Below are 197122 nucleotides of genomic sequence, written 5' to 3'. Positions count from 1 at the left end.
AAGATGACCGTGATGGTTGTCAAATGCGACAGCGGCAACGCCAAAATGCCGGTGATCACCATGGATCCCGTCGTGATCAAGGACCGGTTTATGAAAGCGGTCACGGCCTGATGACACGCGCCGCGCGTATTCATTCCAGTGAAGATGCGCGGCGTTTGGCCAAGGCCCGTCTACCATGGATGGTGTTTGACTATATCGACGGGGCTGCGGGATCAGAAATAGGGGCTGCGCGCAACCGTGCAGCTCTTGATGCAATATGCCTCGAACCTCGGATCCTGAGAGACGTCAGCAATCGTTCGTTGGACATGCCGCTGTTTGGCAAGACGGCCAAGCGCCCCTTTGGTATTGCGCCCATGGGCATGTGCAATCTGTCCGGACCCGGCGCCGATCTGATGCTGGCGCGGCTGGCCGCGCGAGACTCCGTGCCCGTTGGCGTATCAACCGTTGCATCAACTCCGCTGGAGAAGATGATTGAGGTTGCCGAAGGGCACGCGTGGTTCCAGCTCTATTTCAGCGGAGACGGAACGGGTTCGTTCAAGCTGGCAAAACGTGCGCAGGATGCCGGTTACGAGACTTTGATCGTTACCGCCGACGTTCCTGAGGTTGGTCGCAGGCCACGTGAGTTGCGCCACGGATTTACAATGCCGTTCCGTATCGGTCCGCGCCAATTTCTGGATTTCGCCCTACACCCGCATTGGTCGCTCACGTCACTTGCTGCAGGTCGTCCTCAGATGGCGAATTTCGAGATGCCGGGCTTTGAATTCGACCGCACCGAAAGCCGAGCCAAGGCGAATTGGACAACACTGAAGGCCTTGCGCGATTTGTGGCAAGGCCACTTGGTCGTGAAGGGCGTGACCAACGCCGATGATGCGCTGAAGCTGAAATCCGAAGGCGTCGACGCCATTCAAGTGTCAAACCATGGTGCGCGGCAACTTGAAAGCGCACCTGCTGCCGTTCAAGCGCTTGGCCGGATACGCGACAGGGTTGGACCAGAGTTTCCGCTGTTTTATGACAGTGGCTTGCGGTCTGGCGAAGACGTTTTGAAGGTCCTTGATCAGGGTGCAAATTATGCGTTTTTTGGTCGCATATTGCAGTTTGCAATCGCCGCGGCCGGTGAAGAAGGCTTGCTTAGACTATGGAGCATCCTTAGCGGAGAGTTGTCCAGCGCACTTGCACAAGTTGGTCGGGATAAACTGACCTGAAGAAATTGGACAAGCTTGAATGGAACCTTACATGCCTGACAGCATCAACGTCCAACTGATGTGACCAAAAAAGAAGTATGTGCCAAGTTGGTACATGTCATTGTTCTCAATGGACTTTGTGGATCCGGCTGTCATTGCGGTCAATCCGGGATCCAACCAAGCAATAATACCGCCGGGTTTCATTGCATCTCGCGCGATTTGGGAGCGGAATGCGGCGTTTCTGATAATAACAGAGGTCAAGCGTAGCAGCTTCTGAGGATCGACCGCCGAGCGGCGGCGGTCGATGGGGTTTTTGGGGTCAGGCGGCCTTAGCCTTGTTGATCGAGGCGTAGAAGGCGCTTTCGAGCTCCATGTATCCGGTAAAGGACACCGCATCGCCAAAAGGCAGGATCTGAGTGGCCCAAAAACCGCCAAAACCGTTCTGCCGGTCAATCCAGTAGAACAGATTTGCAAGTCCGGCCCAGCCAATTGCCCCAGCGGGCCGGCCCGTGGGCGCCTGATCATCATTGACCATGAAGGTGTAGGACCATGATTTGGGTTGGCCGGGGAAGAACTCTGCATCGTTGGAAAGCGCCGGGATGACCCCTTTGAAAGGCGTGATCTTACGCTGGCCCAGATGGTTCTGCGCCGCCATCTCAACCGTTTCGGGTTTGAGCACGCGTCCGTATTCCCCCGCACCATCGTTCAACCACATGCGGATAAAGCGCATGTAGTCGCCGACCGTGCCATAAAGGCCGTGGCCCCCCATATGGACTTCTGGCTTGTCGGGCAGCTCGAAATCCATCGGCGTCAGGCTGCCATCGTCGCCGCGCGCATGCATCCCGGCCAGCTTCTTGCGGAGCGTATCGTTCAGCTCGAAAGTGGTGTCGGTCATGCCGAGTGGCTTGAAGATGCGCGACTGGAAGACTTCGCCCAAACGCTGCCCGGTGATGCCTTCGACGACCTGCCCGCACCAGTCGATATTGGTGCCATATTCCCAGCTTTCGTCCGGGTCGAACAGAAGCGGGGTCATCAGGCAATCTTTGGAAGCGGTGATGACGCTGGGCTGGCCTTTCTCTTCGGCTAGGCGATTGTAGGTCTCGTTGAAGAAGTCATAACCGAGGCCTGCAGTGTGCAACATCAGCATCCGTGTTGTGATGTCCCGCTTGGGCGCGCGCAGCCGCGGCTCACCATTGGCGTCAAACCCGTCGATCACCTGCAATTTGCCGATGTCCGGCGCATAGTTTTTTGCAGGCGCGTTCAGATCAAGCTTGCCCTCTTCGACCAATTGCAGAACTGCCGTGCCGGTGATCGCCTTTGTGGTTGAGAATATGGCGAAGGCGTCATCGGTTGATATAGGCGTGTCGCCATCCATCCTGCGCACGCCCGCTGCGCCCTCATAAATATTCTTGTCGCGATCCGTGACCATGGCGACCACGCCCGGGACGCGCGGGCTGGAGCTTACGACGCTATTCAGAATGGCGTCCGCATTGAATTCATGACTCATGATAATATCCTCCCATTGATTGATGTTTGCCCTGCGACCGGGTCTTTCAGCCGGCACAGGGCGTTGTTTGGTTGGAGATCAGGCGTCTTGCGGCGCCTTTGACTTGCTCATCGCAAAGTGCGGATAGCCGCCTTTGGCCTCTTCGTCACACTTGGTGCGATAGGTCCCGACTCCGCCAGTGTAAGACAGCACCCTGCGCGGTTTGCCCTCAACATTGGAGCCAGTGTACCACGATGTGGTCTTTGCGATCAGGGTCGCATTGGCGGTTTCGTCGTGATGCGCGACCCAGGCAGCTTCACCCTCTTCGGTGGGCTCCATCACGTCATTGCCGCTCTTACTCAGATCACCGATACAACGCGTGATCCACTCGGTCTGTTGTTGCAGGCAAGTGGTCATGTTGCAAAGGGCCGCCGCAGGCGCGAGGGGGGCACCGGTCATGAACAGGTTTGGGAAGCCGAATTTCTGCAGTCCCATTGTGGTGCGCATATCCTTGCGCCATTCCTCGGCAAGGTTGAGGCCGTCGCGCCCGTTGATGTCAATGCGTGCCAACGCGCCGGAGCCCGCATCAAAGCCGACCGCCATGATGATCGCGTCAAGCTCATAGACTGTTCCGTCCTCCAGCTTGACACCTTCGGGCACGATTTCGGCAATTGGGTTGTCGCGGACATTAACGGCCTCGACATTGTCGTGGTGAAACGCTTCGAGATAGTCGGTCTCCAAAGGCACACGATGCGTGCCGAACCCATAGTCGCCGGGCTTGGGCACAAGCGTGTCGATCAGCTTGGGATCCTTGAGCCGAGCGATCATCTTTTGGCGAACAAACTCCGATATCTCGGCGCTGACCTCCTCTTCGAAGAACATTTCCGCGAAAGAGGCGAGCCACAGCTTCAACGAGCCGTCCGCATAAACTTCCTCGAGCACCTCCAATCGTTTCTCTGGGGTCAGATCGGCCCATGTGTTTTCGAAGTCATACTCAAAGCCGGTGAATGTATGCGGCAGGTTCGACCTGAACTCGTCGAAGCGGCTTTTGTACCAAGCTTCCTCGTCCGGGCCGTATTTCGGGTTCTTCATCGGCAGCACGTATTGTGGCGTGCGGGCAAACACGGTGAGTTGGCCGACCTGTGATGCAATGGTCTGTATGACCTGAATTCCTGTTGCACCCACTCCGATCACGCCCACTCGCTTGCCTTCAATATCAAGCCCGCCCTTGGGATAGCGCCCGGTGTGGACGATTTGGCCCTTGAAGCTGGACTGGCCCGGAAACCGGTCCTCCAGTGGGGCCGAGAGCATTCCGGTGCAACCAATAAGGAATTTGGTGTCGATGACATCGCCCTGATCCGTCTCAACCCGCCAGCGTCCTGTCTCTTCGTTGAAGGTCGCTTTGGTGATCGTGGTCGAAAACGACATGTCACTTCGTAGATCCAGCGTATCGGTGACGTAATGCAGCCAGCGTTCGATCTCGGGCTGTCCGGGGAAACGCTCGCTCCAGGTCCAACCCTTGTAGAGTTTCTCGTCGAACAGATACTGGTAGATATAGGCTTCGCTATCGAATTTGGCGCCGGGATAGCGGTTCCAGTACCAGGTCCCGCCCACGTCAGTGGCGGTGTCGCAGGCATGCGCCTTAAGACCCATCTGGCGTAGCTGGTGCAGTTGATAAAGTCCGGCGACCCCGGCCCCGATCACCAGCGCGTCCAGTTGCGCAGGCACAGGGTTGCGAGCCGTCGAAACGGTCTTTTCTTGTGCGTCTAGCATATTGTCCTCCACTGCGGCAGCGGCCGGTTTCTCCGGCAGCCTCCTCCGGGTTCGGATTGCAGGTCCGAATCCACCGCGCTCCAAGTCTGGCTCTAGGCGGTAGGGGCGGTCTTGTAAGATCGGGGGGTAAATTTTGAACGATCCGGGCAGGGGTGACGGTGCCCGTCAGTGCCCCAGGCGGTACTGACCAGGTGTTACGCCCTTGGCTTTGCGGAAGCTGCGGCTCATATGCGATTGATCTGAGAACCCGCATGCGGCGGCGATGTCCTTCAGCGCGCGCCCCGGTTCGCGCAGCATGGCGCAAGCCCGTTCCATCCGCTTGTGCTGAACGAAGGCGTAGCCGGGCAGGCCCACGCTTTTGCGAAGCTGGCGATTAAAGGTCCACACTCCCAGATGCAGCACCCCTGCAAGTTCGTTCAGAGAGAGTGGTTCGTGCAAATGCGTGTCTATATATTCTTCCAACAGGGCCAGCTGTCTTTGCGACAAGCCCGACTGCCCCGATGTCGGACGGCTGTCGACCGACGCGTAGTTGCGAAGCAGGTGGACCGCAAGTTGCACCGACAGGGCCTCAGCATAAAGCTGTCCTCCGGGGCCTTCTTTGGCTGCCTCTATGGTGAGTTGGTCGGCGATATGGTTGATCACTGGATCGCTGCCTTGCAGTACATCGTACAGCCTGACCTGTTTGACATCCCTTGCCCGAATATCGCGCGCGACGCGGGTCATCAACGCGTCGGTCAGGTAGAGATGCGACACCACCAGCCCTTCAGTCCAGTTCCAGTGCGACTGCATTGCATGCGACAAGAGCGAGAAATGCCCCGGCCCGCATTGCGTACGCGTCCAACGCCCGTCAAACTGCCGGTCCATCGGCGTGTCGCCCCTGCGGTACTGCACAATCATAAATGTGTTCATCGGCGGAATGTGTACATCCTGCCCGTTATAGCGATAGGTCCGCTGCGACACGTCCTTCCAGCCTAGACCTTTGCTTTCGCACAGAACCTTTCCCGGCACCCAGATGGGTAATTCATCGGGTTCAATAAGTTGTGCGTCTGTTCCCGTCGTCCCAGTCATGGCGAGCCTCGCCGGTATCCGCTGACGCCTCGCAAGATGACAAAATTGCGGCTTCAGTAGGCCTCTATTCGAAGCGCGAACGAACCATAGTTGCTGAATTAGTTAGAGCTGCGCAATAAAGATACAGATTTCTCGTCAGTGGAGTCAATTCAACCCCCTGATGGGATAGACCAAAGCAGTAGACACCGACCCGTGCACCCGGTGAGGGTCCGGCACCACATCGATGGGCTATCTTGAGCAGTGTTTCTGGAATTGCGGGCTCATACCCAAAGCCTGATGTGGTTGGATGTGATTGTATCGTCCGAGCCAGATATCGATCACAAACTGAGCTTGTTCGGCGGTGTGGAACCGTTCGCACCAATGAATTCGCGACTAAGTTTGCCGTTGATGCGCTTGTCATTGCCTTTCTACCAAGGCGACACCGGGCAGATCTGAATCGACCGTGCTGCCGCGATGAACTCTAAGCCATAACAACTTTGGAATACCGTGGATGAGACAACCGACGCAGCCCCATGGCGAACTGCTCCCAATCCGAAACCGGGCGTTCGTTTAAGGTGCAGCTTCCGGTACTGGGGGCTGCTTCACCACGTTTGTTGCAAGCTCGATCAACGGCTACTCTGAGTGAAGCGGCGGAGGAAGGAAAGGCTGTGAGCCGCAAAAGAAATCTACTGCGTTGCGAAAAACTGAGCTGCGACCATTTCGACGGCTTGTGAGCGCGTGAATGGAAAAAACTATGCGTCGTTCCACATCTGTAGTACGTCAGACAAATTTGACCTTTGCGTCCAAAACTGACCCTAAGGGGGCCCGGCCGAACTTTTTTCATACTTGAACTGCAGTTCTCTTTGGCCTAGCGACGCGCTGCAGAAAATGTCAGCTTCTGAGCCCAAAGTGACCGAACCTGCGATGTGAATGAACAGCGGCTTTGGGATCGCCCAGCAAAGGCCATCATGTCTCGACTGTCGATGATCGCTGGGTGGCGTCCCATTCTTCTCGAAGAGCTTTGCCCTCTCCAACAAAAGTATCGCCGGTCGCACGACAGCTCGTCATACGATCAATGCGAAAATGCCGGAATGCCCTGCGCAACTCGCACCATGCGACCAGTAGTACGTTGTCAAAATAGAAGATCAGCGCGAGGGGCAGAACAATTCTTGTGCTGTCCACCCCGGTCTTGGCTCGGTAGCGGATGTCCAGCTTTTGCTCTTCCCGTATCGCGAGGCGCAACGCCTTCATGTTCACTGCATCCGAAGGCTGCACCCCCCAAGATGACGTGAGCAGATGATCGACCGCAGGGGCCGCATCGTGTAGCTTGCGGGCGGCGCGTTTTGCAGCCTTCAACAGATCGGCATCGCCGGTTCTTGCAACCATGCTCAGACCTACGGTGATCGCTTCAGCCTCTTCCTGATCGAAGTTGATCGGGGGTAGGTCATATCCTTCGCGAATGATGTACCCGACGCCGGCTTCTCCGTGGATCGGCGTTCGCATTGCCTGCAAGGTGGCAATATCGCGATAGATCGTGCGCTTGGAGACTTCGAGTTCCCGCGCAATTTCTTTTGCCATGAGGGGCGTATCCGCCGCGCGAAGGATTTGAATGATTTCGAAAAAGCGGCTGGTTTTGGCCATCAGCACCCCTGAATAATGCACCGCAATCAAAGACTGCTGACACTCAGTTGGCAACAGGGCCGGTGTATGCTTGCGCGAGAAATCGAAAGTCCGAACGATGGAGCACTCACAACATATGAAAGGCGTCGCCTTGGTGGTGCTGTCGGCTGTCATATTCAGCATGTCCGGCGTTCTGACCAAGATGATCGAGGCTGATGGATGGACCATCGCCTGCTGGCGCGGGGTGATCGGTGGATTGGCCGTTATTGCTTATGTCGAAGCCCGTCGCGGTGACACGCCCCGCAGCAAAGCATTCCGGCTGGGTCCGCGTGGTTGGTTCCTGGCCAGTGTCGGAAGCGTTGCCAGCGTCACGTTTATCTATGCGTTCAAGCTGACATACGTAGCGAATGTTGCCGTAATCTACGCGACGGCCCCGTTCTTTGCAGCAGGTCTGGCGTGGTTGGCGATGCGTGAGACGGTGAAAGGCCGAACCCTGATCGCAGGGGTGTTGTCCTTCGCTGGTGTCGTCATCATCGTGTCTGGCGGTTTGGGCACCGGGAAACTGCCCGGTGATGTGTTGGCGGTTGCGATGACATTGGGAAACGCGGCTTACATCGTTCTGATCCGCAAGTTCTCAGACGTGCCAGTTGTCTGGGCGGGTGGCGCATCTGCCTTGCAGCTATTCGTTGTCGGGGCATTCATGGGGGCGCCGCTTGAAGTAACAGCCAAGGATGCAGTTTTGCTGATCTTCTTTGGTGGCGCATTTGCCAGCGCGGTTATTTTATGGACGGAAGGGACTCGCCTTATTCCATCGGCGCAATCTGCGCTACTTGGCACGGTCGAGATCCCCTGTGCCACGCTGCTCGCCTGGATCGTTTTGAGTGAGCTTCCACCTCTTGCGGCAATAATGGGCGGGGCTGTGATCATGTCAGCGGTATTGTGGCACGCTTCGCTTGACCATCGACAAGAAAAAGATCGGTTCTTGCAATAGCGGACATTTCTCCACCATCTGTAAATGGCAGCAAAGCCCCGATAAGGGGGCATTCACGGCGCGGAGCGCCAATGACAAGTTGGGTCAACTAGGTCGGTGTGATCAACAAGACTTCAAGACAATGACTATCACACCGCTATGCTGGCTTGATGTCGCATGTTGTTCCACGATTGCAGTACCTGATATGATCTACTGCATGAAGTCGCTACGTTAATCCAAAACCGCGGCACAAGATCTTTAAACGCAAAGACGGCTCTACTACTTTAGGTAGTAGTTACACCACCGATTGAACCGACGTTTCGACGGGAGCCACCGGTGCAATGGCTACGTTTATCATCGTATCAGAAGACAAAGACCCGCTTGGTCCTGGGGAGATCAACGCAGGCGATGACGTTCGGGTTAATGAGGGAGATATCTTTGTCATCTCCCCGGCAGCAGATGAGGATGTAACTTTCGAGAGCCCGGGTGGCGCAAGCACCAACTTCACCGTCGAGTTCGGTGAAAGCAACTCGAACAACCTGGAAATCAAGATAGAGGAAGGGCTCACGCCTTCTATTTCCATCGCCGACAATGCCGATCTGTCAGATATCAAAATTGATGCGGACAAGGCCGACGCGGCCAATCTTTCCATCGGCGACGGTGTAACACTCCAAGAGTTCAAGGGATCGAACGACGGCAATGATGTCATCGACATCGGCAATGACTTCACGATGCCATCGGAGTTGAAGACAGGTGATGGCGACAACCAGATCACGATAGGTGACCGCGCCGACATCGAAGACATCGAAACGGGCGACGGCAACGACACCATCGCAATCGGGGACGATTTTGTAAGCAAGAAGATCAAAACTGGTGACGGCGCAGACCGGATCATCATCGGTGATCGCGCAGCGGTCGAAGATATCGAGACGGGCAAGGGCGATGACGACATCACGATCGGCGACGACTTTGTCGGCGAGAAGATCAAAACGGCCGATGGAGACGACAGTATCCACATTGGCGCGAATGCAGATCTTGACGAGATCGATGGTGGAAAGGGGAACGATGTTCTCAATACCCAGTCTCCTGGCATCGATAACAAAAACATCGAAACCATAAATGTGGTCTGTTTCGTCCGGGGGACGCGAATAAAAACGGACCGTGGCGAAGTCTGTATAGAGCACCTTCGCGAAGGTGACTTGGTTGTGACTGCGGACCACGGATTGCAGCCTATTCGATGGATTGGATCATCTGTCGTGAGCGGTTGGGAGGACCTGGCACCGATCCTGATCCCCAAAAATACTCTGGCAAACACGCGTGACCTTCGTGTGTCACCGCAACATCGAATGCTGATCAAACATCCACGTGCGCAGCTTCTTTTCGAGACGCCGGAGGTATTGGTGCCTGCCAAACATCTTATCGGCAAAGCTTCTATCCGTAGTGATCCATGCGACAACGTCCAATATTTTCATATGCTGTTTGACCAACATGAGATTGTTTTCTCGGAAGGCGCGGCAAGTGAGAGCTTTCACCCTGGGGTCGTTGGAATGGAAAGCTTTAGTCGACGGGTTCAGGAAGAGATCTTCGCGATTTTTCCGGAACTGCGGGTTGGGACCAGAAATTACGGTGCTGCGGCAAGGCGCAGCCTCAAACGACATGAAGCCGTCATCTTGCATGGTTTCTGACCGGAAACTGAAACTGCTTGGTGCGTTTTGAAAGTATTCGTTCGTTTGAGGAATAATAGCGTCCGGGATGCCGCGCGTGGGGCAGGGCGCTTTGCAGCTCAACACCACACAGATTGACGGAGCAATCAAACAGGCTGGAATAAACGCTCATCACGCTTCGTAGACCTTTCGAGAACAGCATTTGCTCTGTTCGCAAAACCGAAAGGAGAAGATCATGATGAAGACCGTTTTTGTTGCCTGCAGCGCAAGTATCGCCTTGGGCATGTTCTCGGCTCCTGCCATGGCGGACGATCTTGATGATGCCGTTCGCATCATCCAAAATATCTTCACAGTGCATCACCGGAACCGCGTTCTTGTCTGCGATGATGATGACGATGATGGCGGGCGCAGATGCTATTACGTCCGCCGAGGCCATACCGTCTACAAAGACTATGATGACGACGACGGTCATTGGCGTGGGTACGACGACGATGATGATGATGGAGGCCGCTGGGGCGACGATGACGACTAGACCCAACGACCAGAGACATCAAAAGGGCCCGGCTTATCGATCCGGGCCCTTTCTTTTTGAAGAAGCCAAGGTGGCCCTAGTCGGTTTCGGACAAACTATGCCCCTGCAAGGGAAGAAACGGGTAAGCTTCCGGCATCTGCCCCCGTGGTGCACGAAGTTGGTTGGGCATGATCCATGGGTTGGGCCGTGCCCATTCCCACCTGATCGCTGTCAGGTCCTGCTCTGGATCCGTGAATTGCTGCTTTGCCCGTCCATTTAGCGACTTTTGAACATCTGCATAGACAGCAACGTCCGGATAACCGCGTTCGGCCCATGCGTCCTCAAGGACTTGGGCAAAGTCGTAGATGATATCAGGTCTGCCCAGTACGTTTCTTGCCTGACGGGAACTCATGACATCATAGGGATCGATCTCCCATGTCTCGCTACCATCGGCGGCGGCGACGCGGAACATGCCTTCGCTTTTTCGATCGTAGATCCGCATCCGCCACGAGAACCGATGACCATCACCGCTCCAACCCACGAGGTTATCGAAGAAAATTTGGCGTTGGGGCACAACAACCTGCACTGCAAACCACACGGCCAATGCGGCAAGACCGACAGGTGCAAGCCGGAACTTTCTTGTTGGAAGTGACGGTAGTGCAGGGAGCGTTTCGAACTGTCCAAGGAGCGCACGCAAAAGGCGTTGCGGCCAGTCCGGGGCGAAGAATATCGTCGACAGCGCCAGCGTGATCCAAGGGAAGATACCGATGTTGAACAGCTGTGCGTTCGACCAATGGAAAAAGGCATACACAATGAATACGGCCAGCCGCGTTCGATGCCAAAGCAATAGAGGTGCGCCGACAACATGTAGGACAATCACGCCCCATGAGGCCAAAATAAAGGATACATCGTATTGAAAGAGCGCGCCAAAGAACACTTCGCCTTCGCGCCCCGTGAGCCATGTTCGCAAAGGCTCGCCCCGCAGCCAGTCATCGGTGATCTTAACAATACCGGCATAGATCAAGATGATTTCAAGCTGGAGCTTGAGCGCGGTGACCGGCCAACGTGGGATCACAATGCTGCGCAGTTGCGGCCAGAGCCATGCATCAACCGAGAATGCGCGGTTTGCAGGCATAAAGCAGAGCATCATCCCAAACAGGATGACCATGTAGTTGTGATTAAGGTATTGGGTGCGATCCAGCAGAAAGAAATAGGCAAAGATACCGGTGAGCGCGATGATCGACACGCGGTAGAATGCGCCGAGTGCAACCAACAAACCGAAAACCCCAACTCCACCCCACAGGATGTGAATCCAGGGCTCTGGCAGGGTTTGAACAAAATCGAAGAAAGGGAAGTTGAAATCAGGTTCGACATAGTACCGCGTGATCCGGTCATACTTGACATATCGCCACCAATCCCAAGCCAGGATCAAGCCGAACGCAATCCGGATGAAAACAAGCGATTGGATACTGATCGGCGTTTCAAGATAACTGCGGAGCCTTGGCCGCGCCGCTGAAAACCTGGTCATCTAACCCTCCATCGAAATGCGATTCAGAGGGAATACGGAACGAAACAGCTTCGTATTCCATCATATCGCGCACGCATCTCGTCTTGCCGAGCGCAAGTTTGCCCGTATCTAAGGAAGATGACCATGCCTGACCAAATCCGGATCATTTATGATGGCGACTGCCCGTTTTGCTCTGCTTATGTTAAACTGGTGCGTCTGCGTGAAGTCGTGGGCACCATCGAACTGATTGATGCCCGTTCAGATCATGAAGTCATCGACCGGATCAATGCGGCCGGCCTGGACCTTGATCGTGGAATGGTTGTCGAGATGGGAGGGCAACTGCAGCATGGAGATGCGGCGATGACCACGCTGGCGATGATGACCACTCAAAGTGGGGTGTTTAATCGGATCATGCGGTTGATGTTTTCCCGACCGGCAATCGCCCGCATTCTTTACCCGCCACTGGTTGCGGGACGGGCGCTGACCCTGCGTTTATTGGGGCGCCGCAAGATCAATCATTAGCATCAGACAGGCGCTTGGCTTCTTCCTCGACCGACATAACGGGACCGGCTTCTGTGTTGCGCATCCAGGCTTCGAGAACTTCAAGCGCGCTTGCAGGAGCGAACTGCGTGTCATCGGTCAGCTCAACTGCCGCAGCGAAACGCAACTCCCACCCGGTATCGGTGCGACATCCGACGCCAATCAGATCTGACCTGTCTTCAAGTCTCGCTTCGAACTCCCGGCAAAAGGCACCATCACCCGCCTCGAACGATGCGATAAGCCGTGTGTCGACACCATCGTGCGCGACGCTTGTTCCAGATGCCGCAGTTTCCAGAATTGTAACTACAGGGGCAAGATCAAAGGCGGTGGGATCATTTTCGTTCGGGTTGAGCAAGAACGCGCCCAGACCGATACCCACCAAAAGGCTTGCAGCGATAGCGCCCAGCCAAGCAAATTGTCCCGTCCAAACCGCTGGCTTTATCGGAGCTATCGTGTTGTCACCCGCATCTGTTGCTGCGATTTCCGATGCCTCAACAGTTGCCATGATACGCTCTTTCAAAGCTTCTGGCACATCCTCTAAGGGCATGGCGCTCTGCGCAAGCGCCGTACTGCGCTTAAATACATCCAACCGCGCCCTCAGGTCTGGGTCCTTCATAACAGCTGCGGCCACGCGTGCATGTTCAGTGCCCGTCAAAGCACCATCGGCATAGGCCATCAGATCTTCGTCCGAGACTGTCATTGCGAAGGTGTCTCCGTCTTGTCATTCGTATGGTCGGCATACGTAGCAGCTGTGGGGGTTATTCCAACAGCCGCAGCAAGCGCCAGACGGCCACGCGCCAGACGTGACATGACCGTACCAATTGCGATGTCCAGAACGTCGGCGGCTTCGCGGTAGGTCAAACCTTCAACACAGACCAGAACGACCACGTCACGCTGCCCCTCTGGCAACGTTTGGATCGCCTCTAGCGTCTGACGGACCTCCAGTCTTAACTCTGGACTGGCTGCATTGTCAGAGATGGCATCTGCCGTCGTATCATCAACGTGGACATGCGGACCGCGCGCACTTTGTCTGCGCATCTCATCAATCCAGGCGTTTCGCAGAATGCGCAAAAGCCACGGCGCAAGCTTCTTGGTAGGGTCATATTGCTGGCTTTGCTTCAAAGCCTTCTCGACCGTGATCTGCACCAGATCATCGGCAAGATCTGGCTGCCTTGTCAGCGAAATCGCGTACCTCCGCAGGTTTGGAAGGAGATCTATGACCTCGTTGATGAAACGGTCTTGCATCAAAAAACCTAATTCGAAGGAATGTTCGGAATAAGACTGCGTGCCGTGCGTAATCTAGGTGAAGCATGAAGGGAAAACCATGTCATACAGCGTATACCTGCCGATCCGAGCGCTCCTGTTGGCCGCAATTCTTGGCTTGTCTCCCCTTTCGTATTTGCTACCCGGTTGGCCCGACGTGGCTTACGCAGACAGCGACGACGATGATGATGATGACGACGATGATGACGGGGGCCGCCGTTTCGTTTCAGATGACGATGACGATGATGATGGACGCGTTGCACCCGCAGCGACGTCCACCCCGGACCGCGCGCCCGACGAAATCATTGCTGCCGATCTCTCGGATGCCGATCTCACCCAACTTCTTGAGGAAGGGTTCGAGCTGTTACAGCAAATCGAGGCTACACCGACACTCGTCCGCCTTCGCATCCCGCAACCCCTGACATTGGACGCCGCGCGCGTTCGTGTTCGCGCCTTGCCCACAGGCTCATCCGCTGACTTCAATCACTACTACCGGGGATCGCAAGGCACGTGTGATGGTCCAGAATGTCTGGCCTTGGAACTTATTGGATATCCCAGAGAAGGGATATGCGCGCTGACCGATGTGCGGATCGGGATGGTCGATACGGGGATCAACACTGGACATGAGGTGTTCAACGGCAGCGACTTGACCGTTCACCGCATCTCCGACGAGCGACTCGACCCATCGCGTGCAATCCACGGCACCTCGGTCGCGGCCATCCTGATAGGCGCGCCAGAAAGCCGGTCGCCCGGGCTTCTGCCTGATGCCAGTCTACTTGCGGTCGACGCCTTCTACCGCGCCGGTGCAGATGAAAGGGCAGATGCGTTTTCAGTAGCTGCCGGCATCGACTGGCTCCGCATCCGTGACATTGGCGTTCTCAATCTTTCTCTTTCCGGTTCCGAGAACATCGTTCTGAAAGAAGCCATCGACCGCATTGTCACCGAAGATGTGCTGGTCATCGCAGCAGCCGGGAACAATGGCCCGCGCAGTGCGCCCGCCTTTCCCGCAGCCTATGATACTACCGTTGCTGTTACCGCAGTGGATGTACGCGGCTCCGTTTACCGCCGCGCAAATCAGGGGACGCATATCGATCTTGCGGCTCCCGGGGTCGACGTCTGGACGGCCGCATCCGTATCCGGCGCGCGCTGGAAAACCGGAACATCCTTTGCAGCACCCTTTGTTACTGCGGCGGCAGCATTATCACGAGATGCACAACCTGACAGCATTGCCGCAGAAATTCGGGAGCAACTGATGGGCTCTGCGCGTGATCTTGGACCTCCTGGCCGCGACGAGGTGTTCGGAGCTGGGCTTCTGAACATGGGAGAGACCTGTGGCGGCGTGGCTAAGACGGAAGGGTGATGACTTGGACAGGGGTGTGACGCGGATTTTGGAAGCTACATGAAGCGCGACTAACGTGCTTATGAACGGGAAATAAATCCCGCATTAAGGGAAAATTTTGCCCTTCTGTGAGTGGATTTCCCGTTCTATGCAAGTTGCAGGAACAGACAGTTTGAGTTCGGAATCTGGTCACACTTCCAGCTGCAGGCATGACTAAAGCGGCGATCGCATCGCTTATCCGCTAAACACCTCACTTGCCTTTCTGTCGCTGCAGCCCGTGAGTTTTGAACTGTCTCGCAATCGATCAACGAAGGAAGGCCAAGAGATGGAAATCTTTGAGACCACCTTACGCGATGGAGAGCAGCAGGCGTTCCTCCATTTTTCGGCAAAGCAGAAGGGCGAGCTTGCCGTTTTATTGGAACAGCTTGGCGTGGATGTTATCGATGCCGGTTTTCCGGCGGCTTCTGACGTGGATATGAACGGCGTGATCGAGATCGCCAATGAGACCGATACCGTCAAGCTGAGCGTCCTGACCAGACCGATCAAGAAAGACATCAGACGTGCATTTCAAGCATTGAAAGGTGCCGAGCATCGGTCCCGGATTGCGACATCGGCGCGCCCGTTCGATCTTCTGTCAATCTCGGAAAGCTCAGAGGGTCGTGCCCGACAAAAGACCATAGAACGGTCCTGTGATTTGATGACAGAGGCCCGCACCTACTTTCCCGAAGCACAGTACTATCTGATTTGTGCAGGCAATCGCGACATCTCGTTTTTGATGGATCTGAGTGCGTCTGCGGCCTGCGCGGGCGCCACGCATATAGTCGTCGCCGATACACTTAGCACAACAGAGCCACGTGGCTTTGGTGAACTTGTCAGCCGTATCAAGTCCGCGTTGCCGCCAGAGGTCACTTTGGGCGTCCATTGTCACAACTTGTTGGGCCTCAGCCTTGCGAATTCCATTGCTGGGGTCAGAGCGGGCGCGTCGCAGGTCGAGGTGACGATTGGAAACACTGGCGATGGCGGCGGGAACACAGCATTGGAGCAAATGCTGGCATATGCGACCTACTTTGAACAAAACGATCCGCAATTCGCAAATGGATGCGATACCGAAAAAATTGCCGAGGTCGTGCAGGCATTCAAAGACTACACCGGCATGCGGTTCTCGCCGAACAAGCCGCTTGTTGGAGAAATCAGCTTTCTGGTTGAGACCGGCATTCACCAAGCGATCCCGCCCAAGATCATGCATGACGTGTTCGCCCCAGAAACGATTGGGCGAAGCACAGAAATTGCGATCGGGCGCCATAGCGGCATTGTCGGCATTCTGGATCAGCTCGACAGGATGAATATGCGCCCTCGGAATGTGGATCAGCGGCGGCTTTATCAGCGCGTGATGCGCGCTGCTCAAAAGAACGGCTCGGTCCCCGACCACGAACTTGGGCGGATTGCAAAATCACTGATGCTGCAAGTCGGTCCGGAAGGCCCGTAGCCCGCGCATTAATCCAACGCCCCAGAGAAGGAACCAAAATGGTCAAAAGACCAAAAACATCGGAAGGAAAAGATGACGCTGCGCTGATGACATGCCTGCGTCGTTTCGTGCGTGCCAAGGGGTCTGCATACCTCGTGGACCCGAACGTTACATCGATTGGCGTTGGTCGCAAGAATGGTGATGGCGAAGTAAGCATCGTCTTTACCGTCCGCGAGAAGGTTGAGGTCTCTGCACTTGAAGGCATCGGGTCAAAACCGTTGCCAGAGGTGATCGAGGCTAACGGGGTTACCGTTCCAACGGACGTCGTTCAGCGCGAGTATCAGCCGTCCTACATGATTGTAGAGAACGCTCAGAGTTCGGTGTTGAAAACGCGTCTTGATCCTTTGGTGCCGGGCGCGAGTGTCAGCCATCCGACCGGCACTGCCGGAACGCTTGGGGCAATTGTTTTTGATCCTGCCACGGGCGACCCTTGTATGCTGTCCAATTGGCATGTCTTGCACGGTGAGACTGGCAAAATCGGTGACAAAATCGTCCAACCCGGTCCATTTGATGACAACAACGTAGCCGCCAACAGCTGCGGTGTTCTGTTGCGAAGCCATTTGGGTGTCGCTGGCGATTGCGCGATTGCGCGGATCCAAGGGCGTGGTTTCGATCGTGCCGTCCATAGGCTTGGAGCAGTCTTGACGCAGATGGCGGAGGTCGCCTTGGGCGATACGGTCGTCAAGACGGGCCGCACGACAGAGACGACACATGGAAAGGTCCGTCGCACTGACGTCATCGTAAAGATCGACTTTGGCGCAGCTTTGGGCAGCAAAAACATTGGTTGTTTTGAGATTGGACCAGATCCCGAATATCCAGCGGAGGGTGATCAAATCAGCATGGGTGGAGACTCCGGCGCAGTCTGGATCATCTCCGAAAAGGACCGCGCAACAGAGATCTTCGCCGGCCTGCACTTTGCAGGGGAGGGGGCCGGAAGCACGGATGATCACGCGCTTGCATGCTATCCCCGTTCTATCCAGAGCAAATTAAACTTCTCGCTGACGCCACCCCAAGGCCTTGTCGTTGAAGAAGGGACAACAATCACCAAGATCGCCTCTGGATATGACGCCGACTTCTTGGGCGTTCCGGCGCCAATGCCGGAGCTTTCATTGGCGTACAAGCGTGATGCGGTGAACTTTGGTAAAGCTCAGACGATCCCCTATACGCATTTTTCAGTGTGCCAGAGCGCAAAGCGACGGCTGGCCCGCTTTGTCGCTTGGAATACGGACGGCGCGCAAAAGGTGCAGCTTGGACGCAAGGGGTTTCGTCTGGATGATCGCATCGGCGCGGAATTTCAACTGGACGACACGATTTACGCGAACAACAGGCTCGACCGAGGTCACATCGCCCGCCGGGCAGATGTTGCTTGGGGTACGGTTGAAGACGCACGGAAGGCCAATGATGACTCCTTTTGTTTCACCAACATCGCTCCGCAACACGAGAGCTACAACCAATCCAGTAGAGGCGGTCTATGGGGAAAACTCGAAGACTTGGTTCTGGAAAACGCTGATGCTCAGGATATCCGGATTTCAGTTCTTGCTGGCCCCGTCTTTGCGGACGACGACCCGAGGTACCGCGGGGCACTGATTCCCCGCAGTTTCTGGAAGCTGATTGCATATCGCGGCATGGATGAGGATCTGCGCGCCGCCTGTTTTGTCTTGTCGCAAAGTGACTTGCTGACTGACATCGAAAGCATCGACTTTGATCCGTTTCGGCTGTTTCAAGTGTCGGTTCCGACACTCGCCGATCGCACAGGGCTTGGATTTGACACCTATGTCCCGGCTGACATCACCCAAAATCCGGCACGGCTAAGCAAGGTCGGTGCGGCACTGGCGAGTGAAATCAATGTCGAAGCCGCGGTGCGGGAAATCACGAAGCAGAAGGAGATCGCGTTCTAGACAATCACGAAGGGGCAACAACGCACATCAATGAAAAGGATCTAACATGACAGATGTTGTCATAGATGCAGGACACGGTGGTTTTCGCAATGTTGGTGGCTCCAGTTGGAACAACGCTGTCGGGCCCAACGGGACACTTGAGAAGACCCTGACACTGAAGGTCGCGACGCTGTTGGCCGCACAATTGCCCGATGCCGAGCTGACCCGAACAACCGACGTGAATATCAGCCTCGCCGCGCGGGCGCGTGTTGCAAAATCTGCAAAGGCTAAAGCGTTCGTGTCGATCCATTTCAATGCGTCACGCGACGGTACTGCACAAGGGACAGAGACACTCGTCCATACAAACTACTCCAGTGCGTCCGCGCAGCTTAGCCTTTTGGTGCAGGATAATCTTCTGCAGGTCACTGGGTTGCGCGACCGGAATGCAAGCTTTGATCCGTCCCGGATCAAAGCTATGCCGCTTGGCGTTCTGAACCCGTCCCGCCACCATTTTGGTACGGCGGCGTGCCTTGCCGAGGTCAGTTTTCTGGATCAGGCCGAAGAAGAACAAAGGTTACAGGATCCAGCGTATCTTGAGGATATTGCTGGCGCGATCGGACTGGGGGTCAAAGCGTTCCTGCAATCACCGACTGCAAGCATGATGCCGGTAAGAATGGAAAGCGAGGATGCAATTGATGTTGTTGCGCGCCAGCAAGACCTGACGACCGTCAGCTATCTGAATCTGGATATTGCGGGCCCGGATCAGGGTGATGATGCCGAACAAGTTGAACGTGAAAGCAGCCCCAAAGACCTGTTTGGGGCTGACTTTCTGAGCGGTTCATTTCTCGAAGACGAGACGCGCCAGCTTATGGCGGTTGATCAAGACTACATGTCGGAGTTCACCGCCTTTTTGGCTCCGCTGGGTTTGCGATACTTCAAACCGAGCGAGGTTTTGTTCCTTGGAAATTCCCATGGTGGGTCCGGACGCTGCGGGGGACTGAACAGTCTGCCCCCAAAGACCTTATGGAACAACGTCGTTTCAACAATTCTGATGCTGGATGAAATCCGCCATCAGCTTGGGGCGCCGATCCGCGTGTTGTCGGGGTATCGCAACGATGCGTACAACAGTTGTATCTCTGGCGCGGCCAACAGTTACCACAAGCAGTTCATGGCGATGGATTTCACAGCCGCCGCCGGAACGCCCGAGATCTGGCGGCGGATCGCGGCGCGCATTCGCGCGAGTGACGCGCGATATGCAGGCGGTATTGGCAAGTACATCTCCAGCAACTTCGTTCACATCGACACGCGGGGGCAGAACAGTGACTGGACCAGACCTTAACGCGATGATCTCCCGATGCCTGAAGACAGGCTTGATGCTTGGTCTTCTTTTGGGTGTCAGCCTTGGGTCGCCCGACAGATCCTGGCCGATCTCAAAAGCATACGCACAAGACGATAACGATGATGATAACGGCAACGATGATGATAACGGTGATGACAGCGGCAACGATGATGACGACGACGATGATGACGACGTAGCAGAACCAGAGCCGTTGTTAGATCAGGCTCCAGACGAAATCACGGTGACATCTTTGTCTGACGATGACCTGGCGACCTTGCTGACCCAGGGCTTCACAATTGTTCAACAGGGCGGACGTGACGATGCGCCAATTCATCGGCTCCGCATTCCAACAGGTCGGACCCTTGAACAATCCCGCAGCGATGTGCGTGCTTTGCCGACAGGGCAGGACGCAGATTTCAACCATTACTACAGGACAGAGCAGTCAACCTGCAATGGCCCACAATGCCGGGCTTTGGAACAAATCGCCTTTCAGTCCCACACCTGCTCTCAACGCGATGTGGCCATCGGGATCATCGACACCGGCATCAATGTCGATCACGAAGTCTTTGCTGATCGTCAGGTGACTATCTACCGCGTACACGAAAGTCCTCATCCGGCATCAAGGGCACTGCATGGCACTGCTGTCGCGGCGATCATCGTTGGAGATCCAGAAAGCCGCGTACCCGGCCTTGTCCCGGCGAGCCGTCTTTTCGCGGTCGACGCCTTTACCCGTGAACGGGGCGATGAACGCACAGATGCATTCGCACTTGTCGTCGGACTTGACTGGCTTGAACAGCAAGGCGTCGAGATTATCAATATGAGCCTCGCCGGACCTAACAACACGGCTCTCGCGGCCGCCATCGACCGCGTGAGCAGGGCAGGGATCGTTGTCGTGGCCGCAGCGGGCAACAAAGGACCTACAGCGCCACCTGCCTTTCCCGCAGCTTATTCCGGCGTGATCTCGGTCACTGCTGTCGATGCAAGCAACAACATCTTCGCGATGGCGCAACACGGTCCGCATATCGACCTTGCAGCACCGGGAGTAGACGTGTGGACTGCGGCGTCTGTCTCGGGTGGGCGATTGAAAAGCGGGACGTCATATGCCGCACCATTCGTTTCGTCCGCCGCAGCGCTTGTCCTGTCCGCCGAGCCGCATCTGACGCCGGATGAAGTGATCCAACAGCTTGAAAGCACCGCACTCGATCTTGGAGACGAGGGGCACGATGAGGTGTTTGGTGCCGGCCTTGTCCAGATCGGAGGCTGGTGCGTCAACGGTAACTGAAGAGGAGGTGTTTCATGATGAATCCACTCTTACCCGGTGTCCTGGTTTTGACACTTGCAACGTCAACTATGGTCAGCAGTGAGGAAGATGAAGGCTACTTTCTTCTGACAAGCGAAGTTGCTGAGTGCATTGCAGCCAATCAGGCTCAGCTCGCTCTTCAGGACAGTTCCGTCGTCTTCATCAAGCCGCAAGAATGCCTGACCGATGTGACAGAGGATCTGCCAAGCTATGCCCCGGCTGAAGCTCCAGACGTGAGAATGCTTCAAACGGACGAAGCGCTTGATGTCGACGCCTTGATCTTCCTAAGCCGCGCGCAGCTTGCCTGCTTCGCTGATCTTTCTGTCCTTGCGAGTGAAACGGCAGGCGCACAGGACATCTGGCGCTTTTATCCTGACACCTGTCACTTTGCGCCGGATGCGTGATGCGACAGAATATTGAACTTGCACTGAAAATACTGGCGGCAGCGATTGCTGTCTTTGGCGTGTGGAAGTTCTTTTCCGACCGCGCACTTGCTGTTGAAGCCGAAAGGCACGCGACGGCGTTGTCCTACATTGAAGCCTATGGAAGCGCTGAAATGATCGAGACGCGGAACGTTCTTTTTAACTTCTGGAAAGAGAACGACACGTTCGTCGATTATATGCGAGCCGAACTTGTGTCCGAGCGGACGTATGCCTTGTTTGCCAGTGTCACGATTGACGAGCACCCCGACACCGAGGCCTTTCAAACGGCGATTTATCGGCTGGTAAACTTCTACGAACAGGTCTGGCATTGCAGAACCGCTGATCTGTGCGACCCGGGCATGCTCGACGAATACTTTTGCGACCGCGTCACACTGCAAGCCGCTGCATATCAGCCCTTTCTGGATGAGCTGGTAAGCCGCTCGGGATACGAGAGCTTTGGAAGTTCACTGGGTGATTTTCGAGTGTCTTGCACGACGCGCTGACACCTGCACTGCTACAGGAAATGGTCCGGGTTCACATTGGCAATCTCACGGAAGATGTTTTCGCCCAAGACGTAGCGCAACTGCATGGACAGGTAGCGCTCATCGAATTTTTCGGTTTGGGTCATGTAGTAGTCCGACCCGAACAAGACACGGGCGCGCACCTTTGGATTTGCTCGAAGTATGACTGCAAGTGCGGGCAGGAACCGCTGGGTCGCAAAAACCGTGTAGGAGATATCTGTATAGAGCCCGGGATAGGTGCCACAGCCGATCAGCTGCATGATCTTTGACAGCCAATTGATATGACCACGCTCTGCAATTGGTGCATCATGTGGAACAAGCTGTCGGCTTTCTGAGTCCTCAAAATAGGTCGTCCAGTCCTGCAAACCGCCAAAATGCGCAAGGCAAACCCGCACTCCGGGATAGGTGTTGAGGATGTCGCGATAGTTGTCCGGATTCGAGTAGCGTGCGGTGCTCTTGCGGCGTTCCCGTCGCGAATAGACACCGCCCTTTGAGCAATGGGTCATGACAGGCACATCATGCGCTTCGCAATAAGCCCACATCGGATCAAGCCGTTCATCCTGTGGAAAATAGCCAAGAGGCGGATAAAGCTTGATGCCCCGGAACACCCGTCGCATTGGAGATAGCTCAGCCGGAAAGCGGCGCTGGAGTTCCGCAATCAGCTTCTCCTTTCCCTCTGGGCCATCATAACGCCGCGGATCGATAGCAATAAATGGCAGGACGCGCCCGTTTGTCTGTTTGGCAATGACTTCAAGCTCGTCATGTTGCTCGTCAATATCGACTGGGGGCATTCCCGCACCCATGAACGCCATGTCCATCGGAAGGACGACGAACCTTGTGTTGTCCGGATAATAGCTTTGGATGATTTCGAATGTTTCAGCTTGAGTGCTTCGGCCGCCAATCTCCAGAAAGTTTGCATAACGACTAAGACGATCCCGGTCACTAAACGGGTTTGCCAACCTCAGCAGCCGTACAAGTGGACGTTGAAAGGGCAGGGAGGCCAGCGCCTTTGTCAGCCCGAAAGGTAGAAAACCACGCGGAACATGATCCAGAAGGAACGTGTGAGTGTGACAGTTGGTGATGACGTAGTCGACATTCTTGGGCATGCTGAACCTGCGATCTGCACATTTCAAGATTGGCGGGTAAAGGCCAGATCAGCAGGCGCAGTTCAGGTGCACGTGCTAATCAGCTACTGAGGCTTGTCCGGTGACAGCGGTGGAAGCTGGAATGTACCTTCAGGCGACACGCGCAGGACACCGTCCAGCGCTTCAAGCTGATCCACAACACTGTCGTCACACTGCCCGAAAATGACACCCATGGCACGCTGGACCTGTTCTACTGTCAGCCCGTGTTCTGACGCTTTTTTGCAAATCGTCTCAGCGTCTGCGCCGCCTTTGACGTCAAAGACAACTTTCACTGATATCTGTGACATCTGGTCGGTCCGCGTTCAGTATGAGCTCTCACAGTAAACATAGGGGCGCCGGCTAAGCCACACCAGCGGCAGCAGGCGGCGATTGAACTAGGCCCGCACCGACATCACGTGCATCTTCGGAAACAGGTGCGGCTGTTTCGATGATCTTATCCCAAAGCGCCTGTCCTCTCAGGTTTTGATCGGATTCGGCCCAATGCGCAGCAACACCCGCCACATGCGGGCACGCCATGCTTGTTCCAGAGAGGGATCTGTAAAGACGTGGTGCTGGAACGGATGAGAATACATCAACCCCAGGACCGGCCACGTTTACTTCGCCGCCGTCAGGGTTGATACCACCGCTTGAAAAATCAGCAACGCTGAGTGCCTCATCAACCGCAGCAACGGCCATAATCGATGGTGCATTGGCTGGGCTGCCGACGGGTGCGACAAACCCCAACCGGCGCGAACTGCTGTTGCCGGCCGCCGCGATGATCAGACTGCCACGGTCGAGCGCCTGGCGCCCCAAAGCTTCGTATTCCGGCGCATAGGTATCGCCTTCACGCACATCGGAGCCGAGCGACATGGAAATCACCTCGCAGCCTTGCTCAATCGCCCAAGCCATACCGATCAAAACATCGCGCTCTCGTCCGCTGCCGCTGTTTGCTAGGACTTTGCCAACATAAAGGTCGGCATCTGATGCGACGCCATATCGGAAATCGCGGTCCGATGTTCGCCCGCCCACCGCTGTTCCAGCGCAATGGGTTCCGTGACCTTGCCCGTCTTGTACGTCTTCGCCGGTGACAAAGCTTTCAGACATGATCGTGCGATCTGCAAAGTCAGGATGCTGCAGGTCAAGCCCGGTATCCAGAACGGCCACCTTGATACCAGCACCAGTGTAGCGGCTGGCCCAAGCGCCGACTGCGTCAACGCCCCATGTCTTTTGATCGTCATCCTGAATCGTCTTAAGGGCAAAGAGATAAAGTTCGGGCCGCACGGACAGCACGCGATCATCGTCCATCAGGTTTGCCCGAATGCTCTCGGATTGCGCGGCACCAACTTGGGCGGAAATGAAACCTATGTTCACGTTCTCAAGGACAATTGCTGGGGCCTCGTCAGCGCTTTCTGGCAGTCGCCCGGCACGTGATGCGAAAGTCTGGACATCTGCACCAGACAGGCTGGCAAGTATACTTTGTTGTGTGGACAGATCGACATCCGGCTTAAACAGGACAATGCTGCCCCCGGTTTCATGTGTCGGTTGCATCTCGAAGGTTGTCTTTGACATTGCGGCCTCTTGATCAGTTTAGGTCATTTGGCGAGCGATATGGTGACTTGGCGGCAACTCGGCCGCGATATTTGCAACACAAATGTAGCTGAAGCCATCTTGGTGATCCTGAAGGTCGAATGAACACAAGATGAACATTGGATTAGGCGAAGCTAAGGATAATTTCATTTCTTTGGCAGGGTACGCTCGACAACAGAACTTTGGGTCTGACAGCCACGAACTACTCAAAAGGATCCTGACCTGCCGAACTACTTCTGAGAGGCGAATGGCGACGAAATGATTGATTCTGTTAAAAAATCAGATTTCGCCAGCGGGTGATAAAATTGTCGGCTCTACAGCGGCAGGCATTCAATCCGGCGAGGAGGGGGTCGAGCAAAACACTGGTTCAGCCATGTGCGAGGCTCGCGCGGCGTCCTGCGCGCAACCAGCGCCGACTTCTCTACAGCAATGCGTTTTGGCGAAAAAGTGGAAGGACGGCTTTTTGAGCGAAGCACGCGGCGGGCATGTCTCAACGGATCCGCCAAACATTCCACATGCGCATGCAAAAGCCGTACTTCCGTGAGTGGTGTGTGGCCGGCTTTGGCGAGCGAAATGTCAATCAGCGGATCAACCCAAGCTGCAGGGCGCAGGAGTGTTGGGGCGGTGGCTTATCTGCGGGCCCGATCGCATCGAACACTAAGACAGATAAGTGTTGAACCACCCGATTGTCCGTTCCCACGCCAATTCAGCCATGGCCTCATCGTAGCGCGGCGTGCTGTCGTTGTGGAAACCATGGTTTGCGCCTTCGTAGATGTAGGCCTCGTACACCTTGTCATTCGCTTTCAGGGCCGCTTCGAAGTCGGGCCACCCCGCGTTGATGCGCTCGTCCAGCTCTCCCATCTGGATCAATAACGGGGCTTCGATTTTCGGGACGTCACCTGACGCGGGTTGCCGCCCGTAAAAGGGGACCCCGGCGGCCAGTTCCGGGTATGCCACGGCAATCGCGCCGACCACACCGCCGCCATAGCAAAAACCGACAGCGCCGACGCTGCCAGTGCTGTCGTCACGTGAAAGCAGATGTTCGAAACCGGCGAAGAAGTCATTCATCAACGCGACCCCATCAACGGTCCGTTGAAGTTCGCGACCGTCGGCGTCATTTCCCGGATAGCCGCCGACCGATGTCAGGCCATCCGGTGCCAACGCCATGAACCCCGCCTTTGCCAAACGGCGCGCAACGTCTTCGATGTACGGGTTGAGGCCCCGGTTTTCATGGATGACCAGAACCGCAGGCAGTGGCCCGTCCGCCGCGGCCGGCCGCACCAGATAGCCACGCACATCCCCGGTGCCATTCGGTGAAGGATACATAATGTAATCGGCGTGTATGTCAGCATCATTGAACGACACTTGCTGTGCCATCGCGTAGTTGGGGCTGAGCATATCCAGCAGCGCCACTGCCGTCAGGCCACCGACGGCAAACCTGGCTGCACGGTCCAGAAACTCGCGTTTCGTAATCTGTCCGTGCGCGTAAAAGTCGTACAGATCAAGAAGCTCTTGATCGAAGTCCTTGGCTGTCATGCGTTTCATTGAAAGTCTCCCTTGTGGTGAATGGTGTGGTGGAGCAGTGTCAGCTTGGGCGGGATCGGCGCGTCCCGGGTCTCTCGAAAGAGGCTCATTGATTGTCAGAGGACACTGAGCCGTCCGAGGCTGGGACAGCTCGGCCCGAAATCATACGCGTCAGTGTCGGGTCCCGGTCTATCAGATGATGTTTGAGCGCAGCCGCGATGTGCAGCACCACAATCGTGCACAGGCCAAGGCCAACATATTGGTGAATTGCAGATGACATAGCCACGATCCAAGGTACTTCTGCCACGCCCGGGATCGAGAACCAGGCAAACACGCTCACGTCTCGCCCGCGAAAGATGGTAAATCCGATGCCGGAAAGCGGCATGATCAGGATACCTGACAACAGGCTCCAATGCACCCATTTCGAAAGCCGGTGCTGCCAGCGTGGCATGGTCGAGACCGGTTCGGGAAAGCCCCGCATGACTCGCCAGGCCACACGCCAAGCGCCGTAGATAAGAACAAGGACACCGACTGAGCGGTGGACTCCGATCAAAGGTCGGCGCGCTTCACGCTCCAACCCGCCATATTCAAGGTAAAGCCCAAACAGCAGCATCCCGATGATCGCGCTTGCGATGATCCAGTGGTTCAGGCGCGAGATGAAATCATAGTGCATATGTTAGTTCCTCAAACGTGATGCAGAACAGCGGTTGACGGTCACGACGCAAGCTCGGCTTCAAGCCGCCTCATCTCTTCCGCCTGCGGCTTTGAGAAACCGGCCAGCAGCCGATAGACCACAGGTGTGACAAACAGAGTGGCCAATGTGGCCAGACCCAGCCCACCAACAATCACCCACCCCAGCGACACGCGCGCCTCTGCCCCGGCACCTGTCGACACCACTAGCGGCACACCACCCAGCACGGTTGAGATCATCGTCATCATGACCGGGCGCAGGCGTTGCAGAGCTGCTCCCTCGATCGCATCGCGCACGCTCATGCCTGCGTCCCGCAACTGATTTGCAAATTCCACGATCAGGATGCCATTCTTGGCCATGATCCCGACCAATAAAACAAGGCCAATCTGACTGTAGACATTCAAGCTGATGCCCGTGAAGGCCAGCGCAAACACGGCGCAGGCAAGGCCAAGTGGGACGGTCCCCACGATGATGAGGCTGGAAAGAAAGCTTTCGAACTGGGCGGCCAGGACGAGGATGACGATCACGATGGCAAAGCCGAACACCATGCCTAGGCCGCTCGATGTCTCGTCCAGCGTCGCCGCTTCGGACAGTGGGATCAGTCCGACATCGGGCGGCAGGATGCTGGTCGCTGCCGCCTCGATCCGCTCGATCCCGTCGCGCAAGGCCACGTCATCAGAAAGCTCTGCCGAAATGGTGATCGCGCGCAGCTGTTCCTCGCGGTCCAGCGACGGGGCTACTGCCATTTCCTGAACCGACACAATGGACGACATCGGGACGATCCGGTCGTCCGATGCCTTCAGAAAGATGTTTTCGAGGTCGGTGGGATCGTCGACCGGGTGGGTGGTCGAGATCAGTTTGACCGGGATCGCATCGCCATCAACAAACACCTCTCCAACCTCGTCGCCATCCAAGAGGGCGCGCATGGCGTCGGAAAGACCACCGATATCAATGCCCAGATCTTCTGCTCTCTCGCGGTCGACGTCGATCAGGATCTGCGGCTGCGTGGTCTCGTAGGACAGCTGGATGCGGCCCATGTCCGGGTCTTGCTCCAACTCGGCCATCAATGCGTCAGCAGCCGTCGCAAGCACGTCATAGTCGCTGCCGGTAATTGCCATGCGCAGCCCTTGCCCACCGCCCCTGATGCCCAGCGAATTGGGTTGGATGACAAAGGCACGCACGCCGTTCACCGACGCGATAAGCTGGTTCATCTCGGCCACGATCTCGCTCTGGCTGCGCTTGCGTTCATCCCAGGGCGCCAAGGTCATGACCATACGTCCCTCGTTGCTGCTGCCGCGCCCGACTATAGAGAAGATGTATTCGACTTCTCCACTGTCTCGAAATGGTTGAAAAAGTGCTTCGATCTGACGTTGCTGGCTTTCGGTGTATTCCAGACTGACACCCTCGGGCGCGCTGATCCGCATCAGTGCGACGGCACGGTCCTCTGGTGGGGTCAATTCCTCTTCCAAAGTGCCATATGTGATCCAGGCCACGCCCGAGCAAATAGCCGCGGCAGTTATCACGACCAGCGGGGCCGACAGGCAGTAGCGCAAAATGGCTGCATATCTTCGACTGCCCCATGCCCCGATACGCGCGACAAGGCTGGTTGGAAGTTTGGCCTCCTCGGGCACGCGGCGGGACAGCAAGCGTGAGGCAAGCATGGGACAAAGCGACAACGCCACGAAAGACGAAATGGTAACCGCAATGGCAAGGACGTACCCAAACTCGCGAAACAGACCGCCTGACGTGCCCGGCAAGAAGGACAGTGGAATGAAGACGGCCGCCAGCGTGGCCGTTGTCGTGATGACCGCAAAGAACACCTCGCGTGTGCCCCGCACCGCGGCGGCCCGGACCGGCATACCCGCATCCCGCTTTTTGACGATGTTTTCCAAAACGACAATGGCGTCATCCACGACCATGCCGGTCGCCAGAACCAGCGCCAGCAGCGTGATGATGTTGATCGAGAAACCCGCCAACCAGATGCCACCAATGGTCCCGATCAAGGCCACAGGCAGCGTCAGCGCAGGGATGAGCGTCGCCCGCACATTCCGCAGGAATACATAAATTACCCCAACCACAATCGCGATGGCCAGCCCGAGTGATTTCAACACTTCAACAATCGAGCCATTGATGAACGTCGCATCGTCGCTGGTCACCGCGATATCGACGTCCTCGGGCAACGTGTCCCGCATCGCCGCAACGACATCACGCACGCTGTTCGAGATGCTCAGCGTGTTCGAACCGGCCTGCCGAATGATGTTGAGCCCAAGCCCCGAATGACCGTTGGCCAGCAGCACCGAGGATTCTGCATCTGGTCCAAGGGTCACGACAGCGATATCGGCCAGTCGGACATCATCGGCGATGATCAGGCGATTGAAATCCTCCGGTGTGCGCAACGAGGCTGTCGCGCGAACCGTGAAATCCTGCGCGCTGCTTTCCAGAGATCCGGCAGGCACGTCCAGCGCCACATCATCCAAGGCATCTATCAAATCAGCGACCGTCAGGCCGCGCGTCGCAAGCTGCGCCTGATCAACATCGATCAGGAAAGTCTGTTCGCGTTCGCCAAATACTGAGACTTCGGCTACACCTTCGACGGCAGACAGGCGATCCACCACCTCTTCATCGACAAGATCTGTCAGCGCGTCGATTTCCATTGTCTCTGACGTTACGGCCAATCGCATGATTGGTTCCGCATCCGCGTCCGCCTTCACAATCGTCGGGTCATCGTCGATATCGTCAGGCAGGCTGTTGCCGATCCGGCCGATCTCGTCCCGCATATCTGAGGCCGCGACGTTCAGATCAGTGCTCGTCGTGAACTCGACGGTGACGCGGCTTTCCTCGTAGGACGATGACGAAGACATCGATTTGACACCCGACACCTGCGCGGCTGCGGATTCCACGATGCCGGTCACTTCCTGATCCATGGTCTCTGACGATGCGCCGGAATAGGAGGTCCTGATCGTGATCGTCGGGCTGTCCACCTCTGGCAGCTCACGAACGGCAACCCCCGAAAGCGCGGCAAGGCCACCGACAAGGATCAGCATGTTGACGACAATCGCGAGAACGGGTCGCCGCACAAAAAGGGCTGTCATGTCAGACAGGGTGGACGGGGCCGTCGCAGGCGCCTCTTGAGCCATCCGCCTACCCCTCCGTTTCAGAGGTGGACGGCGGGGACAGGTCGGCGCGGTCCTTGCCCGGTCGGGCGTCCACGTCCGGCACAGCAGCGCCCTGCACGACGACCTGGGCGCCATTGCGCACGTTCAACCCGCCTTCGGTGACCACTTCTGCGTCGATCCCGATGTCCGAGGCGATCAGGATGTATTCGACATTGCGCTGAACAATCTCGGCACTCGTGCGCGTGGCAACACCGTCTTCCACGACCCAGATATAGGACCCCTCGGCGTCCCAATTCACCGCCAGCGGGTCGACGGCGGGATAGGTATCGCCGTCAAAAGCCGTCGTGACACTGAACGACATGCCGGGGCGGATCAGGTCGTCCGGGTTGTCGATCAGCGCGCGCACCTGGATCGTTCGACTGTCGACCTGCACCCGGCTGCCGATCGCACCGATTTGCCCGTCGAACCGCATGCCGGACAGGGCCAGTGGCGTTGCCGTGACCTGCTGGCCGAGTGCAAGCAAGCCCACAAACCTTTCGGGCAACCAGAAATCGACCATGACTTGTGATCTGTCATCGACCATGGCGATCTCGGTCGAGGTGGAGACATAGTCGCCAATCTCAACCGGAACGATGCCCACAACGCCACCAATAGGCGAAAAGATCGAACGCCGCTCTAGCGCGACCTCTGCCTCGCGCAAGGCGAGTTTCGCGTCATCCCGCTCTGCTTGCAGGGCGTCCAGTTCTGTCTGTGACGCCACATTGGACTGGGCCAGACGTTCATAGCGCGCATACTCGGCTTCGGCCAAACGAAGGGTCACAGCCGCCCGGTCCCGTGCGATTTGCTCGATGTCTGCGTCCAGCTGCGCCAGCAGATCACCGGCGGCAACGACATCTCCGGAAGCGACTGCAACATGGGTCAGCACACCGCTCTCGAACGGAACGACCGAAACAGATCGTAGCGCCTCGGCAGAGCCTATTGCTTGTGCCGTTTCGCTGATCGTCTCCGTGGACACCGCTGCGGTGGTCACGATCGCCGCTGACCTGCCACGTTGCCCACGCGGACCTGTGGCCTCGCTTGCGTCCAATGTCTGATCGTCTGATCTGGAAATCGCTTCAAGAAGGTTAGACGGAACACCCAACCCGCCCAGGGCAGTGTTGAAATCCGGAGAGTAATGTGACGCAACCAGCGTTGCGCATGAAACCAACCCAAGTGTTGCGAGGACTTGCTTTGCCAGGTTCATAACTGCCCCCATCGTGCCCGGGACGATCCCATCAAGCATATCGAATAGTGCTGCTTAAACGGCCTGGTTCCAGAACGTCGGATACTTCCGACCCGCTTTGCGCGCGCCCACAGCGGTGTGGTGATCAATAGTCCCGTCATGCGTTTTCCAGTTTGCACGTCAGCCTCCGTCGCTGGGTGTGCGGGGATCGAACATTTACTCGATGGTGACACGGCAAAGGATGGTGTTGTCCCGCTCTAGGTCGGGGCCCCAGATGAACTGGGCGTCCTCGGACCAACTTACGGTGTCGTAGCCATCCTTCGGATCGACAGCACGGGCCGTATGAAGCGTGGCTTTGGGCCAGCCCGATGCATCAAAGCCCGGGGCGGTCCAGTCCGCTGGCTCTTCGGTCAACTCAAATGCACATGCACCTTTGCCTGCAACCGGATTGCTGGACGCCTCGCATGACTGATCGACCGGGGCGTGGTGCACGACAAGGCAACGCATGTTGTCATCCGTCACGGCAACGGTTTCTCCAGTGTCCACATCCACGAACTGCGCGATCAGGCCCCCATCTCCCATCTGCTGCCGCCGTGACCCGATATATTCCAGGCCAGTGTCGTTCTCCTTGAAATCCATTGCCTTGATCGCAATGGTCATTGGCAACTCAACGGCGAATGTGACGGTTTCGGCGTTGAAAGACCGCTCGGTCGTGATGGGAACACTGTCCTCCAGCACCTTGGTGCCGTTCACCGACATCTCGAACCAATTGTCCGCCCATATGTCCGCGGTGATAGTGAGAGGCTCTGCAAAGGCTGGCGCGACCGTCAGGATAAGGGGTGCTGCAAGGATGGTGCGCATCATGGTCTTTTCCTTCTTGGGTGTCAGTTCAGAAACGAAAGCTGGGCGGATGAGATGACCTTGCCCTCCATGGCGCCGGTCAGCATCTGCCAGTAGACCTGTCGGTCGTCATATCCGGGCAGATCGTCCATGGGCGCGTTCAGGGCGTAGATCGTGATGGTGTATTCGTGCTGCCGATCACCGGGGGAGCATGACGGAGTATAGCCGGTGTGGGTCCGATCCTTGTCCGCGCCTTCGTCACCGATCGATGTGGGATTGCCACGCTCGATCACGGTGACATCGGCAGGTATGTTCCACAGCAGCCAATAGTGGCTGGGGGCGTCCACGCCTTCGGTCGTGCCGCGCGGATAGTGATGCATGGTCAGGGCAAGGCTCTTGGTCCCATCGGGCACACCGTGCCACTCCAGGGGCGGTGACGCGCCGTCGCCGCCATCGCGGACGCATTTCAGATATGCAGGCAAAAAGCTGTCCTCGGTCAGCGCCAGGCTCGACAGCGTGAAGGCGTCCTCTGCCAGTGCTTGGCCTTCGAATCCGACGCAACGCAGGTAAGCTATCACAAACGATGCAGCGACACCTTTCATCGGCAATACTCACCGGTAACGACCTCGCCACCATTGGTCACGGTGCGGGTTTCGAACAAATAGCAGTCAGGCGTGTCCGAAGGGCTGTAGCGGATGTAGTAATCATCGCCCTCGTAACTGTAATCCATGCTGCGGGTGCCGTCGGCACCCTCGGTGAAGACAAGGTTTTCGACCCCGCCGCGCGGTGGTCGGCCCGGTTCCGTACCACGGCCCGTTTCGGCATCAACAAGCGGAGAAACGCGGGGTAACGCGCGGATGTCTGCAACCTCGCCCATGAGGCACTGCACGATATACGGCGCACCCTCGGACGTGTGGTACCTGTAGCCAAAAGTTGCGTCCGGCTGCCCGTTGCAAACATCAAGCACCCCGTCCGGAATTACACTGCCGTCCGGGTTGTTGTCGCCGTAGATCGGGAAGCCGTCGAACGCCCATCCGATGATCGCGTTGTCCCCGGCGTTTTCCATCTGGGCAATCATGCAAACAGGCTTGACGTGATAGTGGTAGTCATCCCCGCGCCCGGCATGGCCGCCGCACACATCAAGTTGCTGGGTTTGCAACGTATCATGCTGGGTCTGGTGGTGGTAAAGGTCCTCCTCCGTCATCTCACCACCGCCCGTGTAGTCAAAGATCGGCACACCGTTCACCGCCACGCCGAGCGCCGCGTCGCGTGTTTGTGGTGTATCGCCCAACACGGCCACTAATGGGATCGACGCGTCATAGCCCGGGGCGGGCACTGGCACTTGTTCATTAGTCCCGGTGATGCCTGTCATCATCTCGTGGTCGGGATATGTGTTTGACGAAATCACGGCTGCGCCGTTCTCGCAGGTGACGGTCACATCGTCGGAAAACCCCGCCTCTTCCACCGACGCGATGACGGCGGCGCAGTGCTCTTCCGCGCTGTGGGCGAGTGCCGCGCCTGACATGATGCCTACAGAGGTCGAGAGAAGAGCAAAGGTCAAAAACGGTTGTCTGATCGAGAAGCCCGTTTGCATCTGTGTCCCTCTTCGGTCTGAGAGGTGCCGCCTGGTCACAAAGACCATAGCGACACCTTTAATGTAAAACAGGGGCTGCACAGGTCGCCCCCAGCCAGTTACTCTTGCGGTGCGGGCCGCCCGGGTCGCTGCAGGGTCAGCGTTCCATCGCCATCGCGGTCCATCCGTTCGACAAAGCGCGCAACGCTGCGCTCCATCTCTTCCGGCGCGATCTGGCCGTCGCCGTCTGCATCAAGCCTTTGGAAGGCGTCGACCATCCGCGAGCGCGTGAGGCTGCGATACAGCGTGTCGAACTCTTCGATGGACAGGGCACCATCGCCAGATGCGTCCACCTCTGCCACCAGCGCGTTGCGGTAGGTTTCGATCTCCTCTGGCGTGACGGCGCCATCGCTGTCTGCATCGGCTGCGTCAAAGATATCGCGCAGCATCTCGCCACCGCGCATCTTGCCGCCGTGGCCACGCATGCGCTTTCCACCGTGGTCATCGCGCATGTCGGCTTTGGTCATCTTGCCTTCGGCGGCCGGGGGCGGGGTTGGGGCGGCGCTGTCTTGCGCATTGGCGATGACGGCGCCAATGCCAGATATGCTTAGGGCAATTGCGGTCACAGCCAGTATTTTCGGTCGGTTCATCGGTTGTCCTTTCCTTGGAAATCGAGGCGCCGTTTCGCCTCGTCTGATTTCCATATGGACATGTCGTGCCAGAAAGGTTTGTCGGGCGGGGATCTTGTTTGTCGCGATTTGTCGCAATGGCCAGCGCTGACACAAATTGCGACAAATGAAATGGCGCTCAGACTCGGAGCGCGGGCCACATGCCGCTAGAACAGGCACAAACCGGCCCGGTACAGGAGACGAAATGGAGCAGACGGCCCCTCAGGTGATGATCGTGGACGATGCCCGCGACATCCGCGAACCGCTGGACAAGTATCTGCGGAAGCAGGGCCTGCGCACACAGATGGCCGCCAATGCGATGGAAGCTCGCAGCCTGTTGGAAGAGAGTGATCCGGCCCTGATCGTGCTGGACGTGATGATGCCGGGCGAAGACGGGCTAAGCCTGTGTCGATGGCTGGTGGCTCGCGGTGGCCCACCTGTGATACTGCTGACCGCGATGGCGGATGAGACTGACCGCATCGTGGGGTTGGAGCTTGGCGCTGACGATTACGTGGTCAAACCGTTCAACCCCCGCGAACTTGTGGCGCGCATCCGCGCCGTGCTGCGTCGCAGACCACCCCCGGCGCCGCAGGTGGCCAAGGGGCGCAGAAGGTTCGGCTCCTGGACGCACGACCCCGATGCGCAGGAAGTGCGGCACACGGATGGGCGCGCCGTTGCCCTGACATCCGGGGAAAGCCGTTTGCTGGGTGTCCTGCTTGATCATCCACAAACCGTGATGTCCCGCAGCAGCTTGCTGGACCTGACACTCGGTCGTGACGCCAAGGCATATGACCGGGCCATCGACAACAGCGTGAGCCGATTGCGGAGAAAGATTGAAGTGAATGCGTCATCTCCGCGCCTGATCGTCACCGAATGGGGCGGGGGCTACCGACTCACCGCAGATGTGGAACACGTTTGAACAGGTTGCAACGATTTCTGCCTGACGGCATCGCGGGGCGCTTTGCCCTTCTTCTGACCGTATCGCTTGTCAGTGCAAATCTGCTGGCGCTTGCGGTCCTGTCCTACGAGCGAATCCGCCTGGATCGCGCGGCGCTGATCGCGCGCGAACAGGAACGCATCGTTTCGCTGGTGCCTGCGTTGGAAGCAGCCGTGCCGCAGGCCCGACCTGGGCTGGCCAACTCAGCTTCGACCCGATCATCCAGAGTGACAGTCGACCCCACACCCCTTGTGAGAGTTCAACTTGATACACAGCGTGCCCGCGCCCTCGCCGAGGCGCTGACCGAAGCGCTTGGCGGGCGGGACGTGAGAACTGCAATCAGAGTCCAGCCAGATCATGACAAAGGCGGCAGGAGGGTGGCCGTCGCGGCATCCGTGCGCCTGGTTGTCGCCGAGGATGGGGAAGCGCAATGGCTGAACATTCGGTCACGTGGCAAGCGCCCGCCGCCGCCATGGATCGAAGAAGGTGCATTCCTTTTGATCCTTGGACTGTCACTGGCTGCCATATTGGGTGTCGGTCTGATCTTCGTGCACCGCTTGACGCAACCGTTGACCGAACTTGCCACCGCCGCCCGCGCTGCGGGCCGCGGGGATCGCACAGTTCTAATCAAGACAGAGGGGCCGCGCGAGATGCGAGACGCCGCGGCGGCCTTTAACGACATGCAGGTGCGCATCGCCCGCTTCGACGCAGAACGCATGCGCATGCTCGCCGCCGTGGGCCATGATCTGCGCACACCGATTACCAGCTTGCGCATCCGGGCCGAGATGCTTGAGCCCGAGGACAGCGACGCGATGATCCGCACACTCGAAGAGATGACAGTGATGGCTGACGGGCTCGTGGCCTATGCCCGCGGACGCGGAGAGAGCGAGGCGATGCGCGACCTAGACCTCGGCGAGCTGGTTGAACGGGCCTGTGCAGAGCGGGGGGCCTCTTTTGAATGTGATGACCCTGCCACTGTTCGTGGCCGTCCGGTCGCACTTGTGCGCGCAATCGGCAATCTCCTCGCCAACGCTTTGCAATATGGAAATACCGCCCGCGCGACGGTGACCCGCGATGCAGACATGGCTGTCATAACGATCGATGACGACGGCCCGGGCATCAGCCAAGACAAACTCGCTGACGTTTTCGACCCCTTCGTGCGGGGCGACGACAGTCGCAACAGCAATACGGGGGGCGCCGGGCTCGGGCTGGCCATCGTTCGCGACGTCATCGCGGCCCATGGCGGAACGGTGACGCTCACCAACCTGCCAACTGTTGGCCTGCGCGCAACTGTAAGGCTACCAATCGAAAATTAAAGGGAGCACAGATGGCTAAGGAGCCACCAGCCAAAGAGTCAGTTGTGCAAAGCTCCGGCGCGAAGACGAGGAATGGTGGAGATGCGAGGCGCCCTCAAGCATCGGTGGACACTGTTCCTGATGAAAGTGGACACACGTGATCGTTAGGGTGAATGACTCTCGATGAGTCCAACTTGTTCGTGCGGCACGCTACGGCGAAAAGCAACATGGCATCATGATGTAAGGCGACGGGCTTAGGCGATGTACCTACGCAGTTCGTCCTGAAACGTTGTCGTTTCTCTTGCGGATTTCATGCAAACACCACGCGCCGACTGCACCGCGTCTTGGCGTACGATGGCAAGTAGTCATATCCAAGATACCACCCCAAATGAGAGCATCACAAACGGTCCGAACACCTCAAAGCCTGTAAACAGCAAAGCACCAATTAAGAAGAAGAGGCAAAATTGCACGAGGCCTGATCGGGCGCGATTTTATGAGTGACCTGTGGCAGTTCTTGCCGTTAGCCACTTTTTGCGCTTCAAAATACCAAGGTTTATCATGAACGCAGTGGCAACGATGAGCGTCCCCGCCATCTCGGCTGCGTTCGGAACTGCGCCCAACACGACACTTGCAATTCCAAGTGCAACGACGGGGGTGAAGACGGGCAACAGCGCCGAAACATGCACCGGCAGCGATCGGGCAGCGCCGATTAGGGTCACGACGCTGATAAAGCCACCGACAAGTCCCTGCATGAAGACTTGTAGGGCAATTGCTGATGAAGGCGTCACTAGCAGCGTCTCGGAGGCTGTAATGGCCGGCAACGGCACTGGGATGATGGCGGAGCCGCCGGTGACTGCCAGGGTACCTTCGACTATGGGGATTTGCCACAGACGGAGCAGCACAGTGTAGCCTCCCCACATTGCGCCAGCCAGCACGAACAGCGCCGCACCCCGCGCCCAGGTCCCGCCTAGTCCTTTGAGGTCAAGCCCGACCATTATGGCAAGACCTGCGCACATGATCGTAGCCCTAATCAGGCGGTCGGAAGTGATATTTTCCCGAAGCAGCAGGTGCCCCAAAACACTTCCTGTGACGAACACGGCGACCGGCATAAAGAGCAACCCGTGTGACAGGGGGCATGAACGTAACCGCTAGCGGCGAACAGTCCAAACAACGGGCCGCCCAGCAGGATCAGGACCAATAGCCGTCGTACCGGAATGACAACTGCCTTGCCTCGCATGTGCAGGACTGTAAGTATCGGTATCACGATGAGCCCAGGGCAGCAAAGGCGTCATTGACGGGTGCGAACACAGTGAACGGACCTTCGCTCATCAAGGTGGCAACGAGGTCTGCGGCTTTGACGGCGATAACCAGTGTCGTGTGGCCCGCCGAGTTCACGGCGTTTTCGATGATGTTCTTGTCGGTGAACATGGGGGCGCCGCCCACATCCGGGTTCACGGCATGAGAGGCGGTAGCGCTTTCGCTTTGGATTCCCGTTTTCGTTGCTACTGTTGTTCTAGTAACTGAACTTGAGCATCTTCGATTTTCGCTCATTGCTAACGGTTTTCTGACAGCAAAGCTTGTCTATGCTGTTGTGTCATTGGCCGATGCTCCCTTTCTCCGCTCTGGTGCATGGATTGTGGGCTTTGCAGCTTGGGGCTGTTTGGAGCCGATCATCATGTTCGCAATTTTGCGATGAACCTTAGATACAAGACTTCCAGACCCTGGTTTTCCGTAACATTTGCTGGAACTGCGGTGTTGCGATCTGTCATGATCTTATCTGTAGGATTGTATGCTATCAGACGGGCTTGGAACGGTTTTGAAGCACTGCGGGTGGCGCACAGCGGACCGTTCAAGCCCGCGACGGCCAACCGCTCCGCTCCGCGTTGCAATCTTCTGGTTTACTGAAATTCTGTACGATGCCCAGTCCGAGGAAGCCACATCACACGCGTCAGGTTGCGACTAATGACCGGTATGACGACCGCAGCGCAGTTGGGGAGGTAGTCGTTGGATGTTTCCTTTGGCCGTTACACTATAGATTTGATCTACGTTTTGTACCGCTGCTAACAATGGTAGAAACTTTGCTCAATGAAACTCTGCCTGAAGCCGCTTATCAGCGGCTTCAGGCAGAGTTTCATGTGTGATTAGTTGGTAACCTGAATACCGTGACTGTACAAATCGCAGCAGCGAAACAACATGCGCAAATTACCGGGCCAGCAACGGAAACTCCCGTTCCGGCAAGGGATACGACCGCAATAATTCCGCCCAACCGTGCAAGGGTTATATCCAAACTGGCGGAAATCGCGCTCAGGCCCTTGGGCGCGTGTCGTAAGATTAGCTGCGTTGAAGGGGCGTTGCTGCAAGCCAAACCGGCTCCGACGAGGATCGTTGAGCCCATAAGTAGAAAAATGTTCTCACTGTAAGATAGCAGCAGACCAGCCGCGATCAGAAGAGGAGCTGCAAGCATGATTGTTTGGACGTGATCTTGATCGACTTTGTTACGCAAGAGCGCGCTTAAAGCTGAGAAAGTCAGCCACAACGTCGAAAGCATGAAACCAATTATTGTCGTCTCGGCACCCATTTCTGAAAGCCATAGCGGAAGTCGGAACAAAAAATAGGTAATCGCTCCATAAGTGAAGAAAACGTAGGCGAGCGTCAACCACAGGTGTCTGGCACGAAAAATCGCAAAGTACTCTGGTGTTTCAGTTTGCAGCTCTTCCGGTTCATCTGCAGTCGGCGCCGACACATGGAAAAGCAATGCGAGGGCCGCAATGGTCGCTATAAAACCGAACGCGAGATTCCAGTTTCCTACTCCGAGTATGCCGCTATAGACCAGCGGTGCGAAAGCAGCTACGTAACCGGCAAGGCTTCCCCATAGTATGAGTATTCGACCTGGTTTTCCAGGCGCGTTCCGTGTGAGCAAGACCGGGACCAGAGGTGAAAACACGCCGGCACCAAATCCCTGAAATATACGTCCAACGATCAGCATCTCGGCATTGATTGATGCGGCGAGTAAAATGGAGCCGGTGAGAAAAGCGAATACGCCACACCCGAAAACCCTAGTCGTCTTAAGTGCGTCGCCGAACAGTCCGCCGACTAGAACGCCTACTGTGACTGCAACGCTGTAGGAATTGAATACCCATGCCAATTCGCCAAGTGACAAGCCAAACTGGGAACGCATTGATGGCAGCAATAGAGGCACCAATGTCAGTTCCATCACGAAAGCGACGTGAGCCGCGACGGGGCCGTATATTGCTGCTTGGCGCATGGCGCTCGCAGCATAGGGTGCGCCATGATTTGGTCCGCTGGCTCTCATGGTCGAATGATGGGGGTCAGGCATTCGCTACCGAACTCAGATCCGCCATTTGAATGGCGGGTTTCGGTTCGGCTGGCTTGGTCAAAAGACTATCCGGGCGTTGCAGGTCTTTGGTCGCTTGAGCGAATGAACTTGCCAAGTCCTTGGCGCTCATCCAGATCAGGTAGTCTTCGTCTGTTACCTGTTGGTCCGGGCCAATCCAACGCCCCGCTTCGCAGTGTATGTAGCCGTAGCGAAGATGCGCCCCCTTGGCAGCCAAAGGTTTCGGGACAAACGCAAACACAAACGAGGGATCCCAAGCGATTACGGTTAACTCAAGCAGGAGACGCGAGAGGAGCGCCGTCGCGCCTTGGCTGCGCGGACCGGCAAGCCCCTTGGCACGCAGCCAAAAGTCCCCTTGGTAGCCGACCTTGCCTGTAATCGTATTGAGTGCCTCAGGTCCCGAAAAAAAGGTCTGATCAGGGTCAGGCGTCGAGTCAGGGGTGATGTATTTGTGGCGGTGGAGTTCCAAATGTGTCGCCAATGATACTCCGGACAAGTCAAGAATTCGCACAGCTTGGGTATGGACCAATTCGCCATCCGGGTCGAAACCGCATATCCAAAAGCCGTTGTTGTGATCAACATAGGAGCTCGCAACGTCGAACATCGGATAGATCGGCCCTCGATCGATTTGCCGGTTGCGAAGGGCGCGGTACTCTTGAAAATCGTCACAGATTTTGACTCGAATATCCATCTCTTCAAGATCGCGCAGAACCCCAGAAAAACGTGTGATAACTTCAAATAGACGACTTGGTCGGAGGCCCATGTTGATGGCTTTCTGTGACAACTTTAAACAAATACGTAGTAGTGGTTGGATCTACGTAGTAGTGGCTAGATCACTTATTGGTTAATGAAGTGTTACCGCAGCCTTGCTGCCCGTTGCTGACGTTAACCGATTTTCCGTGCGCTCCCCGTGGATTGGATTTCTGCTGATCGGCTGTAACGGAAGATCAAGGGCTTCAATCGGCGTGATCAATGATGTTTCGGCCAGTTGAGTATAAACTGCAAAGCCCTGAGCGCAGGGAGATCCGCAAGTAAGTATCAATTCTACTCGAGTTCGGTCGAAACAGGTCTCAGGTTTCCACCCTATACCCCGTAGCCTCTAGTGTACGCAGGTTGAAAGCCTTTCAAATCAGACAAATCTTGGGCGAATGTGTTGAATTGAACAGGATTGCCGAGGCGGTGTGCTCCAGCTAAGTCATTCAAAGAAAAGATTTTTGGTGATCTCTTCCGAAGAAATTCATGCGACGATTCTCCGCAATGTGCATTCAATTCCTTCAGAGCCGCCAAACTACGGCACCTTCAGGGCAAGTGCTGAACATGTGCCCCATTTTGGCCAAACCACACCAGAATACTGCCTCCAAAAATGAGGTCTGTTATGAGCATCCACCAAATTTTTAACGCGCTTGATGACGTTTCTTTACTGCCATTTGGCGCGGTGAACGTCCGCACAGGCGCAGCCGTAGAAGGTCCAGGCGGGCGATGGGTTCCATGCGCATCAGCGGTCGCTGAAGGAGTTTATCTTCCCTGTGTCTACGAGGTCGGACCAGGCCGCAGGCAGGTATGTGGGGCCAGTGTTACCTTCCCGTCGGAAGATGAGGCTTTTTCTCGGGCAATGGAACTTGCCGTGACGGCCTCAGCATAGGCGCGATCTTTATTGCATTTGATAATCACCAGACTGATTGTGCTGCGGACGATCATGGGCGCTGTCGATATAGCGAGGGAACAGATGGCCGCCGAAAAAGACTGTCCGCGTTTCAATAATCGCAAAGCCGGTTAACCGGTGATGTACCGCGCCCGATCCGGTTCAATTGACATCGCGTCCGGCCAGAACAAACCGCCATTTTCAAACAGTCTGTTGCGTAGGTCTTCCAAGCTCATGGGCTTACCGAAATGAAAACCCTGCAGGTAGTCGCAGCCCATGTCGCTGACGATACGCGCATGCTCTTCGGTTTCGACACCTTCCGCAACAATACGCATCCCAAGGCTCTTACCAATGCCGACAATCGAGGCGACCAGCGGGCGTGTGCTTGCTTCTTCCACGACCGGCTGAATGAATTGACGATCGATCTTCAGAATGGACGGTCGGATTTCCAGCAACCCCCGAACGGAGGCGTGCCCGGTGCCAAAATCATCAAGCGCGATGGTTACGCCCAATTCGTCCAGCTCATCTATCGTCCATCGAACAACTTCGCCTATGCGATCAAGATAGACTGACTCAAGGATTTCGATGGTCAATCGTTCGGGGGCGATACCGGAACTACGAATGTCATGAATAAATGTTGGATCGGCCAACCGAGCGGCAGATACATTTACTGCGAACCGCGGAAGGTGTACGCCGGCTTTGTCCAAACGCGATAACGCGTCTTTCAAGCACGCAAACATGATTTCATCGATTTTCTTCAAAATTCCAATGTTTCGCGCTGTATCCAAAAAGGCTCCGGGTGCCAGAACGCCTCTGGTCGGATGAGCCCATCGTACCAATGTCTCGGCGGAGGCGATCATTCCGGTTTCTGCATCAATAAGGGGCTGGAAGTATGGGATGAACTCTTGCCGTTCACAGGCCAGCAACAAGTCCGACGCCAGTTGCTTGGTGGCGATTGACTTGGCGTGCATCTTTTCGGTGAAAAAGGACCATCGTCCCTTGCCGTGTTCCTTTGAGTGATACAAAGCTTCATCGGCATCAGCGACGATCCTGTCGGGATCATGCATGTTTGTTTTGGCGATCGCGACCCCGATACTGGCGCCACATGCCGTCGATTTCCCTTCACACAGGAAGGGGGTTTGCATCCGCGACACAATTTCGTCGGCGAGACTGCTGATTTCCAATGCGCTGTGTCCGAGCGGGCGCAGAATTGCGAATTCGTCACCCCCCAACCGCGCGACCAAATCGTACTCGTCCGTGAGCTCGCGTAGCATATCTGCGACAGAAACGAGCAACCTGTCGCCGGCATCATGCCCGAGTGTGTCATTCACGAACTTAAAGCGATCCAGGTCGATATAAAGGACAGCAAACTCTTTCCCATGCTGCTTCAACTCTTCGATCCAAGTCTTCACCTCAACTTCAAAATGCCTGCGATTTGAAAGCCCGGTGAGCGCGTCTTCATTAGCGTCCTTGGCCACAGATTTGGCCAGTTCGTGTAGGCGCGTGTTCTCTTTCTCCAAGCGATGTACTTTATCGAGCGTCTTGGCGTAGCTTCCCACCTCAACAGGGCCAGCCAGCGGCTGAGCTTCTTTAGAGAGACCAGAGGGTCGTTTCCCCAAATCAATGATAGAGCATAGCCACCAATGATCGCCCGTTGCGGGGTCGGACAAGTGGGTCCAACTCATTCGCTGCCAATACGTTTCACCATTCTTGCGATTATTCGTTGCTTCAGTCGAAAAGTTTTCCCATCCCATCAGTTTTTCAATGATGTGGAGGTGTACGCCCTGCTCAAGGTCAGCGCCGATCAAGATCGTGCCGCGTTGCCCTAACGCTTCAGCGGCGCGATACCCCGTGATCTTGGAAAATGCCTTGTTGCACCACCGCAATATCATGACGGCTCCGTCATCGGCGTCGGCTGATGCAAGAGCGAGACCTTCGTTACACTTGTCATCGACTTGATTGAAGATCTCAGGCGGTATCATGTTTTTCCTGCTTGCAAACGCAGTTTTCATAGTCGTTTTGCTGACAGAAACCGTTAATACGGCAATACAAAATATCTTTTTTTGTCGAAAAATTATTGCATTAAGTCGTCGCGCCTTAAACTCACTGCGTGCACCACAACCCAAGACCTGAGGTCTTTTGGCACAGCGCTCTGCAGCAACAATATGCATGAACTAATGGCCGCTTTTGCGCTGCGCTTCGCAACCGGCGAACTGATGGTCTAACCCCCTGAATATCGATTATGGGGCGGTCTTCTACGTGAGGAGATAGAAGATTTGTTCGCAACATCGGCCGAACCATCATGGGAAAAACAAGGCTTTTTGTGCGGCCATGATGCACCCCGAGATCGCTCTTGAACGCCGCGGCAATTGAGCCGGGCAGATCGTTTTGCGCGAGAGCATGTTGCAACTGATCTGCGGCAACGGAGTCTGTGTGTCAGGTCTTCTCGACAAAATTCACATAGTTGAGCTGGCGCTGGTCCCGCGATGTTTCAAACTGCCTTGCCGCTTTCTGTTCAGCGCATAGTTCGAGCGCCTCGGGGACTTCGACGCTTCGTGTTGATTTCTGAGGAATCTCCTCCATTACCATACCATGAACGCCGGCATCCACGAACCTGCCGCGAGACGTTGCGAGCTAACCGCCGAAACTCTTGGTCTATGCCATCGGGTAGGATGTCGAAACTTCCAAAGATAAGCCCTTTCGATCTAGGGGCTTTCGGCATTTTATAGGCAACGGAGCGAACCTTTTCATCGGGAATTCGTACCTACCAATGAGCAACGTCCGTGCAGGGTGTTTGTTGCACAGGAGGTTGCCCGATGACCAATCGATGGAAGACTGTTGCTACGGGGTCCTTAGCGGCACTCACTATTTTGGCGGCTCCTGTTCTCTGGCAGATTGCCGACGTCCGGCGTGAGACGGATTCCGAAATAGGTTCGCTCGCAGCGCTGCAAGCAGAGACACGGGCCCTGCGGAAAGAGCTTGAAGCATTGCGCGCACGTGTGGATGGGCTCGACTCGCGGACTTCCATCGGGATAACCGCCTTGCAGCGGACCGCGTTGACGGCCACTCCCGATTTGCCACCAGAACGTTCAGAGCCGGCGGCTGACAGGCCGCGCGACAACTATGCGCAGGTGGTTCTGATCGCAGATCGGAGGTCAGTCAACGACGGGTTGTCGCTCGCGACACCAAGTTTCCTGCGCCAAACCTTTGGCTTGCCGCGCAACGATCTGAACGACGACTGCCAAAGGTTGACGAACCCACGCCTCCGCGACCTGATCGCGAACGAGCCCGTGGGGCCGATACGTGTCCAGTTGCTGGCACCGGCCGTGGCTTCCCTGCGCAAGGTCTTTGCAGAGGTTGAGGCGCTAGAGCCCGAGCTTTACAAGCGCATCGCGTCGTCCGGGTCGTTGTGTGTGCGACTGATCCGCGGGTCGGCTGCGTCGGCGTCAGCCCATGCTTACGGTTTGGCGGTGGACCTTAACATCGATGGGCAGCTGGACAATTTTGCCGACGGGCGTACCCAACTCGGCCTGATCCTGTTGGCGGATTTTTTCAAGAAGGAAGGTTGGATCTGGGGGGCAGGTTTCTCCCGCGAAGACTCAATGCACTTCGAAGTGAGTCGCCAAAAGATCGAGGAGTGGCAGCGTCAGGGGCTTTTGTGATTGGCCCTTTGCTGCAGATGAACGGACCGACCTCGCAAAAGGTCGGCCCATTACGTGTTCCACTCAGACGGCGATCCGGACTTTATCAAACTCTTTGATCACGTCTGCGGTCTTGGGGAAGGCCACAGCGTGGCGGGGGTTCTTGCCCTTCATCTCTTTGTCCATCTTGGCCTTGATCGCGAGATCCACACAGGATTTGGCCAGGCCGGCCTTTCCGAGCATCAGATTGACCTTGGCATCGGCCAGATGTTGACCCGCTATCGGGGGGTACTTCAGCTTGGATGCCAGCGAAGAGCCGTCGACCTGGGTGCCGACGTAATTCTCGTAGCTGTGCGATTTTTTCCAGTTCGGAATGGCCTGATTGGTCACATAGTTTTCAGCGTGTGCCTGCGCCTTATTAAACGCATCCATAACGCCCGGGCTTCGTGATCCGGCGTAGTGCGCATCATCGCGTGACAGTTGCTCGCCGCGCTCCTGTGCCGTTTCCAACTCTGCTTGAACCGCTTGAATGTACGCCCTTTGCGCATTCTTTCGGTAGGTATCAAGACCGGGCAGCTTTACCTTCGGTTTCTTGGACATGTACAGGTCGTAGATGGCTTCGGGCTTTGGTTTGGCCGTTATGAAATCCAGAAAGTTTTCCATCTTTTGCTGCTTCAAATAGCCCGCGAAGAAGATCATCTTCGACTTGTCTTTCATAAGCTTGGTGAGTTTTGGGTTCGGCATTCGTGCGCTCCTTTAGACGAACCGTGCAACTGTCCGTTAGTCCGGCGCACAGCGGAAATGGTTCAGTCCTGACCGGTGATCCATGTGGCCAGTGGCCCCTAAGGTGCTGGGACGGCAGTTTTGTGCTGCGGCGACCCTGGTTGGGCATTGCGGTCTGAGCGTCTGAAGAAAAGAGCATTTTATCCATGCACGGATGCAATTTCCACGCTTTTTCCAACGGTTCATCCATCGTTGCACTCAACGGTTCCACCCTAGCGTGAACCGGCGACAGCACTGGGCGTGATCCAGGGCGCGCAAAAAATCTTCTTCAATCGTGAACCTTTCGGCGCCGCCCGGGGACTAACGATCACAGTTAGGGAAATGAGCTTCATGTGGATGTTGAAATCTATTAAGACCACTGCGAAATCGCCCGCAGCGCTGAGCGATGATGCTCTGATCGCGGCTGTGGCCCAAAGTGACGTCGCAGCGTTCGAACAAATTCATAAAAAGTATTTCCCGAAACTGATGCATTTCGCCCGCCGGATCACCGGCAATGCTGAGGCTGCCGAAGAGGTGGCCAATGATGTGTTGATGACAGTCTGGCGCACGGCAGATCGGTTTGAAGGCCGCTCAAAACCGTCGACTTGGATTTTCGGCATCGCCTACCGCGTTGCAATGAAGCAGCGTAAAAAGCTAGAGCGTCGCGCAGGCGACGTGGAACTTGATGAGGGCATGATTGCCGCCAGAGACGACACAGCCGAAACTGTCATCCGCGGCACTGACCTGAAGAATGCGCTGGACCAGCTTAAGCCAGAGCTTCGCGCCGTCGTCGAACTGACCTACTATAACGGTTATCTTTATACTGAGATCGCCGAAATCCTTGGTTGCCCGGTGGGCACTGTGAAAACGCGCATGATGACCGCAAGGCGGCGATTGCGCGGTATCCTATCTGATGACGAACAAACAGGCGGAGAACATGCAGTTGCGTGACAATAATTCAAACGGTCCGCAAAACGACCATGAGGAAGTGTGGGATCTGATCCCGTGGTATGTGAATGGCACGTTGCCAAACACGGATATCGCGATGGTTGAGGCCCATGCCAAGACGTGCATTGCTTGTTCGGAAGAGATCGGGCGACAGACTGTGCTGGCGCAGAAAGTGGTCAAGACAGACCCTTTTGATGTGCCCTTGCAGCGCAGTTGGGAAACCTTGCGCGGGCAGGTCGAAGCCGATCTACGGGCGCGGACGCCGGTCACACCCAAGCGTGGCTGGCTAGAGGCGATGCAGGGGCGCGGCAGGGGTATGTTGGGCGGATTGGCCATCGCGTGCCTTGCTCTGGTGTTGGTGGCGGTCCAGTTTGGCGGCCCCGGGCAGGACGATTTTGTCACCCTGACAAGCGAGCCCGCATCCGATGCACCAACCATTCAGTTTCAACCTGCATCTGACCTGACACAGGCCCAATTGACCGAGCTTTTGACGCCTTTGGGTGTTGTGGCTGTGACCGGTCCTTCGGCGGCTGGAATCTATTCGGCCACCTTGGCTGAGGATGCCGATGTGGCGGCTGTATCTGCGGTCATGATGGCGCAGGACCAGATCATCTTTGCCGCACCGGAGGCTGGCCAATGAGCCGGTTCATCGCCTTCTTTGCTCTCGTGGGGTTGATCGGGTTTGCCTTGCCCCGATCCGCTGCTTCACAGGACTGGCAACTGACGGACGCGAACACATTTGCTCCGGCCAACTATCTCATTCTCACTATCCCTCAGGATGAGCCGCAAGCACTGGCAGCCCTCGCTGATACGCTGGCGGCTGATTTTGGCGTGTCGTTGGCTGCGGAATGGTCGCTCAATGCGCTTGAAGTGCATTGTTTTGTCTTTGACGCCCGCAATGTGTCTGACGTGGACGGGCTGATTACTGCGATGGAAACGGATGCCCGTATACGCACGGTCCAGCGCCTTCGCAGCTTCAGCCTGACCGAAATGTTCCACTCCGATCCCCTTTTGCCACTGCAATGGGCGCTGCAGTCGATGCGGGTCTTGCCGATCCATGCCTCATCCTTGGGCGAAGGGGTGCGAGTCGGTATCGTTGACAGTGCGATCGACAATCACCACCCCGATCTGGCCGACCAAATGGTTGATCTGTTTGATTTCGTTGCCGCTGATCCTGTTCCGCTGGCCGAAGCGCATGGTACTGCGGTCGCAGGCATCATTGGTGCAGCAGCCACCAACGAAGGGATCGTCGGCGTGGCGCCTTCGGCCGACATGGTGGGCTTGCGCGCCTGTTGGCAGCAAGATGGGGCGCCGGGCGTTTGCAACAGTTTTTCGCTCGCGCGCGCGATCAACTTTGCCATTCTCAATGACATCGATGTTTTGAACCTCAGCATCGGCGGACCTGAAGATCCACTTTTGACGGAGCTGATCAATGTCGCGCTGGAAGCCGGTATCGTGGTGGTTGCAGCCTCGGGCGAGGGGCAAGAATTGGTCTATCCTGCCTCTTTGGACGGCGTGATCGCTGCGGGGCAGGTGGCCGGGCGCAGCGTGCCTGCCCCGATGGTCGACGTACTGACAACGGCGCCGGGGTCAGCCCATCGCTATGTATCAGGATCCTCCATCGCCACCGCCCACGTGTCCGGCGTGGTCGCGCTCATGCTCTCCCAGGACCCGACCCTTACATCCGCCGCGATTTCGGAGCGGCTGAATGGATCGATCAGTGACGTTGAAACGCTGCCTATGCTGAATGCCTGTACCGCTATTCTGGGTCCAAGCGAGGCGTGTGCGCTATGAGGCGCGCCGGTCTTCGTGCTTTGTGGACGCTCGCGTCCGTTACGCTGTTGGCGGTGGCACCCGCTGTCGCGCAAGATGCCGTACGGGTCGTTGGGATGGTCGTCTCCTCAGGCGCGGATGCTACGCGGGCCGAAAGCGCGCTGCGCAGTCTCAATGCCTTAAATGCTGAAGTCCTACAGGTCAGCGCACCGAGCAATGCAGAACTCCGTGCGATGATGCGGCGGTTCTCGCAGGAAGCGGCGCAAGCAGATGCGGCAGTGGTTTTTCTGGACATGCCCGCGGTGCGCTTCGAAGAGCGGATTTTCGTACTGCCGGGCAGCGCGCGGCTGAACCGGTCGACTGACATCTTCACCGAGGCTGTTCCACTGCGTGCCTTCGCGCGGATGACCGTTCTGGCCGAGAGGGGTGGGGCGGTGATCTTGTCCTCGGAAGCGCCGTCTGACTTGCCGGAGGGGGTGGAACATGCCGACGTGGCCTCGGCTCCTCTGGTCGGGTCCAGCGAGATTTTGGTTGTCCCGGCACAACAGGCAAGCGGGGTTCTTGATGTTCTGAACGAAAAGACCGACATCACCCCCAGCGTGGATTTGCGCGCTGTGCTTGAGGACATGTCGCTGGTGCCGGGTGCTACGCTTTCTGCTGTGCCTGCTGATCCAATCGTACTGCGTTCGCCGCCGGTCATTGCGCGCGTACCAATCGAGCCGGTTGTCATTCCAGTGCCCGAGATCATCGAGGACGCCGAAACCGTGACCCCGACGACAGAGGCTGAACTTGCGATCCTCGAACAATCCCTGTCACCTCCCGTCAAGCGCGACCTTCAGCGCGCGCTGCGCGCCTCCGGTCATTATCGCGGTCTGATTGATGGAATCATCGGGGTTCAGACCCGTGAGGCGATCAAGGGTTTTCAGGTTGCGCGCTCGGAGGCCGATACCGGGCTGCTGACCTCAACACAGCTTTTGGAACTTTTGGCACGGAAATGAACCTTGTGCCCCTTTGAGGGGACTCACCAGACAGACAACAATGGTGAGAACACATGGGGCTTCGGTTCAAATACAATCTGGTTCTGGTCTCGGCCAGCGTGCTTGGTATCGTGGCAGCCGCCGGTGCCAGCTACACGCTGGTGCGGGAAAGTGCGCTGCGAGACGTCGAGCGCGAGGCGCAACTGATGCGCGCCAATGCGACTGCGGTCCGCAATTACACCCTCGCGCATATCGAACCTCTTTTGACCGATGACGGTGACATCCTGTTTCAGCCCGAAGCGGTGACATCTTTTGCCGCCCGCACGGTTTTCGAAGCCGTCACGGCGGAGTTCCCGCAATACTATTACAAGGAGGCGGCCCTTAATCCGACGAACCCCGAGGATCTGCCCACACCTGCCGAAGCCGACATCATTGAGCAGTTTCGCGAAAATCCTGACCTCACCCAGCTTTCTGCACGGATCGAGACCGACGCAGGGCAGCTGTTGATGATGGCCGCGCCGATCACGATCAACAATCCCGGCTGCCTCAATTGTCATTCCAGCCCTGACGTGGCGCCACCCGCGATGGTGGACCTGTATGGGTCGGTCAACGGGTTTGGCTGGGAAATGGGCGAAACCGTGGGGGCACAGATCATAACCGTGCCGCGGTCGCTGATTGTCGAACGGGCCAAGGAAACGGCCCTGATGGTTACCGTGGCCCTGGGCGCCGCGTTCACGCTGGTTTTCGTGTGGACCAACATCCTCCTGAGCCGGGTGGTCATTCGCCCGGTGTCATACCTGACAAAAATGGCCGAGCGGGTCAGTATGGGCGACTTCTCTGTGCCGGAATACAGCCGCAATTCGCGCGACGAAATCAGCTCGCTTGCGCAGTCGTTCAACCGGATGCGCCGCAGCCTTGATCGCGCGATGGGGATGATCGATGACTGATCATACTGTCATAGCGCCGCAAGGCCCCCAGAAGATCGGAAAGTACCGCATCCGGGCCAAGCTGGGCGAGGGGGCAATGGGCGTGGTTTATGATGCCCATGACCAGGACATTGACCGCTTTGTCGCGATCAAGACCGTGCACAAGCACCTGATTGATGCGGCGGGCGAAGAAGACTGGTTGATCCGCTTTTCCCGCGAAGCGCAGGCTGCGGGCAGGGTGCTCCACCCCAATCTGGTAACCATCTTTGATTATCTGGAGCAAGACGGCCGACCCTATCTGGTGATGGAGCGGCTCGAGGCCAAAACCCTAGAAGACCGCATGTCCGAACCTCAGTCTTTGAGCCTGACAGAGGTGGCCGCGATCTTTGGGCAGATTTTGGATGGTCTGTCTGCCATACACGAAGCAGCGATCGTGCACCGCGACATGAAGCCCGCCAACATCATGTTGACGGCTAAGGGCGGGGTAAAGCTGACCGATTTCGGTATTGCCCGCTTTACCAAGATGGACCGCACCAGCGCTGGCATGATCGGGACGCCTGCCTATATGGCGCCCGAGCAATTCTCGGGTGACGAGGTCTGCGCCAGATCCGATATCTATGCGACCGGCATCATTCTTTACGAGATACTAACAGGGCGACAGCCCTATCGCGGCGGCGGGATCACGGCGGTCATGCTTGCAAGCAAGGGCGAAAGCGTACCGCCACCTTCGACCCTTGCGCCGGACCTGCCTGTCGCTCTTGACACGGTGGTGATGACGGCGATCTGCCCTGATCCCAAGGGTCGGTACGCCAGTGCGACAGAGATGCGCACGGCCCTTTTGGCGGCGGTCAGCACGCATGGAGCTACGCTAACGGCATCCCCCGAGGTCGGTGCACCACGTTCGTTAGAAACGATGATTGGCCGGTTGTCTCTCACGACAATGCTGCGGCTGGAGGAAAGCCTGGTGGCGCGCATCGGGCCCATCGGCAAGCTACTGGCCCGCCGCGCGGCACAAACGGCTGTGACGCAAGAAGACCTGTTGCAACAGATACTCGGTGAAATCAGCGATCCGTCCGAACGCGAGGTTCTGCGTCATACGGTGGCCAGCCTGATGACCGCTGACCCAGGGCGTGCGCAAGGCAAGTTGAACGAGGACGATCTGAAGTCCGTTATCGCGGCTTTGACCCCTCATCTGGGTCCCATCGCTGGGACGTTGGTGCGACGCCAAGCGGCGCGCTCGCCCTCGCTGTCGCAACTGTTGGACACCATGACCGAAGCGATCCCCGACACCAGCGACAGGGCCGCCTTTCTAGAAGTCGCCCAAACCCAAATTGCAAAAGGACCCCGCCATGCTTGACCTGAACGCGCTGATGGAACCCATCCGTGACGACGCGCCCGGTGGGGATGATCTGGAATATGACGACGATTTCATCGCTCTTGAGATGGCCAGCAAACCGTCCGAAGAGCGGGTGATCGGCGATAACGTGATCCCAGCCGAAGATCCCGATTACGATGACGTTTCTTCCAAAGCTGTGGCCCTGCTGGAGCGTACGCAAGATCTGCGTGTCGCGGCGATCCTGGCAAATGCGCAACTGCGCACAATCGGCTTGCCCGGGTTTCGTGACGTGCTGCGCTATGTCGAGGGATGTCTGAAAACCCACTGGGACAGTGTGCATCCCCAGTTAGACGAAGATGATGGCGACCCCACGATGCGGGTAAACGCGGTGCTTGCGCTGTCGAGCCGTGACGTGCTGTTGCGGTCGCTGCGCCAGGCGCCGCTGGTCGATAGTCCGACCTTTGGGGCCTTTTCATTGCGCGATATGGAGGTGGCTGGCGGTGAAGCCAGCCCGCCTGCAAACGCGACCAGGGTGATTGATACTCAGACCATTGCCGCCGCGTTCCAGGATGCGGGCCGCGCGGACGTCGGCCAAACGCTTGAGGCAGCGGCCGACGCGCTCGAAGCGGTTCGGGCGATATGTGACGTCTTTGATGCAAATGTCGGTGCGGCGGGGCCGGACCTAGACCCCTTGCAGAAAATGCTGGACGACATCTGTCGCAAGCTCAGCGTTTTTGCGGATGACGGTGCCGTACCTGAAACGCTTGAGCAGGCGAGTGAAGCTTCTGCTGCCGTGCCGCAATCGAGCGTCCTTCACAACGCGGCAATCACCTCACCTCAGGATGTCAAAGCGGCTCTGGACCGGATCATGGCCTATTACGCTCAGTTCGAGCCCTCAAGTCCGCTGCCTGTCCTCTTGACCCGCGCTAGGCGTCTCGTTTCGGCCGATTTCGTGACGATCATGAAGGATATGGCACCCGAGGGGGTGGGGAATGTCGCTTTGATCGGCGGATTTGAACCCGATGAGGGGGATGAGGGCACTTACTAACGGGACTGAGCCCTCGACGGGTGTTTTCAGCCGCGACAGAAAAGGAAAACAGCATGGCCAGTAGCCAGAAATTCATCGCCCGCAACCGCGCGCCCCGTGTCCAGATCGAATATGATGTGGAGCTTTATGGCGCGGAGAAGACGATCCAGCTGCCCTTTGTAATGGGTGTGATGGCTGATCTGTCAGGCAAGTCCGAGGACCCATTGCCCGCCGTGGCAGACCGCAAGTTCCTGGAAATCGATGTCGACAACTTTGACGACCGGATGAAGTCGATCAAGCCGCGTGCCGCTTTTTCGGTGCCCAACACGCTGACGGGCGAAGGCAACATTGCCGTCGATCTGACGTTTGAGCGGATGGACGATTTTTCGCCTGCGGCAATCGCAAACAAGGTCGAGCCGCTGAAAAAATTGCTCGAGGCGCGAACCCATTTGTCGAACCTGGGCACTTACATGGACGGAAAGACCGGCGCAGAAGACCTGATGGCCAAAGTCATCAATGACCCTGCTTTGCTCAAGGCCCTGACTTCGGCGCCTGCCGCGACTTCCGAGGATGAGGAATAGGCCATGACCGACGCAACCGAGACCACAACAGAGACGCAAACACAGACGATTTTTGCGTCGTCCGACTTTGCTGAGCTTTTGCAAAAGGAGTTCCGCCCCAAATCCGAGCAGGCGAAAACCGCAGTTGAAGAAGCGGTGAAAACACTCGCTGAACAGGTACTGGAAAACGAGGCACTGGTGTCTGATGACGCATTGCGTTCGATCGATGCGCTTGTCGCCGAGATCGACACGAAGCTGACCCAACAGATCAATCACATCCTGCACCACGCGGATTATCAGAAGCTGGAAAGCTCTTGGCGCGGTTTGCATTTCCTTGTGAACAACACCGAAACTGACGAGATGCTGAAGATCCGGTTCATGGATCTGTCCAAAAAGGACCTGTCCAAGACCTTGCGCAAATTCAAGGGCACCGCATGGGATCAATCCCCGATTTTCAAGAAGATCTATGAAGAGGAATACGGGCAGTTTGGCGGCGAACCCTATGCCTGCCTTGTCGGTGATTACCACTTCGACCACAGCCCACGGGACGTTGAGATCCTGGGCGAGATGTCCAAAATCGCGGCCTCTGCCCACGCGCCATTTCTGGCTGGCGCTGATCCCACGCTGTTACAGATGGACGGTTGGGACGAGTTGGCCAATCCTCGGGATCTGACCAAGATTTTCCAAACCCCGGAATACGCCGCGTGGCGCTCTCTGCGCGAGAGTGAGGATGCCCGTTATCTGGGTCTCGCTATGCCGCGTTTTTTGGGACGTCATCCTTACGGAGCGAAGACCGATCCGGTTGAGGAGTTCGCCTTTGAGGAAGACACCGAAGGTGCACATTCAAACAAGTATTGCTGGGTGAATGCATCCTACGCGATGGCGCGGAATATCAACCGATCCTTCAAGGAATATGGCTGGTGTTCCCGAATTCGCGGAGTGGAATCCGGCGGCACTGTGGATGGGCTTCCCACCCATACGTTTCCGTCTGATGACGGCGGTGTTGATATGAAGTGCCCGACCGAAATTGCCATTTCCGACCGGCGCGAAGCTGAGTTGGGCAACAATGGTCTGATGCCTTTGATCCATCGCAAGAACACCGATACGGCGGCCTTTATCGGGGCGCAGTCCCTGCAAAAGCCAACCGAATACGACGACAGTAATGCTACTGCTAACGCGAACCTCGCGGCCCGGCTGCCATATCTTTTCGCGACCTGCCGGTTTGCGCATTACCTCAAGTGTATCGTGCGCGATAAAGTCGGCTCTTTTGCCAGCCGCTCGGACATGGAGCAGTGGCTGCAGGACTGGATCAGCAAATATGTCGATTATAACGAAGAGACCTCAACCGAGGAAGTGAAGTCGCGCAAACCGCTCGCTGCAGCCGAGGTCGTGGTCGAAGAGGTCGAGGGCAACCCCGGCTACTACGACAGCAAGTTTTTCCTTCGTCCTCACTATCAGCTGGAAGGCCTGTCGGTCTCGCTCCGCCTCGTGTCCAGATTACCTTCTGAGGTCGAATAACCTCTCTCTATCAACGCCTTAAAACCTGAAGAAAGGACCGTAACATGTCATTTGACTCATTCCTACGCTTCCCCAAAAACAACATTATCCGTGGGGAAACACTCGACGAAGAAATGGCCAAGGAAGGCGCATTTCAGATCACTCAATTCAGCTTTGGTGCTGAAAACAGTTCGATCATCGACTCGCAATCTGGCGGCGGTGGTGTTGGTAAAACCGACTTTCAGGACTTTACCTTCGACAAGCTGACCGACACAGCATCTGCTGGCCTCTACCGGGCCTGCGCGACGGGCGATCACCTTGATGAAGCCGTTATGGAATGCCGTCGTCAGGGCGCTGGCAGCAACACTGGTGGCAAGCACTTCTTCATCGTGCGCTTCAAGACCGTCATCGTGAAATCGATGACCTGGTCGGGGTCGGGTGATGAACTGACCGAGAGTATCACGCTGGCTTACGGTGCCAAGCAGATCGAATACCGACGCCAAGGCAAGGACGGCAAGATGATCAAACCGTCCGGCGGCCAGGGCGAGGCCGAGTGGAGCAAGGTTCTCAACAAAGAGAAATACGAGGTCCAGAAGGCATAAGCCGGACTTCGCGTCCCGGGTGCTTCATCTCCCCAGCGCCCGGGGTCAACTCCCTCAAACCATCGAGGCATGAACCATGTCTGCGGAAACCCTGCTCAAATCCGGCGACCTGCCTGGTGCACTGTCCGCGCTTCAGGCTGAGGTGCGTGCCAATCCTGCTGATGCGCGGCGGCGGGTGTTCCTGTTTCAGTTGTTGTGTGTCGAAGGCGAATGGTCTCGTGCTGTGCAGCAGCTCAAGACGTGCGCAACGCTCGATCCGGTGGCCGTGCCCATGGCCCAAATGTACCGCGAAGCAATCGTTTGCGAGGTTTACCGCGAAAAGGTTCTGCGCGGGCAAACTCCGCCACCCTTTGACGAGGACGCGCCGTCCTGGCTTTCGGTGCTTTGGGATGCTTTGAAAAAGGAACTCAACGGTGATGCCGAGGGCGCCGAGCGGCTACGGTCCATGTCCCTGCGCGCGGCGCCCGCCACGGCGGGCAGTGCGAATGGCACCAGCTTTGACTGGATCGCGGACGCAGATCCGCGCTTTGGCCCGGTGCTGGAGCTCATCGTGGATGGCAAATACCTTTGGCTGCCCTTTGCAGAATTGCGTGGGCTAAAGGTGCATCCACCCCGCGATCTGCGCGATGTCGTCTGGACGCCTGTCACCCTGACCCTTGTGAACGGTACCGAAAGTATAGGGCTGATACCGACGCGCTATCCAAACACGCATGAACACGGCACGCCTGTACAGAAGTTGGCCCGTGCCACCGACTGGTCCGACCCCGACGGCATCACCCCTCGGGGCCTTGGTCAAAGGATGTTTTGCACCGAGGCCGACAACCTGCCTCTGATGGAGTTGCGCGAGGTCACGTTTCACCATGCCGATACACCCGCCAATCAATCGCTGAAGCAGGTCAGTCATGGTTGATCGTGCGCGACTTGAGCGTTTGCAGCCTGCACTGCTTGACCGACTTATCGACGATGCGCCGGATCAGCGCGTCGAGACCAACGCGGCCTGGATCATCGACATCAACCGGTTACGCGACATAATCCAACGCGACCTGCATTGGTTGCTGAACACCACAAATCTGCAGGCTGACACCGATCTTGGACCGTTCCCGGAGGCTGCGCGCTCCGTGTTGAACTTCGGCATCGCCGATGTGTCTGGAATTACAGCCACCAATACACGCGCCATAGAGATCCAGCAGGCGATCCGCGTGGCGATCGAACAGTTTGAACCGCGCCTTCTGCCCAACACGCTTGAGGTGGTGATCCATGAACAGAAGGATGTGCGCGGCGGGTTGTTCTCTTTCGATATCCGGGCCGAGCTGTGGGCGGAGCCCGTGCCGCTTGATCTCTATTTGCGCACGCAACTTGATGTGACGACGGGTGAAGTGACCGTCCATCGCCAAGGATAGCGTCATGGATAAGCGCCTTTTGAATCACTACGAGCAAGAGCTGACCTTCATTCGGGAAATGGGCGACGAATTCGCGGCGGCCTACCCAAAGGTTGCCGGGCGACTGGGCATGGGGCAGTTGGAAGTGATGGACCCCTATGTCGAGCGATTGATGGAAGGGTTTGCTTTTATGGCGGCGCGCGTCCAGCTGGAGCTGGAGCAGCAAAATGCAAACCTGACCCAGAGCCTGTTCGAGACGGTCTATCCCCACTACTTGGCGCCGATTCCGTCCATGATGATTGCAAGACTGGAACCTGATCCGGGACAGGGCAATCTCGCGGCCGGCGTCGCCGTGCCGCGCGGCACCGAATTGCGCGGGCGGGTGCGCGATTCCGTCCAAACCGGAATCATCTACACCACGTCCCAAGATGTCACACTCTGGCCTTTGGAAGTCACCGAGGTGGAATACATCGATGCGCGCGGCGACCTTGTTGCGGCGGGCGTCGGTCGCCACGCCCCGGCCAAGGCTGCATTGCGCCTACGCTTGCGCCGCACGGATGGCGCCCCTCTGGCGGAGTTGCCGTTAGATCGTTTGCGGATGTTTCTGACGGGCGCTGCGGCAGAGCCTTGGCGGCTGTACGAGGCGATCTTAGGGCAGGGGATCGGGATCGCGGGCCGGTCGACCGACCGCCGTGACGATTGGAATAAGTATCTGGGTGCCGAAATCTCTGCGTGTGGATTTGGCCCGGAAGAAGCCCTGCTTCCGACGCCGGGCCCCTCGTTTGATGGCTACCGGTTGCTGCAAGAGTATTTTGCGATGCCGCAGCGGTTCTTTTTTGCTGAGTTTGGGGGGCTGCTGCAGGCGGTGCAAAGAACGACCGAGGCCGATCTGGATCTATATATCCTTCTGCGCGAAGGCTTGCCCGAGCTTGCATCCGTCACGCCTGCTAACTTTGACCTTCATGCCGTGCCGGCAATCAACCTCTTTCGCAAGCGATGTGATCGCGTGCATGTCGCGGATACGCAGGTTGAGCACCTTGTGACGGTGGACCGAACCGCGCCCATGGATTTCGAGGTTTATCAGCTTGAATCCGTTGCGGGCATCGGGGGTGATCGTGACGCGGATGTGCAGTTTCACCCATTCTACAGTACAGAGGATTTCGGGCCATCAGGCGAAAAACACACCGCCTACTACAGTCAGCGACGCCGGCTGCGCCAGCCTTCCGAGCGTCAGCGCATGGCTGGATCGCGCACATCCTACCTGGGGTCGGAGCTTTATCTGACCCTCACGGACCAAACGCAGGCACCTTATCCTGCAGCCGTCAAACAGCTTGCAATAAAGGCGCTTTGTACCAACAGGGATCTACCGCTGCTGACGCCAGTGGGTCTGGGCGAGACGGATTTCACACTGCCAGAGGGCGGCTCGGTCAAGCGCGTGCGAGCGATTGTTCCGCCGACCCGCCCAAGGTCTAGCCTTGCCGAAGGCAAGCAGGCCTGGCAGCTCATCTCTCATCTCAGCCTCAATTACCTGTCCTTGGTTGACGCCGACCGCGGCAGCGGGGCAGCTGCCCTACGCGAGATTATCGGACTGTATGCCACGCTGGGGGAGCCCGCGTTGGCCAAGCAGGTCGAAGGTCTCTCGACCGTATCGTCCCGTCCCATTGTCAGACGGCTTGCCGATGGCGTTCTGAGCAGCGCGGTGCGAGGTCTGGAGATCCGGGTTGGCTTTGACGAAAGCTGTTTCGAGGGGACGGGCTGTTACCTTCTGGGTTCGGTGCTGGAAACCTTCTTTGCCAAATACGTGAGTCTCAATAGCTTTACCGAGACTTGTATCCATTCATCACAGCGCGGGGATATCGCCAGATGGCCAGCCAAGAGCGGACGGCGGGTCCTGATCTGACGCGAATTGCCGCGCTGATCGAGGCTCCCGAGAAATTCAACTTCTTCCAGGCACTGCGGCTGATCGAGGCGGTGCGTCAGGACGGGCCGCGCCTAGGCATGTCTAGTCGCCCGTCCGAGGACCCAGTGCGCTTGGCTCAGGCGGCGGACCTTGCGTTTCCACCCTCTACCATCAAATCCTTCACCGAGGATGAGGCTGGTGTGCCGAAGCTGACGCAGCTCGCCTTTGGCCTTTTTGGTCCCAATGGTCCTCTGCCACTGCACATGACTGAATTTGCGCGCGACCGTCAACGCAACATGGATGATCCCACGATGGTCGCCTTTGCGGACATGTTTCATCATCGGATGCTGTCGCTGCTCTATCGGGCCTGGGCAAGCGGGCAACCTGCCGCCTCGTTCGATCGGTCGGAGGATGACGCATTTGGCCAAAAGGTCGGAGCGCTGGCAGGTTTCGGATGCGACGCGCTGGAGGGGCGCGATGCCATGCCTGACGTGGCAAAGAAGCATTTCGCTGGCCTTCTGGCCGCTAGCCCGCGTAGCGAGGCGGGTCTGACAGCCATAGTAACCCAGCTTTTTGATACTCCTGTCGAAGTCGAAAGCTTTGTGGGCAGTTGGCTGCATCTGGAACCGGGCGACCGCGGACAGCTTGGAAACGCTTTGTTGGGCGGTGCTGCCAGTCTGGGGGAAAAGACCTGGTCCCGTTCCGCCTGTTTTCGACTGCGCATCGGTCCCCTGTCGCTGGAGGAGTACAAGCGGCTCTTTCCCGGAGCGCCCGGTTTCAAACGGCTTGCGGCGATCATTCGAACATATGTCGGCGACACCCTGGAATGGACCGCCAATCTGATTCTGGAAGCTGATCAGGTCCCCCCTTCGGTACTTGGGCAGGCTGCAACACTTGGTCGAACCAGTTGGATCGGGCGACGTCCGGCCCTCGATGCGGATGATTTGATCCTCTCTCAACCTTGCCAACACTCCCTTTGACGGCCCCCACAGGAAAGCAATGCAAATGTCCGAGATCAGCCGTGTCGCCCTTTTTGGAAAACTCAACACAAGCGCGTTCCAAGCTATTGAAAGTGCAACAGTCTTTTGCAAGATGCGCGGAAATCCCTATGTGGAGTTGGCCCATTTTATCCATCAGATCCTGAATGCACATGACAGCGATTTACACCGGATCATTCGTTTTTTTGATCTGGACGAAGGACGTATCGCGGCCGAACTGCAGCGTGCTCTGGATGCTTTGCCGCGCGGGGCAACGGCCATCTCGGACCTGTCGCCACATCTGGAGGAGGCTGTGGAACGGGCATGGATCTATGCGTCACTGGGTTATGGGGCGTCCCGGGTAAGCACGGGGCATCTCTTGCTGGGACTGCTGACCACGCCGGGATTGAAAAATGTTCTGCGTTCAATGTCTGCTGAACTGGAAAGAGTGGATCCGCAGAAGCTTGCACGTGACTTTGAGGCTGCGGTAGAAGGATCGCCCGAGGCTGGATTGCGTGCGCAAGACGGGTCGCATGTAGGGTCAGAGCCAGGGGACGCGTCGTCGGCCATGGCCTCCACTCCTCAGGACGGGTCGGCCTTGGCGCAGTTTTGCACCGATCTGACAGCGCGCGCACGCAAGGGACAGATCGATCCAATTGTTGGTCGGGACCCGGAAATCCGCGAGATCATCGACGTGCTGATCCGTCGTCGTCAGAACAATCCGATTCTGACAGGAGAGGCGGGCGTTGGAAAGACGGCCGTGGTCGAGGGATTGGCCCTGCGCATCGCACGTGGTGATGTGCCGCCTGCTCTGGCAGAGGCGCGCCTTTTGTCTCTGGATATTGGTCTTTTGCAGGCAGGGGCCTCGATGAAGGGCGAGTTCGAAAACCGCCTGCGCGGTGTTATCGATGAGGTGCAGGCCAGTGCAGTTCCGATTGTTCTGTTTGTCGACGAAACCCACACGTTGGTGGGTGCAGGTGGGGCTGCGGGCACAGGCGATGCTGCCAATCTTCTTAAGCCCGCTCTGGCCCGTGGGACGTTGCGCACCATCGGGGCCACGACTTGGGCGGAATACAAAAAGCACATTGAAAAGGACCAAGCCCTGACCCGCCGGTTTCAAGTGGTTCAAGTCGCCGAACCCGATGACGCGACCGCCCTGCTGATGATGCGCGGGGTTTCAGAAACGCTTGAGCGTCACCACAATGTCCAAATCCTCGATGAGGCATTGGAGGCTAGCGTGCGCCTGTCTTCTCGCTACATCCCGGCAAGGCAACTGCCTGATAAATCGGTTAGCGTTCTAGATACGGCCTGCGCGCGCGTCGGCATCAGCCTGCACGCGACACCGGCGCCTGTGGACGATTGCCAACGCCACATTGCCGGTTTGGAGACCGAGTTGGACATCATAGACCGTGACGAAGCCGCTGGGGCCGAGATCGGTACACGCCGCAGCAAGGCACAGGCAGAGCTGGACGCCGAAACTGCGCGGCTGACCACCTTGACTGAGCAGTGGGAGGCTGAAAAGGCACTGATGGTCCAGATTATGGACCTGCGCGCTCAGGCCAAATCAACCGAATGTCCAGATGAGGTGGCATCCGCGCTTGAAACCCTGCGCAAGGCCCAAGCCGCGCTGGACGAGCTGCAAGGCGAGACGCCCATGATGTTGCCCATCGTGGATGCCGCCGCCATCGGATCGGTGGTCGCCGACTGGACCGGGATACCTGTGGGCCGGATGTTGCGGGACGAGATGCGCACCGTTCTGAATCTGGCGGATCACCTTTCGAAACGTGTCATCGGCCAGGATCACGCAATGGAGATGATCGCCAAGCGTGTGAAGTCTTCACGCGCAGGTCTAGACAATCCGTCCAAGCCCATCGGGGTTTTCATGCTCGCAGGAACGTCGGGCGTGGGTAAGACCGAAACGGCGCTGGCGATCGCCGAAACGCTCTACGGCGGTGAACAGAATGTCATCACGATCAACATGAGCGAGTATCAGGAAGCCCATACCGTCAGCAGCCTCAAGGGGGCGCCCCCCGGTTACGTCGGTTACGGCGAAGGGGGCGTGTTGACCGAAGCTGTACGACGCAAACCCTATTCGGTTGTTCTACTGGACGAGGTTGAAAAGGCGCACCCGGATGTGCACGAGATTTTTTTCCAGGTCTTCGACAAGGGTGTGATGGAGGATGGTGAAGGTCGTCGGATCGACTTTCGCAACACTCTGATCCTTATGACGTCGAATGTCGGCTCTGACGTGATCATGGATTTATGTGCCGACCCCGAACTGATGCCTGATTCTGACGGCATCGCCAAAGCATTGCGCGCGCCGTTGCTGGAGGTGTTTCCGCCTGCCCTTCTGGGCCGGATCGTAACCATCCCGTACTATCCGCTGAGCCCAGAGATGATCGGTCAGATCACCCGGATGCAACTTGATCGGATCGGTGCCCGTGTGCAGGCGGCCTATGATGTGCCGTTTTGCTATTCGGATGCTGTTGTCGACGCGATTGTGTCGCGCTGCCGCGAGGTCGAGAGCGGTGGGCGTATGATTGACGCGATTGTCACCAACACAATGTTGCCCGCACTGTCGACCGAAGTCCTGACTCGTCAACTTGACGGAAACCACGTGTCGAAGATGGCCATCGACGTCGCGGATGGCCAGTTCCAATATGCTTTCGACTAGAATGGGTTTGATGGGGGAAGCGCCCTTTTTCTGTTGTCGGGATGAACCCTGCGCGGCGCGGTGGGCACTTACGGATTGAACGTCTGTAAGGAAGCCTGTCCGATGTCCAAGAGCAGCCAGAAATTCATCGCCCGCAACCGCGCGCCCCGTGTCCAGATCGAATATGATGTAGAGCTGTATGGCGCGGAGAAGACGATCCAGCTGCCCTTTGTGATGGGTGTGATGGCTGATCTGTCAGGCAAGTCTGAGGACCCACTGCCCGCGGTGGCAGACCGCAAGTTCCTGGAGATCGATGTCGACAACTTTGACGACCGGATGAAGTCAATCAAGCCGCGTGCCGCTTTTTCGGTGCCCAACACGCTGACGGGCGAAGGCAACATTGCCGTCGATCTGACGTTTGAGCGGATGGACGATTTTTCGCCTGCGGCTGTCGCCCGCAATGTGGAGCCGCTGAACACCTTGCTTGAGGCCCGCACCCGGCTGGAGCACCTGCGCACGTATATGGACGGTAAATCAGAGGCCGAAGATCTGATGACGCGGTTGATCCATGACCCCGTTGCCCTTGCTGCGCTGGCAGGTTCCGCCAAGGAGACGAGCCAAGCCGATGCCGCACTGGAGTCCATGCGGAATGCCGCAACCCATGTGCCAGACGATCCCGACCAGATGAACCCACCTGATCCGGACGAAAACACCAACCGCGCGCTTGCCGATCTGGTGCAATCCAAAATTGGCACAGAGGATACGAATGATGGCCCGGTGTCTCAGGAAACCCCAACCCGTGTAGAGCCTGCGGCTGGTCAGGACGCATCAACTTCAGAGCCTGTGTTCCTCCCTGATGACGACAGCGCAGTTGATACAGATATGTCGGAGATTGTGCCGGAAGATGATGCACTGGACGTAAGCGACGATGATGTCGATGCAAGGGATGAGCTTGAGGCTTTGGATTTCACTGCGGCAGATACTGATGTCGTGACTGATGACTTGGCAGATACCCCCGATTCCGACGACGTGGATGAACCCGCTGATTGTGAGGCGGTGGACACAGACGAAGGGGCTGACCTGATTGCGGACGATCTCGACATGCTTACTCAAGACGTGTTGGACGAAACGGAAGATGAAGTGTCGGTCGATGACGTCGCGCCGGAGGGTGATGAGCCCGCGGCAGAGGAGATTTCACCTCACGGGCGACTTGATCTGCCCAAACCCGAGGATCGCGATGCTGCCCGGCCCAAGTTTCGCCTCGCGATCCTTGGTGATTTTACGGGTAGGTCCAGCAAGGGTACGGTGGAGATTGGTGCGGACCTTGCCCGTCGCAAACCCATCAAATTTGATGTCGACACGCTGGATGATGTCATCGCGCGTTTCGCCACCAAGCTTGTTCTTCCAATCGGCAAGGATGGTGCGGGTGTTGAGGTGGCATTGTCTGATCTGGACGACCTGCACCCCGACACGCTCTACGAAAACGTTGAGCTGTTCGAAGCGCTCTCCAACCTGCGTGATCGTTTGGTGTCTGGAAACAGCACCCAGGACATCGCGCAGATGCAGGAATGGGCGACAGCGTTCGGCGATACCAAACCAGTTGGCCATGCCCGCGCCAGCGGGACCACCGTGCCCGCGAACCTCAAGCTGAGCGCGTTTCAGTCGCTGATCGGAGATAACACCAACAACCTTTGCACTCCATCGCCCGCTGAGGATCTGATCGGCCGTATTGTCGGCCCCTACGTGCAGGCCGCCCCCGATCCGGATCAGCCCGCTATGTTGGCGGCTGTTGATGAGGCATTGTCCGGTGGGATGCGTGCGATCCTGCATCATCCGGACTTTCAGGCGGTAGAGAGTACTTGGCGTTCGCTGGAGCTTTTGGCCCGCCGGATCACGACAGGCGCGGGACTTGAGGTCGTTCTGTACGATGTGTCGGCAGAGGAATGGGCAGCCGATCTGGCGTCCGAGGAAGATCTTGCGAAAACCGGCCTTTTTCAGATGCTGGCTGAAGAGCCGCGCCTTGATGAGGCTCAGGGCCCACTGTCGGCGATTTTCGGGCTCTATACTCTGGAAGAAACGCCGCCCCACGCGGATCTAATGGCACGCATGGCCAAGATTAGTGACTGGATGAATGCGCCTTTCCTGACAGCAATGTCCGAGAACTTCCTGGATACACCCAAACACGAGCGCCATCCGCTAGTGGCCCGATCCTGGGATGGGCTGCGCGCGATGCCCGAAGCGTCATATGTCGGCCTGGTTGCACCACAGTTTTTGCTGCGCTTGCCCTATGGTGCCAAGACCGAACCTGTGGATTCTTTTGATTTTGAAGAATTCACCCTGCGCGACGGTCTCAAGGGTATGCTATGGGCCAACCCCGTCGTCCTGTCGGCCATCCTGCTTTGCGAAACTGTGAACCAAAAGGGCAAGGCGATGCAATTGGGCGACGTGATGTCGGTGGGTGATCTGCCGCTGCATCACATCACTGATCAGCACGGCGATCAGGTTGCCCTGCCATGTACCCGTAGGTTGTTGAATACGCGCACGATGGCAGAGGTGGTCGCCCGAGGCTACATCCCGCTGTTGTCGATCAAGGGCCGCACCGAGGTTCGCCAAGGGTCGTTCCAGGGTCTGGGCGCCGGTATGTTGGCTGGTCCATGGGGGCAAAGCGCGGGCGCGGGAACTGGTCTCGGCGGCGTCAAATCCACACTCGATATCACACGCCAGGCATCGGATCACCCCGAAGACGGCGGTGACTTTGGTCCCTCCCGGCCTGGTGGAGCGGGAGAGGACTATGACGACCAATTTGCCCAAGACGAAGATGAAGACGACACGGATGACGGCGATGACCTGGGCTTCGGTGATGATGATGACGACGATCTGGATGGCTTTGACCTAAGCGACGCTGACGACGCCGACGATGGCTCGGACGACGACCTTGATGCGTTGCTTGCCGGGTTCGGTGACGATGATGGCGCTGACGAAGACAACGAAGAAGATATGGATCCCGCACTTGCTGCGTTGATGGAGGATCTGTGATGCGCGTGAACTTCACTCCGCATGCGTATCCCTGCAGCCGGGAGGCATGCTGAATGTCCAAAGATATCCTTTTGGAAAACCGCCCCGCGACACTGATCTTGCCGAACCGTATCAAAGGCTATCTGGTACGCGCGCAGATTGATGAGGCCCTGGGCGAAGTTCCTCTGATGACGGTCGAATTCATGTCTACGGACCTCGATCTTGATCTGCAAAAGCTGGTCGGCGAACGACTGCGGATCGACTTGGATGCGCCGAACAAGAAAACTCGCTACTTCCAAGGGCGGTGTGTCTCAGCTGAATTTCTGGGTGCATCGGGCAGCCAGGGGTATTTCCGTGCCGAGTTGCGTCCTTGGCTGTGGTTTCTGACGCAAACGAACAACTGCCGCATATTTCAGGACAAAACGGTGATCGAGATCATTAAGGATGTCTTTGGTACGCACGGATTTTCAGACTTCAAGGACAAGACCAAGCATCGTTTTGAAAAGCGGACCTACTGCGTCCAATACCGTGAAAGCGATTTCGCCTTCATCTCGCGTCTGATGGAAGAGGAGGGAGTTTATTACTTTCACCAGTATGATCAAACCCGCGAAACGCTGATCCTCGCTGATGACTCGAGCAGCCACGAGCCCCTTACAGATCACGGTCAGCTCAACTACTATGTGCGTGCCGCCGATATGTTTCGGGACGAGGATCACATCTACGAATGGCGCGGTTCAGAGCAGATACGGCCCGGAAAAGTGTCGTTGCAAAGCTATGATTTTGAAAAGCCCAAGACAGACCTGGCATGCGTTAAGTCGGTGTCCAAGGGGCGCCACGTGCACAACTCTTATGAAGTGTATGACTACCCGGGGCGCCATGACAGCGCTGGAACAGGCGAGCATCAGGCCCGCGTGAAAATTGAAGGAATTGCGGCTCAGACCCATCAGGCTCGAGCCGTAGGCAGTGTCCGGCAGATGGCTGTGGGCGCAAAATTCCGGTTGAACAAGCACCCACGCAAGGCAGAGAACAGTGAATACCTTGTTGTTCGCGCCCGACATCAAATCCAGCTCGATGTGATGGTGGAAGACCGCGATATCGTCGAGGCCATTCTGGGCCCGGTGTTGGATTTCGATGCCGATACCAACCCTGATCTCTACCGGTGCAATATCGAAGTGCAGCCCGCCCGCGAGCCCTACCGCTCAGGGCAGCACACGCCACCTCCGGAAAACCCCGGCGTGCAAACCGCCGTTGTCGTCGGAAAGGCCGGTGAAGAGGTTTGGACCGACACATTCGGTCGGGTGAAGATCCAATTCCATTGGGATCGGGACGGCAAACGGGATGAAAAATCGTCGTGCTGGGTTCGGGCGGCTATGCCCTGGAGCGGCAAGGGATGGGGAGTGATAGCCGTCCCACGCATCGGTCAGGAAGTTGTGGTCCAATTCGAACAAGGCGACCCCGACCGTCCGATCATTACTGGAATGGTCTATAACGGCGATACCAAAACCCCTTTTCCACTACCGGGAAATGCGACGCAGATGGGCATCAAGACCAATAGTTCCAAGGGCGGGAATGGCTTTAGCGAGTTGATGTTTGAGGACAAAAAGGGTGCCGAGTTCGTTCGTCTGCAGTCCGAGCGGGATTTCAAACAGATCATCAAGAACAATGCCGAGATCGAGGTTGGGTTGGCCCACAAAGACAAGGGGTGGCTCAAGCAGACGATCCATGGCGACAAAATCGAAACGATTGGGGGTGACGACAACACTCAGATCGACGGGGCACACGGCCTGACAGTCGCCAAGAGCGCAGAGATCGATGTGGGTGCGGCGCTGAGCCTGACGGCAAAATCCAAGATCACTTTGAAATGCGGTGGTGCGCAGATCGAGATGACGCCGTCCGGGATCACGATTTCTGCACCGCAGGTCGAAGTGAAGGCTGCAGCCACGGCCAAGATCAACGCTGGTGGTCAGCTGGCATTGGAGGGCAAAGGCATGCTCAAGCTCGAAGGCGGCGGTATGACCCAGTTGAAATCTTCCGGCATTTTGATGGTCAAGGGCAGCTTGACCATGATCAATTAGCGGTGCGCGCGATGTCTGATCCTCTATTTGATGATCTGTGCAAACTGTCGGCGGGACCCGTGGCCCGTGTCCTTACGCAGCACAATGTGATTTTGCAGACCGAACTGGATGCCCCAGCGGGAGCAACCGCCGCCGCGATCTTGGAAGAGCTTCATGGCAAGGGCGCTCAGCTCGACATGATGCAGGTGCTGGCCCATACCCTTCCGCCGCGCGAGGCGGCGTGGTGGGCCTGTCTTGCCGCGCGCGAAATGGGGGCAGAGACCCGTGCTGTCAGTGTGGCTGAAGGTTGGGTGCGCCAGCCCGGTTTTGACACAAGGCTTGCAGCCCGCGAAGCATTGGACTCCGCAAAGCAAGATGACGATACCGCCTTTTGCGCCATGGCAGCCTGCTTTGCCGATGGCACGATGGGCCCCGGCGAATTCGATGATCACCCGGCCCCGCCTGGCGCTGTGGGCGCGGCGGTCTATGGGATGCTTTTGATCGCGCTTTTTGCGGATGAGACCGCCGTGGCCACGCGCGGCTCCCTCTTTTTGAAGCGCGGTTTGGATATTGCGCGCGGCGGCAATGGTCAGATTGAACCAAATTCGGACTAGGCGGCACTAACCTAACGAACCGCCAGCGCGCTACGCACTGGTGCAACCGCCAACCCGAACGAGGTACAGTCATGACGTTGCCCGCCGCCCGTGTTGCAGACATGCACGTCTGCCCGATGCTGACCGGTGTGGTGCCGCATGTAGGCGGGCCTATCGTGACACCGACCCCGACGGTCCTGATTGGAATGATGCCGGCAGCCACGGCCACGGCGATGGCGGTTTGCGTCGGCCCGCCGGACGTTGTGGCCAAAGGTTCAATGACCGTTTTGACCGGCAAGAAGCCACAGGCCCGCATGGGGGATACATGCGGCCATGGCGGGGCGATCGTAATGGGTTGCATGACCGTGCTGGTCGGGGGGTGATGACCATGTCCTTATCCTTGAAAGCACATCATCCCAACCTGCCGAAAGATGTAACTCTCGAAGTGACGATGATCGCCGACACGATCACCGTCGGGCGCGGCGAGGATAATGACCTCGTTCTGCCTGATCCGGATCGCCACCTTTCCAAACAACACTGTGTCGTCGAGCGGAGCGGTGACAGCTTTGTCGTGAGGGATATGTCGACCAATGGCACGTTCCTCAATTACCAGGACGACCGGCTTGAGGCTGCACCCACGCCACTGAACACTGGCGATGTGATCCTTGTGGGCGAGTTCGAGCTTGTCGTGAGTATCCGCGAGGTGCCTGCGGATGCAGTCACGACCAATCCTGCGCCCGATCTGCTGGGCCCTTCGAATAATGATAAGGCCTGTTTCGAGTTGGACCCGTTGGCGGCGAGCCATGATGATGACAGTGCATTTCTGGACGCGTTGCTGAGTGAACCCGCCTCAGTTGCGCAGCCTGCAATCAGCGATCCTGTTGATGCGCTGCTCCAAGATGGACCCCAGATGGGGGCGAGTGCACCTGATCACACGCCCGCGGCGCAGGATCATTTTGTGCCGCCTCGGGCCATGAATGCGGTCATTCCCGACGACTGGGACGACAACATGACTTCGCCATCTGCCGAGGAACCGCCCCGGGAGGACCCTGAACGAACGCCGCTGCTTGAGCAGACGCCGGATCCAACTCCGTTGCCCGCGACGCAATTAAAAACCGCAGACGTGGATACAGCAGTGCAAGCCTTTGTCGCAGGCCTTGGGGTGACAGGCCTGCAGATCGCACCGGAACAGACCGAAGAGATGATGGGCCGGATGGGGCGGGTGATGGCTGCAATGATCGCTGGCATGCGAGAGATCATGATGACTCGTGCCGCTCTCAAGAGCGAAATGCGGGTGGCCCGTACGATGATCGAGCCGGATCAGAACAACCCGTTGAAGTTCTCTGTCAGCGTCGAGCAAGCCATCGAGGCGATGCTTAAACCTGCCGGGCGCGGTTATCAGGACCCCGAAATTGCCGCAGCCGAGGTGCTGCACGACATAAAAACCCACGAGGTTGCCACAATGACCGGCACGCAAGCCGCGCTGGCAGACCTTCTGTCGCAGCTTGCACCTGAACAAGTGTCGGCACGGATCGAAAAGAAGCGAGGGTTTCTGAGCAGCCGAAAAGCGCAGCTCTGGGACGCTTACGTACGTCACCATTCAGAACTGATCCGCCAGACCGAAGACGACTTTCAATCCACGTTCGGCAGGGCGTTTTCACGTGCCTACGAACAACAGATCACCAAGCTTTGAGGGGAAAGACATGTTCAACCGCACCACACTTCTTGTAATCGCGATGGCACTAGCGACCCTTGCAGGCTGTGCCGAGCGCGGCCCTGCCCCAACAACTGTAGCTCTGTCGATCACCGGAGCGGCGGACATGAACGGTGGCGCACCTGCGCAGGTCAAGGTCTACTACCTGAATGACACGGCTGCTTTTGGCTCCGCAGATTTCTTTGCTGTTTTTGAAGAACCCGAGGCGACGCTAGGCAGTGATCTGGTGGCGGTGAACCCATTCAACCTTGCACCAGGGCGGACGGTGAATGATGCCCAGAGCTTTGCTAGCCCACCCGCTGCGGTTGGTGTCGTAGCCGCCTTTCGCGATATCAACGGCACCTTCCTTGCGGTCCGTCCCCTCGTTCCAAATGCGCCGAACCCGGTCCAAGCGACGCTGACCGGTAATCGCGTCGCTATTCGTTGACGCGCCCCGAAGGAGCCCACCCAAAATGTCCTGGCAAAACAAAGTTGTGTGGCAAGAAGGCCTGTTCCTTCAACCTCACCATTTCCAGCAGCAAGATCGCTATTTGGAAGCCTTGGTGGCTGGGGTAGCGGGCTCAGTCGCGCCCTATGCCTGGGGCGTGCAGAAACTGACCATCGACACAGAACTGCTGCGATTGGGCAAGATCGCCGTGACATCGGCCTCTGGTCTAACTCCAGATGGCGCCGTGTTTCGCATTCCCGAAGTGGACGCCCATCCTGCAGCTCTTGATGTGCCGGAAACGGTGAAGGACGCGGTGGTTTTTCTCACCGTGCCAACGCGACGTCAGGGGGCAACCGAGGTGGACCTCACGGATGATCCGGCTGCGCGATCGCGCTATGTGCCAAGCGAAATCGAGGTTGCCGACAGCACCGGTCGCGACCGTCGGCCTGTCGACCTTGCTGTCGGCAAGCTGCGAATGATGCTGGCGCTGGACGTGGACGAGTTGACTGATCGGCTGTCCATCCCCATCGCCCGTATCATTGAGGTGCGCGCCGATGGCGGGGTTGTCTTGGACAAAGGGTTCATGGCGTCATGCCTTGATGCCCGCGCCGCACCTCCGCTTCATGATTTCCTTCAGGAACTGGAGGGGCTGGTCAGCCACCGTGCACATGCGCTGTCTGGGCGGCTCAGCCAAACGGGCGACGCCAAGGGCGTGGCTGAAATCTCTGATTTCCTCCTCTTGATCGCAGTAAACGCGGCGCTGCCCCAGATCCGTCATTTGTTGAACATTGAAAATGCCCATCCCGCGCAAATTTATCAGCAGCTCGTGGGGCTTGCCGGCCAGTTGGCAACATTCATGACGGCGGACAAGATTGCGCCGGAATTTCCAATCTATCGCCATTCCGATCTGACCGGTGTGTTTCAGCCGGTGATCCGGGCTTTGCGTGAAAATCTCAGCATGGTCCTCGAACAAAACGCCGTTGCGATTCCGCTTCAAGCCCGTAGCTACGGCGTGTCTGTGGCGATGGTCGAAGACAAGTCCCTATTCACCAGCGCCAATTTCGTGTTGGCAGCCAAGGCGAGTGTTCCGCCGGAAAGCGTGCGCAGGCACTTCGCCTCGCAGGCCAAACTGGGGCCCGTGGAGGAAATCCGCCAGTTGGTGAACTCCGCATTGCCTGGTGTTGATCTGCGCGCCTTGCCCGTGGCGCCGCGCCAGGTGCCTTACCACGCTGGCGTTGTCTACTTCGAACTCGACCGTGCGAACCCGTACTGGAAGCAGATGCGCGACTCCGGTGGGCTGGCGATTCATGTGGCGGGCGAGTTCCCGGATCTTGAGATGGAGCTGTGGGCGATCCGTTGATGCGGACCCGTGCAGGAGAGATGAAGATGACCAAGGATGACCCTTTCGCGGAAGCCACAGATACCGACAAAACAGTGATCCGACTTAATCCGGGCGGGCGGCTTCCCGAGCCTATGCCCTCTCCGCCCCAAACTGCACCTGCGCCCAATGTCGGAACTCCGGCGATGACCACTGCGACACGACCTGTCGCGCAGATGCCTCAGTCGCAAGATGTTCTTGCCGGTTTCAATCCGCTTTGCGCCGCAGCCTCGCATCTGTTTCAGCTCGTCGGACGCATCCGCAACCGCGCGCAACATGCCAATCCAGCCCAGCTGCGCCAGAGCGTTGTTTCAGAAATTCGCGCCTTCGAAGATCGCGCGGCACAAGCGGGCGTGCCTGGTCAGATCGTCAAAGTGGCGCGCTACGCCATCTGTGCAACGGTCGATGACGTGGTTCTGAACACGCCGTGGGGCGGTAACAGCATCTGGGCTCAGCAAAGCATGGTCGGCACCTTTCACAAGGAGACCCATGGCGGCGAGCGATTTTATGATCTTCTTGATCGGTTGCAGACCGATCCTGGCAGCAATCGGGCCTTGCTCGAGTTTCTCTATATGTGCCTCAGCCTTGGATTCGAGGGACGTTTACGAGTCGCCGCGCGGGGAACGGAAAAGCATCTGACCGTGCGCGATGGGCTGGCGCGGACCATCCGGACACAGCGGGGCCGGACAGAGCCTGATCTTTCGCCGCATTGGCAGGGTGTCAAAGTGGCACATCACGTGCTGTCGATCTGGATGCCGGTGTGGTTGCTGGCTGGGCTGACCGCTGCGCTTGCGGCACTCGCGTTCTTTATCCTGTCCTTCCTGCTAAGCCTTGATACTGAGCGGGTTCGTGGCCAGATCCTCGCATTGGACCTTGGCGGACCGATCACGCTTGCGCGACCAGCGCCGCCGCCCCCACCACCGCTGCCCGCACCCGAGCAGGTTAACGATCTCGACCGCATCCGTACCTTTCTGGCCCCTGAAATCGCCGCGTCCCTTGTGACAGTCACACGTGACGGCAATACAGTGCTGGTTCGGATCAACGGTCAGGGCATGTTCGGTTCAGGCTCTGATGTCTTGCGCGAAGACGTGCGCCCGCTGATCGACCGCGTGGCTGCCGCGCTGGAGCCTGAGGACGGTCGGATAATCGTCGCAGGACACTCCGATAATATCCCGATCAACACCGCGCGCTTTCCGTCGAACCTGGCCTTGTCTCTCGCCAGAGCTGAGGCCGTGATGAAAAAGATCGTTACGACCCTCAGCGATCCGGACCGGATTACCGCTGAAGGGCGCGCGGATAACGAACCCATCGCCACCAACGAAACGCCAGAAGGGCGCGCCCAGAACCGTCGCATTGACGTCATTCTTGTAAAGGCAGGCTAGAGCCATGATCCGCAATTTTTTCGTGAACGTCATCCTTTCGCCCATTGGCATAGTGGCCATCACCGCTGCCTTGCTTCTAGGACCCTTGTGGTACCTTGGTCCGCTGGTAGAGATTGTGGGCGTGCGACCCTTTGATACGGTTCTGGACCGTGTGGCGGCCACGCTTTCGATCCTCGCGGCCGCAACGATCTTTGTGTTGATCATCCTCCTGAGCCGCCGGTCACGCGAAACCCAGATATCGGAAGAGATCGCCAAACAAGCGGCCGAGGACACCGCCGAAGACGAGGCAGTGCGCTCCGAGCTGGCGGAGATCGGTGCGCGGCTCAAAACGGCTTTGCATACCCTTCGCAAAAGCAGGACGGGCGGATGGTTCGGTAAGAGACATCTCTATCAGTTGCCATGGTACATCATGATTGGTCCACCAGGCGCGGGTAAAACCACGGCCATCGTCAATTCGGGCCTCAAGTTCCCGCTGGCCGACAGCCTCGGCAAAGAAGCGGTCGGAGGCGTTGGTGGCACCCGGAATTGTGATTGGTGGTTCACCAATGACGCCGTTCTTCTTGATACGGCTGGCCGTTACACCACGCAGGATAGCAACGCCTCAGCGGACAGCCGCGCCTGGGTCGGTTTTCTTGAGATGCTGAAGAAGTACCGCAGTCGTCAGCCGATCAACGGTGCGATGGTCGCGATCAGCGTGTCGGACCTGTCGGAAATGGATGAGGTCACCGCCGCAACCCACGCTCAGGCGATCCGCGTCCGGTTGCAAGAGTTGCGAGATAGGCTTGGTGTCAGCTTTCCGGTCTATGTGATCTTGACCAAGGCCGATCTAGTGGCAGGCTTCCAGGAATTCTTTGATGGGTTGGGCAGCAAGGAGCGTGAACAGGTCTGGGGCATCACCTTGCCGCTGGCCACCGGCAAGGTCGCAGCTGCACCCGTTGCTGAGAGCTTTCGCACGGAATTCGACGGGTTGGTGGCGCGCCTCAGCGATCACAGTCTGGAACGTATACAGGCTGAGACAGACTTTCAGCGCCGCACTTTGATTGCAGGTTTTGCTACCCAGATGGCTAGCCTGCGCGATGCCGCAGAAACGTTTCTGGGCGAGATTTTCCAGGAAAGCCGCTACAGTGATCCGCTGCTGTTGCGCGGTGTCTATTTCACTTCTGGAACACAAGAGGGTATGCCCATCGATCGGCTCATGGCCGGGATGTCGCGCAACTTTGGCATCGGGCGGCAAGCCATCGGGACCGGCCAGGGGCAGGGGCGCAGCTTTTTCCTGACCCGGCTGATGACGGACGTGATCTTTGGCGAGGCGGGGCTTGTTTCGCGAGATGATGCGGTTGAGCGGCGGACGCGGTGGGTCACGCGCGGTTCAATCGCGACGGGTTTGGCGGCCTTTGCCTTGGTTTTCGGTGTTCTTCTGAACAGTTTTGTGGGCAATCGGAGCTTGATTGCGCAGACCAGCGCGCAGATTTCGACCTTCCAGGTCCTTGCCGCCGACATCCCGCAAAGTCCTATTTCTGATAGTGATCTGGCACCGGTCGCGCCCGCGCTGAATATTCTGCGCGATATGCCCGGCAATCCGGCTGCCACGGATCCCGAGCCGCCACGCGCGCTGACCTATGGCCTGTATCAGGGCGATGTGATCGGCACGGAGACCGCGCAAAGCTACCGGGCGGCTCTCAACTCCCTGATGCTGCCGCGCTTGCTGGTTCGGCTCGAGGACATGATGCAGTCCAACCTCAACGACAGTGCTGGCCTGTTCGAGGCTCTGAAAACCTACATGATGCTTGGCCTGCAAGTGCCGATGGACGCGGATCATGTCTCAGCATGGTTGGCCGATGATTGGGAAAACCTGTTTCCCGGTCAGCCCAGCCTTCAAGCGGACCTGCAAGGACATCTGGCCGAACTGCTTGGCCAACCCATGCAGGAAATCGCCCTGAACGGCCCGCTGGTCGCGCAAGTGCAGGCGATCCTGTCCGAAACCCCTATTTCCGAGCGCGTCTATGTCAGTATCGTCACCTCGCCTGAAGCACAGGCTTTGGCGCCGTTCCGGATCACGGAAGTGGGCGGACCTGCTGCATCGCGTGTACTGGTGCGCCCGTCGGGAAGACCGCTCACCAGCGGAATCGAGGGCGTGTACACCCGCGCGGGCTTTTATGATTTTTTCCTGCCTCAGATCCTCGTCGCTGCCGAGCGTATTCAACGTGACAGCCTGATCCTTGGGCCCGGCGGTCAGATCGAGAACAGCCCTCAGGCGCTTGCGCTGATCAGCCGGGATGTGCTGGCCTTGTACGAGACCGATTTCGTTGCACGCTATGACGAACTGTTGGCGGATATTGATGTTCTGCCAATGACCAACCTTGGTCAGGCCACTGACGTCATCAACATCCTGTCCGGTCCCATCTCGCCTTTGCGCAACTTGCTTGAGGGCGTGACCGAGCAGACTCGATTGACAGTCCTACCCTCGGTTGCCGCTGTCACCGGCGTAGCCGCAGCGGAAGCGCAGGAATTTGCGATCGGGGAAGTGGTCCGTAGCATCAGCGTCGATGCAGAAGACTTTTTTAACGCTGTGCGCGGCACGCTTGAACAGATCCCGGATGCCGAGCCTGTTGCGCCGGGTCAATTCGTCGAGGATCGGTTTCAGGAAATCCACCGCCTGACAGACCGCACCGAAGGACCATCCGAACTTGACCGCATTATCCAACTGATGACGGATGTCTATAATGAATTGAACCGGCTGTCGCTGGGCCAGAACCTTGGCACGGCACTCCTTGGGGACAGCCAGAACGCACCGGCCCGTCTTCAGGCTGAGATCGGGCGGATGCCAGCTCCAATGGAGCGGTGGGCAACACAGGTGGTTCAGTCGTCTGCAGGGGCCGCAATCGGTGGCGCACGGTCCGAGATCAACACCAAGTGGCAGTCCGAGGTTCTGCCGTTCTGTACTCGCGCCATCAATGACCGCTATCCGTTCAATAGACAGGCGCCGGCAGATGTCGCTTTGCAGGACTTCGGCCGCCTATTTGGCCCCAGTGGACTGATGGAAACGTTCTTTAACGAAAACCTCGCCCGCTTTGTGGACACATCGCAAAACCCCTGGCAGGTGCGTCGGGTCAACGGGATTGATGTGGGCGTTTCGAACTCGGTTGTGCAGCAGTTCCAGCGCGCCGACGAGATCAAGAACAGCTTTTTTGTTGCCCCCGGCTTGCCAGACATCACGCTGGAAATTACGCCCTCCGCACTTGATCCAAACGTTGAGCGCGTGACGTTGGAAACAGGCGGTCAGACTGTGAGCTATGCCCATGGCCCGCCCCAGGCGAGTGCGCTGCGGTGGCCTGGGGAACAAGGTACGCGGACCCGTGTGGCATTCACGCCTACGCGTTCGGACGTGCGCAACGATGTCACTCATGACGGGCCTTGGGCGCTCTTTCGACTGTTGGATGCAGCAGAGGTGCGGCGGACAAATGTGAGCGACCGCAACCGTGTGGTGTTCAATGTCGGCGGGCGGATCGCGATCTTTCAGCTGCGCGCCGGGTCTGTGTTGAACCCGTTTACACTGGACGCTCTCAGCGCGTTCAGCTGCCCAACCTCTTTGTAGTGGGGGCACGGATATGACTTTTGGCTACTACGGCAAACTGCCCTTTGCTGGCGATTTCCTACGCCAGGGCCTGTCTGCTGCCTTCGTGCCAGGTTGGGATGCCTGGATGCAAAGGATGCTGATTATGGCCAGCGAGACGATGGGCGAAACCCGCTGGCACGGCGCGTATCTATGTGCCCCGATCTGGAGGTTCAGCATCGCACCAGGAATATTGGCGTCGCATGGGGCCGTGGGCGTCTTTATGCCAAGCCTTGACCGGGTCGGGCGCCGATTTCCGTTCTGCATTGCGGCGGCCACGGATTTGCCACCTGTTGCTGCCTACCTGGCCCTGCAACCGGTGGCAGAACAGTTGGAGGCGATTGCGCTCGATATGATTGAAGGACAAGGCGGTCTTTCGAACCTTGACGCGCGCCTTGCTCAACTGCCCAGCCTCAGCGCATTGCCGCACGTGGTGGGCCTCGGACAGGGTGTCGGGTCGCTTTGGATCGCGACCGTAGTGGATCAGGCCCGCGTCATGCTTGCGCCCCAAGTGCCGACACGCCCGGACGAAGCCGCCGCTCTGTTCGATCCAGATGCATCCTATTGGACCAGCGCGGCCTTGACTGGTTCGGAGACCTGATATGTCCCAATCCAAAGCTTCTACGCGACGATACAGCGCCAAGACCCACATGGGCCTTGTCAGACCGGTCAACGAAGATGCAATTTTGGCACTACCGGATCTTGGGTTGTGGGCTGTAGCGGACGGGATGGGCGGCCATCAGGGCGGCGACTTTGCCAGCCAGACGGTCATCGACGCTTTGTCCACCCTGCCAGCGGATCTACCGCCTGCAGATTTGCCTGGCCGTATTCGCCAGGCCGTACATGAGGCACACAAAGACATCCAGGCTGAAGCAGCAAGGCGCGGGAATGCCATCATCGGCACAACCGTGGTGCTGCTGGTTCTGGCAGGCGATCATTTTCTATGCCTTTGGGCAGGCGACAGCCGTCTTTATCGCTTGCGCGGCGAAACGCTGGAGATGATCAGCGTAGACCACTCTGTCGTTGGCGAGTTGGTGGCCGCTGGTCAGCTGAGTTGGGACCAGGCCGAACATCATGCCCAGAGTAACCAGATTACCCATGCGGTGGGCGTAGGATCTGAGCCCGGGATCGACAAGCGCCGCGGTGAGGTTGCCTCCGGCGACAGGTTCCTACTCTGCTCTGACGGGCTGACGAAGTATGCCGACGAAGCAACACTTAAGCGGTTCATGCAAGAGGGTGCGCTTGAAACCGTGGCCGACGAACTGATGCGCGTCGCGCTCGAAGGCGGGGCTGCCGACAACATTTCCATCATCGTGGTCGACATCTGAGGAGAGACACAAAATGGTCTGTTTCTGCAAACAACCTGCCGCTACGATCCCAACGTATATCCGCCCCAGCTTTTCCATGGCCTTGCCGCAGGTTCCGCTGCAGATGCAGTTGGCCGTCGCTCTGCCCGCGATCACGCCCGAGAACCGGCTGGACATGCAGATTGGGGCCTATCTCGGTAACCTCAATCTGCCCACCATATCCATGCCGAATTCCGGGCTCTTCCAGATCGCTCCGATGTTGGCCCTTGTGGCGGGGACATTTCCACTGATGGATCTGCCCGCTCTGGAACTGTCGCTGCAAGAGATGGGCGACACGATGATGACGCATGTTTGGCCGCATGTCGGATGGCTCATGTCACTCAAGCTCGGGCCGCTCTTGAACTTTGCGCTTGCAGCCCGGCTGGTTCTGGATTTGCAGGACCTTGGCATCGATCCGTTCGATATGTCCTACACCATGCCGCGTGTCAGCTATCCGGGGCATCATTTCCGGATGTCCATGCCTATGCCGCAGTTGCACATGGCGCGCCTCCTGTTAGGGCTGCCAAGCCTGTTTTCGCTGACCGAGACATTTCAGTTGCCGACCTTGGGCGACGAGGGATCCTTTCCAGGTTTGTTCAGCGCGCTGCACCGTTTGGCGAGCGTCCGACCGCCCCAACTGGGTATCACGCTCCCTCAACTCACCAAGCTGGCTCTGGTCTTGAATTCGTTGGCAACGATCAAGATGGCCTTTGGCGATCCCGGACTGATGGGGGCCGGCCTCGCCCCTATTCGCGCGATGATGCGGTTCTGGGGGGCGATGCCTTTTCCGATGCCGCCAATGCCTGCTCTGGCATTGAACGCAGAACTTGACGCGTTACCGTCGTTCGAGTCGATCCAACTGGGCGCGGGGATGGCGTCGCCGTCGATACTCGCGCCGCTGATGGGGTTTTCGATGCCACAGATCGGGTTCTTGCCGGTCGCCAACTTGATGCTGGGTCTCAGCGCCTCCTTGCAACTTGTGCTCGACATGGATCCGCTGGATCCATGTGCCCTTTGCCCATTTTCCTGAGACCGCAAGCAAAACAAAAAGGCCCCGCGCGAAGTGCCGGACTTTCATTCGTGCGCCTTTGCAGCGCTTACATCAATTCCGTGACGACCTTGTCGGAAACCGCCATGACCAGTTCAATACCGGTTTTGTCGGTGTTCCCCGCATCTGCAAGGATAGCCTTTGCCATTGTTATGGTCTTTTTGTTCACGGCGCCGCTCTTGACAATAGAAGCGCCAATTCCTTGAGGTCTTTCTCGGCCCCCTTGGGCAAAGCGAATTCCCGCATGACGCCCGGCCATTTCACCGCGTTTACCGCTTTCTCGTTCGCGTTCGAGAACTTTGGGATGTCCTTGTACGACTTTGTCAGGTGATCCTCAAAGTCGGCAAATGCTGTGCCCGCCGGGATCTCGCCCGAGCGCATCATCGAACTGTGCAGTGTTTCACTGGCTTTCTTGGCTGCCGGTCCACCTTTCTTCTTGAAAATACTCGTCAGCTTGGCCAGTTCCGCTTTGCGCTTCTTGAACGCGGCTGAATAGCTGAAGTATCCGTGCTTCTTTAGGAAATTCTTGGCAAGGAGGGTAAAGGCCGCCATTTTCTTATCGCGGTAGACACCCAGACCGTCCACTTCGGTGATGACCTTGGCGAACCACTTCTTGGTATCGGCTTTGCGGCCGGCCCGCCGCGCATCAAGTGCTTCCTCGAACGCGTTGTAGATGGCCAACCTGGCCGGCCCCAGCACAGTTTCAGTCAGCTGATACTCCTACAAAATGCCTTGATCAGTGCTTGGTCACCTGCGGCCATCACCGGCTCCTTTCCTAGAGGGTGCGTGTAGTTGTTAGTCTCCAAAACGGGGCAAATGGTTTGATTCCACTGCGGGCTTTTTGGACACCCAGCGCACCATGGACGCAGGCGCCGCGCTTAAAGTCTTGCAACGATTGCACAAAGCCGGGATGCTCGCTTTCCAGAGAGAGTGGGCGCCTCGGGTCTTGGGGCAAGACAGCAAGGCCATCGCAGCGAACGATTGGGTGAGGGCGATGAAACAGAATTCTCTGACCGGGGGGCGCGAGTGTGCGCCTGATCGCCGCGGCGTTGGTCCGTAGGCGTATGATGCTGCATGTCTGAGCCTTTGCAGATCGACCTGATAAACGAGGTGTCCGTCAGAATATCGGGCCAAGCGGTGCCGCTCGTGCAATCCCGCAAGACCGTTGCGCTCATGGCCTATCTGGCCGTGACCGGCCAGCCGCACCGCCGAGAACATCTGTGTGAGCTGTTCTTTCCCGACACCAACGACCCCAAAGGATCGCTGCGTTGGTCACTGACCAAGCTGCGCCAGGCGCTCAACACACATTCAACGTGTTTGCAGACCCCTGGCACCTCTGTGCTGATCGATGCCGATCTAATCAGTCTTGATGTGCACCATGTTCAGGCTGTGCATGATGCCGCTGACCCGTCCAGCGCTGACTTGGTGGAGGTCGCCGAGTTATTGTCCCACAGGCCGTTCATGGGGCTGGAACTGTCACGCAACGATGACTACGCGTTGTGGTTGATGGGTGAGCGCGAACAACTTCATAGCCTGCGGCCCCGTATCTTTCAGCGCATGGTCACGGCCGAGGATGTGAGTGATCAGGACGCGGTGAAATGGCTGCGCCGGTGGCAGCGGCTCGACCCTTATTCGCACGAGGCTCCTCGCCTCTTGTCGCAAAAGCTGACTGATCTGGGGCTTCAGGATGAAGCGGCAATCGTGGCCCGCGACTACACGGCCCTCATGGGCGACAATGCTGTGATCGAACCACGACGCAACCCGCCTGAGCCTGCGCGCGCCCGTCAGTCCATCGGCTTTTGCAATGCGTCCGATGGGGTCAAAATTGCCTATGCCAAGGTCGGCAACGGCCCACCTCTTGTAAAGACAGCCAATTGGCTCAACCATCTGGAGCTGGACTGGGAGAGCCCGATCTGGGCAGACATGTTTCACGCTCTGGCTGCGGACCACACATTCGTGCGATATGACGAACGGGGTAATGGCTTGTCGGACTGGGATGTCCCGGAGATCAGCTTTCCGGCTTTCTTGGAAGACCTCGAGACGGTTGTGGACCATTTGGGCCTGACCCGATTTCCGTTGCTGGGCTTGTCGCAGGGGTGCGCTGTATCGATTGAATACTCGATCCGCCATCCGGAGAAAGTCTCTGCCATGATCCTGATTGGTGGCTATGCTGCTGGCTGGCGCGTTGGCCTGTCGCCTGCGGAACGTGAACAACGTGAGGCTGTTCTAACGCTGACTCGGCACGGGTGGGGTACATCGAACCCCGCTTATCGCCACATCTTTTCGCAGACTTTCATGCCGAACGCAGATTCTGAACGTCTGGCGTGGTTTGATGATTTCCAGCGCCGAACGACATCGCCAGAAAACGCTGTGCGCTTTCAGGAGGCGTTTGGCGACATCGACATCCGTCATCTGTTGCCCAAGGTTCAGACACCCACACTGGTCCTACATGCCCGTGACGATCAGCGTATTCCCTTGAGGTGTGGCCGCGAACTGGCGGCCAACATTCCAAACGCAGAGCTGGTGACCTTGGACAGCCAAAGCCACATCATTCTTGGCGATGAGCCGGCCTGGCAGGTGTGCATGAACGAAATCTCGCGCTTTCTGGCGAAGCATGTACCAGAAGGTCGCAAAGGCCGTCGCTGAACCAGGCTCTGGAACACAACTTCTTTTTTAACAATGGTCTACATCTTGCATTCTGCCCACGCGGCAGGTCGCAAACACAGTCTTCGTTCCCCGAACGGTTCCCGAGCCGACTGATCCGCGCCACACTTTTCGATCCGGCCGTCAGCGGATCCGAGGCTGCGCACGGCGGCATAAACATTCTTCGCATCGGCGTCCAGCAAGCCTTCGGTGGTGGCCTTGCCGATGCCGCGATTTGCATCTGTGATCAGGGCAACATGTTCGTTATGTCAAAAGCCGTTTTGACACTCCTTTCAGGGTTCAGATTTTCTGTTGGTCGTTTAGATGGTGCCGCCTACACCCCGACGGAAGTCCGGACCGACAGCGTTTAGGGGAGGATGGAACCGTAAAGATTGTCTCTGTATTCCATCAAAGCCTTAACCGCTCTCTTGGCGTTCCCGCCGTCGCGGCCACAGCCGAACCGTTTGCCGCCGGTGTGCACGGTAAGTCACATAGCCCGTAGTCTGCGCCAGCGTCTATCAAGGCACAACAGAAGTACAGTATGGCAGTGCCCAAACATAGTTGTCGCTTCGGCAGGTTCGTTTCCTTCTTTGAACGTGCTGTCGTCATCGGACCAAACGGTCGGCACGGCGAGGCAGCGACGCGCCAGAAACGGTGGGCTCTGTCCCTATTGTCGGAGGATGGCAACAGGGCGTTGGTATTGCGAGGCAGAAACCAATTTTAGGATATCCTCATGCTGGCACTCTATCACGCTCCAAACTCTCGTTCGACATCCATCGTCGCCTTAATTGAGGAGATGGGTGTCTCAGACCGCGTCAAAGTGGTTGAGGTCAATATCCCCCGACAAGACGGTGGAGGAGGCTCGGACTCGCGCAACCCCCATCCCGAAAAGAAGGTCCCTTACCTGGTTCACGGCGATGACCACGTTCGGGAGCGTGGCGCAATCGTCGCCTTCCTAACGGATATGTTCCCAAAGTCGGGCCTTGGCCGTCCGGCTGGACACCCACAACGCGGGGCATTCTTGAGCTGGCTGTTCTACTATCAAGGCGTAATGGAACAGGTGTTGGTTCTCGACTGGGCAAAGATCGAGCATCCTGCCATGCAAGCCACCTTCCGCGATCTCGATACAATGATGGACCGCCTGACTGATGCCTTGAACGGTCAACCCTACTTGCTGGGAGAAAACTACTCTGCGATCGACTTGCTGCTATCGAGCCCATTTCAATGGCTCCCGGAAGCTTTGTCGGACCGGCCCTTGGTTCAATCTTGGTCAGAACGCTGTGCCAACCGGCCGAAGTTGAAAGCTATCGTTGAGCGGGAGCAAGCGCGGATCTAAATCAGTCCCACGCGCTTGGGCCCGATCCTTTGTCAAAGTGGAACTGGACGAGCGAGCCTTCAAGCATCTGCGCCGAACGATCGCACCGAGAAGAGTTTTGCAGTTTTGAGTAAAGAGTGTCTCTGGGACGTAGCGCTAGAACACATAGGTGACTTCTGTAGTGAGAGCAGAATATTCGCACCTCTTTTTCCATGAAGAAGACGTGGGGCCGTCGCCACTGACGGTCTCATCGAGCACGCGGATTGCGGCGCGCGCCGCACAAGGCAAGTGCGGCAGGGAGGCAGTCGCCGCTAGACCTGCCGACCTCTTCGCTAACGCGGCATGAGAACTAATCGACCCTGGCTAGACACGTCCACTGCAGCCACAAAGTGTATGAGCGACACAGGTTCGACCCAAGTCGGCAGAGACCCACTGTGATCTCACGCAGTTCAACGTGGAGATGGCAGCCGGGTTCCAGTTTGTCTTGTTGGTTGTCTGTCCAATGACATTCGATTCACTCTAGTCAATCGCTCCCGGGGCAGGCATATCATCGGAGCAAGCCCGCGATGTTCGCCAGCCACATAATCTCAATGCCAATGAGAAGAGGTGTGCTGAGGTGGAGCTGCACTCTACAACTTTGTTGACTGCTTTCCTGCCCTGGGTCGTCGAGCCAAGGTTTCGCGAGCCATATCTTGTCCAACCGGTTGCACAGGGTAACGCACGCCACCCGGCGCGTGGGGAGCCCGTTGTCGGGCTGCGTCGGCGGTGTTCTCAAATATCGCAGGACAGTTTGTTCTGCCGAGACAAGAGATCGAGGCCGGAGCGATGAGGATAGCGCGTTTCGCGGACCTTGCCGTAGCCCAGCTTGGTGATGGTATTGCCCGTCACAATGGGCCGCAGGATCACGTAACCGGAGCCTGCCTATTCGCAATCCACGACGTCCGGCCGCACATGATCGCCGGACCGGCAGATGGTGCGCCACATGTCATCCCACTCTGAGAGGACGCTATGAAAGTGTATTCTGACATCGATGGTTTGGGTTTTTCCACCATGCGGAAACTGATGCTGAACGAAGCAACGGAACATGGGCTTCCAGTTCTGGAACAAGGAGAAAATCGTCTTAGGATCAAGTCAGATTATGGTGCGTTTGGCATCATTGACCGTAGTGCAAACGGCTTCCGGATTGAGATCGAAGCGGATGGTGCGGGCAATCTGCATGTTCTGCGGGACAGTCTGGTTGCACACATAGCCGATTTCCAACCGGATGTGGCAGCACAGATCGCGTGGTCGGATGCGGTGCAGGATGGGCTTAGACCGCCCAATTTTCAGTTTGCCAAAGTCAAGGCTGCAACGCGGTTGTCTGCTTCGTTTCAACGCCTGACTCTGGTCTTGTCAAAACCAGACAGTTTTGGTGATCGGGCCATTCATTTTCGTTTTGTCCTGCCCCGCCCAGATAACCCAGCACCAGAATGGCCAACGCTGGCGGCCAATGGATCGACCCGCTGGCCAGAAGGTGACAAAGCATTGCACCGACCTGTTTATACAGTGCGCGCTCAACGTCAGGCCGAGATTGACGTAGATGTATTTTTACACGACGGCGGGCAAGCGTCGGAGTGGGCTGTGGGTGTGGCTGCTGGTACTTCGGTTGCGCTTATTGGACCGGGCGGTGGCGGCGTTCTGGATACTGCTCGGGTTGTGCTGGCTGGGGACGAAACTGCCTATCCGGCAATTTCGCGTATCATCGAAAGCTTGCCAGGACAGACACGCGGTAAGGTCATCCTGTTAAGCCACGCGAAACAGCAAGACTATCCGGTGCCACATCACGTCGGTCTGACACCGGCTTGGGTCGGTCCGGATGATTTCGTGAGAGCGGTGTCGTCTGCTGCATCCGACTGCATGGGCGGATATGTATGGGCCGCTGCTGATGCGGGACAAATCAATGCGCTGCGCAACTGTGATGAGATCGCGCACCATCCAAAGGCACAACGCTATGTCGCCACCTACTGGAAACGGACATAGTTGCTTACAGCAAGCGCGGCACCATACAAGGACTACCACTTTTCGTGAAGTGGAGTGAAGGGCTCTGTCCATTTCAGAGAGTTACACCGTTAACCCCTTGCCACCAAACCACGCAAGGGCCGCTGGCTCCTACGCCATCAAGTGACCCACGCATGCCTAAGTTGCTTGAGTAAACGGGGTCTGCACGGTGTGAAGCCTCAGGTGCCGGATGAAAGCGCGGGCTATGGCGGGCGTCGGTTTGTGATCTGAAGTCACAAAATATGTACGGTACTCGATCGGTGACGCGAATTTGCGAAAGATGACGTCGTCGGAACGATATTGCGCGACAGGGAACGGATTGATGACCGTAACACCGAGACCGGTTCGGGCGAGATCCACTGCAGCAAAGGAAGTGGAAACCTCAGCGACGATGTGCGGGATGCTTCGGCGATTGGTCAGAACTTTCTCCAACTGCGCCCGTCGCGAATGCCGGTGGCTCAGAGCGATCAGGGGGTGATCGTGCAGATCTTCAGGTTGGATCACATCGAGTCCGGCCAGCTCGTGGTCTTTGGGCATCGCGCATGCTGCTTCGGAGTGCCGATACGGCGTCAGCTTGATCCCTTCTCGGGTGAGGTCCACGCCGGACAATCCCAGGTCCGACCGATCCTCCTGAATCCTCCTGATCACATCTTCGGAGGACGCAACCTCAAGGCTTACGAAGAAGTGGGGATTTGCGCGTAAGAAACTCGCGATGTGCCCGATAAGAAATCGATGCGCAAAGGTGGGTGGGGCGGTCAGACGCAAGGTTTCCTGTGCGGGTTCGGTCGGGCCATCAATGCGATCAAGCGCTTCGAACAACGGGTCCAGTCGCTTGTTCAACTGGGCGGCCTCAGTGGTTGGACGCAAGCGTCCTCCATCCCGCTCGAACAAGATCCGGCCAAGGCGGGCCTCGAGACTCGCGATGGACCGGCTGATTGCAGATTGCGATAGCCCCAGTCGAAGAGCCGCTTTCGATGTCGTGCCACTTTCCATGAGCGCGCGCAGCGCCTCATACTCCGGAAGGCTGTGCCAAGTTCGTCCTGCCATGAGACCCCTTCGATAACATCATCAGCCTATGATATTTATTCATTCTTTGAAATCTGGTTCATGAGATTTTATGGAATAAGATACCCGAGTTGTTATTGCTTGGAGCCGCCACTTTTTGGGACACGCAACCGATCCGACCATTTTCGATGGACACAACGATGTACTTTTGAAGCTCTTCAGGGCAGGCCAAGCGTCAGCTGTAGAACGTTTCATGACGGGAGACGAAGGTGCGATCGATCTGCCTTCGGCCGAATTGGGTGGCTTTGGCGGCGGCTTTTTTGCCGTCTTTGTGCCGTCACCGATGGATGCTGATGACAAGTTTCAGGAGATGACGAGGGACGCATACGATCTTCCTTTGCCTGATCCAATCAATTGGGAAGATGCGTTTCCGATCGTCATGTCCCAAGCCGCGATCCTGTTCGAGTTGGAAAGACAGGGCGCGCTGACTGTTTGTCGCTCGGCCAAAGAGATCAGGAGTTGCCTGAATGCAGGAAGGCTCGCCGCCGTTTTTCACATCGAGGGCGCGGAAGCGATTGATCCTGAACTGAATACGCTTGAGGTGCTGTGTCAGGCCGGGTTGCGGTCCCTAGGTTTGGTTTGGAGCCGCGACACTATCTTTGGCCATGGTGTACCGTTTCGATACCCCAGCGGTCCCGATACGGGCCCCGGCCTCACCGATCGCGGACTGCGTTTGGTCAAACGATGCAATGAGCTTGGTATCATGGTGGACCTTTCACATCTCAATGAGGCGGGATTCTGGGATGTGGCGCGGTATTCAACCAAACCTTTGGTCGCGACGCATTCCAATGCTCACGCGATCTGTCCGCACTCCCGAAACCTGACAGACAAACAGCTTGCGGCGATTGCCGAAAGCGGTGGTATGGTGGGATTGAACTTTGCGGCGGCGTTTTTGCGCCCGGATGGCAAGATGCTGTCTGACGTCCCGCTCGAGCAGATGATCCGCCACCTTGACCATTTGATCGGGACACTTGGCGAAGATCGTGTTGGGTTTGGATCGGATTACGACGGTGCGATTGTGCCTGAAGTGCTCAAATCCAGTGCCGGATTGCCGAAATTCAGGGCAGCCATGCGGCAACACGGCTACGACGATGCTTTGATGACGAAGCTCTGCCATGGAAATTGGCTTAGAGTTCTTGAGGAAACCTGGGGAGCATAACCCGGGCACAAACACGCCAAATTCTGACAAAGGAGAGAAACACCAAATGAATACTTTTGCGAAATTGCTCACTGGGGTCGCGATGGGTCTTGCGGTCAGCGTGACATCCTTTTCGGCAGTGGCCGAGACGCCCTCGAACATGCTTGTGATCGCGCACCGGATTGATGACGTCACCACGATTGATCCTGCTGAAAGCTTCGAATTTGCTGGCTCGGACATCAGCCGAAATGTTTACAGCCGCCTTGTCAGTCTTGATCCGAATGATCTGGCTGCAGGGTATAAACCAGATCTTGCGGAGAGTTGGGACGTCTCGGAAGACGGAAAAACAATCACCTTTACCATGCGTGAGGGGGTGACGTTTCATTCTGGCAATCCGGTCACCGCAGAAGATGCAGCCTTTTCGCTGCAGCGCGCAGTGATACTGAACAAGACGCCAGCGTTCATTTTGACACAGTTTGGTTTCACTCCTGAAAACGCGGCCGAGACGATCCGTGCCGAAGGCAACAAGCTGATGATCACTACGGATAAGCGTTATGCGACATCCTTCGTGCTCAACTGTCTGACTGCCACCATCGGGGCAATTGTGGACAAGGAAACCGTCATGGCCAACGAGGTCGATGGCGACATGGGCAACGAGTGGCTGAAGACCACCTCTGCAGGTTCAGGCCCCTATAAACTGGACAGCTGGAAGCCAAATGAAAGTGTCACCCTGTCATCCAACCCCGATTACTACGGAGGTGCACCTGCGATGGAGCGGGTCATTGTGCGCCATGTCATCGAAAGTGCGTCGCAACGGCTTTTGTTGGAACGCGGTGATGTGGACATCGCCCGCAACCTGAACCCGGAAGACATCGCTGGCGCGTCCCAAGTCGAGGGCGTGAAGATCGAGGACGAGCTGAAGGGCCGTCTGATGTACATCGCACTGAACCAGAAACACCCAGAGCTGTCCAAACCGGAGGTGCGGCAGGCCTTCAAATATCTGATCGACTACGAAGGCATGCGGGATAGCTTTCTGAAGGGCCAATACACGATCCATCAGAACTTCCTGCCGGCGACCTATCTTGGCGCGTCAGAGGAGAACCCATTCTCCTACAACATCGAAAAGGCCAAGGAACTGCTGGCAGCCGCCGGGGTCGAAAACCTTGAGGTCGAGATTGGTGTGCGCGAAGCACAGGAACGCATCGAGATCGGGCAGAGCTTCCAGAATGCTGCTGCACAGGCCGGCATCAAGGTGAACATCACCGTGGGCACCGCCAAGCAAATCTTGGCACGGTATCGCGCGCGCGAACTGGACGTGTATCTGGGCGCTTGGGGTCCTGATTACCCTGATCCACAGACCAATGCGGGTACGTTTGCCTACAATCCGGACAACTCGGATGCGGCTCAGGCCACCGGTCTGCTAGCCTGGCGCAACAGCTGGGATACTGGCGGTTTGACCGAGAAAGTCGAAGCCGCTGTGGTCGAGAATGACCGCGATGCCCGTGTCCAGATGTATCAGGACATTCAGGCCGAGTTCCGCGAGACGTCGCCTTTCGTCGTGATGTTCCAACAGATCGAGCAATCGGCGCTGCGGGACAACGTGACTGACTGGTCCACCGGTCAGGCCGTGACCTCTGCAGCCTATTGGCAGGTCACAAAGTAAATGGCCCTCACAGAGGACAACAGGAAGAGGCGCGCGCACGCGCCTCTTCCTTCGTGGATAAAGACAATGGCCCTAACGATCGGCTCGATTGCCGTTACGATGCTTGGGCTCTTATTCGTTACTTTCATTATCGGTCGCGTGATGCCCATCGATCCGGTGCTGGCCATCGTCGGTGAGCGTGCGTCGCAATCCACCTATGATGCGGTGTTTCTCGAGCTTGGCCTCGACAAGCCCTTGGTCGTGCAGTTCGGGTACTACATTTGGGACGTGTTGCACCTTGATTTCGGCACTTCGCTTTTGAACGCGAGACCTGTCTCGGAAGACATCGCACGCGTTTTCCCTGCAACGCTTGAGCTTGCGACACTGGGCATTTTCATCGGAATCGTCATTGGCGTTCCGCTGGGCGTTGTTGCCGCCGCCCGCAAAGGCTCATGGATTGATCAACTCGCCCGCGTGCTTGCGCTTGTCGGATATTCAATGCCGATTTTCTGGCTTGGCCTCATGGGCCTGCTGATCTTCTATGGCATTCTGGGGTGGGTCGGCGGGCCGGGACGTGTCGGCATATTCTATGTTGACGTGGTGCCAAGCGTTACAGGTTTGATCCTTGTGGATGCGGCTCTCGACGGAAACTGGGACGTCTTCAAGGATGCGTTCAGTCATATCATCCTGCCTGCCTCTCTCCTTGGGTACTTTTCGCTGGCCTATATCAGCAGAATGACGCGCTCCTTCATGCTTGAGCAGCTCAGTGCCGAATACATCACCACCGCGCGGGTCAAGGGCATGTCCGAATGGGATGTCATCTGGAGACACGCGTTCAAGAATATCCGCGTGCAACTGATCACGGTTATCGCACTCAGCTATGCCAACCTGCTGGAAGGCTCGGTGCTGACCGAGATCATCTTTTCCTGGCCGGGGATTGGCAGCTACATTACCACAGCTCTTCTGAGTGCAGATATGAATGCCGTCCTTGGCGGCACGGTTGTCGTCGGACTGATTTTCATCCTGCTCAATATCTTCTCGGACCTGCTCTACAAGGTCTTTGATCCGAGGGCCAAGTAGATGACGGAACAGACACTCAGGGCTTGGCTTCTGACGGATACGCCCACCTCGCGCCGCCATGCGAAACTGTCGGCGCTGTATCAGGGCTGGCTTGCGTTTCGCGCGAACACCATGGCGATGATCGGACTTGGCATTCTGCTGTCACTGGTGCTGATTGCTGCTGCCGCGCCGCTGCTGGCACCGCATGATCCCTTTGTTCAGAACCTTGGCAATCGGCTCGCGCCCTTGGGGTCGGAAGGGCACATCCTTGGCACCGACAGTCTGGGCCGGGATATATTGTCGCGACTGATCTACGGTGCGCGGATCACGCTCTATATCGTGGCCTTGGTGGCCATGATTGCGCCAATCGTCGGTCTCTTGGTTGGGACTGTCTCTGGCTATATCGGCGGGTGGGTAGATATCGTCCTGATGCGGATCACTGACATCTTTCTCGCCTTTCCGCGCCTGGTGCTTGCTTTGGCCTTTGTAGCGGCGCTCGGGGCCGGGATCGAAAATGCGGTGATTGCAATTTCCCTAACCGCATGGCCGCCCTATGCCCGCATCGCGCGGGCCGAGACACTGACCATCCGCTCCTCCGACTACATCTCGGCGATCAAGCTTCAGGGTGCCGGAGGCCTCCGGATCATCACGAAACATATCTGGCCGCTTTGCGTGTCGTCCCTCATTGTGCGGGTAACACTTGATATGGCGGGTATTATCCTCGCTGCCGCTGGTCTGGGCTTTCTTGGTCTCGGGGCACAACCGCCCAGCCCGGAATGGGGTGCGATGATTTCAGAGGGTCGCCGCTTTATTCTCGACCACTGGTGGGTCGCCACCATGCCGGGGCTGGCCATTTTTACTGTGTCGTTGGCGTTCAACCTCCTTGGCGATGGCCTGCGCGACGTGCTTGATCCGAAAGCAGGTGAGTGATGGACCCTCTTCTTGATGTCGAAAACCTATGGGTCAGATTCCCCACCCGCCAAGGCGTCTTTGATGCAGTGCGAGGTGTCTCGTTCACGCTCGGGCGCGAACGCCTTGGCATTGTTGGGGAAAGCGGCTCTGGCAAGTCAATGACTGGCCGCGCGATCCTGCGCCTCATTCGACCGCCCGGGATCGTCGAAGCTGATCACATCAAGTTGGACGGTGTGGACCTGCTGCAGAAATCCGAAAAGAGCATGCGCGATGTGCGTGGCGAGCGCATTTCGATGGTGATGCAGGACCCAAAGTTTTCACTGAACCCGGTAATGACCATTGGTGATCAGATCATCGAATCTTACCGGCTGCACAACAAGGCGACGAAATCCGAGGCGTGGGTCAAAGCGCTTGAGATGCTTGAGGCGGTGTCCATCCGTAATCCCGAACGCGTCATGCGCGCTTACCCGCACGAGATGTCGGGCGGTATGGGGCAGCGCATCATGATCGCCATGATGCTCATCCCGAACCCCGAAATCCTGATTGCGGACGAACCGACCTCTGCATTGGATGTCTCGGTTCAGCGGCAAGTGCTCGACATCATGGACAAGCTGGTCCAGGAGCGGGGCATGGGACTGATCTTCATCAGTCATGATCTCAATTTGGTCGCCGATTTCTGTGATAGGGTCCTGATTATGTACGCTGGCAGGATCGTAGAGGTCTGTGATGCCAACAAGCTGCACGAGGCGCAGCACCCTTATACGCGGGGCCTGTTGAATTCGCTGCCACGGCTCGACACGCCACGCGACCGTCTGGACGTGTTGAAGCGCGATCCTGCGTGGTCGGAAGCCCCAAGCGTGAGCGGGCGCCTATGAAGATGCTGGAAATAGATGGGCTGAACGTTTGGTTCGGAAGTGGCCGAGACCGGGTCGATGCCGTCAGAAACGCTGCCTTTGAAGTTGGGGCAGGGGAGAGCTTTGGCCTGGTTGGCGAAAGTGGATCTGGAAAATCAACGATCCTGCGCGCGATCACAGGCCTTGCCCCCTCTTGGTCGGGCGAGATTGTCGTCGGCGGCAGGCAGATCGAAAGACGGCGTCCCAAAGACTTCTATAAGCAGGTCCAGATGGTGTTTCAGGACCCATATGCGTCCCTTCACCCACGCCATTCAGTTGATGCGGTCCTTGGGGAAACGTTGCAGCTGCACGGGTTCAAGGACATCGATGCCCGTGTTGCCAGGTTGCTCGATGATGTCGGGTTGGGTCAGAAATTCCGCTTCCGCTATCCCCACCAGTTGTCCGGTGGACAGCGGCAGCGCGTGGCGATTGCCCGCGCCTTGGCCCCAGAACCTGAGCTTTTGCTTCTCGACGAGCCGACCTCTGCGCTAGATGTTTCTGTGCAGGCCGAAATTCTGAACCTGCTTGCTGACCTGCGCCAAGAACACGGACTGACTTATCTGATGGTTTCCCACGACCTCAGCGTTGTCGGCCACATGTGCGATCGGCTTGCGGTGATGAAAGACGGCGAGATTGTTGAGATCATGGATGTGGTGGCCCTGCGCGCCATGAAGGCCACGCATCCCTATTCGCAGCACCTACTTCAGGCCTCGGTTTGAGGCGAACTCCAGAAACGGGGGAATACATGTACCATTTCAGAAAATCTTTGTTGGTTGGTGTCACCGCCAGCTTGATGGCCGTTATGCCGCTCTACGCTGAAACGCCCGACAACATTCTCGTCGTTGCGCAGAACATCGATGACATTGTGACCATCGATCCTGCGTCTGCGTATGAATTCAGCTCGGGCGAATATGTGGCCAATACATATGATACACTGGTCCGATATGATGCGGCAGATACCACTGTTCTTGCCCCGGCTCTGGCAACAGACTGGCAAATCGATGCAGAGAACAAGACCGTTACGTTCACGCTGCGCGACGATGTGACGTTCCACTCCGGCAATCCACTGCGCGGGGAAGACGTTGTTGGGTCGTGGAAACGTGTCGTGACACTGGACAAAGCCCCAGCCTTTATCCTGACGCAGCTTGGCTGGACAGCTGACAACATCGAACAGATGGTTGCGACAAGCGGAGATACCGTTACCGTGCGCTACGAAGGCGATTTCGCACCGTCCTTTGTGCTGAATGTACTGGCTGCACGGCCGGCATCTGTCGTGGATATGGAAACTGTCATGTCCAATGAAGTTGATGGTGATATGGGCCACGCGTGGATGAACAAGAACTCCGCTGGCACTGGACCGTTCAGCCTTGGCACATACCGGCCTGCCGACATCCTCTCGCTCGATGCCAATCCCGACTACTATCAGGGTGGTCCGGCGATGGACCGCGTCGTCATTCAGCATAATCCAGAAGGTGCCACGCAACGTTTGCAGCTTGAGGCGGGCGATATCGATATGGCGAAGAACCTCGACCCAGGGCAGATCGCGGGTCTTGACGGGGCCGACAGCGTGCGGGTCGAAACATACCCGCAGGCGGCAGTGCACTGGGTGTCGTTCAACCAGAAAACCGAAAGCCTCACCGACCCCGCAGTGTGGGAAGCGGCACGTTATCTCGTCGACTATCAGGGCATGGCCGATGGGATGCTTGAAGGGCAGATGAAGGTCCATCAGGCATTCTGGCCTGACGGCTTTCCCGGCGCGCTGACTGACACACCGTTCAGCTATGACCCGGCGAAGGCCAAGCAGATCCTCGCGGATGCCGGTGTGGAAACACCAATCAATGTGACGATGGATGTGATCTCGGCCCCGACCTTTGTCGAAATGGCGCAGGCATTGCAGGCCTCCTTTGCCGAAGGGGGTATCAATCTTGAGATTGTTGCGGGAACTGGCGCGCAGGTGATCACCAAGTACCGCGCGCGGACCCATGAGGCGATGTTGCTTTACTGGGGCCCGGACTTCATGGATCCGCATTCGAACGCCAAGGCGTTTGCGTTCAATGCTGACAATTCGGACGACAAATATACTTCGACGACGACCTGGCGCAACGCGTGGATGCCGCCAGCCGGGATGAATGAGAAAACAATGGCTGCCCTTGCCGAGCAGGACCCTGATAAACGGCTGGAGATGTATCTGGAGTTACAGAAGGAAACTCAGGCCGAGGCTCCATTTATCATTATGTTCCAGGCGATCAAGCAGGTTGCGATGCGTGATAACGTCAATGGGTTTGTGAATGGTGCGACCTCAGACTACGTCTTCTACCGTCTTGTAGATAAGGAATGAGCGACGCGGAGTCCGCTGACGAGTTCTTTGCCGATTTGCATAAGGAAGTCGGAGGGCGCTTGTTCACCGTGACAGTCCTTGACCCCAAGGCTGGACTCGCGCAGCGCGTTTACACCTCGCACCCCGAGACCTACCCGGTCTCGGGCACCAAACCGATGTCGCAAGGCGCATGGACCGAGATGGTTATCGAACGAGGTGAGACATTTGTGGCAAACACGGTTGCGGAATTTGCAATCTATTTTGCAGACCACGCGTTAATCGAAAGCCTTGGTTGTCAGTCAGCTCTTAACGTTCCGGTCGTCGATGATCGGGTTGTTGGGACCGTCAATGTCCTAGACCAGGAACACTATTTTTTGCCAGATAGGGTGGAGCGCTATAAATCAGCAATTCTGAATCGACGTGAAGAACTGGTCGCAGCTCTGCAACGTTTTATCAGTTGAAGGATATCGGGGTACTGTGTGTCTGTTTGGCTGCCATGGAGCCAATTTCCACAAGGCTTGGGAAACAGGTGACGCGATCGTGCTAAGCAATCAATGGCACATCTTCTCTATCGGCAACGTCGTCAAAGGATTTGCAAATGCAGGTTCAGTGCGATTCCAATCAGTATGAGTCCTCCGATCCAGGCCATCTGTTCACGCATCGCCCTTTCACGGTTGATGACTTTTGTCATGGTGCCGCCCATGTAGGCGACGACAAGGTCTGACGGGATCGCCGTCAATGGCACCAATATGCCCAGTACCAAAAGTTGGACCTGGACACTGGCGTCGGCCGATTGAATGTCGGCGGTGTTGATGAAGGGTGGCAGAAAGAGCGCAAAGAACAGGACGGTTTTGGGATTCAGAACTTCCACGATCACGCCCTGCCAAATGATCGCGGGAAGCGGTTTCTGTCGCACCTTCTTAACGTCGAAGGTCACCTGGGCCTCGACCTTGGCTCCACGGATCATGTCAACGCCAAGCCAGACCAGGTAGATTGATCCGACATAGCGCAAGGCAGTCACCAGCCAGTCGGATGTCTGGAAAACCGTGGCCAACCCCAATGCTGTTGCAACCGCAAGAACGATACCCCCCAGGCACAATCCAAGGGCTGAGGCGAGGCCAGCCATACGGCTCTGACCAACGGTTCTCGACAGCACGTAGAGCATCGAAGGGCCGGGTGTCGCGCTGAGTGCCAGACCGGCCAGCGCCACGGCGATCATCGCATCCAAACTTGGCATGATTTAACGCGCACTCCGGTTCATTCGGGTTTCGAATGGATTTTTGATCGATGCGGACTGGCCTGATTTGCCGTGAGTAGTTTCACTTTGATTGCCGTTTCTCAAGTACGGAAAGTCCCGCACCAGCATTCGTTCCAGATGAACCCCAGCTTTGAAAGCTTCGTATCTGGGCGGTTCACACTGACCTACAAGTTCCGGGAATGGGCTGATCAGTGTGTCATAGTTTGCCGCGACAAAATATGGCATCGAGAACCGCTCAGGGCTGAGGTTCAGAACACGGTGCGGCGTAGAACGCAACAGGCCGTTGGTCCATGCCTCAAGCATGTCTCCGATGTTTACCACAAAAACACGCGGATCGACCGGCACATCGATCCAACGGTCATCCGTGTTCATAACTTGAAGGCCGGCATTTCGGGTGTGTAGGAGGGTTAGGCATTCGTAATCAGTATGTGCCCCCATATTGACCGATTTGACGTCGATCTCGTTGTTCTGGCGCACGTAGTGTAGCAGCCGAAGCTGCGAGATGGGTTTCGTCATGTGATCTGTCATTGTTCCAGGTGCCAAACCCAGATGGAGTTCAAGGGCCGAGCAAATGACGCGACCCAACGCAGAAATCTGCTTGTAGTACTCTGAGATGGTGGCTTGGAATCCATCGACACAGGGCCAGACATTTGGGCCTAGCAGGCGGTTGCCGCACAGATAGTCGGGATCGTCACATGGCAAATCCAGACCGAGATCGAATGCTTCGTAGCTTCGGTTCATCTCGTCCGGGTAGTCGCCCTTTTCCGTGAATGGGACATAGCCGCGGTGGTTCGTGCTTAGTCCAATGTAGTAACGTCGCTTTATTGGGTCCGGCAGGGCAAAGAAGCGCTCGGCCATTCGATAGGCTCGCTCGACAAGTGTGAGGTCAATCCCGTGGCCGATGATCCTAAAAAAACCGATCTCGCGTGCTGCAAGACCGATTTCATCGGCGATTTGTCCGTGCATGGTGCTATTTGCGGAAGCCAGTCCCCTGACGTCTATCAGAGGCAGGTTGTCGAACGCGCCCGGAATGTCTTTCATCTGTTCTGCAGTCGAAACACCCAAATGCAAAACCCTTATCAGCTATTGGTGGATGGCACGTTATTGCCGCCAGACGCCCCGGCCGGGAAGTAGAGTTCGAAGGTCGAACCTTCGTCGACACGGCTGTGCACCGCTACGGTGCCACCCGATTGGCGCATGACCCCGAGCACCATAGAAAGCCCCAACCCGGTGCCTTCGCCAACGGCTTTCGTGGTAAAAAACGGATCAAAGATTTGTGGCAAACGATCCTCCGAAATGCCTGCTCCTTGATCTGAAACACTTAACTTAACATAGCGTCCTGGCTGGAGCTCGGAAGGGAAGTGTCGTCCTTCTAGCAGGGTGTGGAAGACGTTTTCGGTTGTGATCTTGAGCGTGCCGCCGTTCGGCATCGCGTCAATACCGTTCAGTACAAGATTGAGAAGCATGTTCTCCATTGCCATGGGATCGACTGATACCGACCAAAGATCACCAGCCAGGCTCTGCGCGACGTGTTGTGCAAGCGACTGTTCAAAGTTCTCGCAGAAGATCGACACAAGTGTGTTCAGATCCAGAACCTCAGGCGCCAAACGTGTCCTTTGCGCAAAGGCCAGCATGTCTTGGATCAGCTTTGCGCCCCGCCCTGATGCTGTCTTAATGCTCTGAAGTGTGTCTTTCCTCTCGACACCTGATGCGTCCAGTTCCAGTAGTTCGATGTTTCCCGAAACTACGGTCAACAGATTGTTGAATTCATGTGCGAACCGGCCGGTCAACCACCCGATCGCTTCCAGCTTACGCGCCTCGAACAGCTTGGCCTCCAAAGCCTTTCTGCTGCGCGTTTCCAAAGTGAGTTGAGAGTGTGCCGCGACGAGGTCTTCGTATCGCTCGTGGGATCTCTGGGCCTCCGCAAGCAACTCCAGCTTTGCGCTTGTCATCGCAGCAACCGTGCTTAGTATTTCCAGTTCCGGTTCGCCGAATACGGCAACGTCCGGGTGTTCGCTGTCGATGACGCCAACCACTCGGCCAGCCGAGGTCAATGGGATGCAAATCTCGGAGCGCGCAGGTTGGGTGTCGGCGATGTAATTCTTGTCTCCCAAAAGATCGTCCACGATGATCGGTTTGCCGCTTTGTGCAACCTGCCCGGTGATGCCACGTCCGAAGGGGATGACCAGCGGGTTGATGATGTTCCGCCCAAAAGGGTTCTTCTCACCCCATGCCGCGGCCTGTGTCAGCTCTGTTTGCGCTTCATCGGCCTGGTAGATGACACAGTCGATAAACCCCAGCTTGCCAACCACATTCTGGGCGACATACCAGAACAGATCTTCGACACTTGGGATCGACATCAGGTCGACCGCAAAAGTGTTAAGTGTGCGAAGCGTTTGTGCTTCGCTGGCTCGGTTTCTCTGGCTGAGGCTCATTGGCACAGGCTGGAGCATGACTTCAATTCCCTGAACAGGCTAGCCAAACTACTTTAAGTTGTGTTTCGCCTTAGGTATAGTCTTTTTGGTGTGTTTTTCGGAAAAACTTCTTTCCCAATTGTTTTTGACACCGGCAATGACCGACCCAATCGGATCAATTTATAGCCCATTGAATTTGCCTAGTTAATGGAATTGGTCTGGCCTTGCAGATCAAAATCGTTTCGTTGTCAAAGTCAGGTGATTTAAGAATTGTTGGTGGTAACGAAATCAAACGGGCTCATGATTGTCAGTGCGGTTGTTCAACTGCGGTCAAGATCTTCCCATCTTCAATCGTAGTCGCGCCAGTGGTCATCTATTGGTCATGTGACCCGAACCTAGCTAGCGTGCGAGTATGACAGCCGCCGTACCGACAACCCTCTCAACAGTATCCTATCCGTTTATCAGCGACTGGCTTGTTGCACTGCGCGCGCTTTGCACCGATGAGCAACTGGCGTCGCTACTGGAACGGTCCCATCTCTCGATGGGTCAGGGTCAATCAAACGATAGGGTTACTCTGGATCAGATTGTTGGCCTTTATCAAATGGCCGCCGTCGAGACAGGGGATGAGATGATGGGGCTGTGGAGCCGTCCGGTCCGTCCGCGGGCGCTTCAGCACCTTTTGACTTCCGTACGCGAAGCGACGTCGCTGTCTTCAGCACTTTATCGGTTTTCAACGTTCTGGAACCTGCTGCTGGACGACTACCAGTTCGACCTAACCGAAGCAGATGACCTTCTGACGTTGACGTTGCATCCCCAGCGCGGCGCCGAGGTGCAACGGTTCGGGCATATGTTGATCCTGAAATTGGCACACGGTCTGATATCCTGGATGGCGGGGCATGAAGTGCCTGTAAAGCACGTAGGGTTCGCTTTCGCGCGACCCGAATTCGATCAGGACTATGCAATTGTTTTCCCCGCGCCCGTGTCATTCGGTAGGAAAGAAACGTCTCTGACTTTGGTCTTGGACAAGATCGGGCGCGTACAAGTGCGCAACAGAGCAGACCTTGATGACTTCTTGCAGAACGCACCCAGAGACTGGATTTTTACAAAATCACGGGAGCATACGCAGTCTTTGCGTGTGCGCACATACCTCAGTCAAACGGGGTGGGAGAACGCAAATCTGACCAATGCGGCGGATGCCATGAATATGACCTCGCGGACGCTTATTCGAAGATTGGAGGCCGACGGTACCTCCTTTCAGGCGATCAAGGATGGACTGCGCCGCGACATTGCCATTCGCAGTTTGCGTGCGGGTCTTAAAACCATTGAGGAGATTGCTCAGGATGTCGGCTTTTCGTCGGCGGCCAATTTCCATCGGGCCTTTCAGCGGTGGACAGGAAGTACGCCCAGCCACTATCGCCGCGCGCCAAACTAAGAACTCACTTTGTCACTTTTGGACAATATCTTGTCACCCCAAGAGATGGTTAACCGTTGCTGGACATCCTTATTTTAAGGGTAATTCACACGCAAACTAGCCAGCATCGGCTTTTGTTGCCTCAAGGCAATGCAGAGTGATGTGGCATGTTCTGACTGCCGGTTTCTGAAAGGAAGACACCAGTGACTGATAAACTCGCTGCCATCCTAAATGCTGCTCGTGACCACGCCGAGCAGGTGATCTTGCCGAATGTGGATGCATGGAATGCCGCCAAGATGTGGCCCCGTGATGCATCGGACAAGGCCGGGGCTGCTGGTCTGACCGGCCTTTATGCACCTGAAGAGTTTGGCGGGCAGGGGTTGCCCTTGTCCGAAGGTATCCAAGTTTACGAGCAGTTGGGCCTTGGTGATGGGGCATATGCTTTTGCCCTATCCATGCACAATATTTGTACGTTTGCGGGATGCAGCTACGGTACTGATGCCTTCAAACAGCACTGGGCCCGCGATCTGACGTCCGGCCACAAGTTGGCGAACTTTGCGCTCACCGAACCACAGTCCGGTTCGGACCCGATGCAAATGTACACCCGGGCTACAATAAACGACGATGGGACATGGACGATCAGTGGATCAAAAGCATGGGTCAGCCTTGCGACAGAAGCCGATATTTATTTAACCGTCGTCAAGACAAGCGATGCGCCCGGGCACAAGGATATGGCAATGATCGCCATTCCTGCCGATGCACCGGGGATCAGCTTTGGTCCGCTCTACGATACCCCGTCCTACAACTTCCTGCCCATGTCTGAAATGTATCTCGACAAGGTGGTCGTCAGCGAAGACAACATCATCCTGCCTATTGGTCAGGGCCTGCAGGGTTCGCTTATGGCGATCGACATTGCCCGTGTTTCTATTGCATCCGGATGCTGCGGCTTGATGCAATCGGCCCTGGATACGGCACTGTCCTATTCCAAGAACCGCAAGATGTTTGGTGGCAGAAACCTGGATCTCGATGGCATTCAATGGATGCTTGGCGAAGTCGCGACCGACCTTGAAGCGTCAAGACTGCTCTATCGCAGAGCGGCCGAGGCGCTTGGTACGCCGGACGGCCCTTTGATGGCTGCCCATGCAAAACGATTTGTCCCGGACGCTGCAGTGAAGGCTGCAAACACCTGCACTCAAGTCCTTGGTGGCATGGGTCTTTTGCAGCCTTACCGTTTGGATCGTCTGTCCCGCCTTGCTCAAATGCTTCGGATTGTAGACGGAACCACAGAAATCAGTCGCGTTGTGATCGGGCGCGCGTTGCAAAGAAGGGCGGCGGCGCTGCCGGACCTTCCGGTTCCAAAAGGGTTTGGCGAGCAGCACGAACAAGCTGATGAGATTGCGGCGCAATAAAAGACGAAAAGGACGCACTACGACGATATGATGCCTGGCAAACCGGTCGCACAAATGCAGCCGGTTTGCTGCATTGAAGACCAAAATTGTGCACGCTGCGCACCCACGAACGAGGCAAAAATTCCACCAGCAAGGATGTCCTCGGGGTGGCGATGTTGCGATCAGTTGCCGCGAACTTCGGAGATTGAGGTTTCACTCAGTCTTTGGATCAGCCTTTGTTCGACATCTTCCAGAACGCCAGTGACCCGTTTATGCAAAGCTTTTTCTACAGAACATGCAGGCGCTTCATCACTGTCACCACCGGTGACCAAACGCTCATTGAGTGCAAGGTAAACATCGGCAAGTGTAATGTCTTCCGGTGCCTGTGCCAAACGCCAGCCACCTGAATGCCCCTTTTCCGAGGTCAATAGCCCGGCTTTTCGAAGTCGGCCCAGGACACGGCGTACGACCACGGGATTGGTACCAGCGTGTTCGGCGATATCTGCGGATGTACGCATGCGGCTCGGATCGCCCGCCATATGGCTTAGCGTGTGCAGGGCAAGTGACAGGCGACTGTTTCGCTTCAACGCGTAGTTCCGCTTATTTTGACGCTCACGTAACAAACGATGTTGCGTATATTATGTAGCTCCGCTAGTTGCATGAATACCCTTTTTTCAAGCTTTGACCATTCAAGATGTCTGCGCAACTCACTCGCAATCTCGGACAAACAAGCCTTCGTGGCAAGCGTCGTCTCAGCGATCCGATGCGAACATATGACTCTCTGCCGGCACCCCTTCGGCAGTGGCTTTCACAGGCAGTTCTTCCATGGTCCCCCACATCAGCGCGTCGCATTTGGAACAAAGCTCATGCAAGAGGGCACAGTGTTGAAGAGACGCTGTATTCACTCTCGCAGGTCGAGGCGCGCATGCTGACGCGCGACAAGTATGCAACTCAACACGCCATTACCAATTCTCAAGCCTAAAGGAGCTTCCCGATGTCTATCGTCACCAGACTTGTCTTTGCTGCAATCGTGACGCTGAGCCACGCGTTGCCGACATTTGCCCAAGAGGGAAGTCTCAGCATATCGACCGGCTCGGGTCCGAGCGCTGAGGTGCCAGACCCCCGGGCTGGTTACAATGGATGGCTATCCAACCAGACCGGCGTCACCGAGACGTTGATGGGGATCGATTATGACCTGAAGCTTTATCCGCGTCTGGCTGAAAGCATTGAACAGTCTTCACCGACAAAATGGCGTGTTACGTTGCGGGACGGAGTACAGTTCCACGATGGTACGCCGCTGACGGCACAGGCCGTGATTGATGCGATTGCGCCGATTTCGGATCAGAGCCACCCGGGGCACAACGCCCGGGTGATGAACCTGCTGGATCTGGCGGAAATGTCAGCCGACGGCGATAGCGTCGTGGTATTCGAGACCAACAGCCCGAACGCGGCCTTCCCTTGGACGCTGTCTGAACCCGGTATCGCGATTCTAGGCCCGCCGTCGGATGCGTTTCCGATCAATGCGACTGGCCCGTATTCTTTTGCAGAGGCTGTACCGAACCAGTTTTATCGTGTTGAAGCGAACCCGAACTATCGGCTTGGCGCTCCCGGCTTGGAAGAGGTTCGTGCGGTTGTGTCCGGCGATCCGGCCACGGCGGCCCTGGCCTTCGAGGCGGGCGAGGTCGATATGGTTATCAATTACCCGGAGAGTGATTTTGAGCGGATCAAGAGCACTGGTGCACTTGGCTTTTCTGAGCCAACGGCCCGCCTTTATTTCTACACAGTGAATGCTGCCAGCGGGCCGATGGCCAACCCGCTGGTGCGCCGCGCTGTATCTTTGGCAATTGACCGTCAGGGCATCGTCGATGCTGTTCTCTCTGGGGTTGGTGGCTCTGCTGCCGGGACTGTGTATCCTGACGGGAAGGGCTGGGCTGCCGATGTTCAGGCAGTGTACGATCCGGCAAAGGCTGAAGAACTGTTGTCAGAAGCTGGTGCCGTCAAAGAAGGCGGGCGCTGGATGCTGGATGGTGAGCCGCTTGAGATTGACATCGTGACCTATTCTTCGCGCGCGGCCTTGTCACCGACGGCCGAACTGACACAGGCATTTCTTTCGGCCATCGGGATCATAGCGAATGTCAAAATCGGCGAATGGGGGGCGAGCAGCGACGCTATCGCGGACGGCTCAGCTGATCTTTTCCTGCAAGCCTGGGTGACTACGCCACAAGGCGATCCAGGTGCGGTTCTTGAAACACTGTTGAAATCCGGAGGTGCTTCGAACTCCGGGAACTATACGAACACCGCCTTGGACAAGTTGCTTGAGAAAGGCCGCCTTACATTTGACCACGAAGAGCGAGAAGCGATCTATGACGAAGCGCAGCATATCATCGCAGCAGATACCGCCATCATTCCTGTCTTCCATGTCAACCAAGTCAATGTCGCCAAACCCGGCCTCACTGGCTATGCCGTGCATCCAACCGAGACCTACTGGATCACGCATGAAACGAAGTTCGTTGAATGACGCTTTCCGCTTCCGGCCTAAGTGCGATGCGCTCAGGTCAGACCATTCTTTGTCCAACCTCACTTGCAATTTCACCCGGTGACAGGATCGGACTGGTTGGAGCGTCGGGATCGGGTAAGTCGACGCTAGGGCACGCATTGGTTGATGCGTTGAGGGCGCAAAACCATACCGTGGCGCATGTTCCCCAAAGCCCGGACGAGGCACTGGACCCGCTGCGCAGCATGGCATTCCATTGGCGTGAGGCAGAACAGGCTTTGGGTTTACAGCCGGGTGCCGCCGATCAGAAGGCCCTCTTTTCATCGCTGAAAATCGAATGCGGCGATCTGCGCAAGCGGCCCTGGGCGTGGAGCCGAGGGATGCAGCAGAGGTTCGTCATTGCAATGGCGTTGATGGGGGTTCCTGATCTCATCGTTCTTGATGAACCAACATCGGCGCTGGACCCGGTGATCGCGGCTGCAACCATGGGCTTGCTTGATCGACATCTTCGGGGCAGCAAAACTGCAATGATGCTTATCACTCATGACCTCGGATTGGTTGCGCGACGCGTTTCGCAATTGATGGTGATGCACGAAGGGCAGATCGTGGAGCGCGCATCAACAAAAGACATTCTTGAACGCCCCCAATCGGAACCCTCTAAAGTGCTCGCGGCTCATCGAAACTGGTTTGCCCTGCCATGTTGAAGGTCGATCACGTCTCGGTCAAACGCGGTGCTTCTGTCGCGCTCAAGGGCATCTCACTTTCGCTGGACCCTGGAAAAACTCTGGCTGTTGTCGGCGAAAGTGGTGCGGGAAAATCGACGCTGATTGCAACGATCCTTGGCCTTTTAAAACCTTCGCTTGGTTCGATCACATGGGCTGGCGCACCTGTCCGATCCTGCAAACCTGCGCTGGTCATGCAAGAACCTCGCTCTGCTTTCAATCCAGCACTATCCTTGCGCCACTCCGTTTTGGAGTCGGTCACTGCTGGTAAGCTTAAGGTGCAAGACGACCGCTTGGAACGTCTATGCCGCGGTCTCGAATTACACCCCGGCCTTTTGGACAGACGCCCCAGCGCGGTTTCAATCGGACAGGCGCAGCGGGTTGGCATCCTTAGGGCGTTGATCGCCGCACCGCCATTTGTTCTCTTCGACGAACCGTTGTCGGCTCTGGATGCTGTAACGCAAAAGCACACGGCGAAGCTGATTGCGGACTTGCAGGACGAAGAAGGTTTCGCCGCTTTAATCGTGACACATGATTTGGGATATGCCGTTGCCCATGCCGATGAAATCGCGGTTTTAAAGTCCGGTCGGATCGACGAAATCTCTACGCCGCAAGTATTCATGGCGTCACCGAAATCTGAATATTGCCGAACCTTACGAGATGCAGCCGTGGTGCTTGGCGCATTGGAACTGCCGGTATGATCGCAAGTATTGTTGACCTCGTTCTGCGTGCATTGATCGTTCTCGCGGGCACGGCATTGGCAACTTTTGCGTTGCTGTGGCATGCCCCTGGCGATCCCGCTCAGTCGATCGCCATGGCGCGATTTGATGCTCTCGTAACTGACGAAGTGATCGCCCTAGTCCGGGAAGAGGTCCGGCTCGACGTTGGTTTTTGGTCTGCATTCCAGTCTTGGGTCCGCCCTCTGCTTGTATTCGATTTTGGAAACTCATCGGTCACAGGCCGGGAGGTATTGCCTGACCTGTTGACGGCAATTTCCTATACTGTTCCGCTCGCATTGTTTGGTCTTGCCATCGGCCTCGTTGTCTCAATACCATTGGCCTTTGTCGCCACCAAACGACCGGGCGGCTGGCTCGATCGGTTGGCGGTTGCCATCGCATCTCTTGGGGCTGCCATTCCGGCCTACTGGCTTGGACTTTTGCTTATCCTAATCTTTGCTGTCCATCTTGCCTGGCTGCCTGCCATGGGCGCGCGCACATCGGCCCATGTCGTGTTACCAGCCCTTACGCTCGGTCTTGGTGTTGCTGCATCGCTAACCCGCATTATCCGTTCAGGCATCCTTGAGGCACGCGCCCAGCCATTTTTGCCAGCCATCAAACGCCGGGGCGTTTCATCGAAGGCGATTGGCAGAGATCACGTGGTGCCCCATGCTGCGATCCCGGTACTTACTGTATTGGGCTTAGAAATGGCCTTCCTCCTCGAAGGGGCGGTCATGGTCGAAATCATCTTCGGCCGTCCAGGTCTGGGAACCTTTCTGGTGACGGCCATCGAAGCACGTGACTTTCCACAAGTGCAGGCCGTGGTCATCCTGACAGCACTGCTATTTGTCACCGTCAATCTGGTCATTGATGTCATCTACCGCGCACTTGACCCGCGCATTGGAGAGCAAGATGCGTAGCGTTGTCGCGCTTGCAGGGATCATTGCACTACTCGTCGTGTTTGGACCCGTCTTTGCTCCGTATGAGCCGACAATGATCGACATCCGCAACCGTCTCAGCCCACCCAGCATGGAGTTTTTGCTCGGAACCGACGCCCTTGGTCGCGATATCCTGTCCCGCCTGCTTCATGGAGCGCGGTGGTCCCTGGGGCTGGCGTTCCTGATTTCGGTCATTGGCCTTTGTGTCGGCACGGCAATCGGCCTGGCCGCCGCGCTGGGCGGCAAGTTGGCAGATTGGGCCGTTATGCGAACAACCGATACATTCCTTGCCTTTCCCGATCTGGTGGCGGCCGTCGTGATTGCCGGGCTAATGGGCGCTGGCACATGGAGTTTGATCTTCGCCCTTAGCGCGACCGGGTGGATGAGATACGCACGGGTTGCCAGAGGCGTTGGGCTTTCGCTCAAAACCCGAGGCTATGTGATTCAAGCGAAACTCGCTGGAGTGCCTCCTTGGGCGATCGCACGCTGGCACTATTTACCGTCTCTCTTACCCTCGCTCACAGTAGTGTGGACCGGGATGTTTGCTCGCGCCATTCTGGGCATCTCCGCGCTTGGGTTCCTTGGTTTCGGTGTCCAACCACCGATGCCGGAATGGGGAACGATGCTTTTGGATGCCCGTATCCACATGCGGTCGACGCCGCTGCAAATGATCTGGCCCGGTTTGGCGGTGGTAACCAGTGTTCTTGCCATCAACCTTGCCGGGGACGCGCTCCGGGATGCTTTGACGGAAAAAGACGCCGAGTAATGAGCGGCACGGATCGCCCAGCTTTCGGTGTCACATTGCGCCTGCTGTCTGGCCTTCTGGGTGCGGGAATGTTCGTCAGTGTAAAGGCCGTCAGCGACAAGGTTCCATTGGGCGAGATCGTCTTTTTCCGCTCCTTCTTTGCGCTTGTACCTTTGGTGATGTTTCTTTGGATCAGGAATGAGTTTCCCGGTGGCTTGGTAACAAGACGACCCGGCGCTCATTTCATCCGGTCCGGTTTCGGCGCACTGGCACTTTTTACATCCTTTGCCGCGATTGATCGTCTGAACTTGGCCGAGGCCATCCTGATTGCGCAGTTGACCCCGGTACTGGTTTCTGTGGCTGCAGTATTCCTGCTCTCGGAAAGGATAACCCAATGGCGGCTAGGCGGGCTGGTTCTGGGGTTTTCCGGCGTCGTTGTACTGGTCTGGCCGGAATTGGATGGCGGATCCAATAGCAGTGCAAGGTTGCTGGGATACGCAATTGGCCTGGTGTCTGCGGTCTTGTCAGCTCTGGCACTTATCATGGTGCGCAGCCTCAACAAAACTGAAAGCCCGGGCGCCATAGCACTCTATTTTGTCTTGGCCTCCATGATCGGTGCGTTGTTTACGCTGCCTTGGGGCTGGGTCATCCCAGACATTCAGACACTGCTCCTGTTGATCGCTGCAGGTGTGTTCGGTGGATTTGCCCATATAGCGATGACACTTGCGTTTCGTTACGCCGAGGCCTCGCGTCTGGCGCCATTCGAATACGTGGCGCTTCTGTGGCCGTTTTTGGCGGACCTGTTCATTTTCAGGCTACAGCTGTCGACGGCATTCATTTTCGCGGTTCCTTTGTTTTTGGCGGGCGCATTGTTCGCAGCAGCCGAGAAGAAAAAGAACTAATGAAATGCCTCAGTGTCGATACCCAAGATGAGGAACTGCCTAAGGGCCAGCACACTGTTGCAGGGTGCTTTTCTATTCCCTACGCGGCATCCTCGCTTCCAGGGTTGGGGTGCAAGATCAGTTGATACGCGCCGTGTAAGGTCGGAACTCTGCGAGGTCTGCAGACGGGTGTTCGTGCGCCCGCCATTCGAGCAATTGTGCAGTCCGGAAGTGTGACCCAATCAAGATTCCCGTCAATGTGGTGGACCGGTTGGCATCTATCCCATAGCCTACCGTCAGAGCAGCAGAATAATGCAGGCATACGGAGGTGCCACGCCACTCTCGTGAATAGATCATAAGAACTTACAAAATAGGGACAGCCTCATGAAGTTAGTTATCGGCCTAGACGGGCAAAGCTCGGGGGACAAAGCCCTCGACTTTGCCAAGGATTTGGCAGCCAAAACGACTGCTTGCGAGTTGATCATTGTCTACGTGATCGAATGGTCGCCGTTTTCTTTCCAGACCGCAGAGGAAAACGCAGAACGGCACAAACGGCGCGAGGAAGAGATTGCCGTTGCAACAGAAAGGGTCGTTAATCCGGCGGTGGCGTCGTTGACTGAGGCCGGATTGTCGGCACGGGCAATTGTACGGCACGGGGATGTGGCTGACACCATAGACGACATTGCCCACAAAGAGGGTGCGAGCCAGATCATCGTCGCCCGCAGCAGTGCCGGTGGATTGACATCGCGCATCTTCGGCAGCTCGACCGCAAATCTTGTCATGAACGCCCGCGTTCCTGTCACTGTCGTCGCATAAGGATTGCAGAAAATGAAAAAGATTTATTCGATACTCCTCGCGCTGTCGGCGCTTGTTGCTGTCACCATACCTGCGCAGGCGCAGGATGCGGCACCGTCGCTGGATGCGCGTGTGAACGAAGCCTTCGCCAATTTCACGGGCCCCTTCGTGAATTTCATCTTTGCCCCGATCCCCGGCACGTCCTTTCCATGGATCGTGATGTGGCTCGTCATTGGTGCAACCGTGTTCACGATCTACTTTGCCGCAGTGCAGTTTCGGTTTTTCGGACACGCTATCGGCTTGGTCAAAGGCGATTATTCCGACCCGGATGACGCGGGCGAAGTCAGCCACTTTCAGGCGCTTGCAACTGCACTTTCAGGGACAGTTGGTCTTGGGAATATCGCAGGCGTTGCCGTTGCCGTTGGGATCGGTGGGCCAGGGGCGACATTCTGGATGATCCTTGCAGGTCTCTTGGGCATGGCGTCCAAGTTCACCGAATGCACCTTGGGTGTGAAATACCGCAATGAATACCCGGATGGCACCGTGTCCGGCGGCCCGATGTACTACATATCCAAAGGATTTGATGAGCTGGGCCTGCCGGGTGGCAAGATCCTCGCCGTGCTGTTTTCGGTGTTCTGTATCCTTGGGGCCCTTGGCGGCGGGAACATGTTCCAGGCCAACCAAGCACATGTGCAGATCACTGTGATCACCGGCGATTATCCGGGCTGGATCACAGGCGTCATCTTTGCAGCCGTTGTCTTTGCGGTGATCGTAGGTGGGATCAAGTCCATCGCGAAAGTGACCGAGAAGGTCGTGCCGTTCATGGGCATCATGTATGTCGGCGCGGCGCTGATCGTTCTGATCGTCAACTATGACATGATCGGCTGGGCCATCAGCCAGATATTTGTCGGCGCGTTCACCGGGCTTGGCGTGGCAGGCGGACTTGTCGGTGCGCTGATCCAAGGCTTCAAACGCGCGGCCTTCTCGAACGAGGCGGGCGTGGGCTCTGCAGCGATTGCGCACTCGGCGGTGAAAACCAAAGAGCCGATTACCGAGGGGTTCGTGTCCTTGCTTGAGCCATTGATCGACACGGTTGTGATCTGCACGATGACGGCCCTGGTTATCATCATCTCGCAACAACTGATCGTTGATCAGGCAACAGGCAACTACATGCTGAATGAAGCGGGCAGTGCAATTGCGACAGTAGACGGCAATTCCGGTGTGGCGTTGACGTCGGCGGCGTTCGGGTCCGCGATCGGCTGGTTCCCGTTTGTCCTTGCGATTGCAGTGATCCTGTTTGCCTTCTCGACGATGATATCGTGGTCCTACTACGGGCTGAAGGCATGGACCTATCTGTTTGGCGAAGGCAAAACGACGGAACTTGTGTTCAAGATCATCTTCTGCATCTTCATCGTCATCGGAGCGGCGGCAAGTCTTGGGCCAGTCATCGACTTCTCGGATGCGGCGATCTTTGCGATGGCTGTGGTCAATATCTTCTGCCTCTACTTCCTGATGAAAGTGGTGCGGGCAGAGCTGAACTCTTACAGTGATCGTCTGAAGTCAGGCGAGATTAAGAAGTTCGCGCACTAAACCATCGGAGATGTGTTTGAGAGGCCGCTCGGTTCAGAGCGGCCTCTTGTTTGTCAGACCGATGGGTTTTTAAGGTTGTCTCACTTCGTGTGTTTCTATGCGCGCGCGATACTGCGACGGGGTCACCCCAAGCTCGCGCTTGAACGCCGTGTAGAAAGAGGATCGCGAGTTGAAGCCGACGTCATAGGCGATGACCAGAATGGTCGCATGGGTGGTACGCAGCCGCTCTGCCGCATCTCGAATTCGCCAACCGTTGATGTAGTCAAAGAAGCGTATCCCGATTTTTTCGTTCAGGGCTTGCGAGGCATAGTGAGTTGTGACGCCAATCCGCCCGGCCAGATCCCACAGCGATAGATCAGGTTCGAGATAGAGCTTCTGTTCGGACATCAACGTGTCGATCTTGTTTGCGATCCTGTCCAGACGCATCTCGCTCAGCCCGCTTTTGCCGTATTTTCGTTGCGGCTCTGTTTCCTCGGGCACAGGCGTATCCGGTTTGGGTGACGGAGTGATGCCCGGCCGCTGCCGCGTGCCCCAAAGCGCAATGCTCCATATGAGCGCGTACTGCACGATGATCATGGCAACAAGTGAGTCAAACACCGCCGCCCCGGGAAATGAGAACTCAGCCAAAGAGGCGACAATCGGGATCAGGTTAAAGCACCAGAAAACGATGACTGCAGCCGCCAACCACCGGGCCCAGGCCATCTCCCTGCCTTCCGTGCTGGCAAACAAATCCTTCAGGCGGGTTCGGTATTGCCGCAACCGCAGCATGATCAATATCGCGTAGATCGGTACCAGTACATAGAACAAGGCCGTCGCAGCATACAGTCCAGCAAAGGCAATGGTTTGCCAGACAACGTGGTCGGGCGCGTCTGGATACAGGCTGGCCTTTAGTTCGGCGGGCAGGACCAGAACATACAGATAGACGATGCAGGCGAACACGATAGGCATGGCATGCCATCGCCAGCGCGGTTGTTCAGAGTGTTGGGTCGGATCACAGGTCAGCCGATGCACATAAAGCCAGAGCAAAAAGGGCTTTGCCATCGTCAACGGCACTTCCGCCAATTCAAGTGCGAGGTTGAGAAGGGGCAGGGTGCTCCCAAGGCTGAGAATACTGACTGGCAGCGCCAGCAACTCAATCGCATTGGCCCAAAAGAACAGGGCAAGTGGCACGCGCACGTGCCGATGACCATCTTGCAGCAAGAGAAGGTGTCCGCAAAACGCTGACAGGACGAGTAAACCAATCCCCGCAGCGAGCCGCATACTTTCAATGTCAAAATTCAACTGAGTGGGGTCCATGAGGTGTTCGCCATCCACGAAGAGGGGGGCACACATGACTTGCGTGCCCCCGCTTTTTCCTTGGTGTGTTCAGAAGATAAAACTGTCTTCCGTCAAGGGCTCGCAAGAGGTTGAGAAGATGGCAACCTCGTTGTCGCCATAGCTGACGCGCGTGTGTGATCCATAGCTGTCGATTTGCAGATCTTCGAAGCTGAGTCCGGTTTGTGAGAAATCCAAAAGGTCCTCATCGGCGTTGAAGCCAAAGACGCGATCCTGACCGGAATTGTCCTGGAAGACAAAGGTGTCTGCTCCTTCGCCGCCCCACATCAAATCACGTCCGTCACCACCGTTCAGAATGTCGTCACCCTCGCCACCACGGATCATGTCATTACCATCTCCGCCGGACAGCGTATCGTCGCCGTGACCGCCACAGACATGATCGCGTCCGTCACCCCCGTCGATTTTGTCATCGCCATGATCGCCGCGCAGAAAATCGTTGCCATCGCCGCCGGAAATGTTGTCATCACCATCGCGCCCTTGGATGAAATCGCGGCCGTGACCCCCGTCAATTTTGTCGTCGCCATAGCCACCACGCAGATGATCATTGCCGGCGCCGCCAATCAGTTGGTTGTCGCTGTGGGCTGCATCTGGTGTTTGGCGAAGAACGTCAATGAAATCCCGACCATCGGTGCCGATCGACAGGGTCGAGCCGTCCGAAAAGGTGAAGCGACCCGTATCCAGATCACCCAGTCGGCCTTCAAAGGTCAGGCTGGCGTTGCCCAGTTCCAAAACAGTTTCTGGTCCGCCCGGCGCATCTTCATCCTCTGTCAGCGAAATCTCGGCCGCTGTACCGGCGATGGTAAAGCTTTCATCCGACGGATCAAAACTGGCCCATGAATGATCGTTGTAGATTGCGGAAAACGCCTGAAGCAAAAGAACGGTTGGTTCGACTTCGGAAAGCGTCGCCGCTAGCGAGAAGATTGTACCGGATTCGACATGCAGGAAAGTCGCTGTGTTTGTCCCCAGGGTACCGCCCGCGAACCCAATGAACTGTTGCCCATACGCGATGCCCGACGACAGACCAAGGCTTTCTCCATCCAGACTTGGGGTGCCATCCGGTGCACGGAAGTCCAGCATCTCTTCCAGTTGATCGGGTGGCAGCAGCGTACGAGAGACCAGTAACGCGTCCATGAAACGGATCATGTCTGAAGTGGTTGATACAGCACCGCCAGCCGCACCAAAATCTATGGGTGCATCTGTGACATCCATGATATTGTCAGGGAAAAGCTCCGCATAGGACCGCAGCATGCCGTCTGTTTGGCCTTCGGATCTCATTGAGCTGTCATCCATGCCAGCAACAGAGAAAATACGGTCGGACACCACTTCTGCAAAACTATCACCAGTCTTTTGTTCGATCAGCTTTTGCAAAAGCAGATAGTTTGTATTTGAATATGCGTAGGCTTCGCCCGGCGCAAAGTCAGCCGGTTGCTCTGCAACAAGCGCCAACATGTCGTCGGGCCCAAAGGGTTGAGTTGGATTGGCCAACAGTTGTTCGATGAAAGCCGGCAACTCACCCTGACCGGGGATCGTGTCGAAATCTGGGATGCCGGACCGATTTGCCAGCACTTCGCGCACTGTCACCTCACCAATGTTGGGGATGTCTTCTAGGCCAGCGATGTTCATCTGCTCTGCCAAAGGCGCGTCGAAATCGATGACGCCTTCGCCGACCAGTTGTTGCACGATCACTGATGTCATCATTTTGGTCTGTGACCCGACCTCAAATGTATTGTCAGTGCTGGCGGCCTGGTCACCAAAACGCTCAGTCGTTCCGGTCGCATTACGAACGGACAAGCCGTCGCGCACGATTTCAAGTAGCACCGCAGGCGCTTCGTTGCTGTTTGCAAATTCCTCCAAGGCTTCTGCAGGGCCGGAGTTCAGGGCGTCAGGGTCAAATAGGGACATGGTGTCAATCCTTGTCGAAGTCGGAAATTGGACGGACGCATCGGCCCGCTACATGCCATTTGAGTGATTGGGACAAGAGATGCGTCCGGATCGGTCGGGCCGGACAAAACAAGAGATACGGACATCCGCAACTTGGCAAAACACCCCGCGTTTGATACCCGTCAGGCACGGTCGGCAGACACCGAGGCGTCGCTGCTCTTACCAGAGTGCTAAACCTGCCAGCGAACCAAAACGAAAACGCATGAAGTAGGGCGTCTTTCGTCAAGCCAGCGACCGACGAGTGAGCAAAACGCCCGACTTGGATGCATCATGACCAAAACACCTGTCCCATTGCGCGTGGACGATATGACAGCTTTCACACGCGCGCTGTCCGGACAACTGGGGGACACAAGTCCCAAACATTTGACCCTGATGAACATGGTCGCCCGGTCTGCCGGGTTTCAGAACGTTCAGCATTTGCGCGCGGTGTCCGCGGCGGCAAAGCGGTTGGATAATCAGACCGAACCCGCCACAGTAGACGCGCGTGCGGTTGAACGTGCGCTGCATCAATTCGATGCGCTCGGACGGCTCCTTCGATGGCCATCCAAACGCGCCACGCAAACCCTCGCACTTTGGGCGATGTGGGCCACGATGCCAGCCAATCAGGCATTGGACGAGCGCGAGGTGAGCACGCATCTGGCAGACGAACATCTTTTCAGGGACCCGGCGACATTGCGACGGACAATGATCTCATGCGGCTTGTTAACCCGAGACAAGGACGGGACGAACTATTGCAGAATTGAGCAGGAACCGCCCGTCGAAGCCAAAACGCTGATCCGTGCCCTAAGTTCCCGCCGAAACGCACGTGTCGCGTTGGCAACAGAACCTCAGCGCGCCCAAGGCAGATGAACCGGCGCTTTGGAACCGGCGATGACGCCGGACCAAGGCGCGGTCACACGGCCACTAGCCGGGGCGTCGGCACGTGCACCTCTGTTTCGCCCGCGTCGGGCCGTGACAGGAACAGTATTGCTGGGCTTTCGATGCCTGCGATTGCCAGTTTGGACACCATATCCTGACCGCCACAGCGCAAGACTTTTTGATCCGCGCGCTGGGCGTTGCTGACGGCTGTCACCTGTACCTGATCCAGCAGATCAGCGCGCGCGAGGCAGTCAGCGATTTTGGGGGCCGCTGCCACCCCCATGTAGACGGCGACATTGCTGCGCTGGGTCAGATGCGTGACCCAGTCCGGCGTACCGTTGCCATCCGCACAGCGGCCTGTGGTCAGAACCAGCGTGTCGCTCTTGCCCCGCTCGGTCAGGAAGCCCCCGACGGTGGCAGCCGCCCCGCTGGCTGCAGTCACGCCCGGCACGACTTCGTATTCAAGTCCCGCCGCGCGCAACGCGTCTGCCTCTTCTGCGCCGCGGGCAAACACACCCGGATCACCGCATTTCAGACGCACAACGCGCTGACCGCGCTTGGCAGCGGCGACGATGACCGCGTTGATCTTGTCCTGTGGCCAGGCGTGGCAACCGGGTTCCTTGCCTACGAACACACGTTCGGCATCGCGGCGGGCCAATTCCAGCACACCCGGATCGACCAGGCGGTCGTAAAAGATGATGTCCGCCTCTTGCAACCGCTGCACGCCGCGCAGGGTGATCAGATCACTTGCGCCTGGTCCTGCGCCAACCAGCGCGACCGGGGCAGGGGCGGCGGCGGGCACTTTGCCGGTGCGAATGACGTCCTTGATCGCGCGGGCAACAGGCGCATCCCCCTCACGCGCATGCTGGGCCCGCAACGGACCGTTGAACACCCAGCGCCACAGATCGCGTCGCTGCCGGGGGGCAAGCCGCTGGGCCGCAAAGTCGCGTAAACGTCCCGCTAGTGCAGCCAGGTCGCCCAAACGCGGGTCCAGCATACGTTCAAGTGCTGTCTTGATCTGTCGCGCCAGCACCGGTGCCGTACCCTCAGTTCCGATGGCAACCACCACGGGGTCCCGGTCCACAATGGCGGGTGTGATCGCGTCGCACAGATCGGGTTGGTCCACCACGTTCACCAGCCCGCCTGCGTCCGTCGCAATGGCGTGCAGCGCCGCGTCGATGCCCGGGCAGCCTGTGCCGACAAAAATCAGCGGCGCTCCGCGCAGCGCGTCCGCCGTGATGGGGCCCGTTCGATGAGTGATCCGCCCGGCATCGGCCAGCGATTGCAATTCGACATCCAAAGCATGGGCGAAGACTTCAATCGCGGCTTCGGTCTTAAGCATCAGGCGGCATTTCTGGGTGGCCTGCTCACCGCCGCCAAGGATGACCACCCGTCGGTCCGTCATGGTCAGGAACATGGGGAAGGTTTTCATCGCAATCCTCCTATTCCGCCGCAACGGCGGTGGGGTGGGCAGGCAGCAAGGCCGCAAGCTCGGGCTTGCAAGCGCCGCAGTTCGTACCTGCGCCGGTGCATTGCCCCAGCGCGTCGACACTTGCCGCACCATCAGCGATGGCGCGTTTCAGATCATTCAAACCGACGCTCATGCAGGCACAGACGGTGGGGCCGGGATCCGCTTGGGCACCCGCTGCGCGTCCGGCCAAGGCAGCCCCGGCGGGGCTGTTCTGCCCGATGGCTGCGACAGCGTGGGGGCGCGACAGTTGTACGGGGTCAGGCGCAAGGAACAGCAGGGCGGTCAAGCGTCCATCCGCGTGATGCGCTACACGCTGCATCCCGGTGGCGCCGTCACTCACCACACTGATGGACCCGGCAAGTGGTCCGACAAGCTGCGACAGCATGGCTTGCGGGTCTTCGATATCTGTCAGGCCTGCCAGCTCGGCCTGCCATCCCGTCTCGGTCCGAGCAATTGCGCAATAGTCGCCGTGCAGATGCATCTCTGTCGCAGAGGTGGCAAACCCGTACCAGCGGGCGGCAAAGCGCTGCGCGCTCACGCGGCCGAACTTCAGGGCGGGTTGGCCGGATACTGGATCGGTGCCGGCCTGAACAACGGCGTTCACCGGCCCGCTGGCCGACACTTGCCGCGTCCAGTGCATCGGAGCAAAGAGAGTACCACGTGCAACGCGGTCCGTGGGCAGGGTGCGTAGGACGGTCGTGTTGCGCCCATCGCTGAGAACGCACAGCTCGGCAGTGCCCAGACCCACCTTTGTGGCATCTTCCGGGTGAATCTCGACATAGGGTTCCGCCAGATGTGCGCCTAGCCGGGGCGATTTGCCCGTGCGTGTCATCGTGTGCCACTGATCGCGATTGCGCCCCGTGTTCAGGTGGAACGTGCCGTCCTCAAGTGCGTTCGGAGCGGTCAGGGGCAGCATGCGCGCTTTGCCGTCCGCGTGGAAGAAACCACCATCGGCAAAGAAACGGCGTTGCCCCTTCCCAGTCTCCGGCACGGGCCACTGAACGGGTTCAAGCGCGTTGTATTCGGTGTCGGTCAGGCTGGCGAGGCCGCTGATGTCAAAGTCGCGTCCAAAGGGTCTCATCGCGGCCGACAACTGCGCATGTTCCCGAAACACCGCTGCAGGGGAGGTATAATCAAACGCTTTCTCCCATCCCATTGCCCGTGCCACCTCGCTGATGATTTGCCAATCGGGTCGCGCCTGTCCCGGCATGGGCAGGAACGGGCGCTGACGCGAAATGCGGCGTTCCGAGTTGGTGACGGTTCCGCTTTTTTCACCCCATGCAGCGGCGGGCAGCAATACGTCGGCCAGATCGCCCGTATCTGTGCGGGCCATGATGTCAGACACAACGGTAAAGGGCACGTTGGCAATGGCGTCGGCCACGCCTTGAGCATCGGGCAGGCTTACGGCGGGGTTGGTCGACATCACCCACAGGGCCTTGATGCGCCCATCGGCACAGGCCTGGAACAGATCCACGGCTTTCAACCCCGGTGCAGTGCACATGGTGGGACTGGCCCAGAACCCTTGTACCGCATCCCGATGATCTGCGTTTTCGATGTCCAGATGGTTGGCCAGCATATTGGCCAGACCACCAACCTCGCGCCCACCCATGGCATTGGGCTGACCGGTGACCGAAAACGGGCCCATGCCCGGACGGCCAATGCGGCCCGTGGCCAGATGGCAGTTTAGGATAGCGTTGACCTTGTCGGTGCCGCAGGCCGATTGGTTCACCCCTTGGGAATAGACGGTCACAACTTTCCCGGTGCTTGCCCACATGGAATAGAACACAGCCAGATCATCCGCCGACAGCCCGCTGGCTGCGGGGTCGGTTGCGCGCGCGGCCTCAACCGCAATGTCGAACCCGGTCACATGGGCATTCACATAAGCCCTGTTCACGCGGCCTGTCGCGTTCAGATGCGCCAAGAGCCCATTGAACAGGGCCACATCGCCATCAGGCGCAATGCTCAGATGCAGATCCGCCAGTTGAGAGGTCGCCGTGCGCCTAGGATCAACATTGACGATCCGCATTTCGGGCCGCGCTTCTTTCGCGGCGGCAATGCGCTGATGCAGGACCGGATGACACCACGCCAGGTTCGAGCCCACCAGCACGATCAGGTTGGCCTCTTCCAGATCTTCATAGGTCCCCGGAACCGTATCCGCACCAAAGGCACGTTTGTGGCCCGCCACCGATGACGCCATGCACAGCCGTGAATTCGTGTCGATATTCGCGGAGCCGATGAACCCTTTCATCAGCTTGTTGGCGACGTAGTAGTCCTCGGTCAGCAATTGACCCGACACATAAAACGCGACCGAGTCCCGACCATGATCCCGAATGGTCTCCGAGAACTTTCGCGCAACCAGGGCGGTCGCCTCATCCCAATCCGTCTCGACCCCATCGACCATGGGCGTCAGCAAACGTCCCTCAAGATCAATTGTCTCTCCCAGGGCCGAGCCTTTGGAACACAGCCGCCCGAGGTTTGCGGGATGCGTCGGATCGCCCTTGATGCTGCCATCTGGCGATGCAATGATCCCGCACCCTACGCCACAATAAGGGCAGGTGGTGCAGGTGCTCATGCCGCTGACCGGGCTTGCAGGAACGTTGTGTCCAACAGGATGCGCCCGCCCTCGACCCGTGCTGGATAGTTCGCAACCTGCCCTTCATCATTGCCCTGCACCAACCCGGTCTCAAGCGAGATCACCCAGTTGTGCAGCGGGCAGGTCACGGCACTGCCATGCACGATCCCCTCGGCCAGCGGCCCTTGCTTGTGCGGACATGCGTTGTCGAGAGCAAAGACCTCGTCCGCTGCTGTGCGAAATACAGCCACACAGCCTGCCCGCGTCTTGACCACGCGGGCACCACGCTGCGGAATGTCATCGAGAGATGCAATGTCAATCCAGTCGGTCATTCCGCTGCCTCCAGGCTCAGGTTTGCAACAGGCCGATAAATCGCTGCCTTTTTCTGCGCGTGCTCTGCCCATGGGTCTTTCTGGTAAACGGTCTGGGACAGATCAAAACGTGCGGCCAAAGTGGCGCGCTCCGCCGGATCCGCAATACGCTCGCGTATCCAATCAAGCCCCACCTTGTTCATCCATTTGTAGATGCGGTCGAGGTACTTGGCGTTCTCGCGGTACAGCTGCGTCATCGCCTTGATCGCGATGATGGTTTCCTCTTCGGTCTCGACATCGATCAGCCGCTCAACCTCGCGCACATCCATGCCTGCTGCCCCGCCGATGCCTATCTGAAAGCCGCTGTCGACACAGACAACCCCGATGTCCTTGCAGGTCGCTTCCGCACAGTTGCGCGGGCAGCCCGACACACCCAGTTTCAGCTTGTGCGGGGTCCACGACCCCCACAGCGCCTTCTCCAGTTTGATGCCAAGGCCGGTCGAATCCTGCGTCCCGAAGCGGCAGTGATCGGTGCCCACGCACGTTTTGACCGTGCGCAGCCCTTTGGAATAGGCATGTCCCGACACCATCCCAGCGTCGTTCAGATCGGCCCAGATGCTTGGCAAATCCTCACCCTTCACGCCCAGCAGGTCGATGCGCTGCCCGCCCGTTACTTTCACGGTCGGCACGTCGTATTTGTCGGCGGCATTGGCAATCGCGCGCAGCTCATCCGGCGTGGTGATCCCACCCCACATGCGCGGCACCACTGAAAATGTCCCATCCTTCTGGATGTTCGCGTGCTTACGTTCGTTGATGAAACGACTTTGTGGGTCGTCCAGATACTCCAGAGGCCAATCCGCAATCAGGTAGTAGTTCAGGGCAGGGCGGCACACGTGGCAGCCATCCACCGTCTTCCACGCGCATTCCTGCCAGACGGCGGCCATGGACTTGAGTTCCTGGGATTTGATCATGCGCCGCACATCTTCATGCGTCATGTCGGTGCAGCCACAGATCGGTTGCGCACCGGGCAATACGAAATCGTCGCCCAATGTCACCGCCAAAACCTGTTCGACCAACCCGGTGCAGGTCCCGCAGGACCCCGACGCCTTCGTCACCGCGCGTACCGCGGTCAGATCGGTCGCGCCGCCCTCGATGGCGTCTACGATAGTGCCTTTGCAAATGCCGTTGCAGCCACAGATTTCCGCATCACGCGGTAAGGCTGCAACGGCTGCTAAAGGGTCCACGGGGGCACCCCCTTGGTACGCCGGTCCAAAGATCACCGTGTCGCGCATGTCCGCGATGTCGGTCTTGTCGCGGATCAGGCCAAAGAACCAATTGCTGTCGGCGGCGTCGCCATACATGACGGTGCCGACAACCACATTGTCTTCGATGACAAGCCTTCGGTAGACGCCGCGCCCGGGGTCTCGGAACACAATGTCCTCGCGTCCCTCGCCATCTGCAAAATCCCCGGCAGAGAACAGATCACACCCGGTGACCTTCAGCTTCGTGCTCAGCTCCTTTTGAACAAATGCTGCGTCTTCCCCAAGGATCGTCTGAGCGGCCACCTTTGCCTGATCGTATAGAGGGGCAACAAGACCAAAGATCGCGCCGTTGTGTTCGACACATTCCCCAACGGCGAGGATGTCTTCATCCGACGTCACCATCTGGTCGTCCACATGAATACCCTTGCCCACGGCCAATCCAGCGTCCTGCGCCAGAGCCACGTTGGGCCGGATCCCAACCGCCATCACGAGCAAATCACAGGGCAGTTCGGTGCCATCATCGAGCAGCAGCGCGCGGACCTTGCCGTCGTCCCCAAGGATCTCCTTGGAGTTGGCTTGGCACAGCACCGCAATACCCTTGTCCACCAACGCTTTGCGCAGCAGGTAGCCTGCCGCCTCGTCAAGTTGACGCTCCATCAGGTGGCCCATGATGTGCACAACGGTCACGTCCACACCGCGCGCGGCCATTCCTGCTGCGGCCTCCAGACCCAACAGGCCGCCACCGATGACAACCACTTTGTTTTGCGGCCCCATCGACATCATCAACTCGGTGTCTTCGAGATCGCGATACGCAATCACACCGTCCAAATCATGGCCGGGCAGGGGAATGATGAACGGGTTCGATCCGGTGCCGAAAATCAGCTTGTCATAAGGCAGCACGTCGCCGTTCTCGGCCGTCACGGTCTTGGCCGCACGGTCCACCGAGGCCACCCGTTCGCAAAAGCGGCAGGTCACCCCATTGGCCTCGTACCAATCGGCATCGTGCGTCACGATCTCCTCGTACGTCTTGTCGCCCGCTAGAACAGGCGACAGCATGATACGGTTGTAGTTCCCGCGCGGCTCGGCGTTGAACAAAGTGACGTTCACGTCCGCGCCCGCGTCAAACAGGTGTTCCAGCGCGCGGCCCGAGGCCATGCCAGCACCTATGACGATGATGTCTTGGGTCATGTATCTGCTCCGCTTTGCGCATCAGAGGGAAGGCCCCGGCCCTGGGTGGGGGCAATAGCCCTCTCCCGTGGGGAGGGTCGGGCGCTGCCCGGCGGTGCCGGGCGCGGCAGGGATGAATCGAGGTGCATTTGACTTACTCCGCCGCGATCGCTGTGGGTTTTGATTTGGGCTTGGCGCCATGTTCGTATTCCTCAAGGAAATCGAGCACGTCCTGCCGGTAATTGTAGTAATCGGGGTGTTCGAGCAGCGCCTTGCGGGTGCGCGGGCGGGGCAGATCCACATCCACGATCTTGCCGATGGTTGCCTGCGGCCCGTTGGTCATCATCACAACGCGATCCGCCAGCAAAATCGCCTCGTCCACATCGTGGGTCACACAGATGGCGGTCACCTTCGTGCGCGACCACACCTCCATCAGCACTTCCTGCAACTCCCACCGTGTCAGGCTGTCCAGCATCCCGAACGGTTCATCCAGCAGCAGCAGCTTCGGAGACAATGCAAAGGCCCGCGCGATCCCCACCCGCTGTTTCATCCCGTTCGACAAGGACGCCGCTTGCTTGTCCATCGCATCGGCCAGACCCACACGCTCCAGGTAGTACTCGATCACATCCTGCCGTTCCTCGCGCGAGGCGCGCGGGTAGACCTTGTCCACCCCGATCGCCACGTTCTCCTTTGCACTCAACCATGGAAACAGGTTGGGCGACTGGAACACCACGGCGCGTTCAGGGTCCGCGCCCTCCACATGGCGACCATCCAGCTTGATGGCTCCCTTGGATATCTCGTTCAGCCCCGCTGCCATCGTCAGGACCGTAGATTTCCCGCATCCCGAATGCCCAATCAGCGAGATAAACTCGCCCTTGTTGATCTTCAGGTCAAAATCCTCGACGACCGTCAGCGGCCCCTTGGGCGTCGGATACACCTTGTGCAACTGGCTGAAGTCGAGGAAACGGTTCTCGATCATACCCTTCTGCGCGTCGGCGACAGCAGATGGCACACCATGGATGGGCGTCACATCCGGCAAGGACTTGGTGCCCTCGACCTTCGCCTCGATCCCCACATCCATCAGGTATTTGGTTACATCCGCACGCAACCGCTTGAACTGCTCGTTATGGTTCATCTCCATCCGGTCGCGCGGGCGTGGAATGGAAACAGAGAACTCGTTACCCAACGTCCCATCCGGGTTCAGCGCAATGATCCGGTCGGCCAGAATGATCGCCTCATCCACATCATTGGTGATCAGCACACAGGTCTTCTTGTCGGCTTCCCAGATATGCTCGATCTCGTCGGCCAGATTGGCGCGGGTCAACGCGTCCAAGGCGGACAAAGGCTCATCCAGCAACAACACCTCGGGGTTCATGGCCAGCGCGCGGGCCACGTTCACCCGCTGACGCATGCCGCCGGATAACTCCGCCGGACGGCGCGTGGTCGCGTGACCCAAACCCACCATCTTCACATAGTGGTCCACCTTCTCGGCCCGCTCCGCTTTGGACAGATTGGGAAAGATGGTGTCCACGGCCAGACCCACATTCCCATTCACCGTCAGCCAAGGCATCAGCGAATAGCTCTGAAAGATCACACCGCGTTCCGGACCCGGTCCGGTGATAGGTGTCCCCTTGAACGTCACCTCTCCAGAGGAAGGCTTATCCAATCCAGCCATCAGGTTGATCAGGGTCGTCTTGCCGGTGCCCGAGAAGCCAAGGAGAACCAGAAATTCCCCCTCTTCCACGGACAAGGAGATGTTCTTCAGAACCTCCGTCCGCTCGGTGCCCGCCTCAAAGTGTTTTGATACGTTTTTGAACTCGATCATGCTCATGTCGATCACCGGTTGTTCGTGAAGGTGAACATGGACTGGATGGCGTACATCAGGCGGTCCAGCAGGAAGCCGATGATGCCGATTGTGAACACGGCCACCATGATCTTGGCCAGCGATTGAGAGGACCCGTTCTGGAACTCATCCCACACGAACTTGCCCAGACCGGGGTTCTGCGCCAGCATCTCGGCCGCAATCAGCACCATCCAACCCACACCGAGCGACAAACGCAGACCTGTAAAGATCAGCGGCAGGGCCGAGGGCAGGACCAGCTTGGTGATCTTGGTCCAGGTGTTCATTTTCAGAACCTTGGACACACTCACCAGATCCTTGTCGATGCTGGCCACGCCAAGGGCGGTGTTGATCAGAGTGGGCCACAGCGAACAGAGGGTCACGGTGATGGCCGAGGTCAGGAATGATTTGGCGAACCAGCCGTCCGAAGCATAGGTGGCCGACACGATCATGGTCACAATGGGCAACCACGCCAGCGGTGACACCGGTTTGAAGATCTGGATCAGCGGGTTGATGGCTGCATTCACTGTCGGGCTCAGACCAGCGGCGATGCCCAGCGGGATGGCCACGGCGGATGCGATCAGAAAGCCAAAGAACACGGTCAGGATCGACGTCCAGATTTGGTCGTAATAGGTCGGCTTGCCGGTATAGACCCGCTCTTTCACGCGGTCGGCTTGTCCGTCCGCGATTAGCTTGGCGTTGCGCTCGTCCTGACGGACGTAAAACGCGGCTTCCTTTTCCTTCTCGCGCTGTGCGTCTTGGTGCAGTTTGCCAACCTGCTCCCAGACCTGTGCCGGTCCGGGGATGGCGCCCAGCGATGTTTGCACTGTCGGTGCCAGCGACGCCCACGCGGCCAGAAACAGACCAATCGCCAATAGCGGCACACCCAGCAGACGCCAGATTTCGCGCCCCTGCGCTTTGGGGTTGTCACCCGCGGCGGCCTTTAGCACCGGAGTCAGCCAGGCCAGGCCCAGAACCTGAAACCATTTGTCGGCAGCATTGATGCGGGTAAAGGTCCGCTGTTTGCGCTCTTCGCGCGCTGTGGCGTCCAGATCGGATGGGTCGATGGCGGTCATGTCAGGGCCTCCTCGGCGGGATCGGGCGGGGCGGTCAAAACCCCATATCTTGTGTGTGGCGGGCTATGCTGCACTGCGGCGGTGCATAGGGGGTGTACGGGGGGGTGCACGTGGGGTGACACCGGGGTGTTGGGGGCTCTTGCGGCACAGCAGCGTGCCTGAATTTTGAGCAGACGCCCCGCCGTTGGGGCCAATTTGCTGCGGGGCAGCGTCGGGTGGGCAATGCTGCCCACCCCCTCATGGCTTTCAACCTTCGACCGCGTTGCCGACGACCTTCTGGTCACCCTTCAGACCGATAGGCAGGCTGTCGATATAGGCGTTCGGTGCCTTCCCGTCATAGGCGATACTGTCGATGATGTCGGCGGCAGGCGTCGGCGCCTTGAAGCCGTCGCTGTCCCAGGGGAAGTCGGCCTCATCCGCCAGCCCTTCGTCCACCAGCAGACGGGCTGCTTCGAGGTAAATCTCGGGCTTATAGACCTTGGCGGCCATGTCGAAGTACCACTGGTCGGACTTCGCTTCGGAAATCTGACCCCAGCGGCGCATCTGGGTCAGGTACCAGATCGCATCCGAGTAGAACGGGTAGGTCGCGTTGTAGCGGAAGAACACGTTGAAGTCGGGGGCCGGACGGCGGTCGCCCTTCTCGAATTCAAAGAAACCGGTCATCGAGTTGGCGATCACATCGTAATCCGCGCCCACATATTCCGAGCGGCTCAGGATCTCGACCGCTTCCTCGCGGTTGGCGTTGTCATTCTCGTCCAGCCAGATGGCGGCACGGATCAGCGCCTTGGTGATGGCCTTGGTCGTGTTGGGGTACTCTTCGGCGAACTCGTTGGTGATGCCAAAGACCTTTTCCGGGTTGTTTTTCCACATGTCATAGTCAGTGATGACCGGTACACCTATGCCTTTGAACACGGCCTGCTGGTTCCACGGCTCACCCACGGCGTAGCCATATATGGTGCCTGCTTCCATCGTTGCTGGCATCTGTGGGGGTGGAGTCACGCTTAATAGCACGTCCGCGCCGATCTGGCCGGTGATGTTGTCCGGGCTGTAATAGCCGGGTTCCAGACCGCCGGCGGCCAGCCAGTAGCGGATTTCATAGTTGTGGGTCGAGACGGGGAATACCATGCCCATGTTGAAGGGCAGGCCTTGGTCTTTATAGTCCTCGACGACCGGCGCGAGCGCTTCGGCGCTGATCGGATGTTGCGGGCGACCATCGTCCATCAGCGGCACGTGGGGCTTCATCTCTTCCCAGATTTCGTTGGACACTGTGATGCCGTTGCCGTTCAGGTCCATGGAAAAGGGCGTGATGATATGCGCCTCGGTGCCGTAGCCGATGGTAGCGGCCAGCGGCTGGCCGGCCAGCATGTGCGCGCCGTCCAGTTGCCCGTCGATCACGCCGTCCAGCAGCACTTTCCAGTTCGCTTGAGCCTCCAGTGTGACGAACAGGCCTTCGTCCTCGAAGTAGCCATTCTCGTAGGCGATGGCGAGCGGTGCCATGTCGGTCAGCTTGATGAAGCCGAACTTCAATTCATCCTTTTCCAGATCCAGCAGCTCGGCGTGGGCCGCCGTGCCAAGCAGGGCAGCCATGGCACCTGCAAATGTAGAGAGACGGGTCATCCTGTCGGTCCTTTTTTTTATAAAAAAAGCCGCCCGTTCCACAATGCGCACGGGAGGAGGTGTACGCAGGCAGAACGAGCGGCTTTGCTCTTCAGTGAGCCCCCATCGCTGGGAGCAGAGGGAAGCTTCTTTGCTTCGTTGGTATGAACCTAGCGACCGCCTTGTTCAGTATCCAACAAGAAACTCCGTTATTCTGATGAAATTCGCTGCAATGCAGCAACTGCTCAAAAATTGGTCACTCAGACAGGGTGAAATCAAAAGTTTCGCCATCAAAAAAAGCATCCGGCCCCAGAATCATCTCGCCCCGTGTCGATGCAACAGCCATTGGATGGGTCAGGGCGCCTTCGATCTTGGCGGATGCGCCGGGCATATCGACGCCAATTGGACCAAGGTGCTGACGATAGCAGTCTGGCCGCATCGTGCCTTGCGCCACTGCAATGGCGTGCTTGCGATCAATACCGGTGAGGCGGGCGATCTCTGCCCCGATCCATGCAGCTTGGCTGCGCCAGGGGAAATTTGCCGCGCGGTCATGAAAGCGCAGAAAGCCCGGTACATCCACTGGCGCCGCACCAAACTGCGTCGCGAACCGGCCCATCAACGCATGATCCAACGCGGCATGTGGAAGGTCCAGATGTGCACTGCGGGCCAGGATTTCGATGGCGAGGGGACGGTTTTTGGGCGTGTCCAGCCATGCAGCTGCGCGCGCCACCGCGCGCATCAACGCGCCCACGGCAGGCGTGTTCTCTTCTATCCATTCGTGTCGGGCGGCCAGTACCTTTTCCGGGGCATGCGCCCATATCGCGGCGCCGGGCATGATCAGTTCGCCCACATTGTCCGCTACGGCGACCGATCCCCACGGTTCGCCAACACAAAATACGTCGATCTCGCCTATGGCCACGGCGTTGGCCATCAAGGGGGGCGGTGTTGTGATGATCCTGATGTCTGCTGATTGCAATGCGCCGGTGTGCGCAATCCAGTACTCGAATAGCAGTCGATGCATCGAGTAGGGGAACGGCACCCCGACCCGCAACGGACCATCAAGCGCCTTCAAAAGCGGGATCACGGTGTCATACGGCGTTCCAAAGCCACCGGGCCATCCGCGGTCTCGCATGGCCGCCGCCATTGCGTTCGACACTCCGATGACAGTGCCGTTGACGGATAACACCATCAGTGCGTCGATCCGCGCGATCGGTCCGCTCAAGCCAAGCGACATAGCGGTCGGCATTGGGGCCAGCATATGCGCGGCGTCAAGATGACCGAGAGCCAGCAGGTCGCGCAACGCGGCCCAAGAGGGTTGGCGCAGAAGGTTGAGCGACAGGCCTTCATCCGCCGCAAAGTTGAGCTCTTGAGCGACAATCAGCGGCGCACTGTCGACCAAAGGCACGTACCCCAGATTGAGGCGTGAAACGCTCATGTCAAAAGATCCGATGCCGTCAACAGGGCCTGGGCCACGTCGATCACCTTGCGGTTCTGCGACATCGCGGTCTTACGTAGAAGGGCATAGGCCTCTTCCTCGCTCACACCGCGAGCGCGCATGATCATGCCCTTGGCGCGATCAACGGTCTTACGGTCTGCCAGCGCCTGCTTGGCGGCTTCAAGCTCGTTGCGCATCTGGCTCATCATCTGGAACCGGGCAATGGCCGTTTGCAAAACGGGCTTGATACGTTCGGGCTGCAATTCGCCCACGACATAAGCCGACAGTCCGGCGGCCACCGCCGCTTGGGTCATCTCATCGTCAGAGCGATCGACAAACATTGCCACGGGACGACTTTGTGCTTCGGATGCGACGCTGACCTGCTCCAATGCATCCCTGCTGGGGTTGGCCAGATCGATCAAGACAAGGTCCGGGTCGAGGGCTGCCAGTTTGCGGGCAAGCCCTGTGACATCGCCCAACACAACCACATCAGTCCAGCCGCCCTCCATCAGCGCGTCGATGATATCGCGTCCGCGGTCGGGGTCAGATTCAATGACGGCTATCTTCATGGTCTTGGTCACTGAACTGTGGTGGGTCAAGTCACAGCTTTGATCCATTGACTGCGCGCTCAGACGCAGCGCGATGTCGCAGCACATCAAGGCGCCATCCCAATAGTTGGGCGAGGCGATCAAAAAATGTGCAACCGTCAAACAAAGGTCTGGTGCGCTATTCAATTCCGCCGCACAGTCACCGCCGGTAAACTGAAAAGACGGAAATAGGCCAGATGGCAAATGCACCGGAATACAGCACATACGATGTGGTGATCGTCGGAGGCGCTATAATGGGCGCATCAACGGCTTGGTTCCTGACAGACAACGCTGACTTCGACGGTAGCGTTCTCGTGGTTGAACGGGATTCGACATATTCCGCATGCTCGACCGCTCACACAAACAGTTGCATGCGGCAGCAGTTTTCCAGCGAACTGAATGTTCATATCAGCCAGTTCGCTGCTGATTTCGTAAAGAATATTCGCCAATACATGGGGGGTGATGACCGGGTGCCCGAGTTGGGAATCCGCAGCTTTGGCTACATGTACTTGGCCGATACCGTGGGGTTTGCCGACACGCTGCGTGAAAATATCGAAGTACAGCGCACGGCTGGTGCCGCAACGCAATTGATGACACCGGATCAAATCAAGGCGGCTTATCCGTTCTACAATGTCGATGATATCGTGTTGGGGTCCATCAACACGGTGGATGAAGGGTATTGGGATGGTGCTGCTGTCTTTGACTGGTGGCGGAGGCAAAGTCGAGAGCGCGGTGTTGAATACGTTGAAAACGAAGTTGTGGCGATGGCACGCAACGCTGCAGGTACACGTGTGGAAAGTGTCACGCTGGCCTGCGGAGAGGTCATTTCTTGCGGCCAAGTTGTCAACGCGTCAGGCCCGCGTGCTGCGCGCACAGCACGTATGGCGGGGATCGATGTGCCGGTGGAACCACGCAAACGTTATTCGTGGGTGTTCAAAGCCGAACAACCGCTTGAGCGCGATTTACCACTGACAATCGATCCATCCGGAGTTCATGTTCGTGAAAACGGGGGCGGCACTTACCAGGCGGGTGGACACTCGGACGTTGATCCGGCAGTCGATTATGACGATTTCGCAATGGATCACAGCATCTGGGAAAGCCATGTCTGGCCAATCCTTGCCACGCGCATCCCGCAGTTCGAGGCAATCAAGGTGACCAGTGAATGGGCAGGCCACTATTCTATGAACACATTTGACCATAACGCTATCGTCGGTCCACACAGTGAGGTCGAAAACTTCATCTTCCTGAACGGTTTTTCCGGCCACGGACTGCAACAATCACCGGCGATGGGGCGTGGCACCGCCGAATGGGTGACTTATGGGGCGTTCCGCAGTCTTGATCTCTCTCCATTCAGATATGACAGGATTGTCGCGGGCCGTCCGATCATCGAAAAAGCAGTGATCTGATAGATCGGGAAAAGGGCCGCACCATGCGTATCGACAACCTTCAATACTGCAACTGGTCCGAAAAGATCTTTCGTCAGATGCGTGAGGGCGGTGTGGATGCTGTGCATGTCACCGTCGCCTACCACGAGAATTTTCGTGAAACAGTGCTGAATTTCGAGGCATGGAACCGCTGGTTCGAGCTTTATCCTGACTTGATCATCAAGGGGTCTTCGGTCAGCGATATTGATCGGGCCAAAGCTGATGGCAGGACCGCAATCTTCTTTGGTTTCCAAAACCCCAGTCCCATAGAGGATGATATCGGGTTGGTTGAAATCGTACATACGCTCGGCGCGCGCTTCATGCAGCTGACTTACAATAACCAGTCCCTGCTCGCGACAGGGTGCTACGAGGATAACGACACCGGCATCACTCGGATGGGGCGGCAGGTGATCAAGGAAATGAACCGCGTGGGCCTGGTGGTGGACATGAGCCATTCGGCGGATCGCTCCACCATTGAGGCGGCAGATATCTCGGAACGGCCCATCGCGATCACCCACGCCAACCCGCATGACTGGCACCCGGCCCTGCGCAACAAGCGTGACGACGTGATCCGGGCGGTGACGTCGAATGGCGGGATGCTTGGGTTTTCGCTCTACCCGCACCACCTCAAGGATGGGTCAAAGTGCACGCTGCAATCGTTTTGTGAGGCGGTGGCCCGCACGGCAGACCGCTACGGCACGGACACAATCGGCATTGGCTCTGACCTGTGCCAGGACCAGCCCGACAGCGTGGTGGAATGGATGCGCGTGGGCCGCTGGTCGAAAGAGGTAGACTATGGAGAAGGATCCGCCGCCGATCCGGGCTTTCCGCCACAACCCGATTGGTTCCGCGATAATCGCGATTTCGGAAACATCGAAAACGGTCTGCGCGCCACTGGAATGTCGGAAGACGAGGTCGCTGGGATCATGGGCGGCAACTGGTATCGGTTTTACGCCGAGAATTTTGGTCCGGCGTCGTAAACAGGACGGACAGTGTCGGCGCGTCCATATCCCTTTGGGCGAAAGGCGCAAGGGAGGGTGGCGGCCATGAAAATCGGGTTTATCGGTCTGGGCAATGTCGGTGGAAAGTTGTCCGGCAGCTTGATCCGCAATGGACATGACGTAGCCGTGCATGATCTGAACGCGGTTTTCGTGGCGGACAAGGTCGCAGCAGGCGCCCAGAACGGGGTAAGCCCCTCCGCCATGATGCAGGCCTGTGACGCGGTTATCACTTGTCTTCCGAGCCCCGCGGCCTCTGCTGCGGTGATGGAAGAGATGCTACTGCATGTCGGTCCCGGCAAAATCTGGATGGAGATGTCGACGACGGACGAAGCCGAGGTCAAACGGATCGGCGCGCAGGTTATCGAAGCTGGGGGTGCAGCAGTAGATTGCCCCGTGTCGGGAGGATGCCACCGGGCGGATACCGGCAACATCAGTATTTTTGCAGGCTGCGATCGCGCCACATTCGAGCGTATACTGCCGCTGCTCACAACGATGGGACGCCGCGTGCTGCACACCGGCGATCTGGGTTCGGCGTCTGTGCTCAAAGTGCTGACCAACTACCTTGCTACTGCAAATCTTGTCAGTTGTGCCGAGGCACTCACGGTCGCCAAGGGGGCGGGCATGGACCTAGGCGTCGCTTACGAAGCCATGACGATCAGTTCGGGCACTTCCTTTGTCCATGAAACCGAAAGCCAGGTGATCTTGAATGGCAGCCGCGACATCTCTTTCACAATGGACCTGGTGGCCAAGGACATTGGTCTGTTTCAGGGCGTGGCAGACCGGGCGGGGGTGCCGCTGGACCTCAACCCGTTACTGATCCGGCTGTTCAACGATGCCATTGACCGCTTTGGCCCACGTGAGCTGTCGCCCAACATCATCAAGCGGCTCGAAGAGGCGACGGGCCTGGACGTAACTGCCCCCGGCTTCCCGGCGGAAATGACCGATTATGAACCGGAAGAGCAGGGGGCCGAGGTCATCGTTCGACGTTGATCCCCTTGTCCGCACGCATCGGCCAAGCTAAGGGCGGACCATGCAAGGTCTGGATTTCAAAAAAGGCGAAGTGATCGCAACGATCACGGCATCGCCAGGGCGGCGCATCCTGGGCATTGGTTCGCTTTGGGTGCTGTCATTGTTGGTGATTTACGTCGGCATCGTGCGCCCACCCGAGATTGGCTGGCAATTGTTCCTGTTCGCGTTGGGCGGAGGCTCAATCTGGATTGCCGAAAAGATGCGACGCGCGACAGCCCTGACACTGGAGTTGACGCCAGAAGTGTTGCGAGACAGCTCAGGCGAGATTGTCGCACGGACCTGTGACATTCAATCGCTGGATCGTGGCATGTTCGCCTTCAAACCATCGAATGGGTTTCTTGTGCGGCTGAACACCTCGAAGGGACGCGCGTGGCGTCCCGGTCTTTGGTGGCGGCTTGGAAATCGGGTTGGCGTTGGTGGAATGACACCCGGTCACCAAGCAAAATTCATGGCCGAGATACTCTCGGCCATGATTGCGGAGCGATTGCCCGACTGATTATTGGCTCAACCAAAGCACGCGGGGTGCGTAGCGAGGACGTGTGAACACGAAGTTCTCAATCTCGCGGTCTTGTAAGCCCGTTGCGAATGGTGGGTCGTACTTCACGAACGTTTCCACCACCATCACCCGCTCATTGTGGGGCATGACAGGCAGCAGGTCCTTCAGCTTGCCGACGTCACTGTTGCTCAGCGCAGGTTTCCACCCTTTGGCCTGGGACCAGTCGCGTTTGTAGACGTCATTATTACCGTCATACTTCACGCTGGTCACACGCACCGCCACGTCACTTTCGGTGTTGGCCGTCAGGTAGGCAAGAATATCGCGCGTGCCATTCAGGTAGTCATTGTCCAGCGGCGTCGTCTCACGCGATATGATGTCGCCGATCGTATATGCCGCCTTTTGGTTGATCGAGTGCTGGCGATACGCATCAAAGATGGCGAACATCGACAGATAGGCCCAAAACAGGACGGGAATGATAAGCACGGTTTCGACCGCAAGGCTGCCACGCTCGTCGTCGCGGAAGGACTGTAGTGTTGCGATAAGACGTTTCATCAGCTTGGCTCCTGCACAAATCCGGACATCGAGACCATCTTGACGCGGCCCGCACCATCCTTCGAGAACGAAGCGCCGAGGCCTGTCATCGGGAATACCGGTTGGAACGAGTAACATGCGCGCAGCATCATGAGCTGGTGCTCCGCTCCATGTACGAAAGTGGTCGAAGGTGTAACGGCCAGTGACACGTCAGCACAGTCAGGTGAGTCTGGGAAACCTGCGAAATTGCGTGCCGACACTGGCTTCATTTCCAGCTTCAGGGCCGAGTCACAGTCTTCGAGGAAGCCTGAATACTCACACACCATCGTCTTGATGTCGCCGTGGGTATAGTTGGCTCCGGTGTTTAGGCGGACATTGCGGACCGCCATATCCAGGCCCCGGTCCAGAAATCCTTGGCGTACCGAGTAGATGCCGAGTTCGACCGAGGTCATGAAGAGAGTGAACATGAGGGGGACTGCAAGGGCGAATTCCACCACCATCTGGCCATCCTCTTCACGCCGGAAACGACGAAGGAATGATTTGGGATTGAAGGTCATTGGGTCAGCCTCAGTTGGTTGATTTGCTTGGCAATTGCCTCGAAGGCTTCGGTAATTTCGACGCCTTCCACCCGGAAGAAGTGGCTTGGAGAGGAAGCGCAGTCTTCCATCACACCGGCCGAGTAGTCTGTGACCTCGAAGCCGACGGACCACACCACAATGCCCTGGTCCTTTGCTGCGCTGCAGATGTTTGCGAGCATGGAGTCAGCTTGAGACGAGGTGTACTTGGTGTAGCGCCAGTTAGACCAGCTCCCACGAACGTAGTTGTTCAGGTACCAGTGCAGCGGGTAACGGCTCCAGTGTGCGTAGTGGGATGAATTGGCATAGTACCACGGCTGGATGCGGGTGGTGTCTACGTTCTGGCCGTCTGTCATCAGAACGACTGTCTTGAGCGTTTCAACATCCGAGTAGGCGGCCGGGCGGCTTGCAAACGCATCATCCACGATGTTCTCGCCGGGTCCGGCCAATTCCTGAACGATCGGGCGGAATGACGGGTCCAGCAGTGCCACACCCCATTTCATCCCAAGGTGGATCGAAGTATTCGCGCGGGCGCGATAATCGTCGATCGTGTTCTTGAGTGTCGTTGCGTTCTGGCTGAACGGCACAATCTCTTCAAAATCGCGTTTGGGGCAGCCCGGGTTGTTGACCGGGTTGGAGTAGTCCCACCCCTCGTCAAAATGCTGCATCTGTTCATAAGGTGAATCCAGATCCAACCCGCTTGACGAGAAGTCGTCGATTTCGAAGTCGACGCAGTATGAGTAGTTGTGCAGATGGTTCGTCTCCATCCGCGAGAAGATGTCGTAGCCGGCATTCACCTGCGCGGTGTAAGGGATCAGCGAGATTGAGATCAGATCTTCGTTTTCCGCGCGGACAACAGTGTCGACAAAGGTTTTCGCTGCATCCTGAAGGTTGGCCATCTTGTTGTTCCAGCCCATGGAGCCCGAAATATCGAGAACCATCGAAATCTCTACGTTCGACACGCGCTCTTCCGCCTGGCCCAACGCAGGTACCGGCAACTCGCTAACACCCATCAGGTGCATGAACTGCGTGCTCGTCGACATGTTGGCGGATGCTGTCACTGTCCGATAGTTCAGACCCTGATCAACGGTAACCGAGGACAGGTAGTCGCTCATCCCGGCTTTATTAAAGTAGTCGCGCACGACTGCCTCGGGCTCGAGTGGCTGATCCAAGTCCGCAGCCGCCAGAACGGCGCGGTCGACCGTCGCTTGCATGCGCGTACGTTCCATTTCGTTGCGCATGAGGTCGACGCCGATACCGCCAACTAAAATCATCATGAAAAACATCGCGACGGCGAAAATGGTCATGGACCCCGAGTCGTCGCGCGCAAATCCGGCAACGCTGCTTTTCAGCCCTGCCTTCGTCGTCAATTTCCGTGTCCACATCATTAACATAATGCACCTTATTGTTTTTTGGTCATCACAGGCTTTGACAGCCTTTTGTCCAACGTTGGGTGTGGGCTCTGAATGTGGCTGAAATCGGGCAAAAGGGGGAAACCTCTGGGGTGATTTCGATCCAATTGTCGTCAATCCGTGCGCGTATGCCTCACTGTTTACGATTCATTAAGAAATGGCGCGAAAGCGCGTGATGTTTTCAACGCGCACAAAAAATTCGCACTGATTAACGGAACCGTCATAGGCTGGCCTCACAGACTCGCACCCAAATGAGTCGTGCCGGAAAAAGGAGATCCCGGATGAGCACCCCCAATGAGCCCAGTTTCCGTGAGAGTGTGGACATCATGTTCAACCGTGCTGTTGCACTGATGGACCTTCCACCGGGCTTGGAAGAGAAGATCAGGGTGTGCAACGCAACCTACACCGTTCGGTTCGGTGTGCGGTTGCGCGGGCAAATCCAGACCTTCACGGGATACCGTTCCGTACATTCGGAGCATATGGAACCCGTGAAGGGCGGTATTCGCTTTGCGCTGGGCGTCAATCAGGATGAAGTCGAGGCTCTTGCTGCGCTCATGACATACAAGTGCGCACTGGTCGAAGCTCCATTCGGTGGCTCGAAGGGCGGATTGCATGTTGATCCGCGTGAATATGATGAGCACGAGATGGAGTTGATCACCCGCCGTTTTGCATACGAACTAATCAAGCGCGACATGATCAACCCGGCTCAGAACGTGCCTGCCCCCGACATGGGAACCGGTGAGCGCGAGATGGCCTGGATCGCGGACCAGTATAAGCGGATGAACACGACTGACATCAACGGGGTGGCCTGTGTTACTGGCAAACCGACCAACGCAGGTGGTATTCAAGGTAGGACCGAGGCCACGGGACGCGGCGTCCAGTATGCTCTGCGTGAGTTTTTCCGCGATGCAACCGGCGTTGAGAAAGCGGGCATGTCCGGTACTCTGGACGGCAAACGTATCGTTGTGCAGGGGCTGGGCAATGTGGGTTACCACGCAGCGAAGTTCCTCGCGGATGAGGACGGATGCAAGATTGTTGGCATCATTGAACGCGATGGTGCGCTTGTGGATGACCGGGGGTTGGACGTGGACGCCGTACGCAACTGGATTGGTGGCCACGGCGGCGTCTCCGGGTATCCTGATGGCACATATGTGGAAAACGGCAGTTCAGTTCTGGAAAAGGATTGTGACATCCTTGTGCCAGCTGCACTTGAAGGTGTGATTAACCTGTCGAACGCGGCGCGGATAACGGCACCGTTGATCATCGAGGCGGCGAACGGGCCGGTCACAGCGGGTGCGGACTCTGTATTGCGTGAGAAGGGCACCGTCATCATCCCGGACATGTATGCCAACGCTGGCGGTGTTACTGTTTCCTATTTCGAATGGGTCAAGAACCTTAGCCATATTCGGTTCGGCCGCATGCAACGCCGCCAGGAAGAGGCACGGCACCAATTGGTGGTGGATGAACTGGAGCGGCTCAGCCGCCACTTGGGCGATTCTTGGTCCATGACCCCGGATTTCAAGGACAAGTATCTGCGGGGCGCGGATGAGTTGGAATTGGTTCGCTCTGGTCTCGATGACACGATGCGGGCGGCTTATCAGTCCATGGCGTCAGTTTGGCATGACCGTGGCGATGTTGATGATTTGCGTACGGCAGCGTATCTTGTTTCGATTGGGAAGGTGGCTGAAAGCTATCGCGCCAAAGGACTGTAGTTCTGAGACGGTATGCCAGCGCGAACAAAAACGGCGCTGGCATACCTTACGAAGATTTACTTCAGCTCCTTACATACGCCGACGTTTTCACAGGTGTGAAAGTAATCGCTGCATCGTCGATGCTTGTCTAACGGGCGGCCAATTCCGGCATGGCGGCTTCGATCTGTTCGTAAACCGCAGTACAAATATCGTCCATTGCGATCATGAAGAAGGTTTTGGCCGCTTTTTCATTTGGGTGATACGGATCCTTGACCTTGCCAGATTTCGAAAGACGAAAGTACGTCTTGTTCCCCTGGTTTGCGGCGACCGTCTCGGGGGTTGCCCCCTCAACAAAACTGCACTGGCTGCCCGTTTCTGCAAATGCGCGTTTCACATTCGCTTGCGCCTTCAGGCGCAAATCGGTGATCTTCTTTGAGTAGCTCGGGGCCGTTGTCATGAAAACGCAAGGAACGCCCGCAGGCAATTGCGCATTCATCGTCTCGACATCTTTTACTGCTTGATCGTAGCTGCTCGCCCAGCGTTTCGCCGAATTTCCCAAGAACGATAGAAGTATCAACTTCGGTTCGTAGTAACCGGGGCGAAACATGGTCTGAAAGGCAGACATATCCATCTTGCAAAACTGGTAGGCATCCCCCTTGCCAATTTGTTTGTACTTGTTTCCCGTCGTGTTGATGAAGCCGTAGGTGCCCGCGTTGACCTTCCATTTGGGATCAACGTCACAGATCGCCCCTTTGGCCTTGCCCATCTTGGCTGTCCATGAGTGCAGCGACGTCGAACGAACACCGATGACCGCAACCTTCATATCCGCCAGCACTTCCAAGTTAGCGGCCTGCTTAGGCGTCGGTGGGCAGTGGGATTTGATGTTTTCGAAGAACTCGAGAAAGGCGGGGCCGGAGCCAAACGGAATTTGACTGTCGCCGAGGATGACGATCGACGGTGAAACAAAGTCCGAAGACTGGGCAGAAATTTGGGCCGGCAGAACTGCACTGAGGGCGAAGGCAAGTGTGCGAAGCAAGGTCATAGAGGTATTGAACGCCAAAGTGATGTTTCATCAAACAAAATACTACGTGAGCTTTGCAATTCGTCGCTGGCAGACCTGCGCGTGTCGAAAAGCGCCACGAGGTAAAATACTGCTCTTGCTAGACCTGTCAGGATGGTGATGGTGGTGCCATGAAAGGGCGGAGGTGCGCATGCGCTTTTCAGGGCTGAAAGTGTTGGCCGAAGGACTAACCGGTAACAAGGGCTGGGGTCCGCATTGGCGCAGTCCCGAACCAAAGTCCGAATACGATGTTGTACTGATTGGTGGTGGTGGTCACGGTCTGGCCACGGCTCATTATTTGGCCAAGGTGCATGGCTTGACCAACATTGCAGTACTCGAAAAAGGGTATCTTGGCGGCGGGAATGTCGGTCGGAACACGACGATTGTTCGTGCCAATTACATGCTGCCCGGCAACTCCGAATTCTATTCCCATTCGCTGAAGCTGTGGGAGGGTTTGGAAGAAGACCTGAACTACAACGTCATGCACTCGCAGCGTGGCATTATCAACCTCGTCCATTCGGACGGCCAGCGCGACGCGTTTGTTCGCCGGGCCAATTCGATGTGCGGGCAGGGGGATGACGGTGCGATGCTGGACCGGGCAGGGGTAAAGAAGCTACTGCCGTTCCTGGATTTCGACCAGACCCGCTTTCCGATCTATGGTGGTCTCTATCATAAACGCGGCGGCACAGCGCGACATGACGCGGTGGCGTGGGGTTTTGCTCGTTCGGCCAGCGATCGTGGTGTCGATCTGATCCAGCAATGCGAAGTCACGGGCATCGATGTTGTGAATGGTGTCGTAAAGGGTGTGCAGACCACAAAGGGGCCGATCCGCGCCAGGAAGGTCGGCATGGTCGCGGCTGGACGATCCAGCCAGGTTGCCGCCATGGCCGGGCTACGTCTTCCTATCGAAAGCCATGTGCTGCAGGCTTTTGTCACAGAAGGGCTGAAACCTTGCCTGGATCGCGTTGTTACCTACGGGATGGGACACTTCTATATCAGTCAATCCGACAAGGGGGGCCTCGTGTTCGGGGGTGATCTGGATATGTACGCAAGTTATGCTGCGCGCGGGAACCTAACGCTGGTTGAGCATGTGGCCGAGGCTGCGATGACCCTGATGCCGGTGATCGGCAAGGCCAAGATACTGCGCAGCTGGGGCGGTGTCATGGACATGTCGCCCGACGGGTCCTTCATCATCGACAAGACGGATATCGAAGGCCTGTTTGTCAACACGGGTTGGTGCTACGGCGGTTTCAAGGCGACGCCGGCCTCGGGCCACACCTTTGCCCACTTGCTTGCTACGGGTCATCCACACCCTACAACCTTGCACCACCGTTTGGATCGGTTCCGCACAGGCCGCGGCATCATGGATGAAGAGGCGACCGGGTCTCAGCACAATCTGCACTAGGAATGGTTGAGATGACGGGAGCCTCCGGCGGGGATTTTTTTGAAACAGGGAAGGGGTATACCGTGCACTCTGATAGAGAGGTCTGATGCGCCTGCCATGTCCGATTTGCGGAGAGCGCGACCGGCGCGAGTTCTACTATCAGGGGGCTGCGGTCATGCTGGACCGGCCTGCACCGGATGCAGGTGAGGCGGCGTGGGATGACTATCTGCACCTACGCGAGAACCCGGCAGGTGATCTGGATGAACTGTGGAGCCATGACGCGGGCTGCGGTGCATGGCTCAGGGTGACCCGGAACGTGTCGACCCACGAGATCAAAGCTGCGGTGCTGGCGCGGGATGTCAAACGATGAGGATTGATGGCAAGGGGTTGATCGACCGATCGCAGCCGGTCTCCTTCTGCTTTGACGGCAACACCTATCGTGGGTTTGCAGGGGATACGCTGGCGTCGGCCCTGTTGGCCAATGACGTGCGGCACGTGGCGCGGTCGTTCAAGTATCACCGCCCGCGCGGTATTCTCACCGCCGGGTCGGAAGAACCCAATGCCTTGATGACCATCGGGCACGGGGCGGCAACCGATCCGAACGTCCGCGCAACGGTGCAGGAGCTCTATGATGGGCTAGAGGCGCGCAGCCAGAATGCGTGGCCATCGCTGGCTTTTGATCTGCTTAGTGTGAATGATCTCGCTGCGCCATTTCTGGGTGCGGGCTTCTACTACAAGACCTTCATGTGGCCGAGGGCTTTCTGGGAGAAGGTCTATGAGCCGTTCATCCGCCGTGCAGCGGGCCTGGGTGCACTGAGCGGTGCACAAGACGCCGATCACTACGAAAAGGCCTACGCGTTCTGTGATGTGCTGGTGATCGGCTCAGGGCCCGCTGGCTTGATGGCCGCGTGGGTGGCCGCGCAGTCCGGTGTCAGAGTCATTTTGGCGGACGAAGACAGTTTGATGGGCGGTCGTTTGAATGCGGAAACCTTGACTGTGGACGGCATGTCGGCTGCGGACTGGGCGGCGCACATGGTCACAAAACTCTCAGCTATGGACAATGTCCGGCTCATGCCGCGAACAACGATCACCAGTGCGCATGACGGCGGTACATTTGGCGCCCTCGAGCGGGTCTCGCATCACGTGAAGGACGTGCCGCGTGGCGGGGTCAAGGAAACCTTCTGGCGCATCGTCGCCAAACGCTCGGTTCTGGCGGCAGGGGCCATTGAGCGTCACATCGCGTTTCAGAACAATGACCGTCCCGGCATCATGGCCGCAGGTGCCGTGCGCGCCTATCTCAACCGGTTTGGCGTCAGTCCGGGCAAGGCAGTAACCGTCTTTGCCAACAATGACGACGCGCATCGCACGGCCATGGACCTGCAGGAGGCGGGCGTGCACATCGCCGCTGTTATTGACAGCCGTGCAGATGCGGCGGCCTTGGGGGATTACCGCCTGATGAGCGGTGCAATGGTCTCGGGCGGTTATGGGCGCCGTGGTCTGCAGGCCATCAACGTCCAGACAGCCTCAGGTACACAAAAGATTGCCACCGATTGTCTTGCTGTGTCGGGCGGGTGGAACCCGACCGTGCACCTCACCTGCCATATGAACGGGCGGCCGACCTGGCATGACAACATTGCCAGCTTCGTACCGACGCGCGGAGCAATCCCGGGGATGGAAACTGCTGGGGCATGCAACGGGACCTTTTCGACAACGGGCTGTCTGACCGAGGGTGTTGAGACGGCCAAAAGGAGCCTTGAAGCGCTTGGCCTCAAGCCCGCTGAGGTTGATCTGCCCGATGCTGATGACAGCGCCTATACCATTGATCCGCTCTGGGCCGTACCGGGCAAAGGCCGCGCGTGGCTCGATTTCCAGAACGATGTGAGCGTGAAGGACGTCAAGCAGGCTGCGCAAGAGAACTTCACGTCCGTCGAGCACATGAAGCGATACACGACCCAAGGCATGGCGACCGATCAGGGCAAGAATTCGAACGTGGCAGCATTGGCCCTTCTGGCGGATGCGACAGGCCGCGGCATACCCGAAACGGGCACGACAACATTCCGCCCTCCGTACAGCCCAGTGGCGCTCGCAGCGCTGGGCGCCGGGGCGCAGGGCAAAGGGTTCGCGCCGGAACGCAAGACCACCAGCCACGCAGCCACCATTGCTGCAGGTGCTCCGATGATCGAGGCAGGGCTTTGGTATCGCCCGTCCTACTATCCGCTGCCGGATGAAAAGACATGGCACCAGTCCTGCGACCGTGAAGTTGGTTGGGTGCGACACAGGGTCGGCGTCTGCGATGTCAGCACCTTGGGAAAGATCGACATCCAGGGGCCAGACGCTTCACGGCTCCTCGATTTCGTCTACACCAACATGTTCTCGACTTTGAAAGAGAACCGAGTGCGCTACGGGCTCATGCTGCGCGAAGACGGGTTCGTTCTGGATGATGGGACGACCGCCCGGCTAGGTCTGAACCACTATGTCATGACAACGACCACCGCCGCGGCTGGGCAGGTGATGCGGCACCTTGAATTCGTGACGCAGGTCCTACACCCCGAGTGGGACGTGCGCATCATGTCGGTCACCGAACAATGGGCGCAGTTTGCTGTTGCTGGGCCGAAGGCGTGTGAGTTGCTGAACGGCTTGCTCGATCAACCTATCGACAATGATACATGGCCGTTCATGTCCTGTGGTTCGGTGGATGTACAAGGGGTCAAGGGGCGGCTCTTCCGCATCTCTTTCTCTGGCGAGCATGCCTATGAAGTTGCGGTGCCATCCCGCTATGGCGACAGCCTCTTCCGACTGCTGGTGGCGAGGGCCGAGGCATTGGGCGGCGGCGCTTACGGCATGGAGGCACTGAACGTCCTGCGGATCGAAAAAGGGTTCATAACCCACGCCGAGATCGATGGCCGCGTGACGGCGCAGGATATCGGGATGGAACGTATGCTGTCCAAGAAAAAGGATTTCATCGGAGCAACGATGGCGCAGCGGCCCGGCCTGACCGAAGAGGGGCGCGAACAGCTTGTTGGCATGAAGCCGGTGGGACCTGTCAAACAGCTGACCGCGGGCGCGCACATCTACACCGACGGGGAGGAACCCGTGCGGGCGCATGATCAGGGCTACGTCACCTCTGTCGGCTTCTCCCCGACCCTCGGGCATTTCATTGGTCTTGGCTTTGTGCGGGACGGGCTGGCTCGGCATGGCGAAGTGCTGAATATGGTAGATCACGTCAGGGGCATCCAGACGCGGGTGGAACTTTGTGATCCTGTGTTCTTTGACCCGGACGGAGAGCGCACACGTGGCTGAACTGATTGCAAAAACACCGCTGGATGACATGGCGCCGCTCACCATCGGCACCCTTACACTCGCCGAGGTCGATCTGGGCATCCTGACCTCGATCGCGCCCTACGCACAGGTCAAGATCGCCGAACCGTTCAAGGCCACGCACGGCTTGGCCTGGCCTGCCCCGAACCGCGCTACGGGCAAGGCAGGTGCACGCGCCATCTGGTTCGGACGCGAGATGGTCCTTTTGGCCGGTCCAAAGCCCGATCCGACACTTGCCGAACACGCCGCGCTGACAGATCAGTCTGACGCATGGACGGCGGTTACCCTGTCCGGGGACGATGCCGAGGAAGTCTTGGCCCGCCTCATCCCCCTTGACCTGTCAGTCGGGCAGTTCAAGCGCGGGCATACAGCGCGCAGTCAAATCCAACACATGACCGGGTCGATCACCCGCATCGGCAATGATACATTCCTTCTCATGGTATTCCGGTCCATGGCAGGCACGCTTGTACACGATCTGGAAAGGGCCATGGCAAGCGTCGCGGCACGGCGATAAAAACGTTGAAACTGATTCCCTAGTGACTGGAGCCATCCATGATCCGTTTTGCCGTTATCGCCGCCATCGCAATGTCTGCCGCCCCCGCCTTTGCCCAAGATAACAAGGAGGAAAGCTGTGGCTATCAGGCTCAGGTGGTTGGCGCGATCCAGCAAGCCCGCCTTGACCGGGTCAGTGAGCGTGATGTGCAGGATCACATCCTTGCCCAGAACCCGGAATGGCCCGTGCAATACAACAACGCGATCCCGCTGATGGCACCATGGGTCTACGAACAAAAGCGCCGCGTGTTGCGCAATGAAAGCCTGTCGGATGCGTGGACTGAGTTGTGCCTTCAGCAGTGACTCGACTTCGGTGCTCACACCACCAATATTAAGGGCATGAGCCTGCCCCCCGGATTTCTTGATGAATTGCGCACGCGTCTGTCCCTCGGGCAGGTGGTTGGGCGCAAGGTCATGTGGGATGCCCGCAAATCCAACCAGGGCAAGGGCGATCTGTGGGCGCCATGCCCGTTCCACCACGAAAAGACGGCCAGCTTTCACGTCGACGATCGCAAGGGCTACTATTACTGCTTCGGTTGCCACGCCAAGGGCGACGCAATCTCCTTTGTCCGCGAGACCGAGAATGTGGGCTTCATGGAGGCCGTCGAAATCCTCGCGGGTGAGGCCGGTATGTCGATGCCGGAACGCGACCCGCGCGCGCAGGAAAAGGCTGACAAACGGACACAGCTTGCCGACGTTATGGAAATGGCCGTCCAGCACTTCCGGCTGCAACTCAAAACCGGGGTGGCCGGTCCGGCGCGCGACTATCTCGAACGGCGCGGGCTTGATCCGGAAGCGCAAGACAGGTGGGAGATCGGCTTCGCGCCCGATGCGTGGCAGGGCTTGTGGGACTCTCTCAAGGGCAAGGGGGTCGAAGATGACCTGATCCTTGACGCGGGCCTTGCCAAACCCAGCCAGAAGGGTGGCAAGCCTTATGACACCTTCCGCGGCCGCATCATGTTCCCGATCCGTGACGCGCGCGGTCGCTGCATCGCCTTTGGTGGGCGGGCGATGGACCCGAACGACAACGCCAAGTATTTGAACTCTCCCGAGACTGAGCTTTTTGACAAGGGCCGCAGCCTCTACAACCACGGACCAGCGCGGACGGCGGCGGGTAAGGGCCAGCCTCTGATCGTGGCTGAGGGCTACATGGACGTCATCGCGCTGACCGAACACGGCTTTGGCGCGTCCGTCGCGCCCTTGGGCACTGCCGTGACCGAGAACCAGCTCGCGATGCTCTGGCGCATCGCAGATGAACCCATCATCGCACTGGACGGGGACAAGGCGGGCCTGCGCGCCGCCATGCGCCTGATCGACCTCGCGCTGCCCATGCTGGAGGCAGGCAAATCCCTGCGCTTTGCGCTGATGCCCGAAGGGCAGGACCCGGACGATCTGCTCAAAGCGCAAGGCGCGCCAGCCCTACAAAAGCTGCTCGATGCCGCGATGCCAATGGTCCAACTGCTCTGGCAACGCGAGACGGAAGGGAAAACGTTCGACAGTCCCGAACGCAAGGCGGCGCTCGACAAGGTGCTGCGTGATAAGATCAAGCTGATCCAGGACCCGTCGATCCGCCAGCACTATGGGCAGGCGGTCAAAGACATGCGCTGGCAACTTTTCCGCCCGCAGCGCGGGGGCGGGGGACAAAAGCGCAACTGGCAACCGGGGCGCGGCTGGCAGGCCCCACCGGTGCCTATGCCCAGCACCAAGACATCCGCACTGGCTTCGGGCGATGCGCAGGTGACCGACCACTTGCGGGAAAGGGTGATCCTTGCGGCGCTGATCTGCACGCCCGAGGTGGCCGAAGACTTTGAAACTGGGCTTGAAAGTCTGGTTTGTGCTGATCCGGACCATGCCGTCTTGCGCGACCTGATTCTGCACCATGGGAATGCCGGTGCGGAGGTGTTGCGCGAAAAGATTTTCAGCGCACTGGGGCCGGATGCCCTTGATAACCTGCTCTCTTCACGCCATGTGGCAATTGTCCCGTGTATCCGCACACCCGGCGATGCCGACATGGCCCGCATGACCGTGGCCGAAGAGCTCGCAAAACTCAGCGCGGCGAAGGGACTGGACGCCGAGATCGCGGATGCGGTGCAGGACCTCGAAGGTGTGGCTGATGAAGGCGTGACATGGCGCCTCAGCCAAGCGGCTCAAGCCGCAGCTCAGGCCAGCCGCAGCGGGAAAGAAGATGATTCGGAATACGATACGGGCGACAACGGCGCCCGAATCAGTCGCAGCGAGCGAGATGCTTTTGCAGCGCTCATGGACCAGATCAGATTCTCAAAACGCCGCAACTGATGCGATTTGGTCTCAAAACATAAAGAAAATGCACGTACATGGGTGGCCGAATCACCCAAAGCACTAAATGTTTCTGGGAGTGATTCGTGGGGACGAATCACCAAGGAGCCCCGGTAAAGGAGCCCAGTATGGCCGCAAAAGACACGAACGAAGACGCTAAGACCGAAGATCAGGACAGCGCCCACTCGCTGGACATGAGCCAGGCAGCCGTCAAAAAGATGATCTCGGAAGCCCGTGACAAGGGCTACATCACCTATGATCAGCTCAATACTGTGCTGCCGCCCGATCAGGTCAGCTCTGAGCAGATCGAAGACGTGATGTCGATGTTGTCCGAAATGGGCATCAATATCATCGAAGACGAAGAGGCCGAAGAGGAAGAGCAAAAGGGCTCGACCGAGGTCACGACCACTGAAGGCACCCGGGACCTGACGCTGGGCGCGACGGGCCAGGAAAAACTCGACCGCACCGACGACCCGGTGCGCATGTACCTGCGCGAGATGGGCAGCGTCGAACTGCTGTCCCGCGAAGGCGAGATCGCCATCGCCAAGCGGATCGAAGCTGGCCGCAACACCATGATCGCGGGCCTGTGCGAAAGCCCGCTGACCTTCCAGGCGATCACCATCTGGCGGGATGAACTTCTCAGCGAAGAGATTTTGCTGCGCGACGTCATCGACCTCGAAGCTACCTTTGGCAACCAGATGGGCGAAGACGGCGAAGAGGTGTCTGAACCGGTTGTCGATACCAGTGCCAAACCCGAGGATAAGGCGGATGCCGGTCCCGAGCTTGACGCCGACGGTAACCCCATCGCCAAAGATGATGACGACGACGAAGACGAACAGGCGAACATGTCGCTCGCCGCGATGGAAGCTGCGCTTAAGCCGCAAGTGCTCGAAGCGCTGGAAGTCATCGCACACGATTATTCCCTGCTGTCCGAAATGCAGGATAGCCGGATTTCGGCAACGCTGAACGAAGACGGTTCGTTCAGCAAAGGCGACGAAGAGACCTATCAGAAGCTGCGGGCCGAGATTGTGTTACTGGTCAACGAACTGCATCTGCACAACAACCGGATCGAGGCACTGATTGACCAGCTTTATGGCATCAACCGCCGGATCATGCAGATCGACAGCTCTATCGTGAAGCTGGCAGACCAGGCGCGGATCAACCGCAGGGAGTTTGTCGACTCCTATCGCGGGCGCGAACTGGACCCGAACTGGCTGGACGAGATGGGCGAAAAGTCCGGGCGCGGCTGGCAGATGTTCATCGAACGCTCGGCCGAGAAGGTCGAAGAACTGCGCGCGGACATGGCACAGGTTGGCCAATATGTCGGCCTCGACATCTCTGAATTCCGTCGCATCGTGCAGCAGGTTCAGAAGGGCGAGAAAGAAGCCCGTCAGGCCAAGAAAGAGATGGTCGAAGCCAACCTCCGCCTCGTGATCTCGATCGCCAAGAAGTATACCAATCGCGGCCTGCAATTCCTCGACCTGATCCAAGAAGGCAACATCGGCCTGATGAAAGCGGTCGACAAGTTCGAATACCGCCGCGGCTACAAGTTCTCGACCTATGCGACATGGTGGATCCGCCAGGCGATCACCCGGTCCATCGCGGACCAGGCGCGCACCATCCGTATTCCCGTGCACATGATCGAAACGATCAACAAACTGGTCCGGACGGGCCGCCAGATGTTGCACGAGATCGGGCGCGAACCCACGCCCGAGGAACTGGCTGAAAAGCTGCAAATGCCGCTCGAAAAGGTCCGCAAGGTGATGAAAATCGCCAAGGAGCCGATTTCGCTCGAAACCCCCATCGGGGACGAGGAAGACAGCCAGCTTGGCGATTTCATCGAGGACAAGAATGCCGTGCTGCCCTTGGACAGCGCCATTCAGGAAAACCTCAAGGAAACTACCACGCGGGTTCTGGCCTCGCTCACCCCGCGCGAGGAACGTGTGTTGCGCATGCGCTTTGGTATCGGCATGAACACGGACCACACGCTCGAAGAGGTGGGCCAGCAGTTCAGCGTGACCCGCGAACGGATCCGCCAGATCGAAGCCAAGGCTCTGCGCAAACTCAAGCACCCCAGCCGCAGCCGCAAACTGCGCAGCTTCCTCGATCAGTGAGGGGGCTGTCCGTCGCCCTTGCGCTGGTGCTGACCCCCGGGTTGGCAGCGGCGCAATGCGGTGGCTTGGACGTTGTCCTGAATTGCCAGATCGGAAGCAAAGCCCTCACCGTCTGCGTGGGTGAAGGGCAGGCCACCTATGCCTTCGGTCCTGCCGGATCACCGGAATTGTCCCTGACCCGCCCCTTGGGCCAGGTGCAAGCCACGCCTTGGCCCGGCGTCGGTCGCTCGATCTGGGAGGACATCACCTTCGAAAATGTAGGCACGCGCTACACCGCTTGGATTTCGGTGGACCGCATGACCGAGGACTTCACGACCACAGGCGGCGTGATGGTGGCGCAGGGCGAGCAGAAACTGGCCGATCTGGACTGCAAGACGGGAACGGCAGAGGTTGGTGTCTTTGCCATAGCGGACGCGATGCAAGCGGCAGGCTATTGCGTGGATCGGGCGACAGGCACATACGCGCAACACTGCCCGGATTGACACTGATCTTGCGTCACCAGACCGCGGTGCCAATACATGCGAACCCCACTAGCTTTCAGGCATGAAGGGATAACTCATGCCACGCCTGATCCCGTTGTCACCTGACCTGATGGACCGACTGAACCAGCGCGACGTGATCGTGTTTGATGGCGAATGCGTACTGTGTTCGGGGTTTTTCAAGTTCATGCTGCGCCATGATCGTCGCCAGCGGTTTGATTTCGTTCTGGCGCAATCGCGGCTTGGGGCCGACCTTTACAGGTCGCTGGACCTGCCAACGGACGATTTCGAAACCAACCTCGTTGTCGTTGACGGGCAGGTACATCAACGGCTCGACGCCTTTGCCGCCGCTATGCGCTGCCTCGGATGGCCGTGGAAAGCGTTGTCAGTCTGCCGGTTTCTACCCGGCGTCATCAAGAACCCACTCTACCATCTTATCGCGCGTAACAGGTATGCCATCTTCGGTCGCTACGACACCTGCATGATGCCCGATGCGGGCCTGCGGTCGCGGTTCATTGCAGGGGGCTGGACCTGACCGGTGCGGTCCTCAGCGTGTTGGGGGATCGGGCGCGGGACCTGCCTGCTGCCTTGCGGGCCTTTCACAGGGGTGAATGTGACGCCGCCTATATCGGGACTGTCACGGTTCGGCAGGGCAACGCATTGGTTCGGCTCCTGTGCCGGTTGGGTGATTTCCCTGCGCCAATGACCAAACGACCCATGCGCATGTCGATTGCTTGCGGATCAAAGGGCGAACGGTGGAACCGTGACTTCGACGGGCATATCCTGTCCTCAACCATGCGGCAGGTGTCGCCCATAAAGGTCGCAGAACGGTTCGGCCCCTTCGAGGTGCATATGTGTCCGTCCGTCACGCAGGCTGGCCTTAACATGCCGGTCACGGGAATACGCATGTTTGGCGTGCCCTTGCCGCGCCGCCTGTTCCGCGGGAGCGGCGGGCGTGAAGCGGTGGACAAGGACGGGCAGATCACCTTTCATGTGTCATCCAGGGTCATGGGGCTTGGGTGCGTTATCGACTACAACGGCACCCTAATGCGGGCATCCGATACGATGAGCTTGAGAGGCGGCGCTCAAGGCGACATGTGACGGTTTGCAACCCATCTGTATCCGGCGCAGGATCAAGTCATGCAAACGACCTTTCAGATCACCACAGCCGGGCAGGGGCTCTACGAATTCACCCGCGACGTGACGAACTGGTGCACGGGCGACGGCCTGCTGACGCTCTTTGTTCAACACACCTCCTGTTCCCTGCTGATCCAGGAAAACGCCGACCCCGAGGTGCAGACGGACCTGAAAAACTTCTTTGCGCGCCTCGTGCCGCCCACCACGGACCCGTCCATGTCCTACCTCACCCACACCTACGAGGGACCGGACGACATGCCAGCGCATATCAAGGCGGCGCTGCTGCCCGTCAGCCTGCAAATTCCGGTGCAGCACGGACAACCACAGTTGGGCACCTGGCAGGGGATCTACCTGTTCGAACATCGCGATGCACCTCACCATCGCCGGGTTGTTGCGCATCTGGGCCTCACGTGACCAAAGGTGATTTGGGGCCACGTCGTCGCTGGTCTATGCTGGCCTTACAAAGCGGAGAAGCCCCATGCGCCCACGCACCCTGATCCTGATCTTCCTCGCCATCCTGCTGCCCACCACGGTGCTGGCACAACGGTTTTTCCTGCGCGAAATCATTATCATTCCTGTGCGTCCTATCGACACCGACACATTCGAAGTGATCGAGAATGATGGCGCAGGCGGTACACAGATGTGGTGTGCCGCGGGAAAGTACGTGCGCGATTACCAGCGGCAACGCGGAGGCAGCATCACTGTCCTCACCCCGCGGGCGTCCTCGGTCGCCTATCCCGGGCGCAAAAGCGTGATGTTCACCACCAAGCCCGTCGAAAACAGCATCAGCTCGACCTCGCAGGGCGTGCGCACAGCGGGCCAGACGTTCAGCACGACCCATGCAAATGCGCTTTGCCGGTCCCGCCACGATTTGTACATCAAGGTGCGCGTGCTCGTACCCTGACCCGAAAGGTCAAGGCTTGCGGCCAACATGCAAGGCTCCGCATCGTGACAAAGCGCGTTTCTGCGCGGCGTTTTCATCACCTCGGTCCCAAAGGCGGCCAACCTGCGCATGGGACTTTAGTGCAATCGCCTTTGACCGGTTGAAATCCATGTCGCCGTAAGGTGATTTTCATTTCAGTGCAAGCTTCCTACATCCTTTGAACAAAGGAGATACCCGATGTTCAAACCTATTGCCCTTGCCATTGCCATAACGTTGCCGACCTTGGGACATGCCCAGGATTTCGCTCGCCGAGAAAGATTCACGATTCCGGTCAACCAGATCGACGGCACCACGTTCGAAGTCATCGAGGCCGACGCGGCAGGTGGCACGCAGATGTGGTGCGCGGCGGGTATCTATGCCCGCAATGTCCTCGGCGTGCGGGGCGGTGACCTTTACATCGCGCAAGGACGCGGCGACGCGCAGACAGCGCCGGGCCGCAAGGGGGTGACGTTCAGCACGCAACCCGTGCCAAACGCATTCTCCTCTGTCAGCCAAGGGGTGCGTCGCACGGGTAAGGTGTTTTCCATGGCCCATGCGTATGCGTTGTGCCGTAACCTGCCGTTCCTGAGGGTCCGCATCTCGAACAACCAGCTTGTACGGCGCTAAGGTTGGCACCGCTTATGTAGCGGTGTCATTTCCCCTCTACCCAAAACTTGGACAACCGCCTATAGTTTCGTGGAACGGGGGAAAACCCCTACTACAGGCGGGACTGAAACAAGGGGATGGGCGATGCGCTGTCCGTTTTGCGGCAATATTGACACACAGGTAAAAGACAGCCGACCGGCGGAGGATCACGTTTCGATCCGGCGCAGGCGCTTCTGTCCGGCGTGCGGTGGGCGGTTTACCACATATGAACGTGTGCAACTGCGCGACCTGGTGGTCATCAAGTCCAATGGCAAGCGCGAGGATTTCGACCGCGACAAGCTCGAACGCTCCATCCGCATCTCGATGCAGAAGCGGCCCATCGATCCCGAACGCATCGATCAGATGATCTCGGGCATCGTGCGGCGCCTTGAAAGCATGGGCGAAACCGACATCCAGTCCAAGCAGATCGGCGAGATCGTGATGGAAGCGCTAAACCGCATCGACACGGTGGCCTACGTTCGCTTTGCCAGCGTTTACAAAAACTTCCAGGCGGCGGATGACTTCGACAAGTTCGTGGCCGAGCTGCGACCAGACACTCCATCAGACGAGTGAGCAAAGCGGAGGATATCCGCTTTATGTCACTGGCGCTGTCCCTCGGGCGGCGCGGAATGGGGCAAACGGCCCCGAACCCCGCCGTGGGCTGCGTGATCGTCAAGGACGAACGTATCATAGGGCGGGGTTGGACCCAGCTGGGCGGCAGACCCCATGCCGAAACCGAAGCGCTCGCGCAGGCGGGCAGCGATGCGGCAGGGGCTACCGCCTATGTCACCCTTGAACCTTGCGCCCATCACGGCAAAACCCCCCCCTGTGCTGAGGCGCTAGTGGCCGCAGGCATCCGTCGCGCCGTGATCGCCATGCGCGACAGCGACACACGGGTGGACGGGCAGGGCATCGCGATCCTGCAAGCAGCGGGGATCGAGGTGACCACCGGCATCTGCGAGGCCGAGGCCGAGGCCGACCATATCGGTTTTACCCTGCGCACCGAACAGGGCCGTCCGTTCGTGACCCTCAAGCTCGCCAGCAGTTTCGACGGGCGCATCGCCACCGGCACAGGTGAAAGTCAGTGGATCACCGGGCCGCAAGCGCGCAGGTGTGTTCACGCCATGCGCGCCCGACACGATGCGGTGATGGTTGGTGGTGGCACGGCGCGGCACGATGACCCGTCTCTGACGGTGCGCGGCTTTGGTGATGTGCCGCAACCCACCCGTGTGGTCGTGTCACGCAGGCTGGACCTGCCGCTTATGTCCACATTGGCCCGCACGGCCAAGGACGTTCCCGTTATCCTGTGCCACGGGCGCGACGCCGACCCGATGCTTCAGGACACATGGCGTGATCTGGGCGCAACCTTGCTGCCTTGCGGCACATCCGGGGCTCAGCTTGATCCGCGGGACATATTGCAGCAGTTGGGCAGCCACGGAGTCACCCGCGTGTTCTGCGAAGGGGGCGGCGCACTTGCCGCATCCCTGATTGAGACGGATCTGGTGGACGAGCTTGTGGGCTTCACCGCCGGGTTGGTGATCGGTGCCGAAGGGTTGCCGAACATCGGCGCGCTTGGGCTGGACACGCTCGCCGCTGCGCAGCGCTACACCCTGAAATCAGTGTCCCGCATGGGGGCGGATGTGTGCCACAGATGGGCGCGCGTCTAACGCCACAGATGCGCGCGACTGGCCAGCAGGCCCTGCAGCTTTGACAGCACCCGGTTGGCAAATCCAGGTCTTGGCAAAGGTCCGTTGCGCAGCCGGTTGACAACAACTTCGACCGGGCAGGCGGTGCCGGTCACGGGGTCGAAATAACGCGGATAGTCAATTAGGGTGGCGTGCACCAGACCGCTGAGCGGAATGTCCTCGCGCCGTCGGGGCGGCACATCGCCAAGATCCTCGGTCAGCCCCCATCCCGCATAGAAAGGTGCACCTGTTGTCACGACGCGCACACCGCGCAGCAGAGCCTCGAAACCGGTCAGTGATGTCATGGTCCACAGCTCGTCCACGCGCGCCAACAGGGCCCCGATGTCGGCCTGCGTGGCAACCACATCAGCCAGCGCTCCAGCGTCGCACGCACCCTCACGCAGACCAGCCTCCACATCCGGGTGGGGCTTGTAGATCAGGATGTCGTCTGGCCGCGCGACCCGTGCCGCCTCAAGCAGCGCTGCGTTGGTGCACACTTGGCCGGCCCCCAGCCGGATTGACGCATCATCCTCGACCTGCCCGACCACCAGAACGCGCCGCCCGGCGGGCAAGTCGGGCACGTCACCTGACAGGTTGTACTTGCTCAAACCCTCCTCGGTCAGGCTGCGTATCAGCCGTTCCACGCGCTGTGTCTGATCCGGCCGCAAGCTGCGGCGCGCGCGGATCAGATGCTCCAACCGGCTGGGGCGCGCAGGGTCATAGTAAATCCCCAGATCATCCGTGACCAGGGACAGCGGCGGGATCAACGCGGCGCCCAAACCACGCGAGCGCAGGAATCCGTCCTCGACCCGAACGGCATTCTCGTGGCTCACATCCGCCTTGCCTGCCCACACCATCCAAGGGCGGTCCATCGCGCGGGCGCGACCGGGGTCATCCTGAAAGCGCACCGGCGCATAGCGACCAAAAACGTTCTGCAACGGTTGCCGCTTCCAAAGCCGCATGCCGCTGGCGACCCACCCCTTGTGATCAGCACGCCACGCGCGCGTCTCTGCAGCCAGCGCTTCCATCGTTGTGGCAAGGTCGCACAGACAATCACGGTGCGGATCGTACCATGTCGGGTAAAGGATCATGGCCCCGGCAAACAGTTGTGCACGGGTCAGCGTGCGCTGGCGGCGCTGCACCGGAAACTCGTCTGTCGTTAGCCCCCATCCCGCATAGAAGGGCTGGCCGAACACGCGCGGCTTGTGGCCCGCGATGATCGCCTCGAACCCCAGCCCGGACGAAACGGTGTAGACGGCCACCGCCCCCTCCATCAGGGCCCATGGGCTCACCGGGTCCGAAAAAAGCGATACACGATCGTTGCAATCATCTTGGCTGAAGTAGCCTTCGCGAAAGCCCTGTAGGGTTTCCGGGTGCGTCTTGATCATGATGCGGGCGCCGGGGTGTTCATCCTGCGCGACAAACAGCATTTCGAGAAACCGGTTCCGATCAGCCCCACATGCCGTCACCGATGCGTCCCTTCGCGTCTGGTCAATCACCAGAACATAACCGGGATCGGGCACCGGGGCGCTGGGATCAAAGCCGGTGTATTTGCTTAGGTGTGCCTCCTGCATCCGCGCCATTGCCCCGCGTGCCGTGTTCAGGATGACTGTGTCGTCCAGCGGATCTGTGGCCAGTATCTCTTCAAGGTCGGACGGGGTAGATGGATCAAAATGCACCCCCTTATGATCGATCAGAAGCCCCATTGGCGGACTTCCCGCGCGACCGGGTAGGACAGAGCGCAAGAACGCATCCTCAACCCGCACCAGGTTGGCGTCGCGCCGGTTGGCGACGGATTCGCCCCGATGGGCCGTCGGCGAGTTACCCCAAACACCCACCATCCCGTCGGGCTGGGGCAGACCAAGCGCGATGTCATAACCCGCAAGCTCGACAATACGCCGCACACGCCCGCGGGCCAGGAAACCACCGTTGTAAACGTAAAGCCGCCGGGCCTTTTCGGGTCCGGCGGCGGAGTCGTTTGACCGTTTCATCGGTGTCAGTTGCCAGTCACACCATTGGCAAGCGTGTTGACGCCTGTGATCGGTGTCGTGATCGACGTGATGATCTTGGCGAATTGGGTGTATGGCGCTTCAGTTACATAAAGCGTGTCGCCGTCGCGGATTACGAAATCACGGGCCTGGAACATGCCGTTGGGCTGCGTGAGATCCAGAACATAGACCAGACGCTGGGCGCCAATCAGGTCATCGCGTCCCAATACGACATTGGCCACTGCGGCAGGCTCGTTTCGGAACACGAAAATCCCAGTCGGGTCCGACGTATTGGTTTGCAGCCCACCCACTTGGGCAAGAGCTTCAAGCGCGCTCAGGGTTTGACTTTCAAAGGGTACGCGGGCCTGTCCGCCAGTGGCACCCAATGCTGTAAAGGCGCGGGTGTCTTCCTCGACCAGCACGCGATCCCCGCCACGTAGGGCGATGTCCAGCTCGGGGTGATCATAGATATCCTGGAACCACACCTGGCTGCGCACATCACCACGGATTACGGTGACACGTGCAATCTCGGGCACGATGGTTACGCCACCAGCCCGGGCAAGCATGGTCGACAACGTGCGCGTTGGGCGCTCAATGGCATAGACACCCTGCGCGCCGACAGAACCGATCAGCGACACGGTCGATCCGTCCCCGGCCACCCGGCGCACCTGCACCTGCGGGTCGGGTGTTTGGTCATCAAGTTTCGTGGTGATGATCCGGCGAATGGCATCCGGTGTATTGCCAGCAGCGCGGATTCGGCCCGCATACGGGACAAAGATGAAACCGGCGCCGTCAACCTGCACCTCTTCTAAGATGGTCGAATTCAAAGATTCTCCAGCCAGCAGACCATCGTCAACGTTTTCCCAGATGGTCAGGCCCAGAACGTCGCCCGGTTGGATGGTGTCTGATCCCAGTACGCCTGCATTCCGAAACGCGTCTGAAAAACCAAGAGCCGGGGTAACAGCGGTGGCTTCGGTCACTCGGTCATTGACCGATACGATGAACGCATCGCCCTCGCGCTGGACCGAGCCGGAGAAAATCTGACGTTTGTTCGGGCCGATCTGCGGCAAACCGCAAGAGGCCAGAATCCCTAGAAGGGCCAACGACGCACCCACGCGCGCCCAGCGGAACGGTTGGAAAATCACTGCTCGGTCTCCTCGACCTGTTTTTGTTCTGCCTCGAGTGCAGGTTGATCCGCACCCATTTTTGTATTTGCGACGGTTTTCCGAAGCTGATTTGTCGTCAAGCTACCGGAGTCCCGTAATAAAATCTAGCCATAGGGGTTGTGGTGGTCAGGTTACCAACCGCAACTGTTGCCTTGGGGCCGCGGTGCCCGATGCCAGCGCATCGTAGGGATCGTCCGGCGAAAGCATCATGTCGACAACCTGGCGCAACAACTGGCGTCGGCCACGGGCCGAATAGAAACCGCCAGCGATTTGACTGGTTTCCAGCAGGTAGCGGCGATAGTCCCGGTATGCGCGGTTGTCGGGACGGCTCGCCCCGGTAAAGAAGGCTGGCAGGGGTTGATCACTTACAAATTCGGGCTTTGCGAAAACGGCTTTGCCGAAGACCTTGAGCGGAATGCCGCGCCACAACACCTGTTGTGCAGCCGTAGAATTCACGGTGACCGCGCTGCGGGCATCATTCAGAAGCTGCGCCAGCTTGCCGCCACGCACGTAATGAATTCGCCCCTGCAGGCCCAGTTCCCGGGCCAATGTTCGAATGGTTTTGCGGATCGGCGCACGCCCGTCTTCCAGGGGGTGCGCTTTGATGACAAGGTGATGATGGGCCAGGGCGCCTTCGGCAAAGCCGCGGATCACAAGGTCCAGGAACTCTTGCATGGTTTTGAAGGGCGAGTGTTCCTGAAAGCTGCTGTCATGTTCCAGCTGAAGTAACGCGAGGTGATACGGGAACCCACCGTACCGGATACGCAACGTGGCTTGCACCCTATCCATGGTTTGGATCGGCATCAGAAACAAGCGCTTGAGATACAGCTGAAATTCACGCGAGACGCTTAATGCACGATGCGGTTGAAAGTTGCGATAACTGCCATTTCGGAACATCACAAACCAGTGGTACAGCGCGCCGTAAAATATGTGTTGACGCATGTCGCCCCAAGTGCTGGGAGGCAGCGGCGCCTCCATGTCCGACAGGGCCAGCGCTTCCTGCATCTGGGTTACTGACATGTCCATTAGGCGTGAATGGCCATTGGAGCCGCCGCGTTCGTAGGTGACCCAGTAGGGACGCATGTAGCCTTCCTCGAAGACGTGTACGGTGATGCCGCGCCGCTTGGCCTCGGCCACAGCTTGCGCGTGGATGGGGCGCACATCACCGTAAAGAACGACGTCGGTCACGCCCTTGTCGTTTAGCAGTTGGGAAAACGTGGAGGGCCACTCGGCGGTAGTGCCGGTGAAGGGGATGTAGCTGCTGCGATTAAACCAGAACGCGCGATCACCCGCGTTGAACCCGACACGCCACACGGTTGTCCCCGCACGGCGCAACATCGCGCCAAGGCGGTTGAAAAATGGGCCATGGGGTCCCTGCAGAAACAGGAACACCCTGTCTTCGGGGGCGTGCAGTGTCATCTGGTCCCTGATACTCGGCAATGTCTTGACCCATGATGAACACCTGACTGGGGCGGATTTATGGCTCAAGCGATAAAAATCTGCAACTTCTGTGACACTTGCCCTTGGTGATATGCACAGTTACCTCAGGTCAGAACGGCAAGGAGCGCAATCATGTTTACGGGCATTGTCACCGATATCGGTACCATCACGGATCTGAAGCAAGAGGGCGACCTGCGTGTGCGCATCCAGACAGGATATGACACGTCGGGAATCGATATGGGGGCATCCATTGCCTCTGACGGGGTTTGCCTAACTGTCGTCGACCTTGGTCCGGACTGGTACGACGTGCAGGTAAGCGCCGAGACGGTCTCAAAAACCAACCTGTCGGCCTGGGCCGTTGGGCGCCGGGTGAATCTGGAACGTGCGCTGCGCGTCGGCGATGAACTGGGCGGGCATATCGTATCAGGTCACGTGGACGGCGTGGCAGAGGTGGTGTCCGTTGTCGATGAGGGCGACAGCACGCGGGTGCAGTTGCGTGCCCCGGATGATCTGGCGCGTTTCATTGCGCCTAAGGGATCCGTCGCGCTGAATGGCACGTCCCTGACGGTGAACGAGGTGCAGGACGCCATCTTTGGCATTAATTTCATCCCGCATACTAAAGAGGTGACAACATGGGGCGATGTTGCAGTCGGGGATGCGGTCAACCTCGAGATCGACACACTCGCCCGTTATGTCGCGCGGCTGGCAGAGGCGGGTTGATCCAAAGAACAGGCTGCATCCCGCGTCATTCCGGACGCACCTTTCCCTCGTGCTCGCATCATGGGAGGCGAGGGCGCAGCGGCGGATCGGGCCTTCGGGGAGGATGTTTTGGAGCAGGGGAAGGACGCAGACCCTGCGCGCGCCGTAGCACTGGTATTGATATGCGCGATCCTCTATGTCGCGGACAATGCTGCCACAGGTGACCCATGAGCTTTGAGACCCCCGGGCCGGTCGAGACTGACCTCGCCGCTGCCATTTCGCCCATCGAAGAGATCATCGAAGAGGCGAAGTACGGCCGGATGTTCATCCTGGTCGACCACGAGGACCGCGAGAACGAAGGCGACCTGGTGATCCCCGCCAATTTTGCCGATGCGGCTGCCGTGAATTTCATGGCGACCCACGGGCGCGGGCTGATCTGTGTGACCTTGCCCGCCGAGCGGATCGACGATCTGGGCCTGCCCATGATGGCAATGCACAATTCCTCGCGCCACGAGACGGCCTTTACCGTGTCCGTGGAAGCACGCGAGGGCGTAAGCACCGGCATTTCGGCCGGCGACCGTGCCCTGACAATTTCGACGCTTGTGAACCCGCAAGCCACGTCTGCCGAACTGGCAACGCCCGGGCACGTGTTCCCACTGCGCGCTCGCAAGGGCGGCGTCCTGGTCCGCGCGGGTCATACGGAGGCGGGCTGTGACGTGTCGCGGCTGGCCGGGCATTACCCATCCAGCGTCATCTGCGAGATCATGAACGAAGACGGCACCATGGCCCGGTTGCCCGATCTCGTGGATTATGCCGCCAAGCACAAGCTCAAGATCGGCACGATTTCCGATCTCATCGCCTATCGCCGCCGCCACGACAACCTCGTGGTCGAGACGGACCGCCGCATGGTAACCTCTCAGCATGGTGGCGACTGGGACATGCGGATTTTCACCGACCAAACCTATGGCATCGAGCACGTGACCCTGTCGAAGGGAGATCTGACAACGGATGAACCGGTGCTGGTCCGCACGCATGCACTGACTGAAGTGACGGATATTCTGGGTCTCAGCGACAAGCCCGTGGGCGAGTTGCCCCGCGCGATGGAGTTGATCGCCGCCGAAGGGCGCGGCGTTGTCTGCCTCTTCCGCGAGCCGCGCAAGTCACTCTTCACTGATGAAGAGGCGGGCCCGCGCATCGTCAAGAATACGGGCCTTGGCGCCCAGATGCTGTCGAACATGGGCCTGTCGCGCCTGATCCTTCTGACCGATAGCCCTCGCACCACCTATATGGGCATCGACGCCTACGGGCTTGAGATCGTCGGCACCCGCCCCATCCTCGGAGAGAAATGATGGCATCCATAGACCACCACGTGCTGGACCGCCCCAGCTTTGATGATCCGACCAAGCTCCTGATCGTCGTGTCGCCCTATTACAAACAGATCGCAGACAACCTCGTGTCCGGCGCTAAGGTCGAGATCGAGGCCGCAGGCGCTACCTGGGATCTTGTGGAAATGCCGGGCGCGCTTGAGATCCCCACCGCCATCGGCATCGCCGAACGCCTGTCGAACTTTGACGGTTACGTGGCGCTGGGCTGCGTGATCCGGGGCGAGACGACGCATTACGAGACGGTCTGCAACGACTCGTCCCGCGCCATCCAGCTTCTGGGCCTTCAGGGCCTGTGCATCGGCAACGGCATTCTGACGGTCGAGAATACCGAGCAGGCCGAAGTGCGCGCCGATCCCTCAGGCCAAAATAAAGGCGGCGGGGCCGCCGCTGCGGCCTTGCACCTGATCGCGCTCAGCCGTAAGTGGGGCCGCTCCAGCAAGGGGGTCGGGTTCAAACCGGCCACCGAATACCAGCTGGCATCCAAGACAGGATCCACGACCGCATGACCCTTTCGGGCAACCAGAAACGCAAGATGCGCTCGGCCGCGCGTCTCTATGCCGTGCAGGCCCTGTTCCAGATGGAACAGACGGCGCAGACCGTCGATCAGATCAAGGTCGAGTTCATGGACCACCGCTTTGGCGCGTCCTACGAGGGCGACGAGATGACCGAGGGCGACCCGGACCATTTTGCGCGGGTCATGGACGACGCGGTGAACTACCAGGCGCCGATCGACCAGATGACGGACCGGGCGCTGGTAGCGAAATGGCCGATTGCGCGGATTGACCCGACATTGCGGGCGCTGTTCCGGGCGGCAGGGGCTGAGTTTCGCGATACCGCGACGCCGCCCAAGGTGGTGATCGTGGAATATGTGGATGTGGCGCGGGCATTTTTTCCGGAAGGGAAAGAGCCGAAATTCGTGAACGCGGTGCTGGACCACATGGCGCGGGAGGCGCGACCGGAAGCGTTTTGACGCAAGTTTTCGAACGCTTGCGCTTGAGATGAACGCGGGGTGGCCATTGCCGGATAACACCCTGCTTTGCGCCAAAATTGCAAACGCGCGAGAAAGTTTTGCCTAGGTCATCCCTCGTTTGTTTGTCGTTTTGATTTGCCAGATTGTTGTGCAGCGTCGATCCTCCAATGGGGCGTGGATGAGACGAGACCAAATCGTCTTGTGGATACGAGATGGTCTCATAGCGGGCGCTTCTACTGTGCGCTGCTGCACGCCCACACACCTGAGGTATCAGGGGGGTCACTTCAGCTAGGTTCCGGTGGCGCGTCTGGGCTGTATTGGTTGCGTGGCTCACCAAGCATTGCTTGAACCACGTCACTCCAAACCCCAATTCATAATTGAGTTGAATAACCTCTCGCGTTGCGACGCATTTAGGCGGGGGAACTTGTCGTCTCTCAACCATCCCACGAAATAATTGAGGAGTCAGAAATGGGACGTGAAATCACTCTGTTCAGCAGCAAGGAAGCAAAGAGCCGTGGCGAAATCGCGACTTTCTTGCGCGGCCTCGCAGACCGCCTTGATGCGGCCGAGGTGATCCTGCGGAAAGGTCAGGATGAAATCGTGCTGAGCTTGCCCGATCGAATGATGCTGGAGTTGAAAGTCGAGGACGAGGAGAAGCGACACAAAGGCATTCAACACAGCCTTGAAGTCGAGATGAAGTGGTATGACGGTGACGCACCAACCGGCCCTGTCGAGTTGGGTTAAGACCGGCCAGCAACCGGAAGCGCGCATTTGTTTACTTCATGGCTCAATAGCTGCTCGGTAATTACCGCCAATCACTTGGACGAGTAAGTGCGATACGGACTGCTCTGCCGCAGGGTCCCTGAGACCTTTGGCAAAACGCCGTGCGTTGCTTTTTGAGGCCTGAACTGGTGTTCCAAACTCGATCCAACCGTACCGTCAAATGAGCTGCTGAGGGTAGTCCGCCCTTATGACACCCACCATTTGAGGCCGCTCTTGCGCAGTTCGCTGGACAAAATGGTTGCTTTGTCCGACAAGGCGACCGGGGTCTCGGTTTCGGAGCATCATGCCAGTCTTTCTCTGTGTCAAAGCGGGCTTCATTGCCTTGTTTACAAGAGGTAGTCATTGCTTCCTCCGACTGCTGAACCGGGATCAAGCCACACTGACGCGGGGCTCAGCATGACAGATATCCTGTTCAACAACGCCAAACTGGTGGACCCCGAAGCGGGCACAGTGACCACGGGGTCGCTTGTCGTGCGCGCTGGAAGGATTGCGGAACGGCTCACGCAAGACACTGAATTGAATGCTGAAAAAACTGCAACTGCAAACTTCTCACAGGTTGTCGACTGCCAGCGCAAATACCTGGCGCCGGGCATCGTAGATGTCGGTGTGAAGGTGTGCGAGCCTGGGGAGAGGCACAAAGAAAGCTTCGGGTCTGCAGGGCTCGCGGCGGCAGCTGGCGGGGTTACTACAATGGTCACCCGTCCCGATACCGACCCGGTCATCGACAATCCCGAGACCTTGGAGTTCGTGATCCGCCGTGCCCGTGAGGCAGCACCAGTTAATGTTCTGCCCATGGCTGCCCTGACAAAGGGGCGGCAGGGACGCGAGATGACCGAGATCGGCTTTCTGTTGGATGCCGGCGCTGTCGCCTTCACCGACTGCGATCAGGTGATCGCTGATAGCAAGGTCTTTGCCCGCGCCTTGACCTATGCCCGTTCGCTGGGTGCATTGGTGCTCGGGCACCCGCAGGATCCCGGGTTGAGCGCAGGCGCTGCGGCCACATCGGGCAAGTTTGCGTCGCTTCGCGGCCTTCCTGCTGTGTCACCCATGGCCGAGCGCATGGGACTTGATCGGGATATCGCGATGGTCGAGATGACTGGAGCACGCTACCACGCTGATCAGATCACTGTCGCGCGTGCACTGCCGCCGCTGGAGAGGGCGAAAAACAACGGGTTTGACATCACCGCGGGGACGTCCATCCATCATCTCGCGCTGAATGCGCTGGATGTGTCCGACTACCGCACATTTTTCAAGATCAAGCCGCCTCTGCGAGACGAGGAGGATCGCGTGGCGATAGCCGAAGCAGTTCGGACCGGCCTTATCGATGTCATCAGCTCAATGCACACACCGCAGGATGAAGAGAGCAAGCGTCTGCCCTTCGAAGCGGCCGCGTCTGGTGCAGTCGCGCTTGAGACGTTACTGCCTGCTGCAATGCGCCTGTTTCACGCCGACCAAATCGACCTGCCTACATTGTGGCGTGCCATGTCGCTGAATCCCGCCAAACGCCTTGGGCTTGAAACCGGGCGGCTGGCTGTGGGCGCCCCGGCGGACCTTGTTCTTTTTGACCCGCATGCGCCGTTCGTGATGGATCGTGCCACACTGCATTCGAAATCGCGCAACACCCCATTTGACGGGGCACGGATGCAGGGTAAGGTTTTGGAAACCTTTGTCGCTGGACGATCCGTATACAAAAGAGACTAAATGCCCCTTCTTGAAAGCACACAAGCAACACTGGCCCTGTGGGCAGTGATTGGTTACCTCCTTGGGTCGATCCCTTTTGGTATGGTTTTGGCGCGGGTTATGAACCTCGGAAACCTGCGCGAGATCGGATCTGGCAATATCGGCGCCACCAATGTCTTACGGACGGGCAACAAACTGGCAGCTGCGCTGACTTTGGTGTTGGACGCCGGAAAGGGGGCCGCAGCGTTGCTGCTGGCTCGAATGATTACGGGAGCAGAAGACGCAGCACAGATAGCTGGGCTCGCTGCGATGCTGGGCCACTGTTATCCAGTCTGGCTGAGCTTCAAAGGCGGTAAAGGTGTTGCGACCTTTCTTGGTTTACTGACAGCACTACACTGGCCCGTCGGGTTAGGGGCCTGCATTGCGTGGCTTATCGGTGCGGGACTGTCGCGCATTTCGTCGATGGGTGCGCTGGTCGCAGCCGCTTCATGTACATTCCTGATGATGTTTCTCGGCGCGCCAGATGGACTGCTCCTGGGGATCATCCTTACGCTTCTGATCTTCTGGCGGCACCGCGAAAACATTCGTCGCATCAAGGCGGGCACTGAACCGAAAATCGGTCAAAAGAACGTGTAAGTGACTTCGCGGTTCTGTCTACTTTTACGGGCGCCATTATTTGTCGAATTGAACGTGAATTCGGATCTACTCAGCGCACTCAACTCTTTGCTCAACTGGCCGCGCCAAGCAGTGCCGCGTTCCCACCCGAAGCGGTTGTATCCACGCAGACATGCCGTTCGACAAAGACGTGTGCTCTGTCTGGCTGTCCTGTGATCAAGGGGATGATCGGGCCGCTGCGCTTGGCGAGGGCCTTTTCCAAGGCGGAACCTGTTGGTTCAATTGCACCCCACCAGAGCACACCGCCATACGCGGGGCCGTCGGTCAGCGTTTTGGGGTCAATCTCCCCGCTGGCTACAACAGCGTTACCTCCCAATGCTGTCACGGCCGCCATCTGGGCTGCCGCTGTTTCGGGTCCCGGTCCGGCACAAAGCAATGCAGGACGTCGGGAGCGGCTGTGTACGTTTGACTCGCCTGTTGGGCCGGGCAGAGTGGTGCTGTCCTGAACCGTATCCGAATTCGCTGGCAGCGGGGGTAGCGCTGAGGGGGCGATCCACGTTCCGGATGATGCTTCGGGTGTTTGTGCCCTGAAACGCAACAGATAGTCCGGCCCGCCCGCCTTTGGTCCAGTCCCCGACAGTCCGTGTCCACCAAAGGGCTGACTGCCCACGATGGCTCCGATCTGATTGCGATTGACATAGACATTGCCTGCAGCAATGCGGTCCGTCACATGTTGCACCCTGTCATCTATGCGGGTGTGGAGGCCGAAAGTCAGACCGTACCCCGTGTCATTGATGGCGCCGATCACGGCATCGAGGTCAGCGGCCTCGTAAGTCGCAATATGTAGAACCGGACCAAACACTTCCCGCTCGATATCTCCGATGCCATCCACACGGATCAGGGTGGGTGCAACAAAGTACCCGTGGGTCGGGGTTTCGAGCTGGTGCAGCAGTCGCCCCTCTGTGCGAGCGGTGGCAATATATGTATCTATGTCGGCCTGCGCTTCAGGATTGATGACGGGGCCTACGTCGGTTGCAAGCTGCCAAGGGGTGCCGACGTTTAGAGCGTCCATTGCCCCGATCAACATTTCGGTCAGGTGCGGCGCGATATCCTCTTGCACATAGAGGCAGCGCAGGGCGGAGCAGCGTTGCCCGGCGGATTGAAATGCGCTTTCAACGATGCTGCGTACCACTTGTTCGGGCAAAGCGGTGCTGTCGACGATCATCGCGTTCAGTCCGCCGGTTTCGGCGATCAGAGGTGTGCCGGGTGCCGCATGGTCGGCCAGATTGGCGCGGATGCGCAGCGCGCTGTCTGTTGAGCCGGTGAAGGCGACGCCGTTGATATCAGGGTGGCTGGTCAGTGCCGCACCAATATCGCCCGCGCCCAAAAGCAATTGCAGGGTGGTGCCCGGAACGCCAGCTTGGTGCAACAACTCGATGGCTCTGTATGCGATCAAGGATGTTTGTTCCGCCGGTTTGGCCAGAACCGCATTGCCGGCGGCCAGTGCTGCCGCAATCTGTCCAGTGAAGATCGCCAGAGGAAAGTTCCATGGTGAGATACAGACAAAACTGCCTGCGGGCGCGCTGCCGTCCGCGTGTGTCGCGTAGTAGCGGAGGAAATCCACCGCCTCCCGCAGTTCAGCCACAGCGTCCGGCAGCGTTTTGCCTGCTTCGCGGGCGAGAAGAGCAAAGAGCTCGCCAAACGCAGCCTCGTATAGGTCAGCAGCAGCGTTCAGGATGCGCGCGCGTTCTTCGGCAGAGGCGGACCATTCTCTGGCGTCTGCGACGGCTTTGTTCACAACGTCCGATGTGGCCCAAAAAGCGGTGCCCACGACGTCCTCCGGATCGGCTGGGTTCAAGACAGGCTTTTGAAAACCATCACCCGTTCTGACCGTGAGCGATTGTGCGCTCCACTGATGCGTGGCAAAGCCCTGACGCGTTTTTTCAATCCTTGAAAAGGTGGGTGTGTGAGTCAGGTCAAATCCTTGCGAATTGCGGCGCTTGGGCGCGAACAGCGCAGGGCCGTCTGGGATGGTGATTGCGCTGTCTTCCAGCGCTGCGAACGGATCGGCAGCCACCACCTCTGGCGGCACATCCTCGTCGACGATCTGGTTCACGAAGCTGGAATTGGCGCCGTTTTCCAGAAGCCGCCGCACCAGATAAGCCAACAGATCGCGATGCGCACCCACGGGCGCATAGATCCGGCACCGTGTTCCATTGTCGCACAGTACCATGCTGTGCAGCGCCTCGCCCATCCCGTGCAGTCGTTGAAATTCAAAGGGTTGCCCATTGGCCATATGCAGGATCGCCGCGACGGTGTGGGCATTGTGGGTTGCGAATTGCGGATAGATGCGGTCGGTCAGACCCAGCAATTTGCGCGCATTCGAAATATAGGACACGTCGGTTGCGGCCTTGCGAGTGAAGACGGGAAAGCCCGCAACACCTTCGACCTGTGCACGCTTGATTTCAGTGTCCCAATATGCGCCCTTGACCAGCCGCACCATCACCTTGCGATCATACCGTGCGGCCATATCGTGGATCGCATCGATAGCGGTGCCTGCGCGCGGACCGTAAGCCTGAACCACGATGCCGAACCCGTCCCAACCGGCAAGCGCTTTTTCCCGCAGGACCGCATCAATCACCTGCAGGGACAGTGACAGACGGTCGGCTTCTTCCGCATCCACATTCAGACCCATTCCCGCCGATGCGGCAAGCAGTGCGAGCGACCGCAGGCGGGGTACAAGATCGCGCATCACCGCGGCCTCTTGTGCGCGTTCATAGCGGGGATGCAGGGCGGACAACTTGACAGAGATGCCGGGGTTTTCGCGGATATCTGCGCTGGTGCAGGCCCGCGCTATGGCAGAGATGGCGCGGGAATAGCTCAAATGATAGCGCCGCGCGTCGGCGTCGGTCATCGCGGCCTCTCCCAGCATATCGTAGGAATAGGTGAAACCCTTGGCTTCCATTCCCGCTGCGCGCTCCATGGCGCTGTCGATGCTCTCGCCCAGTACGAATTGTCGCCCCATCTCTTTCATTGCACGTGAGACGGCGGCCCGGATCACGGGCTCGCCCAATCGTTTGATCGCCCCACGCAGGTGGCCAATGGGACCCGGTTGATCGTCATCCAGTACGCGCCCGGTCAACATCAGCGCCCATGTGGATGCATTCACCAGTGACGACGTCGAATGGCCCAAATGCTTGCCCCAGTTCGACGGGGCAATCTTGTCTTCGATCAGCGCGTCGATGGTATCGGCATCCGGCACACGCAAAAGAGCCTCTGCCAAGCACATGAGAGCGATCCCCTCATCCGTCGATAGACCATATTCAGCCAGGAAGGTCTCCATCAGACCCGGTGCGGCTTGGGTGCGGATGGCAGTGACCAAATGAGCGGCGCGTTCGCAGATCGCATTCCGGTCCATGGCAGACAGATTGGCGGTTTGGATCAGGTCCGCCAGAACGGCGTCGGGTTCAGCATACATGCCGTTGTCAAGCTGGGTAGCCAGTTCACGGTTCATTTCTCGTACCATGGCGCTTTCCTTTTCCATTTAGCCAAGTGTATCATCGGTTGAGTAGGTAAAATGATTGAATTTGACGGAAACAGCAGAACAAATGAATAGCTTCAGGCAGGATACGAAAGCGAAGAAACCGAATGCATTGGACAAGCTGGATCAATCGATTCTGACGGCTCTTGCCGAGGATGGTCGGATCAGCATCACCGATCTTGCGACGCGCATTGGTTTGTCCAAGTCCCCGACACAGGCGCGGCTGCGACGGTTGGAGAAAGCCGGGATCATAATGGGGTATCGCGCACTGCTTGATCCGATTTCGCTGGGGCTTGATCATGTGGCCTTTGTGGAAGTGCGCCTGAGTGATACCCGTGAGGCGGCTCTGCGTGGATTCAATACGGCTGTTCAGCAAATCCCGGAGATTGAGCAAGCCCATATGATTGCGAGCCATTTCGACTATCTCTTGAAGGTCCGCACTCGGAGTATGGCGCAGTATCGTCAATTTCTCGGGGATGTGATTTCAAGCCTTCCCCATGTAGCGTCAACATCGACTTATGTGGCTATGGAAGCCGTCAAAGAAGTTATGCTGCCCGGTCTTGAGTAAATGTGATTTGACCGGGGAGGTCTGAGCATCATTCTTTCGAGCATGAGATACGCTATTGTCGCCCTGTTGTTGTCCAGCCCAGCATTGGCGGAAACATGTCCGCCTGCGCCGGACATTTCTGTCGAGTTGCAGGCATTGATCGCCGATGCGAATGCTGCGCCGGATGAACGCAACGGGCAGGTTGCATCTGACCAGATGTGGCAATTGTGGTTGCGCGCACCCGACGCCGCTGCACAGGAAGTTCTGGATCGTGGGATGCGTCAACGGAGCAGTTTCGACTTTGCCGGTGCCTATGACAGCTTTGATACGTTGGTGAGTTACTGTCCAGACTACGCGGAAGGGTACAACCAGCGTGCATTCATCAGTTTCCTGCGCGAGGATTTTTCAGCCGCACTGGTTGATCTGGACCGGGCTTTGGACCTGTCCCTCGATCATGTAGGTGCGCAGTCTGGAAGAGCGCTCACACTCATGAACCTTGGCCGACGGGACGACGCGCGCGCGCAGCTTGAAAAGGCGCTGGCAAACAACCCGTGGCTGTCCGAACGTCATTTGTTGGCGGATGGGGCGCCGCTTGGTCCAGAAGGTCAGGAATTGTAGTCCTGTTGTCAGAGCCAGCGTGCTAAGAATGACGCTTAGTTTCAGTCAGATGCGGGCATTCCATCGCAGTTGTGTTCCGCAAAACATGTATTAGAGTTTTGCACGAAACCCCCGTGGTCAACATCAAAAATCTATGGCAACGTCCGACGCAGATGCGGACGTGGTGGAATCGGTAGACACAAGAGACTTAAGCCATGTTTTGAGTGCCTCGGGGGAAACCTCGGGAGTAGAACTGCTCAAATTCGGGGAAAGCTAATGGCCATACCTAGCCCATGCCAATCCCGAGCCAAGCCGGTTGGATACTTGTCCTGATCGGAAGGTGTAGAGACTAGACGGGCAGCACCTAAGGCCGGGCGACCGGGGATGGTGAAGGGATAGTCCAGACCACAAACGACGCGATGCGTCGGCGGCGAAAGCCGTAGCGGGTAAGAAAATCTCTCGATCGTATGATCGTGCGGGTTCGAGTCCCGCCGTCCGCACCAGAAACCAAGAATGTGGTCACCCTGCAATCTGCCAACGTTCTTTGTGAAGCGCGGCGTTGCATAAGGGTGTGGACCTGCCAAACAACCAGAATTGGCCGTAGTTCTTTGTAATTTTATAAAATTCTCTGCAATTTGGAAATGGAGTTCCGCGGTTGCATTAAGGCGGAAGTAAGTGCGGTGACCTAAGGACGTGGTTCAGTTCATGTCGCTGCAACAGGTGTTGTCGCGCGCAATGCCAAGGATCATGCCATGCAATTCACAGGTCGAAACCTGCTTGTTCTGCCTCGCTTGAACTCACTAATGGCGAAAGCAGTACTGATGACTGCGCTGGTCACGCTCTCAGTTCTTGCAGCGATGGTGTCGTTTGACTACTCGGCGCAACGCAAGCTCTTGCACTCAGAACTGACTTCGCGTGCGCAAAACGTGACCGAGCTTCTGGCCATGCAGATGGGTGGTTCCATCAAATTTGCAAACCAGGTTGCCGTTACGGAAATAACCGAAAGTGTGATTGCTGCGGCTGAACCCGAAGTGCAGGGAGCGCTGGTTGTCGATTCAGCTGGCTTGCAGATGTTTGGTAGTCCTCAGATGGATGTACTTGCACCGGATGCGACTTCTCTTGCCACCAGCGCGATCAAGACTGGTCAGGTGTCGGCGTCAGAGAATGGGTTGGTCGTCGCATATCCAGTGAAGTTCGGGCCGGAAGCAGTGGTTGCAGGGGCGGTTGTCACGGCATGGGACGATGCGCAGGTCATCGCCTTTCTTGCACGCAATCAGATGATGGCGATGGCGGTTGCGGCTGCGGCCTTCGTTCTCGCGATGGCCCTGATCATCACGTACGCTTGGTACGACGTGTCGCGCCCAATAAATGGGCTTACTGAAGCAATGTCCGCAATAGCGCGGAAAGAATATCAGATCGATGTTCCGGGCACAAAGCGTGGTGACGAAATCGGCAACATGGCCCGCCGTTTGGATGGGTTCAGATTGGCACTGGCCAAGGCAACGAAGGGACAGCGGGAAAGCGCATTCAAAGGTGCCGCGTTCGAAGGGTCGACCGCACCAATGATGATGGTTGATGAAACCAATCAGATCATTTTCGTCAACCCCGCCTGCACGGCGCTCCTGAACAGCCTTTTGCCCGACCTGAATGCACTATGGCCTGGTGTTCAGTGTGATGCATGGATTGGTACCAATCTTGGTGAGATGAAAGATGTTGCAGATCTGCTCGATGTCCTGAGTGATTCCGGCAGTCCGCGCGACAACAGCATGGTGCTACGGGTTGGCGAACGGCATGTGCGCATTAATCTGAGCCAGACAAAGGACTATATGGGTCGAACGATTGGTGCGGTTGTTGAATGGTCGGATCAGACGACGGCACAACGAGACGCAGCCTTATTGGCCGGAATAGATAGCACGCAGATGCGCATAGAGTTCGATGATGTCGGACGGTGTTCTGGCGTGAATGGAGTTGCCGCAAAGCGCTTGCGTATAGAACCAGGCGATCTCGCGGACGTAACTTTGGGCACCCTGTTTGCTGCTGACCAGCCTGATCCGAAGATTCCGCACGATGTTCTATTTGCCTTGCAGCAAGGAGAAAGGCTGCACGGCAAAATACATCTAAAGTCTATCGGTGGGGAAAGGCGGGTCATTGATGGTGGTTTTGTCTGCGTTCGCACCGAAGACGCGGCGATTGAGCGCTATATCCTTATCGGAACGGATGTGACCGAGGCCGAGTTGGAAGTACTGGATGCGCGGGATCATCAGGCACAGATTGCTCGCGATCAGGCCACCGTTGTTGCCGCCTTGGGGCAGGGCCTGCAAGACCTGTCCGAAGGCAATTTGACGCTCGAGTTGAAAGATCCGTTTCCCGACGAATACGAGAAACTCCGGCTGGATTTTAACGGGGCACTCACCAGTCTGCGCGATGCAATGGCCACTGTGACGCACAATGTGAACTCCATTCGGAGTGAAACAACTGAAATCACCAGCGCTGCGGATGATTTGTCACGTCGGACGGAACGACAGGCCGCCACTCTCGAAGAAACGGCAGCTGCATTGGATGAGCTCACATCTTCTGTGCGTTCTGCTGCTGAAGGCGCCGTTGCGGCGAGCAAAACCTCCGGAGATGCGAAACGCAATGCTGAGCAGGGCGGGGACATTGCACGTCAAGCGGTGAGTGCAATGGACGGTATCAAGGCGTCGTCTCACGAGATTTCCAAGATCACATCCGTGATTGATGACATCGCGTTCCAAACCAATTTGCTGGCGCTCAATGCAGGGGTTGAAGCGGCCCGTGCTGGTGAGGCTGGTCGTGGTTTTGCCGTTGTTGCAACCGAGGTGCGCGCGTTGGCACAAAGATCCTCTGACGCGGCCCGGGAAATCAATACGCTCATTTCCACGAGCGCTGAGCAAGTCCAGCACGGCGTTGAACTGGTCGATCGGACAGGGGGCGCGCTGTCAGCAATCGTATCTTCTGTTACCGATATTTCCGAACGAATGGTCGAAATCGCGACATCAACACGCCAACAATCAGCGGGCTTGAACGAGATCAACGCCGCAGTGAATGAACTGGATCATGTCACCCAACAGAATGCGGCAATGTTTGAAGAGACCACAGCAGCAAGCCATGCATTGACGGGTGAGGCAGATGCACTTGCAGACGCTGTCGCGCAATTCAAGATTGGTTTGGTCCGATTTGAAGATACTCGAGCGTCCGTAACCAGTACCGTACTGCCAGATGTAACACAGTTGCTGGAAGTGAATGGTGCCCTTGCCCTTTCGGATGATGACACGGCGGAGCCCACAGGATGGGAAGAGTTTTAGCCCATTTGATCAACTTTGGCTTGCGCAAAACCATATCTACGGAATTCATGACGATACCGCCGGTGCGTGATACCGGAATGACAGGGCCTGCGGCACCAAAAGTCTCCGGTATGAACAAGCGTTCATATAGTGCTCATCAGCCCTACACGAACGCTTCACTCACAAAACAAAAGAGGCGGCGTTACTTACATTTTCGGCGCATGCCCGCTGGACGGGTTGCCGTCAAGCACGGCCTCCGGCGAAACGATCTTGCCAGTCCTTTCTGTCTTCGTCGCTGATCTTGGCGAAAAGATTTTCAGGCACGGCAAAACTTTGTCCGGCAGGCAAGCTGTCGAGGGCATCTGATGCGTTGCTTGGCCACTGTGCCTTTTCGATCTGCAGCGCGGTGTTCATCTTTTGGGCTGCATCCGGGATGAACGGCGCGGACAAGGTGGCATAGAACGAGATCAAGTTCAGGCCAAGACGGATCTGCATGGCTGCCGTCTCGGGGTCCTCCTTGATGGTTGCCCACGGAGCGGCGGCCTGGAGATACTCGTTCCCTGCGACCCAGATAGCGCGAAGCTCTTGCGCTGATTTACGCACTTCCATGGCGTCCATCATCTGTGCGTAGCGTGTGAGGCGGGCGTCCAGTTCTGCAATCAGCGTTTCTTCTCGGTCTCCATACACTCCGCCTTTCGGAACGATCTCTCCGAACTTGGAACGGCAGAATTTTGTGACGCGGCTTACGAAATTGCCAAGGACGTCTGCGAGGTCCTTGTTCACACCTTGCTGGAAGAGTTCCCACGTGAACTCTGAATCCGATGTCTCGGGACAATTGGACAACAACCACCAGCGCCAATAGTCGGCGGGCAAGATCTCCAGCGCCTGGTCCATGAACACACCCCGCCCCTGGCTGGTCGAGAACTGACCGCCATCGTAGTTCAGGTAGTTGAAAGACTTGAGGTGATCGACCATTTTCCACGGCTCTCCAGAACCAAGGATGGTGGCCGGAAAACTGAGCGTGTGGAACGGCACGTTGTCTTTACCCATGAACTGGGTATAGCGCACGTCATCTGCGCCCCTGTCGGTCCGCCACCAACGTTCCCAATCTGCGCCGCCGTGCGCATCTGACCACTCGCCAGCGCAGGCTATGTATTCGATTGGCGCATCGAACCAGACGTAGAATACCTTGCCCTCCATACCGGGCCAGTCAGCGTCGCCACGGCGCACGGGAATGCCCCAGTCCAGATCCCTTGTGATCCCGCGGTCCTGCAGGCCGTCACCATCGTGCAACCACTTCTTGGCAATCGACGTGGTCAGCAAAGGCCAATCGGTCTTGCTATCGATCCAGGCATTCAAGTCATCCTTTAGCGCGGATTGACGCAGATAAAGGTGCTTGGTTTCACGCACCTCGAGATCGGTTGAGCCGGACACTGCACTCCGCGGCTCGATCAGATCGGTTGGGTCCAGTTGCTTGGTGCAATTCTCGCACTGGTCGCCGCGCGCCTTATCATAGCCGCAATTTGGGCAGGTGCCCTCGATGTATCGGTCAGGGAGGAAGCGGCCATCCGCGTTGGAATAGACTTGTTTCTCTGTCACCTCACGGATCAAATCCGCATCGGCCAACCGACCGGCAAAGTGCTGGGTCAAAGCGTGGTTCTGAGGCGATGACGACCGTCCGAAATGGTCAAAGGATAGACGAAAACCCTTGGCAATCTCGGCCTGGATCTTGTGCATTTCCGCGCAGTATTCAGCCACTGGTTTGCCAGCTTTGGCTGCTGCAAGCTCAGCTGGCGTTCCGTGTTCATCGGTGGCGCACAAAAACAAGACCTCGTTTCCCCGCGCACGCTGGTAGCGGGCATAAAGGTCGGCTGGCAACTGGCTGCCAACAAGGTTGCCTAGATGCTTGATCCCGTTGATGTAGGGAATGGCGGACGTGATCAGATGACGCTGCATGATGGGCCTTTGAATGATTGCGGCCCATGTATCAGCGGGATGCCCGGTGGAAAAGACCTGTTACTTGTTGTCGCGACTGCGGCCCGTCAAACGCCCAATCAGGAAGGATGTCCGTGGGGCGTAGATGTAACGCGTACGCTTGGTCGGCGTGGCACGGGCGCGCATCCGAGCTAAACCAAAGACGATCAGAATAGCATGCCCTACCGCGATCATGGCGAATAGCGCAGGTGGGCCGAAAGCGTCGATCAGGGCCGAGGCAGTAATCGGGGCTGCGATGGCACCAAAGGCGAAATAGAACATCAACGCGGCTGACAGTTCTACCCGCTCCGAAGCATCGGCAAAGTCATGGGCGTGTGCCGCAGCCACCGAATAGATGGGAAAAGTTGTCAGACCGAATAGTCCGGCGGTCAGCATTATGCCCGTTGTATCAAGGTCGGTTGCAAGGGCTGTGATCGCACAGCTGCCCATCGCCGCCGCCGACAGCCAGATCAGCACCCAGCGGCGGTCAAACTTGTCAGCCAGCCACCCCACGGGATATTGCGCCAGCGCCCCTCCCAGCACGAAGGCGGCCATGAACCATGCGATTTGCTGTGCCGTCAATCCCACTTCCTGACCATAGATGGGGCCGACCATACGGAAGGACGCGCTGGACAGGGCCGCTACGATCACCCCTGCAGCGGCAAGTGGGGAACGTTCGATTGCGAGCTTGGGGCGCAGACGTGGCGCGCTGGGTGTTTCGGGTTGCTTGACCTTGGTCAAGGTCAAAGGCAACAGAGCAGCACAACATACGATAGCCAGCAAGTTGTAGCTGACATAGCTTGCCGGTTCGAGCACCCCGATCACAAGCTGTGCGGCCAGGGACGCACCCATGTCCATCAATCGGTACACACCCATGGTCCGTCCGCGTGTGGCATTCGTGACCTTGGATTGCAGCCAGGCTTCAATCACGGTGTAACAGCCCGCAACGCACATGCCGGATGCGATACGCATGACTGCCCAGGCCATCGGGTCCACGATCATCATATGGGCGATCAATCCGATGGCCCCGGCCGCGGTAAAGGCAGCAAAGGCGCGGCTGTGCCCAACGCTGCCCATGAGGCGTGGTGCCCACCAGCATCCGATGAAGAACCCCAGGAAATGAGCGGATCCCAGCAGGCCGATCTCTTGCCGTGTGAAGTCGAGCGCGAGACCCGACAGCGCATCCAGCGGACCCAGCGCGCCTGAACTGAGTTGCAATAAAATGACCGACAGAAACAGGGCCGCGAAGGAGATGAGCATGCGCATTGCAAGCTCCTTGTGGCGCGAGTCGGGGGGCTTGCCTAGCGGGTATTCGACGGGCCTGCGTCGTTTTTCAGCCAGCTGCCGTGATTTCGGCAACGATGTCGATGCCGACAGTGTCGTCCACCAGATTAGCATAGCCTGTTGCGCCGAATTCGCGCCGGTCGATACGGCCTTTCAGCATGACGGTAAGAGTGCTGAAGTCCTCTGCGGCACTGCCGCGGGCGCGAAACAGACCCGCATCGAAGCGAATGCGGCGGGTGACACCGCGCAATGTCAGGTCCCCTTCGAGCGTGGCGCCATCGGAAAGACGCCCACCGGCCCCCAGCTTTACACGCGTTGATCGGAAGCGGGCGGTGGGATGGTTTTGCGCATCAAGAACCGAAGGTGATTTCAGCGCTTCTGTTGCAAAGATCAGACCGGTGCGTGCACGGCGCACATCGGCGCTGACGAGGGCGGTGGACTTGTCCAGATTGTTGGGGTCAACGGTCAGGTCGGCTTGGTTGACAGGCACCGTTCCTTTCACCGGCGCGCCGTTCAGCATGAATGTATAGGTGATCGTCGCGCCGCCTGTACCAAGGCGATAGGGGGTGGGGACAGCCCAACCTGTACGCGGCGTGAGTGTGGCGAGGGCACAAAGTAGCAAGTGGCGGCGGTTCATGACGATGTCCTTTGCAGGTCTGTTCTGCAGAGGTAACACGCCAGCCTTGGATTTAGTCGCAGGTCACGCAGCCTTTATCGACCCGGAGATGCGGGGAAGCACGTGATCAGGATGACGCGTGATTTCCCACGTCTGTTCAGGGGCAGCGCGTGCACGCAGCCGTGTCAGACGCCAACGGCCTTGGTCGCCCCGGTGATCAGGGGTCAAATGCCAGCGGCTTTCAACACCCTGTGCACCGCCCATTCCAGGCGTCAGCAACAGGCCCAGCGGGGCGTCGCCTTTGCCCGCTCCTCCGTTTTCGGCCGCCAGATGCATGCGGCGGACCGGGGTCAGGCCTGGCAGGCCGGGCATATCGGCAATGGCAAGGGGCACAGTGCCACTGCGCAACACTTCTTCCATACTCCACAACACGTCATCCGCCCGCTTTGCATGGACTATGATCAGCCGTGCCGGGTCGATTGACGGCATCATGCCACAAGGATTCAGGTGTTCTGTGCTCCAATCCGGGGTGATCCAGATCACTGGCCCCTTGGTTTGTGCCACCAGCCACATGGCAAGCCGGTGGCGGGCAGGGCCACAAGCCTCGTGTACCCGGCCCATTGCCAACCCATGCCCAAGCCCATGTTGCGCCCCTTCGGACAACAGGGGCAGACAAGCGCGCACGCCTGATTTGGTGTGCTGGGCAAGTGACGTGGGCAATGGCATGTGTATACGGTAGCGTGTTCTTCATATGTTCTCAATTCTGATTTGCGCGAAACGGGCAGATTTTTGGCTTGTCCCCAAGGGTCTGGCCGCTAGGGTCACCCGGACGCAACAGGAGGGCCTGACATGGAACGACGCAAGCTGGGACGCACGGGGATCGATGTGTCGGCCTTATGTCTGGGATCAATGACCTGGGGCACACAGAACACACCGGAAGAAGGCCACGCTCAGATCGACCGTGCGCTTGCTGCAGGAATAGACTTCGTCGACACGGCAGAGATGTACCCGGTGAACCCCATAAGCGCTGAAACCGCGGGTCGGACTGAGGAAATCATCGGCCTGTGGTTCGCAAGCGGTGGTGCGCGCAAAGACATGATCCTTGCCACGAAACATTCGGGTTCAGGCATGCGCCACGTACGGGACGGCGCAGATATCAGCGGTGCCACTATTCCCCAAGCCATTGAAGGGTCACTGCGCCGCCTGCAGACGGACTACATCGATCTATATCAGTTTCATTGGCCAAACCGTGGCAGTTACATGTTCCGGCAGAACTGGACGTACGACCCGTCCGGTCAGGACCCGGCAGCCGTTCGTCAGAACATGGCCGATTGCCTTGGCGCGCTGCAGCGCGAGGTGGATCGGGGAACCATTCGTGCATTTGGCCTGTCGAATGAAAGCGCTTGGGGGACTGCTGCGTGGCTTGCCGCTGCAGAGCAAACAGGTGGGCCGCGTGTGGCGTCTGTGCAGAATGAATACTCCCTCATGTGCCGTCTGTACGACACCGACATGGCTGAACTCAGCATGAACGAAGATGTCGGGCTTTTGTCGTTTTCGCCTTTGGCGACCGGCCTTTTGACCGGTAAATATCAAGGTGGGGTCGTGCCCACCGGGTCACGCATGACCCTGAATGCTGATTTGGGCGGCCGCAAGACCGAGCGGGCTTTCGAAGCAGTCGGTGCCTACCTGGCCGTTGCGCGCAAACATGGTCTGGATCCAAGCCAGATGGCCTTGGCGTGGTGTATGACGCGCCCCTTCATGTGCTCTGTCATCTTCGGGGCCACAACGATGGACCAACTGGAGGTGGCCATCGGTGCGGCTGATTTGCAACTGAGCGATGAAGTGCTGGCCGATCTTGACACTGCGCATCGCGCGCATCCGATGCCCTATTGATCCAACTGCGCTAGTGCATTCGACACTCGGTGAGCCGACTCAGATTCACCTGACTGGAAAGGCTTTGCAAAGGCTACTGGTCAAAGCGATGCGCAGCGCGTGTTGCGCGCGGGCTTTCCCCGTATTTTTCTGTATGTGCCCGGGCAAGGCTGGATTGTGATCCGAAACCTGTGGCGAGAGCGATACTGTGCAGCGGTGTTTCAGTATGCTTGATCAGCCTGTGCGCTTCCGCTAACCGAAGGGTAAGGTAATGCATTTTCGGCGTGATCCCAAGCACTTGCTGGAAGTGGAGTTGCAGGCTGCGTGTGCTCAGCCCAAGCTGCTTCGCAATGGTTGGAATTGGAACAACGGTGTCCAGCGCGCCTTCCATGATGGCATGGGCCTTGTGTGTCAGAGCACTGTGCTGACGCGCGTCCGGGTGTCGTATCTGCGGATCAGCGGAAGAGGGCGCGCGTGTATGGATGAAGCCAGCGGCGACACGCGCGGACAATGATGTGCTGTGTTGGACCTCGATCAGCTGCAGCATCATGTCGAGAGTTGGCGCTGCGCCGCTGCTGGTCCATCGTTTGCCGGATGTTACAAACCTTGCATTTTGCAGCATGATGTCCGGGAAACTTGCAGAGAACTCGGCCAGGTCCTCCCAATGTGTGGTGGCGGCATGCCCATCCAGCAAGCCGGCCTTCGCGGCCAGCCATGCGCCGCCATCAATGGTCATGAGGACGGTGTCAGGTACGGTGAGGCGTCGGATGCTCGACAACAGGGCCGGGGTGGCTTGCGGGATCACGTTGAACCCGGCCACGAGGATCAGCAGATTGCAGGATGGGACGCGTTGCAAAGGCGCGGCAGGCACGGTCAGACCACTGGTTAGCTGCACGTCCTCGTTGGTTGGTGTTGCGAAGCTCCAGTCGTAGAGTGGTCTCTCCGATTGTCGGTTGGCGGCGCGTAGGGGGTCAACGGCTGCTGCGAGCGAAAGGGTGTTTGTATTTTGCAGGACGAGTATTGCGGTTTTCGTCATATCAATTCGCTTTTTGACAAGTTTTGATCGCAATGGATGGCAGAGTGCCGTTGAATGCAAGGAGGGACACATGCCGCTGACCATGAATCGTGAGGTTTTCATCACCTGTGCCGTGACCGGATCGGGTGGCACGCAGGATCGCAGCCCTCATGTACCGCGCAGCCCTGAAGAGATTGCGAACAGTGCGATCGCCGCAGCCAAGGCCGGAGCGGCTGTGGTGCATTGCCATGTGCGGGATCCGGAGACAGGGGTGCCGAGCCGAAAAATTGAATATTATCGGGAGGTTACGGACCGTATTCGCGACGCGGATGTCGATGTTGTCCTGAACCTGACCGCTGGAATGGGTGGCGACATGATCTTTGGCGATGTCGAAGCCCCTCTGCCCTTGAAAGAGGATGGCACCGACATGATCGGCGCGTCTGAACGGGTGGCGCATGTGGCGGAATGCCTGCCGGAGATTTGCACTCTGGATTGCGGTACCATGAACTTTGCCGAGGCCGATTATGTGATGACCAACACGCCGGGCATGCTGACCGCCATGGGCCGCATGATGACAGAGCTGGGCGTGAAGCCAGAGATCGAAGCCTTTGATACCGGTCATTTATGGTATGCAAAACAACTGGTTAAGGATGGCGTTCTGGACGCGCCCGCGCTGGTGCAACTGTGCATGGGCGTGCCTTGGGGCGCGCCGGATGACCTGAATACCTTCATGGCGATGGTCAACAACGTGCCGGATGACTGGACGTTTTCCGCTTTCTCGCTTGGGCGGAACCAGATGGCCTATGTCGCGGCGGCGGTACTGGCGGGCGGCAATGTACGCGTGGGTCTTGAAGACAATCTGTGGCTGGGCAAGGGCGAATTGGCGCAGAATTGGCAGTTGGTCGAACGGGCGGGCACTATCATTGAAAACATGGGTGCGCGGGTCATTGGACCGGCGGAGGTGCGCGAGAAATTGGGGCTGACAAAACGGGCATCGAAAGGGTGATGACAGCGTGTCACCCCCCGTGCACCAGGCGTGCACCCCCTGTGCACCCCCATCGGACGCTTTGGCTCCTGATCATTAACCTTTGCGCAATAGGCTGGCTGGCTGCGTGCGCGCCTGCGCCTTCAGATGATCCTCAATTGCTGCGCAACCCGACCGTGCCAATCGGCGCCATCAGCCGGTTCGAAGAGGCGCGGTTTGACGGGCGGTGGCAGGTCGAAAGGGCGGGCGCTGGGGAGTGGGCGCTGGCAGGGTTCGAAGTTGCCGGCGGTCTATGGCAGGAGTTGAGCGCGACGGGGGCAACGCGCGACGGACGGGTGAAGCCACTTGGGCGCGGTATTTTAGAGGTCACCTACGAAGACACGACCACGCGCGATCTGTGGGTCGTATGGATCGACCCTGATCACAACACGGCGGCCTTGGGAAACCCCGACGGACGGTTCGGTTTTGTGGTGACGCGCGTTGGAAAACGGCGGGTAGATCAGATCCGCGCGGCAGAGCAGGTTTTGGACTTTAACGGATATCGGACAGAAACATGGGCAACGGTGCAGTAAGAACAGCGGCGATCATCGGCGGCGGTGTTATTGGTGGCGGCTGGGCCGCGCGGTTTCTGCTGAACGGGTGGGATGTGCGGGTGTTTGACCCTGATCCGGACGCGGAGGCGAAGCTGGCCCCGGTGCTGGCGCAGGCAAGGCGGGCATTGCCGAGCCTCACGGATGTGACCTTGCCCCCAGAGGGGCGGCTGACCTTTCACGCTGATCTGGCCGAGGCCGTCGCTGACGTGACGTGGATACAGGAAAGCGTGCCGGAACGGTTGGACATCAAGCACAAGGTGCTGGCGGATCTGCAAGCGGCGTGCCCTGCGGATGCGATCATCGGCTCGTCGACCAGTGGTTTTAAACCCAGCGAGTTGCAGGAGGGGGCGGCGCGGCCTGAGCAGATTATGGTCTGTCACCCGTTCAATCCCGTCTACCTGATGCCGCTGATCGAGTTGGTGCCCTCACCTGCAACCGACCCCGCGCTGGTGGAAAAGGCCGAGGGTATCTTGCGGTCGCTTGGGCATTACCCGTTACGTGTGCGCAAAGAGATCGACGCTCATATCGCAGACCGGTTCCTTGAAGCTGTCTGGCGCGAGGCGCTGTGGCTGGTCAAGGACGGTGTTGCCACGACCGAGGAGATCGATGAGGCGATCCGCATGGGCTTTGGCATCCGCTGGGCGCAGATGGGGCTGTTTGACACCTACCGCACCGCCGGTGGCGATGCCGGGATGCGTCATTTCATGGCGCAGTTTGGTCCGGCCCTGCAATGGCCCTGGACCAAGCTGATGGATGTGCCGGAGTTTACCGATGAATTGGTGGATCTGATTGCTGGTCAATCGGATGCGCAATCGGGGCATATGACAATTGCCGAGATGCTGAAGGCGCGGGACGACAACCTTGTGGGTATGATGCGGGCGCTCAAGGCCAATGATTGGGGCGCGGGTGCTGTGATGAACGCCCACGAGGCGCAGTTGCGCGAGGGCACTGTTCTGGCGGCGCATGCCGACGATCTGGAGGATGTGTCCGCACCTATCCTGACCGTGCATAGGGCCGTGCCGTTGGATTGGACCGACTATAACGGTCACATGAACGAGGCGCGGTATCTGCAGGCCTTTGGCGACGCGACGGACCGTTTCATGGAAATGATTGGCTGTGATGCGGAGTACATTGCGACAGGCGGCAGCTACTTCACGGCCGAGACGCATATTCGTCATGTGGATGAAGTGCATGCGGGAACCGTGATCGAGGTGCGCACACAGATCCTGGCGGGCGCCGGCAAGAAGCTGCATCTGTTCCATGAGATGTATGAGGACGAGCGGCTTTTGGCGACGGGAGAGCATTTCCTGCTGCATGTGAGCCTTGAGACCCGCCGCCCATCCGAACCTGCGGTTGGGATTGTAGCGGCGCTGGAGCGTCTGGCTGCGGCTCATGCGGATTTGCCTGTGCCGGAGGGGGCGGGGCGCGCGGTTGGCCAACGGCCCTGACAGGGTGATCGTCGGGCGGCTCTGTTTGCCTTTGGCAAAGGCGCCCGCCCGCCGACCCAGGGGTGCCGCGCTAGCGGATCAAGCTGCGCAGGCTTTCTAGGTGATCGGGTAGGGCGCGGGCCGTCATGGTGGCTTGCCTAATCAGCGTGTCGAAGTGCAAGGACAGTGTTTCGATCCGCTCACGGTCGCGGAAGGCCATGTAGTGGCCGCCGGTGTAGATCACTGCGAGCAGAGGGCCGAAGATGGTGATCGGGGCCGAGTAGAGCTTGCGCTGGTCAAAGAGGTAGATGCGCAGCCTTGGGTAGAGCTGGGTGCTTAGGTCGAGCAGCTGGTCGAGCTGGCTGTGTCGTGTGTCTGTCGGCAGGTCTGCGTAGTAGCCGGTCCCTGCGGCGAAGCTGTGCAGTTCATACAGAGGCAGCGCAATTTCGTAGTCTGATTGTGCCGCGCGCATCCAGTTCAGCCGATCCCGGGAGGCGTTGATGGCTTGCGTGGTGGTGCGCCCGAGGTGGGGGCCGTATTCCCATTCTAACATCTCTTGGGTCTTGAGCATGTCCGGCAGGCCCGCAGGGACGTGCCGGATCTTGTAACCCGCCGCTTCCTGGTGCCATGAGAAGATGCGTTCGTCGATCAGGGCGCGGGGGGCTTCAGTCCACGAAAGCGCGGCCGCGGTTAACGCTGCTGCGCTTTCGGGGCGATCGGAGAGGCCAAGCAGCCAGTCGGCGGATACGCCAAGCGCCTGGGCGCAGGAGCCGACCACCTGGGCGCCGGGCAGCCGCGCGCCATCATCACCGAGGGCCTGGCTGATGGTGGATCGGTCGGTGCCGATGTGGCGGGCCAGCGCGCTTTGCGACATGTTCTGGTCCTGCATGGCGCGGGCCAAGCGGGTGCGGAATTGGGATGCTCGAAGGCGTTTGTCGAGAATTTCAGGCATGTTGTGATAAATATCAACAATTGGCAAAATTGTTAACTCAATTCGGAATTCGCAGTGGTACGGGATCACGATAGCGTTCGGGCATCCCTTCCCGGAGCCTTTGCCAATGCCCTCACGCCGGTCGTCCCGACGCTTGCCTTTTGATCGCCCGATGCAAGTCGAGTGGATCACCTTGGGACTGTGGCTGGTGTGTGTTGCGCTGTGGAGTCTGGCCCTCCTGGTGTTGCCGGTGGGGTGGGCATGGGGCGTGCTGGTGTTCGCCCTTGTTCTGCATGCGTCATTGACCCATGAGGTGCTGCACGGTCATCCGTTTCCGTCCCGGATGGCGAGTGAGGCCCTTGTGATCGTCAATCCGGGGCTGTTTATCCCGTACCTGCGTTTTCGTGACACGCATCTGGCCCACCATCAGGATGCGAACCTGACAGATCCGTATGATGATCCCGAAACGAACTATGTTGATCCGGCAATGTGGAGGCGGATGCCACGCCTCTTGCGGGGTGTGCTTGCGCTGAACAACACGCTTGCAGGGCGTATGCTGCTGGGGCCAATCGTGGCGCAGGTCAGTTTCATGCGAGAGGACTGGCGGGCGATCCGGGCTGCTGATGCGCAGGTGTTGCGTGGGTGGTTAGTGCATCTGCCGGGCGTTTTCGCAGTTCTGTGCATCGTTTGGGCGAGCACCATGCCGATCTGGGTCTATTTGACGGCCTGCTACGCGGCAGTGTCCGTTCTGAAAATCAGGACCTTTCTTGAACACCAGGCGCATGAGCGCGCACGGGGCCGCACGGTGATTGTCGAAGATCGTGGCCTGCTGGCTTTTCTATTCCTGAACAACAACTTCCATGTTGTTCATCACATGCACCCGCGCGTGCCGTGGTACCGGTTGCCCGCGCTCTACCGGGCCAACCGCGACCGGTATTTGGCCTGTAACGAGGGGTATCGCTATGCCTCGTACAAAGACGTGTTTGTCCGGCACTTCCTGCGTGCAAAAGATCCGGTGCCGCATCCGCTCTGGTCCTCGGACCGCTGAGCCGCCATAGAGGGCCATGGCCCTTTGGATCCCCATTTCTGTCGCCGCGGCGATGTTTCAGACGCTGCGGTTCATGTTGCAGCGGCAACTGTCGCTCGGCACCCTGAGCGCGTCGGGCGCGACGCTTGCCCGGTTTCTTTATTCCGCTCCGCTCATTGCCGTTCTGATCATGCTGTACATGCGCAGCACGGACGGGGTGTGGCCAACGTTTGGACCGCTGTTCTGGATGTTCGCAGCCGTCGGGGGGCTGGCGCAGATCCTTGCGACGGTGGCCACGGTCAGCCTGTTCAAGGCACGCAACTTCGCGGTCGGCATCACCTTCAAGAAAACAGAGGTTATCCAAGCCGTCCTGGTGGGCTGGATCGTGTTGGGGGACGCGGTCAGCTGGCTGGGCTTCGCGGCCATCGGTCTGGGTCTTGTCGGAGTTCTGCTGCTGTCCGCCCCGCCCGAACCCGTGCGTTGGGACTGGCGGGATATGGCAAACCGGGCGACCGGGCTGGGACTGGCGGCAGGTCTGCTGTTTGCCGTGTCCGGGGTCAGCTACCGGGGGGCGTCGCTCAGCCTCGGGCTGGATGACCCGATTGCGCGGGCGGGTCTGACGCTGGCCGCCGTGACCGCGATGCAAACGGTTGCTATGGTTCTTTGGCTGCGGTGGCGTGATCCGGGTCAGGTCCGGGCCGTCTGGAACGCGCGCAAGGTTGCGGTTTGGGTCGGTTTGATGTCGATGGCCGGATCGTTCTGCTGGTTCTTTGCCTTCACGTTACAAAGTGCGGCCTACGTCAAGGCGGTCGGGCAGATCGAACTGGTGATGAGTGCGCTGGTCAGCGTGCTGCTGTTCCGAGAGGCGATTACGTCTCGGGAATGGATTGGCATGGCCGTTCTGCTCGGGTCCATCCTGTTGCTGGTGCTCGCGATCTAGTCCGTCATGGGATGGCCGCGCAGGCGGAGGAACAGGCTCTCTTCATCATTGTTCTTGAAATACGGCACGCTTGGCGGCGGGGCGGGGTCGGTCACGCGCGCCATGATTTCGGCCAAGACCACTTCGGTGATGAAGGGCATGTCAAAGCCACGGACATCGTCGAGCGCGATCCATTGCAGATGTGACAGTTCATCCGAGGCGCGGCTGAAGTCGTCGAGATCAGAGGCTATGTCCTGTGCGTCGATCAGGAAGAACCGGGCATCAAAGCGACGCGGGCGGCCGGGCGGGGTCAGGGCGCGAAAGACGAATTGCAGCGGCGCTGCGTGCGGGCGGTGCCCGGTGGATGCAAACTGTCTCCAATCCGGCGGGGCGTCTGACCAGTTGCCCGGCTGCCCGAGGATCTGCCCGGTTTCTTCAAACAGTTCGCGTATCGCCGCAGCAGCCAGGGCCGGTGCGAGATGGGGTTCCCCATCTTCTGCGAGCCGTGTGTCGTTCGGCGACAAGAGCGTCGACGCGAGCGGTATGGCGTGGTCACCTGCATCGACCGCACCACCTGGAAAGACGAATTTGTTGGGCATGAACGCTGCATTGGCGCCGCGCTGTCCCATGAGGATGCGGGGCGTTGTCATCCTGTCACGCAGCACGATGACTGTAGATGCATTCCGAATTTGGGTCTTGTCGATTGTGTTCATGTCACCCCTTTGGCCGATGTCGGCGCCAGGGTGCAGGTGCTACCCGGCGCGGCCGAAGCCGCCCATCGACCGTGCCCACTGAAACCCGACGATGGCCCCCTTGAGCCTCGGCAAAAGGTAGAGGGACAAGCCCACACAGCCAACTGCAAAAATCGTGAACAGCACCAGCGGCTCGGGTCGCCAATGGACAAACACTATGTGCAAGAGGGGCGCCATCAAGTGTCCGACCAGCAGGATTGTCAGGTATGCAGGGCCGTCGTCAGCACGCGCATGCGTGTAGTCGAGCTTGCACACCGGACAGGTGTCGGCGAGTTTCAGGTAACCCTTCAACAGCCTTCCGTTGCCGCAGCGCGGGCATTTGCGTTTCCAGCCACGCATCAGCGCCGGCCGCACGGGCCGCTGGACTTCATTCGGGATTGTTGTTTGCTCGGTCTGCATGGCATCTGCCTTTCTGGAAGCTCGCGGAACATGGGGGCGCATCACACAAAACGGAATGCCGCAATCTGTCCTTGCGTCCCGATGTCGCGTTCCACGTCAGGTGCGACTCGGCAGTTGTTATTTTTTTTCGACGGAATGTGCGGAACGCGCCGTTTGAGGTTGCATAGGACGGCGGGATCAACCGGCCGGACCTGAGGCAAAAAACGGAGTATACCTTATGCAACGCAGCACATTCATTGCAGCCATCGCCGCAGCGGCGGTTGGGCTTACCACATTGTCGGCCATGGCCCGCGATCGTGGCCCTGACTTTTCCGCTCTGGATGCGGATGGCAGTGGCGAAGTGACCTTGCAGGAAATGCAGGCAATCGGCCAGGCACGCTTTGCCGCGGCTGACACAGATGGCGATGGGTTCCTTTCGGTGTCCGAGCTGGAAGCAAGCGCCAGCGAGCGCGCAAAGTCCCGGGCGGAGCGCATCCTGTCCCGTATGGACGCCAACGAGGATGGCAAGCTGTCGCCTGAGGAAATGCAGAACAATCGCCGTGATCCGGCCCGCATGTTTGAACGTCTTGATGCCGACAACAGCGGCGGGATTTCGCAGGAAGAGTTCGAACAGGCCCGTGCAGAGATGCGCAAGGGTGGCCGCAAGCCGCGCGACAATAACTAAGGGCGCAGGCCCTGCCCCTTGTTCATGGGGGCAGGGCCGGGCAGGTTGCCGGAGTTATGACGATGCCGCTTGACGCACGCCCGGAGGAGGATGACGCCGCCTTGCTCGCCCGCTATGCGCGCGGAGATGCAGGTGCGGCCCGCGCCTTGACCGTTCGGTTGGCACCGCGCGCGCACGCGCAGGCCTTTCGTATGCTAGGCGACAGGTCAGAGGCAGAGGATGTGGTCCAGGATGCCATGCTGCGATTGTGGCGCATTGCGCCGGAGTGGCGGACCGGAGAGGCGCAGGTGTCGACCTGGCTGTACCGCGTCGTGTCCAACCTGTGCACGGATCGGTTGCGAAAACGCCGCCGGGGCGGTGTTGCGCTGGATGATGTGGCCGAGCCGGAAGATCCTGCACCGGGTGTGGAGGCAACGTTGCAGGACAATGCGCGTCATACCGCGCTGCGCGTCGCGATTGCAGATTTGCCAGAACGCCAGCGTCTGGCCCTGACACTGCGCCATTTCGAAGGGGTATCGAACCCGGAGATTGCGGAGCAGTTGGGTGTCAGCGTAGAGGCGGTGGAAAGCCTGACAGCACGGGCAAAGCGCGCCCTTGCAACGGCCTTGAAGGGGCGGGTGGCCGCCCTTGGATATGAAGGATGATGGATATGACAGTGGTACCAGACAAGCCTGATCCCAACGGGATCGACCAGATGCTGGACGAGCTTGCGGCACTGCCGGTGCCCGATCCCTCGGGCGATCTGGTGGCCCGGGTGCTGGCCGACGCCGAGTTGCATTTGCCAGCCCCCGGCGGTCGCGTGGCGGTGACCCCCTGGTGGCAGCAGATTGTGCGCGGCATCGGGGGGTGGGGGGCTGTAAGCGGGCTGGTTGCTGCAACCGCGACCGGCTTTGTCATTGGCCTTGGCGCGGTTGGCGACACGGGTGTCGATGCATTTTGGACCCTTGGCTATGACGATGCCTACTACGACACCGACCTGGGCCTTGATGCCTTTGGCTGGGCATTGGAGGAGGGCTGAGTATGGCAGACACACAAATTGAGCGCCGCTGCCCGGTCTGGGTGAAGATCCTGCTGGGCCTGTCCCTGGCAATCAACCTGGGCATTGCGGGCCTTGTCGGGGGTATTGCCCTTAGTGGGGGACCCTTGGGCGGCAAAGGGCCGGGCATGGGTTATGCGATGCCTTATGTACTTGCACTTCCACAAGAAGACCGGCGTGCCGTTTTCGGTGTGGTACGCGGTAACCGGGACCTGCCTGGTCTTGGCGTACGCCGTGCAGTCTATGGCGAGATGGTGGCCTTGCTCAAGGCAGACACGTTTGACCGGGCGGCCGTTAAAGCCATTCTTGAACGGCAGGCGCGTGGCGTTGAACAAGTTCAGAGTGTTGCGCAAGATGAATGGTTGGACAGGGTCGCTGCCATGTCCGACGAGGACCGCCGAGCCTATGCCGAGCGTGTTGAGGAGGTGGTTGCAAAAGGGGGCCCTCGCAAACCGCGCAAAGGGGATTGAGGAGAGCCGCACGCCTTTTGAGCCTTGATGTTCAGACGGCGGGTTCAGTCCAATCCTGCGCGGTGTGATGCTCGGCTCACTCTCAACGCGTTTCGAGGAAAGATGCCCTGCGTTCTGTGCGTTGACCTGCTAACATGCAGTGCACAGGAACGGCGCGCGCGGGTTGCGGGGTGAAGGATCAGAATGGACGAAGATGGCTACTTTGGTGACACCGTAGCGGAAAGCTATGACCGTGATCATGGCGGTGACGATCCAACGTTGATTGATCGGACGGTTGAGTGCCTCAAGGGGCTGGCGGGGTCGGGCAGCGTGCTTGAATTTGCCGCCGGAACGGGGCGCATCGCTTTGCCCTTGCTGGCATCGGGCCACGACGTGAAGGGCATCGAGCTATCGAAGGCCATGGTGGCCGAGCTTCGCAAAAAAGAAATCGGCCCGCCGATGGACGTGGTAATTGGTGATATGACCTCCGCCCAGGTGCCCGGGCATTTCTCGCTTGTCTTCCTCGTGTTCAACACGATCGACAACCTTGTCACACAACAGGCGCAGATCGCGTGTTTCAAGAACGCCGCACGGCATTTGGACAAAGGCGGGCGGTTCCTGATTGAAACCCGCGTGCCGCCCCTGCAGCGTATTCCATTTGGTGAGACTAAGATGGCCTTTGCCTGCAGCAGCGATCATTTCGGTGTGGATGACTACGATCTGGCCACGCAGTGCTACACATCCAATCATGTGTGGATGAAAGGCGATCAGCATCAACATTTGTCGATCCCGTTTCGCTATGTCTGGCCGTCCGAGTTGGACCTTATGGCGCAATTGGCGGGTTTGGAGCTGGAGCATCGGTGGGCCGATTGGGACAAGACGCCCTTCACGCATCTAAGCGAAAGCCACATCTCAGTTTGGAGAAAGCTCGAAGGGTGATTGCAAAATCCCGGTAGCGCTGCCACAGTGCGTAAGCTATCCGCCGATCCGGATCATCAGCCAGGTCAGAAGGCCCAGAACAAGCAAGGCAATCATGGCGATCCGGCCAGACATGGCGGCGTCGGATGGCTTTTTCTTCACGGTCTCGGGCGGGGCCGAGTAGGGTTTGGCACTGTCCGCCTCGACCGTTTCAGTCGCACGCCAGTCGGTACGGACCTCGCCATATGTGCCAATCAGCGTCAGCGTCGGGGCCGGCTCCAACACCGTTTCGCGATCCCCGAATGCAAGCGAAAAGACAATCATCACCCAGCCCCCCAGCTTTTCCAACTTGGTCCGATCGGGCGACAGTTGCTCGGGCGGTACTGCGTTGCCCTCAACCAGATAGCCAACAAGGCCAACCCCTTCGAGGTCCGAGATCGGGAAGACTTCGACATGCTGAGCGTCAACCGATGCCCCAAGTGCGGCATCAATCGCCTCTGGATTGTCCTTGAGTGCCTGCGCCTCCTTGTCCGTCATCGACAGGGCAAAGACGCGGATTACCCCGCGTTCATTGGGTGGCACGTCGATCAATGTGGTCATGGTTGCAGTCTCGATACGTAAGCATCACGCGCATCCAGTATGCGGCGCCGCAGATCGCGCGGAGCCTGTGGAATGGGCAAAGTCATCGCTGTTCCGTTCTCAAAGCGGACAACCAAAGACCAAAACGGCCAGCGATTGATCTTCTTGACTTCGTCCAGTGGAATCTCGGACGGGAAGTCTTCGTTTGGGGATATATGTATGGCTTCGTTGGTCAGGTGCCATTGGGTGCCACGGTGACGCCACCAAAGATCAAGCTCACCAAAGACCCACATATTAAACAGGACGATCAAAGCCGAAACAGGAATGCTTAGGAGAATGAGCCATAAGGCTTTCCCGAAATCCCCAAACAACCCGACAAGTACCCAAATGCCTGCAATAACACAGACGCGTACAACGTAAGAGCGTCTGGAAATCGTCCAACTGTGCAGTAGTGTTTCACCGGGTAGCAGTGTCGGCTGCGTCATGCGGCACCCTGAACGGTGCGCAGGTTGCGGGCCAGAAGGTCCATGGCGGCCATGCGTACGGCCACGCCCATTTCGACCTGATCTTGAATGACCGAACGGTTGATGTCGTCGGCCAATGTTCCGTCAATCTCAACCCCGCGGTTCATGGGGCCGGGGTGCATGACGATGGCGTCGGGTTTGGCATGGGATAACTTGTCCGCATCCAGGCCAAAACGGTGGTAATACTCGCGCTCGCTGGGGATAAATCCGCCGTCCATGCGTTCTTTCTGCAAGCGGAGCATCATCACCACATCGACATCTTTCAGCCCTTCGGCCATGTCGTCATAGACCTCGACACCGAACTCGGCGATGCCTGCGGGCATCAGCGTGGGTGGGCCGATCAGGCGAATCCGGTTCTCCATCTTGCCCAGCAGGATGATGTTCGACCGGGCGACGCGGCTGTGGGCGATGTCGCCGCAGATCGCGATGTTCAACCGGTGCAGCCGTCCCTTGGCCCGGCGGATCGTCAATGCGTCCAGCAGTGCCTGGGTCGGGTGTTCGTGCCGCCCATCGCCCGCGTTCAAAACCGCGCAATTCACCTTTTGCGCCAAAAGGTCCACAGCACCTGAATGTGGGTGCCGCACCACCAGCAGGTCGGGGTGCATGGCGTTCAGCGTCATTGCGGTGTCGATCAGCGTTTCGCCCTTCGAGATGGACGAGGCCTGCATCGCCATGTTCATCACGTCCGCACCCAGCCGTTTGCCCGCCAGTTCGAAACTGGCCTGCGTGCGGGTGGAGTTTTCGAAGAACATGTTGATCTGGGTCAGACCCGCCAGCGCATCGCTGTGCTTTTTGGCGGCGCGGTTAAGGTCCACATATTCTTCGGCAAGATCGAGAAGGGTGACGATTTCTTCGGGGCGCAGGTGTTCTATCCCCAGAAGGTGGCGGTGGGTGAAGGTCATGGCGATCCCTTGGCGTGTCCCCGCGCTTATATGCGCCCGCTATGCGGCGCGGCAAGCGCTTGGGTGGGCATATTTGTGGAACACGGAATAGGCATTCCGGTTCGTGTGCGGCGCGCGTAGGATTGCGCCATGGAATCGGCGGAATATCATGGTGCCCTCGCGGCCCTGGCCTGGCAGATCGAGCTGGGCGCGGACGAGTGCATCGCCGATGCGCCGGTCAACCGCTATGACGTGCCTGCAACAGTGCCGAAGGTGGCAAAGGTCCCGGCTGCCGCACAAACGCCTGCGGTGCAGATCCCGCAAAACACGGTCGACCCGGTTGTGGTCGCGCAGCAGGTTGCATCAGCGGCGACGGATCTGGATGGTCTACGCGCGGCGCTCGCCGCCTATGATCACTGCGAGTTGAAGCGTGGCGCCCGCAACCTTGTGTTTTCAGATGGTGTCGCGGGCGCCCGTGTGATGATCGTGGGTGAGGCGCCGGGCCGCGATGAGGATATTCAGGGCAAACCTTTTGTTGGGCGGGCGGGTCAGTTGCTTGATAAAATGCTCGCCGCAATCAATCTCAGCCGGGACGAGAGTGTCTACATCACCAATGTCTTGCCCTGGCGTCCGCCGCAGAACCGCGATCCAAAGCCGGAAGAGGTGGCAATGATGCAGCCCTTCCTGCACCGGCACATTGAACTGGCGAACCCCGACGTGCTGGTTGTTGTCGGCAACCATTCCTGTCAGGCGCTTCTGGGCAAACGGGGCATCACCCGCCTGCGGGGCAATTGGACCGAGGCGCGCGGCAAGCCTGCGCTGCCGATGTTCCATCCGGCCTACCTGTTGCGCAACCCGGCGGCCAAGCGTGAGGCCTGGGCCGATCTGCTCAGCCTGCAGGCTCATTTGAGAGACACCAAATGATCGACCCCATCATTTACCTGACCTTTCTGCCTGCGGCCTTTGCGCTGGTTCTAACACCCGGGCCGGACATGCTGTTCGCCATGGCGCAGGGTTTGCGGGGCGGGAAGGGGCCAGCGGTTGCAGCCTCTGCCGGGATCGCGTCGGGGGCTTTCATCAATGCGGGTCTTGCTGGCCTGGGTCTTGGCGCGCTGGTGGCTGCAGCCCCTTGGGTCTTTGGCGTGGTGCGCTGGGTTGGGGTCGCCTACCTGCTCTATCTTGCGATCAAGACGCTGATGTCGCCGCTTGTCGGTGAAAACACCCGGCCCGTGCGCCCTTCGCGGGCGTTTCGGGACGGGCTGGTGGTGAACCTGTCGAACCCGTCAGTGATCCTCTTCATCCTTGCCTTCATTCCGCAATTCGTGGACCCGGCGCGTGCCATCCTGCCGCAGTTCCTGATCTATGGCGGGACCATTGCCGTTCTGGGCTTTGCCGTAAAATCTGGCGTCGGACTTACTGCCGGTGGGCTTGGCCGCGCCCTCGCGCGCAATCCCATCATCGAACGTGTGCTGCGGTGGATCACCGCCGGTGTCTTCGGCGCCCTGGCCGCCCGCGTTGCCCTTGCTGGAGCCCGCCCATGAGCCGCATTGACGACGACCTCGACTTTATCCCGATCCGCATCGCCGTGCTGACGGTCAGCGACACGCGCAGCCTGGACGAAGACCGTTCGGGCGACGTGCTGGTGGGGCGACTGACCGATGCCGGTCATACGCTGGCTGACCGCAAGATACTGCCTGATGAGCGCGCGCAGATCGCGGATCAACTCCGTAGATGGTGCGATGAACCTGAGATTGACGTTGTATTGTCGACCGGTGGCACGGGTCTGACAGGTCGCGATGTGACAGTCGAGGCGCACAGGGATGTTTACGAAAAAGAGATCGACGCCTTTGGCACCGTGTTTACCATCGTGTCGATGCAAAAGATCGGGACATCCGCTGTGCAAAGCCGCGCAACGGGCGGCGTCTGCAATGGAACTTACCTGTTTGCACTGCCCGGCAGCCCGGGGGCGTGCAAGGATGCATGGGACGAAATCCTGGGTCGGCAGCTCGACTATCGGCACCGCCCCTGCAACTTTGTCGAAATACTGCCGCGCCTCGACGAACATCAGCGACGGAAATAGCCGTCGCTTACGTAACAGCTTTGTTGCTTGGACATTTCCCGGGCGCCACTAAATTGTGATATGATCCCATCGGGGCGGTTAATGGCGTGAAAGAATGAGATTTTTAAGGCAAAGCCTGATCGGACTTGTGCTTGCGGCACTTACCCTTGGTTTGCTCGCCTATGCAGGGTCCATCGTAAGTGGAGCTGTGCAGGAACGGTTGGCGCGTGAGGCAAACACGCCACCGGCCCGCGAACGGGTTTTTGCCGTTGGTGTCGTGCGGGCTGAAGCTGGTACCGAAACCCCGGTGCTTGAGGCGTTCGGAGAGGTTCAAAGCCGCCGCACGCTGGAATTACGCGCTGCGGCATCGGGCCGGGTGATCGAACTGGCAGACGTGTTCGAAGACGGCGGGGAGGTCGAGCAGGGCCAGGTCCTTGTGCGTATCGACCCTGCGAATGCCGAAGCGGCATTGGCACGTGCTGATGCGGATCTGATGGATGCCGAAGCCGAATTGCGTGATGCCGACCGGGCCCTTGTCCTGGCGCGGGACGAAGAGCGGGCAGCGCAAGATCAGGCCGACCTGCGCCAAAGGGCCTTCCAGCGGCAGGTTGATCTTGCCGAACGCGGCGTGGGCACCGCAGCGGCTGTGGAAGAGGCCGAGCTGGCCGCATCATCAGCCCGTCAGGCGGTGCTGGCCCGCAGGCAGGTTGTCACCTCGACCGAGGCACGGATCGACCAGGGTCGTACACGCCTTGCCCGCGCCCGCATCGCATTGGACGAAGCACAGCGCACGGTGGACGATACAACCGTTATGGCCCCGTTTGATGGCACGCTGAACGAAACCGATCTTGTTGCGGGCCGCCTTGTGTCAAGCAATGAAAAGCTTGCGGCGCTGATTGATCCAAACGCGCTGGAGGTGGCGTTTCGCCTCTCAACCGCGCAATATATTCGACTGCTTGGGGACAATGGCAGCGTGATGTCTGCACCGATGACGGCGACACTGAATGTCGTTGGTATTGATCTGACAGCCACCGGAACCGTCAGCCGCGCCAGCGCAGGTGGTGGTGACATGCAGACAGGGCGCCTGATCTTTGCTCGCCTCGACAGTGCGGTGGGATTCAAGCCCGGTGACTTTGTGACCGTTGTGGTGTCTGAACCGCCGCTGGATGAGGTGGTGCGCCTACCGGCCTCTGCCATTGATGCGGCGAACACAGTTTTGGTACTGGGTGAAGACAACCGGCTTGAATCCGTTGAAGTCGAGCTTTTGCGCCGTCAGGGCGACGATGTGCTGGTGCGCAGCCCTGACATTGTGGGTCGTGACGTGGTCGAAGCCCGCTCGCCCTTGCTGGGGTCCGGAATCTCGGTGCGGCCCTTACGTGCTGATCAGGCCGAGGCGCAGGTTGAGCCCGAGATGCTTGAGCTGACCGATGAACGCCGCGCCCGGCTTGTTGCTTTTGTGGAGGCGAACGAACGCATGCCAGCAGCGGCCAAGGAGCGTGCGTTGGCCAGCCTGAGTGAAGCGCGTGTGCCTGCACAGATGGTTGCACGACTTGAAAGCCGGATGGGCGGGTAGATGGTGCGCGACATCCCCAAGGCGGCGGGGGGGATCCTCAGCTACTTTGTTCGCCACCGCACCGTTGCCAATCTGCTGCTTCTGATGATGCTCGTGGCCGGTGTGGCTTCCATGCCCAACATGCGGGCCCAGTTCTTTCCCGATGTGATCATCGACAATGTCACGGTCAGCGTGGCTTGGGACGGGGCTGGGGCCGAAGATGTCGATGCAGGCATCGTTCAGGTTCTCGAGCCTGTACTGCTGGCAGTTGAAGGTGTTGAAAGCACAGAGTCCCGGTCGCGGGAAGGCTCTGCCACCGTAACGCTAGAGTTCGAACCGAACTGGGATATGGGCCGCGCCGCGGACGATGTGCAAACGGCGGTTGATGGCGTCACAACCTTGCCGGATGAGGCAGATGAACCAACGGTGCGCCGCGGCGCTTGGCGCGACCGTGTGACCGATGTGGTGATTACCGGGCCAGTGAACCCTCAGCAGCTCGGGCTGTTTGCCGATGAATTCATTGTGCGCCTCTTCGCCGAAGGGATCACGCGCACCACGATCCGCGGCGTTGCCGCGCCCCAAGTTCTGGTCGAAGTGCCGTCGCTGTCTCTGATCGCGAACGAAGTCACGATGTCCGAGATCGCCCAAGCGATCAACGCAGAGGTTGATACTGACCCGGCCGGCGACGTGTCAGGCGCCAATGCCCGCGTGCGTACAGGCACGCAAAAACGCACACCGGAAGAGATTGCAGGCATCGTGCTGCGGTCCAACCCGGATGGATCCAAGCTGCGTGTGCGTGACGTTGCAACCGTCACGCAGTTGGGTGCGGCGCGCAACCGCAGCTATTTCGTGGGGACCAACCCCGCCGTGTCGATCCGTGTGGACCGAACCAACAATGGCGATGCCATTGGCATGCAGGCGCAGGTGGAAAAGGTGGCGGCTGAATTGCAGTCCACCCTGCCCCCTTCGGTGACCGTTGACCTGATCCGCACCCGGGCCGAGGCCATCTCAGCTCGTCTCAATATCCTTGTCGACAACGCCATTGTGGGCCTCGGCCTCGTGATCTGCCTGTTGTTCCTGTTTCTGAATGCGCGCACGGCGTTTTGGGTGGCGGCAGGCATTCCGGCGGCCCTGTTTGCAGCCATCGCCTTGATGTTCCTTGGTGGCCTGACACTCAACATGGTGTCGCTCTTTGGGTTGATTATCACCTTGGGGATTGTCGTCGATGACGCCATCGTGGTGGGTGAGCATGCCGATCATCGCCACAGGGCGCTTGGTGAAGCGCCCATGGCCGCAGCTGAAAATGCGGCTCGCCGCATGGCAATGCCAGTCTTTGCAGCAACGCTGACGACTGTTATCGCCTTTTTTGGATTGGTCGCCGTCGGCGGACGCTTTGGCGATCTGATCCGCGACATTCCCCTGACTGTGATTGCCGTTTTGCTGGCCTCGCTTGTCGAATGTTTCCTGATCCTGCCGCATCACATGGGGCATGCGCTGGCCGCATCGGACAAACCGCGCTTTAGCCGGATCAAACTTGGCGTGGCGGTGCTGAGTGTCGCTGTGCTGTCTGCTGTGATCTCCGGTGCCGCGGGATATGTAATCTGGTCCGGCAGCATCGCAACTGCTTGGGATGTCTGGCCCTACCTGCTGGCAGGTCCCACCGTTTTGGCTGCCGTCTTCCTGCTGTCCCCTCGTCGCCTCAAGGTGGATTGGGTCGCGGGCATGGGGGCGAAGGGGCTCGACACGCCGTCGGTCATCGTCAACCACGGTTTTGAATGGATGCGTGAAAAGCTGTTCCGCCCCATGATGGCCGGTGTGATTGCCGCCCGCTACGTCGTGCTGGCGGGTGTTTGCGTGGTGCTGGCAAGCCAGGTGGCGCTGTTCATCCAGGGCGACGTGCAATGGCGGTTTTTCAACGCACCCGAACGCGGGTCCGTCACTGGCAACTTTGCAATGCTCGAAAGTGCCGCCCGCGACGATACCCTTGCCATGATGCAGGAAATGCAGCGCGCAACCGAAGCGCTCGGCGCCGAATATGAAGAACGCTATGGCCGCAACCCCATCGACTATGTGATCGCAGAGATCGGCGGCAATGCGGGCCGCGGTCTGTCCGGAACGGAATCCAAGGACACCGATCTGCTTGGCGGCATCTCGATCGAACTGATTGACGCCGACCTGCGCCCCTATTCCTCATTCGCATTCGTGGCCGATTTGCAGGATGCGGTTGTGCATCACCCCCTGGCTGAAACCGTCAGTTTCCGCGGTTGGAGATCGGGACCCGGCGGTGACGCGCTGGATGTACAGTTCTTCGGCAACGACACCGACACGCTCAAAGCGGCGTCCGAAGATCTTAAGCGCGCCTTGTTGCAGTATCCCGAGGTCAGTGCGGTCGAAGACAACCTCGCCTATGACAAGGAAGAGTTGATCCTGGACCTGACCGCCCAAGGGCAGGCCCTTGGCTTTACAATCGATACGCTCGGCAGCGCCCTGCGCGACCGGCTGAACGGGATCGAAGCGGCAACCTTTCCCGACGGTCCCCGCAGCGCCGAAATCCGGGTAGAGCTGCCAGAGAACGAGCTGACCGCCGATTTCCTGGACCGCACCCAGATGCGCACGCCCGATGGCGGATACGTCCCACTGGCGGACATTGTCAGTGTCGAACGCCGCACTGGCTTCTCCACCGTCCGGCGCGAGAACGGTATTCGGCTGATTTCCGTCACAGGCGACATCTCGGAAGATGACCCCGCCCGCGCGACCGAGATCAACCGGGCCCTTGAGGAAGAGATTCTGCCCAACATCGCCGCCGAACGTCAGGTGGATTTCCGCAAGGCAGGGCTCAGCGAACAGGAAGACGAATTTCTAAATGACAGCCTTACGGGCCTGATCCTTTGCCTGACCGGTATCTATCTTGTTCTGGCCTGGGTGTTTGCAAGCTGGACGCGACCAGTTGTCGTGATGGCAATCATTCCATTTGGCCTCGTTGGCACGATCTATGGCCACAGCGTGTGGGACATTCCGCTCAGCATGTTCACCGTGGTGGGATTGCTGGGGATGACGGGCATCATCATCAATGACAGCATCGTGCTGGTCACGACCATCGACGACTATGCCAAGGATCGCGGCCTGTTCCCGTCAATCATCGACGGGGCCGCAGACCGGCTGCGCCCTGTCATGCTCACAACGCTGACAACGGTGCTGGGCATGACGCCACTGCTCTACGAGACATCGCAACAGGCGCAATTCCTGAAGCCAACCGTTGTCACGCTGGTCTACGGCCTTGGTTTTGGCATGGTGCTGGTGCTGCTCGTGGTGCCGGCGCTGGTTGCCGTGCAACACGACGTGGCACGACAGATTCAAGCGATGCGGCGTGGGCTGGGATCACCAGCCGCGTCGGTCCGCTGGGGTTTCATGGTGCTTTGGGCGGCGGTATTGGGGTGGTTCGGTACGACGATGGGTTATGCTGTCGTCACCGGCGCATTGCCGCCTTACTTGACACATATGTTGCCGCAACTGGCAGAGAACGACGCAGTGCCAATGGCATTTGCCCTGTTTGCGGCTGGGGTGATGGTTTTGGGGCTTGTGGCCTATGTGCTGGCGGCGCTGACCTTCCAGATCATGCGCCGCCGCGCGGTCTAACCGGCCGTGCAGCCGCGCACGTCCACGGCATAGCTTCCGCCCAGAATGGTGATGCGCACGTTTGATCGGTCGATGGCAAATGCGCCGCCCTCGGTGTGCATCATCTCACTTACCGCGACGATGGTGTTGCCGCTGCGGGTGGTGGCTGCCTCGCTCACCCACACATCGGGCACGCCCGGTTCAATCACTGCCACCTCGGTGCCACCGGTATGCGGCAGGTCGATACGCGCCTCAATCTGCATGCCATGCTCGGTCGGGCGCAAGCGGCAGGTGGCGGATTGCACTTCGGCCTCGTCCGCGGAATAGGGCATATCGGCCAGAGCGGCCACAATGGCCGGGGTCGGGCTCAGGTCCGGGCTGTCCAGCAAGGCATCAATCGACACCTCGTGGGGAATGCAGACATCGGAACAGACGCCCATGGACAGCTTGGTGCGCAAGCGTATGGGCTTGCCTGGCTTCGCGGGGGTGATGTGCATGGGGATCACCACCTGCTCGGTATAGCCGATGGACCGCATCCCGTTCTGGACATGCACATCCGGGGTGGGCCAGTTCAGACCAACGGCACTGATGTTGCGGGCACGTGACCAGTCGAAATGCGGCGGAATGCCGGCATCGCCCGGTGCCCGCCAATAGGTTTTCCAGCCCGGGGCCAGAACCAGGCGCACCGCTGCCAAACGACGGCCATCAGGCAAATCCCAGCCCTGCAGCACTTCGGTTTGAACGATGTTGTCATACCGACCCTGGGCCAGGGTCGGCGCAGCGGTCACGGCAGCCAGCAAGGCGGCAAGGGGCAGGGCGCTCTGTTTCATGGTTTCTAGATGCAACGCCGGACGATCAAAGCCAAGTCACGTCCCGGTCAACTTCCTGTAACGATCCAGTGCGCGGTGGCTTGCCTGTGGCACGTCTTTCGGTTGCTCCGCGCGCGGACCGGCGGCATTCTGCCACCAGAAACAACGGAACAGGCAATGACAGTCGCCTCCAAACTGGATCTGACAGGGCAACTCCTGGTCGCAATGCCGGGCATGGGCGACCCGCGCTTTGACCGCTCGGTTGTGTTTGTCTGCGCGCATTCGGACGAAGGCGCCATGGGACTGATCGTGAACAAGCCTGCCACGGACATGATGCTGGGCGAGTTGCTGGACCAGATCGAGATTGCCTGCACGTCGCCTGAACGACGCAAGCCGGTGCATTTTGGGGGGCCTGTTGAAACCTCGCGCGGGTTTGTCCTGCATGGCCCTGACTACACATCGCGCCTTCAGACACTTAAGGTCGGCACCGCCTTTGGCATGACGGCCACGCAAGACGTGCTTGAAGATATTGCCATTGGTGACGGGCCGGAACGGGCGTTGGTCATGCTTGGTTATGCTGGATGGGGACCGGGCCAGCTGGAGGACGAGATCGCCCGCAATGGCTGGTTGACAGTCCCGGCTACGCCACAAGTGGTTTTCGGCACCGGCAATACATCGAAATGGATGAAGGCGCTGAATGCGCTGGGCATCGACCCGTTGGGTCTGTCAGGCGAAGCGGGTCGCGCCTAGGGCCGTGGGGCCGCCGCGCGCCGCAAGCGATCATTGATGGCCCGCCCCAGACCACATTCCGGAATAGGGGCCACCGCGATGGGTTTTCCAAGGGCATCCAGCGCATGTAGGTGGTCAAACAGGTTTGCAGCCGCCTCGATCAGATCACCCGAAAGGGACAGGTTCAGGTCCGACGCCATCGGCCCGAACCCCAACAGCACCTCGCCCGGATGGGCGGC

General features: G+C 58.2%; 175 protein-coding genes and 2 pseudogenes (1 of these 177 only partly in view). 113 read left to right on the top strand and 64 right to left on the bottom strand.

From position 1 onward, the window contains the following. Window positions 1-111: pseudogene (locus tag AC53L6_RS19830) on the top strand (sulfopyruvate decarboxylase subunit beta); the annotation flags it as partial. After that, a complete protein-coding gene (locus AC53L6_RS19825; RefSeq protein ID WP_299706120.1) occupies window positions 111-1202 on the top strand; it encodes an alpha-hydroxy acid oxidase in 1092 nt (363 codons plus the stop codon). The pseudogene AC53L6_RS19830 and the gene AC53L6_RS19825, both read left to right, overlap by 1 nt. Window positions 1203-1500: 298 nt before the next feature. Here the strand turns inward: AC53L6_RS19825 and acmB are convergent, their stop codons facing one another. The 5 genes from acmB to AC53L6_RS19800 form a co-directional block, all read right to left on the bottom strand. Further along, on the bottom strand, window positions 1501-2688 hold the full coding sequence (acmB, locus tag AC53L6_RS19820) for a methyl acetate hydrolase AcmB (RefSeq protein WP_496909082.1): 1188 nt from the start codon (window positions 2686-2688) through the stop codon (window positions 1501-1503). Between the two features lie 78 nt (window positions 2689-2766). Next, on the bottom strand, window positions 2767-4440 hold the full coding sequence (locus tag AC53L6_RS19815; RefSeq protein WP_496909081.1) for a flavin-containing monooxygenase: 1674 nt from the start codon (window positions 4438-4440) through the stop codon (window positions 2767-2769). A gap of 165 nt (window positions 4441-4605) precedes the next feature. Next, the gene (locus AC53L6_RS19810; RefSeq protein ID WP_496909080.1) at window positions 4606-5508 is read right to left on the bottom strand and encodes a helix-turn-helix domain-containing protein; all 903 of its coding nucleotides are present in this window, start codon (window positions 5506-5508) and stop codon (window positions 4606-4608) included. Window positions 5509-5736: 228 nt separating this feature from the next. After that, entirely contained in the window at window positions 5737-5874 is a 138-nt protein-coding gene (locus tag AC53L6_RS19805; RefSeq protein ID WP_496909091.1) for an integrase core domain-containing protein, read from the bottom strand. 579 nt (window positions 5875-6453) lie between these two features. Further along, a complete protein-coding gene (locus AC53L6_RS19800; RefSeq protein ID WP_496909079.1) occupies window positions 6454-7128 on the bottom strand; it encodes a helix-turn-helix transcriptional regulator in 675 nt (224 codons plus the stop codon). A 97-nt stretch (window positions 7129-7225) separates the two neighbouring features. Between AC53L6_RS19800 and AC53L6_RS19795 the strand changes: the two genes are divergently transcribed. The 3 genes from AC53L6_RS19795 (at window position 7226) to AC53L6_RS19785 (ending at window position 10273) form a co-directional block, all read left to right on the top strand. Continuing rightward, window positions 7226-8098 (top strand): DMT family transporter, encoded by an 873-nt coding sequence (locus AC53L6_RS19795; RefSeq protein WP_496909078.1) that lies wholly within the window; start codon window positions 7226-7228, stop codon window positions 8096-8098. 320 nt (window positions 8099-8418) lie between these two features. Next, the gene (locus AC53L6_RS19790; protein ID WP_496909077.1) at window positions 8419-9762 is read left to right on the top strand and encodes a Hint domain-containing protein; all 1344 of its coding nucleotides are present in this window, start codon (window positions 8419-8421) and stop codon (window positions 9760-9762) included. A gap of 214 nt (window positions 9763-9976) precedes the next feature. After that, complete coding sequence (locus tag AC53L6_RS19785) at window positions 9977-10273, top strand: hypothetical protein (protein ID WP_299604833.1); 297 nt, start codon at window positions 9977-9979, stop codon at window positions 10271-10273. A 76-nt stretch (window positions 10274-10349) separates the two neighbouring features. Here the strand turns inward: AC53L6_RS19785 and AC53L6_RS19780 are convergent, their stop codons facing one another. Continuing rightward, window positions 10350-11780, bottom strand: coding sequence for an HTTM domain-containing protein (locus AC53L6_RS19780; RefSeq protein ID WP_496909076.1), 1431 nt, complete (start codon window positions 11778-11780; stop codon window positions 10350-10352). Window positions 11781-11903: 123 nt separating this feature from the next. Between AC53L6_RS19780 and AC53L6_RS19775 the strand changes: the two genes are divergently transcribed. Then, the gene (locus AC53L6_RS19775) at window positions 11904-12281 is read left to right on the top strand and encodes a DCC1-like thiol-disulfide oxidoreductase family protein (RefSeq protein ID WP_299204418.1); all 378 of its coding nucleotides are present in this window, start codon (window positions 11904-11906) and stop codon (window positions 12279-12281) included. Here AC53L6_RS19775 and AC53L6_RS19770 read toward each other — a convergent pair. Further along, complete coding sequence (locus tag AC53L6_RS19770; RefSeq protein ID WP_496909075.1) at window positions 12271-12999, bottom strand: hypothetical protein; 729 nt, start codon at window positions 12997-12999, stop codon at window positions 12271-12273. The two genes, AC53L6_RS19775 and AC53L6_RS19770, sit on opposite strands and share 11 nt — an antisense overlap. Continuing rightward, window positions 12996-13544, bottom strand: coding sequence for an RNA polymerase sigma factor (locus tag AC53L6_RS19765; protein ID WP_496909074.1), 549 nt, complete (start codon window positions 13542-13544; stop codon window positions 12996-12998). The genes AC53L6_RS19770 and AC53L6_RS19765 overlap by 4 nt, the downstream gene beginning before the upstream one ends. 79 nt (window positions 13545-13623) lie before the next feature. Here AC53L6_RS19765 and AC53L6_RS19760 point away from each other — a divergent pair, with 79 nt between their 5' ends. The 7 genes from AC53L6_RS19760 (at window position 13624) to AC53L6_RS19730 (ending at window position 21867) form a co-directional block, all read left to right on the top strand. Further along, entirely contained in the window at window positions 13624-14922 is a 1299-nt protein-coding gene (locus AC53L6_RS19760; RefSeq protein ID WP_496909073.1) for a S8 family serine peptidase, read from the top strand. A 304-nt stretch (window positions 14923-15226) separates the two neighbouring features. Beyond that, window positions 15227-16387: a LeuA family protein gene (locus AC53L6_RS19755; RefSeq protein ID WP_496909072.1), complete on the top strand. Its 1161-nt coding sequence runs from the start codon at window positions 15227-15229 to the stop codon at window positions 16385-16387. Between the two features lie 38 nt (window positions 16388-16425). Continuing rightward, a complete protein-coding gene (locus tag AC53L6_RS19750) occupies window positions 16426-18324 on the top strand; it encodes a DNA/RNA non-specific endonuclease (protein WP_496909071.1) in 1899 nt (632 codons plus the stop codon). A 46-nt stretch (window positions 18325-18370) separates the two neighbouring features. Beyond that, entirely contained in the window at window positions 18371-19642 is a 1272-nt protein-coding gene (locus tag AC53L6_RS19745; protein WP_496909070.1) for an N-acetylmuramoyl-L-alanine amidase, read from the top strand. Between the two features lie 34 nt (window positions 19643-19676). Continuing rightward, window positions 19677-20924, top strand: a complete 1248-nt coding sequence (locus AC53L6_RS19740; protein WP_496909069.1) for a S8 family serine peptidase — start codon at window positions 19677-19679, stop codon at window positions 20922-20924. A gap of 14 nt (window positions 20925-20938) precedes the next feature. Further along, window positions 20939-21346, top strand: a complete 408-nt coding sequence (locus AC53L6_RS19735; protein WP_496909068.1) for a hypothetical protein — start codon at window positions 20939-20941, stop codon at window positions 21344-21346. Beyond that, window positions 21346-21867 (top strand): DUF4760 domain-containing protein, encoded by a 522-nt coding sequence (locus AC53L6_RS19730; protein WP_496909067.1) that lies wholly within the window; start codon window positions 21346-21348, stop codon window positions 21865-21867. Before AC53L6_RS19735 ends, AC53L6_RS19730 begins: the two co-directional genes overlap by 1 nt. A gap of 11 nt (window positions 21868-21878) precedes the next feature. On the opposite strand, the gene AC53L6_RS19725 is transcribed toward AC53L6_RS19730, so the two are convergent. From AC53L6_RS19725 to AC53L6_RS19675, 11 genes are all read right to left on the bottom strand, one after another. Beyond that, the gene (locus AC53L6_RS19725) at window positions 21879-22991 is read right to left on the bottom strand and encodes an amidohydrolase family protein (RefSeq protein ID WP_496909066.1); all 1113 of its coding nucleotides are present in this window, start codon (window positions 22989-22991) and stop codon (window positions 21879-21881) included. An 83-nt stretch (window positions 22992-23074) separates the two neighbouring features. Beyond that, window positions 23075-23317, bottom strand: coding sequence for a hypothetical protein (locus AC53L6_RS19720; protein ID WP_496909065.1), 243 nt, complete (start codon window positions 23315-23317; stop codon window positions 23075-23077). Between the two features lie 52 nt (window positions 23318-23369). Then, on the bottom strand, window positions 23370-24578 hold the full coding sequence (locus tag AC53L6_RS19715; RefSeq protein ID WP_496909064.1) for a S8 family serine peptidase: 1209 nt from the start codon (window positions 24576-24578) through the stop codon (window positions 23370-23372). A 675-nt stretch (window positions 24579-25253) separates the two neighbouring features. Beyond that, window positions 25254-26141: a YghX family hydrolase gene (gene yghX / locus AC53L6_RS19710; protein WP_496909063.1), complete on the bottom strand. Its 888-nt coding sequence runs from the start codon at window positions 26139-26141 to the stop codon at window positions 25254-25256. Window positions 26142-26226: 85 nt separating this feature from the next. Beyond that, window positions 26227-26793 (bottom strand): cytochrome b, encoded by a 567-nt coding sequence (locus tag AC53L6_RS19705; protein ID WP_496909062.1) that lies wholly within the window; start codon window positions 26791-26793, stop codon window positions 26227-26229. A 41-nt stretch (window positions 26794-26834) separates the two neighbouring features. Continuing rightward, window positions 26835-29948: an efflux RND transporter permease subunit gene (locus AC53L6_RS19700; RefSeq protein ID WP_496909061.1), complete on the bottom strand. Its 3114-nt coding sequence runs from the start codon at window positions 29946-29948 to the stop codon at window positions 26835-26837. A 4-nt stretch (window positions 29949-29952) separates the two neighbouring features. Beyond that, on the bottom strand, window positions 29953-31170 hold the full coding sequence (locus tag AC53L6_RS19695; protein WP_496909060.1) for an efflux RND transporter periplasmic adaptor subunit: 1218 nt from the start codon (window positions 31168-31170) through the stop codon (window positions 29953-29955). 195 nt (window positions 31171-31365) lie between these two features. Further along, on the bottom strand, window positions 31366-32013 hold the full coding sequence (locus AC53L6_RS19690) for a PEBP family protein (RefSeq protein ID WP_496909059.1): 648 nt from the start codon (window positions 32011-32013) through the stop codon (window positions 31366-31368). A 20-nt stretch (window positions 32014-32033) separates the two neighbouring features. Next, a complete protein-coding gene (locus tag AC53L6_RS19685; protein ID WP_496909058.1) occupies window positions 32034-32591 on the bottom strand; it encodes a YbhB/YbcL family Raf kinase inhibitor-like protein in 558 nt (185 codons plus the stop codon). After that, window positions 32588-33583: a YHYH protein gene (locus AC53L6_RS19680; protein ID WP_496909057.1), complete on the bottom strand. Its 996-nt coding sequence runs from the start codon at window positions 33581-33583 to the stop codon at window positions 32588-32590. The genes AC53L6_RS19685 and AC53L6_RS19680 overlap by 4 nt, the downstream gene beginning before the upstream one ends. 98 nt (window positions 33584-33681) lie before the next feature. Beyond that, complete coding sequence (locus tag AC53L6_RS19675) at window positions 33682-34212, bottom strand: EF-hand domain-containing protein (RefSeq protein ID WP_299772535.1); 531 nt, start codon at window positions 34210-34212, stop codon at window positions 33682-33684. Window positions 34213-34435: 223 nt separating this feature from the next. On the opposite strand from AC53L6_RS19675, the gene AC53L6_RS19670 reads away from it, so the two are divergent. Further along, window positions 34436-35149, top strand: a complete 714-nt coding sequence (locus AC53L6_RS19670) for a response regulator (protein ID WP_496909056.1) — start codon at window positions 34436-34438, stop codon at window positions 35147-35149. A 5-nt stretch (window positions 35150-35154) separates the two neighbouring features. Further along, window positions 35155-36483, top strand: coding sequence for an ATP-binding protein (locus tag AC53L6_RS19665; RefSeq protein WP_496909055.1), 1329 nt, complete (start codon window positions 35155-35157; stop codon window positions 36481-36483). A 470-nt stretch (window positions 36484-36953) separates the two neighbouring features. Here the strand turns inward: AC53L6_RS19665 and AC53L6_RS19660 are convergent, their stop codons facing one another. The 5 genes and pseudogenes from AC53L6_RS19660 to AC53L6_RS19640 form a co-directional block, all read right to left on the bottom strand. Continuing rightward, complete coding sequence (locus tag AC53L6_RS19660; protein WP_496909054.1) at window positions 36954-37571, bottom strand: EamA family transporter; 618 nt, start codon at window positions 37569-37571, stop codon at window positions 36954-36956. Between the two features lie 163 nt (window positions 37572-37734). Continuing rightward, window positions 37735-38013 (bottom strand): annotated as a pseudogene (locus tag AC53L6_RS19655) (fasciclin domain-containing protein); the annotation flags it as partial. Window positions 38014-38593: 580 nt separating this feature from the next. Next, a complete protein-coding gene (locus tag AC53L6_RS19650; protein WP_496909053.1) occupies window positions 38594-39799 on the bottom strand; it encodes an MFS transporter in 1206 nt (401 codons plus the stop codon). Further along, entirely contained in the window at window positions 39792-40580 is a 789-nt protein-coding gene (locus AC53L6_RS19645; RefSeq protein ID WP_496909052.1) for a hypothetical protein, read from the bottom strand. The genes AC53L6_RS19650 and AC53L6_RS19645 overlap by 8 nt, the downstream gene beginning before the upstream one ends. 1010 nt (window positions 40581-41590) lie before the next feature. Then, window positions 41591-43441: a sensor domain-containing protein gene (locus AC53L6_RS19640; protein ID WP_496909090.1), complete on the bottom strand. Its 1851-nt coding sequence runs from the start codon at window positions 43439-43441 to the stop codon at window positions 41591-41593. A gap of 834 nt (window positions 43442-44275) precedes the next feature. On the opposite strand from AC53L6_RS19640, the gene AC53L6_RS19635 reads away from it, so the two are divergent. Next, the gene (locus AC53L6_RS19635; RefSeq protein ID WP_299204500.1) at window positions 44276-45121 is read left to right on the top strand and encodes a M15 family metallopeptidase; all 846 of its coding nucleotides are present in this window, start codon (window positions 44276-44278) and stop codon (window positions 45119-45121) included. 63 nt (window positions 45122-45184) lie between these two features. Here the strand turns inward: AC53L6_RS19635 and AC53L6_RS19630 are convergent, their stop codons facing one another. Then, window positions 45185-45844, bottom strand: a complete 660-nt coding sequence (locus tag AC53L6_RS19630) for a hypothetical protein (RefSeq protein WP_299746984.1) — start codon at window positions 45842-45844, stop codon at window positions 45185-45187. A gap of 279 nt (window positions 45845-46123) precedes the next feature. Here AC53L6_RS19630 and AC53L6_RS19625 point away from each other — a divergent pair, with 279 nt between their 5' ends. From AC53L6_RS19625 to AC53L6_RS19495, 27 genes are all read left to right on the top strand, one after another. Next, on the top strand, window positions 46124-46813 hold the full coding sequence (locus tag AC53L6_RS19625; RefSeq protein WP_299705997.1) for an RNA polymerase sigma factor: 690 nt from the start codon (window positions 46124-46126) through the stop codon (window positions 46811-46813). Next, on the top strand, window positions 46776-47450 hold the full coding sequence (locus AC53L6_RS19620) for a zf-HC2 domain-containing protein (RefSeq protein ID WP_496909051.1): 675 nt from the start codon (window positions 46776-46778) through the stop codon (window positions 47448-47450). The genes AC53L6_RS19625 and AC53L6_RS19620 overlap by 38 nt, the downstream gene beginning before the upstream one ends. Beyond that, window positions 47447-48604: a S8 family serine peptidase gene (locus AC53L6_RS19615; RefSeq protein WP_299604757.1), complete on the top strand. Its 1158-nt coding sequence runs from the start codon at window positions 47447-47449 to the stop codon at window positions 48602-48604. The genes AC53L6_RS19620 and AC53L6_RS19615 overlap by 4 nt, the downstream gene beginning before the upstream one ends. Continuing rightward, the gene (locus tag AC53L6_RS19610; protein WP_496909050.1) at window positions 48601-49581 is read left to right on the top strand and encodes a peptidoglycan-binding domain-containing protein; all 981 of its coding nucleotides are present in this window, start codon (window positions 48601-48603) and stop codon (window positions 49579-49581) included. The genes AC53L6_RS19615 and AC53L6_RS19610 overlap by 4 nt, the downstream gene beginning before the upstream one ends. Before the next feature lie 53 nt (window positions 49582-49634). After that, the gene (locus tag AC53L6_RS19605; RefSeq protein ID WP_299604751.1) at window positions 49635-50507 is read left to right on the top strand and encodes a Tll0287-like domain-containing protein; all 873 of its coding nucleotides are present in this window, start codon (window positions 49635-49637) and stop codon (window positions 50505-50507) included. Next, window positions 50500-51843 carry a serine/threonine-protein kinase gene (locus AC53L6_RS19600; RefSeq protein ID WP_496909049.1) on the top strand — a complete coding sequence of 448 codons (1344 nt, stop codon included), beginning with the start codon at window positions 50500-50502 and terminating at the stop codon, window positions 51841-51843. The genes AC53L6_RS19605 and AC53L6_RS19600 overlap by 8 nt, the downstream gene beginning before the upstream one ends. Further along, on the top strand, window positions 51836-52870 hold the full coding sequence (gene tssA / locus AC53L6_RS19595) for a type VI secretion system protein TssA (protein WP_496909048.1): 1035 nt from the start codon (window positions 51836-51838) through the stop codon (window positions 52868-52870). The genes AC53L6_RS19600 and tssA overlap by 8 nt, the downstream gene beginning before the upstream one ends. Window positions 52871-52923: 53 nt before the next feature. Next, window positions 52924-53430 carry a type VI secretion system contractile sheath small subunit gene (gene tssB, locus AC53L6_RS19590; protein ID WP_496909047.1) on the top strand — a complete coding sequence of 169 codons (507 nt, stop codon included), beginning with the start codon at window positions 52924-52926 and terminating at the stop codon, window positions 53428-53430. 3 nt (window positions 53431-53433) lie between these two features. After that, window positions 53434-54927, top strand: a complete 1494-nt coding sequence (gene tssC, locus AC53L6_RS19585; protein ID WP_299705980.1) for a type VI secretion system contractile sheath large subunit — start codon at window positions 53434-53436, stop codon at window positions 54925-54927. 44 nt (window positions 54928-54971) lie between these two features. Continuing rightward, the gene (locus tag AC53L6_RS19580) at window positions 54972-55508 is read left to right on the top strand and encodes an Hcp family type VI secretion system effector (protein WP_299204533.1); all 537 of its coding nucleotides are present in this window, start codon (window positions 54972-54974) and stop codon (window positions 55506-55508) included. A 76-nt stretch (window positions 55509-55584) separates the two neighbouring features. Further along, window positions 55585-56418 (top strand): type VI secretion system accessory protein TagJ, encoded by an 834-nt coding sequence (locus AC53L6_RS19575; protein WP_299604739.1) that lies wholly within the window; start codon window positions 55585-55587, stop codon window positions 56416-56418. Next, window positions 56411-56908: a type VI secretion system baseplate subunit TssE gene (gene tssE / locus AC53L6_RS19570; protein WP_299604737.1), complete on the top strand. Its 498-nt coding sequence runs from the start codon at window positions 56411-56413 to the stop codon at window positions 56906-56908. Before AC53L6_RS19575 ends, tssE begins: the two co-directional genes overlap by 8 nt. Window positions 56909-56912: 4 nt before the next feature. Then, window positions 56913-58787 carry a type VI secretion system baseplate subunit TssF gene (gene tssF / locus AC53L6_RS19565; RefSeq protein ID WP_496909046.1) on the top strand — a complete coding sequence of 625 codons (1875 nt, stop codon included), beginning with the start codon at window positions 56913-56915 and terminating at the stop codon, window positions 58785-58787. Continuing rightward, the gene (tssG, locus tag AC53L6_RS19560) at window positions 58751-59767 is read left to right on the top strand and encodes a type VI secretion system baseplate subunit TssG (protein WP_496909045.1); all 1017 of its coding nucleotides are present in this window, start codon (window positions 58751-58753) and stop codon (window positions 59765-59767) included. The genes tssF and tssG overlap by 37 nt, the downstream gene beginning before the upstream one ends. A gap of 25 nt (window positions 59768-59792) precedes the next feature. After that, on the top strand, window positions 59793-62438 hold the full coding sequence (gene tssH, locus AC53L6_RS19555; RefSeq protein WP_496909044.1) for a type VI secretion system ATPase TssH: 2646 nt from the start codon (window positions 59793-59795) through the stop codon (window positions 62436-62438). Window positions 62439-62540: 102 nt separating this feature from the next. Further along, entirely contained in the window at window positions 62541-65453 is a 2913-nt protein-coding gene (gene tssB / locus AC53L6_RS19550) for a type VI secretion system contractile sheath small subunit (RefSeq protein ID WP_496909043.1), read from the top strand. A gap of 53 nt (window positions 65454-65506) precedes the next feature. Then, window positions 65507-67507, top strand: coding sequence for a type VI secretion system Vgr family protein (locus AC53L6_RS19545; protein WP_496909042.1), 2001 nt, complete (start codon window positions 65507-65509; stop codon window positions 67505-67507). Between the two features lie 11 nt (window positions 67508-67518). Further along, window positions 67519-68100, top strand: a complete 582-nt coding sequence (locus AC53L6_RS19540; RefSeq protein ID WP_496909041.1) for a DUF6931 family protein — start codon at window positions 67519-67521, stop codon at window positions 68098-68100. 71 nt (window positions 68101-68171) lie between these two features. After that, window positions 68172-68462, top strand: a complete 291-nt coding sequence (locus tag AC53L6_RS19535) for a PAAR domain-containing protein (protein WP_299204556.1) — start codon at window positions 68172-68174, stop codon at window positions 68460-68462. 5 nt (window positions 68463-68467) lie between these two features. Further along, window positions 68468-69772, top strand: a complete 1305-nt coding sequence (gene tagH, locus AC53L6_RS19530; protein WP_496909040.1) for a type VI secretion system-associated FHA domain protein TagH — start codon at window positions 68468-68470, stop codon at window positions 69770-69772. Between the two features lie 10 nt (window positions 69773-69782). Beyond that, window positions 69783-70220 carry a type VI secretion system lipoprotein TssJ gene (tssJ, locus tag AC53L6_RS19525; protein ID WP_496909039.1) on the top strand — a complete coding sequence of 146 codons (438 nt, stop codon included), beginning with the start codon at window positions 69783-69785 and terminating at the stop codon, window positions 70218-70220. A gap of 25 nt (window positions 70221-70245) precedes the next feature. After that, a complete protein-coding gene (gene tssK / locus AC53L6_RS19520; protein WP_496909038.1) occupies window positions 70246-71580 on the top strand; it encodes a type VI secretion system baseplate subunit TssK in 1335 nt (444 codons plus the stop codon). Window positions 71581-71606: 26 nt separating this feature from the next. Continuing rightward, the gene (gene tssL, locus AC53L6_RS19515) at window positions 71607-72980 is read left to right on the top strand and encodes a type VI secretion system protein TssL, long form (RefSeq protein WP_496909037.1); all 1374 of its coding nucleotides are present in this window, start codon (window positions 71607-71609) and stop codon (window positions 72978-72980) included. A 4-nt stretch (window positions 72981-72984) separates the two neighbouring features. Next, the gene (gene tssM, locus AC53L6_RS19510; protein WP_496909036.1) at window positions 72985-76575 is read left to right on the top strand and encodes a type VI secretion system membrane subunit TssM; all 3591 of its coding nucleotides are present in this window, start codon (window positions 72985-72987) and stop codon (window positions 76573-76575) included. A 13-nt stretch (window positions 76576-76588) separates the two neighbouring features. After that, entirely contained in the window at window positions 76589-77194 is a 606-nt protein-coding gene (tagF, locus tag AC53L6_RS19505; protein ID WP_496909035.1) for a type VI secretion system-associated protein TagF, read from the top strand. 1 nt (window position 77195) lies between these two features. Beyond that, window positions 77196-77921 carry a PP2C family protein-serine/threonine phosphatase gene (locus AC53L6_RS19500; RefSeq protein ID WP_496909034.1) on the top strand — a complete coding sequence of 242 codons (726 nt, stop codon included), beginning with the start codon at window positions 77196-77198 and terminating at the stop codon, window positions 77919-77921. A 13-nt stretch (window positions 77922-77934) separates the two neighbouring features. Then, window positions 77935-78969, top strand: coding sequence for a hypothetical protein (locus AC53L6_RS19495; RefSeq protein ID WP_496909033.1), 1035 nt, complete (start codon window positions 77935-77937; stop codon window positions 78967-78969). A gap of 183 nt (window positions 78970-79152) precedes the next feature. Here AC53L6_RS19495 and AC53L6_RS19490 read toward each other — a convergent pair whose 3' ends face one another. Then, a complete protein-coding gene (locus AC53L6_RS19490; protein ID WP_496909032.1) occupies window positions 79153-79668 on the bottom strand; it encodes a hypothetical protein in 516 nt (171 codons plus the stop codon). 393 nt (window positions 79669-80061) lie between these two features. Here AC53L6_RS19490 and AC53L6_RS19485 point away from each other — a divergent pair, with 393 nt between their 5' ends. Next, a complete protein-coding gene (locus AC53L6_RS19485; protein WP_496909031.1) occupies window positions 80062-81633 on the top strand; it encodes a bifunctional AfsR/SARP family transcriptional regulator/alpha/beta hydrolase in 1572 nt (523 codons plus the stop codon). Between the two features lie 730 nt (window positions 81634-82363). Continuing rightward, on the top strand, window positions 82364-82966 hold the full coding sequence (locus AC53L6_RS19480) for a glutathione S-transferase family protein (RefSeq protein WP_496909030.1): 603 nt from the start codon (window positions 82364-82366) through the stop codon (window positions 82964-82966). Window positions 82967-83716: 750 nt separating this feature from the next. On the opposite strand, the gene AC53L6_RS19475 is transcribed toward AC53L6_RS19480, so the two are convergent. Further along, the gene (locus AC53L6_RS19475) at window positions 83717-83851 is read right to left on the bottom strand and encodes a hypothetical protein (RefSeq protein WP_496909029.1); all 135 of its coding nucleotides are present in this window, start codon (window positions 83849-83851) and stop codon (window positions 83717-83719) included. 102 nt (window positions 83852-83953) lie between these two features. On the opposite strand from AC53L6_RS19475, the gene AC53L6_RS19470 reads away from it, so the two are divergent. Beyond that, on the top strand, window positions 83954-84964 hold the full coding sequence (locus AC53L6_RS19470) for a siderophore-interacting protein (protein WP_496909028.1): 1011 nt from the start codon (window positions 83954-83956) through the stop codon (window positions 84962-84964). A 156-nt stretch (window positions 84965-85120) separates the two neighbouring features. Here AC53L6_RS19470 and AC53L6_RS19465 read toward each other — a convergent pair whose 3' ends face one another. After that, window positions 85121-86029 carry a LysR family transcriptional regulator gene (locus AC53L6_RS19465; protein ID WP_299604689.1) on the bottom strand — a complete coding sequence of 303 codons (909 nt, stop codon included), beginning with the start codon at window positions 86027-86029 and terminating at the stop codon, window positions 85121-85123. A 115-nt stretch (window positions 86030-86144) separates the two neighbouring features. Between AC53L6_RS19465 and AC53L6_RS19460 the strand changes: the two genes are divergently transcribed. The 8 genes from AC53L6_RS19460 (at window position 86145) to AC53L6_RS19425 (ending at window position 94469) form a co-directional block, all read left to right on the top strand. Continuing rightward, window positions 86145-87206: a dipeptidase gene (locus AC53L6_RS19460; protein ID WP_496909027.1), complete on the top strand. Its 1062-nt coding sequence runs from the start codon at window positions 86145-86147 to the stop codon at window positions 87204-87206. 46 nt (window positions 87207-87252) lie between these two features. Next, entirely contained in the window at window positions 87253-88848 is a 1596-nt protein-coding gene (locus tag AC53L6_RS19455; RefSeq protein WP_496909026.1) for an ABC transporter substrate-binding protein, read from the top strand. Then, window positions 88849-89907 (top strand): ABC transporter permease, encoded by a 1059-nt coding sequence (locus AC53L6_RS19450; protein ID WP_496909025.1) that lies wholly within the window; start codon window positions 88849-88851, stop codon window positions 89905-89907. Next, complete coding sequence (gene nikC, locus AC53L6_RS19445; RefSeq protein WP_496909024.1) at window positions 89908-90816, top strand: nickel transporter permease; 909 nt, start codon at window positions 89908-89910, stop codon at window positions 90814-90816. Further along, window positions 90816-91673: an ABC transporter ATP-binding protein gene (locus AC53L6_RS19440; protein ID WP_299705912.1), complete on the top strand. Its 858-nt coding sequence runs from the start codon at window positions 90816-90818 to the stop codon at window positions 91671-91673. The genes nikC and AC53L6_RS19440 overlap by 1 nt, the downstream gene beginning before the upstream one ends. Then, on the top strand, window positions 91670-92410 hold the full coding sequence (locus AC53L6_RS19435; RefSeq protein WP_496909023.1) for an ABC transporter ATP-binding protein: 741 nt from the start codon (window positions 91670-91672) through the stop codon (window positions 92408-92410). The genes AC53L6_RS19440 and AC53L6_RS19435 overlap by 4 nt, the downstream gene beginning before the upstream one ends. A gap of 74 nt (window positions 92411-92484) precedes the next feature. Beyond that, window positions 92485-94029: an ABC transporter substrate-binding protein gene (locus AC53L6_RS19430; RefSeq protein WP_496909089.1), complete on the top strand. Its 1545-nt coding sequence runs from the start codon at window positions 92485-92487 to the stop codon at window positions 94027-94029. Next, window positions 94026-94469 carry a GAF domain-containing protein gene (locus tag AC53L6_RS19425; protein WP_496909022.1) on the top strand — a complete coding sequence of 148 codons (444 nt, stop codon included), beginning with the start codon at window positions 94026-94028 and terminating at the stop codon, window positions 94467-94469. Before AC53L6_RS19430 ends, AC53L6_RS19425 begins: the two co-directional genes overlap by 4 nt. 122 nt (window positions 94470-94591) lie before the next feature. On the opposite strand, the gene AC53L6_RS19420 is transcribed toward AC53L6_RS19425, so the two are convergent. The 3 genes from AC53L6_RS19420 to AC53L6_RS19410 are packed head-to-tail and all read right to left on the bottom strand — an operon-like array spanning window position 94592 to window position 97719. After that, window positions 94592-95245 (bottom strand): LysE family translocator, encoded by a 654-nt coding sequence (locus AC53L6_RS19420; protein ID WP_496909021.1) that lies wholly within the window; start codon window positions 95243-95245, stop codon window positions 94592-94594. 3 nt (window positions 95246-95248) lie between these two features. Continuing rightward, the gene (locus AC53L6_RS19415) at window positions 95249-96307 is read right to left on the bottom strand and encodes an isopenicillin N synthase family dioxygenase (protein ID WP_496909020.1); all 1059 of its coding nucleotides are present in this window, start codon (window positions 96305-96307) and stop codon (window positions 95249-95251) included. Between the two features lie 38 nt (window positions 96308-96345). Further along, window positions 96346-97719, bottom strand: a complete 1374-nt coding sequence (locus AC53L6_RS19410) for an ATP-binding protein (RefSeq protein ID WP_496909019.1) — start codon at window positions 97717-97719, stop codon at window positions 96346-96348. A gap of 373 nt (window positions 97720-98092) precedes the next feature. Between AC53L6_RS19410 and AC53L6_RS19405 the strand changes: the two genes are divergently transcribed. After that, window positions 98093-99112 (top strand): helix-turn-helix domain-containing protein, encoded by a 1020-nt coding sequence (locus tag AC53L6_RS19405; RefSeq protein ID WP_496909018.1) that lies wholly within the window; start codon window positions 98093-98095, stop codon window positions 99110-99112. 182 nt (window positions 99113-99294) lie between these two features. Further along, complete coding sequence (locus tag AC53L6_RS19400; protein ID WP_496909017.1) at window positions 99295-100500, top strand: acyl-CoA dehydrogenase family protein; 1206 nt, start codon at window positions 99295-99297, stop codon at window positions 100498-100500. 161 nt (window positions 100501-100661) lie between these two features. Here the strand turns inward: AC53L6_RS19400 and AC53L6_RS19395 are convergent, their stop codons facing one another. Further along, window positions 100662-101066 (bottom strand): RrF2 family transcriptional regulator, encoded by a 405-nt coding sequence (locus tag AC53L6_RS19395; RefSeq protein ID WP_496909016.1) that lies wholly within the window; start codon window positions 101064-101066, stop codon window positions 100662-100664. A gap of 107 nt (window positions 101067-101173) precedes the next feature. Here AC53L6_RS19395 and AC53L6_RS19390 point away from each other — a divergent pair, with 107 nt between their 5' ends. The 9 genes from AC53L6_RS19390 (at window position 101174) to AC53L6_RS19350 (ending at window position 109360) form a co-directional block, all read left to right on the top strand. After that, entirely contained in the window at window positions 101174-101461 is a 288-nt protein-coding gene (locus tag AC53L6_RS19390) for a DUF6525 family protein (RefSeq protein ID WP_496909015.1), read from the top strand. A 12-nt stretch (window positions 101462-101473) separates the two neighbouring features. Then, window positions 101474-102997, top strand: a complete 1524-nt coding sequence (locus tag AC53L6_RS19385; RefSeq protein WP_496909014.1) for an ABC transporter substrate-binding protein — start codon at window positions 101474-101476, stop codon at window positions 102995-102997. Further along, complete coding sequence (locus AC53L6_RS19380; RefSeq protein ID WP_496909013.1) at window positions 102994-103677, top strand: ATP-binding cassette domain-containing protein; 684 nt, start codon at window positions 102994-102996, stop codon at window positions 103675-103677. The genes AC53L6_RS19385 and AC53L6_RS19380 overlap by 4 nt, the downstream gene beginning before the upstream one ends. Further along, window positions 103671-104396: an ABC transporter ATP-binding protein gene (locus AC53L6_RS19375; protein WP_496909012.1), complete on the top strand. Its 726-nt coding sequence runs from the start codon at window positions 103671-103673 to the stop codon at window positions 104394-104396. Before AC53L6_RS19380 ends, AC53L6_RS19375 begins: the two co-directional genes overlap by 7 nt. After that, window positions 104393-105331 (top strand): ABC transporter permease, encoded by a 939-nt coding sequence (locus AC53L6_RS19370; protein ID WP_496909011.1) that lies wholly within the window; start codon window positions 104393-104395, stop codon window positions 105329-105331. Before AC53L6_RS19375 ends, AC53L6_RS19370 begins: the two co-directional genes overlap by 4 nt. Next, window positions 105324-106115, top strand: coding sequence for an ABC transporter permease (locus tag AC53L6_RS19365; RefSeq protein WP_496909010.1), 792 nt, complete (start codon window positions 105324-105326; stop codon window positions 106113-106115). The genes AC53L6_RS19370 and AC53L6_RS19365 overlap by 8 nt, the downstream gene beginning before the upstream one ends. Continuing rightward, a complete protein-coding gene (locus AC53L6_RS19360; protein WP_496909009.1) occupies window positions 106115-106996 on the top strand; it encodes a DMT family transporter in 882 nt (293 codons plus the stop codon). Before AC53L6_RS19365 ends, AC53L6_RS19360 begins: the two co-directional genes overlap by 1 nt. A 363-nt stretch (window positions 106997-107359) precedes the next feature. Further along, window positions 107360-107791 (top strand): universal stress protein, encoded by a 432-nt coding sequence (locus AC53L6_RS19355; RefSeq protein ID WP_299204660.1) that lies wholly within the window; start codon window positions 107360-107362, stop codon window positions 107789-107791. Window positions 107792-107803: 12 nt separating this feature from the next. Continuing rightward, window positions 107804-109360 (top strand): alanine/glycine:cation symporter family protein, encoded by a 1557-nt coding sequence (locus tag AC53L6_RS19350; protein WP_299204663.1) that lies wholly within the window; start codon window positions 107804-107806, stop codon window positions 109358-109360. Window positions 109361-109429: 69 nt separating this feature from the next. On the opposite strand, the gene AC53L6_RS19345 is transcribed toward AC53L6_RS19350, so the two are convergent. Continuing rightward, window positions 109430-110692 (bottom strand): helix-turn-helix transcriptional regulator, encoded by a 1263-nt coding sequence (locus tag AC53L6_RS19345; protein WP_496909008.1) that lies wholly within the window; start codon window positions 110690-110692, stop codon window positions 109430-109432. 33 nt (window positions 110693-110725) lie between these two features. Next, window positions 110726-112597, bottom strand: a complete 1872-nt coding sequence (locus tag AC53L6_RS19340; RefSeq protein ID WP_496909007.1) for a serine hydrolase — start codon at window positions 112595-112597, stop codon at window positions 110726-110728. A gap of 309 nt (window positions 112598-112906) precedes the next feature. Here AC53L6_RS19340 and AC53L6_RS19335 point away from each other — a divergent pair, with 309 nt between their 5' ends. Continuing rightward, a complete protein-coding gene (locus tag AC53L6_RS19335) occupies window positions 112907-113485 on the top strand; it encodes a DUF2087 domain-containing protein (protein WP_496909006.1) in 579 nt (192 codons plus the stop codon). 43 nt (window positions 113486-113528) lie between these two features. On the opposite strand, the gene cysG is transcribed toward AC53L6_RS19335, so the two are convergent. From cysG to AC53L6_RS19290, 9 genes are all read right to left on the bottom strand, one after another. Further along, window positions 113529-114926 (bottom strand): siroheme synthase CysG, encoded by a 1398-nt coding sequence (gene cysG / locus AC53L6_RS19330; protein ID WP_496909005.1) that lies wholly within the window; start codon window positions 114924-114926, stop codon window positions 113529-113531. A 10-nt stretch (window positions 114927-114936) separates the two neighbouring features. After that, a complete protein-coding gene (locus tag AC53L6_RS19325) occupies window positions 114937-117537 on the bottom strand; it encodes a molybdopterin-dependent oxidoreductase (RefSeq protein WP_496909004.1) in 2601 nt (866 codons plus the stop codon). Further along, entirely contained in the window at window positions 117534-117869 is a 336-nt protein-coding gene (gene nirD, locus AC53L6_RS19320) for a nitrite reductase small subunit NirD (RefSeq protein WP_496909003.1), read from the bottom strand. Before nirD ends, AC53L6_RS19325 begins: the two co-directional genes overlap by 4 nt. After that, a complete protein-coding gene (gene nirB / locus AC53L6_RS19315; RefSeq protein WP_496909002.1) occupies window positions 117866-120298 on the bottom strand; it encodes a nitrite reductase large subunit NirB in 2433 nt (810 codons plus the stop codon). Before nirB ends, nirD begins: the two co-directional genes overlap by 4 nt. Window positions 120299-120431: 133 nt before the next feature. Next, window positions 120432-122108 carry an ABC transporter ATP-binding protein gene (locus AC53L6_RS19310; RefSeq protein ID WP_496909001.1) on the bottom strand — a complete coding sequence of 559 codons (1677 nt, stop codon included), beginning with the start codon at window positions 122106-122108 and terminating at the stop codon, window positions 120432-120434. A gap of 5 nt (window positions 122109-122113) precedes the next feature. After that, on the bottom strand, window positions 122114-123193 hold the full coding sequence (locus tag AC53L6_RS19305) for an ABC transporter permease (protein WP_299604629.1): 1080 nt from the start codon (window positions 123191-123193) through the stop codon (window positions 122114-122116). A gap of 246 nt (window positions 123194-123439) precedes the next feature. Further along, window positions 123440-124810, bottom strand: a complete 1371-nt coding sequence (locus tag AC53L6_RS19300) for a CmpA/NrtA family ABC transporter substrate-binding protein (protein ID WP_299204693.1) — start codon at window positions 124808-124810, stop codon at window positions 123440-123442. A 235-nt stretch (window positions 124811-125045) separates the two neighbouring features. Continuing rightward, window positions 125046-126224, bottom strand: a complete 1179-nt coding sequence (locus tag AC53L6_RS19295) for a CmpA/NrtA family ABC transporter substrate-binding protein (RefSeq protein WP_496909000.1) — start codon at window positions 126222-126224, stop codon at window positions 125046-125048. Then, window positions 126221-126805 (bottom strand): ANTAR domain-containing response regulator, encoded by a 585-nt coding sequence (locus AC53L6_RS19290; RefSeq protein WP_496909088.1) that lies wholly within the window; start codon window positions 126803-126805, stop codon window positions 126221-126223. The genes AC53L6_RS19295 and AC53L6_RS19290 overlap by 4 nt, the downstream gene beginning before the upstream one ends. A 203-nt stretch (window positions 126806-127008) precedes the next feature. Between AC53L6_RS19290 and AC53L6_RS19285 the strand changes: the two genes are divergently transcribed. From AC53L6_RS19285 to AC53L6_RS19270, 4 genes are all read left to right on the top strand, one after another. Next, window positions 127009-128217 (top strand): NAD(P)/FAD-dependent oxidoreductase, encoded by a 1209-nt coding sequence (locus AC53L6_RS19285; RefSeq protein ID WP_496908999.1) that lies wholly within the window; start codon window positions 127009-127011, stop codon window positions 128215-128217. A gap of 23 nt (window positions 128218-128240) precedes the next feature. Continuing rightward, the gene (locus tag AC53L6_RS19280; protein WP_299604623.1) at window positions 128241-129215 is read left to right on the top strand and encodes a membrane dipeptidase; all 975 of its coding nucleotides are present in this window, start codon (window positions 128241-128243) and stop codon (window positions 129213-129215) included. Between the two features lie 66 nt (window positions 129216-129281). Further along, window positions 129282-130226, top strand: a complete 945-nt coding sequence (locus tag AC53L6_RS19275; protein WP_496908998.1) for an NAD(P)-dependent oxidoreductase — start codon at window positions 129282-129284, stop codon at window positions 130224-130226. Window positions 130227-130266: 40 nt separating this feature from the next. Next, on the top strand, window positions 130267-130761 hold the full coding sequence (locus AC53L6_RS19270; RefSeq protein ID WP_299204710.1) for a hypothetical protein: 495 nt from the start codon (window positions 130267-130269) through the stop codon (window positions 130759-130761). On the opposite strand, the gene AC53L6_RS19265 is transcribed toward AC53L6_RS19270, so the two are convergent. From AC53L6_RS19265 to AC53L6_RS19255, 3 genes are read right to left on the bottom strand one after another with little or no spacing between them, the layout of a single operon-like run. Then, window positions 130762-131313, bottom strand: a complete 552-nt coding sequence (locus AC53L6_RS19265) for a TadE/TadG family type IV pilus assembly protein (protein WP_299204713.1) — start codon at window positions 131311-131313, stop codon at window positions 130762-130764. It abuts the gene before it with no gap. Continuing rightward, complete coding sequence (locus tag AC53L6_RS19260; protein ID WP_299204717.1) at window positions 131313-131849, bottom strand: TadE/TadG family type IV pilus assembly protein; 537 nt, start codon at window positions 131847-131849, stop codon at window positions 131313-131315. Before AC53L6_RS19260 ends, AC53L6_RS19265 begins: the two co-directional genes overlap by 1 nt. After that, window positions 131846-133174 carry a pilus assembly protein TadG-related protein gene (locus AC53L6_RS19255; RefSeq protein ID WP_299204720.1) on the bottom strand — a complete coding sequence of 443 codons (1329 nt, stop codon included), beginning with the start codon at window positions 133172-133174 and terminating at the stop codon, window positions 131846-131848. The genes AC53L6_RS19260 and AC53L6_RS19255 overlap by 4 nt, the downstream gene beginning before the upstream one ends. 386 nt (window positions 133175-133560) lie before the next feature. Here AC53L6_RS19255 and AC53L6_RS19250 point away from each other — a divergent pair, with 386 nt between their 5' ends. Then, window positions 133561-134991, top strand: a complete 1431-nt coding sequence (locus AC53L6_RS19250; protein WP_299204723.1) for a Glu/Leu/Phe/Val family dehydrogenase — start codon at window positions 133561-133563, stop codon at window positions 134989-134991. 127 nt (window positions 134992-135118) lie between these two features. Here AC53L6_RS19250 and AC53L6_RS19245 read toward each other — a convergent pair whose 3' ends face one another. Continuing rightward, the gene (locus AC53L6_RS19245; RefSeq protein WP_496908997.1) at window positions 135119-136012 is read right to left on the bottom strand and encodes an SGNH/GDSL hydrolase family protein; all 894 of its coding nucleotides are present in this window, start codon (window positions 136010-136012) and stop codon (window positions 135119-135121) included. A 169-nt stretch (window positions 136013-136181) separates the two neighbouring features. On the opposite strand from AC53L6_RS19245, the gene AC53L6_RS19240 reads away from it, so the two are divergent. From AC53L6_RS19240 to ribD, 15 genes are all read left to right on the top strand, one after another. After that, window positions 136182-137435 (top strand): sarcosine oxidase subunit beta family protein, encoded by a 1254-nt coding sequence (locus tag AC53L6_RS19240; protein WP_496908996.1) that lies wholly within the window; start codon window positions 136182-136184, stop codon window positions 137433-137435. 85 nt (window positions 137436-137520) lie between these two features. Continuing rightward, window positions 137521-137784 (top strand): sarcosine oxidase subunit delta, encoded by a 264-nt coding sequence (locus AC53L6_RS19235; RefSeq protein WP_299204730.1) that lies wholly within the window; start codon window positions 137521-137523, stop codon window positions 137782-137784. Then, on the top strand, window positions 137781-140714 hold the full coding sequence (locus tag AC53L6_RS19230; protein ID WP_496908995.1) for a sarcosine oxidase subunit alpha family protein: 2934 nt from the start codon (window positions 137781-137783) through the stop codon (window positions 140712-140714). Before AC53L6_RS19235 ends, AC53L6_RS19230 begins: the two co-directional genes overlap by 4 nt. Continuing rightward, window positions 140707-141246, top strand: a complete 540-nt coding sequence (locus AC53L6_RS19225) for a sarcosine oxidase subunit gamma (RefSeq protein ID WP_496908994.1) — start codon at window positions 140707-140709, stop codon at window positions 141244-141246. The genes AC53L6_RS19230 and AC53L6_RS19225 overlap by 8 nt, the downstream gene beginning before the upstream one ends. Before the next feature lie 38 nt (window positions 141247-141284). Next, the gene (locus tag AC53L6_RS19220; RefSeq protein WP_496908993.1) at window positions 141285-141587 is read left to right on the top strand and encodes a hypothetical protein; all 303 of its coding nucleotides are present in this window, start codon (window positions 141285-141287) and stop codon (window positions 141585-141587) included. Between the two features lie 36 nt (window positions 141588-141623). After that, complete coding sequence (gene dnaG / locus AC53L6_RS19215) at window positions 141624-143579, top strand: DNA primase (protein ID WP_496908992.1); 1956 nt, start codon at window positions 141624-141626, stop codon at window positions 143577-143579. Window positions 143580-143707: 128 nt separating this feature from the next. Then, window positions 143708-145693, top strand: a complete 1986-nt coding sequence (gene rpoD / locus AC53L6_RS19210) for an RNA polymerase sigma factor RpoD (protein ID WP_299204743.1) — start codon at window positions 143708-143710, stop codon at window positions 145691-145693. Continuing rightward, on the top strand, window positions 145690-146175 hold the full coding sequence (locus tag AC53L6_RS19205; RefSeq protein WP_496908991.1) for a hypothetical protein: 486 nt from the start codon (window positions 145690-145692) through the stop codon (window positions 146173-146175). Before rpoD ends, AC53L6_RS19205 begins: the two co-directional genes overlap by 4 nt. A 76-nt stretch (window positions 146176-146251) precedes the next feature. Next, window positions 146252-146707 carry a thiol-disulfide oxidoreductase DCC family protein gene (locus AC53L6_RS19200; RefSeq protein ID WP_299204749.1) on the top strand — a complete coding sequence of 152 codons (456 nt, stop codon included), beginning with the start codon at window positions 146252-146254 and terminating at the stop codon, window positions 146705-146707. Window positions 146708-146724: 17 nt separating this feature from the next. Continuing rightward, window positions 146725-147273: a DUF4166 domain-containing protein gene (locus AC53L6_RS19195; RefSeq protein ID WP_496908990.1), complete on the top strand. Its 549-nt coding sequence runs from the start codon at window positions 146725-146727 to the stop codon at window positions 147271-147273. A gap of 39 nt (window positions 147274-147312) precedes the next feature. Then, complete coding sequence (locus AC53L6_RS19190) at window positions 147313-147723, top strand: secondary thiamine-phosphate synthase enzyme YjbQ (RefSeq protein WP_299604580.1); 411 nt, start codon at window positions 147313-147315, stop codon at window positions 147721-147723. Between the two features lie 64 nt (window positions 147724-147787). Continuing rightward, window positions 147788-148213, top strand: a complete 426-nt coding sequence (locus AC53L6_RS19185) for a hypothetical protein (protein WP_496908989.1) — start codon at window positions 147788-147790, stop codon at window positions 148211-148213. 216 nt (window positions 148214-148429) lie between these two features. Then, complete coding sequence (locus AC53L6_RS19180; RefSeq protein WP_299604575.1) at window positions 148430-148858, top strand: hypothetical protein; 429 nt, start codon at window positions 148430-148432, stop codon at window positions 148856-148858. A gap of 123 nt (window positions 148859-148981) precedes the next feature. Further along, window positions 148982-149449 carry a transcriptional regulator NrdR gene (gene nrdR / locus AC53L6_RS19175; protein ID WP_299043536.1) on the top strand — a complete coding sequence of 156 codons (468 nt, stop codon included), beginning with the start codon at window positions 148982-148984 and terminating at the stop codon, window positions 149447-149449. After that, window positions 149446-150543 carry a bifunctional diaminohydroxyphosphoribosylaminopyrimidine deaminase/5-amino-6-(5-phosphoribosylamino)uracil reductase RibD gene (ribD, locus tag AC53L6_RS19170; RefSeq protein WP_496908988.1) on the top strand — a complete coding sequence of 366 codons (1098 nt, stop codon included), beginning with the start codon at window positions 149446-149448 and terminating at the stop codon, window positions 150541-150543. The genes nrdR and ribD overlap by 4 nt, the downstream gene beginning before the upstream one ends. On the opposite strand, the gene AC53L6_RS19165 is transcribed toward ribD, so the two are convergent. From AC53L6_RS19165 to AC53L6_RS19155, 3 genes are all read right to left on the bottom strand, one after another. Next, window positions 150540-152552 carry a capsule polysaccharide biogenesis protein gene (locus tag AC53L6_RS19165; RefSeq protein ID WP_496908987.1) on the bottom strand — a complete coding sequence of 671 codons (2013 nt, stop codon included), beginning with the start codon at window positions 152550-152552 and terminating at the stop codon, window positions 150540-150542. The two genes, ribD and AC53L6_RS19165, sit on opposite strands and share 4 nt — an antisense overlap. 5 nt (window positions 152553-152557) lie before the next feature. Further along, entirely contained in the window at window positions 152558-153694 is a 1137-nt protein-coding gene (locus tag AC53L6_RS19160; protein WP_299204769.1) for a polysaccharide biosynthesis/export family protein, read from the bottom strand. A gap of 147 nt (window positions 153695-153841) precedes the next feature. Beyond that, entirely contained in the window at window positions 153842-155134 is a 1293-nt protein-coding gene (locus AC53L6_RS19155; protein ID WP_496908986.1) for a capsule polysaccharide biogenesis protein, read from the bottom strand. Between the two features lie 153 nt (window positions 155135-155287). On the opposite strand from AC53L6_RS19155, the gene AC53L6_RS19150 reads away from it, so the two are divergent. The 7 genes from AC53L6_RS19150 to plsY all read left to right on the top strand — a co-directional run bounded on the left by AC53L6_RS19150 (window position 155288) and on the right by plsY (window position 161308). Continuing rightward, complete coding sequence (locus tag AC53L6_RS19150; protein WP_299204775.1) at window positions 155288-155875, top strand: riboflavin synthase; 588 nt, start codon at window positions 155288-155290, stop codon at window positions 155873-155875. A 206-nt stretch (window positions 155876-156081) separates the two neighbouring features. Then, window positions 156082-157203 (top strand): 3,4-dihydroxy-2-butanone-4-phosphate synthase, encoded by a 1122-nt coding sequence (ribB, locus tag AC53L6_RS19145; RefSeq protein WP_299204778.1) that lies wholly within the window; start codon window positions 156082-156084, stop codon window positions 157201-157203. Next, the gene (locus tag AC53L6_RS19140) at window positions 157203-157745 is read left to right on the top strand and encodes a 6,7-dimethyl-8-ribityllumazine synthase (protein ID WP_496909087.1); all 543 of its coding nucleotides are present in this window, start codon (window positions 157203-157205) and stop codon (window positions 157743-157745) included. Before ribB ends, AC53L6_RS19140 begins: the two co-directional genes overlap by 1 nt. After that, window positions 157742-158209, top strand: coding sequence for a transcription antitermination factor NusB (gene nusB, locus AC53L6_RS19135; protein WP_299604560.1), 468 nt, complete (start codon window positions 157742-157744; stop codon window positions 158207-158209). The genes AC53L6_RS19140 and nusB overlap by 4 nt, the downstream gene beginning before the upstream one ends. A gap of 468 nt (window positions 158210-158677) precedes the next feature. After that, window positions 158678-158953, top strand: coding sequence for an amphi-Trp domain-containing protein (locus AC53L6_RS19130; protein ID WP_299204784.1), 276 nt, complete (start codon window positions 158678-158680; stop codon window positions 158951-158953). 435 nt (window positions 158954-159388) lie between these two features. Next, window positions 159389-160693: a dihydroorotase gene (gene pyrC, locus AC53L6_RS19125; RefSeq protein ID WP_299604555.1), complete on the top strand. Its 1305-nt coding sequence runs from the start codon at window positions 159389-159391 to the stop codon at window positions 160691-160693. Then, on the top strand, window positions 160694-161308 hold the full coding sequence (plsY, locus tag AC53L6_RS19120; protein WP_496908985.1) for a glycerol-3-phosphate 1-O-acyltransferase PlsY: 615 nt from the start codon (window positions 160694-160696) through the stop codon (window positions 161306-161308). 91 nt (window positions 161309-161399) lie between these two features. Here plsY and putA read toward each other — a convergent pair whose 3' ends face one another. Next, window positions 161400-164813, bottom strand: coding sequence for a bifunctional proline dehydrogenase/L-glutamate gamma-semialdehyde dehydrogenase PutA (gene putA / locus AC53L6_RS19115; RefSeq protein ID WP_496908984.1), 3414 nt, complete (start codon window positions 164811-164813; stop codon window positions 161400-161402). Window positions 164814-164895: 82 nt separating this feature from the next. Here putA and AC53L6_RS19110 point away from each other — a divergent pair, with 82 nt between their 5' ends. The 3 genes from AC53L6_RS19110 to AC53L6_RS19100 all read left to right on the top strand — a co-directional run bounded on the left by AC53L6_RS19110 (window position 164896) and on the right by AC53L6_RS19100 (window position 169295). Next, on the top strand, window positions 164896-165396 hold the full coding sequence (locus AC53L6_RS19110; RefSeq protein WP_299204796.1) for an Lrp/AsnC family transcriptional regulator: 501 nt from the start codon (window positions 164896-164898) through the stop codon (window positions 165394-165396). Between the two features lie 42 nt (window positions 165397-165438). Beyond that, on the top strand, window positions 165439-165993 hold the full coding sequence (locus tag AC53L6_RS19105; protein WP_496908983.1) for a tetratricopeptide repeat protein: 555 nt from the start codon (window positions 165439-165441) through the stop codon (window positions 165991-165993). 800 nt (window positions 165994-166793) lie between these two features. After that, window positions 166794-169295, top strand: a complete 2502-nt coding sequence (locus tag AC53L6_RS19100) for a methyl-accepting chemotaxis protein (protein ID WP_496908982.1) — start codon at window positions 166794-166796, stop codon at window positions 169293-169295. Window positions 169296-169517: 222 nt separating this feature from the next. Here the strand turns inward: AC53L6_RS19100 and metG are convergent, their stop codons facing one another. The 4 genes from metG to AC53L6_RS19080 all read right to left on the bottom strand — a co-directional run bounded on the left by metG (window position 169518) and on the right by AC53L6_RS19080 (window position 173874). Continuing rightward, window positions 169518-171230, bottom strand: coding sequence for a methionine--tRNA ligase (metG, locus tag AC53L6_RS19095; RefSeq protein WP_496908981.1), 1713 nt, complete (start codon window positions 171228-171230; stop codon window positions 169518-169520). Window positions 171231-171290: 60 nt separating this feature from the next. Further along, window positions 171291-172514, bottom strand: a complete 1224-nt coding sequence (locus AC53L6_RS19090) for an MFS transporter (protein ID WP_299772694.1) — start codon at window positions 172512-172514, stop codon at window positions 171291-171293. Window positions 172515-172581: 67 nt separating this feature from the next. Beyond that, a complete protein-coding gene (locus tag AC53L6_RS19085; protein ID WP_299604536.1) occupies window positions 172582-173169 on the bottom strand; it encodes a YceI family protein in 588 nt (195 codons plus the stop codon). A gap of 63 nt (window positions 173170-173232) precedes the next feature. Continuing rightward, window positions 173233-173874: an ImuA family protein gene (locus AC53L6_RS19080; RefSeq protein ID WP_496908980.1), complete on the bottom strand. Its 642-nt coding sequence runs from the start codon at window positions 173872-173874 to the stop codon at window positions 173233-173235. 123 nt (window positions 173875-173997) lie between these two features. On the opposite strand from AC53L6_RS19080, the gene AC53L6_RS19075 reads away from it, so the two are divergent. After that, complete coding sequence (locus tag AC53L6_RS19075; RefSeq protein WP_496908979.1) at window positions 173998-175041, top strand: aldo/keto reductase; 1044 nt, start codon at window positions 173998-174000, stop codon at window positions 175039-175041. 73 nt (window positions 175042-175114) lie between these two features. On the opposite strand, the gene AC53L6_RS19070 is transcribed toward AC53L6_RS19075, so the two are convergent. After that, window positions 175115-176056 carry a GlxA family transcriptional regulator gene (locus tag AC53L6_RS19070; RefSeq protein WP_496908978.1) on the bottom strand — a complete coding sequence of 314 codons (942 nt, stop codon included), beginning with the start codon at window positions 176054-176056 and terminating at the stop codon, window positions 175115-175117. Window positions 176057-176126: 70 nt separating this feature from the next. On the opposite strand from AC53L6_RS19070, the gene bcoG reads away from it, so the two are divergent. The 3 genes from bcoG to AC53L6_RS19055 all read left to right on the top strand — a co-directional run bounded on the left by bcoG (window position 176127) and on the right by AC53L6_RS19055 (window position 179061). After that, window positions 176127-177041 carry a 3-dehydrocarnitine:acetyl-CoA trimethylamine transferase BcoG gene (gene bcoG / locus AC53L6_RS19065; protein WP_496908977.1) on the top strand — a complete coding sequence of 305 codons (915 nt, stop codon included), beginning with the start codon at window positions 176127-176129 and terminating at the stop codon, window positions 177039-177041. A 155-nt stretch (window positions 177042-177196) separates the two neighbouring features. Next, window positions 177197-177592, top strand: a complete 396-nt coding sequence (locus tag AC53L6_RS19060) for a lipocalin/fatty acid-binding family protein (RefSeq protein ID WP_496908976.1) — start codon at window positions 177197-177199, stop codon at window positions 177590-177592. After that, on the top strand, window positions 177574-179061 hold the full coding sequence (locus AC53L6_RS19055) for a carnitine 3-dehydrogenase (RefSeq protein WP_496908975.1): 1488 nt from the start codon (window positions 177574-177576) through the stop codon (window positions 179059-179061). Before AC53L6_RS19060 ends, AC53L6_RS19055 begins: the two co-directional genes overlap by 19 nt. Before the next feature lie 70 nt (window positions 179062-179131). Here AC53L6_RS19055 and AC53L6_RS19050 read toward each other — a convergent pair whose 3' ends face one another. Beyond that, entirely contained in the window at window positions 179132-179992 is an 861-nt protein-coding gene (locus tag AC53L6_RS19050; RefSeq protein WP_496908974.1) for a helix-turn-helix domain-containing protein, read from the bottom strand. 133 nt (window positions 179993-180125) lie between these two features. On the opposite strand from AC53L6_RS19050, the gene AC53L6_RS19045 reads away from it, so the two are divergent. Beyond that, window positions 180126-181019 (top strand): fatty acid desaturase, encoded by an 894-nt coding sequence (locus tag AC53L6_RS19045; protein ID WP_496908973.1) that lies wholly within the window; start codon window positions 180126-180128, stop codon window positions 181017-181019. A 16-nt stretch (window positions 181020-181035) separates the two neighbouring features. Next, the gene (locus AC53L6_RS19040; protein WP_496908972.1) at window positions 181036-181938 is read left to right on the top strand and encodes an EamA family transporter; all 903 of its coding nucleotides are present in this window, start codon (window positions 181036-181038) and stop codon (window positions 181936-181938) included. Here AC53L6_RS19040 and AC53L6_RS19035 read toward each other — a convergent pair. Both AC53L6_RS19035 and AC53L6_RS19030 read right to left on the bottom strand, forming a co-directional pair. After that, entirely contained in the window at window positions 181935-182630 is a 696-nt protein-coding gene (locus AC53L6_RS19035; RefSeq protein ID WP_496908971.1) for an NUDIX hydrolase, read from the bottom strand. The two genes, AC53L6_RS19040 and AC53L6_RS19035, sit on opposite strands and share 4 nt — an antisense overlap. A gap of 39 nt (window positions 182631-182669) precedes the next feature. Then, entirely contained in the window at window positions 182670-183068 is a 399-nt protein-coding gene (locus tag AC53L6_RS19030; RefSeq protein WP_496908970.1) for a DUF983 domain-containing protein, read from the bottom strand. A gap of 217 nt (window positions 183069-183285) precedes the next feature. On the opposite strand from AC53L6_RS19030, the gene AC53L6_RS19025 reads away from it, so the two are divergent. The 5 genes from AC53L6_RS19025 (at window position 183286) to AC53L6_RS19005 (ending at window position 186156) form a co-directional block, all read left to right on the top strand. Beyond that, window positions 183286-183732 (top strand): EF-hand domain-containing protein, encoded by a 447-nt coding sequence (locus tag AC53L6_RS19025; protein ID WP_496908969.1) that lies wholly within the window; start codon window positions 183286-183288, stop codon window positions 183730-183732. A 56-nt stretch (window positions 183733-183788) separates the two neighbouring features. Continuing rightward, entirely contained in the window at window positions 183789-184376 is a 588-nt protein-coding gene (locus AC53L6_RS19020; protein ID WP_299747185.1) for an RNA polymerase sigma factor, read from the top strand. 5 nt (window positions 184377-184381) lie between these two features. Beyond that, on the top strand, window positions 184382-184750 hold the full coding sequence (locus AC53L6_RS19015; RefSeq protein ID WP_496908968.1) for a hypothetical protein: 369 nt from the start codon (window positions 184382-184384) through the stop codon (window positions 184748-184750). 2 nt (window positions 184751-184752) lie between these two features. After that, the gene (locus tag AC53L6_RS19010; protein WP_496908967.1) at window positions 184753-185238 is read left to right on the top strand and encodes a periplasmic heavy metal sensor; all 486 of its coding nucleotides are present in this window, start codon (window positions 184753-184755) and stop codon (window positions 185236-185238) included. A gap of 183 nt (window positions 185239-185421) precedes the next feature. Next, a complete protein-coding gene (locus tag AC53L6_RS19005; protein WP_496908966.1) occupies window positions 185422-186156 on the top strand; it encodes a class I SAM-dependent DNA methyltransferase in 735 nt (244 codons plus the stop codon). Window positions 186157-186192: 36 nt separating this feature from the next. On the opposite strand, the gene AC53L6_RS19000 is transcribed toward AC53L6_RS19005, so the two are convergent. The 3 genes from AC53L6_RS19000 to AC53L6_RS18990 are packed head-to-tail and all read right to left on the bottom strand — an operon-like array spanning window position 186193 to window position 188140. After that, complete coding sequence (locus AC53L6_RS19000) at window positions 186193-186735, bottom strand: hypothetical protein (protein WP_496908965.1); 543 nt, start codon at window positions 186733-186735, stop codon at window positions 186193-186195. Next, entirely contained in the window at window positions 186732-187199 is a 468-nt protein-coding gene (locus AC53L6_RS18995) for a hypothetical protein (protein WP_496908964.1), read from the bottom strand. Before AC53L6_RS18995 ends, AC53L6_RS19000 begins: the two co-directional genes overlap by 4 nt. Next, window positions 187196-188140, bottom strand: a complete 945-nt coding sequence (locus tag AC53L6_RS18990) for an aspartate carbamoyltransferase catalytic subunit (RefSeq protein ID WP_496908963.1) — start codon at window positions 188138-188140, stop codon at window positions 187196-187198. Before AC53L6_RS18990 ends, AC53L6_RS18995 begins: the two co-directional genes overlap by 4 nt. 129 nt (window positions 188141-188269) lie before the next feature. Between AC53L6_RS18990 and AC53L6_RS18985 the strand changes: the two genes are divergently transcribed. The 5 genes from AC53L6_RS18985 (at window position 188270) to AC53L6_RS18965 (ending at window position 195366) form a co-directional block, all read left to right on the top strand. Next, window positions 188270-189043, top strand: coding sequence for a uracil-DNA glycosylase (locus AC53L6_RS18985; RefSeq protein WP_496908962.1), 774 nt, complete (start codon window positions 188270-188272; stop codon window positions 189041-189043). Beyond that, on the top strand, window positions 189040-189660 hold the full coding sequence (locus AC53L6_RS18980) for a LysE family translocator (RefSeq protein ID WP_299204864.1): 621 nt from the start codon (window positions 189040-189042) through the stop codon (window positions 189658-189660). The genes AC53L6_RS18985 and AC53L6_RS18980 overlap by 4 nt, the downstream gene beginning before the upstream one ends. Beyond that, entirely contained in the window at window positions 189657-190199 is a 543-nt protein-coding gene (moaB, locus tag AC53L6_RS18975) for a molybdenum cofactor biosynthesis protein B (protein WP_496908961.1), read from the top strand. The genes AC53L6_RS18980 and moaB overlap by 4 nt, the downstream gene beginning before the upstream one ends. A 94-nt stretch (window positions 190200-190293) precedes the next feature. Next, a complete protein-coding gene (locus AC53L6_RS18970; protein ID WP_299204870.1) occupies window positions 190294-191751 on the top strand; it encodes an efflux RND transporter periplasmic adaptor subunit in 1458 nt (485 codons plus the stop codon). After that, the gene (locus AC53L6_RS18965) at window positions 191752-195366 is read left to right on the top strand and encodes an efflux RND transporter permease subunit (RefSeq protein ID WP_496908960.1); all 3615 of its coding nucleotides are present in this window, start codon (window positions 191752-191754) and stop codon (window positions 195364-195366) included. Here AC53L6_RS18965 and AC53L6_RS18960 read toward each other — a convergent pair. Continuing rightward, a complete protein-coding gene (locus tag AC53L6_RS18960) occupies window positions 195363-196175 on the bottom strand; it encodes a protein-disulfide reductase DsbD domain-containing protein (protein ID WP_496908959.1) in 813 nt (270 codons plus the stop codon). The genes AC53L6_RS18965 and AC53L6_RS18960 overlap by 4 nt on opposite strands. Before the next feature lie 156 nt (window positions 196176-196331). Here AC53L6_RS18960 and AC53L6_RS18955 point away from each other — a divergent pair, with 156 nt between their 5' ends. After that, the gene (locus tag AC53L6_RS18955) at window positions 196332-196904 is read left to right on the top strand and encodes a YqgE/AlgH family protein (RefSeq protein ID WP_299604477.1); all 573 of its coding nucleotides are present in this window, start codon (window positions 196332-196334) and stop codon (window positions 196902-196904) included. Here AC53L6_RS18955 and AC53L6_RS18950 read toward each other — a convergent pair. After that, window positions 196901-197122, bottom strand: partial view of an L-threonylcarbamoyladenylate synthase gene (locus AC53L6_RS18950; RefSeq protein ID WP_496908958.1) — the 3' portion only. Its footprint extends 714 nt past the window's final position; the window shows 222 of its 936 coding nt (coding positions 715-936); the start codon falls outside the window, past its right edge; the stop codon is at window positions 196901-196903. The two genes, AC53L6_RS18955 and AC53L6_RS18950, sit on opposite strands and share 4 nt — an antisense overlap.

The organism is Tateyamaria sp. LSS28 (assembly GCF_059611725.1).
This window is presented reverse-complemented; position numbering and strand designations above follow the sequence as displayed.

Coding starts and splice junctions, on each gene's coding strand:
- AC53L6_RS19825 (WP_299706120.1), top strand. CDS start 111: ATGACACGCGCCGCGCGTATTCATTCCAGTGAAGATGCGCGGCGTTTG.
- acmB (WP_496909082.1), bottom strand. CDS start 2,688: ATGAGTCATGAATTCAATGCGGACGCCATTCTGAATAGCGTCGTAAGC.
- AC53L6_RS19815 (WP_496909081.1), bottom strand. CDS start 4,440: ATGCTAGACGCACAAGAAAAGACCGTTTCGACGGCTCGCAACCCTGTG.
- AC53L6_RS19810 (WP_496909080.1), bottom strand. CDS start 5,508: ATGACTGGGACGACGGGAACAGACGCACAACTTATTGAACCCGATGAA.
- AC53L6_RS19800 (WP_496909079.1), bottom strand. CDS start 7,128: ATGGCCAAAACCAGCCGCTTTTTCGAAATCATTCAAATCCTTCGCGCG.
- AC53L6_RS19795 (WP_496909078.1), top strand. CDS start 7,226: ATGGAGCACTCACAACATATGAAAGGCGTCGCCTTGGTGGTGCTGTCG.
- AC53L6_RS19790 (WP_496909077.1), top strand. CDS start 8,419: ATGGCTACGTTTATCATCGTATCAGAAGACAAAGACCCGCTTGGTCCT.
- AC53L6_RS19785 (WP_299604833.1), top strand. CDS start 9,977: ATGATGAAGACCGTTTTTGTTGCCTGCAGCGCAAGTATCGCCTTGGGC.
- AC53L6_RS19780 (WP_496909076.1), bottom strand. CDS start 11,780: ATGACCAGGTTTTCAGCGGCGCGGCCAAGGCTCCGCAGTTATCTTGAA.
- AC53L6_RS19775 (WP_299204418.1), top strand. CDS start 11,904: ATGCCTGACCAAATCCGGATCATTTATGATGGCGACTGCCCGTTTTGC.
- AC53L6_RS19770 (WP_496909075.1), bottom strand. CDS start 12,999: ATGACAGTCTCGGACGAAGATCTGATGGCCTATGCCGATGGTGCTTTG.
- AC53L6_RS19765 (WP_496909074.1), bottom strand. CDS start 13,544: ATGCAAGACCGTTTCATCAACGAGGTCATAGATCTCCTTCCAAACCTG.
- AC53L6_RS19760 (WP_496909073.1), top strand. CDS start 13,624: ATGTCATACAGCGTATACCTGCCGATCCGAGCGCTCCTGTTGGCCGCA.
- AC53L6_RS19755 (WP_496909072.1), top strand. CDS start 15,227: ATGGAAATCTTTGAGACCACCTTACGCGATGGAGAGCAGCAGGCGTTC.
- AC53L6_RS19750 (WP_496909071.1), top strand. CDS start 16,426: ATGGTCAAAAGACCAAAAACATCGGAAGGAAAAGATGACGCTGCGCTG.
- AC53L6_RS19745 (WP_496909070.1), top strand. CDS start 18,371: ATGACAGATGTTGTCATAGATGCAGGACACGGTGGTTTTCGCAATGTT.
- AC53L6_RS19740 (WP_496909069.1), top strand. CDS start 19,677: ATGCTTGGTCTTCTTTTGGGTGTCAGCCTTGGGTCGCCCGACAGATCC.
- AC53L6_RS19735 (WP_496909068.1), top strand. CDS start 20,939: ATGATGAATCCACTCTTACCCGGTGTCCTGGTTTTGACACTTGCAACG.
- AC53L6_RS19730 (WP_496909067.1), top strand. CDS start 21,346: ATGCGACAGAATATTGAACTTGCACTGAAAATACTGGCGGCAGCGATT.
- AC53L6_RS19725 (WP_496909066.1), bottom strand. CDS start 22,991: ATGCCCAAGAATGTCGACTACGTCATCACCAACTGTCACACTCACACG.
- AC53L6_RS19720 (WP_496909065.1), bottom strand. CDS start 23,317: ATGTCACAGATATCAGTGAAAGTTGTCTTTGACGTCAAAGGCGGCGCA.
- AC53L6_RS19715 (WP_496909064.1), bottom strand. CDS start 24,578: ATGTCAAAGACAACCTTCGAGATGCAACCGACACATGAAACCGGGGGC.
- yghX (WP_496909063.1), bottom strand. CDS start 26,141: ATGAAACGCATGACAGCCAAGGACTTCGATCAAGAGCTTCTTGATCTG.
- AC53L6_RS19705 (WP_496909062.1), bottom strand. CDS start 26,793: ATGCACTATGATTTCATCTCGCGCCTGAACCACTGGATCATCGCAAGC.
- AC53L6_RS19700 (WP_496909061.1), bottom strand. CDS start 29,948: ATGGCTCAAGAGGCGCCTGCGACGGCCCCGTCCACCCTGTCTGACATG.
- AC53L6_RS19695 (WP_496909060.1), bottom strand. CDS start 31,170: ATGAACCTGGCAAAGCAAGTCCTCGCAACACTTGGGTTGGTTTCATGC.
- AC53L6_RS19690 (WP_496909059.1), bottom strand. CDS start 32,013: ATGATGCGCACCATCCTTGCAGCACCCCTTATCCTGACGGTCGCGCCA.
- AC53L6_RS19685 (WP_496909058.1), bottom strand. CDS start 32,591: ATGAAAGGTGTCGCTGCATCGTTTGTGATAGCTTACCTGCGTTGCGTC.
- AC53L6_RS19680 (WP_496909057.1), bottom strand. CDS start 33,583: ATGCAAACGGGCTTCTCGATCAGACAACCGTTTTTGACCTTTGCTCTT.
- AC53L6_RS19675 (WP_299772535.1), bottom strand. CDS start 34,212: ATGAACCGACCGAAAATACTGGCTGTGACCGCAATTGCCCTAAGCATA.
- AC53L6_RS19670 (WP_496909056.1), top strand. CDS start 34,436: ATGGAGCAGACGGCCCCTCAGGTGATGATCGTGGACGATGCCCGCGAC.
- AC53L6_RS19660 (WP_496909054.1), bottom strand. CDS start 37,571: ATGCCGGTCGCCGTGTTCGTCACAGGAAGTGTTTTGGGGCACCTGCTG.
- AC53L6_RS19650 (WP_496909053.1), bottom strand. CDS start 39,799: ATGCCTGACCCCCATCATTCGACCATGAGAGCCAGCGGACCAAATCAT.
- AC53L6_RS19645 (WP_496909052.1), bottom strand. CDS start 40,580: ATGGGCCTCCGACCAAGTCGTCTATTTGAAGTTATCACACGTTTTTCT.
- AC53L6_RS19640 (WP_496909090.1), bottom strand. CDS start 43,441: ATGATACCGCCTGAGATCTTCAATCAAGTCGATGACAAGTGTAACGAA.
- AC53L6_RS19635 (WP_299204500.1), top strand. CDS start 44,276: ATGACCAATCGATGGAAGACTGTTGCTACGGGGTCCTTAGCGGCACTC.
- AC53L6_RS19630 (WP_299746984.1), bottom strand. CDS start 45,844: ATGCCGAACCCAAAACTCACCAAGCTTATGAAAGACAAGTCGAAGATG.
- AC53L6_RS19620 (WP_496909051.1), top strand. CDS start 46,776: ATGACGAACAAACAGGCGGAGAACATGCAGTTGCGTGACAATAATTCA.
- AC53L6_RS19615 (WP_299604757.1), top strand. CDS start 47,447: ATGAGCCGGTTCATCGCCTTCTTTGCTCTCGTGGGGTTGATCGGGTTT.
- AC53L6_RS19610 (WP_496909050.1), top strand. CDS start 48,601: ATGAGGCGCGCCGGTCTTCGTGCTTTGTGGACGCTCGCGTCCGTTACG.
- AC53L6_RS19605 (WP_299604751.1), top strand. CDS start 49,635: ATGGGGCTTCGGTTCAAATACAATCTGGTTCTGGTCTCGGCCAGCGTG.
- AC53L6_RS19600 (WP_496909049.1), top strand. CDS start 50,500: ATGACTGATCATACTGTCATAGCGCCGCAAGGCCCCCAGAAGATCGGA.
- tssA (WP_496909048.1), top strand. CDS start 51,836: ATGCTTGACCTGAACGCGCTGATGGAACCCATCCGTGACGACGCGCCC.
- tssB (WP_496909047.1), top strand. CDS start 52,924: ATGGCCAGTAGCCAGAAATTCATCGCCCGCAACCGCGCGCCCCGTGTC.
- tssC (WP_299705980.1), top strand. CDS start 53,434: ATGACCGACGCAACCGAGACCACAACAGAGACGCAAACACAGACGATT.
- AC53L6_RS19580 (WP_299204533.1), top strand. CDS start 54,972: ATGTCATTTGACTCATTCCTACGCTTCCCCAAAAACAACATTATCCGT.
- AC53L6_RS19575 (WP_299604739.1), top strand. CDS start 55,585: ATGTCTGCGGAAACCCTGCTCAAATCCGGCGACCTGCCTGGTGCACTG.
- tssE (WP_299604737.1), top strand. CDS start 56,411: ATGGTTGATCGTGCGCGACTTGAGCGTTTGCAGCCTGCACTGCTTGAC.
- tssF (WP_496909046.1), top strand. CDS start 56,913: ATGGATAAGCGCCTTTTGAATCACTACGAGCAAGAGCTGACCTTCATT.
- tssG (WP_496909045.1), top strand. CDS start 58,751: ATGGCCAGCCAAGAGCGGACGGCGGGTCCTGATCTGACGCGAATTGCC.
- tssH (WP_496909044.1), top strand. CDS start 59,793: ATGTCCGAGATCAGCCGTGTCGCCCTTTTTGGAAAACTCAACACAAGC.
- tssB (WP_496909043.1), top strand. CDS start 62,541: ATGTCCAAGAGCAGCCAGAAATTCATCGCCCGCAACCGCGCGCCCCGT.
- AC53L6_RS19545 (WP_496909042.1), top strand. CDS start 65,507: ATGTCCAAAGATATCCTTTTGGAAAACCGCCCCGCGACACTGATCTTG.
- AC53L6_RS19540 (WP_496909041.1), top strand. CDS start 67,519: ATGTCTGATCCTCTATTTGATGATCTGTGCAAACTGTCGGCGGGACCC.
- AC53L6_RS19535 (WP_299204556.1), top strand. CDS start 68,172: ATGACGTTGCCCGCCGCCCGTGTTGCAGACATGCACGTCTGCCCGATG.
- tagH (WP_496909040.1), top strand. CDS start 68,468: ATGTCCTTATCCTTGAAAGCACATCATCCCAACCTGCCGAAAGATGTA.
- tssJ (WP_496909039.1), top strand. CDS start 69,783: ATGTTCAACCGCACCACACTTCTTGTAATCGCGATGGCACTAGCGACC.
- tssK (WP_496909038.1), top strand. CDS start 70,246: ATGTCCTGGCAAAACAAAGTTGTGTGGCAAGAAGGCCTGTTCCTTCAA.
- tssL (WP_496909037.1), top strand. CDS start 71,607: ATGACCAAGGATGACCCTTTCGCGGAAGCCACAGATACCGACAAAACA.
- tssM (WP_496909036.1), top strand. CDS start 72,985: ATGATCCGCAATTTTTTCGTGAACGTCATCCTTTCGCCCATTGGCATA.
- tagF (WP_496909035.1), top strand. CDS start 76,589: ATGACTTTTGGCTACTACGGCAAACTGCCCTTTGCTGGCGATTTCCTA.
- AC53L6_RS19500 (WP_496909034.1), top strand. CDS start 77,196: ATGTCCCAATCCAAAGCTTCTACGCGACGATACAGCGCCAAGACCCAC.
- AC53L6_RS19495 (WP_496909033.1), top strand. CDS start 77,935: ATGGTCTGTTTCTGCAAACAACCTGCCGCTACGATCCCAACGTATATC.
- AC53L6_RS19485 (WP_496909031.1), top strand. CDS start 80,062: ATGTCTGAGCCTTTGCAGATCGACCTGATAAACGAGGTGTCCGTCAGA.
- AC53L6_RS19480 (WP_496909030.1), top strand. CDS start 82,364: ATGCTGGCACTCTATCACGCTCCAAACTCTCGTTCGACATCCATCGTC.
- AC53L6_RS19470 (WP_496909028.1), top strand. CDS start 83,954: ATGAAAGTGTATTCTGACATCGATGGTTTGGGTTTTTCCACCATGCGG.
- AC53L6_RS19465 (WP_299604689.1), bottom strand. CDS start 86,029: ATGGCAGGACGAACTTGGCACAGCCTTCCGGAGTATGAGGCGCTGCGC.
- AC53L6_RS19455 (WP_496909026.1), top strand. CDS start 87,253: ATGAATACTTTTGCGAAATTGCTCACTGGGGTCGCGATGGGTCTTGCG.
- AC53L6_RS19450 (WP_496909025.1), top strand. CDS start 88,849: ATGGCCCTCACAGAGGACAACAGGAAGAGGCGCGCGCACGCGCCTCTT.
- nikC (WP_496909024.1), top strand. CDS start 89,908: ATGACGGAACAGACACTCAGGGCTTGGCTTCTGACGGATACGCCCACC.
- AC53L6_RS19440 (WP_299705912.1), top strand. CDS start 90,816: ATGGACCCTCTTCTTGATGTCGAAAACCTATGGGTCAGATTCCCCACC.
- AC53L6_RS19435 (WP_496909023.1), top strand. CDS start 91,670: ATGAAGATGCTGGAAATAGATGGGCTGAACGTTTGGTTCGGAAGTGGC.
- AC53L6_RS19430 (WP_496909089.1), top strand. CDS start 92,485: ATGGCCGTTATGCCGCTCTACGCTGAAACGCCCGACAACATTCTCGTC.
- AC53L6_RS19425 (WP_496909022.1), top strand. CDS start 94,026: ATGAGCGACGCGGAGTCCGCTGACGAGTTCTTTGCCGATTTGCATAAG.
- AC53L6_RS19420 (WP_496909021.1), bottom strand. CDS start 95,245: ATGCCAAGTTTGGATGCGATGATCGCCGTGGCGCTGGCCGGTCTGGCA.
- AC53L6_RS19415 (WP_496909020.1), bottom strand. CDS start 96,307: ATGAAAGACATTCCGGGCGCGTTCGACAACCTGCCTCTGATAGACGTC.
- AC53L6_RS19410 (WP_496909019.1), bottom strand. CDS start 97,719: ATGCTCCAGCCTGTGCCAATGAGCCTCAGCCAGAGAAACCGAGCCAGC.
- AC53L6_RS19405 (WP_496909018.1), top strand. CDS start 98,093: ATGACAGCCGCCGTACCGACAACCCTCTCAACAGTATCCTATCCGTTT.
- AC53L6_RS19390 (WP_496909015.1), top strand. CDS start 101,174: ATGTCTGCGCAACTCACTCGCAATCTCGGACAAACAAGCCTTCGTGGC.
- AC53L6_RS19385 (WP_496909014.1), top strand. CDS start 101,474: ATGTCTATCGTCACCAGACTTGTCTTTGCTGCAATCGTGACGCTGAGC.
- AC53L6_RS19380 (WP_496909013.1), top strand. CDS start 102,994: ATGACGCTTTCCGCTTCCGGCCTAAGTGCGATGCGCTCAGGTCAGACC.
- AC53L6_RS19375 (WP_496909012.1), top strand. CDS start 103,671: ATGTTGAAGGTCGATCACGTCTCGGTCAAACGCGGTGCTTCTGTCGCG.
- AC53L6_RS19370 (WP_496909011.1), top strand. CDS start 104,393: ATGATCGCAAGTATTGTTGACCTCGTTCTGCGTGCATTGATCGTTCTC.
- AC53L6_RS19365 (WP_496909010.1), top strand. CDS start 105,324: ATGCGTAGCGTTGTCGCGCTTGCAGGGATCATTGCACTACTCGTCGTG.
- AC53L6_RS19360 (WP_496909009.1), top strand. CDS start 106,115: ATGAGCGGCACGGATCGCCCAGCTTTCGGTGTCACATTGCGCCTGCTG.
- AC53L6_RS19355 (WP_299204660.1), top strand. CDS start 107,360: ATGAAGTTAGTTATCGGCCTAGACGGGCAAAGCTCGGGGGACAAAGCC.
- AC53L6_RS19350 (WP_299204663.1), top strand. CDS start 107,804: ATGAAAAAGATTTATTCGATACTCCTCGCGCTGTCGGCGCTTGTTGCT.
- AC53L6_RS19345 (WP_496909008.1), bottom strand. CDS start 110,692: ATGTGTGCCCCCCTCTTCGTGGATGGCGAACACCTCATGGACCCCACT.
- AC53L6_RS19340 (WP_496909007.1), bottom strand. CDS start 112,597: ATGTCCCTATTTGACCCTGACGCCCTGAACTCCGGCCCTGCAGAAGCC.
- AC53L6_RS19335 (WP_496909006.1), top strand. CDS start 112,907: ATGACCAAAACACCTGTCCCATTGCGCGTGGACGATATGACAGCTTTC.
- cysG (WP_496909005.1), bottom strand. CDS start 114,926: ATGAAAACCTTCCCCATGTTCCTGACCATGACGGACCGACGGGTGGTC.
- AC53L6_RS19325 (WP_496909004.1), bottom strand. CDS start 117,537: ATGAGCACCTGCACCACCTGCCCTTATTGTGGCGTAGGGTGCGGGATC.
- nirD (WP_496909003.1), bottom strand. CDS start 117,869: ATGACCGACTGGATTGACATTGCATCTCTCGATGACATTCCGCAGCGT.
- nirB (WP_496909002.1), bottom strand. CDS start 120,298: ATGACCCAAGACATCATCGTCATAGGTGCTGGCATGGCCTCGGGCCGC.
- AC53L6_RS19310 (WP_496909001.1), bottom strand. CDS start 122,108: ATGAGCATGATCGAGTTCAAAAACGTATCAAAACACTTTGAGGCGGGC.
- AC53L6_RS19305 (WP_299604629.1), bottom strand. CDS start 123,193: ATGACCGCCATCGACCCATCCGATCTGGACGCCACAGCGCGCGAAGAG.
- AC53L6_RS19300 (WP_299204693.1), bottom strand. CDS start 124,810: ATGACCCGTCTCTCTACATTTGCAGGTGCCATGGCTGCCCTGCTTGGC.
- AC53L6_RS19295 (WP_496909000.1), bottom strand. CDS start 126,224: ATGAGCGTTTCACGCCTCAATCTGGGGTACGTGCCTTTGGTCGACAGT.
- AC53L6_RS19285 (WP_496908999.1), top strand. CDS start 127,009: ATGGCAAATGCACCGGAATACAGCACATACGATGTGGTGATCGTCGGA.
- AC53L6_RS19280 (WP_299604623.1), top strand. CDS start 128,241: ATGCGTATCGACAACCTTCAATACTGCAACTGGTCCGAAAAGATCTTT.
- AC53L6_RS19275 (WP_496908998.1), top strand. CDS start 129,282: ATGAAAATCGGGTTTATCGGTCTGGGCAATGTCGGTGGAAAGTTGTCC.
- AC53L6_RS19270 (WP_299204710.1), top strand. CDS start 130,267: ATGCAAGGTCTGGATTTCAAAAAAGGCGAAGTGATCGCAACGATCACG.
- AC53L6_RS19265 (WP_299204713.1), bottom strand. CDS start 131,313: ATGAAACGTCTTATCGCAACACTACAGTCCTTCCGCGACGACGAGCGT.
- AC53L6_RS19260 (WP_299204717.1), bottom strand. CDS start 131,849: ATGACCTTCAATCCCAAATCATTCCTTCGTCGTTTCCGGCGTGAAGAG.
- AC53L6_RS19255 (WP_299204720.1), bottom strand. CDS start 133,174: ATGACCATTTTCGCCGTCGCGATGTTTTTCATGATGATTTTAGTTGGC.
- AC53L6_RS19250 (WP_299204723.1), top strand. CDS start 133,561: ATGAGCACCCCCAATGAGCCCAGTTTCCGTGAGAGTGTGGACATCATG.
- AC53L6_RS19245 (WP_496908997.1), bottom strand. CDS start 136,012: ATGACCTTGCTTCGCACACTTGCCTTCGCCCTCAGTGCAGTTCTGCCG.
- AC53L6_RS19240 (WP_496908996.1), top strand. CDS start 136,182: ATGCGCTTTTCAGGGCTGAAAGTGTTGGCCGAAGGACTAACCGGTAAC.
- AC53L6_RS19235 (WP_299204730.1), top strand. CDS start 137,521: ATGCGCCTGCCATGTCCGATTTGCGGAGAGCGCGACCGGCGCGAGTTC.
- AC53L6_RS19230 (WP_496908995.1), top strand. CDS start 137,781: ATGAGGATTGATGGCAAGGGGTTGATCGACCGATCGCAGCCGGTCTCC.
- AC53L6_RS19220 (WP_496908993.1), top strand. CDS start 141,285: ATGATCCGTTTTGCCGTTATCGCCGCCATCGCAATGTCTGCCGCCCCC.
- dnaG (WP_496908992.1), top strand. CDS start 141,624: ATGAGCCTGCCCCCCGGATTTCTTGATGAATTGCGCACGCGTCTGTCC.
- rpoD (WP_299204743.1), top strand. CDS start 143,708: ATGGCCGCAAAAGACACGAACGAAGACGCTAAGACCGAAGATCAGGAC.
- AC53L6_RS19200 (WP_299204749.1), top strand. CDS start 146,252: ATGCCACGCCTGATCCCGTTGTCACCTGACCTGATGGACCGACTGAAC.
- AC53L6_RS19190 (WP_299604580.1), top strand. CDS start 147,313: ATGCAAACGACCTTTCAGATCACCACAGCCGGGCAGGGGCTCTACGAA.
- AC53L6_RS19185 (WP_496908989.1), top strand. CDS start 147,788: ATGCGCCCACGCACCCTGATCCTGATCTTCCTCGCCATCCTGCTGCCC.
- AC53L6_RS19180 (WP_299604575.1), top strand. CDS start 148,430: ATGTTCAAACCTATTGCCCTTGCCATTGCCATAACGTTGCCGACCTTG.
- nrdR (WP_299043536.1), top strand. CDS start 148,982: ATGCGCTGTCCGTTTTGCGGCAATATTGACACACAGGTAAAAGACAGC.
- AC53L6_RS19165 (WP_496908987.1), bottom strand. CDS start 152,552: ATGAAACGGTCAAACGACTCCGCCGCCGGACCCGAAAAGGCCCGGCGG.
- AC53L6_RS19155 (WP_496908986.1), bottom strand. CDS start 155,134: ATGACACTGCACGCCCCCGAAGACAGGGTGTTCCTGTTTCTGCAGGGA.
- AC53L6_RS19150 (WP_299204775.1), top strand. CDS start 155,288: ATGTTTACGGGCATTGTCACCGATATCGGTACCATCACGGATCTGAAG.
- ribB (WP_299204778.1), top strand. CDS start 156,082: ATGAGCTTTGAGACCCCCGGGCCGGTCGAGACTGACCTCGCCGCTGCC.
- AC53L6_RS19140 (WP_496909087.1), top strand. CDS start 157,203: ATGGCATCCATAGACCACCACGTGCTGGACCGCCCCAGCTTTGATGAT.
- nusB (WP_299604560.1), top strand. CDS start 157,742: ATGACCCTTTCGGGCAACCAGAAACGCAAGATGCGCTCGGCCGCGCGT.
- AC53L6_RS19130 (WP_299204784.1), top strand. CDS start 158,678: ATGGGACGTGAAATCACTCTGTTCAGCAGCAAGGAAGCAAAGAGCCGT.
- pyrC (WP_299604555.1), top strand. CDS start 159,389: ATGACAGATATCCTGTTCAACAACGCCAAACTGGTGGACCCCGAAGCG.
- plsY (WP_496908985.1), top strand. CDS start 160,694: ATGCCCCTTCTTGAAAGCACACAAGCAACACTGGCCCTGTGGGCAGTG.
- putA (WP_496908984.1), bottom strand. CDS start 164,813: ATGGTACGAGAAATGAACCGTGAACTGGCTACCCAGCTTGACAACGGC.
- AC53L6_RS19110 (WP_299204796.1), top strand. CDS start 164,896: ATGAATAGCTTCAGGCAGGATACGAAAGCGAAGAAACCGAATGCATTG.
- AC53L6_RS19105 (WP_496908983.1), top strand. CDS start 165,439: ATGAGATACGCTATTGTCGCCCTGTTGTTGTCCAGCCCAGCATTGGCG.
- AC53L6_RS19100 (WP_496908982.1), top strand. CDS start 166,794: ATGACTGCGCTGGTCACGCTCTCAGTTCTTGCAGCGATGGTGTCGTTT.
- metG (WP_496908981.1), bottom strand. CDS start 171,230: ATGCAGCGTCATCTGATCACGTCCGCCATTCCCTACATCAACGGGATC.
- AC53L6_RS19090 (WP_299772694.1), bottom strand. CDS start 172,514: ATGCGCATGCTCATCTCCTTCGCGGCCCTGTTTCTGTCGGTCATTTTA.
- AC53L6_RS19085 (WP_299604536.1), bottom strand. CDS start 173,169: ATGAACCGCCGCCACTTGCTACTTTGTGCCCTCGCCACACTCACGCCG.
- AC53L6_RS19080 (WP_496908980.1), bottom strand. CDS start 173,874: ATGCCATTGCCCACGTCACTTGCCCAGCACACCAAATCAGGCGTGCGC.
- AC53L6_RS19075 (WP_496908979.1), top strand. CDS start 173,998: ATGGAACGACGCAAGCTGGGACGCACGGGGATCGATGTGTCGGCCTTA.
- AC53L6_RS19070 (WP_496908978.1), bottom strand. CDS start 176,056: ATGACGAAAACCGCAATACTCGTCCTGCAAAATACAAACACCCTTTCG.
- bcoG (WP_496908977.1), top strand. CDS start 176,127: ATGCCGCTGACCATGAATCGTGAGGTTTTCATCACCTGTGCCGTGACC.
- AC53L6_RS19055 (WP_496908975.1), top strand. CDS start 177,574: ATGGGCAACGGTGCAGTAAGAACAGCGGCGATCATCGGCGGCGGTGTT.
- AC53L6_RS19050 (WP_496908974.1), bottom strand. CDS start 179,992: ATGCCTGAAATTCTCGACAAACGCCTTCGAGCATCCCAATTCCGCACC.
- AC53L6_RS19040 (WP_496908972.1), top strand. CDS start 181,036: ATGGCCCTTTGGATCCCCATTTCTGTCGCCGCGGCGATGTTTCAGACG.
- AC53L6_RS19035 (WP_496908971.1), bottom strand. CDS start 182,630: ATGAACACAATCGACAAGACCCAAATTCGGAATGCATCTACAGTCATC.
- AC53L6_RS19030 (WP_496908970.1), bottom strand. CDS start 183,068: ATGCAGACCGAGCAAACAACAATCCCGAATGAAGTCCAGCGGCCCGTG.
- AC53L6_RS19025 (WP_496908969.1), top strand. CDS start 183,286: ATGCAACGCAGCACATTCATTGCAGCCATCGCCGCAGCGGCGGTTGGG.
- AC53L6_RS19020 (WP_299747185.1), top strand. CDS start 183,789: ATGACGATGCCGCTTGACGCACGCCCGGAGGAGGATGACGCCGCCTTG.
- AC53L6_RS19015 (WP_496908968.1), top strand. CDS start 184,382: ATGACAGTGGTACCAGACAAGCCTGATCCCAACGGGATCGACCAGATG.
- AC53L6_RS19010 (WP_496908967.1), top strand. CDS start 184,753: ATGGCAGACACACAAATTGAGCGCCGCTGCCCGGTCTGGGTGAAGATC.
- AC53L6_RS19005 (WP_496908966.1), top strand. CDS start 185,422: ATGGACGAAGATGGCTACTTTGGTGACACCGTAGCGGAAAGCTATGAC.
- AC53L6_RS19000 (WP_496908965.1), bottom strand. CDS start 186,735: ATGACCACATTGATCGACGTGCCACCCAATGAACGCGGGGTAATCCGC.
- AC53L6_RS18995 (WP_496908964.1), bottom strand. CDS start 187,199: ATGACGCAGCCGACACTGCTACCCGGTGAAACACTACTGCACAGTTGG.
- AC53L6_RS18990 (WP_496908963.1), bottom strand. CDS start 188,140: ATGACCTTCACCCACCGCCACCTTCTGGGGATAGAACACCTGCGCCCC.
- AC53L6_RS18985 (WP_496908962.1), top strand. CDS start 188,270: ATGGAATCGGCGGAATATCATGGTGCCCTCGCGGCCCTGGCCTGGCAG.
- AC53L6_RS18980 (WP_299204864.1), top strand. CDS start 189,040: ATGATCGACCCCATCATTTACCTGACCTTTCTGCCTGCGGCCTTTGCG.
- moaB (WP_496908961.1), top strand. CDS start 189,657: ATGAGCCGCATTGACGACGACCTCGACTTTATCCCGATCCGCATCGCC.
- AC53L6_RS18970 (WP_299204870.1), top strand. CDS start 190,294: ATGAGATTTTTAAGGCAAAGCCTGATCGGACTTGTGCTTGCGGCACTT.
- AC53L6_RS18965 (WP_496908960.1), top strand. CDS start 191,752: ATGGTGCGCGACATCCCCAAGGCGGCGGGGGGGATCCTCAGCTACTTT.
- AC53L6_RS18960 (WP_496908959.1), bottom strand. CDS start 196,175: ATGAAACAGAGCGCCCTGCCCCTTGCCGCCTTGCTGGCTGCCGTGACC.
- AC53L6_RS18955 (WP_299604477.1), top strand. CDS start 196,332: ATGACAGTCGCCTCCAAACTGGATCTGACAGGGCAACTCCTGGTCGCA.